This window comes from Ilumatobacter sp., assembly GCF_039969435.1.
In the GTDB taxonomy this organism is placed as follows: Bacteria; Actinomycetota; Acidimicrobiia; order Acidimicrobiales; family Ilumatobacteraceae; genus Ilumatobacter_A.
The window spans coordinates 108826-339511 of sequence record NZ_JBDVNU010000009.1 but is presented as its reverse complement, the minus strand read 5'-3'; the positions used below and the strand labels follow the sequence as shown (position 1 = coordinate 339511).

Sequence of the window (230686 nt, the reverse complement as noted above, 5' to 3'; positions counted from 1 at the left end):
GGGAGGTCGCTACGTCGCCCGATCGCTGCGCAGGTCGACCCTGTGGAGGTGCGTCGACGCTCTCGCCGGTCAGTTGATCGGTGCGACGCCGGACGAACCACCGACCCCGCCCCGGCCCCGTCACGTCGACCGATCGGCCCCGATCGTGACCGCGGGCCGCGGTCGAGACATCGCGGCGGCGCCCGTCCCGCCGGCTCCGGTTCCGTCCGCGCCGGCTCCGCCCGCTCCGGTTCCCGCGGCTCCGTTCTCGTCGTCGCCGGTTCGGCCGGCTCCGGTTCCGCCGGCACCGGTCTCGCCGAACGTGTCGCCGGCCGCAGATCGCCGTCCCACCCCGGACCGTCCCCACGTGGCCGACGACCACCTCTGGACGGGTCCCCACGTCGCCGACGATCCCGACATCACGGTGCCGCGTCGACCACACCAGGCCCTCACGGGAGTGGGTGGGCGATGACCTCCACCGAGCACGACCTCGGTCGCCCCGGAGACGCACACGACCTCGGCATCTCCCCGCGACCCGCCGCACCCCTCTCCCAGCCGATCGACCTCGATCTCGTCGCACGCATCCGGGAGGAAGCGGCGGGTGAGATCTCCGAGGTGCGGCGAGCCGACGCCGGTCTGGAGACCGCCGAGATCAGCCCCGAGGACGAGGCGGCACGCGCCGAGCCGATCATCTGGAAGCGTCTCGACGCGTACGCGAGGGAGAGGACCGCTGCGGCGGAGCCGGTGCTCGACCTCGATGCCGAAGAAGCACTCTTCCGGCGGGTGAAGGCCGACCTGTTCGGGCTCGGCGGCTTCGAGGAGTTCCTCTTCGACCCGACCGTGGAGAACATCTTCGTCATCGGGTGCGACCGAGTGTTCGTCAACCGCTCCGGTCAGGTCGCGCCCGATCGTGTGGCGCCCGTTGCCGAGAGCGACGAAGCGCTCGTCGAACTGGTCAACCGGTGGTCGTCTCGACTCGGTCGGACCGAACGTCGCTTCGACGTGTCGAACCCCCGGGTCGACATGCGTCTGCCGGGCGGGTTCCGTCTCCACGCGATCATGGAGGTCACCTCACGTCCGACGATCACGATCCGCTGCCCGCACCACCGCAAGGTCGAACTCGACGACCAGATCCGATTCGGCACCGTCGACGAACCGATGGCGGCCTTCCTCCGTGCCGCGGTGCGCGCTCGCTGCAACATCATCGTCGCCGGTGGCACGGGCACCGGGAAGACGACGCTGCTGCGCTCGCTGCTGTTCGAGGTTCCGGCGCACGAGCGCATCGTCACCATCGAGGACACGCTGGAACTCGGCATCGCAGCGTTCGAGGAGGAGCATCCGAACGTCGTCGAGATGGAGACGCGCCAGGCCAACGTCGAAGGCGTCGGCGAGTTGTCGATGATGGACCTCACCCGCGAATGCCTGCGGATGTCGCCCGACCGCGTGGTGCTCGGCGAGGTTCGCGGTGCCGAGGCGCTCTACATGATGAAGGCGATGAGCCAGGGCAACGACGGCTCGATGTGCACGGTGCACGCCAACTCGGCGAGGGGTGTGGCGGACCGGGTCCGCGGCTACTGCGCCGAGGGTCTCAACGAGATCCCGATGAGCGTGATCGACGGGTTCTACCGCAACGCCGTCGACCTCGTGGTGCATCTCAAGGTGCTCCCCGACATGCGGCGCGTGGTGTCGAGCATCGTCGAGGTCCAGAAGGACAGCGGCGAGGGCATCCGCTACAACGAACTCTTCGCCCCGCGGATCGACGGACCAGCAGTCCGCGAGACGCCGCCCAGCGAGGTCCTGAGTGAGCGTCTGAGCTTCGCCGGATGGAGCCCTGCCACGTGGAGCCCGGTCGGATGAACGAGCAACTGGGATTCGCACTCGTCGCGATGGCTGCGATGGCGGGGCTCGTGGTGGCCGTCGCCGGGTGGCGTGGCAAGGCACTCCGGATCAGCTCGCGCGACCACGATCGCATGTCGGCGGATCAGACACTGCTCCGGTTCGCCCTCGGAGCGTCGACGTGCGTCGTGGTCCTGGTCGTCACGCGTTGGCCGGTCGCCGCGGCCTACGGCGCGGCGTCGGGCTTCCTGTTCCCGACGCTGGCGTCCGCGAGTCGTCGTCGACGCGAAGCGATCGAGCGGGTCGAGGCCATCGCGGTCTGGACGGAGAGCCTGCGCGACACGATGGCGGCGTCGGCAGGAATCCAGGAGGCGTTGAAGCTCTCGGCCCGGGTCGCACCGGCCCCGATCCGCACCGAGGTCCGCGACCTCTCGCTGCGGCTCCAGCACCAGTCGGTCGCACGTTCGCTCAGGCGCTTCGCCGCTGACATGCACCACCCGCTGTCGGACATGGTCGTCGCTTCGCTGATCCTCGCCACCAGCCAACACGCCGGCAGCCTCCAGGGTGTCCTGGCCACGACGGCCAAGGGCGCACGTGACTCGTCGCTGATGTGGCGCCAGATCGAGACCAGCCGGACCCGGACCTACTCCCAGAGCCGACTGGCCGGCTGGATCAGCTTCCTCGTGATCCTGTTCCTGATCATCGCCCAGCGCGACTTCCTGACCCCGTTCGACTCGGCGGGTGGCCAGGTCGCGATGTTCTTCATCTGCGGTGTGTTCTTCCTCTCCGGCGTGATGCTCTACCGGCTCGGCCGACCCGGCGAACCGCGACGTGTCTTCGCCGGGATCGAACGCTGGTCGGACCACTCGACCCACGACTCCCAGCAGGTGGCGCGATGATCCAGGCAGCCATCATCGGCGGACTCCTCGCACTCGGCGTCTGGCTCGTCGTGCGCGGCTGGTTCCCGGCGCCACCGACGCTGTCGGATCGACTCGCCGACTTCTCCGAGGTGTCGATCCACACGAGCGACCAGACCGCGCTGCGCTCGCTGTGGGGACGGATTGCGATGGCGATGATGACCACGGCGAACAGCGGCGACACCACCGACGTCGCCGCCGACGTGGCGGTCACCGACGGCGACATGGAGACCCATGCGCTCGACAAGCTGAACGCCGGAGTCGGTGGCGCCGTCCTGATGGCGACCGTCGGGTACCTGTTCGGGTTCACCCGCAGCGCCTTCGGCATCGCCCTCGTGCTGATCTTCGGCTTCGTCGCCTTCTACTTCGCGCCGGACGTGGAGTTGAAGCGCAAGGCCGTGACCCGGCGCGACGAGTTCAACGAGTCGCTGACGGCGTTCGTCAGTCTGGTCGCCGTGAGCATCTCGGGTGGCGGCGGCGTCAACACGGCCATGGCCGACGCCTCCAAACTCGGGAGCGGTCGGCCCTTCCGCATCCTGCAGGAATCGATCGAGGACTCGGCGCTGCACGGCGAGTCGCCGTGGGGCGGCTTCGACGCACTCGGTCAGAAGCTGAAGATCGTCCCGCTGATCGAACTCGCCGGCGCACTGTCGCTGGCGGGCACGTCCGGTGCACGAGTCACCGAGACGTTGAAGGCCCGTGCCGAGTCGGCGCGTGGACGTGAGTTGGCGGATGCGACGACCGCCGCGGAGAAGAAGAGCGAGTCGATGAACATCCCGGTCGCAGCCATGGTGCTCGGTTGGGCCGGCTTCATGGGCTACCCGGCCGTCGCAGGACTCCTGGGGATCTGACGTGGAATCCGCCGTCACACACCACGCCGACGCTCGGCCGACAGATCTCGGATCGTCCACCCGGACGGTTCAGGGAAAGCAAGCAACACCCACCAGGCAAGACACCCATCACAAGGAGCAGACACATGCAGAAGTACCAGCACCGGGCACTGGCCCAGTACCACCAGGCACAGATGAAGGCCGAGGATCTGGTGACGGAGATGCGCGACGACGAGCGGGGCGAACTCGGTTCGTGGCTGATCCTCGCAGCGGGTCTCGCGATCGCCGCGGGAGCGGCGGTCACGGCACTGGCGCCGTGGTTCACCGGCAAGGTGAGCGCGATCACCGGCAACTGATGGCTCGTCCCGACCCCGAGCCGCGCTCGACCCGGGCGCGGCTCGGGTCCGAGCGGGGCGAGGTGGCGACGCTGCTGATCGTGTTCGGCGTGGTCGTGCTGGCGATCTTCGGCTGCGTCCACGCGTCGCTCGTCTTCCACGGCCGCTCGGTCGTGTCGGCCGCGGCGCAGGACGCGCTGCGTGCGGTCCAGGCCGAAGGCGGCTCGTTGGCCGACGGCTACGACGCGGCGGAGGAGACCTTGGCGCTGTCACCCGGCCTGGAGGACACGTCCGTCGTGATCACTCCGGGCAACGACGTCAACCGCGTGCGAGTCACCGCCACCGTCCGCACCCCGCTCGGAGGGTTCTTCACCACGGTCTCGGCCGACGTGGAAGGCCCGAAGGAACGCTTCTACTCGGAGGCCGAACGAGAATGATCGCCTCCGACCCCCACCCGTCGGCCACCACTGCGATCGCACCCCCGACGCGCCGTCGGCGTTGCGACGACGAGCGCGGCGACAGTCTGGTCTCGTTCGTCCTGCTGATGCCGATCCTCGTGGTCTTCCTCGAGTTGATCGTGCTCGGCGGGCGCGTCGCCACCACCCAGGCCGACGTCAACTCCGCCGCACGTGAAGCCGCTCGTGACGCGTCGGTCGCACAGGGACTCGACTCCGCGGGTTCGGTCATCGACGATGCGGTGGACCGGGCGCTCGCCGGCAAGGGCTTCCGGTGCCGCAACCGCACCGAGAGCTTCGGGGACAAGACGAACTTCGTCGCCGACGGTCGCGTCGAGGTCGTGGTCACGTGCACCGTCGACCTGTCCGATCTCGGCTTCCTCGGGACACCCGGATCCATCGACGTCGAGGCTCGTGCCGTCGAGCCGGTCGACCGTTACAGGGTGGTCGAATGAGCTGCCGTCGATGGAGAGCGAATCGGATCGAACCCGTCGCCGACGAGCGCGGTGGGATCGCTCCGTTCATCGTGATGCTGCTGCCGATCTTCGTCGGCCTCGCCGGCCTGGCGCACGACGGGTCCCAACTCTTCGCTGCACGCCGCGAGGCCGTCAACGTCGCGGCGGCCGCAGCGCGCGCCGGTGCCAACGACATCGACGAACCGTCGATCTACGCGGCGGACCCGGTGCTCTCCGACACGGCACTGGCGACGGCGACGGCGTTCGCCTACGCCGAAGGGGCCGAGACCGCCGTGGCCTCCCGGATCGACCCGGTGCGCGTGCAGGTCACCGTGACCGACACGGTCGACCTGACGTTCCTCGGATTCTTCGGCGTGGGCTCCCAGACCGTCGAGGGAACGGCGGACGCCCGCCTGCGCCAGGCGGTGACGGCATCATGATCTCGGCCACCCCCACGCCGGCCGGCTCCTCGGGAGTCGGTTCCTCGTCGGTCGATCCCTCGGCGAGGGCGAGCGTCGGCGCCGGTTCGCTGCGCAGCCATCGACGCACGCTGGCGATGCTCGTCGCGACGCTGGCGACGTCGATCGTCCTCGCGGTGGGACCGATCGCGATCGGCGTCTGGGCCGCTCGATCGTGGCGACGCAGCGACTTCTTGTTCGTGGACCTCGTGTTCGTCGTCGTGGTCGTGTCGAGCGTCGCGACGTGGGCGAGGGTGTCGAGACCGCGTACGCGGGTGAAGCGGATCGTGGTCGTGCCGGTCGTCGCCCAGAGCGCCGGACGCCGAGTCGTGGAACGCAGTGCATTCGGCGTCGGCGCGATGACGACGTGGACGAGTGTCGAGCCCGATCACGGGCTGACGTTGGTCGAGGCGCCTCGCGTCGCGACCGAGACCGAGTGGGAGGACGGTCGCTTCGCCCGCGGGGCACAGGACACCGACCTGCTCGCCGCAGGTGTGGGTGCCGCCGCGCGCACGTCGCCGGCCCCCGTCGCCGCGCGCTCGGTCGCCGATGACGCGGCGGCGCACGTGACGACTCGCGGTGAGTCGTTCTGGTCGTTGGCCCAGGAGCGCCTGGGCGACGCCACACGGTGGACCGAGTTGAGAGACCTCAACGTCGGTCGTGAGGTCGCCCCCGGAATCGTGCTGTCGGAGAGCGACGGCCTGCGTGCCGGGTACCGGATCCTGGTGCCCACCGAAACATCCATCAATGGAAGAGGAGCGAACCCCGCATGATCGACCGACAGAGACGTGTGATGCTCGTGGTGGGAGTCTCGGCACTCGCTGCCTGCACCAGTTCGGCGAACATCGACACCGGCCCGGTGGGTCCGGTGCCGGCACCGGACGCACCGGACGAATCCCCGGAAGGTGCGCCGACGAACGTCGTCGACGTCGCCGCTCCGGAGGAGGGATCGGCCGGCAACGACGTCGCAGGCGTCGTGGACGACGCATCGGACTCTGCGCCGTCGGACGTGTCGGCGCCGGTCGAACTGAACTCCGAGCTGTCCGGCGAGGTGGTCGAGTACGACGGTGTCGACCGCAACGACGCTGCGCTGACGGACGACGCCGACCTCACGCCGGAGGAGGTCGACGCACTCGTCGCGTCCTACGAGGAGTTCCTGGTCGGCGCCGACTCGGTCTGGCTGGACGGGCCCACCGGCGATCAGGAACTCGTCGACGACGGCCTCGTCGACCTGCAACTCTCGCAGTACGAGATGTCGACGGGATCCGAACTCGGAGCACCGCACGACGTCCGGAGCTTCTCGAACATCGAGCGGATCAGTGGGTCGCCCGACGATGGAGTGGTGATCGAGGACTGCATGGAGTCGTCGATCACCAGCCAGGTGTTCACGGTCTCGTCGGACTTCGTCCGTCAGAACGTGACGTTCGAGCCGCTGGGCGGGGACTGGTTGGTCACCTCGGTCGACGTGCTCCACGACGGTCGGCGCGACTCGCTGGACGAGTTGGGGTGTGTCCCCTCGATCTACGCCACACAGGCCGAGGCGCTCACCCGCGAGTTCCTGCGTCTCGAGGACGAGGTGGTCGCTCGTGCCGACACGGACCAGGGGCCGCTTCGCAACGCGACCACGCCCGAGTTCCTCGAGACCGTGCTGTCGGAGGCAGCGTCCGTTCCGGCGGACCTCGTTCTCCCGGACGCGGACGGCATCGTGGTGACGACGCTCGGACACTCCACTCTGGCAGGACCCCGCACGCTGTACGTCGGAGTGTGTCGTCCGACAGGTGCCGGAGCGACCGCTCCGTTCCTCTCCCAGGAGTACGAGGTCACACGCGGCCTGGCGGACGGCTTCCCCGACACCGGAACCGGACGCGACGTGTACGCGGTCAGTGATCGCCTGTCCAGCGAACAGGTCGAGACGTGCCCCGTCGGGAGCGGATCGTGAGGTCGGTGACGAACCGCGTCGTCGTGGCGCTCGTCGCGTCCGTGATGAGCACGCTGGCCTGCATCGTCCTCGTCCCCGACGCTCCGGTCGCGGCGGCGCCCGGCGGCACCTTCGTCCGCCAGGTGGCGGACCCCGTGGACGAGGGCGCTCCCACCGAACAGTTCGGCACCGTCGGCCCGCGGATCACCCCTGGGGTGAACGAGATCCAGGTCGTCGGGTTGGAGACCTGGCTGGCGATCGACCCGGCGTCCTACAAAGAGATCTCGTGGAGCACGGGCGACGTCGACTACCGAGCCGAACCTCGTGCGACGATCTGGGACTTCACCGATCTCACGGTGCGGTGCGAGGGACCCGGAACCGAGTACACCCCGGGCGCCGCCGGCCCCGCACCGTGCGGCCGCGAGTGGGACCAGACGACGTCCGTCGGCCCGATGGCGATGACCGTTCGCGTCGAGTACGAGGTGTTCTGGTACTACGAGGAAGCGGTCGAGCCGCCCCCGGCGCCGGAACCGCCTCCTCCGCCGGAACCGGAGTACGACGAGGACGGGAACCTCATCCCACCACCGTCGACGACGTTGCCACCCCCTCCTCCGCCTCCCCCGCCGGTCGCGCACTCGGGTTCGTACACGGACCACAGTGCGCCCGGAACCTGGGATCTGCAGGTCGGTGAGATCCAGACCAACGGTGTCGACGAGGACGCGCCGACACCGCAGTACGACGACGGTTCGAGCGACGACGATCAGTCGATCGACCGGATCCCCGGAACCTCCGAGGGTGACGAGAACCCCATCGACTCCATCGACTGCGGTTCGCGGTGGAACGCCGTCTACTACGGCGTCTGCACGGGCTTCAAGTGGGCGATCAAGCGCATCCCCGGCATCGAGACGGTGTTCAGCCTCGCCGAGGGCTGCTTCGAGAACGTGACCGACTTCGTCGGTGCGATCACGAACCTCGGCCAGGAGGCGCTCGCTGCGCTGGAGAACCCGATCCAGTACTTCAAGGACAAGATCGCCCAGTTCAACGCTCTGATCGAGGCCATCAGACTCGATCCGGTCGCCTTCGCCCAGGAGTTCCTCGGGGACACCTTCGAGGTCGACCTGCTCCGGGAGGATCCCGCGAAATGGATCGGCAAGGTCGGTTGCCAGGTGGCGCTGGCCGTCCTCACGGGCGGCGGTCAACTCGCCGCCAAGCTCCTGAAGAGCACCGACGACATCCTCGCCTGGATCAATCGCCAGAAGCGAGACGGCGACGACAACGACAACGACAACGACAACGACGTGTCGACGTGCGGTGTGAACAGCTTCCCGACCGGAACGTCGGTGCTGATGGCCGACGGAACGCGCCGGCCGATCGAATCGGTCCGCCCCGGTGATCTGGTCTCGGCGGCGAACACGGCAACCGGGCAGTGGTCGCCTCGTCGGGTGCTCGACCAGTGGTCGTACCTGGACGACGGGAGGATGGCCACGGTGACCCTGAGCGACGGTTCGTCGGTCACGGCGACCGACCACCACGAGTTCTGGGTCGCGGACGACGGAGAGTGGCGAGAGCTCGACGAGGTGCGCCCGGGCGACTTCCTGCTGACACCCGACGGCGTGAGCGAAGTCGATTCGCTCCACGTGACGGGCATCCGCGACACCCTGGTGTGGGAACTCGACGTCGCCGTCGACGACACGTTCGCCGTGCACACCGGGACCCAGGACGTCCTCGTCCACAACGCCGACTGTGCACCCGGGGACCTCACCGCCGCCGACCTCATGGACCCGGATTTCCGAGTCCCGGGGACGACCGAGTTCAACAGGTGGTTCGACGAACTCGACCCCGATGCGTTCAGAGAGGCCTTCGAGAACGATCCCGACTTCCGCGACGCGATCAAGGACAGGATCCGCTACCCGGGAGGGCGCCACGAGTGGTGCATGTGCAGCGAGGTGCCCACGATCAAGGACTGGGGAGTGTCGATGGAGGAGATCAGAGACTTCACGACCGCGACGCGTGACACGACATGGGTCAACCCGAACACCGGGGTGGCCGGCAACCACGTCGCTCCCGGCATCCCGGCCGTCGACTCCAACAACTTCCACACCGCGCTCCGCGAAGTCATCAACAGCAGCGAGAATGTCGCCGACTTCAACCGGAACATCCAGCAGTTCTGGGACGACTGGCAGGTTCCGGTCAGCTCGAGGCCGACGAACTTCCCCACAGGCAGGAACTGAGGAGCAGGACCGATGGAACCATTTCCCGTGGAGGGCATCTCCCCCGACAAGCGCACACAGATCGAGAGGTGGTGGGAGCGGTGCACGGAACCGAATCTCGACGAGTCCGAGTACGCGTTCTTCCTCGACGCAGCGACGACACCCGACGAGATCGCGGCGTTCCTGTCGCCGTTCGACCACGCCGACCTGCTGGTCGCCCGGGTGATGGAGACGCAACCGTCCGCCATCACGCCGGAACCGCCCGACGAGGAGACCCTCGTCGCAGCGCTGCGCGAGCTCGTGGCGGAGATGGCCCAGAACGCACTCGTCGTGGGCGAGCCGGACATGGCTGCGCTCGCCTCGTCGGTTCCGGAGTACCGGCTGGTGGACCAGATCGAACGGCCGCCCGGCGAGCAGTGGCTGGGAGCCGACATCGACCAGGAGATCAGCGCAGCCGTGCGCCGACAGCTGCGCCAGAGCGGCGATGTCGCGGCGCAGAACCTGAACAGGATCGTGAAGGCGTGGCTACCGGAACTCTGGATGGCCGCACACGTGATGCAGCCGCTCACCACCCTCGACCTGCACCTCGATGCGACCCGGACCCTGTTCTCGCTCGGCGGTGAGAGCAAGGTGACCTCCGACGTGGCACTGGTCGCGCGTCTCGCGTCGCCATGATCCCCGGGCGGAAGTCCACGCGTTGGCGTATGGCACCCCTGGGTGCCCTGATCGTCGTGGGTGTCGCCTGTGGTTCGACCGCGCAGACCGCCGACGTCACCGACGACACGAGTGCTGCGTCGACGGACAGCCTCGGCTCCGCCACCGAGCCCACCATCGCCGAGCCCACCGCCGCCTCGACCACGAGCACGCCCGACGACTCGCCGACGTCCGATGCGGGTGATGTCGTCCGACCCGTGATCCCGCGCATCCCCACGGTGCGGCCACCGAACGTCTCGTCGCTCACGCAGGGAGGCGAGCGAGTGGCTGCGAGCCTCGGGGAGTTGGCCTCGCCGGCGGGGGGCATCGAAGTCGTCGGCGCCAGGTGTGCCGAGGGCGGTGGTGAGTTGCAGTACGACGGGTCGACCGGAGCCGACGTGTTCGACATCGAAGCCGATGGGTCGGGGATCTTCTACGAGGAGAGTCCGGACGGCCTGACGACGCTGGAAGTGCGAGAGGACGGAACGGGCCGCTTCTACGACGAGAGCGGGACCGGCCTGGTCACGATCGCCGTCGAGCCCGACCAGTCGGGCGAGTACTACCAGAAGCAGGGCGACGACCTCGTCACGGTCCGTGTCGGTGCCGATGGATCCGGTGAGTACTACGACGCCACGCTGGACCGGCTGTTGACGATCACGCTCGAGCCCGACGGGTCCGGTCGCCTGTACGACAAGGGCGAGACCAGCCTCGTGACCGTGGATGCCCGTGCCGACGGTTCGGGCGAGTACTACCGCGAGATCCCCGGGGAGGTGACGACGATCGTCGCCGACGCCGACGGCAGTTGGAAGTACACGTACACCGCTGCGGCCCGCATCGTCACCCTCGAGGTGGCCGCCGACGGGACCGGCGTCTACGACGAGGCCGGTCGCGATTCGATCGAGATCGAGTTCGACGAGCAGGGCCGGAGTGCGGACGGGCGGACGATCGTGCTTCCCCCGACACCCGAGTTCTCCGTCACCTCCGGGTTCCCGCCGCTCGGCACGTTGGGCTCGCTGGCGCCGCCGTGTGCGACGGTCATCCGGCTCGACTCGAGCGTTCTCTTCGACTTCGGCCTGGCGGTCCTGCGCCCGGAGGCCGATCCGGTCCTCGACGAGGTGGTGACCGTGCTGAGCGATTCGGGCAAGCCGATCGACATCGTCGGTCACACCGACTCGATCGGCACCGACGAGGCGAACCTCGAACTCTCCCTGGAGCGGGCCCGAGCGGTGGAGGCGGCGTTGCGGGCACGCGGACTGTCCGTCGACATCGCCGTCGACGGGCGTGGCGAGTCCGAACCCGTCGCACCGAACGAGACACCGACCGGCGAGGACGATCCTGCCGGACGCGCCCAGAACCGGCGCGTCGACATCACCATTCGCGAGTGACCGGACCCGGCCCGGTCAGGGCCGGAACTTCTCGGGCGCGGCGAGGGCCCAGTGCCGGAGCGAGAGGGCGGGAGCGGAGCCGTCGAGCAGGCTGCCCGGCCTGAACAGGGGGCCGATCTCGGAGAGCGTGAGGACGTTCTCCGCGTTCACACGCTTGTGGACCATGTCGGGAGTCAGTTGCGCCGGATGTTCCAGGCCCATCGCGGCGAGGACCTCGGCGAGGGCCTCCACCGTGTTGCGGTGGAACTGCTCGACCCGCTTGGCCTTCTCCGGAACGACGAGCCCGCGTTCGAGGCGCGGGTCCTGTGTGGTCACGCCGACCGGGCACCTGTTCGTGTGGCATCGCTTGGCCTGGATGCAGCCCACCGCGAACATGAACCCACGCGCCGAGTTGCAGAAGTCGGCCCCCAGGGCGAGCGCCTGCGCGATGGCCGACGCGGACACGAGTTTGCCGGAGGCGCCGATGGTCACGCGGTCGCGCACGCCGGCGCCGACCAGGACGTTCTGCACGAACATCAGACCGTCGATCAACGGCGCGCCGAGGCTGTCGGAGAACTCCAGCGGGGCGGCTCCCGTCCCGCCCTCCGCCCCGTCGACGACGATGAAGTCCGGGAAGACGTCGGTCTCGATCATCGCCTTGACGATGGACATGAATTCGATCGGGTCGCCGACGCAGAGCTTGATCCCGACGGGCTTGGCCCCCGACAGTCGACGCAGCAGTGAGATGAACTCGATCAGACCGAGCGGTGTCGAGAACGCGCGGTGGTGGATCGGCGAGAACACGTCCTCACCCACCGGCACGTGCCGGGCCCGGGCGATCTCCTCGGTCACCTTCGCGCCGGGCAGGATTCCGCCGTGTCCCGGCTTCGCTCCCTGCGACAGCTTGATCTCGATCATCCGGACCTGCGGATGCGCCGACTGCTCCTCGAAGGCGTCGGGCGAGAATCCACCGTCGGCCGTTCGGCACCCGAAGTAGCCGGTGCCGATCTGCCAGACGACGTCGCCGCCCGGTTCGAGGTGATGACGGCTGAGGCCGCCTTCGCCCGTGTTGTGCGCGAAGTTCCCGGCGTGCGCACCGGTGTTCATCGCCGTGATCGCCGCTCGACCGAGCGACCCGAAGCTCATCGCCGAGATGTTCAGGACGGAGCAGGAATACGGTTGCTCGCACGCCGAGCCACCGATGTCGACGCGTAGGGCGGCGACCGCATCGTCGTGTCGCGGCTTGGGCGCGATCGAGTGGGCCATCCACGTGTAGCCCGATGCGTACACGTCGAGGTCGGTGCCGAAGGGCGTGTTGTCGGGCACGTCCTTCGCTCGCTGGTACATCAGCGTGCGGACCTCCCGGTTGAACGGTCGGCCCTCGGTGTCGTTCTCGACGATGTACTGGTTCAGTTCCGGTCCGGCGTCCTCGATGAGGTACCGGAGGTGCCCCACGATCGGGTAGTTCCGCAGGATGCTGTGGTGCGGCTGGAGCAGGTCGCGGAGGCCGAGCACGGTGAGCAGGCCGGTCGGCACCGCGGCGATGAGCCACCACGGTTCGAGGACGGCGAGACCGAGGAACACGACGGTCAGCGCGGCGACGGCGGCGAAGGCCTTCCGGCGGATGTAGATGATCACGGACGCACTCGCTCTCGGCCGCACTCGACATCGGCGGCATCGGGGGTTCGGTTTCGGGGCCGCCAGTCTCTCAGCTGTGCGGTCTCCCGACCTCGGCGGGCAACGCGCTCGTAGCCTGCGACCGATGAGAGATCGGCCCCTACGAGATCGGCCCGTGCGAGACCGAATGGAGCGGGCGGCGACCAGGGTCGTGCGTTCGACCGCGGGGTTCGTCGCCGACCGGATCGCGTCGAGCGAGCGGATGACCAGCGTCGTCTACGACCTCATCAACGGCCACAACTTCGCCGGACTCGAGGAGCACGAGGAGATGTTGAGCGACACCACCCGTGTCGACGCGTACCACCGGGGCATCCACCGCAACGTGACACCGGGGGACGTGGTGCTCGACCTCGGTACGGGTACCGGGCTGCTCGCGTTCATGGCGAGCCGGGCGGGTGCGAGGAAGGTCTACGCCGTCGAGCACTCCGACTTCATCGAGGTCGCCCGTGAACTGGCGGCGCACAACGGGTTCACCAACATCGAGTTCGTCCAGGCGAACAGTCGCGACTTCGTTCCCCCCGAACCGATCGACGTCGTCGTGCACGAGCAGATGGGCGACGAGTTGTTCAGCGAGAACATGATGGAGAACCTGCTCGACCTGCGCGACCGGGTGCTCGCCCCGGGTGGGCGGATCCTGCCGGCTCGGTTCCGTCTCTTCATCGAACCGATCACGATGAGCGAGGAGATGCGGATCCGCAAGTTCTGGAACATCGACCTGCCCGACGGCATCGACCTCAGCAGCGCCGAGAGTTCCCCCGTTGCGTCCCGGTTCGACACGGGTCGCAACGACCTCTTCTACCTCCGCCCGCATTCGGTCACCGCCACGATCGGCGACCCCGAGCCGTTCCTGGAGTTCGACCTGAACACACTGGAGTCGCTCGATGCGTTGCCCACGCGTCACGTCGTCGAGCGCACCGCTGCAGAGGACACGATCGTCGATGGGGTGTGCATCTGGTTCGAGGCGTTGTTCGACGACGAGACCGTGCTGTCCACCACACCGCTCGGTCCGATCACCAGTTGGGGCAATCGCGTGTTCCGACTCGATCAGGAGATCAGCCGCGGCGAGATGCTGCGCCTCGACGTCCGCCTGGGCCAACTCGTCGAACCGACCACCTGGGACGTCCGACCTCTGTCGTGACGACCGGCTCGGAGCCGGCGTCGTCACACGGTGTCGCGAACGGTGTCAGACACCGATTGCCGCACCGTCGCGAACGGTGTCAGACACCGATTGCCGCACGGTCGCCCAGGCGGTACTGGTCGGCGTCGGTGATGAAGTCGGCGTGGCCGTACATGTCGAGCAGTGCCGCGATCCTGGCGTTGAGGCGCCGGTCGACGCGTGGCGCGACGACGGGCAGTCGCAGGCCCACCCGGTAGAACGTGGCCTTGGCGGTGATCACCGCGATGGCGACGGCTGCAGCCACCTGCTCCTTCGGGCCGAACTCGATGCCGATCGACGTCGGGTGTCGCCTCCATGGCTGCGATCAACTCGGTCAGCTGTGGCGGAGCATCGTCGACGTGCTCGATGCCACGCGCGCACGCGACCCCGAGCATGTCGACGAGCTTCGCGAAGCCGAACTCGGGGATGAGCGCGGCGTAGGCATCTGCGACACGGTCGCCCGTCATGGTCGCGTCGCCGATCACCTCCATCAGGTCTGGCCGGTCGAACACGCGGCGCACGGCGTCGCGGACCGGAGCGAACCGCTCGTCGTCGACCGTCGCGTCGTGGTCGAGGCGTTCGGGCACGAGCGTGAAGTCGACCTGGCCGTAGATCCCCGGCAGGTCGTCGCGCTGTCGCCGCACGCTGCCGGCGTACATCGGCGTCTCCACGATCAGTTCTCCAACGCGTGCTTGATGCGCCCGAGGGTGGCCTCCATGCCGGTGGTCATCGCCTTGCGACGATTCGCCAGGCGGCCGTAGACCCACTTCTGCCAGCCGACGTACGGCGGGTGACTGAATGACTCGGTCACGATCGTTCGACCGTCGCGCTCGGCGAACTCGTACCGCCACGTGGTGTTCCCTTCGGCGACGAACGCGAACGCGGAGTCCTGTCGTGCCTCGACGACCTCGCAGGTGGTCGTCCACCGCTTGAGCGTGATCGGGCCGATGGCGGCCACGTTGTCGCCTTCGAACCTCGCGCCGATCGCAGGGCCGATGGCTCCGCCGACCCACCGGCATTCCACGCATTCGGGACTCCACTCACCCATGCGCGTCACGTCGGTCACGGCGGCGTACACGTCGCCGATCGGCGCCGCAACGGTCGTCGTGGCCGATCCGGTCACAGGTCGTGTGGATGGGTCGTTCACGCGCACAGTGTCGCGCATGCGCGGGGCGTCGCCGGCAGCCCGACCGAACTCACTCCCTTCGGGTCGGCTACGGGAAGCCGTCGGCGTCGAGGATCCGCTTGCCCTCGGCGGCCAGTTCCGGGTCCATCTGCCCGATGCGCGTCAGGGTGTCGACCTGTCGGTCGAACGCTGCGCGCTGCATCCTGCCGTCGCGGACCAGCTGCATCCAGAGCGGCATTCCGGTTGCAGCCGCCGACCAGGTCTGCTCGCGCATGCCGGGCTGGGAGTCGACGTACGAGCGAACCTGCGCAGCCTGCTCCTCGGCCACGGCGCGCCGAACCACGTTCTTGCGATCGGGTGAGCCGAGGAAGGCCTTCCAGCCGATGTCGAAGTCGTCGGGACCGACACCCGTGAGCGTGATCGGCAGTTCGAGCCCGATCGGCAACTCGAAGCCCGATCGTCCCGTTGCTCGTGCGGGAACCTTCTCACGGCGGGTGACGACCACGGTGGTGCGATCGGGGACTCGGACCTCCAAGGTCAGCTCGTGCAGGATGCTGCCCAGGTCGAACTGCGCCAACGACGATTCACGCGCCTCGACGTCACGAAGCACCTGCGTGTGCCCACTCCGGATCGGTTCCGAGAAGTTCCGGGATGCCGTGATCACCGCGACCCCGTCGCGCGGAGCGTCGCGTCCTCGCCGTCCGAGCAACCGGTCGAGCACGCCCATCGGCGGACGGTAGCACTCGGTTCCCTCGGCCCGGACGCCATCGCGGCAACGCCGGACCAGACCTAGCCTCCCCGATGTGTTCGACAGCGAACCGATCTTCTTCCTCTCTCCGCAGGAGTTCGGCGACTGGCTGGAGCGTCATCACGCGACGGCGACCGAGTGCGTGGTGGGCTACTGGAAGACGCACACGGGCATGCCGTCGCTGCGCTGGGCAGAAGCCGTGCGCGAGGCACTGTGCTTCGGTTGGATCGACGGGCAGAGCCGCTCGATCGACGACGAACGCCACATGCAACGCTTCACGCCACGCAAGAGTCGCCGCTGGAGTGCCGTGAACGTCGCGCTCGTGGCCGAGCTCGAGGCGCAGGGCCGCATGACCGATGCCGGGCGGCGCGCGTTCGCCGCCCGCGACACGAGCGAGGAGCCGTACTCGACGTCGAAGCGGCCCAGCCGGCTGCCGGTCGAGTTCGACGAGCGCCTGCGTCGAGATCACCCGGAGGCGGCCGCCTTCTGGGACTCCACGCCGCCGAGCTACCGCAAGTTGCGCGTCTTCTGGATCACCGAGGCGAAGCGTCCCGAGACGCGCGAGCGCCGCTTCGGCATGCTGGTCGACGCCTGCGAGGCCCGCGAGCGGCTCGGGTAGTCGACGACGTGCTCGTCACACGGTCGGGATGGTCCCGCCGTCGATGACGAACTCGGCACCGTGGATGGCGGCGGCTCGATCCGAGGCAGGTAGGCGATGAGGTCGGCGACCTCGTGCGGTTCTGGCGGGGCGCCCGATCGGGATTCCGCCGAGGCTGTCGAGTACTGCGAGTCGTGCGTCGTCGATGGTTCCGCCGTCGGCGGCCTGCAGACGCTCGAGCAGGTGGACGGACGACTCGGTCATGATCCAGCCGGGGGAGACGACGTTGACGCGCACGCCCTTCGGTCCGAGTTCCTTGGACAGGGACTTGCTGTAGGTCGTGAGCGCGGCCTTCGCGCTGGCGTAGGCGGTGGTGGCTTCGGGAAGGGGCAGGACCGATTGGATCGACGTGACGTGCACCACAGCGCCCGTACCGCGCTCGATCATCTGTGGAACCAGGAGGCGATCGAGGCGGACAGCGGCCAAGAGGTTCATGTTCAGTTCGCCGAGCCAGTGATCGTCCGTCAACGCGGCGAAGCCGCCGCCGGGAGCGGACGAGCCGCCGAGCACGTGGGCGACGATGTCGACCCCGCCCAGACGGTCGAGCGCGTTCTCGGCCACGAGTCGGACGCCCTCGGCCGTGGTCAGGTCGGCCTGGACGAAATCGACACCGTCGATCGGCTCGGAGGATCCGCGAGCCGCGGTGATCACCCGGGCGCCGCCGGCCACGAATCGATCGACGGTGGCTCGACCTGCGCCCTGGTGCCGCCACTGACCAGGACCCGCTTGCCCGTGAACTCGGTCGGATCGGCGTGGATGGTCACGACGTGATCTCCATGACCGTGATCACCAGGGTCGTGATGGCGTCGTCGTCGAGCGTGAAGCGATAGGTGAAGCGGATCGGGCTGCCGGGGAAGTCGCCGTGGGCGGGCCCGTCGACGACGACCGCGCCGTCCTCGTGGCGGACCGTGTCCGGCGTGAAGACCGCCCGCACGGGGATCACCGCCTCTTCGAGCAACGACCTGATTCCCGCCCGACCCCGATGCACGGCACCGTTGTCGCGAACGACCGCGTCGTCGGCGAATGGTCGCAGCATGCCCTCGAGGTCGAGTCGCGCGTTCGCTTCGACGTAGGCGGCGATGGGTGTGGGGAGCGTTGGCGCCACGGTGTTCTCCTCTGGTCGGTGGTCCCCGTCGTGCGGCGGGGACGAGGAATCGGTCGACCGACCGTCGGCGTCCGATTCCGCTCGACGACCATACCACAAGTACTGTCCCACAGGACACTATCTACTGTCCTGTGGTGAAGTAGATTCTCCGGGGTGGAACGCACACGTCTCGACGGCCCGACTCGCGCTCGACGGCCCGACGACTTCCCTTACCGGTCCGAACTGCTGGCCAACCTGAGCGCCCTGATCCTCCTGTGGGAGTCACCCGCACTCCAGGGCCAGATCCTCGCCCGGACCGGCGAGTCGCTGGACCAGGCGTCGCACCAGACGCTTCGCCATCTCCTCGCATGGGGCTCGATGCGGCCCACGGCCCTCGCCGAGGTGCTGAACACGGGGGCATCTCACGTCAGCAAGATCGTCCGCCGACTCGAGGACGCCGGCCTCGTCCAACGGACCGTGGACCCCACCGACCGTCGCGCCACACTGGTCAGCCTGACACCGTCGGGAGAAGCGGCCGCTCTGGACGTGTATGCGCTCGGTGACCGAATGATCTCGGAGGTCCTCGACGGTTGGTCGGCTCCGGACGTCCGCAAGTACACGGCACTCACTCAGAGGTTCGTCGCGGATGCGCTCGCCGCCGCCGACCGGATGCTGGAACGGGGGCTCCTGCCGACCGATGGCTGACGGTGCGGGGCCGGCCCGATTCGCACACGAAGTTCCGCAGCTCCCTTGATCCGAGGTCGGACACCGACCACCGAGCCTGCGTCGCCGGCGGTCTCCGGAGCGCTGTCGGGCAGATCGACGACCCGGCGTCAGGGGTGGACGGATCGACATCTCGAACCGTCCGAGGCCCCGATGTCGGACGGTTCGATGATTCGCGGCGACGTGTACCGTCCGACCTTCCATGGCGACCTATGTGCTCATCCCCGGTGCGGGCGGAGAGGCGTGGTACTGGCACCTCGCCGCGCCACTGCTCGAGGCAGCCGGGCACCGCGCCGTCCCCGTCGAACTGCCGGCGAGCGACCCCGACGCCGGGCTCGGGGCGTACGTGGCCGCCGCTCTCGATGCGGTCGGCACTCCCGACGGCGACGTGGTGGTCGTCGGGCAGTCGCTCGGAGGGTTCACCGCACCCATCGTCGCCGAGCGCCTCGACGCGGCCGCGCTCGTCTTCGTCGCCGCCATGATCCCGAATCCAGGCGAGACGGCCGGCGAGTGGTGGTCGACGAGCGGCTTCCACGAGTACTGGGGTGATCAGGAGATGGACGCCACGGAGCACTTCCTCCACGACCTTCCGTCGACGGTGCTCCAAGAGGTGCTGGCGCGTGGAGAAGCCGAGCAGGCGGGCCGAGTCATGACCGACCCGTTTCCACTCCCGGCCCTGCCCGCCATCCCGACGCGGGCGATCGCGGCGACGAACGACCGGTTCTTCCCGGTGGCCTTCATGGACCGCCTCATCCGTGGCCGTCTCGGCGTCGAGCCCGAACACGTGTCAGCGGGCCATCTTCCGGCGCTTGCGAACCCCACCGGTCTCGTCGAGGTGCTCCTGGCCTGAAGCAGTCGCCGTCGAACGGGCGGTCGGGGACCGGACGGGGGTGTGCCTACGATCGGCCGGTGGTGGAGTTGCGATCGATGACGATCGACGATGTGGAACTGCTCGTGCGGTGGGATGACGACCCGGACGTGGCGTCGGCCATCGGTGGCCGCGGCGCCGATTGGTACGACTGGAGTGTGGAGCTGGTTCGAGACGTGCCGTGGCGTGAGTTGCTCATCATCGAGGAGGACTGCAGGCCGATCGGATTTCTGCAACTCGTCGATGCCCACGAGGAGGAGTCGCACCACTGGGGAGACATCGAAGCGGGGACGTGGGCGCTCGACATCTGGATCGGATCTCCCGCAGATCGAGGTCGCGGGCTGGGTGCGCAGGCGATGTCGGCGGCGCTGGGTCGCGCCTTCCGTGAGCACGGCGCCGAGGTGGTGGTGATCGATCCTGTCGTCGGCAACCGTCGGGCGATCGCGTTCTACGAGCGCTTCGGCTTCGAGCACGTCGGGGTTCGCGAGTTCGACGATGTCGAGTGCTCGGTGATGCGCCGGTCGCGGAGCGCCATCGACTGACACTGCCGATGCGCAAGGGTCCGACGCAGGTCCGAGAACCGCAGGACCCCGTCGAGGGACGGGTCCGACTCATCCGTCGAGTGACGGTGGCATCGATCGGCGGTCGGGGATGACGTCCAGTCGGCGCGGTCTGACCGAGGGCACCGGATGCGGCACTGGCGCTACCGTCCGATCCGTGACGACGATCGACGTGGGCACCCCGAGACGACAGCAGCTCGTGATGGTCGTCGGGGCGGCGGTCATGGCGGCGTTCGGACTGCTCGTCGTGGCGGCCGTTCCTTTCGGTGACAACGGCGAACTTCCCTTGGTCGCCAAGGTTGCAGCCGTGGTGATCGGCAGCGTCATGGTCCTCCCGTTTCTCGGTGTACTCGCCCTGCGCAAGCGCATCGCCGAACCGCGCGCCCTCACGATCGACTCCGCAGGAATCCGCTACGACGCAGGCCCGACGCTCTCGTTCGACACGAAGTGGTCCGAACTCGCGCAGGTTCGCGCGTCATACGCTCGCAAGCCGTCGACGGCTCGAAGTCCATGGTCCTGGAGAGGTCTACGTGACGACGCACCCCCGGGTGGGAGCCCCGAGAAGAAGCTGCTCGTCAGCACCTACGCTCGCCTGGACCTCATTCCGAACGATGACGGCTTCGGCGACCGCCACCCGACGACGCGGCGGTTCACGCGCACGATGCCCGACCCGGATTCGGATGACGCACCACGACAGGCGATCGTGCGCATTCCCTTCGGCAACCTGCCCCACGTCGTCGGGCTGATCGATCGAGCGCTGCACGAGCACGCTGGCGACGCGTACCACCCACCGGTGAACGAGGGCTTCGCATGGGGCTTCACCTACAGCTGAGTCGACGTCGAATTCCACGACGGGTTGTCAGACGGCGTCCCTGAGGTCGGCGGCTCGTCATCGCGGTCACGGACCATGGAGATCCCGGCGGCCGGACGAGGCCGACTCAGCCCATGCGTGACGGACCGGCGTGCAGGGGCACGTCCCACGGGACTGCGGTCACCGATGTGACGGTCACGCTCGCCGTCGACCAACTCTGGAGGACGGCGTGGGGGACCATTCGAGCGTGATGTCGTGACCTGCGGGCAGCGCTCGCCAGCGAGCCAACATCGCGTCCAACTCGTCGTCGAGCGGAGTGGGCGTACCTGCGCGCCAGGCGAAGTAGATCTCGTTCACTCGTGCCTCTGCGGCCTCGAGATCGTCGCGGTGTCGATTGATGATCGCTGTGCCCTGCGGGGTTCGTTTCCGTCCGAGCGTCTTGAAGGTGGCGCCAGCGGCCACGCAGCCCCAGAAGCCCCACTCGAGCCCCAGCGCGGATTCGATGACGAAGGTGTACAGGTCGTGGGGGAGGTCGCCCCCGGCGGCCATCGCCGGTCCCGGCACGATGGTCCGAGGTGGCCGCACTGCCGTCCACGAGCATGTGCGACCCTGCCCGCGAAACGACACGATCATGTTCTTCGCCATAACGAACGGTACGTCGATCTCAGCCGGTGGGCGCCGTCGATTCCCCGGATGGTGCGGGTTGGAAGGTGAGTGCAGCTCGATCCCGGCCGGTGGGGGCGATGATTCACCAGGGCTGGGCGGCGAGGAGCAGCGTGGCGAGGGGTTCCAGCGTGGTCTCGAGTTGGTCGAGTTCGTGGGGCGAGAGGACGTCGTACGGGGGTGCCGCGAGGTGATCGGTGAGCGCCTCGACGCGCTGTTTGACGGCTCGTCCTCGTTCGCTCAGCCATCGGTCGTCACCGATCAGCCCGCGGTCGCGCATGCCGTCGATCACGGTGGTGATCTGCGTCGCCGGGAGGTGGTGGATCCGTCCGAACTTCTCGGCGGGCATGCCCATGTCGAGAGCGAGCAGGACGTGCGACTCGAGGCCGCCGACCCCCTCGGTCATCAGAGCGACGACGTGTCCGTCGCCACGGTGCTCGCGTAGGAGCGAGGCGGCGTGGAACAGCTGGGTGACGACGTCATGGGGGATCGGGATCGCGCGCAGAGCGGCGTACATCGGCCGCCCTTCGCACGGTGCGCTGGTCGCAGCCTTGATCAACAGCTCGGCGGCGTGTTCGAAGCGGGACGTGTCGACGATCTCGCCGAGGACGCGCCGCAACGCTGTCGCGCACCCCGCCTGGCGTGCGGTGATCGCCGCCTCGGGAGTGGTGATGTTCCACACGGTCGGAATGTGTCGCCCCACTTCGCCGGGAGCGAAGTTGTAGAAGAGTGCGTCGACCACTTCGGCAGTGGCGAGGCCCAACGGCGCGGCCCGTCCGGCGAAGTACGTGTCCCAGTAGTTGTCGAAGCCGAGCGCGAACATCGCTTCGGTGGGCTCGTCGGCCCAGTACGGGATGACGCCGATCGGCTCGACCAGCTCGAACATCCGACGTGCGATCGAGTTCATCGTGCACTTCTCCTGCTGCAACCCGGAGCGCCTGAGCGGACACTCACGACATGTGGATGGTCTCCATCATCGCACTCATCACATGGCGCTCTCGGAAGACCGGCGGGCGCGGCGCGATGCCGGCGCTCAGGGGCACATCGACCGTCCACGAGTCGCGAGTTCGTCGTTCAGGAAGTCGAGCGCCTTGGGACCGAACCCGTGGAGTGCGAGCAGCTCTGATCGACGAGCTGGAACTCGTCGATGCTGGTGACGGTGACGTCGGATGGCTGGACGTCGAGCTCCCACGTCGTGCGATCATTGCGCATCCCGAGGGCACCGGCCGCGCCACGGATCGGCGTCGACGAGCTGGGCACGAACGGCGCCGGGAGTACGTGCGACCCAGACCGTCACCGGCTCGCCTCGCCACCGGCCCGGAACAACGCGCCGGAACACGCGGTCGGTGGCGGCTCGATCGTGAGACGACCCCCGTCGTCGATCAGCGTGACGTACGACTGGCCGCGCACGTGGCCGGCTGGGTGCATGTGGCCAGCGATCCGTGCGTCGACGCAGCCGGGAAGATCGTCGCTGCCGACCAGGGCATCATTGCCGGCGTTCGGGGACGGCCCCGACGCATTCGTCCTCGGCGGTCCAGGCGATCGCATCCCGGTCGAACGCCCGGACACATCGGCCCGGGCGTTCGACGGTTGGTGGGGTCGGAACGGGTTGCGTACCGCCTGTCCGGCTCGGTGTTCATCCCTCCGTGGTGTTGAACGTCCTCAGGATCGTGTCGACAGCCTCGAGATCGGCGTCGGTGACGACCTGGACGCTGACGACGACCGCGTATGCCGCGTCGGTCGGGAATGCGACGACGTTGAGCACCTGGGTTCCCGTGCCGCCGCAGTCCTCGAAGGCCTCGAAGAGCCCGGTGAACACGGCGTCGGCGTAGTCCTCGCGCCCGGTGGACGTGCAGTCCGGCGGGGCGAACGAGTCGAGCAGGACGTTCGGATCGGCGCTGCCGAGTTCGCCACTCGCAGCGAAGTAGATGCCGGGGACGTTCCAGGTGGTCTGGTACGCCTCGAGGTCGGTGCTCGCCCGAATCGTGGGGGCCTCGCCGCTGTCGGTCTGCTCCGCAGCGCCGTCGATGTCGGACCACGCCGTCGGGATCGAGACGGTCAGCAGACCCGTGGCGTCGGTGACGACGACGTACTCGTAGGCGGCGGTTCCGCTGTCGGCGTCACCTTCCTCCAGGCTCGTCTCGTCCAACTCCTCGGCGAAGCTGAACGAGGTCTCGAGTGGAGAGCCGTTGAACTCTCCGCTGAGGACCTCCTCGGTCGAGTACCGCAAGACCTCGACGGCGAGCGCGTCGGACGAGTCGTGCGTGCGCAGGACGTCGCAGTAGTCCGCCATCGTTCCGTCGGCGCCGATCGAGACCCCTTCGAGTCGCGTCACGATGTCACCGGGCTGCAACTCGAGGGAGTCGGCGGGCGAACCGGAGGTGACGCCCGCGACCCAGAGCCCGTAGACACTCCCGTCGTCGCTCGTCACGGTCTGCCCGTTGATCCCGAGGGACTCGACGTCGGATCCGGCGGAGAGCGTCGAGACGATCCCTCGGGCCTCCTCGGCGTCGATGGCGAAGTACTGCTCGGTGTTGGTCCCGGTCCCGCCGCCGGCGTAGTGGATCCCCACGACGTCACCGTCGGCGGTCACCACCGGACCGCCCGAGTTGCCGGGTTGTCCGGGTGCGTCGTGTTCGAGCACGCTGTCGACCGACGCCCACTGGGTCTCGCCACCGGCCGACACCTTGGACACGATCCCGCGGGTCAACGTGTACTCGGGATCACCGAGTGGATAGCCGGCGAGGTAGATGTCGAGGCCGGGTTGCAGTTCGCCGTCGTACCAGTCGAGGGTGGGGAACCCGTCGCCCTCGATGTCGATCACCGCAAGGTCCGAACACTCCGACACGCCGAGGATCTGGGCGTTGCGCGGTGCGTCCTCGCCCGGGACGAGCACCTGCAGCAGACCGGCACCCGCAACGACGTGGTTGTTGGTGACGGCGATGCCGGCCTCGTCGATGATGAAGCCGGACCCCGCACCCGAACCTTCCGTCGCACCGAACTCGGGATCCGAGAAGGTTCCCTGCGCAGTGATCTGGATGGTCGCTGCGGCGACGTCGTCGAGACCACCGCCTGCGGACTCGGTGTCCTCCGTCGTCGGGGCGTCGTCGGTCGCGGTCGTGGCCGGCCCCGTCTCCTGCGTCCTGGCCGGGGTGTCGACGGGGCCGCTGTCCGCGGACGGCGTCTCCGTCGAGTCCGCACCGGACTCACCGTCGGACCCTCCGGATCCGCCGCACGCGGCGACGAGCAGGGTGCCGGCGATCATCGAGGCGACGAGTCGCCGCTGGTTGGTGTGCTTCATGATGTTCCTCGTTTCACGGTGTTCATTCGGGAAGTGGGAGTCCCGGACGGTGCCGGGGGTGGGGCAGATGGGTGATCAGGTAGGCGACCAACATCGCGACGCGCGCACGCGGTGCGTCGGTCACGACGATCGGGCCGGTGGGGGCGTCGATGGTGAACTCGCTGGCGGACGCGTCGATCGACACGCCGGAGATCTCGCGGAGATCGATCGACCGCACGTCGGGTTCGGCCTCGATCCCGACGACGCTCAGCACCACCACCGAACGGATGTCGGCCGCGACCACGACACCGCGGCCGTTCCAGCGACCGGGGCACCAGGCGGACGGTTCGATTGAGACGTCGGCCGAAGCGAGATGGCCGAACAGGCGGCCGACGCCCGCGACGCGGAGACCGACATCGAGTTCCGCCGTCGCCCGCTCGGCATCGTTGGTGGACATGCGCACCCGAGAACTGTGGGCGCTGCATCTCCGTGGGCGCAATGGCGAAACCCCGTGCAAACCCCGTGTCCCCCGGACGGCGTCGGTGAGCGTCGAGGTCGGGGTCGGTAGATTCGGCGGCAGTGAAGAGTCGTCGCCCTGTGGATGCTGCGGTCGACGCGTTGACCGGGGCCGCACGGGCGGGTTCGGGCGGTGCGCTCGTCATCGAGGGTGTCGCCGGCGTCGGCAAGACCACGCTTCTCGATCGGATCGCGAGCGGGTGGCAGCCGGGTCGCGTGATCCGCGTGACCGGGAGCGAGTTCGAGCGCACGATGCCCCTCGCAGGAGTGACCTTGCTGTGCGCGCCGCTCGTGGGTCATCTCGACGGGTTGGCACCGCATCAGTCCGGGCTGATCCGCCGGGTTCTCGGCCAGGGGCCGTCGACGTCGGACGCGACCGGTTCTGTCGACCCGCTCGCATCGAGCGGCGCCGAGGACTCGATCGACGTCATGGCCCTGGGTCTCGCCCTGCTCGCGTTGCTCGCCGAGGCCGCCAGACCCGACGGTCTACTCGTCGTGGTCGACGACTCCCAGTGGTTGGATCCGACGACGGTGCAGGTGGTCGAGTTCGTCGCCCGCCGGCTCGGCGGTACCTGCGTCGCGGTCGTCGCTGCGCAACGTCCCACCGATCACGGTCTCCGGTTCGGCGGTGCGATCGAGCTCGACCTGCTCGGCTTCGACGAGTCCGTCGACCTGCTGGTCGGCCTGGGTGCGGACGCAATCGTGGCACGCAACATCGCGTCGACGGTCGACGGTCTCCCGCTCCTGCTCTGCCGGATCGTCGACGAACTGACGCCACGCCAGAAGGCAGGGTTGGCCGCACTGCCCGAACCGCTCCAGGTCGGAGCCGGGCTCGAAGCCGACTACGCGGACCTCGTGCGACGACTCGACACGGACGAGCGCGGTGCCCTGTTGCTGCTCGCTGCGCTCGGCGAGCGCCGACCGCTCGGCGACGTCGACGCCGACGCGCCGGTGCGACTCGGTCGGGCAGCACAGCTCGGCCTCGTCGCCGTCGGGGACGCCGACGTCCGGTTCTCCCATCCGATCGTCCGCGCCGCGGTCTACTGGTCGGCGTCGCCGCAGGAGCGCCGATCGGCCCACTCCGCCATCGCTGATGCATTGGCCCCCTCCGACGAGGCCGAGGTCTGGCATCGGGCCGCGGCGGTGATCGACCGTGACGACGTGTTGGCCGGCCGACTCGTCGAGAGCGGTGAGGAGGCCACGCGGCGCGGCGCGCACGCGAGTGCGGTGACGACGTTCCAACGCGCTGCCGAGATCGCTCGGACGGACGCCACACGTTGCCGAGCCCTCGTCGCCGGCGCCCGCTCCGCACTGGACTCCGGGTCGGCGACCGTCGCCACGGCATTCCTCGACGAAGCCGACGGGCTCGGCATCGCCGCAGCATCCACCGACGAGCTCCGCGCTCGCATCGCGTTCGCCTCGGGGGCTCCGGTCGACGCGCAACGGCGCTACGCCGACGTGGCCGACCGTTGGCACGAAGCGGACCCCGAGCGCTCGGCCTCCGCCCGCATCGAGCACATCACGTTGTCGCTCAAGCTGCACGACGTCTCCGCTGCCGCCTCGAGCCTCGCCTCGATGCCGACCTGCAGCCAGCGTCTCGAACAACGTGCCCGGATCCTCGATGCGGTCCTGCGCTGTCGCACGGGCACGCCCTCCGAACTCGGGGCGGCACGCAACGAACTCATCGAGCTGCGGCGCTCGTCGGTGGACGCCGACGATCTGCGCTTCATCGTCGAGGCCGTCACCCTGGCCATCGCCGGCGCCGGCGACGATCCGATCCTGCGCGACCTGGCAGACGATCTGCACCGCACCGCCGGCGACGTCGTCCCGTCCCTTGTCCCGTCGCTGCTCCTCGCACGCGCCGCGTACTGCTCCCGCTTCGACCTGACCGGTACGGCGACCGCCGCCCGACAGGCGATCGATCTGGGAACGGAGGCCGGACAGAGCGGTCTGGTCGCCCTCGCTCTCCCTTGGCTCGCCAACGCCCAGGCCGGACTGGGGGATCCGCAGTGCCTCGAGACGTGTGCCGAGGTCGAGGCGTTGGGCGGCGAGCCGGCCTGGATCAGCGCTCGGTCGGCCCTCGGGTTCCATGCCCTCACCGTCGGTCGACCGTCCGAGGCCTTCGAGGTGCTCGACGAGTTGCACCGGTGGTCCGGAGGTGAGCTGCGCAGCCTCATCCTGTGGCACGCGGATCTGGCCGAAGCAGCGCTCGCCGTGGGGCGTCGCGATCGGGCCGAGCAGCAGCTGAGCATCCTGGAACCGCTCGCGGCGGGCCGGGACAGGCCGTGGGTGAGCGGTGTCGCCCACCGCGTGAGAGGCCAGTTGTCGGGCGACGTCGACGACGCCATCGCCGAGCTCACACTCGCGAGCGACATCCTGACCGTCGGCGGGTACATGGTGGCAGCCGCCCGGACCGACCTGATGCTCGGCGAGCGGTTGCGACGGGCACGGCGGCGCGCGCAGTCCCGCGATCGTGTGATGCGCGCCCGCGAGGTCTTCGAGCGCGCCGGGATGACCGTGTGGATCGATCGCTGCGACGTGGACCTGCATGCCGTGGGCGCCGCGCCTCCCGCCACCGACGGCGTCGAGGCGCACGCCGCGCTCACGGCCCACGAACTGCAGATCGCCCGCTGGGTGACCGCCGGCGAGACGAACCGCGACGTGGCGCGGCGCCTGATCCTCAGCCCGCGAACCGTCGAGTCCCACCTGTCCGGCATCTATCGCAAGCTGGGGGTGTCGGGGCGCAGCCAACTGATCGCCCGGAGTCAGAGCGACTCCTCGTTGATCGCCTGAACGCGAGTGACGTCGTGGGAGTGATGAGGTGTCGGGACAGACGCGCTCGGTGACGGGTGGCATGCAATATTCGGTGGGGAGATCGGTTGACCTCTGTGCCGGAAGAGTTCCGGCACGATGGAGGATCACGATGAACATCATGGACGTTGCCAGCTCTCTCGGACTCGTCGACCCGACCGGAACGGTGGTCGGCACGATCGACCAGCAGAAGGTTCTCGGAACGCTCGTCGAGCTCGCGGAGAAGGACCCGGCGCACACCGATCTGTACGCCGAGACCGCCGGGCACGTTCGGAGCGCGAGATCCGCTGGAATGGAAACCCACGATGCCAAGAGTTTCCAGGCGCGCCCCGGCGCAGAGGCGACCACGCAGCTTCGCTACCGATCCGAGATGGCCGACCTGTTCATGGACCTCGCGATCGACGTCGGGCTCCGACTCCAGGATCAAAAGCTCATGGCGACCGCCTGAGCGAATGACCTCGGAGCGGCTGTCAGCCGTCGAGCGACTCGTCACCCCGCCCCGTCACCCGGCCACTCGAGTGATGTGTTCCTCGTGGAAGGATGAGTAGTCGGTGAGAGTGCGTTGGGCGACGTGGAACCTGTGGTCGATCGGACCGAGGTGGATCGAGCGAGGGGAACTTGCAGGAGCATTGCTCGCTGATCTCGATGCCGACGTCGTCTGTCTCCAGGAGGTTCGCCGGGACGCCCGTCACGATGTCGGTGCGACCATCGCGGACACGCTCGGACTCCACATCGCTCGCTGCTCTCCGGTGTCGGCCGAGTGGTGGAGCGGTCGCGTCGGCGAACAGATCGAGGTCGACAACGTGGTGCTGTCGAGATGGCCGGTCGCCGAGGCGGTCAACCAGGTGCTGCCGCACGAGGGTGCAGCTGAGGAGCGGCGCAGCGCGCTGCACGTGCAGATCGATGCGCCGTCTCCGCTGCGGGTCGTGTCGACCCAACTCACGTCGTCGCCTCTCGATTCGCGCCTCAGGGTGACTCAAGTGCGAGCGCTCGCAGCGGAGCTCGCTCGTCGACGCCGATCGGACGAGGTCGTTCTGGTGGCCGGCGACATGAACGCCGAGGCGGACTCGGACGAGATGCGCCTCCTCTGCGGGCACAAGACAGCTCCACCTGTCCCTCGTCACGTGCTGATGGACCTCTGGCGCTTCTCGGCGGCTGGGGCGCCAGGTGACACGTGGGATCGGTCCAACCCGCATGTCGAGGCTTCGAACGAGCCGAGCTGTCGGATCGACTACCTGCTCGCGGCACCCATGCCATCCGGACGTCTCCCGCTCGTGACCGCCATCGAACGGTTCGGCGCTCGTCCAGTCGACGGTGTCTGGCCGTCCGACCACGCAGGTGTGGTGGCAACGATCGAGCTCGGGTGAGCCTCTCTTCTCACTCCGAGCATTGCCTCAGCCGACCAGCTGAGATCCGGCGGTAGGGGACAGCCTCGGATGCTGACACCGTCGGGCATGACGGGACAGTCAGCCGATCGCGAACGTGCCGGTACAGAGCAGGTCAGAACACGAGCGGCCTGGTGAGCCCCGTTTCGTCGGTGATCTGGGCGGCGCAACCTCAGGGTGCTACCAGGAGTAGCATGCTTGTGTGAAGGTCAGTGTCTCACTCCCAGCTGAAGACATCGAGTTTCTCGATGACTACGCCGCCACCAACGGGATGGAGTCACGATCGGCCGCGGTCCACAAAGCGGTCCGTCTTCTCCGCTCGTCCGGACTCGGCGCCGCCTACGAGCAGGCATGGGCGGAGTGGGCAACCGACGACGATTCAGGTGATTGGGAAGCGGTCGTCGGCGACGGCGTCGCCGGATGAGAAGAGGCGAGATCCGCATGGTCGACCTCGACCCCGCACGCGGAGCCGAAGCCAGCAAGTACCGCCCGGCGGTCATCGTGAGCAACGACGGGGCAAACACCACCGCCGAGCGCCTCGGGCGGGGTGTGATCACCGTCGTGCCAGTGACGTCGAACACCGCCAACATCTACCCGTTCCAGGTGCTGCTCACCGCGGACTCCACGGGGCTGCGACGCGACTCGAAAGCCCAGGCGGAACAAGTTCGATCGGTTGATGTCGATCGCATCGGCGCGCTCGTCGGCACGCTCGATGGCGAACTTCGTGGCGACCTCGACGAAGCACTACGGCTTCACCTGGCGCTCTGACAGTCGGCGGCCCGTCTGCACGATCTGGAGCGGGCCGGCTCGATCGTGCGCGCCGATCACGGGCGGTCGTTGAGTCTGATGCGCAGCGTTGATCTGGGGGGCCTCTGGGTGGCCTCCAGGCGGTCCTGGGATCGGTGTGATCGACGCACATCTGGATTCGTGGAGGTTCCAGCTCGCTCATTGGCTCTCGGTGGTGCGTTCGATCGGCGCCGTCGACACCTACTGAGTGATGACGTGCGGACGTCAGATTGCGACGATGTCGACCAGGCCGTCCAGAGCTGCGAAGTCGCTCGGGTTCCTCGTGTAGAGGGGAAGGTCGACGGAGCACGCAACTGCTGCGATCATCAGGTCGACAGCCCGTGCGCCTCGCGCCTTGCGGCCGGCAGCAACCACGGCGGAGTAGATGCGACCGTAGGCCCGTGCTGCGTCGGCATCAAAGGGCAACGGAGAGAATGCTGCTTCGGTCCTCTGCAACCGGTCTTGGCGACGGGCTCGCTCCGCGGGGTCGGTGGCCGCGTGAGGTCCCGCTGCGAGTTCGGCCATGGTGAGTGCAGTCACTGCGACCTCGAGTGGAAGCTCGCTGACATCGATGCTGTCGAGGTCGATCACGATCGACGTGTCGAGCACGCCGCGTGCGACGCGTTGGTCAGGCACGTGGTGCGATGCTCTGGTCGGCGACTGCGTCGAGGTCTCGTCGGAACTGTGCGGCGTCGATCGGCGGAGCTGCCTGGAAGAGCTGGGCGATGGATTCCGCGGTCACGAAGCGGAGACGCCGTAGTGGGGTGAGTTCACCGACGGGAACACCGTTGCGTGTGACGACGAAGGACTCGCCTTCGTCGAGGCGGCGCATGATCTCTCCGCTGCCGTTGCGGAGCTCCCGTTGGGTGACGACCTGGCTCATCCCGACATCGTAGCACGACGTGCTACACCGGCTCCGAAACGCACGCGCAGAGCACTCCGTGATCGTTGGGGACGGAGCGCGCGCCTCGATCGGGGGACAGCCTCATCCGTCCTCCGTTCCCGACCTGAAGCAGTCGACGGAGCAGATCACTTCGAAGGTCGACGCGGCGTGAATCGCCGGGCGGTTCGACACGTCGGTCGGACCGCCCCGACCGTCACTCCTCGACAGCGTCGGGAATCGACAGTTCGGGAATCTCGACGTCGGCCGCCGTGACCGTCGGTTCGGACTCGATTCCGCACACGTCCACGGTGTACCGCTCGAGGTTCTCGCCGGCCTCGACGACCTCGGGTTGACCCAACACCTCGAGGAACTCCTCGACCGCCTCGGGGTCGGCCTCGGCAGCATCGAAGTCCTCGAATCCCGAGAATGCGTCTCTCACCGTCTCGAGATCCTCACGGATGTCGTCGGGTGCCGACTCGATGAGTTCGTCGAACGCCGCGATGGTCTCCTCCTGTGTCGTCGGTTGGTTCTCGACCGAATCGAACTCCATGAACTTCTGGCAGAACTCGTCGTCGGAGCCCTCACCTGCGTCGTCGGAGTCCGCGCCTGCCGCCGCCTCGTCGTCCGAGCCGTCACCCGAGTCGTCGGAGTCAGCGCCCGCGGCCGTGTCGGACGCGTCGGACGCGTCGGTCGACGACGGGTCGGTGACGGAGGATGCGTCGTCCCCGTCGCTCGACGAGCATGCGCCGAGAGCAACCGAGAGGGACGCGAGAACGATCAGTGTCTTCTTCATCGGGGCGAAGGTACCCCTGTGGAGGCCGAGGGCGTGTTCGTGGTGGTGGAATCACCCCGTCGGGGCGCAGGCCGACGAAGGGGATCCCAGCCGATCGAGGAAGTCGACGACAGCGTTGCGGAACGTGTCCCGCGACGCCACTTCGTCGTGGACGAGGTGGCCCGCACCCTCCACGACGAACACCTCGGTCGCCGGCGATGCGTCGGCGAATGCCCGTGCCGCGCGCGGGGAGGCGACGGCGTCGGGCTTGGCCGGATCCGCACACACCACGAGCGTCGGCACCCCGAAGGGCGCGGTCGGGTCGAGGAAGGGTTCGACCGACCCGGTCAGCACTGGGTCGAGCACGGATGCGTCGACGCGGAGCATCGATTCCGCCATCTGCTCGATGCCGTCACGATGGAGGCTGTCACCGAACGTGCCCCCAGAGGCTGACGGAGCAGCGGCCAGGATGCCGACGAGCACGTCGGCGGTGATCCCCGATGCCTGGAGTCGTGGGATCGACTCGCGCATCATCCGGAACGCTGCCAGCAGCGAGTTCCCTTCGAGCGCCGGTTCGCTGCTGTCACCGAGCGCGAGCGGCGGGTCCTCCATGATCGCCGCCCGCACCAGTTCGGGATGACGCTGCACCAGCGCTGCGGTCGTGACGCCGCCGAGCGAATGACCCATGACGATGGCGGGCTGCCCGGCGACCTGCTCGAGCGCGGCGACGGCATCGCTGATGTATCCCGACGACGAGTACTGGTCGGCGGCGCGGTCGGAATCGCCGTGGCCCCGGAAGTCGAGCCTCAACACTCGGTAGCGGTCGGCGAGTTCGGGCACGAGCCAGTTCCACGTCCCGCTGTACGACGTGATGCCGTGCAGCAGCAGGACCGGCGGAGCGGACGGGCTGCCGTCCTCGGTCACGTGCAGTTCGATCGAGCCGTTGCGGATCTTCACGACCGGCACCATAGGTCGCACTCATCCGACCCTGCGACGTGACTCGACGTGTTGCTGCCGACGGGGTGGTGGCGGTCGCCGATCTAGGTTGAGCGGATGTGTTCGGCGGATTCGACGTGAGCGGGGTGGTCACCATCGAGGGGTTCGCGACCCCTCGCTACCACGAGCAACTGTGTCTGCATCTGAAGGACACGGAACCCGAGCTGTGGGCGTGGTTCCGTGAGACGATCGAGCCCGATCGTGCAGCGGTGGATCAGGCCGAACTGGAACTGCTGAAGACCACGTATCGCCTCGACGGTGAAGTCCACGGGGTGCTCGCCGGGTTCGCACCGTTGCTCGCCGGTCGGCTCGGGCTCGACGAGGAGGTCGTGCTGTACCAGGACCTCGGTGGCGCCGAACGCAATGCACGCGTGATGCGACTTGGGGACCGGATCCACGTGGTGTTCAGCGGTGATCTACTGGAGCTGCTCGACGTGCACGAACAGGAGGCGGTCCTCGCGCACGAACTCGCGCACGTCGCTCTGCACGACCGCTGCGATCGTGACTACCTCGTCCTCGACCACCTGGTTCACCGTGCGGACGTGGAGGCGATCACCGACGACGTGGTCGGTGAGACCGCTCGTCGTCTCCGGCTGCACACCGAGGTGTTCGCCGATGCAGTCGCACACGAGATGATGGACGACCTCCGGCCGGTGGTGTCGTCGATCGTCAAGGTCAACACCGGCCTGCGCAACGTCGACCCGGATGCGTACCTGCGTCAGGCCCGCCAGATCATCGAGACCGACCCGTCGTCGAGCCACGGTTGGACCCACCCGGAACTCCACGTCCGCGTCGCGTGTCTGGCGGCGCGCAGCGCCGAGGTGCCGGGCGACGTGACGGGGGAGGTGGTGACCCAGTTGATCGACGGCCCCGACGACCTCGACCGCATCGACCTGCTCGGCCAGCTCCGGATCCAGGAGATCGTGTCGCGGGTGCTCGCATCTGCGGGTTCGATCGACGCGAGCGACGACGGGACCGAGGACTTCCGGTCCTACGTGAGGAACTATCCCGACCTCGAACCAGCACGGGCCGAACCGATCCTCGACGGTGAACTGGCCGACGCGACGCCGTCCGTGCGGCATCTGGTCGGCGCGCTGCTGGTCGACGTCGCGCTCCTCGGTGACGGTGACGGCCTCGACCGGACCGGCGCGTTCTCACGCGAGGCGCAGCGTCAGGGCGTCGGTGACGAGTTCGACAAGGTGCTCAGCCGAGCCACGGAGCGCACGCTCGCCGACGTGCGCAAGTTGCGTGGTGGCACATGACGTTCGCACGACTCCTGAGCGAAGCGATCTCGGCGGAGGGGCTGCCGGCGACGGGCGACGTCCTGTCGATCGGGCTCCCGTTCCTGCGTCAACTCGACGACCTCCATCGCTCGGGTCGTGTGAGCCGCCTGTCCGGTCTCGACGGTCTGACCTTCGACGGCGAGGTCCTGCGACTCGACCTCGGCCACACGCGAGAACCCGCGACCGACGAGGCGGCGATGCGACGGGTGAACCCGGAACGCACGCGTTCCGGTGTCGCCGTGGTCCGCCGACTGGGGATCGACCACGGCACCGGTGCGGGCCCGTCGGTCGGGAGCCTCGACGTGCACGACGGCACCGGCGACCTCCCCGACCGGCCCGTCTTCGTCACCGGCTACCGCGCGTGGGAGCAACTGCACGGCACCCACGACGTGCTGACCGACATCCACCTGGCGGGCATGTTGCTCGTCAGCTACGCCACCGGTCTCGACCTCGACGTCGAGGAATCGGTCGGCGAGCTGGCCATGCGATCGCGGCACCTGGGGTCGCTCAACCCCGGCCTCCACCCGGTGGTCACAGCGGTGCTCGGAGACATGATCTCGCCCGACCGTCACCTCCGACCGGGCGATCTCGGCCACGTGATCGTGCGGCTCGAGCACCACCGCGACCTGCCGGCCGACCTCGACCTGAGCGATGCCTACGCCGCTGCGGACGGATGGCAGCACGGTGTCCTGGCCGCTCTGCGCGAGCGCGTCTTCGACGTGAGCCGGCGGAACCGAGCGCTGTACTTCAAGCCGTCGGCGTCGGCGCTGTCGTTGACCGAGGCGTCGGTTCCACTCCTGCTGGACGTGGAACGCATCGAGCCGTCCGACCTGCTCACCTGGACGGGCGACGCAGCCGACGCGTTCCGCTCCGGACGCAGGATCGACCTCGAGCGGTGGTGTCGGTTCGAGGAGGCACCGCACCTCGCTCCGGGGCTCGACACCCTGATCTCCTCGGAACGCAGGTTGAGGGCCGAACACGGCCAGGGCCGGCTCCGACTCGTCATCGCATTCCTGCGCTGGGTCGATCCGGACAGCGGCGAGGTGGTCGACTCCCCGCTGGTGACGCTTCCGGCCGAACTCGGTCGCAAGAAGGGGGTCCGCGACCGGTACCGCGTCAGCGTCGAGAACCACGGTGAGGTCAACCCCGTCCTGCGACACGTGTTCCGCAAGCGCTTCGGCATCCTCCTCGCGGAGACGGTGGGAACGGACCATGCGTCCCTGGTCGCCCTCGTTGCGACACTCGAGGCGATGGTGCGCTCCACCGACCAGTCGATCTCGATCGACCTGATCGACACGCCCCGCGTGAACATCATCCGCCGGCGCGCGCAACTGCGCGTCGACGCATACGTCCGTCGCTGCGCACGCGCACAGGCGTCGTCGGGCCGCTGGCGGCGACAGGAGCACAGCTACGACAGCGACGACTGGCGGCCGCTCGGTCTCGCGCTGTACCGGCGCTTCGTCCAACCGGCCGACCTGCCCCTGCGCAGCCTCGCCGGTGCCTCCCCACGGCCGCGTCGGCCCGACTCGTTGTCCGCTCCCGCCGAGACGACGACGACGGGCGAGCGCATCAGCTCGCAGTACGAGGTGAGCACCGGCGACGTCAACCGGCACCGGTGGGAGGTGGATCTGTGCGCCGTGACCCTCGCGTCGCTCGGATCGCGACGCAGCAGCCTGTCGCGCGACTACGACACGCTGCTGAGCGAGGAACACGGCGCGGCGAAGGTCGTCGGGACTCCATTCGACTCGATGTTCTCACCCGAACCGAAGGCGGCTCGACGCGTCGACACCGATCCGATCAGTGTCGACCAGATCCTCGTGCTCCCCGCCGACGACGCTCAGGCGCGGGCGGTCCGTCGCGGCCTCGGCGGCGAGTCGCTCATCATCCAGGGACCGCCCGGCACCGGCAAGAGCCAGACGATCGCCAACCTCATCGCGGCGTCGGTCGCCGACGGTCGGCGCGTGCTGTTCGTGTGCGAGAAGCGGGCGGCGCTCGACGTGGTCGCGCAGCGATTGCGTCAGGTGGGGCTGGGTCAGTTGGTCGCGACGATCCACGACTCCCAACTCGATCGCAAGGCCTTCATCACCGATCTCGGCGGGGTCTACTCGTCGTGGCTCGACGACGGTGTCCCGGAATCGAACCCGGCGTCGACCCCGGAGTCGAGTGGGCAACGCGATGACGCTCTCTCCGCCGTGAACTCCATCCTCGTGCCGCTCGAGCGGGTCTTCGTCGAGTTGGGCGATGCCCGCGGCGGGCGGCTGTCCGTCGCGGAGACGGTCGAACGTCTGGTGATGCTGCGACTTCGCGGTGTCCTGCCGGCCGCACACGTCGTGGCTGGCGGGGTCACGGTCGCATCGTGGCTCGATGCCCGTCCCCGTCTCGGCGAGGTTGCCACGGAGCTGGCGCGAACCGGTCGGACGGGGCCGTTGGGGGAGGTCGACGTGCTGCGTGTGGCACCTTCCTTCGTCTCGCAGGGTGACCCCGTCGTCGCGGTCCGGACGCTCGGCGATCGGGTGGTGGCGGCAACGACCGGTCTCGCCGACGTACTCGGATCGTCCCTGTCGCCGTCGGAGGTCGCCGTCTCCTCGATCACGACGCTGTCCTTCCACATGCCGCTGCTGACCGCGCTCGCGACGCACGGCGCGCTCGGGGCGTTGGACACGGCGTCGGGCACCCACCTCGACGCTCGGGCGGCTGCGCTCGAACTCGAACGCCTCGTCTCGTTCGCCGATGCGCAGCGACCCGTGCTCGACCGCTGGCGCACGGCCCCGAATGCAGGCGATACGGCTGCGGCGCTCGAGATCGCCCGATCGAAGGAGAACTCGTTCTTCAAGTTCCTCGACGGGAAGTGGCGCCAGGTCGACTCGCTCGTGAGATCGCAGTACCGCCACGAACTCCACCAGATCCGGCCGACGGCATCACAGGTCCTCGACGAGCTGAATGCGTACCACTCGGCGCAGTCGGCCGTCGAGGCCCACCGCCGATTCGTCCAGGGGAAGTACGGCGTCGCCGATCTGCGCAGCGCGCTCGCAGCCGCCGAGCAACTGGCCGATGACCGGGTGATGAAGGCCGTCGTGACCGACGGGTCGACGGTCGATCTCCGGGCGCTCGAACAGGCAGTGGACGCCGACGCCTTCGTGGATCGTCAGGTCGTGGTGGACGCCGATGCGACGTTGCTCGACCTGCAGCGCATCGGCAACTCGATGCAGCGTGCATCGGTGGCCGACGAACGGGCGCTCGTCGCATGGGGTCGCCTCGGCGATGTCGACGCAGACGTGATCGCCATCGCGCTCGACGAGCGGAGCAGCCTCGACGAGATCGAGTGCCACCTGCTCACGGCGTCGCTCGCTGCCACCGGAGCGTCGGTCCCGCCGGCCGCGCTCGGTGGTGCACAGCTCGACCAGACCGTCGAACTGCTCCTGCACCGGTACCGATCGCTGCTCGCCGCCAACGCCCGCCACGTCGCCGACCGGGCTCGTCGGTCGTTCCGCGAGAACGTGGAGTTCTCCGACGCGTCGATGGCGGGCAGGTCCGACGAGGACAAGGAACGCAAGCGTGCCTACCGGGCCGGTCGCCGGGTGCTCGAGCGAGAGTTCGACAAGAAGATGCGGTACCGATCGATCAGAGAACTGGCCGCCGGTGACAGTGGCGTCGTGGTCCGGGACCTCAAGCCCATCTGGCTGATGAGCCCGTTGTCGGTGTCCGACACCCTCCCGCTCGACGGTGACCTGTTCGACGTGGTCGTCTTCGACGAGGCGAGCCAGATCCCCGTGGAGGACGCGGTGCCGACGTTGTTCCGGGCGGGCCAGACGGTGGTGGTCGGGGATCGGATGCAACTCCCGCCGACCCGATTCTTCTCGACCGGATCCGACGAGGACGACGACATCGTCGTCGACGCCGATGGTGAGGGCGACGACCAGCGCATCACGATCACGCTCGATGCGGACAGCTTCCTCACCCAGGCGGACCTGTCGCTCGACTCCACCATGCTCACCTGGCACTATCGATCGCGCTCGGAGTCGCTGATCGGGTACAGCAACCATGCGTTCTACGACGCTCGACTCGCCACGATCCCCGACCGCTCCTTCGACGCGGTCGAGCGCGAGCCGATCGTCGTGGCCGGCCCCGACGAAGCGGCGGAGAACCTGGCCACCTCGTTCGAGCGACCGATCTCGTTCCATTCGATCGAGCGTGGCGTCTACGAGGACCGCCGGAACGTCGCGGAGGCGGACTACATCGCCGAGATGGTCCGGGCGATGCTCGTCGCGGCAACCGGTCACACCATCGGCATCGTCGCGTTCTCCGAAGCGCAACAGACGGCGATCGAGTCCTCGCTCGCCGAACTCGCAGTTCTCGACCGCCGCTTCGCCGACCTGCTCGAAGCCGAACAGGTGCGCACCGACGACGACGAGTTCGTCGGTCTGTTCGTCAAGAACCTGGAGAACGTGCAGGGTGACGAGCGTGACGTGATCATCATGAGCGTCTGCTACGCCCGCAACGCCGACGGCAGGATGCGGATGAACTTCGGTCCGATCAACCAGGCCGGCGGCGAACGCCGACTCAACGTGATCTTCAGCCGAGCCAAGCAACACATGATGATCGTCAGCTCGATCGTCGGCAGCGACATCACCAACACGCACAACGACGGCGCCGCACACCTCGCCAGGTTCCTGGACTACGCAGCAGCGGAGAGCGTGGGAGGCGCCGGCGGCGAATCGGTGCTCCGTTCACTCCGCTCATCCACCGCGAGCGACGGGTCGCGACCCGTCGACGAGCGGTCGGCCGTCGCGACCGAGCTCGCCGAGCGACTGCGACTCCGCGGTCATGCGGTCGACAGCGGGGTCGGCCGATCGGCGTTCACCATCGACGTCGCCGTCCGTCGCAACGGCGAGTACGCGCTCGGGATCATGGTCGACCCGGGTCGGACAGGCACGTCGCCGACCGAGCGGATGATCGCCGAGGCCGGCGTGCTCGACGCGATGGGCTGGCCGATGACCCGAGTGTTCGTGACCGAGTGGTGGAACGACCCCGACCGCGTCCTGGACCGGATCGAGCACGTCCTGGCCTCGCCGGTGGACCCGTCCTGATCGCAGAGGCGCACCGGCGGTCGAATCCCGCGTGGCGGACGGCCACCGGAGCGTCTACGTTTGCCGATGACCCGCTGCTCGATCATCTCCCGAACCAGCCACCAGGAGGTGAGCTCCCATGACACCACCCGTCCTGCTGCTCGATGCCACCTGGCGGATCGACCGGGTGATCGGTGTCAACCGTGCGTGCTGCCTCCTCGCCGCCGGTGAGGCCGTCGCCGCGTCCGACGAGATCGCTCACGTGATGCGGTCACCGTCGACGTCGATCGAGATCCCGTCCGTCATCGCCCGCACCACCGCGATCAACCGTCGGTCGTACCGCCCGCCCGGCTGCACCGCCCGCCGGGTGCGGCTGCGCGACGCACACACGTGTCAGTTCGTGATCGACGGTCGCGCGTGCGACGCCCTGGGTGACTCGGTCGACCACTTGCATCCGCGGTCGCTCGGCGGCGACGACGCGTGGCTGAACCTCGTCGCGTCGTGCAAGGCGCACAACAACGCGAAGGCGAACCGCACGCTCGACCAGATGGGCGAGCGGTACGGCTGGCGGCTCCGGCGCGCACCGTTCGCACCGACCCACCTCCAGATGCAGGCGGCGTCGATCTGTCGAGCGTCGTCGGCCTGGGAGCCGTTCCTTGGCATGGGCGTCGGCGCCGGGAACGGTGTCGGTGGCGCAATCGACGCCATCGCCGACACGCCGTTCGCCGGCGCACCGCAACACTGACCGGGACCCGACGACGATCGGATCCGATCCGATCCGATCCGCACGGTCGGTTCGGCCGGTCGGGTCGGTGGTCGGATCGGGGTGGTCGGATCGGGGCCGAGGAGTCCCGCTCTGCCAGAATCGACCGATGCTCGCCATCACGATCCTGTACCCACGCACCGCCGACTCCACGTTCGACATGGACTACTACACGGCCACGCACATGCCGATGTTCGCCGAGGGCCTGGGCGAGTCCTGCCAGGGTTGGGGTGCGGCGAGCGTCGCCGACGGTCCGTACATGGCGATGGGGTGGGCCATGGTGGACAGCCGGGAGAACTTCGACGCGGCCATGGCCGAACACGGTGCTGCGGTGATGGGCGACGTGCCCAACTACACGAACGTGATGCCCGAACTGCTGGTCGGCGAAGTCGCCGGCGGCAGCTGACCCGCACCGCGTTCGACTGCACCCACGCGAGAACCACACGGTCCCGACGTCCGGGCCGTCAGACCACCACGAGATCTCGAGGACCGACATGGGCATGGACCTTCGACCATCCGACGACCCCCGCCGAGTCGCCGTCCGTTCCTGGCTGGCCGAGCATCCAGCACCGACCCGTGGGCAACTCGGTGCGAGTGGCTACCTCACGCCGCACTGGCCGGCGCCCTGGGGTCTCGACGCCGATCCCGAGCACCAACTGATCATCGACGACGAACTCCGCAACGCGCCGTCCGGACCGGTCGAGACCTTCTTCGAGTCGTCGACGATCGGGCTCGGTTGGGCGGGGCCGACGATCCTCGAGGGCGGAACACCCGCACAGCGCGACCGCTGGCTCCCCGGCATCCTCGACGGCAGCGAGACCTGGACGCAACTGTTCTCCGAACCCGAGTCGGGGTCCGACCTCGCGTCGCTGCGCATCAGTGCGCGGCGGGACGGCGACGCCTTCGTGATCACGGGTCAGAAGGTGTGGTCGACGTGGGCGAACACCGCCGACTGGGGAATCCTCCTCGCACGAACCGGTGACCTCGCCGAGAAGCAGCGTGGCATCTCCTACTTCTGCGTCGACATGACGCTGCCCGGGATCGAGGTGCGTCCGATCATCGAGATGACGGGCGGCAACCACTTCAACGAGACCTGGTTCGACGAGGTCCGCGTGCCGGCCGACTGCCTGATCGGCGACGAAGGCGACGGCTGGCGACTCGCGAAGGTCACGCTCGGCGCCGAGCGACTCTCGCTGTCGGAGGGTGGAGTGCTGTGGGGGATGGGCCCGACCGCCGAGCAGTGCTTCGATCATCTGCGCGCGAACGGGTCGTGGGACGACCCGATCGAGCGGCAGCGATTCGCGTCGCTGTGGACCGATGCCGAGATCATCCGACTGCTCAGCCTGCGGATGCTGTCGTCGGCCGTGGCGGGCGTCGACCCGTCGTCGTTCGCGTCGATCCGCAAGTGCCTGGCCGACGTGTTCGGTCAGGACGTGCTGTCGTTGGTGAAGGACCGGCGCGGCGCCGCAGGGATGCTCGGGACCCAGGACTTCGAGTCCGAGCACGACGACGTGTATCACTGGGGGTACCTCTTCAGCCGGGCGCTCACGATCGGTGGTGGAACGAGCGAGGTGCAACGCAACATCATCGGCGAGCGTCTCCTCGGACTGCCGAGGGAACCGCCACCCGCCGCACCGACCGGAAAGACGACCTGATGACGAACGCCGACCTGTACGAGACGATGAGCACCCTGCGCGCGGTCCGCAAGCTGCGGCCCGATCCGATCCCCGACGAGGTGCTCGATCGCGTCCTGCAGGCCGCCTGCTGGGCACCGACCGGCGGCAACATGCAGCCGTGGCGGGTGGTCGTGGTGACCGACCCGGAGGTCAAGACGGGACTCGCCGACATCTACGGGCCCGAATGGGAGACGTACTCCGCCGGATTCATGAAGCGCATGGAAGGGCTGCCCGCCGACGACTACGCGAAGTGGGAGCGGATCATGGACGCCGGCAACCACCTCGCCGAACACCTCGCCGAGGCGCCCGCGATCCTGATGTTCTGCGCGAACCCGAAGATGATGGCGATCACCGACGCGAAGCTCGACCGCGTCAGCATCGTCGGTGGCGGGTCCGTGTACCCGGCGGTGCAGAACCTGATGCTCGCCTGCGTCGCCGAAGGCCTCGGGTGTGCGCTCACGACGCTGCACTGTCTGCGCGAACCCGAGGTCATGGAGCTCCTGGGCGTCCCCGACGGCTGGGCGACGGCGGCGATGGTGCCGATCGGGTACCCCGTCGGCAAGGGGCACGGTCCGATCACCCGCCTCCCGCCGACCGCCATGGCGTACCGCGACACCTTCGGCAACGCGTGGGGTGCTGCGGAGTGAGTGTTGCCGTCGGGTTGAGCGTTCCCTGGGATCTCTGGGACCTCGACGCCGCATCACGCCGCGAGCGGCTCGGTTCGATCGCGGACTCCGGCATCGACCATCTGTTCAGCGCCGACCACGTCAGCTTCCACGACGGTTCGGGCATGGATGCGCCGGTGCTCCTCGCCGCGCTGGGCGGGATCGAGCCTCGCCTCGACCTCCACGCAGGGGTGCTGCTCCTGGCCCTGCGTCATCCGATGGTCGCCGCCCGCCAGATCGCCACCCTCGCCCAGACCGCACCCGGTCGGGTGAGCATCGGCGTGGGTGTCGGCGGCGAGGACCGCCACGAGTTCGCGGTCTGCGGCATCGACCCCGCCACCCGAGGGCGCCGCACCGACGCCGCACTGTCGATCGTACGCTCACTGCTCGCCGGCGACACGGTCGACGGGGACGGCGAGTTCTACGACTTCCAGGGCGGCGTCATCCGTCCCACGCCCGACCCGCCGATCCCGTTCCTCGTCGGTGGCCGCAGTGATGCGGCACTCGAACGGGCCGGGCGCTTCGGCGACGGATGGCTCGCCGCCTGGTGCTCGTCGACTCGATTCCGCGAGGCGGTCGACCTCGTGGAGGGCCGCGACCGCACGCCGGAGGGCGGATGGCGACACGCCCTGCAACTCTGGGTGGGCGTCGGTTCGCATCGTGCCGAGGGGCGGGCACACGTGGCCGCCGGGATGGAGCGCTTCTACAAGATCCCGTTCGAACGGTTCGAGAAGTACACCCCGACCGGCAACGCCGAACAGATCGCCGAGTTCCTCCGTCCCTACGTCGACGCCGGAGCCACCACGCTCAACCTCACCCCGTGCGGCGCCGACCGCGACGTCGAGTACGAGACCATCGCCGAGGTCCGTTCCCTCCTCACTTCGTGACGATCCACACCCGACCCGACTCCGACCACCGCAGGTCGAGAAAGCAGCCCGAACCGATGGACCCGACGACGATCGACGACCTCCTCCGCGCCGCAGTCGAGCACGACCCCGATGCGCTTGCCCTGGCCGACGCGCCGAACCGGTCGACGTACTTCTCGGGCGGACCGACCCGTTTGTCGTGGGCGGAACTGGACGCGTCGGTCGACGCGCTCGCCGCTGACCTGACCGGACTCGGCGCCGGCCCCGGGGCGCCCGTGGCGATCCAGCTCCCCAACGTGACCGAGTTGGTGATCACGTTGCTGGCCTGTTGGCGATCCGGCGCGACGGCGGTTCCGTTCCCCATCCAGCACCGCTCGCACGAACTGACCCACGGGCTCGCCGTGAGCCGACCTGCATTGTTCGTCACCGGCGCTCGACCCGACCGCCCCGATCTCGTCGAGGAGATCGCCACGGTCATCGCCTCCCACCCCGGCGAGATCGTCCTCGCTGCCTTCGACGACGGGTCCGGTGAGGACGCCACCGCAGGTGTCGAGCGACTCGCGCTGCGCACCGACGGACGGCGATTCGAGGGCGTCGGCGCACCCGACGACGTCGCCACGGTGTGCTGGACGTCAGGCACCACCGGGACACCGAAGGGAGTGCCGCGGACCAACGCGATGTGGTTGACCGCCGGCCACTTCCAGCTCGACCAGCTGGGACTGTCGAGAGACGACCGGATCCTGTGCCCGTTCCCGATCGTCAACATGGCGGGCATCGGCGGGATGCTCGTGCCGTGGCTCCTCTCCGGGGGTGCCTTCCACCTCCACCAACCCCTCGACCTGCCGGTCTTCCTCCAGCAGGTGTCGAGCGAGCAGATCACCTACACGGTTGCGCCGCCGCCGCTGCTGAACATGTTGCTCGCCAACGCGCCGCTGCTCGACTCCGTCGACACCTCCTCGCTGCGTCGCATCGGGTCCGGCTCCGCGCCCCTCGATCCCGGGATGGTCGCCGGATGGCAGGAGCGCGGCGTGGAGATCGTCAACATCTTCGGCTCCAACGAAGGAGCGGCGATGCTCTCCACGGCGGCCACGGTCCCGGATCCGGCGCAGCGCGCCCGGTTCTTCCCGCGACCTACGGGCTCCGGAATCCTGGCCCGGCTGGTCGATCTCACCAGTGGGGAGGAGATCACCTCGTCGGGCACCGTGGGAGAGTTGCGATTCGCGGGACCGACGGTGTTCGACGGCTATCTGGAGTCCGACGGCTCCGAGTTCGACGACGACGGCTACTTCCGCACGGGCGACCTGTTCGAATGGGTCGACGAACCGCCGACGCTGATGCGCTTCGTCGATCGCGCGAAGGACATCGTGATCCGTGGTGGCATGAATATCTCGGCCGCCGAGGTCGAAGGGCTGCTGTCCGGTCACCCGTCGGTCGGTGAGTGTGCGGTGGTCGGCTATCCCGATGCCGACCTCGGCGAACGCCTCGGCGTGTTCGTCGTCGCCACACCCGACACTCAGCCGACGCTCGACGAACTGATCGGACACCTCCGAGGTCTCGGCGTCGCGAGCTACAAGCTCCCCGAACGGATGGACGTCGTCGACGCCCTCCCGCGCAACCCCGTCGGCAAGGTCACCAAGCCCGACCTCCGCGCCCGCTGGGCGCCGTCGGCGCAGGCGTGACGTCCATCGACGACATCCCCTGACGTCACGGTCCGACCGTCCGGGATCGGCGCGCCCGTCTGCGCGTCAGCCGCGGTGGTAGTACTGGCGACCCCACACGGCGAGCGGGTTCTCGCCGGGCCGCGTGGGCATCCGCCACGTCGACGTCTCGCACTCTGCGAGATCCAGGCGGAACAGCGCACGTGGCTCCTCGATCGTGTCGGCGATGTAGGCGTCGGCGAACTCCGCCGGCGTGTAGCGACACGCGATCTCGCGGTACAGGTCGCGCCACACGACGTCGTCGCCGACATCGTGTGCGAGTTCGGCGCGACCGCGTGCGACGAGCTTGCGCATCGATCCGGTCGACTCGTCGATCGTGGCGCACACGGCCGGGTCGGCACGCAGGTCGTCGAGCCACGCCGACCTCGCTCGCGGGGTGAACCACAGTGCGCCGTCGCGGTGGATGAACCAGATCGGCACGACGCGTGGGAGGCCGTCGACGCCGAGCGTGCCGAGGCGGAGCAGGTGCCCGGGCTCGTCGAGGAAGCTCGTCAGTTCGTCGTCGGTGAGTCCGGGCATCGTCCCATCATGACCGGCAGCAACCGTCGCGACCCGTACCGGGCACCGTGGCCGGTACCGGTCGGCGCGAGGTTCACGGAACGCGTCGGTACAGGGCGGCCGGCCGGTGACCGACGTCGGCCTGGCGTTCGCCCGTCGGTTCCAGTTGCCCCGAGGCCAGCATCGTGCGCCGGAACGAGTCCTTGTTCACCGAACGCCCGAGGATGGTCTCGTGTACCCGTTGCAGTTCGAGCAGCGTGAAGTCGGCGGGGAGCAGTTCGAAGCCGATCGGCGTGTACGCGAGCTTCCCGCGCAGTCGTCGAACGACGAGGCCCACGATGTCGGCGTGGTCGAACGCCATCTCGAGTTCGGTTCCGTCGAGCACGAGGGCGACCGACCCACCGGCTTCGCCGCTCCAGGGAACGGTCACCTCGGCGAGCCGGACTCCGGGTCGGAGCCGGAGTGCGTCGGGATGCACGAGTGCGTAGTAGCTCACGGCGACGACGCGCGTGCGTGGATCGCGATCGACCGCCCCGAACGTGTAGAGCTGCTCGGTGTACACGTCGACGATGCCGGCCTTGTTGCGCAGGACGCGTGCGGCGGTCCCGTCGAGGGACTCGTCGATCGCGACGAACCCTCCGGGGAGCTGCCAGCGACCCCGGTCCGGGTGTTCGCCGCGTTCGAGGACGACGACGGCGAGCCGGTCGTCGACGATCGTGAGGAGAGCGACGTCGACGGCGACGGAGAGTCGGTCGAACACCTCCGGGTCGTACTCGTCGAGGAAGCGCGCCTCGTCGGTCGGGTCGTGCGAAGTCGTCATGGTGTCACGAGGTGCAGTCGTTCGGGTGCCGGGCCGACCGTGAGTTCCTGACCCCATCCGAAGTCGAGCCGGTCCACTTCGATCCCGTCGCCGAACACCACCCCACCTTCGTCCATCTCGCTGATGATCCGCAAGTGGGACCCCGCGTCGCACAACCCTTCGGTGAGTTCCGCGCCGGTCGCGACCGACGGCCAGGCTTCGCGTACGAAGAAGGCGATCCGCTGATCGGTCGGCGAGGGGAGGCGCAGTTCCGACCGTCGTTCGTTGGCGATCGATCGCGTCCAGCCGGTCGCGCCGGTACCGGTCGACACGATGATGCCCGATGACGACTGGTGCTCCATCGTCGCTCCGTGCATCAGCAGGTAGCGCGCCGACTGGTGGGTCCGGTGCCCGACGAAGATCTCGTTGAGTGCGATCAACCGCTGGCCGTCGTCGAGTCGCGCCTCGGTCATCGTCCGCTCCTCGACGGCGCAGCGGTGCGCGGCGACGTCGGGGAGGACGGCTCGGGCGGCCTGCGGAGGGAATCGGACCAGCAGACCCTCGTGACGGCCTGGATCCGGGTTGATCCCGACGACGGGCTGACCGGTCAGGTACTTGGCGAGGTTCGGCACGAGTCCGTCCTGACCGACGGCGACGACGATGTCGCCCGGTTCGAACAGGAACGACGCGACGTGCTCGCGGTCGACGCGGGCTCGTCGCCACGTCGTGGGGATTCCGCGGTCGACGACGGCGAGCGCATCCTGCTGCTGGCGGTGACGGTCGACGACGTCGTCGACGTCGCGGTCCCTCGACTCGAGGAAGAACCGCACCTGACCCGGAGTGGCGTGGCGCTCGAGGAGCAGGTCCCACTCCGTCGAGCGGTGCGCCACCACCACTCGCGGAGTGGCCGTGGTTCCCACGTCAGGCCTCCAGCTTCTTCGTGCCGGCACCCATCAGCGTCTGGAGCATCGCACCGATGCCGTCGGGGCTGATGTTGAGGTGATCGATGTTGCCCAGGTTCGCAGCCAGTTCCCGTGCGGCGAGGCCGACCAGCACCTGGGTGGGCAGGTCGCGGTAGATGTCGATCCGTGCCTGCTCGGCTGCGTTCCTGGCGCCCTCGGTCGCCTCGATCGTCGCAGCTCGGGCCCGAGCCTGGAGTTCGGTGCGCTCGGCAGTGGCGATCGCCTCGACTCGCTGTGCGGCCGCCTCGTCCTCGGCGACCCGTCGCTTGTTCGTGCCCTCCTGGGCGATCAGGTTCTCCGCACGCTTGGCCAACTCGATCCGGTTGGCCAGTTCGTTCTCCTCGATCGCTCGCTCCTTGTCGACGGCCATCGCCCGCCGCTGGAACGCAGCCTCGTCGGCCGTCTGTTGCAGACGTTCACGTGTCGGAGCCTGGAGGGCCTTCTCCAACTCGGGCGTCGGTGCGACGCGGGTGAGGCGAACGGTCGCGACTTCGAGACCGACCTCGGTGAGCGTGGTGTCACCTGCGAGGCCCGTCGCGATCATCGGACGCAACTCCTGGACCGCTTCGCGCAGGACCGCGTCGAGCGCCCGGTGCGCCACCCAGTCGAGAGCGAGTTGTTGCGCTGTCTGGGCGACCATCTGGGCGACGCGCTCGAGCGGCTGTTCGAGGTAGGCACCCGTGCGGACGTCGACGCCGAAGTCGATGCGCTGTGCAGCGAGTTCGGGGTCGATCACCCGGTAGGTGATCGTGCCCTGGATCGCGACGTCCTGGAAGTCGGCGGTGCGGCCGGTGAACAGGAAGCTCTGTTCCCGGTCGTCGACGGGCACTTCGGCGAGCGCCGTGTTCAGCGGACGGAACCAGAACGCACCGCCTCGGGCCGACGTGGTGAGTCGGCCCTTCGTGTATCGCAGGACGTGCGTGGTCGGCTCCGCTCGGAGGTGGGTGATGAATGGATGACGTGTGATGTCGCTCATGGTGGGCGATCCTCCTTCTCTGCTATGAGCATATATGCAACCAACAGAAAACCACGGTTGAGTCCGCGGGAAGTCAGGGTTGGGTCGCTCGCCGCGGTGGTACACCGGCTCCTGCCCGCCGGAGCCGCCGGCGCGCAGGCCGACCGAGGAGTCGTCATGTGCAGAGTTCTGGCCTACATCGGGCCCGAGATTCCGATCGGGAGCCTGCTGCTCGCGCCCGAGAACAGCTTGATCAACCAGACGCTGGACCCCGAGATGCACCCACTCCTGCAGTTGGCCGGGTGGGGCTTCGGCGCGTGGAGTGAGCACCTCGTGGAGCCGGAGGAGCCGTTGCGGTATCGACGTCCGGTGGCTGCGTTCTACGACGACAACGCCGAGGGGATCATCCCGAGTCTGCAGGCGAGCACTCTGCTGGCGCACGTGAGGGCCGCCGCGTACGACTCGGGCACCGTGCTCGCCGACGAGAACTGCCATCCGTTCTCCTTCGACGGCACGCCCTTCATAATCGCTCAGAACGGGTACCTACCGAACTGGCAGTTGCTGCAGCGCGAGCTGCTGACGCACTGCAAGGACGAGTACCTCGAACAGATGCGAGGCACCACCGACACCGAGTTCCTGTACGTACTGCTCCTGTCACTGCTCGACGGTGACGGCGACGACGACGTGAAGCGGGGACTCGAGGAGATGTTGCGCGTCATCGAAAGGGCGATGAGAGAACTCGACCTCGCCGGGCTGACCAAGCTGAAGATGGCGCTGGTCGCGAAGGATCGCATCATCGGGGTCAACTACGGCCTCGGTCACGAGGGCGAGGCCCACCCGGACGGTGACTGGCGTGAGCTCCGCACGGCCGATGCCGGCTCCGACGATCACTCGCTCGGGATGCTGCTGGAGCCGATGTACGTGATGACGGGTCGGAACTTCGAGGACTACGAGAAGTCCTACGAAGTCGACGTGACCCCCGCCGACGAGGCGACATCGGCGATCTTCGCGTCCGAGCCGCTGACGGAGGACACCGGTGACTGGTCGGAGGTCGAGTTCGGTCAGATGGTGGTGCTCGAGCGCGTGGGCGACGGGATCACGAGCACGACGAGCGAACTCGACGTCTGACGTCACGCCGGCGTGATCTCGCCGTCGTGGTCGGCGTCACCAGTGACGCAGGTCGACGGGCCACTCGGCCACGACGTCGTCGCCGGAGGTGACCCACATCGTCTCGTGGCGGGCGATCGTCGGGTCGACGTGGGCGGGAAGGAGCAGGACACGGTCGCCGGGCCGCCAGTCGCCGACGTCGTCGGGGATCAGCGTGACGTGTTCGTCGGAGCAGTACAGGACCTTGCCCGGACCGTCCCAGGTGGGGGCACCGTGGTCCATGCCGAACGCCTTGAGACCTGCGTCGGCGATGATCCAACCCTTCGCACTGGTGGAGACCACGGTGGCCAGCACCCGCAGTGCCGGTTCGAACGGCGAGTCGAGGGTGGCGTACTCCGTGTCCAGCAGGGTGTAGCTGCCGGCCTGGATCTCGGTGCACCACGTGTTGGTGGCGTAGGTGCCCGTGCCGCCACCTGACACGATGTCGCCACCGATCCGCTCCGACGCCGCGAGCAGGATCGCCATCGCCTCGCCGACCTTGCGGGTCTTGTCGTCGCCGTTCTCCATCATCATCAGGTGACCCTCGTAGCCCATCACGCCGCGTACGTCGAGGCCGGCGCCGCGTGCACGCTCGGCGAGACGCTCGGCGGTGTCGATGTCGCAGCCGCAGCGGGGCAGGCCGACGTCGATGTCGAGCAGCACCGACCGGACTCCGCCGTCGATCGCCGCATCGAGGATCTCGTCGGAGTCGACCGCCACCGTGATGACGGCGTCGGTCCGGTCACTCAGTGCGCCGAGTCGGGCGACGTCGAACGACTCGTTCGCCAGGAGGAGATCGTCTCCGACTCCGGCGAGCGCGAGCCCCTCGATCTCGCGCGGAGTCGCCGCACAGAACGTCGGGTGCCCGGCAGCGACGAGTTCACGTGCCAGGGCGGTCGACTTGAACGCCTTCACGTGGGGGCGCAGCGACCGACCTGGTCGAACGGCCGACATCGCAGCGACGTTCGCGTCGAAGGCCTGCCGGTCGACGACGAGCGCAGGAGTACGCAGATCGGCGGTGCTGGACACATCGGTCGTCGAGGTCATCTGCCCAATATGCCACCGTCCTGTGCCGTGACCCGGCTTCGCCGAACCGGGCCTGGACGCCGCAGCCCTCCGAGCCGCCGGAGTCATCGCTCGACCAACCTCTGTTGTTCCGTCCCGGACGGAACAACAGAGGTTGTCGCGGTCGTTCGCCTCAGGGGAGTACCGCGACGACTTCGATCTCGACGAGGAGGTCGGCCTCGGCCAGCGATGCGACCCCGATCATCGTCATCGGCTTGGTGGGATCGATGCCGTGCGCGGCCGACACGCGCATCGCTCCGTCGATGAACGGCCCGAGCGAGTCGGGGGACAGGTCGACCACGTACACCGTCACCTTGGCGACGTCGTCGTAGGTGGCACCGACGCCGGCCAGGGCCGCCAACACGTTCGTGTAGGCCTGTGCGACCTGACCAGCGAGGTCACCCGGAGCGACCGGCGATCCCTCGGCCGTTCGGGCCACCTGCCCCGACACGTACACGGTACGACTGCCGGTTGCGACGCCGACCTGTGCGTAGCCGACGGGTTGGGGGATTCCGGGAGGGTTGACGAGTTCGACGGACATGGAGTTCTCCTTGACGAGTGGTGCCGGTGTGATCCGGAATTGAGATAGCACTGCTATGTATAGTGGTGATATGCTACAATGTCAAGATGCCTCGAGTCGCCGATCCCGACGTCCGTTCGCGTCTGATCGACGCGGCGATGGCAGCGCTGGCAGCTGGTGAGGAACCGAGTCTGCGTCCGCTCGCCGCCGCCGCTGGAACGTCCACGATGGCGGTGTACACACACTTCGGAGGAATGCCGGGACTCTGGCTCGCCGTTCGTGAGCGGGCCTTCGACGCTCTGGCCGAGCGCCTTCGCCAGTTGGACGAGACCGACGATCCCGTGGCCGATCTGGTGGCGTCAGGAGTTGCATACGCCGAGCAGTCGCTGGCCGATCCGGCGCTGTTCCACGCACTCTTCGAGGTCCGACGGACCGACACGCAGCCTGCGTCTGCCGTCATGACGTTCGCCGTCCTCGTCGGGGCGGTCGAACGAGCGGTCGCCGCCGGGCGACTTGCGAGCCGGTGCGACCCGATCGCGACGGCGATCCGTCTGTGGGCGATGACGCACGGGGTCCTCGTGCTGGTCAGCACCCAGGCCCTCCCCGACACCGCGCTCGACGATCACCTCCCGCCCATGTACACCGCTCAGCTCGTCGCTCAGGGCGACGGGCCGAGGCGCGCAGCGAAGTCGGTACGCGCCGGCTGGTCGACCCGGACGACGGACCGCCCGTCACCGGACGGGTGAACAAGGCTCCGTCGCGAGCCGCCGGAGCGGATCAGCCGCGCCGGGACTGACGATCCCGGTAGTACTCCGCCGCCGACTTGAGGTCGGGGTTCGCTGCCAGGACCGGCTGCATCTTCTCCCATGCGGCCTCGACCTTGTACGGGATGTACTCGCGGGGGAAGAAGCCCTCGTGTGGCCGGTACCCCTTCAGGACGCGACGCGCCACGGTGGACTTGTGCACCTCGTCGGCGCCGTCGGCGAGACCCATCGTGGGAGCGCCCGCGTACATGTCCTGGAGGGGCGTGAGGTCGGTCGTTCCGAGGGAGCCGTGGATGTGCAGCGCATCGAAGGAGATCTCGCGCAGCACGCGAGCCATCGTGAACTTCACCGCGGCGATGTCGGTGCGCGCCTCCTGGGTGGAGGTCTGGTCGATCTTCCACGCGGTCTCGAGGACGAACAGGCGCAGCATGCGCAGCTTGGCGTAGGACTCGGCGATCTTCTCCTGCACCATCTGGTGCTCGGCGATGATGCTGCCGTGCGACTCGCGCGACAGCGCACGCTCGCACATCATGTCGAAGGCCAACGTGCACTGGGCGATGGTGCGCATCGCGTGGTGGATCCGTCCGCCGCCGAGACGGCGCTGCGCGAGCACCTTCGCGCCGTCCTTCGGTCCGAGGAGGTGGTCGGCCGGGACCCGGACGTCGTTGTACTTGATGTGGCTGTGGTTGCGCGGCTCGGGCATGATCTCGACGCCCGGCGTGTCACGGGGAACGACGTACATGCCGTTCGTACACATGACGAACAGGATGTCGGCCACGCGACCTGCGCTGGTGAACCACTTCTCCCCGTTGATCACCCACTCGTCACCGTCCTGCACGGCGGTGGTCTTGAAAAGGTTCGGATCGGAGCCGCCCTGGGGTTCGGTCATCGAGTACGCGGAGAACATCTCCTGGTTGATCAGCGGCGTCAGCCACCGCTCCTTCTGCTCGTCGGTGCCGTACGCGGCGAGCATCTCCATGTTCCCCGTGTCGGGGGCTGCGGCGCCGAACAGCTGAGGTGCTGCGGGGTACTTCCCGAGGATCTCGTTGACCAGTGCGAGCTTCAGTTGGCCGAACCCCGGACCACCGAGTTCCTCGTCGAGGAACAACGCCCACAGACCCTGGTCCTTCACCTCCTGCTGGAGCTCTCGGACGTAGGCCTTCACGGCGTCGTTCGGCCAGCGAACCGCGTGCGGGAACAACCGGTGCAGCGGCTCCACCTTCTCGTCGCAGAACTGCTGGATCCAGTCCAGCTTCTTCTGGAATTCGGGTTCGGTCGAGAAGTCCCATGCCATGTTCACCACCTTGGCACGGCCGCCGTCCGCGGCTGCGATCCGAGTCGACGACTCGTCGGGTGTCCCCGGTGCGTGAGACGATCGGAGCATGATCATCGACTCCCTCGACATCGACGCCGCCACGTTCCGTCACGGCACGGGATGGGACATCAAGCCCGAAGGCGCGTGCAAGGGTGAGGTGTGCGTGCCACTCGGCTCCGCCGCGAGTGGGGGATTCGACCTGCTGGCCACGGCCGATCGGCTCGGCATGGCCGTCGTGTCCGACGATGCAGCGGGGGTGCACGCCCTGGGACCCGAGTCCTTCGGAGGAACCGCGCTGGTCACCGCCGAGGCGCCCGACGTGACGCTGCGCGACCTCGACGGCAACGACGTGCGCCTGTCCGACCTGCGCGGACGCAAGGTGATTCTCGCCGCATGGAGCCCCTATTGAGGTTGTCGCTACGACCTGCCCGGGTGGCAGGCACTGCGCACCGAACTCGTCGCCGAGCACGGTGACACGATCGAGATCGTCACCGTCGGCATCGAGACCGACGGCGCCGAAGCCGTCCGCGAATTCATCGAGGCGGCCTCGCCCGAGCACCCCTCGCTGGTCGACGACGACCACGTGATGGAGCGGGCCTTCGGCGTGGTGAACATCCCCAACGTGATCTGGATCGACGAGTCGGGCACGATCGTGCGCCCCGCCGAACCCGGCTGGGGTGGTCCGGTGCAGTACCCCGACTGGCTCACCAAGGTGATCGAGGACGGCGCACGGAAGGCGGCGGCCGAAGGCAAGGACCCGGTCGCGGCGGCGGCCGCCGGACAGGATCGTGACAGCTACGCCGATGCGGTGCGCGACTGGGCGGCCAACGGCGCCGACTCCCGTTTCGCGATGTCCCCCGCCGACGTCGTCGCTGCATCCCAGCCGCGCTCCCTCGAGCAGTCCGAGGCCGCCGCCCGATTCGAACTCGGCCAGCGTTCGTGGCGTGCGGGCGATCGCGAGGCTGCCTTCGCTCACTGGCGTGAGACGCACCGCCTCGACCCCGACAACTGGACCTACAAGCGCCAGGCCTGGTCGCTCGTGGGCAACGAGGCCGCGGGCGGCGGCGACTTCGGCCGGTTCATGCAGGTACCCACCGACGACTCGTGGCCCTTCGACGGCGACTTCGGCACCGATCGGAACAAGGTCGAGCCCGGCGCGTACTACCCCAAGACCCTCGAGGTCTGACGCGGACCAGGCGTCGCGGCGTGCGTGAACGCAGCACCGTCGAAGTCGAGGTGATCGTGACCGCGACGAAGGTCAGGACGCTGGAGTCCAAAGCCTCTGACGGCTCGGACACGTCGGGCGTACGGTCGATCACGTGACCGCTCTCGACGACATCGCCATGCAGAACCCGAACGGGACGTCCCCGAGACCCGATCCGGTGAAGCGGACCTTCTTCGGGGGGCCTGCGTCGGAAGCGATCGGCGAGCGCCCTGCGTTCGGCCCGATGAAGCGGCTCGCACACGACGAACTCGTCGCCGAGCAGCGGCTGCAGATCGACACGCCGCGCCGCTCGTACTCGCGCAGCGCCAAGTTGCTGTTCGCCGTCGTGGACCTCGCGTACGGCAAGGAGCGGACCTTCGAGAAGTTCCGGGTGATCGAAGTCGTGGCCCGTGTGCCGTACATGGCGTGGGAGAGCGTTGCGTACGTGGCGATGACGCACACGTCCAAGCGGACCGATTTCGCCCGGCGCGTCTACGACCGTGCGCTCGTGGCCCGGTTCGAGCAGGACAACGAGCAATGGCATCTCCTGATCCTCGAGGAACTCACGAAGGACCGCTCGCGATCGCGGCTCCGGGGCCGCATCCTTCCTCAGGTCCTGGCCATCGCGTACTACCAACTGTCGTGGATGATGTTCGCGGTCAGTCCCAAGTGGAGCTATCGGCTCAACGCCGACTTCGAGGATCACGCAGCGCACGAGTACGCGTACTTCGTCGACGAGAACCCCGGGTGGGAGAGCGAGGCGTTCATCAGCGAGTTCGAGGGTGACTACGGCTCCTACGACAGCCTCGCCGACATGTTCCGTCAGATCGGATACGACGAGGTGGTCCACCGCGACGAGAGCGTGGCGATGATGTCCCAACCGCGCTATCGCTGACGCCACACCGAGCGGTACCGATCCGGAGTGGGTCAGTGCTCGTGGAGCTTCGATCGCAGGGAGGGGTCGTGCTCCGCCTGCTCTTCGAGGTCCTCGACGATCTCCTCGAGGGTCTCGTGGGCGCGGCCGGGATGGAGCGACTCCTCGACGGCGCGTGCCCGCTTGGTCCGCAGCGCTCTGCGGGCGATGTACGCGACGACGAACGCTGCGACGACGGCGACGACGACCGTCTGCAGTGGTTCGGTGTAGTCGAGGATGCGTTCCCACTGATCGGCGAGTGCGTAGCCCGCGACGATGATGATCGTGTTCCAGACCAGGCTGCCGATGAGGGTGCAGATCGTGAACGTGGCGAGCGGCATCCGTCGGAAGCCGGCGGGGATCGAGATCAACGAACGGATGAGCGGCACACACCGGCACACCAGCACCGCCGATCGGGATCGGCGGTCGAACCACGCTTCGGCTCGATCCAGATCGGTCTCTCCGAAGCCGATCCATCTGCCGTACCGGATGGTGATCGCCCGCACACGAACGGGCCCGATCGCCGCCGAGAGCCCGTACAGGATCCATGCACCGACCACCGATCCGATGGTCGCGGCGACGATCATCCCGACGACCCATGCATCGCCCTGTGCCGCGGTGTAGCCGGCGAGTCCGAGCACGACTTCCGACGGGATCGGCGGGAAGACGTTCTCGAGGGCCACGAGCAGGGCGACGCCGAGGTACCCGAGGCTCTCCACGACCCCCGTCGCCCAGTCGGTCAATCGGTCGAGCATCGGCATTCACCCTTCATGTCGCCCGCGCGCTGCACGGTCCTCGTTTCCGTCATCACGTCGCCCACCGATACCTCAGATCTCGACATGCGTGCCGACCTCGAAGACCTGTTCGGCGGGCAGCCTGAAGAATCGACTGGCGTTGGCGGCACCGCGGTTGAGCAGGACGAACAGCTCCTCCCGCCACGGGTGCATGCCCGGCACCTTGCCGGCCGAGACCGACTCGCGCCCGAGGAAGTAGGTCGGCTCCTCACCGTCGGCGCCGATCAGCCCGTTCGCGCTGAGTGCCCCGGGGATGTCGGGTTCCTCGGTGAATCCGTAGTCGATCCGCACCTGAGTGATGCCGTGGCCCAGACTCGTGATGGTGGTGCGTTCTGTGTCGTCGAGGCGGGGAACGTCGGTGGTGTGGACCGACACGAGCAGGACGGTGTCGTGGAGCACGCGGTTGTGGCGCAGGTTCGACATGAGCGCCGGCGGGGCCGCGCCTTCGTCCTTGAAGAGATAGACGGCCACGCCGGGTACACGTGCGACATGTGCCGTGAGGGCCTCGTCGGCGACGTCGCGCATGGGTCGTTCGCCGCGTCGGATCCGCGCAGCGACGAGTTGGCGTCCTTTGCGCCACGTCGTCATCTGGATCACGAGCCCGAACCCGATGAGCAGCGGGAACCATCCGCCGGTGGGGATCTTGGGCAGGTTGGCCGCCAGGAACGCGATGTCGACGACGAGGAACGGGACGAGCACGAGGACCGCCTTCGCCATCGACCACTGCCACTTGTCGCGCATGAATCGGTAGAAGATGAGGCTGGTGATCAACATGGTGGTGGTGACGGCGATGCCGTAAGCCGACGCCAGCGCCGACGAACTGCGGAAGGTCACGACCAGACCGATGCATCCGATCATCAGCATCCAGTTCACGAGTGGCACGTAGACCTGTCCGATGTGTTTGTCGGAGGTGTGCGTGATGGCGAGTCGCGGGAAGTAGTCGAGCTGGACCGCTTGAACGGTCAACGAGAACGCTCCCGAGATCAGCGCTTGCGACGCGATCACCGTCGCCATGGTCGCAAGGATCGCGAGTGGGACGATTCCCCAGTCGGGGGCCATGGCGTAGAACGGCTTCAGGTCTCCGATCTCCGAGGCGGGACGCGAAGCGAGGAGGGCTGCCTGACCGAAGTAGTTGAGCAGCAGACCCGGCAGGACGACGCCGTACCACGCCCACTGGATCGGGATCCGTCCGAAGTGGCCCATGTCGGCGTAGAGCGCCTCGCCGCCGGTGACGACCAGGAAGATCGACCCGAGAGCGATGAACGCCTTCCACGGGTGTTCGACGAACAGGTCGATCGCGTACGTCGGTGAGATCGCACGCAGGACGTCGGGATGCTGTCGGATCTGGTTGGCGCCCATCACGCCGAGCACGGAGAACCACACGATCATCACGGGACTGAACACCCGCGCGATCCCGGCCGTGCCGCGGCGCTGCACTGCGAACAGCGCGACGAGGATCACGATCGAGATCGGGATCACCCAGTCAGCGAAGGCGGGTGTCGCGACTTCGAAGCCCTCGACCGCTGCGAGGACCGAGATCGCCGGGGTGATCAGTCCGTCGCCGTACAACAGCGCCGTACCGAACACACCGAGGCTCACGACCCCGGCGGCGACCCTCGACACCGACTGACCGTCGCGAGGGATGACCAACGAGGTGAGCGCCAGGATTCCCCCCTCGCCGTGGTTGTCCGCACGCATCACCATGAAGAGGTACTTCGCGGAGATGACGATCGTCAGCGCCCAGAACGCCACCGACGCCGCTCCGTATGCCGTCGTGGTCGACACTTCGAGTTCTGCGTGATGGAACGTTTCACGGAAGGCGTAGATCGGACTCGTACCGATGTCGCCGAACACGATTCCCAGCGTCCCGAACGCGAGCAGACCGGTTCCACTTCGTCGTGGAGCGTCGTTCGTCACCGCCGACCGCACCGATCGAACGCGGTCGCGTCGAGATGGAAATGCTGCACGAATCCTCCTGCGTCGGGCCGGGACGACGGACGCCGTTCCGGATCACCACACGGACTCGGTCCGTGCCTCACGCGGTTCCAGCCCCGCTACGTGAACCCCGAACCCTACAGACGCGCGAGTCACGCGCGTCCTGCTCCCGGTGGCTCCGTCACGGTGACGGACCCGCTTCACCATTCACACTCCGGAAACATCGAGGCGATATCGAGGAAATAACCGCTCTCTAGGGTTCGCCGCAACCTGGGGCGGCAGTGCAGCCGAGCGGGGGTGCCCTTTCATCGAACCTCCAGGAGGAATCCCGTGCGCAAACGTGCGCTTCGTCTCACGCTCGCCGCCGTCGCCGGACTCGGCACGGTCGCGCTGTTCCCGAACATCGCCAACGCCCAGGACGCCGACCCGGTGACGGTTCTCGGTCAGCAACTCAACCTGCTCTGGGTGGTCATCGGGGCCATCCTGGTCATCTTCATGCAAGCCGGTTTCGCTCTCGTCGAGACGGGCTTCTGTCGTGCGAAGCACGCCGCCCACGTCGTCTCGACGAACTTCGCGATCTTCGGTCTCGGGTTCATCGCGTTCTTCCTCGTCGGCTTCCCGCTCGCCTTCGGCGGCTTCAGCACCTCGTTGATCGGTCTCGACGCTCCGGTCGGCGAACCGCTGCTGGGGTCGGGGAACTGGGTGTTCCTCTTCCAGGGGGGCTGGGCGCTCAGCACCGGCACGATCACCCCGGCACTGCTCGGCTTCTTCCTGTACATGGTCGCCTTCATGGACACCGTCGCCACGATCCCGACCGGGTCGATGGCGGAACGGTGGAAGTGGGGGAGCTTCGTCGTCTGGGGCCTGTTCTGCGGCGGTATCTACTACCCCCTGTTCGCGGCGTGGACCTGGGGCGGCGGATGGCTCGCGAAGACCTGGGACTCGATGAGCCTCGGCGCCGGCTACGTCGACTTCGCGGGGTCGGGTGTGGTGCACGCCGTCGGAGGCGCCGCAGCTCTCGCGGGAGCCATCGTGATCGGGGCTCGCATCGGCAAGTTCGACAAGGACGGGACGCCGCGAGCGATTCCCGGCCACCACATCCCGATGGCGATGCTCGGAACGTTCATCCTGTTGTTCGGCTGGTTCGGCTTCAACGCAGCGTCGACGTTCGCCGCCACCGACGTGCAGTTCGCCACCGTGGCCACGAACACCGCCATCGCCGGTGCGTTCGGGGCGATCGTGGCCATGTTGTGGATCACCAAGCGCTCGGGGAAGCCCGATCCCGGGATGATGGCCAACGGCATGCTGGGCGGGCTCGTCGCGATCACGGCGCCGTGCGCATTCGTGGCGCCGTGGGCAGCTGCGGTCATCGGATGCATCGCCGGCGTCCTCGTCATCGAGTCGGTGTTCTTCGTCGAGCGCAAGCTCAAGCTCGACGATCCGGTCGGTGCCATCTCGGTCCATGGTGTCTGCGGCACCTTCGGGGTCATCGCGGTCGGCATCTTCTCCAACGGCAGTTACGGAGCCGGCTGGAACGGGGCCCCGACCGAAGGGATCGAAGGTGTCATCAAGGGCGACTGGGGCCAGTTGGGTGCCCAGGTGCTCGGCGTGGTCGTGATCTGGACCGTGCTGTTCGGTGTCGCCTTCGCCTTCTTCAAGGGCCAGGACGCCATCTCCAAGGCGATGGGCAAGGGCGGTATCCGCTCGACGCCGGACGACGAGACGGTCGGCCTCGACTACCCGGAGATGGGCGTCGAGGCATACCCCGAGTTCGTGAAGCACTGATCTCACCACCGACAGGAAATGGGAACCACATGAAACTCGTGACCGCAATCATCAAGCCGTTCCAGCTCGACGTCGTCAAGGACGCGTTGAAGACCGCAGGGATCACCGGCGTGACCGTCATGGAGGTCCGCGGCTTCGGCCGTCAGGGCGGACACACCGAGACGTATCGAGGTGCCGAATATCGGATCGACTACGTTCCCAAGATCGAGCTGTCCGTCGTCGTCGACGATGACACGGTCGACGCTGTCGTCGACGCGATCGTGAATGCCGCCCGTACCGGAAAGATCGGTGACGGCAAGATCTGGGTCACCACGATCGACCGAGTCGTTCGGATCCGCACCGGGGAAGAAGGCGTCGACGCCATCTGAGCCCACCACTCTCGAATGCTCCCGCTCGGGTGCTCCCCGAACCTCGGCGACGCAGAGTCCTTCGGGGACATCCGAACCCAGCTCGTGACACCATTCCCGTTGGAACGATTCGGTGCGTGGGCGATGGGCTCGGGGAGCAGCAAGACTGGCGGGATGCCGCAGAAGCTCCGCGACAATCGGGCGCTCGGAGTCGGGGCCGGCATCGCGGGCATCGCGGGGGTGGCTCTTCTCGATGTGGCGTTCTCGCTGCCCGCCGCCGTCCCGGCTCTGCTGCTGCTCATCCCGGTCGCAGCAGGCACCACCCTCGGGAACCGACAGATCGGCACCGTCGTGGCGGTGCTCGCCGCGTTGAGCTTCGCGGTCTTCTCCGTGGAACCCATCGGCTCGCCGATCGTTCGCGTCGGAGCCGACATCGCCGTCCTCGCGACGTTCATCGTCGTCGCCGTCGCCGTGAGCTATCTCACCAACCGACGATCCATCCACGACCAGGACGTTCTCGACACGCAACGCATCGCGCTGCTGTCCAGCGTCTCACACGACCTGCGCTCACCACTGACCACCATTCGCGCGATCTCCTCGGAGTTGCTGTCAACCGACGCCGGTGACGACGCCACGGCACGCGAGCGGATGCTGAATCAGGTCGTGGACGAGAGCGAGCGACTCGATCGCATCGTCGGCAACCTGCTCAGCACCATCCGGATCCAGACGGGTGTCTTCGAGCCGAGTCGTCGACCCGAGCCGCTCGCCGACATCGTCGCGATCGCGGTGAAGCGGCTGACGAGAGGTGACGAACCGCAACGCATCGAGGTCGAGGTGCCGAGCGAGCTCCCGGAGGTGGAGGTCGACCCCGTTCAGCTCGACCAGGTGCTGACCAACCTGCTCGAGAACGCGAGCCGCCACGGCATGTCGAGCGAGCCGGTCCGAGTGCTCGGCCGCTGGCCGTCGCCCACGTGGGGCGAACCCTTCGTCGAGGTCACCGTGGCGGACAGCGGTGGCGGATTCAGCGACACTGCACGTGCTCGATTGTTCGAACCGTTCAACACGACGGTCTCCCGCTCGGATTCGACGGGTCTCGGGCTGGCCGTGTGCCGGGCGATTGTCGACGCCCACGGAGGTACGATCTGGCTTCGTGACCAAGCCGGTCCCGGGGCTGCGATCTCCTTCACCCTTCCCGTCGCGGCAACCGGCAGTGATTCTGCTGGTCGAGGATGATCCCGGACAGCGCCGAGCCCTCGCCGACATCCTCGGTCGCCGCGGCTATCGCGTCGCAGCGGCGGCGTCCGCTGCGGAAGCGCTCGGCATGCTCGACGCCGAACGACCGGACCTCGCGATGGTCGATCTCGGGTTGCCGGACCTCGACGGAATCGAGCTGAGCCGACACATCGGTCTCCGAGCCGGTTGTCCTCGCATCATCCTCACGGCGGACGATCGAGGCGAGCGAATCGTCGAGGGACTCGACAGCGGTGCCGACGACTACGTCCTGAAGCCCTACGACCCCGACGTCCTCCTCGCCCGGGTCCGTGCGGCGCTGCGCCGCCAGAGCATGGTGGCGACGCAGGATGCCGAGCCGATGATGACGTGCGGCGACGTGACCGTCGACACCGCAGCGCGGACGGTGTTCATCGGGGACGATCCGACACCGGCGCCGATCGTCGCTCGTCAGTTCGATCTGCTGGTCGCCTTGGTTCGCAACGAGGGCCGAGTCCTGACGGTGGCCGATCTGTCGCGCGCCCTGTGGGGATTCGACGTCCCCGACGACTACCGCCAAGCGCTGCGCAACGCCGTGAGCAAGCTGCGTCGCTCGCTCGGCACCGGAGCTCGGCGGCCACGACTGGAGACGGACCACAGCGTCGGTTACCGGCTCGTCGGCCCCTGACCTGGGCCACGATGGTGGCAGACAGCTCCGACGACCGACCGGACCCGTGACCGAAGGGTCCGTGGGCGGGCCAGTTGTGGAGCGGATGACGGGAATCGAACCCGCGTTCTCAGCTTGGGAAGCGGAGCATGGCTGATGTTCGGCAGGTCCACTTGCAGGGGAAACCTGTGCTGACCTGGAAGTCTCGCCCATCGAGAGCTACCGGTGATGACCCCTGTTGTCCGCCAGCGCGCCCTGCGCATGGCACGCATGTGGCACGGCTGGGGTCGCCTCAGCCCCCGGATGCGATGACCTCGGAGACCGGCAAGAGGTGGCTGGTATCCTCAGGCAATATGTGAAGCGCATGAGGCGCTTCCGCGAAGTTGGGAGGCGCATGTGCGCATTCTTCAGACCGTCACCCCGACGCCCGAGCAGCTGCCACTGATCGGCGACAATAAGCCCGGTGTGAGGATCGTGCACGGGGCGGCCGGGAGTGGGAAGACGACGACGGCGATTCATCGGCTTCGTCAGCTTCGAGCGAGCCGGCTCGCCCGCCGTCAGCGTCTCGGCTCGGTAGAACCAGTTCGCATTCACGTCTTCACGTACAACCGCACACTCGAGGGCTACATCCGAGAGCTGGCTGTCGACAACGCCAGCCCCGACACGGACGTCGAGCTTGGCGTTTCAACGTTCGCCAAGTGGAGTCGCTCGATCACCGGACAGGAGCGGATTCTGAATCGCGGCCAGAGTGCTGCGATTCTGGGGCCACTTGTGCGCGCTCTCCCTCGAGGCGCGGAACTCCAAGAGTTCTTCATCGACGAAGTCGACTACGCGCTGTCGCGCTTCGAACCCGGCGATCTCAAGAACTACCTCGACTTCGAACGCACAGGTCGCGGCGCCGCACCGCGCGTCGACCGGACCCTGCGGGCCAAGATTCTCGCCGACGTGATCGAACCGTACGCTGCGGCGAAGGCCGCACGGTCGGCCATGGACTGGAACGATGTTGCGAATGCGGCTGCAGCCGCGCCGCCGACGACGAAGTTCGACATCGTTATCGTCGACGAAGCCCAGGACTTCTCCGCGAACCAAATTCGAGCACTGATGGCGCACACGGCCGACACCGCCTCGTTGACGTTCGTGCTCGACGCAATCCAACGCATCTACCCTCGCTACTTCCGCTGGAACGAGGTGGGGATCGATGTCCGTCCGGAACAGGTAACCCGGCTCCGGACCAACTATCGGAACACGGCGGAGATCGCGGCGCTTGCCGCTCCGTTGGTCGATTCACTCCCGACCGAGGAGTACGGGGCGCTTCCCGATTTCTCTGCCTGTGTCGAAAGCGGCCAGCGGCCGGAAGTGATCGCCGGCACCTATCGACAACAGATTGAGTACATGCTGGATCGACTTGAGCGGACGGTGGACTTGGCGAACGAGTCAGTAGCGATCCTCCAGCCCCGAGGTGGAGCATGGTTCGACTTTGCTCGCCAATGCCTCGACCGGCGCGGGCTTGCCTACTGCGAACTGCAGCGGAACGACGAATGGCCGAGCGGCCCGGAACAGATCGGTCTGTGCACTATTCACTCCGCGAAGGGCTTGGAGTTCGACCACGTTCTGTTGCCGGGATTGAATCAGCAAGTCACGCCGCATGGATCCGAGGATGGTGACGCCGGTCTCGACCGTCTCCGTCGACTGCTTGCGATGGGCATCGGCCGCGCTCGCAAGACCGTCGCGATCGGCTACAAGCCGTCGGAGGCGTCCTCGCTGATTTCGCTGCTCGACGAAAGCACCTTTGATCGCGTGAGCCTGTGACTGCCTCCGCAATGCCCCGCGACCGAAGCGAGGCGAGCACACTCTCGCCAGGTCTTGACGTGGTCCAGGCGGCGCGGGCCCGTGGCGTGACCGAGGTACTCCACTTCACCCGCCTGCAGCAGGGCGCCCTCGGGATCCTCTCCTCTCAGATGATCAAGACGAGGCGAACGCTGCCCGACGACAAGCACCTCGAGCATGTCTACGAACCGAACTCGGTCAACGCTCAACGCAATCGAGACCTGCCCTGGCACGACTACGTCAATCTCTCGGTCACGAGAATCAACCCGCGCATGTTCGACTACAGCCAACGCACCCACGCCCACCCAGACACCTCCTGGTGCATCTTCACGTTCGAGATCGATGTGCTCGCGGCGCCCGGTGGAGTATTCACGACTACGAACAACACCTACTCGGGAGTGCGCCGCTCAGAAGGCGTCAATGGATTCGAGGCGATGTTCGGACCTCACATTCATCGGTACAACGATGTGTCCGTCACGCGACCCGACGACCGGCAACTGAACGAACCCACTGATCCACAAGCGGAGTTCCTCCATCTCGGCGACCTCGACCTCGCCCATCTCACTCGAATCTCGACGCAGACCGAGGAAGGCTCCGAGACGATTCATGGAATGCTCGGCGTCTTTCCCACCGACTGCCATGTCGAGCACTCACCGGAGAGGTTCTCATGAGCCAACCCAACCTTTTTCCCGACGACAACAACCAGCAGGTGGCCCTGGAAGCCAACCCAGATCCGCACCTCGTCGCACAGCTTCGGCGATCTGCAGCGTGGGCAGCGTTCGGCGACGCAATGGGCTTCATCAGCGAACTCACCGACGAACGTGGTCTTCGCCGGCGCACGGAGGGCCGTGCACTCACCACGACGATGCCGTGGAAACGCCGCATCGGAGGACGCTCAGGAGTTCAAGCCCAACTTCCCTCAGGCTGCTACTCGGATGACACACAACTGCGACTCGCCACGTGCCGATCGCTCAGTGGCGGTCAGTTTGACGTCGAGACCTTTGCGCGTATCGAACTTCCTGTCTTCCCCGCGTACGCACTCGGCGGTGGGCTCGGGACGAAGGCTGCTGCGACCAATCTGGCGCGCCCCTCAACACCGTGGTTCGCAAACACCTACAAGAACTGGTTCAACGGTGGCGGCAACGGTGCTGCGATGCGAATCCAACCGCACGTGTGGGCTGCTCACGCGCACAACTCTCGCGAGACGATGATGCGCGATGTCCTTCGGAACACCGTCTGCTCCCACGCTCATCCAATAGCAATTCTCGGCGCCTACCTCCATGCGACGAGCGTGGACTTCGCCCTCAGCAATCGGGTGCTACCTACGATCGACGACGTAGCGCAGTTTCTCGCAGACGCCTCCCAGATTGTCGACGTGATGGATGATGACCGTGACGGCCTTCGAAACTGGAAAGCGGCTTGGCAGTCGGCGTCCAGTCGATCGTTCGCCAGTTCTTGGAACGACGTAGTCGCCGAGATCGGACGCTGTACTGACGCGGCTCGACGAATCCAACCGGAGGCCGCCGACTACTACCCGGATCTTCTTCGCACTCTCGGGCTGTTCGATAGCGAACGACGTGGTAGCGGGGCTCACACCGCATTGGCTGCAGTTCTGCTCGCATCTTGGTCGGCACCGCCTTCGGAACGTATCGAAGCGGCCACGAGGGCGGTCGGGTCCGACACCGACACGATCGCCACGATGGCCGGAGCGATTCTGGGATGTGTTGCAGACGTGCATCCGCACGGCGAGGTGCTTGACTCGGCCTACATCGAGGCTGAGGTCGAACGAATCTCTGGGTTCGCCGACGCCACGGCCATGAGACCACACCATTATCCGGACTTGCTCACATGGTCTGCGCCTCGAACGCAGGCCGATGCACTCTGCCTCGACGGGGACCAGCTTCATGTCGCGGGTCTCGGCGACGTCGCCGAGACCCTGAGCGATCCCATGTCGTCACAGGACGGCAGGTTCGCCTGGCAATGGGTTCGTCTCGAGATCGGACAGACGCTGCTCGTCAAGCGTCGTCCGGACCTAGAGCAACTCGCCGAGGGAAATCGCACCTCGCCACCTGCTCGTTACTCGACTCGCGCTGCCACGCCAGCTAGCGTTCGTGACGTGGGGGTGTCCGCTGCCGCGATCAATCAAGCGCCAACTCTTGATAGCGGGCTGAAGTCGATCGACCTGGACGAAGTGCTGACCTGGCTCGAGGGCCAGGACTTTGACGACAAATCGATTGGATTCGCTCTTCGCCGTATGGCCGTCAGAGGAACTCCTGCCCAGACAGCGTCTTTTCTTGCCATCCTTCTCGATCGACTCTCTGAAAGCGGGGGATCGAGTCGACGTGGCGGCAGGTGATCGCTTGGGCAGACCAACCCGCGTGTTCGAGCCGTCGGTGAAGCATCACCCATCCGTACGTGGTTCGAGACCTGCTGAGACACTATGGAACCCGCTGGTGCGCGAACGGGGAGGGTTAGATGTCCCATTTCTTCCGATTGCACGGCGCACATAGCATCACGCAGTTCTCCGCTACGGTCTTTCCGCTTTTGCTCCACGGCACTTTGTGATCCGCTTGCATCTGCGAGATATCGAAGTGTTCAGAGCAACCAGGGCAAATGCCCTTTTGCTGCTCGTATGCCGTCCGCCGCATCCGTTCATCGAACGCTCGGATAGACAGGTGACGCTCATCGCCGGACAAGACGTAGATGTAGACACCCTTGTTGCTGGTGACGTCTACGTCGGCCATCAACTGTCCGATCTGCTCCTCGAGGACCGATGAGTCCAGTTCGTCGTCTGCGTGCTCGGCGTAGAGCATGCCCCAATCGATACCTTTCATCTCACCCCGGTAGGTCGTGAAGGTTGCCTCAACCCAGTCGACCACCTTCTTGAAGTGAAGCCAGAGATCGGTGGCTTTGGGTTTGTGCTGCTGTTGAGCCATGTAAGACTCGACCTCGCCATCGTTGATCCATTTGATGGCGGTTTCGAGGTACTTCTGGCGCACAGGATCGCCGGTCAAGTACTTGTTTCCCACGGCGTACGCAGGACCGCCCGGCCGCGAGAAGTACCTCTTAGCGTCCGACACCCAAGAACCGTGGTACACGGCGTTGCGCAACTCCTGCTCGGTCAACTCTTCACCGGCGATGTTGATCACCTTAAACCACTCCAGCTTCTCGGAGTCGGTGCCGGTGCATCGATAGATCATAAGCACGTAGTCGAGAATCTTAGCCTGTTGGTCGTCGGTCAAGTTGTGGAAGTACAGGTCGTCAACGGAGAATTCCCCTTCGATGTACTGGCAGATCGAGATGGTCCGTTGCTGACCGTCGATCACCTCAAATTCGCGTTCGTCATCGGCGAGGTTGCCTTCTCTGACGGCCCAGTAGAGAACGTTGAGTGGGAAACCTCGCCGGATGGTCTCGATCACCGCGGCGCGCTGCTTGTCCTTGTAGACGAATTCACGTTGGAATGGAGGACGAATGTCGAGGCGCCCGCCGTAGCCGGTCACTCCGCCCTCCTGGTTGTCGGCGTAGCCGACAGTGAGATCGCGAACTGAAGTCTCGTGCAACTCGATTTTCACGCTGACCGCCGACGAATGACGATCCGCTTGTAAATCGGTTTGCGGTTCACAACAGGACCATTCCACATGAGAACCTTCCCCTTAGACTCGGCCTCCGTCTTCGTAGCGCCCAGCTCCTCGCCGTGAGCCCCGGCGTTGAAGCTTCCAACGATCTCGAATTGCTCGGGGTTGTACTTGTTCAGGAACGTGATCGGAACACCCATGTTGCCGTCGTAGTCCATGGGAATGTCGACGGTATTTGCAACCTCGATGCCGTCATAATTATCGTAGGTCGGGTATTCGTCGGGGTTGTACGAGCGGTAGAGAATCAGCTCCTCGTGACGCTTCTGCAGGTCAAGGTTCGTGAACCATTGAACCCCCGAGACTCTGACAACATTGTCGCCTTCCTGCTCGACCCACTCGCTGGCCTCGTACGGCGAGTAGAAGTGCGCCATATTTCGCTTGAAGCCGAAGCCAAGCCACAGTTTGTCGTCGCGGATGAGGGAGAAGACCTCTTTGTAGGTGATCGCGTTTTGGTTCCCGACAATTAGGAACTTCTTGTCGTGTTCAACGAGTTGCGTGATGTACTCGCGAAAGAGGGAGAACGGCGGGTTGGTGACGACGATGTCGGCTTGCTTCAGGAGTGCTACGCACTCGGGGCTCCGGAAGTCGCCATCGCCTTCGAGCGGATGGACGCCAATCTCGTCGGGATCCGGTACCCGGTTGTCGTTCTTGTCGCCGTTGTACTCCAGGTAGATCGCCTGCTCTGAGTCGTGTCGACTGAACAGATCGCGTTCCTGGTTCTTGTAACAGGTCGTGATAAGCTTCTTGAGGCCAAGGCGCTCGAAGTTATGGCTGAAGTAGTGAAAGAAGTTTGAGATTCGCGGATCGTCGGCATTGCAGTACACGACCTTGCCCTTGAACTGCTCCGTATAGTGCTTCAGCTCTCGCTCGATGTCAGGCAGTTGGGTGTAGAACTCGTCTTTCTTCGCCGACCTGGCCTTACCGAGAAGCTGCTTCTGATCGCGGGGCTTGCTGGTCGCTGGCACGACCGGACCTTACTGCCACTCGGCTTTGCACTGCGCGATCGCTTTGAAGCCGATGAAAGCGCCCCGCTGGTCAACAGCGGACGGTTCGACTTGGCGAATGAGGAGGAAACACCAGCGCGACTCGGCGGGTGAGGCACAGTTGCGAGATGTATCCCGAGCAATTCCTCGTCGACGACGTGGCGGACCCGATGGCTCCCAGTCAGATCAACCTGGACCTCGTCAACGCTGTCCTGGCGAACAGAGACATCGGAGTGAGCGACGTCGAGGCGGCGTCGGCACTCCTTCGTCTTGCTCACGATGAGTTGGAGTCGTACGGCACGGATGGGATGGAGTGCACGGACGACAGTGAGCTTCGGCTGATGCTTCGAGCTTCGATGGCAGTGCTGAGTCGGCTTGGTATCGGGTGGGAGCTTCCGTTCCGTGACTACAAGGGCGTTCGCACCTTCTGGATGGCAAACGACGGCTACGGGAGCTGGCAGGCGCGCCGCGACATTCTCGTGGGGCTCTTTGACTCGGTCCATCTTCAGCTTTCAGACCTGGAAGATGCCGAGATCATGTCAGGGCTCGCAGACCCGATCACTTCTCACTCGCAGACTGGCTGGGTCCGTGTCGACGTCGAGATCAAGGAGCTACGGCGCCATTTTCAAGTGGCGCGCACGGAGCAGGACTACCGCAACGTCGGGAACGACTGCGTGGCGGTGCTTGAGCGGCTAAGTGCGGCGGCATATGACCCGTCGATACATCTGCGTGAGGGCGAAACCGAACCCCCGGTTGCCTCAACCAAGCAGCGGCTCGAAAGATGTATTGAAGTTGCGCTTGAAGGAAGTGAGAACCAGCACCTCCGCAAGCTGGCGCGTGCCGTCATTGAGGTGGCCCAGACCGTGAGACATCGGGGATCGCCGTCGCGGACTGACGCCGGCATCGCTGCCGACGCGGTGATTCAGCTGGCGAACATGCTGCGACGGCTGGACGATGTTCAACCATCATCGACCGACTGATCTCAACTTCCCAATGCCTTCGACATGGGGAGTATGTCGCGATGCCGAGGTCGGGCTGGGGCGCTTAATACAGAACTGGCTCGACGTCGTTGGGAAGCTGCGGGGGTGTTCGATGATGGATGGGGACGGCGGGTTGCAGTCATGGACGGTGGCTTTCCGTGGCGAAGTGGTCCCGTTCAGTTTGGTTTGATGCCTTTACGGAGGTATGGACGACATCAGAGAGCCCACCATCCTCCGCGTAGTTCCAATCTCGGCGCAGGCCGATGATCGATGGCGACTGAGCGATCGATACGTCGAGGATGTGTGGTCGGAGCACCTCGGTCCTACTGCCACGCTTCTGGCCAGACGGTTCGGTCGGATGATCGAGGAACACCCCGGCGGTGTCGATATTGACCTGGCAGATCTCGCAGCGGGTGTCGGCGTGCAGCGCGGGATTGCCGTCAAGGCGCTCGAACGGCTGAATCGGTTCGAGGTCGTGCACTTCTCGGCGGAACGGTTGCTTGTCGGGGTGTCCGGCTTCGCCCCGTCGGTCCAAAGTGCTCGCTTGCTTCGCCTCAGCGAGCGCGGTCGCCTCGTTCATGATCGTCTGGTCGCTTCGTCGGAGGTCGCTCGTCCTGCTCCGCCGGCCCGCGCGGTCCAGGCTGCGGTCGGCCGGTTGTCAGAGCGTCGTCCGGTGCCGGTCCGTGGGCTGGCGCTGTGAGGGCCAGTCGTGTTGGGTCTGGCCGTCGTTCGGGGCGGTCCGCCTCGCCAGATCGTGTGTCGTCGGAGGTCGGGTCGGGCAGGTCGTGTGTCCGGGTGGTGGGAGGGGATGCACCTTTGCAGGTTCCCCTTTGGGGAACCTGCGGTCGGGCCTTCGGCCTGAAATCGGTGCATCTCGACGGTGGTCGAGGTATGACGTCGGAAGCGACCTTTGAGTGCGGGTCGTGCGCTTGTCGGTGACGCCGCTGGGCGCGTCGGGTCAGTCCGTCGGTGGAGTTGCCCGAGCGGTCGTTGACTACCTCGAGGGCGAACCGGCGAAGCGTGGAGTTCCGCTCCTCAGTTCGCCGACGGGCTCGGTCGGCTCGTACTACGCCGACTCGATCGAAGGTCCAGGCAAATGGCTCGGTGCGGGCGCTGCGTTCCGGTCGCTGAACGGGGTGGTCGAACGAGATGCCTTTCAGCGCGTTCTGGAAGGTCGGCACCCGACGACGGGCGAGCGTCTCGTCACGGCGCGGGGTTCGTCTCAACGTTCTCACCTCGCAGTCGGAACGGCAGCACAGCTCGACGTGAACGGTCAGGCGATGTACACGCGAGCGGACGCGGCGAAGCTGCTCGGCTTGTTGCGGAAGGACGTCGATGAGCTGGTGCGATCGGGTCTCGATGGCCAAGGCGACCATGACGATCTCGGCTGGATCGGCTCGACGACGGATCGTGCCGGGCTGATGTTGATCCACGATCGTGAGATCACCCGTCACCTCGACGTGGCTGCGATACCGGTCGATCCGGGATCGGTTCGGCGAAGTGGTCCAGGCGACGAAGAGCTCTCCGCTGTCGAGTGCGCTCGCTTGTCGCGCGTGAGTGCTCGGTACATCCGTCGAATCAGTACGGATGCACCCGCCGGCGACTCGAATCGTGCAGCGGTGCGGTGTCGAATCGACGACACCGGGCATTACTGGATTCGACGAGACGATCTGGCGGACTTCGCTGAACGTCGCAAGCCAGCCATCGCCCGTGTCGGCTTCGACCTCACTCTCACGGCGGAGAAGTCGATCGGCGTGCTCACGATGCTGTCGACCGGCGACCGCCAGCAACGCCTTGTCAAGGCGCTCGAGCATGCCAACGGCACCGCCATCGACCACCTTGATCGCAGAGCGTCGCGTGCGCGACGGCGGGGTCAGCAAGTCGGATCAGAGGGACTGACCGTTGCCAGCTATCTCCACGGAACAAGCCGCTCACTCGACCCACACCCACACCACCACAACATCGTGGCGAACGCAGTCGTCGACGAGGTGGGAGAAGTCCGCACGCTCGACGCACGTGGCCTCTATCGCAACGCACCCGCAGCGGCAGCGCTCGCTACCGCCGCATTCCGCTGGGAGACGAGAGACCTCGGGCTCGGCTGGTGGCGCAGAGACGACGGGATCTGGGAGGTGGCCGGCATCAGTAGCGACGCCATCCGCGAGTTTTCCAGCCGTCACAGCGACATCGACGAGGTCCGCAAGGCGCTGCAAGATCGTCTCGGACGCGACATCACACCCGAGGAACGAAATCAGGTAGCCCTCATCACCCGATCAGCAAAGCAGGCGGTCGACCCGAACGACCTGCGGAAAGACTGGCTGACCAGGGCTGATCGTGTGGGCCTCGACATCGAGTCGTGCTTCGATCGGGCCGATCGTGCGATCGCACACGAGGCGCTACCCGACGACCTCCGAGGCCGACTGTTCGCCGATCTGGTCGATCCCGCTGGCACGGCGAGCGTGAATCGGGCCGACCCCATCCGATGGTGCACGGCCGCAACCGAGAACGACGCATCCTCAACACGCTCGCTCAACAACTGCGTATCGACGACAGCTCCGTCGACCCCGTCCATCACGTCAAGTTGGCCGATGGCCGACGATTGTGTGTCGGCGACGAGGTCGTTGCCCGCCACGGCGACCGCCAGATCCACTCAGCTGACAACCGATCCGGATGGATGAGGAACGGAACGACCGGCGTGATCACATCAGTCCGTGCGAACGGATCATCACCCGACCTCGACGAGATCCACGTCGACACCGGCGACGGAACAATCGTCTGCACGCGGTCCACATTCGACCGTCCGAACGGCGGCATTGACCTCGCGTACGCCGTCACCTCGTACGCCGTCCAAGGAGCAACGAACGACGTGTCAACCTCGGCAATCAACGCGTCAACGAGCCGAAGCAAGTTGTACGTCGACATCACCCGCGGTCGCCACAACAACCAGCTCTACGCCACCCGAACAGTCAACGACCAAGTCGTAGACCTCGACGAACACCTCCCACGAATCGAGACCACCCTCAACTCGGCGCTACGGAATCGACTCGCCCGGTCACACACCCGCACCGCGCTCGGCGCAGACCCGACCGCTGCGGACACAGCGCGACAGAGCACGGCGCGCACACTGGCCGGACTCGTCGCAGCCCAATGCCGTGGTGACAGCGGCAGGGCGCTGGCACGGGCAGTGGTGAATGCTGAGGCAGCGGTCCGTCGGATCGCCGAGTACGAACCGCCACCACGGATCGACGAGGTCCTGCCGAGCCGTCCGTCCTGCCCGCACCTGGCGACCCGATGGCACACGACCAGCGCAGACGTTGCCGTGTTCCTCGCCATCGAGAACCCGAGGGTCGCGCACGATCAGGCCGGTCTACCAGGGGTGATCGGGTCTCGCCGCAGCGCGACGGATCCTGCCCGATGGGACCGGGTCGCCGAGTCGATTCGCGCCACCGCTACCGACCTCGTGTGCAGACAACTCGTAGACCACGAGCCCGTATCAGCCGTTGCAACGATCGTGCGCCATCGTCCCGAATGGCTCACCGACCACCTCCACAGCCTGGCCGACGGGGGCGCGCTCGCCCGGTGCGATATCGGCCGTCTCAGCACGCTCATCGCCGACGTCCACGCCTGGCGGGTCGAGCACGACCTGATCGACAACACCGAACCCAACGACCCACTGGGACCGACACCGACCGATCCATTGGACCGGGCGCGGCACGCTCAACTCGCCCGACGACTCGTCACAATGCGCCAGCGTGACACGAGTCGAGGCATCGCATGACCACCCGAACCGTCAACGAGGTCGCCGCACACGTCGCCGACAGCATCCGACAGTGCGAGTTCGGGCTCGTCGCCGTAGAAGGCGAACTCCACGGATGGCGAAGGTTCCGATCCGGCACCGGCCTCGCCGAACTCGTCCAACCCGACGCCAAAGCTGGCGCCCGGCTCAAGGTCGTTGCATCACGCCACGCGGCGAAGTCGGTCGCCGACCAACTCGACGCGCTCGACCGAGCCGAGCGAAGAGCGCCGACGGTCACCGTGCACGGACACGTCGTGTTCGATCCACGATGGGGCCTGCAGATCAAGCTGCTTCGACTCACGATCGGGCGACAGGCAGCCTTACCCGGAGTCGACGTCGAGAGACCCTGCCCGAACGTTGCGATCCCGTGGCCATCTTCGATCGCAACGATCGGACTCGTTGCGCCCTCGGGCGGCGACGATGCTGTTGCCGATGTCGAGGCAGTCCTCGCTGGAGCCGGCATGGAGATGATCGAACACCGGGTCGCGGTCACCGGGCAGCGTGCATCGATCTTGATTGCGCAGGCACTCGATCGGCTTGCCATCGACCCCAGAGTCGACGTGACGCTCCTTGTTCGAGGTGGCGGTCCGATCAGCGACTTCTCCGTCTATGACGAACCGCTGATTGGAATGCGATCGACCGACATCGCCACCCAGTGGTCACCGGCCTCGGCCACGCAACGAACAGCACCCTCGCCGACCTGGCCGCGCACACGGCTTGCATCACCCCGACCGCAGCAGCGCAACGTGTTGTCCACAGTTCGCGCTGACTGCTCGCTCAACTCAAATGAGTGCCTCGGCTACAACGGCTCGCCGCAACTTCTGCAGGTGCCTTCTCCATCCTCGTAGATCGCACCGCAGCAGTATTTCGACCCCGAGTAGTCGGAGTAGCACTCCTCGCACTGCCCCTCCTCCATCTCACTCTCATCGACTGCACAGCCACAACAGTCGCAGGTCAGCGCCGTCTTGGTTTCCTCAGCGTTGTCGTCATCAGTGGCGGCAGACCCACTGAACAGTCGACTGAGAAAGCTCATAGCTCTCCCTCAAGGTCACGCTGGGCCGGGGTTCCCTCGTCACACTGTGGATAGTCCGAAACCGACCTCAGGAATTGTCTAGAGGGGACGTAGGGGTTGTCTGGGTCGCCCAGAACCTCGATGAGAATCGCGTCGCCGTCGCACTCCAGAACCCGGTATTGATCGCCGACTCGGTCCCTCAGTCCATCGCCGTCGCCGTCAGAGGTGACCTGGAAGAGTTGACCCCTCGTCTTGCAGGGCTCACTTCTCTTCTTGACCTCCTGGGCGACCTTCTTCGCACCGGCCTCGGCAGGACGGAGAGCGAGGTACCCGCCGACGAAGGTGATCAGAGCAAGCACCTTGGGTCCACCAACCTTCTTGGCGACCTTCACCATCGATTGGTACGCGCCCAGGTTGCTCATCCTCGTGGTCCTACCCGCAGGTCCGTCTTCGATAAGTCTAGTTACCCCGCCAAGAGGCGATGACGCCACTTCACAGGGGTTGCGCTCACCTTGGAGCCAGGTTGCCTGAGGTTCGGACGTGCGTCGCGCATCCGAGTAGCCGAACCCGGCGAAAGCACCTATGCGCCCGCCGCTATTGTTTTGCGTATCCGAACAGACCGCCGACGACGCCGCTGACGAGAGCTGTCGCCAGCGTGGCCATCCAGTCGGGTACAGACTTGTCGTCCAGCACGAGAATAAGTGCCAATGCAGCCGTCACTAGGAAGACGAGTCCAACGAGGATGAAGCCACCGAAGTAGACAGCCTTCCGATCCGACGAATCCTGAGGGAACCGTCCAGTCGCTTCCTTGTAGAGCGACAAGGCAAGTGCATCTTTCTCGGCCTGCGAGCCAGCCTCGGCAACTGCATCCTTTACTGCTGCTTTCGCCACCTCATCCGGACTTGCCGAACTCGCGATCGCCGCCTCGGTCAATGTCGTCATGTCATGCTCCAATCTGGGGAACCAGAGATAGTCCCGTCCGACGAACAGTCTCGCGTATCGCAGCAGCCAAGATTTCAATAGACTCGGCCGTCGAAGTGCCATCGGCTTCACACCGGGCACAATCGTCTATTCGCTCGTCGTACCGAGTAGTGAAGTCATGCCGAGGCGTCTCGACCGTCAGGCAGCGATTCCTGATCCCGGCATGATGCTCGCCCTCCTGCGAGCTATGACGGAACCCTGGTTACTCGATCGAAGCTCCTAGTAGCACTTTCGACGTTTGCATAGGTGTGGCGTTTGTGGCGGCCAGAAGTCGGTGGCAGGCCGTCGTTTCGCCAACCGGGTCGCCTGGTCCAGACTCAGATGTGTTTCAGCGGCCGAGGCCGCTCTGCGAATCAGGGTCTGGGCCTTGGCCCCGGCCGCCGTCGTTCGCGAGATCTGCGTCGAGTTGAGCGAGTTCTCGGTCCAGGCGCTTCAATCGTCGTCGTGCGGGAATGTGTCGCCGAGCCGTCGTTGGGCGGCTTCGACCTGACCGCGCAGGTGATCGGAGTCGACCAGCGTGGCGGAGAGTTCCTCGGGAGCTCGGGCGACGAGTCGTTCGAGTCGTTGCGCCAGGCGAACCGGGTCGAGCCCTCGCAACTCCTCCCGCTCGATGGAGAAACGGAGTTGCGTTCCGGGGAGCGCAAGTCGCTTGACTGACTCCGCTCAACCATTCGATCTGTGGCGCCGACCTCGAATGTTGACTCCGTGACGGGCTGCTTGAACAGAGCACAGCAAGGAAACCCGGGCAGCGGCCTCGTCGTTGTCATGAGGAGCGAGTGGGGTGTGCGAGACACACCGCTTACAGCGACCGGGTCGCTGGCCCCGCAGGCGAGCCAACGTGTCCGAACATGGACCAACTTCCGTCCGAGTCCTTGGCAAACACGTTGACGGTCTGAATGCGTCCGGTCGGTCCCACGTCAATCAGGTTCTCCTCGCAGAATACCCAAGCCACACCGCCTTCGATGTGTACGGTCGGCTGAGGAACAATGAAATTCAGTCGTTCCTGGTTGGAGAACAATGCGTGCCAGGCTCTCACAATGTTCCTCCAGCCGATCAGAGTCGGCCAGCCGGGATGGGTGCAGAATGATCGCTCCGACCGCTCCCAGACAAGCGCCATTGCATCCAAGTCTCGCTCCTCGAAAGCGTGATAGAAGGAGTCGTTAGCAGCTTCAACCGCAGCAGTTTCCTCGCTCTTGCTTGACATTCGAGGATAGTACGCCAGACCGTACGAAACATCATTGTTGTAGTTTCGGTCGCGGCTGAGCGATAGGCCACTGTTCTGCGAAACAGTGTGCTACTGCTTGCAATTCCTGTTCGCTGGGTCTAGTCTATGCCTCATGGCAGAAAAACCGTCGACGCGTGGATCGGAGTCCGAATATGGGCTCTCCACATTCCGACGAGCGCACGCCGCACCTCCCCAGGCAATCTGAGGATTCGCTGTGGTGCGTGTGTGTAACTTCTGCTCCAGATTGGCATTCGACGTGCCGATGGCCTTTTGTGTCGCACGCTAACAGACTCGACGGCTTCAGTCCGGCGAGTGGTTCGTCTGGCGCGCCACAGCTCAGCGTGGAGAACGCAGGTGGTGGGCCGAAGGCCCATGTCCGAGGACTCTCTACGTCTACTCTAGGAGTCTCCAATGTCTAAGCAAGCTGTCCGAATCGATTCCAAGCAGCCGGTACGAGGTCGACGACGGGTGATCTCGTCGGAGTCGATGGCGGTGCTGGACTACGGCACAGCCATTCAGGAGAAGATTCTGGATGAGATGCACGAGTGGCTTTTGGACCTCCCTGTCGATTCAGCGGTTCGTCGTGAGGTCCGACGCGGAATCTCGATCGCGACGGGCAAGATGATCGACGGATTCATAGCGCCTTGCGGTAGCTCCGAGCAATAGCGTCGAGATGAGCTACAGTCCGCCTGATGCGGACGGAAGTTAGCAATCTGGGTGTCCTGCCGATCGAGGCGTTCGATGCTGGTTTGGACAGCCACCACGCTGCGCTTGCGAGCGAGTCGAGCGGGCTGCTCGCCGGAGTGGCTCAACGCCTCGATGAATCGTTGTCGACTCCCGGAGACATTTCCGCCGAGTTGAGTTCAGCCGCTGAGGCGCTTCGTACAACCATCAGAGATGTAGCAGCGCCGACTCGTATCGCCGCCGAGCTGAGGCAAGTGTTGGACCCGATAGCGCTGGGAATCGACGATCCCGAAGCATTCAACGCTTTGGTGGGTGTGTTCGAACGGTACGACGTCTATTTCGGTACGAAGCGTTTGATGGATCCAGATGCGCAATCGATGTTGGTGCAGACTCTTGAGACGGCCTCAGTAGTTTTGGCGGATATCGCCTGTTGCATGATGGAGAGTAATGAGATTCGAAGCGTAGTCGACGGTTTTGCAGCCGTCACTGAATCGCTTTGCGACCGCGTGTCAGCGGATTCACCGGTCGCTCAGTCCGTCCAACCGAGTGCGGCTGCACCAGAAAGCGACCTGAAGTCGACCGTGCTGCGCCGTTGGCGTCTCGGCCACCACGCCTTCAACCTGTTCACAACCTTTGCCACCAGGGAGCTTCGTCTCGCGTATGCGTCGGAAGACGAAGAACAAGCGATTCGACATCTGCACCTTGCGACGCGCTGCCTACGAGCAACGACGTCGGCGATGTGGTACGCGGAAGCCAGCCCCAGAAACGTGTACGCCAATTGGATTCGTCCATCCATGGTGGAAGCGAGCGGAAAGGACTCGGGTTTCAGCGGCACAGACAACCTCGAGTTTCGATGGTTTCGCTTCGCCGAGGATGCCTTGATGAGTAGTTTGACTGCCAGGTTCGATGGTGTCGAGGTCTGGTCTAATGGGCTCTACGCAGCCGTATGGGGGTTCGTTGAGACTCGCCACTTGGATCTGGAACACCACGCACTGTTGGCTGAGAAAGTCGTCGGGCAGGAGCCGTCACTGCTAGCGATTCGTCGGCAGGAGCAGAGCACCCGCAACAGCAGTACGGTTGTCTCGGCGGTGCAAGCACTTCGAATGCTCACGAAGCGCGTGATTGACGTGAAGGCTGAACTTCAGTAGAACGATACGCTCGGGCCCGGGCCGATCAGGTCCGGATCGTTGCGAGTGGGAGAAGTAGTGTGGAACGACTAGAAGTGCCCGTGCCGGAAGAGAAGTCGCGACCCCGACAGGGTCCTGCTGGATTTTATCTCATTGAAATGGACGGTGAACCGAACTACGTTGTCGCAACTCGCGAGGACGGCAGCTACGTAGCGTTTCTTGAGAGGTGCCCTCATGCCAAGGCCCCGTTCAACCACACCGGATACGTCGAAGAAGGATTGTTTCGTTGTTCTTTGCATGACTTCTATTACTCGCTTGATACGGGGGAAGCCGTCGATTTCGATAAGAAAGAAGACCCCGGTTGCCTAAATTTGCTCAGAGTCGAGCGGGAAGGCGATCAGTTTGCCATCCTTTTTCCGTAGCGACGGAGGGTAGGCCCGTCACTACTAGAAGGAGAACGAGATGGTAGCAATGGAAGTAAGGGTCGAGAACGAAGTGTTCTCAATTGCACCTCAGTACGAGCGCGTCGTCCTGCACGCGGTCGGACGAGCGACTGACACGCTTTCATCGGACCTCGCTGATCGTTTCGACTCTGCGGTGCGCAATTCGGAAGCACGGTTCTCTACGGACGAGGATGTTGCTTCGTGGGCCGAGATTGCACCTTGGCGAGAAGCGATGCAAAATTGTGGCTGGAGCGCCTCGAAGTTCCGCAGCTCTATCGAGGCCCTGACTCGGCGAGCGGCCCGAGGGCAGTTGAGCCCTTTGGGTGTCTGCGCTGTTGACGCTGGAACGATCGCAACTCTCGAATCGGGGGTGCCAATCGGGGTGCACGTGCTGGACAATCTCGGCAGGGAGTCGCTGGTGTTGGGTCCTGCGTTCGGCAACGAGCGGTTTGAGAACTTTGATGGTTCGACGGAGGCGCCAGATCCCGGCGAGATCGTCTACCGGGCCGGTCGGGTTTGCCTTACGCGCCGTTGGGTCTGGCGTCAGGGGAGAGTGGGCTCGGTCGTCGAGAGTTCGAAAACGTTCGCCATCAACATCGATCTGATCGATGCTGCCTCGGTTGATGTCGACGCAATCGTGGCAAACACAACAGGTCTGTTTCAGGCGTGTGGCCTGAATGTTGTTGCGACGGTACGTCTGTCGTCGGAATCCCCTCGGGGCCACTTGCAGGTGCCGCCGAGTGACCTGGATGTCCTCCACGACTGACGGGTCATAGGCTGGCGAAGGCTTGTGGTGCTGCACGAAGCCGGGATCGCAGCGAGGCGGCGAGGCGGCCCGGACCCTCAGCGGTGAAGGGACAAGGTCCTTGCATTCGTCGGCTTACGAAGGAGCGATCGCAGAACGTGAGCGCTCCCGAAGTGAGCCCCGGCTTCTGATTCAGGTGTTGTGCGACTCGATTGCCGCCGGAGGGGGCGAGAGAGGACCATGAACACTCATGACCAAGAACAAGTGCCGGCGTCACACGCCAGAGTAGATCATCCGCAAGCTGGCCGAGGGCAACAAGTTGTTGTCGTCGGGCCAGGAACTCGACGAGGTGTGCCGGCATCTCGAGATCGCCGAGTCGACGTGGCACCGGTGGCTCGCCCAGTACGGCGGCATGAAGGCCAACGACGCGAAACGGTTGAAGGAGGTAGACGGTGAGAACTCTTGCGCCTGAAGAAGCTGGTTGCGAACCAGGCGCTCGACATCGACATGTTGCGTGAGGTCGCGAAGGGGGAATTCTGACGCCGAACCGCAAACGCCGCGCAGTGACAAAGCTGCGCGAACGGTTCGGGGTGTCAGAACGACAGGCCTGTCTAACAATCGGCCAACCGAGATCGACTCAGCGGCTCCCTGCACGCGTCGTTCCCGACGACGAGAAGCTCCTGGTCGAGTTCCCCTCGTTCTCCAAACAGCGCCCCAGGTGGGGTTGGCGGCGCGCAGCGCAGCGGGCGCGGCGTGACGGCTGGGACGTGAACGACAAACGCGTCAAGCGCTTGTGGCGCCTGCACGGACTGCGGGTTCCGGCCGAGAAACGCAAGTGGCGGCTGTCCGGGATCGGCACCCACGTCGGCGCGATGTCGCCGATCCGACCGAACGTGTTGTGGGCCCTCAATTTCCAGTTCGACACCACCGTCGATGGCCGCACTCTGAAGATGTTGAACGTGATCGACGAGTTCACCCGCGAATGTCTGCGATCGACGTGCACCGCACGATCGACGCCGACGGCGTCGTCGACGTCTTGGACCGCCTCGCCCACGTGCACAGTCCGCCGGTGTAACTGCGCTTCGACAACGGCGGCGAGTTCATCGCCCAAGCCGTCGCGGAATGGTGCCGATTCAACGTGGTGAACACGATCTTCATCGATCCAGGGTCGCCTTGGCAGAACGCGTGGATCGAGTCGTTCAACGGCCGGTTCCGCGATGAGCTACTTAACGCATCTGGTTCGCCGTCCTCGTCGGTTGTTGACGAGCGACTTCGCGTTGTCGAGGGCGAGTTGGAGCGACGGGCTGCCAGCCGCGTGAGTGGCATTGAGCCGATCAATCGCGTCGGGGGCGTCGAGGTTGTACACCGCGTACAGGTATGACTCTCGAGACGCGATCAGCCCGGCGGCGACTGCTTGGTCGGTCGGTTCGGCAGCCTCGGTTGTCGTCGTTGCGGGAGGCTCGGTGGTTGTCGTGTCGGTCGTGGTGCTCGTCGTTGTGGTCGACGAGGTCGTGGTCGTCTCGGGACTATCGGTCGTCGCGGTTGACGACGAAGCGGGCGGGCCACTGCTCGGTGTTGCGACCGTGGTGTCACCCCTGGAATCCGATCCCGAACGGCGCAGCGTCCACGGCTCCCCGATGCCGTCCCGTGCGGACGTCACGGCGATCGATCGACGTCGGCGTGTTCGCCAAACTCGAAATCGGAACCCCGTCGCAGGTGTTCGCAATAGTGGCCTTGAAGGCGCTTGGTTCTCGTGATCGATCTACTCCCAGGTCTGTGTGAACTCACCACACCAATGCTCTGCCCGCGTCGTCGGTGAGGTGCCGCTCCAGCCGCTACTACCCCCTCCGGAAGTTACGGTCGGCGGGTAACGGCAGCACGTTCCACTTTCGGTAGGCACGTCTTCGTTTCGACCGAGCATCTTGCGGGCCCAGTAGATGCAGTTGCCGCATACGATTCCAGGGTGTCGCTCCACGATTTGATCATGGCACGGCGGATCGGCTGAGCTGGCGCCCTGACTTCGGGCGATGGCGCGGCGGAGTCCGTGCGAAAAGACCGGGATGGTGCCCCGACCAGTGCGACAGGAAACTCTTGCGCGACGGGAGGTAGCCATTAGTTCGCGCCACGTAGCGGATAGCTCGCCCCGAATCCACTGCATCCCATGCTGGGCGCGCTTTGGTTGGCGGAATGGGGGGATCTGACACTTGCGTTCCTTCGGCCTGTCCCGTTGTCGACCGTTTCCCGCCTTTACATCGACATGACCATCACAGCAAGTCCCGCCGCACCACTCCTCGACGTGAATCAGGTCGCCGAGCGACTGTGTGTCAATCCACGCTTCGTTCGTCGACTGATCGACGAACGCCGCATCCCGTTTTGCAAGCTTGGCAAGTTCATACGGTTCGACCCGGGTGACATCGACTTATGGGTAGCCGAGCATCGAGTCGAAGCGGTTACACGCTGACGGCACCGATTGGGACTCGCAACCGAGGTCCGGTGATGGCTGGTGTTGTTGCCAGTGCCTCGAAGCAACACACCGACTTCTAGGCAGAATCGCCGTCAGGCGAGTTCGAGGTGGGCAGCGAGCTGCGCAGCGAGCAGGATCAATTCGTCCTCTTCGGTGTCGGCGATCCAGCCGGCTGGCGTCCGGTCATCCAGCTCGGGCTGAGGACTTGCCGCCCACGAAGCGATCAATCACGGCGGCGCCTCGCCGAGTGCCTGACGGAAGGTCATGGCGATCCGCAACGTGATCGGCCGGACCGAAGGCGGACTGGCGTCGGGATCGAACTGCCAGACGGGGTACCGGCTTCCATCAGGTCCGGACAGCGCAAGAACGCTCCCGGTTCGATTCTCGGCGTGGAGTTGCTCAGCAGTGAGTCCGAGCAGATCGATGACCCCCTGCGAGTCCCACGTCTCGCCGACCCGGTTGAGCCAGACGTCAGCAGATCGCTCCGGAGTTGTGGTGAACAGAGCGTCGTAGACGGGACCCGAGAAGTCGCTTCGTCGTCCGTCATGCCGATCGTGGACGACCGTCCGAGAGTTCGTTCTCGACGGCGCGTCTGATCCACGCTGACACTGACCGCTCGTCGGCATCGGCGGCGTCGCGCACCATTGCCAACGTCTCTGGGGCGAAGCGCACTGGGACCGTTCGGTGAGCTTCGATCGCCGTCGCCTCGGCGTTCCCTCCACCGTCTGGTTCTTTGGGTCGGCGTAAAAGTCGTACTCCTCTTGCGGCGTCATCTTCTTGTTCATCGGTCCTCCCAGTATCGGTCGGCGAGTTGTTTGGCGGCGACGTAGCAGCCGATCGGTCGGCACTTGCTTGGGTCGCCTTGGTTGGACGGGGCGAGGGGAACCATGAGCACTCGGCAGGCGATGTCGGCGACCATCAGCCAGTGGGCCGGCGGCTTGGTTGGGTAGAAGAGCGGGTCGGAGGTCCAGATCTCGTAGATGTCGTCAACGCCGAGCGCGTCGTGTTTGAACAGGTGGGCGACTTGTCGATCGATCTCAACGGATCGATTTCGTCGAGGAGGTCAATGTCGAACGGTTCGTCATCGCCACCCGATTGTCTTACAAACGAATACCTTTGTCGATCCCCGTCTTGGGGCGGCTCGCTGGGTTCACTCACTGGCGGCTCCGCTTCATGCGGTCGCCGATCGCGTTCGAGACCTCGCGGTCACGTGCCTCGGATGCCTTGAGGTACCGCAGCGATGCGTCGCTGGTGGAGTGCCCCATGCGCGCCATGACTTCACGAAGCGACGCTCCAGCCGACGCAGCCTCGGTGCCGGCGAGGTGACGCAGGTCGTGGAAGCGGACACCGTCGAGTCCGGCTTCGGTTCGGGCCCGTCGCCAGTACGGAGCGAAGTAGCGATTCAGCAGTGGCCTGCCCTTCAGCGACGTGAAGACCAAGGACTTCGGCCCGCCTTCGCCGAACTGGTCGATGTGGCTGCTGAGCCGCTCGATGATCTCGTCGGGGACGATGACGGTGCGGTACGCGCTGTCGCTCTTCGGTGGACCGATCTGCGGTCCACTTCCCTTCTGGAAGGCAAGAGCTTGTTCGACCCGAAGTGCCGACTCGTGGGTGTCGATGTGTCCGACGGTGAGGCCCGACAGTTCCCCGAAGCGGAGGCCGGATGCAGCGGCGGTCCAGACCAATGCCTCGAACCGCGGGTTGATGGCGGCGGCGAGCCGTTCGACATCGCCCCAGTCGAGCAGGGGCCGCTCGATCGAACTCTCCTTTGCCGCACCTTTGATGTGTGCGGGGTTCGACGGGATCAGTTCGTCGTCGACCGCAGTTCCGAGGATGGTTCGGAGTTGTCGATAGACCTTCGAGACAGTATTCGGATGAAGTCCTAACTTGGCGAGCGTGGCATGCCACGCTCGGACATCGGCTGGCTTGATCGAGTTCAACGGAGCGTCGGCGAAGGTTGCGAGAATGTGCTTCATCTGCGACTCGTACGTCTCTCGAGTGCGTGGTCGGAGTTGGCGCTGGTCGAGCCACTCGGCGGCGTAGTCGGCGAAGCGCACCCGGCCCGTGTCGGGGTCGACCCACGTGCCACGGTTGAGGTCTGTTTCGACTGACGCGAGGTAGATCTTGGCCTCGGCCTTCGTCGCGTAGGTGGTCTTCCCTGGCACGAGCCGACCGAGGTGCCGATACCTCACTTGAAAGCGGCCGCTCGGCAGCTTCCGGATGCTCCCGAACGCTCTGGTGTTGCCCATGGTTGTCTCCTGTGTACCTTCGTGCATGGCACGCTGGTGGCACGACGAGCCCGTCGGCGAGGTAGGTTCAGAGTACCCGAGGACTGAGAAACAGTCAATGAGCTGGTCTTATCCAGCTATGAGACTTGGAGCGGATGACGGGAATCGAACCCGCGTTCTCAGCTTGGGAAGCTGATGTTCTACCATTGAACTACATCCGCGAAGGCCACCGACGATAGCCGGAGGACACGCCGACCAGCCACTCGACCCGTCGTTTCCTCCCGGAGCGTGGGACGTCGGATGATGGTCCGACGACACATCGGGCCGCAGGCCGGTGCGACGTCGCCGATCGCTCCAGCGTCGGCTGAGTCGTCACTCCGGTCGGCCCACCGATGCCCCTGCGGATGGTTCGCACACCCAGAGTCGAGCGGTGTGCCCGTCGAAGTCGTAGCGGTCGAGTACGTCGACGGTGAACGCCTCGACGTCGTCGCAGCCGACGAGCGCGACGGCGCAGCCTGCGAACCCGCCGCCGGTCATCCGAGCCCCGAGGCAGCCGGGCGCGTCACGGGCGACGTCGACGATCACGTCGAGACCTGGACCGGACACCTCGAAGTCGTCGCGCAGCGAGTCGTGGCTGAGGTTCATCAACGTGCCGGCGCCGGCGAGGTCACCAGCGGCAAACCGTTCGACGGCGACCAGGACGCGTTCGTTCTCGGTGACCACGTGGCGGGCGCGACGTCGGTCGGTCTCGTCGGTGATCCGGGCGAGATCGGCGAAGGTTGCATCGCGGAGCGCATCGAGGCCGAGTCGGCGGGCGGCACGTTCGCACGACGACCGGCGGTCGTCGTAGGCGACGTCGGCCAACACGCGCCGGGTGTCGGTGTCCATCACGACGATCGCAGCGTCGCTCGGGATCGGGGTCGGGGTGAGGCTCAGTGTCCGGCAGTCCATGAGGCCGGCGTGGCCCTCGACGGCGCCGGCGGAGATGTACTGATCCATGATCCCGCTCTGCAGCCCGACCACTTCGTTCTCGACGCGTTGACCGAGACGGGCGACCTCGATCGGAGACCAGTCGAGTCCGGCCCGGTGGAGCAGTGCGTTGATCGCTGCGACCTCGAGCGCTGCCGACGACGACAGGCCGGCACCGGTCGGGATGTCGGTCTCGATCGTCGCCGACCAACCGCGAGCTGCGATGCCGTCGGCTTCGAGCAGTTCGACGACGCCGACGAGGTGGCGCGCCCACCCGGGCACGTCGTCGTCGTCGCTGCCGGTGATCTCGAGTTCACCGAAGCCGACGGAGTGGATGCGGACCACGCCCGTCCCCGTGTCGCCCGTCGTCGCGAAGGCGATGGCGGTGTCGAAGGGCAGTGCCATGGGGAGCGCGAAGCCGTCGCTGTAGTCGGTGTGGTCGCCGATCAGATTGACGCGACCCGGCGCTCTCGACAGCACGTCCGGTTCATCCCAGAGTCCCCGGAAGGTGTCGATGGCGCGTCGGATCGCGGTGCCCTGTACCACCGGCTCCACGTGACGAGTCGGCGACGTGGACGCCGGGACCACGTGTGGAGCGGGCGAACGATCAGGGTTCACGAGCACGATGTCGGCGCGGGGAGCCCGGCGAAGCGATCGACGATCCAGTCGGTGACCTGGTCGGCGCCTTCGAAGCCGGTGCTGACGTGGTCGACACCGGGAAGTGCCAGCACCTCGACGGTCTCGCCGTCTGCGCACCGTTCGTCGGCGAAGCGTTGCGTGAGCGCCGGGTCGACGATGGTGTCGGCCCCGCCCTGGACGAGCAGCATCGGCACGCCGGTCGGCGCGCCGCCCGGCGTGTTGTCGCGCACGATCGACGCCCACGGCTCGACTTCCCAGGGCGGCACCCGCAGGAACGTCACGCCGAGCAGCGCGGCATCGGGCACGCGGGTGAGGATCTGGCGGAGGTCCGTCACGCAGATCTCCGCGATCTCCTCGACGGCCTCGCGGGCCGAGGGGGTGACGACCTGCTCGAGATCCAGTTCGTAGACATCGGCCCACGCCTTCAACGCCATCGAGATGAGGATCTTGCCGACGGGCGTGGCGAGATTGAACTCGAACAGCTCGACGAGGTCCGGCACCGGACCGCCCGCAGCGACGCCGACCAGATCGAGCTCGGAGGCGTAACTCGCAGCGAGCTGACCGGTGAACAGCGATGAATGGCCGCCCTGGGAGTGACCCCACACCGCGAACCGGTCGGTGGCATCGGCTTCGGGGAGCAGGCGGGCGGCGCGAACGGCGTCGAGGGCGTTCATCGCCTCGACGTCGCCGACGAGATAGGGGTGACGTGACGATGTTCCCAGTCCCTGATAGTCGGTTGCCGCGACCACGTAGCCGGCAGCGACGAGTTGGGGCAGGGCTTCCATCACCGCAGCGGGCTCGTCGAGCAACGACGGTGCACACCCCGGGTCGACCCCGGTCGTGCCGTGGGTGAACGCAACCACGTCGCGCCCGCCGCTCGGCGCCGGTGCGGTGGGCACCACGATCAGTCCGCTGACCGCCCGTCGGTCACCATCGAATCCGGTCGACGTGTACATGACCCGGAAGGTCCGAGCGTCAGGTGTGATGGTGTCGATCTCCTCGGAGCGCACGATCGTTCCGAGCGGGCCGTCCGGCACCTCGTCGGGCTGCTCGTAGAAGGCGTCGGGTTCGTTCGGGCCGACACGGTTGACGGCGGCGCTGATCACGGTCGCTCCCGCCAGCAAACCGAACGCGGCGACCGCGCCGACGAGCCGCCAGCGCGACGGCGCGGTCGTCGCATCCGCGGTCCGATCGTCGGACGTCGCGACACGACGATCGCGCCGGGCCGACAGCCCGCTCCACACCGCCACGAGCCCCACGACGACGGTGCGTACGCCGAACACGATGGCCAACACGAGCAGCGTCACCGCCGGCCACGCGACCGCCAGGACGCCGCCGAGAACGTTCGTGATCCCGGCGAGGAGCTGGACCGCCCGATCGTCACCGCGGCGAGCGAGTGCGTCACCGATCCGGACCAACCCTCCCACGACGATGACGCCGCCGACGGCGAGGGCGATGCCGTACAGGGTGAGGCTCGTGACGACGAACACCACGAGCCCGGTCACCACCCAGGACGCCCCGACCACACGGGCGAGCGCGGGTCGTCGAGCGGTCGACGACGAGGCGATCTCCGCGACCCCGGACAACAGCATTCCCGCGGCGATCAGCCAGCGCAGCGTCGCCTCGGAGCGGAACGGCGCCGCCACCAACCACACCCCGAGCCCGATGCAGACGACGCCGAGAAGAACGGCGATCCACCACCTCGTGCGGTGCTCGAGGGAGCGATTCACCCACCCCAACCGTCGTCTGAAGCCCCCGTCGACGCTCGTCATCCGGGGAGGCTACAGGCCCGCACATGGCCGGGATCGACGCACGTTCGCGTCATCGGGTGATTCCGCCCGGGTCGGCTGGCTCGAGCGTCGACCATCGGCGACACTGGTGCGATGCGCGACACGCCGGCGCTGAATCGCAGGGCGCGAGGGGCGATCACCCTCGCGGTCATCGCCGTGCTGGTTTCCCCGGTGGCGTTCGACCGGGACAGCTTTCCGCTGTCGACGTACCCCATGTACTCGAGCTCGCGAGGATCGGAATCGACGCTCGTCACCGCGCAGGGTGTCACGGCCGACGGCTCGACCCGCGAACTCAGCCCGACGTTGATCGGCGACAGCGACGATCCGTTGGTCGTGGTCGGTCGACTCCGTGCCGCGCTGTCGGCAGGACGCGGAGACGTGCGCTGCACCGAGATCGCGGAGCGGGTCGAGGCGAGGACCTCGTACGTCGACGTCGTCGTCATCGAGATCGTCAGCGAACGTCACGACACGGTCGCGCGAACGCTCGGGGAGGACAGCCTGGTCGAGCGCGAGGTCCGCTCGTCGTGCGAGGTGTCGCGGACATGAGCCGCATCCTCGACGCCACGGCGCCGGCGACGCGTCTCGCCGCTCTGCGCATCGTCGTCGGAACCTTCGTCGTCGTGTACCTCGTCGGGCGACTGCCGGTCTTCCTCGCGCTCGGCGATCGTCCGGCCGCCGACTTCGACGGAGTCGGCGTGCTCGCTCCGCTCGGTTCGCCACCGTCGGCCGGGGTCCTCACAGCCGTGGCCGCTGCAGCGTTCGTGAGTGGCATCGCATCGACGCTCGGGTGGAGGTACCGACCGAACGCGGTCGTGTTCGCAGTGGCGATGCTGTTCCTCACGACTCTGCGAGGGTCGTGGGGGCAGCTGCTCCATTTCGAGAACCTGATGGTGCTGCAACTCGTCGTGCTCGCGGCGTCGCCCGCAGCCGAGGCGTGGTCGCTGGATGCGCGCCGCGCGGCGATGTGGGACGGACCCGAGGAAGGTGCGGACTCCGCGCGCTACGGCTGGCCGCTCGCCGTCGTCGGCCTCGTCACCATCACGACCTACGTCGTCACCGGGATCGCGAAGTTGCGCTACGGGGGACTCGGCTGGATGTCGGGCGACACGTTGCAGAACCACATCGCGTACACGGCGGCGCGTCTCGATCTCCTCGGAGGCAACCCGGCCGTGTTCGCCGAGTTCGCCGTGCGTCAGGCCTGGATCCTCGGACCGCTCGCGGCAGGAGCGGTGATCGTGGAGCTGTCGGCACCTGTCGTGTTGCTGGGTCGTCGCTGTCGGAACATCTGGGTGATCGCGGCGTGGCTGATGCACGTCGGGATCTTCCTCACGATGGCGATCGGCTTTCCGTCGCCGCTGTTCGGCGTGGCGTTCGCTCCGTTCTTCGCCCTCGAACGCGCGCCTGCGTGGCTGCGACGGCGTGTCGCACGGGATCGGCCGGCGCTGTCGCGATGAACGGTCGCGACATCAACTTCCCGGAGTGATCGCCGTCTCCCCGAATCGTGCGAGGCGCTCCATTCCGCTCGCACCACCGAAGAAGAAAGCCGGAACCATCACCCGGCCGACGCCGAGTTCGGACATGATCTCCACACCGGCCACGGGATCCTTCATGTGGGCACCGAACATCGCATTGATCTCGATGCTCTCCGGATCGCGCCCGGCGTCCTCTGCTCCCTGGCGAACCCGAGCGATCAACGCGCGCAGTCGTTCGGTGTCACCCTCGCCGGGGAAGTAGCCGTCGGCCATCCGTACCGCACGACGGATCGCCACGTCGGAGTCACCGCCGACGAGGATCGGGATCGACTCCTGGATCGGGCGCGGGCTGCACGTGACGGGTGCGAAGTCGACGAACTCGCCGTGGAACTCGGCGTGCGGTCCCGCCCACAGGGCCCGCATCGCGGCGATGTACTCGTCGTTGCGAGCGCCTCGCCGCTCCCACGGGATTCCGAGCGCGTCGAACTCCTCCTTCATCCAGCCGACGCCGAGTCCCAACTCGACCCGCCCGCCCGACACCCGGTCGAGCGTCGCCAGCTCCTTCGCGAGCACGAGGGGGTTGCGTTGGGGCACGATCAGGATGCACGTGCCGAGGCGCAACGTCGGTGCTGCCGCCGCAGCGAATGCCAACCAGATGAGCGGGTCGGGGATCGGCGTCTCGGGTTCGGCCGGGATCTTGCCGTCGGCCGTGTACGGGTAGCTCGAGTCGATCGTGCTCGGCATGATCACGTGCTCGCCGCCCCACAGCGACTCGAACCCCGCCGCCTCGGCGGTCCGACAGATGTCGAACGCCTGCGCCTGCTCGATGCCGATGCTGCTGGCGAATGCGAGTCCGAACTTCATGATTCCTCCGAGCTGTCCGTGCTGGTCGTCCGTGCTGGCCAACGTCGCACCACCGTACGTCGACGGCATCGTGGCGTCGGTGCCGGAGGTGGACGCGACGCGGCACCGGCGCATCAGGCCGCTGCGCTGTGGTCGATGCGCTCGCGGAGCGCGAGACTGGCTGATGGCCTACATCGACCGACATCGAGTCCACGACGCCGATGCCCACATCATGGAACCGCCAACCTGGTTGCGGGATCACGCCGACCCCGACGTGCGGGACCGCATCGCCATCCCCGGCTACGCCAACGAACTGGCACAGACCGGCGAGGCCGGCGTTGCGGCGGTCCTGGACGAGGTGGAGCTCGAGGCGATCTTCGGTCGGCTGACCGATCGGCACCGCAGCGAGGAGTTCATCGCCGACGAGGCGCAGGACGTCATGAACCGGAAGAACTTCGCAGCGACCGGGTCGTACCTCGCCGAGGATCGACCGCGTGTGCTCGACTACATCGGGGTCGACAGCCAGTTGCTGTTCAACACGTTCCACAACTCGCGCCTGTACCAGTGGGAGCATCCCGACGCCGCCGGTCGCATCGACCTCGACCTCGCGTACGGCGCCGCTCGCGCCCACAACCGCGGGATGACCGAGTTCTGTTCCGTCGACCCGCGCCTGCTCGCCACGTGCTACGTCCCGCTCGCCGACTTCGAGCGTGCCGAGGCGATGGCCGCCGAAGCGATCGACATGGGTGCGTCCGCACTGCTCGTCGCATCGGGTTGTCCCGCCGGTCACTCGCCGTCGCACCGATCACTCGATCCGGTGTGGCGACAGGCCGAGGAGGCGGGCATCCCCGTGGTGTTCCACGTCGGGGGCACCGGCGACCTGATCGACCCGAACTACTTCCACAACGGGCTCCCGATCCCGCCCGACTTCCACGGCGGCGAGGAGAACTTCCGCTCGGTCGACTACATGTCGATCCCGTTCCCGCCGATGCAGACGTTGGCCACCCTGATCTTCGACGGGGTGTTGGAGCGTCACCCCGACCTCCGGATCGGCGTCATCGAGCAGGGTTGCATCTGGCTGCCGAGTTGGTTGAAGCAGATGGAGTCGGCGATGGATGCCTTCGGGCGACACGAGGAGCGACTGCGCGACCTGTCGATGACCCCGGGCGAGTACGTCGAACGTCAGGTGCGGGTCACTCCCTATCCCACCGAGGACATCGGTTGGGTCACCGATCAGATCGGTCCGAACATCTTGTTGTTCAACACCGACTACCCGCACGTGGAAGGGGGCCGCCGACCGTTCGAACGGTTCGAGCGCAGCCTCGGCGACCGCTCCGACGTCGTGCGCGACCGCTTCTACGCCGACAACTTCGTCGACCTCATGGGGTCTGCCGTCGGAGCACTCGTCTGAGCCCGTACGCCGTGCCCGGTCGGACGCGACACCCGGCCGCTCGATGAGCAGGGTCGAGTCGGCACCGCCGGAGGAGCGCGAACTGGGCGGACGCGATGCATGGCTCGCCGTGGTCGTGGCGACCGTCGTGTTCCTGCTCGTCGTGATCGACGTCTCGGCCGTCAACGTCGCCTTCCCGTCGATCCGCGACGACTTCGACGTGTCGGAGGCGACGCTGGGGTGGATCATCTCGGGCTACAACGTCACCCTCGCCGCGCTTCTCCTCGTGGCGGGCCGCTACGCCGACAGCTTCGGCCGCAAACGGTTGTTCATCCCCGGGGTGGCGATCTTCCTCGTCGGGTCGGCTCTCAGTGCGCTCGCGCCGAGTGTCGGTTTCCTGATCGCGGCCAGGGTCGTGCAGGGCATCGGTGGCGCGATCATCTCGCCGACTGCAATCGCCGTCGTCCTGCCGGACTTCCCCGCGAACAAACGCTCGACCATCATCGGCATCACGGGTGCCACGGGAGCGCTCGGCGCGGTGGTCGGCCCCGCCCTCGGTGCCTTCCTGACCGATGTCTGGTCGTGGCGCGGGATCTTCTGGATCAACGTGCCGATCGGGATCGTCGTCCTCGTTCTCGCACCGAGGCTGTTGCGCGAGTCCAAGAACCCGGCGGCGACGGGCAAGATCGATCTCGTCGGGGTCCCGATCGGGACGGCCGGGATCGGTCTGGTGATGTTCGCGATCGTCCGCTCCGAGGAATGGGGTGTCGCGGACTGGCGCGTCCTCGCACTCGCCGCATCCGGTGCCACGATGGTGTGGCTCCTCGTGCGTCGATCGCGAGGTCACTCCGAACCGCTGCTCGATCTCGACCTGTTCACGCTGCGGTCGTTCGCGAGCACCAATGCCGGTCTCTTCCTCTACTCGATGGCGTTCACCTCCGGCTTCCTCATCAACTCGCTGCTGCTCCAGGAGTTGTGGGGCCAGTCACTCGCGGTCGTCGGCACGTCGCTCGTGATCGCGCCTCTCGTGGCCACCGTGGTCTCACCGATCGCCGGTCGTTACGCCGACCGCATCGGCCATCGCTGGATCCTCGCCGCGGGGAGCACGCTCAACGCATGCGTCTATCTCGTCTACGCGGTCGTGCTCGACGAGAGTCCCTCGGTCTGGACCGTGTTCGTGCCGATCAGCCTGTTCGCAGGTGCCGGCATCGGGGCCACGATCGCCACGTGGTCGAGCGCCGGGCTGTCGGACGTCAACCCTGCTCAGTTCGGAACGGCGAACGCCACCGTGAGAACGACGCAGCAGGTCGGCTATGCGTTGGGCATCTCCGTCACCGTCGCGATCCTGGCCGACGTGTCGAACTCGGCGAACATCGGCGACTTCCGCTGGGCGTGGCTGTTCGTCGGCGGTTCGTATCTCACCTCCGCAGCGATGATCGCCGCGACCTTCCCGGGTGGCAACAGCGAACAACGACTGGCCTGAGCGTTCGACTCCGTCGTCCGTCGTCCGGGAAGGCGGGAGCGCCGAGCGGTAGCGTCCCGGGCGTGATCCTGTCGGACCGGACCCTTCGCGAACAGATCGAGGCAGGGCGCATCGTGATCGACCCGCTCGACGACTCGCTCATCCAGCCGTCCTCGATCGACGTACGCATCTCCCACCTCTTCCGTGTCTTCCGAAATCACTCGCGTGGCGTGATCGACGTCAAGGAGGACATGCAGAACGTGACCGAGCCGATCGAGATGCCGGTCGGAGACGACGGCATCGGTGACGAGCCGTTCATGCTGCACCCCGGCGAGTTCGTGCTCGGCTCGACATACGAGCGCATCGCCGTGCCGAACGACCTCGTCGGGCGTGTGGAAGGCAAGTCCTCGCTCGGGCGTCTCGGTCTGTTGATCCACTCGACCGCCGGCTTCATCGACGCCGGCTTCGACGGCCACATCACCCTCGAACTCGCGAACGTCGCCAGCCTGCCGATCACCCTCTACCCGGGGATGAAGATCGGTCAGGTCAGCTTCATGCAGATGACGGCGCCGGCCGATCATCCGTACGGGTCGGGCGCCAAGGGCAGCAAGTACCAGGGCCAGCAGGGACCCACCCCGTCGCGCTACTTCGAGAACTTCGACTGACCAACGAGACGTGACGAGGTGCCGGGCACGTCGTCACGACCTCGCAGGGCGGCCCGGAGGGCGATCTCGACGATCAGGCCCGTGGGATGGTTGTCGTCCAGGCGCAACGACCCGCCGGATGCGTGAGCGATGCCCGACGCGATCGCGAGGCCGAGCCCCGTTCCGGGCGTCGCGTTGTCCGCCCTCCAGAAGCGCGTGACCGCCTTGACCTTCTGGTCGTCGTCGAGACCGCGGCCCTCGTCTGCGACGAGCACGTGCCAGGCAGCCCCGTCCACACCGGCACCCTCGTCGTCGACGGCGCGGACGCTCACCGTCACGGTGGAGCCGGGCGGTGACGCGGCGAGCGCGTTGTCGATCACGTTGTCCAGGATCTGCTCGACACCGCCCGACGGAGCGAGGGCGTCGACCGGACCCGACGGCACATCGGCCACCAGATGGACTCCGACCAGGTCGGCCGTGGCGGTCCAGGTGTCGACCCGGTCGCGCACCAGGTCTGCGAGTCGGATCACCACGTTGTCGGACGAGCGTTCGGCCGTCGCCAACTGCAGCAGGTCGTCGACGAGGACGCCCAGACGTTCCACCTCCGCGATGGCCGACCCGACCTGACGGGCCGAGCCGGCGTCCACGTTCGACTCCAGGTTGTCGAGTTGGAGTCGCAGCGCGGTGAGTGGTGTCCGCAACTGGTGCGAGGCATCGGCGACGAAGGACCGTTGGCGGTCGATCAGTTCGTCGAGCCGGACCGCCATCTCGTTCATCGCTCGCTGCAGCGCTGCGAGCTCCGGTGGGGCCCGCGCGTCGATCTCGTCGGGCGACAGGTCGCCACCGGAGAACCGGTCCGCCGCCGCCTGGAGCCGTCGGACCGGCCGCGTCACCGATCGAGCGATCGCCGAACCCACGCCCGCGATGACGAGCAGGATCACGAGACCGACAGAGGCGAGACCGATCCAGAAGCGGTGGACGCGTTCGTTGACCTCGTGCGTATCGAGGGTGAGGCGGACGGCTCCGTGCACCGTCCCGCCAGAGGCGACCGGGACGGCGACGTAGAGCAGGTCCGTGTCGAGGGAGTCCGAGCGGCGGACCCCGGTCGCGCGTCGACCCTCGAGTGCGATCTGGATCTCCGGTCGTGTCGACAGGTCCCGTGGCGTGGACGCGTCGGTGTCGATGATGGAGATTCCGGCATCGTTCACGACGACGACCCGGGTGTTCGTCCGATCGCCGTAGTCGTCGGCCGTGGCCGGATCGACCGGGCGGTCCTGCTCGACCTCGTCCTCGTAGATCGTGGCGAGGACGGTGGCGTCCCGCTCGACGGCAGAGGTCAACCGGTCGATCTCGCGCTGTCGGAAGAACACGGCCAGCGGCACCTCGAGGAGGACGAGCACCACGATCGTCACGGCGAGGTAGCTGAGGACCAGCCGTCGGGTCACGGCGAGCCGTCGGCTCGCCGGCCGTCGTCACCGTCGTCGGCCAGGCCGAATCCCACGCCGCGGACGGTTCGGATGCGGTCGGCGCCGATCTTCTTGCGAAGCGAGGCCACGTGGACGTCGAGCGTCTTCGTCGACCCCCACCAGTTCTCGTCCCAGACCCGGCGGATGATCTCCTCGCGGTGCAGGATGGCGCCGGCGTCGGACGCGAGGTAGGCGATCAGGTCGTACTCCTTCGGCGTCAGGGAGACCTCGGAACCGTCGACCTCGACCCGGCGTCTGCGGGCGTCGATCTGCAGCCATCCGAGATCGATCGTGTCGATCTTCCCGGCGTCGGCAGAGGTGTCGGCACCCACGGTCGTGCGGCGCAGCACGGCGCCGATCCGGGCGACCAGTTCACGGAAGCCGAAGGGCTTGACGACGTAGTCGTCGGCACCGATCTCGAGCAGTGAGACGCGATCGATCTCGTCACCACGGGCCGTCACCACGATGATCGGAACGGCCGACGCTGCGCGCAGCTCGCGACACACGACGCGCCCGTCGAGGTCCGGCAGCCCCAGGTCGAGCAGCACGAGATCGCCGGGTTCGGCCGCGAGCGCAGCAGCGCCGGTCGCCACGTGTTGCACGGTGAATCCCTCTCGGACCAGTCCGGCGCACAACGCATCGGCGATCGACGGATCGTCCTCGACGACGAGCAACTGCACGACGACAGCTTCGCGCGACCGCGACCGCACGGGGTGTGGCGCCGGCGATCTTTGCCGTCCGCTAACCCTGGGCTGCCGGAGCGCTGGAACCCCGATCCGTACCTTGGCGTTCGTACACACCGCCGTCCGCCCACCGCGACGGCCAGTGAAAGGACCACCACCATGCATCGAAGGACCGGATATGTCACCGCAGGAGCCCTGGTCGGTGTCCTCGCGGCCGGATCGGTCGCCGTCGCCGCGAACATCGGCATCCTGACCGCTGCCGACCAGAGCCCGTTGGGAGAACTGCCGGCAGTCGTTGCCGCAGGGCCCGCCACGACCGCCGAGGCGACCGTTGTCGACGTGTACGTCGAGACGCCGACGACGAGCACCCCGACCACGACGAGCGCTCCGGCCACGACGAACGCCCCGGCCACGACCGTCGACGACGGGGTGCAGCAGTTCGTCGTCGCCGACGCGGGCACCATCGACATCGGATCCCTCGGCGACGCACTGCGGGTCGTGGAGGTCGACGCCACCGACGGATGGACCTGGACGTTGGAACAGACCTCGCCCTCGGCGCTCGACGTCCGTCTCGTCCGCGAGGAGATCACCTACGTCCTCCACGCCGAACTCGCGGCGGACGGCTCGATCGTCGCCTCTGTCGAGCAGCCGATCGTCGAGGTCGTGCAGGCGCCACCTGCTCCGACGCCGGGCTCCGTCGCACCGGCGCCGGGTGGCAACGTGAGCGAACACGACGAGGACGACCACTCCGAGGACGACGACCACTCCGAGGACGACGACGACCACGAGGACGACGAGGACGAGGACGAGGACGAGGACGACGATCACGACTACGACGGGGCGGAGGACGATGACTGACCGACCGACCGCCGTGGCAGCGTTCGAGCCACCCACGCCCGGCCCGTCCACGACCGAAATGCCTGCGAGCGGGATGCCCGCGACCGGCACGTCGTCGATCAGCGACGCGCAGCAGCAACGCCTCGATCGACTCCACGCTCGGCGCTCGAGCACCGGGTCGATCGCGTCGACGACGACCGCTCGCCCGACCCGACGGCTCCGCCCTCGACGGCGCGCTCACCCCGCCCGGGCGAGCCGCATCGCAGCAGCCGGAATCGGCGCCAGTGCGATGCTCGGCATCGTTGCGCTGCTGGGTGTCCGCAGCGCCGCAGCGACTCCCGACACCCCATCCGACGTCGGGACGGGCTCCCCCGGCGTGACCCCCGCTCCGTCGCCGGCGGCACCGGTCGCGCCGGCGATCACGGTGATCGTCCACCTGGTCCCGTCGGCCGATCCGGCGTCGAGCGGAGACGTCGCGAGTCCCGATGTCGGCGACCCGGACGTCGCGATCCCCGGGGTGTCCTCGACCGCAGACTCGACCACGGACTCGACCGCCGACTCGACCGGCGTCGACGGAACTGCGCCGCCTGCACCGACGGACTCCGACGCACCGGTGATCCTCGAGGTGACGCCCGTCGTCCGCACCGTCACGGTGCCCGCTCCCGCCTCTGCGTCGACTCCGGCGTCGCAGGCCCCCGCCGCCGCCCCCGCCCCGGCTCCCGCAGCGACGACCAGTGGCAGTCACTGAGATCCGCCTCCGGGCCATGGCGAGTGACGTGCTCGTCCTGCTCGTCGAGCCGACCCCCGATGCCGTGGCATCGATCGCCGATCGTCTCGCCACACTCGAGCAGCGGTGGAGCCGGTTCGTCGACACCAGTGACATCTCCCGACTGAACCGTTGCGGCGGCGCTTGGACAGAGGTCGGCACCGACACGACGCGTCTGCTCCGGGTGATGCAGGCGGCGCACGAGATCACCGCTGGTGCCTACGACCCGACGTTCCTCCATCTCCTGTTGACGGCGGGGTACTCGACCAGCATCGATGACGCCGACCGGATCAGCGTCGTCGTCGATCGGCGCGACGCCTCACTGAGCATCCACGACCTGCAGATCGATTCCGTCCGACACCGGGTGAGGGCGCCGGCCGGGCTCTCCGTCGATCCGGGAGGCATCGGCAAGGGATTCGCCGCCGATCTCGTCGTCACCGAACTGATCGGACGCGGGACCGCCGGTGCGTTGGTCTCCATCGGGGGCGACATCGCTGCGGCGGGGACGCCACCGTCCGGGGACGGATGGATCGTCCACGTCGACGACCCGCACGACCCGGGCACCCACCTCACGTCGTTGTCGGTCTCGGGCGGAGGCATTGCCACGTCCAGTACCCGGTCGCGGCGGTGGACGACCGGCGGTCAGGAGCGCCATCACGTCATCGATCCGATCACGGGAGACCTCTCCGACACCGACCTCGCCGCGGTCACCGTGATCGCACCCTCGGGTTGGCTCGCCGAGGCGCACGCGACGGCGGCGATCGTCGCCGGCTCCAGCGGTGCGATCGACCATCTCGAACGACACCACCTGTCGGGCGTGGTCGTGGACGCTGCCGGTGCGTGGACCACGACACCGGATCTCGCCGACGATCTCGCCGCTGCGTGCACCGATGTGCGGCCGGATGAGCGGGTGGCGTCGTGAGCGCCCAGTTCTGGTGGTACGTCTCACGCAGTGCGGGAATCGTCGCCTGGCTGTTCATCACGGCCTCGGTGATCTGGGGCATCGTGCTGTCCACGGACCTCTTCGCCCGTCGCCGTCGGCCGGCATGGTTGCTCGACCTCCACCGGGGCCTCGGCGCTCTGAGCATCGTCTCGCTCGGCATCCATCTCGCGGCTCTGGTCGCCGACAACTTCGTCCACTTCGACCTGATCGACCTCGTGGTCCCCTTCGCGAGCGAGTGGAAGACGTGGCAAGTGGCGCTCGGGGTGTTCGCCTTCTGGGGTCTCGTCGTCGTCGAGGCGACCTCGCTGCTGATGCGCCGGCTCCCTCGACGGCTCTGGCACACCATCCACCTGACGAGTTACGCCACCTTCTTCGTCGGGAGCCTCCACGGGACCTTCGCCGGCACCGACGCGACCAGCACGATGTACGTGGCGACGTCGATCTCCACGACCGCCGTCCTCGTTCTCGCGATCTGCTACCGGATCCTCACCCGGGGCCGGGCACGCGTCCCTCGCAGGCACCTGCGCACGCCGTCCGACGTCGTGCGTCCCGACGAGGCCGATTCCGAACACGCCCGTCCGGATGCGGTCCATGCCGGCATCGAGTCGGCTCGTCGGACGTCACGAGGAACGATCGACCCGCTCCTCTGAGCGCGCGTTCGCGACCAGTTCACGGCGCAGTTCGTGCAGGCGGTCGGTGATCGACACGTGATACCGGTGCGGGTTGACCAGGCGCCGGACACCGACGTCGAGTCGCTCGATGTCGGACTCGCAACGCAGAGCCAGGAGGTCCATCGACTCCGCCGGACCGTGCGTGACGAGGCCCTGGAGTTCTTCGATGTGGGAGATGTCGTCGCGGCGGATGATCTGGGCGATGCCGCTCTGCGTCGGGTGGTGGACGGTGATCGAATCGGTCGGGAACGGCTCCTCGTCGGCCAGCCCGATGAGGTCGACGATGGCGGCACCGCGTTGGTCGTAGAGGCGCCACACCGACTTGCGCGCCGGCAGCGGCACCTTGCCCGGATCCTCGGAGATCTTGATCGCCGGTGTCCACTCGCCGTCGTCGCCCTCGATGCCGACCAGCTTGTACACGCCGTTCAGCGCGCTCGACCCGTGCGAGGTGATCAGTCGCGTGCCGACTCCGTACACCAGACGCTTGCGGATCGGGGCCGGGTCGATCCCGAGCCGATCGGCGTCGTCTCCGATCTGGGTCAGGATCTGCCAGATCGTCAACTCGTCGAGATCCGACGACAGGACGATCGACACGTCCGGGTAGCCGGCCTCGTCGAGCAGCTTCGCGGTCTGCACGGCGAGGTACGCGAGGTCGCCCGAATCGAGCCGAACGCCCATCGGTTCGTGACCGGCGGCGCGCAGTTCGTCGAAGACGACGATCGCGTTCGGAACGCCCGACCCGAGGGTGTCGACCGTGTCGACGAGGAGGATGCACTCGTCGGGTGCGTTCAGCGCCATGGCGCGGAACGCACCGAGTTCGCCGTGCCCGAGTGCCATGTACGCCTGCACGAGTGCGTGGGCGTGGGTTCCGATCGGCTGTCGTCCGAGAGCGATGGCCGCCTCGACGTTCGACGTCGACGCGCAGCCACCGATCAGCGCAGCACGAATCCCCTCGTTCACACCGGTGGCGGGTCCGCGTCGCATCCCGAACTCGAGCACCCGACCGCCGCGGGCACTCTGCACGACGCGTGCGGCCTTGGTGGCGATCAACGTCGGGTAGTTCATGTGGTTCAGCAGTGACGTCTCCAGCAGCTGACACACCGCGAGCGGACCGGTCACCGAGATGACGGGCACGTGGGGGTGTACGACGCGGCCTTCGGCGACCGCTCGGATCTCGATGCCTGCGAACCGGTCGGGCTCACGCAGCCAGTCGAGGAACTCCGCGCCGAACACCGGCGTGCCCGTCGGCGACTTCATCGCTGACAGGGCCTGCACGTGGGCATCGGTGATGTGGATGTGCGCGAGCCAGTCGAGGAGCGGACCGAGCCCCGCACTGACGCAGAAGCCGGCCTGGTGGGTCCCGTAGTCCGGGGTGGATCGGAAGAAGTAGTCGAACTGCGAGCGACGCTCGGAGATGCCCTGCGTGACGTACACCTGGGCCATCGCCAGTTCGTACATGTCGGTGAACAACGGTCCGCGCGTGGCGGTCCACCGCTCGACGATCTCGGGCCCGAGCGCCGTCACGTCGGCGCGCCGATCACGACGACGTCGGCGGCGTGCAACTGGTCGAGGACTCGGGTCGTGGTGTCGTCGTCGCTCGCGACGGGTCGTGCTGCGTCCCACAGTACGACGGTCTCGAATCCGGAGGAGGCGGCACTGGTGGCGGTGGCGGCCACGCACACGTCGGTCGCGAGACCGCAGACGACGACCCGTGTGACCCCGCGTTCGCGCAGGAGTCCGGCGAGCCCGGTCGGGATGTCGACGTCGCCACCCGGCTCGCGCATCGCGAACGCCGAGTAGCCGTCCTCTCCGTTGGTGCCCTTGCGGATCACGGCCGCGGCCCGACGGTTCGGGTCGACACCGTCCAACAGTTCGGCACCCCACGTCCCTGCGACGCAGTGGACGGGCCACACGCCGCCGTCGTCGACGAAGTGAGGGGTGACCGACGGGTGCCAGTCCTGCGTGAGCACGACGACGCCTCCGCCGGCCACGGTGCGTTCGATCTCGTCGTTGATCGCTCCGACGATGCCGGGGGCGCCCTCGACGAACAGCGAACCGTCGGGGTGCCCGAAGTCGTTCTGCATGTCGACCACCACGAGAGCGGTGTCGGCACCGGAGTTCGGGGCCACGGCGGAGGCCTGGTCCCAGTTCTCGGCGGGGGTGGGCGTGCGGGTCGCGAACTGCTCGTCGGTCACGGCTCGGAGCCTATTGCGACGTCGGGTCGGACGAATCCCGCGACCGAGTCGGCAGCGCGCCTGTCACGACCGGAGTTCGTCGGGCTGCTCCCAGTCGCTGCCGAGCACGTGCTGGGCCAGGAAGGCGAAGATCGTGGCGTACCAGGCGCGCGAGTTGTTCGGCGACAGGATCCAGTGGTTCTCGTCGGGGAAGTACAGGAAACGATGTGGCGTGACGCCGTTCTCGTCGGCGGAGTGGCGGACGAGCTCGTACCAGAGCCGCAATCCTTCGCCGATCGGGACCCGGTAGTCGTGGTCGCCGTGGACGACGAGCATCGGCGTCGAGATGGCGTCGAGATGGTGGTGCGGCGAGTTCGCCTCGGTCATCTCGGCGGTCATCTCGCGTGCCCAGTAGTAGGCGGCGTCCGTCGTCGGTCCGAACTGGTCGAGCGCCCACAGGCTGGCGTGGGTGACGATCGCGTCGAAGCGGTCGGTGTGGCCTGCGACCCAGTTGGCCATGTAGCCACCGAACGACCCACCCATCGCTGCGGTGCGCGACGCGTCGATGTCGTCGCGCTCGACCGTTGCGTCCGTGAGACGCATCAGATCGGTGAACGGTGCGTCACCCCATGCACCCCACCCACGCTGGATGAAGTCGCGGCCGTAGCCGGTCGACAGCGCCGGGTCGGGGAGCAGCACCGCATAGCCGCGGGCGACGGCGGTCCACGGGTTCCAACGCCACGACCAGGCGTTCCACGAGTTGAGCGGACCACCGTGGATCCACAACAGCAGAGGCGCCGGAGCGTCGGGTGACGCGACGTGCGGGAGGGCCAACCACGCCCGCAGGCTCGTTCCGTCGTCGGCCGTGGCGGTGACCTCGACGAGATGCCCCGGGAGTTCCGGCGAGGAGACGGGCGACGGAATCCTCGTGACGGCGCCGTCGCTGAGGGAGATCCGCACGGGGTGAGGCGGCTCTCCGACGGTTGCTCTCAGAGCGAAGATCGTGCCGCCGTCGGGTGACACCCGATGGTCGGAGTACGTCGCGTCGTCGGTGGTGATGCGGCGACGTTCACCCGATTCGACGTCGACCAGGTACAGGGGACCCCTCCCGCCCTCGTCGACCGACACGACGAGACCCTTCCCGTCGGGAGTCCAGCGCAGGTCGGTCGGCCAGAGGTCCCAGTCGTCCGCGACGGTGCGCAGGTCGCTCCCGTCGATCGCAACGAGCGCGATGCCGACGTCGGGGGAGCGTTCGGGGGTGGATCGGTCGGAACCGATCATTGCCACCGTCGAGCCGTCGGGGCTGAGCCGTGGCGACTCGTATTCGCGGTCGGGGTCGTCGGCGATGAGCGTCCGCTCGCACGTCTCGGTGTCGATGCGCACCACGGCGGCTCGCTCGCTCGCCGCGGTCTCGGGAACGATCCAGTCGCTCACGACCACCGAGCCGTCCGCCGACACCTCGAAGCTCGCGTCGTCGCCGATCGCTCCCGACACGTGGCCGGTCAGGTCACGCAGTGCCAGTCGGGCGTCGGCACCGTCGGCCGAGACCGACGGTCGCACGGGGTCGGCGGTGTACAACCGATCGGCGACCGGGCCCAGGTCGTGGTCCCAGTTGCGCACCGGGTAGCGGTCGTGCAGGATCGCCGACACCTTCGACTCCGAGCGGCCCTTCGCCGTGCGGTCGTCGGATCGGGGATGGTCCGTTGCGGTCGAGGCGAACGTGGGGGCGGTGAGGAACGTCGCGCCCGTGTCCGCCGCCACGACCACGTCACCGATGCCACCCGAGCGGCTCAGGATGCAGCGCGCCTCTCCGGAACGTGGGAGCAACCACAGTGCCGCCGAATCGTCCTCTGCACCGGACGCTCCCGACCCGTCCGCTGCGTCAGGTTCGTCGTCGGAGTCGTCGGCGTTCGTGGACTTCGGGGTCGCGGGAACGGGGCGCTTGGCGGTGAAGAGCAACTCTCCGTCGGGCGTGAACGCCGCCACCGACTCACTCGTGGAGCCGCGTGTGAGACGGCGCGGCTCGCCGGTCGCGCTGGGATCGAGTTCCCACAGCGAGGCGACGTAGCCCGTCCCCTCGGCGTTCAGGGTCTGCACGGACACGACGAGGCGCTCGCCGTCGGGGGACGTCTGCAACCCGCCGATGCGGGGGCTGGCCACGAAGGCGTCGAGGTCCTGGAAGAGCGAGCCGGTCATGGCCCCATCTCTACCAGGCCGACTCGCGGTCGGCCAGTCGGTTTCCCCGGTCGGTCAGGCGCCCGCGACGGGGGTGTTCTTCTCGACATCGACGAACGGGGTGTTGGCCGCGTGGAACTCGGCCTCGCCGGCTTCGAGTGCATCGACGAGGTGGATCGCGATGTCGGCGACCTTGACCTGATCGTCCTCGACCCCCGCACCCTTCACGCCGTCGTCCATCATGATGTAGCAGAACGGGCAGGCGGTGGCGACGCGTGACGCTCCCGTCGAGAGGGCTTCGGCGGCCCGCTCGTCGTTCACCTTCGTGCCCGTGGTCTCCTCCATCCACATGCGCGCCCCTCCGGCGCCGCAGCACATTCCCTTCGTGCCGTTGCGCTGCATCTCGACGACTTCGACGCCCTTGATCGACGCGACGATCTTGCGAGGCGCGACGTAGACGTCGTTGTGGCGACCGAGGTAGCACGAGTCGTGGTAGGTGATCCGCTCGTCGAGCGACGCCTGGCTCACGTCGAGTTGCCCCGAGTCGATGAGCTGTTCGAGGAGCTGTGTGTGGTGCACGACCTCGTAGTTGCCGCCGATCTGCGGATACTCGTTGAGGAGTGTGTTGAAGCAGTGCGGGCACTGCGTGATGATCTTCTTCACGCCCATGCCGTTGAGCATCTCGACGTTGGGTTGGGCGAGCATCTGGAACAGGTACTCGTTGCCGGACCGACGAGCAGAGTCGCCGGTGCACATCTCCGACGGTCCGAGGATCGACACGTCGATGCCGGCCCGACGGAGCAGGTTCGCCATGGCCTGGGTGACCTTCTTGTTCTTGTCGTCGAACGAACCGGCGCAACCGACCCAGTACAGGTACTCGGACTGCAGCGCCTCGCCCGGGTCGACGATCGACACGCCGTCGATGCCCTCGGCCCAGTCGGCGCGCTCGCCCTGGTTGAGCCCCCACGGGTTGCCCTGGTTCTCCATCGCCCGGTAGGCGTTGCCCAGTTCCGCGGGGAAGTTCGACTCCATCAGCGACAGGTAGCGCCGCATGTCGAAGATCTTGTCGGTGATCTCGATGTTGACCGGGCAGATCTCGTCACATGCCTTGCAGGTGGTACAGGCCCACAGTTCCTCGGCGGTGATCCGCTCGAACAGCGAGTTGGCCGTGACCCTGACCTCGGGCACGGTGCCGAGCGGCGGCGACACGGCGGGCGTGCCGGTGGCGGCCATCACTTCGCCCGCCTTCAGCACGATCTCGCGCGGGTCGAGCGGCTTGCCGGTGGCGTGCGCGGGGCACACGGACGTGCAGCGACCACACATGGTGCAGGCGTCGAGGTCGAGCAACTGTTTCCAGGTGAAGTCCTCCACGACCGAGGCGCCGAACGATTCGAGTTCGGTCTCCATCAGGTTCGGCATCGGGCGCATCGCGCCCTTCGGACGGTCCTTGTCCTTGAGGTACATGTTGATCGGCGACGTGAACATGTGGCGCAGCATCGTGATCGGCAGGATCGCGAGGAACACGATGAAGCTCACCACGTGGGCGACCCACCACCACTGGTGCCACGTCTCGAGTGCTCCCGTACCCATTCCGTCGACGAGGGTCGAGAGCGGGTATCCGACGTAGCTCCAGCGTTCGTAGTCGACGTCGCGGGTCTGACCCTCGAGGGCGATGCGGAACATCTCGGCGCCGAAGCCGGAGACGCCGAGCACGAAGAACGTGCCGAGGATGACGGCGTGCTCGGGCTTGGACTTGATGCGGATGCGGTACGGCCGCTGGATGTAGCGCCGGCCGATCGCCCACACCACGCCGCCGAGGAAGATCAGGCCGACGGTGTCGCCGAAGGCGACGTAGCCGCGGTAGACGTCGCCGTGGAGGAACTTGAGTGCCGGCGGCAACTGGTGGTCGATCTCGAGCACGGTGGTCACACCGAGCAGCCCGAGGAATCCGAAGTAGATCATCGAGTGCATGAGGCCGGCACCGGCATCGCGCAACAGCGTCTGCATGTAGACGCCGGCGCGGAAGTCCTTCAGTCGCTGGGCGGCGTTCTTGGTGGTGGTCCGGCGTTGGGCGGGGGCACCACGCTCCCAGTTCTTCATCCGGTTCGCGAACATGACGGCGACCCACACGAGCAGCACCGGGATGATCGTGTAGAACGCGATCTGGAGCGGGCCCGGGATGTTGACGAACACCGTGCGGTGCACGGCGTTGTCGTTCTCCCACCCGGTGATCTGGGGGATGATGCCCGAGATCACCGTGAAGATCGCGATGGCGGTGAACAGGACGAGCGCCAGCTGGTGCGGTTTGACCCGCGCCCCGGGAGCGGCGTCGGCTGTTTCGGGGGGTGCTTGGGCAGTGCTACTCATGCGGCCCCAAAGCTACCCGCGGGTCACTCCCGCGGTCACAACCCTTCGGGTGGAGTGCGGCCGTCGCCACCGGCCGCGGGGTGCTCAGCTCCGCGAGTAGGCGATTCCGTGGAGGAAGAACTCGGACGCGGCGTGGAGGGGATTGTCGGCGGCGTCGAGGTGACCGAACCCGAGCGTCGCTCCGAACGGTGCGTTCCAGAACTCGGCAGGGCCCGGGCGTTCGTCCCCCCACGGACCGACGTACAGGTACGGCTCCTGGTGGCCGTCGTCACCGGCGGATGCGCCGAGGTTGACCCGGGCACCCGGCCGCGCGGGCGCGCCGACATCGAGGTCGACGCCGACGTCGAAGTGTTCCGGCCACAGCCGCACGACCGACGCTCGCGGGTCGGGGAGAGACGCGATCGCGATGTCCATCGCCCGTTGACCCAGCGCCCACCAGTCGCCGAGCACCGTGGTGGTGTCGGAGTCGAGGACGATCATCTGGTCGGCGTCGCCGAGCGGCGGGGTGTCCTCACCGACGGAGAACTCGAGGCTCACGTCGAGGCTCATCCGCTCGCACAGCTCGCGCACGGTGGAACCGGCGACCGTGTACACGTCGGTACGAGCGGTCGACGTGCCGTCGGGATCCGCTTCGATCTGCTCGACGAACACCGAACCGCCGGCCATCCGCACGCGCTGGCGGTCGGGGCCGAACTGCGGGGTGCCGAACCCGCCGGGAAGCGGCATCAGGGCGAAGTTGCCGGTGACCTCGGCCTGCGCCCGGGCGATCACGTGTGTCGCGACACGTCGCAGCGTCTCGCGTTGTGTGGGCCAGTCGTCCGGAAGTTGCACGAAGTTCACGGCGATCCGATCCGGGTCAGCCGTAGTAGGCGCGGTCGAGCTCGCGGATGCGCCCGGCGAGGCTGGCGAGCAGCTTGTAGGCGATGGCCGGGATCTCCTCGACCACACCGAGGAACCGACGCTGGTCGATCACGAGCAGGGTGCACTCGGTGTCGCACACGACGGTGGCGGTGCGGGGACCCTTGTCGAGCAACGACATCTCACCGACGACGCTGCCCGGGCCGAGGGTGGCGACCTTGCGGTTGTTCCGCTTCACGGTCACGTCACCCTCGACGATGATGAACGCCTCTCGACCGGTCTGGCCCTGGTCGATGATCATCGTCCCGGCGGTCATCGTGATCTCGTCGCCCGCTCGGGCGACCTTCTCCAGTTCCTTCTTCGAGCAGGCGCTGAAGAGCGCCACCTTGGAGAGGCTGTCGAGGTGCTGCTTCTTGCTGGCCATGGGCGATCACACTACGCGCGTTCGTCGGTGCCCCCGGATCAACGAGGGATCGGACGTCGGCTCGACCCGACATCGGGCCGGACATCAGGCCGGACATCGGGCCGGTGTCAGGCCGGTGTGAGGTAGGCGACGTAGCGCGGGCCGGCGGCTCGCAGTGCGGCCAGTTCGTCGAGTGCCTCGACGCTGGCGCCGCGCCGTGCGAGTTCCGCACGGGAATCGTCGTCGTCGACGACGTTCGGATTCGGCGTCGCTTCGACACCGACGCTCGCGACGATTTCACCCCACAGGTCGTCGGCCCGTTCCCGTTGGGTCGCGGTGAGCGGGTCGTGGGTCGCCACGATCGCGCCGCCCGGTGGTGCGGGGAAGCCGGCCTTCGCGTCGTCGTCGCCGATCACGTCGATGATCATGTCGACGTCGGACGGGTCGGCGTAGTGCCACGAGTCGTACGCGTCGGGTCGGCCCCGGTCGGCGTACACCTCGTAGCCGGAGCGGTCGAGCGCCACGAACACGCCCGTGGGGATGTAGCCGATCGTGAATGCGTCGGCATAGCGGTAGAGGTAGCTGGCGTCGGGATCGAGGCGAGCGTCGAGTTGTTCCTCGAGGTCGGCGGCCACGATCGAGTAGTCGGCGTTCGGCGCCTCGACGTCGAGCGCCCGGACGCCGAGCAGGAGGGCGAGGCAACCGGCGACGACGAGGAGCGTCCGCGGTGTCACAGCTTCCGAATCGGTTCGGGAGTGGCGGAGCAGGGCGAGCCCCGACGTGAGGACCGACATCCAGAGAACGGCGCCGATCACCCACCACCACCGGAACAGGTAGTCGAACGGATAGCCGGCGACCCTCGTGGTGGTGACGACTCCGAGGACGGCGGCGACGGTGGCGATCACGGCGAGACGGACCGCGGACCCGGCGCGACGCCTCGCGGCACCGAACGCGAGTCCGACGACGAGCACGATCACGGCGACGGCTCCGAACGGGAAGCCGCTCGGATCGAGGTCCGTGAACTCGCGTCCGGTCACCCACGCGCCGGGGAAACCGATCTCGAAGTCGACGATGTCGACGGCGAGGCGCCACGACACGCTCGGCTCGGGAGGCGACGATGCGTAGCGGGCGAAGAGGGTGATGTTGCCGGGGTCGCGGATCAGTTGCTCGATGGCCACCGGCAGCCACATCGCGACGATGACGACGGCGGTCCAGAGCGCTGACCGGTACCGGTGCAACGGGCGACGCCACCGGGCATCACCGACCGCCTCGGCGGGGACGTGTCCTTCCGGCGGATCGTCGTGGTCGTCGGAGCGTTCGGAACCGTCGACGTCGGCTGCTCGCCTGGTTCGCGGACGCCACGCGAGGACGCACGCGACGGTGACGAGCACGACGACGAAGGGCGCGTAGCCAACGTGCTGCTGCACGACGAACGAGCCGGAGGCTGCGAGGAACGGCAGGACCGCCAGGTCTCGGTCGGCGACCGACCAGAGGAGCAGCAGGAAGACGAAGAACGGCAGGACGGCCGCCCACGGGTTCCACATGCTGACGAGCAGATCGGGGCCCTGGGCCGAGGCGAGGATCATCGCGACGACAGCGGTCGCCGCGGCGATCGGTGCCCCACCGCGTCGTCGACCGACGACGACGGCCCCGACGAGCGACGCGAGGTTGAGGAGCCCCGTGCCGACCAGGGTGCCGGTCGGCCCGAGCACCCATGCGAACGGAGCGAGGACGTAGAACTGGATCGGGCCCGGATGGTTCCATCCCCACCGCGACCAGACGCCGGTCAACGGCGTGCGCGTCGTGCCGACCTCGCTGATCTGCAGGGTCTGCAAGGCGAGGTCACCGGCGGGTGTCCACGAGCGTCCGGCGACGGCGACCACTGCGACGAGGACCGGGAACGCGACGATCCACATCGCCCACGGCCGTGCGGGCACCTCGCCGAGTGCGTCGCTCTCGGCCTCCCGACTCATCATCGGGAGGCTACGCGGCCGAGTCCGCGGCGGCGTCGATCCGCACGTCCACGCCGGACCGTGATCGTCAGAACTCGATGAGCGACGGCAGGTAGTCCTCGGGGGCGTCGTAGCCAAGCAGGTTGAGGACCGTGGCCGCCACGTTGGCGAGTCCGTGGGCGGGTCCGGGGGCGGCCTCGACCATGTGGTACTCGCCGTCGAAGTTCGGATCGTGGATCGCGAACGGCACCGGGCTGAGCGTGTGGCTGGTCTTGGGCGACCGTGCGCCGTTGCTCTCGGTGAACATGATGTCGGCGTTGCCGTGGTCGGCGGTGTACACGAGCACACCGCCGAGGTCGTCGATCACGTCCACGAGTCGTGCCATGCACTCGTCGATGATCTCCATCGCCTCGACCGTGGCTCGGAGGTGGCCGGTGTGACCCACCATGTCGCCGCTCGGGAAGTTCAGACGTCCGAACCGGTACTCGCCCGAACGCAGGAGGTCGATGGTCTCGGCGGTGATCTCGCGCACCTTCATGGCCGGGGTCGTGTCGAACTCGACGTTGTCGGACGGGATCTCGACGTAGGTCTCGAGCGTCTCGTCGATGTAGCCCGACCGGTTGCCGTTCCAGAAGTAGGTGACGTGGCCGAACTTCTGGGTCTCGCTGATCGCGAAGCTCCGCACGCCCTCGGCGCAGAGGAACTCGCCCATCGTCCGATCGATGGCCGGAGGCTCGACGAGGTACATCGTGGGTACCTGCAGGTCGCCGTCGTACTGGAGCATGCCCGCGTAGAACACGTCCGGGCGCGGACGCCCGTCGCGGCCGGTGCGGTCGAAGTGGTCGAACGCGTCGTCCTCGAACGCCTGGGAGATCTCGATCGCCCGGTCGCCGCGGAAGTTGAAGAAGATCACGGCGTCGCCGTCGACGATCGTGCCCGCCGGTTCGGGGCCGTCGCCGAGATCGCGTTCGACCACGAAGGGGGCGAGGTACTGGTCCCCCTTGTCGGTCTCGCTGTACATCGTCTCGACCGCCTCGGTCGCCGAGGCGAACCGCCGACCCTCGCCGAACACGTGGCACCGGTAGCCGCGCTCGACCATGGCCCAGTCGGCGCCGTACCGGTCCATCGTGATCGTCATCCGTCCGCCACCCGACGCGATCCGGAAGTCTCGCTGCTCGCCGGACTCGCCGCCGTGGTTGATGCCTGCCAGTTCGCTCTCGGTGGTCGCGATGTACTCGAGGGCGGAGCGGGCGGCGACGTCACGCCCGTCGTGGAGGATGTGGACCGCGCAGCTGGTCACGCCCTGGTCGGCGGCCTTGCGAAGCAGCTGGTAGAGGTGCTGGTTGGTCGAATGCACGCCACCGTCGGAGTGCAGTCCGACGAGGTGCAACGTGCCGGAGCGCCCGTGCTCGACCGCTGCCTTCCACACGTCGGTGTCGAAGATCGAACCCTCGGCGAGTGCCTTGTTCACGAGCTTGGCGCCCTGGGCGAAGATGCGGCCCGCGCCGAGCGCGTTGTGGCCGACCTCGGAGTTGCCCATGTCGTCGTCGGTCGGCAGCCCCACCGCCGGTCCGTGTGCGGCGAGTTCGGTGTACAGCTCCGACGCGGTGAGCCGATCGAGCGTCGGGGTGTCGGCCTCGGTCACGGCGTTGCTCTCGCCCGACGGCGCCACCCCGACACCGTCGGCCACCACGACCAGGACGGGCCCCGGCCGACCGGAGAACGACGGATGCTTCGACAGGCTCGACGTCATCGTTCCAGCCTACGAACCCATCCAAATGGTTCACCGGTGGGTCACGGGGTGGCGGCCTCGATCAGGTCGTCGACGGTGATGGTGCGCAGCACATCACGGTCGAGGCCGACGTCGAGGTGACGTTCGAGGCGGAGCGCCTGGCGTTGGGTGGCGCGCTCGAACAGGGTGCGTGCGTGGCGTGCGTTGCCGAACTCCGGCGATCGGCGTGCGCGGTCGAAGATCGCGACGAGCGTCGGGTCGGCGTCGGCAGCGATCAGGTAGTCGGCGTCGGTCGCGTGCCGGCGGATGATCGCGACGAGGTCCTCGTTGGAATAGTCGGGGAACGTGATCTCGCGTGCGAACCGCGACCGGAGGCCGGGGTTGGACGTGAGGAACTGCTCCATCAGGTCGGGGTAGCCCGCCACGATCACCACCAGGCGGTCGCGCCGGTCCTCCATCCGCTTGATCAGCGTCTCGACCGCCTCGCTCCCGAAGTCGAGGCTCCGAGGGCCGGGCGGTGTGAGCGCGTACGCCTCGTCGATGAACAACACTCCGTCGAGGGCACGTCGGATCGCCCGGTTGGTCTTGAAGGCGGTGTGGCCGACGTACTGTCCGACCAGTCGGGCGCGGTCGACCTCGACGAGGTGACCGATCTGCACGAGGTCGAGCGCACCGAACATCTCGGCCACGAGCCTCGCCACCGTGGTCTTGCCCGTGCCCGGGTTCCCGGTGAACACGAGGTGGTGCGACGAGTCGATGGCAGCGAGTCCGTGCTCACTGCGCTGCTGCTGCACCCGGATCTTCGCACTCAGCGCGTCGATCTGCTCCTTGACCGAATCGAGCCCGATCAGGGCATCGATCTCGGCACGCACTTCGGCGGGCGTCCGACTGCTGCGTTCGCGTTGCCCACCGACCTCGTCACGTCGGTCGGCGATGCGCCGTCCGACGGTCTCGGACGCCTCACGCGCCCGTCGCGCAAGATCTCGGGCTCGGGCCATCGGCCCAGTATGCGGCGCCATCGGTCGACCCGCTCAGACCGGGGCGGATCCGTCGATCGCGGTCCGGTCGGAGCGTCACCGATCGGGCAGACGTTCGCTTGACGAAGGGGTCGGAGGTTGACAGAATCTGATCCTGTCATCGTCGGTTCGTCCGACATCTGGGGAAGGGCAGGCGGACACATGCGACAGGGTCGAGCGACTGGCCATCGCTGCGTTCTCACGCGACTCGCTCTGCGACCCGTGGCGCCCGTCCTCGTGGTCGTCGTGGGATGATCTGGTCGACGGTCCTCGCCGCGGGCGAGGGCGTCGACGAGCACGTCATCTCCCGTGTGTTCCTGGCGATCGCGATCGTGATCGGTGTCGCCCGCCTGGCGGGTGCGGTCGCGAAGCTGGTTCGTCAGCCACCGGTCGTCGGGGAGATCATCGGTGGAATCCTGCTCGGCCCGACCCTGCTCGGGCTGTTCCCCGGTGACCTCGACGAGCTGTTCTTCCCGACCGACATCCGCCCGTTCCTCACGGTCATCGCGAATCTCGGCCTGATCATCTTCATGTTCATCGTCGGCCTCGAACTCGACGGGACGCTGATCAAGGGCAAGGAGCGCATCGCCGGCGTCATCTCGATCAGTTCGATCGCACTGCCGATGGCGCTCGGCTCGCTCCTGGCGATCTACCTGCACCGCTCGCACGGGGTGGTGGACGGTGAGGACGTGAAGATCCTCCCCTTCGCGCTGTTCATCGGAGCCGCGATGTCGGTCACCGCGTTCCCGGTTCTGGCGCGCATCATGATCGACCGGGGCATGTACCGCACGCAGATCGGTGCGCTCACCCTCGCGAGCGCCGCGGTCGACGACGTGCTCGCGTGGGCCCTGCTCGCGGTCGTGCTCGCCGTGGTCGAGTCCGGCACGTTCCTGACGTGGGAGTTCCCGCAGATCATCGGCTTCTCGATCCTGTTCGCCGTGGTGATGATCGCCGTCGTGCGGCCGCTGCTGGCTCGCCTGGTTCCCGCCTACCAACGAGCCGGACGGCTCACGCCGAACCTTGCGGCGATCGTGATCGGCGGATTCCTCCTGGCCTCCTTCGTCACGTCCGGAATCGGCATCCACCACATCCTCGGGGCGTTCACGTTCGGCGCGATGATGCCGCGACGCGACGCACACGCCCTGAACCTCGAGATCCTCGAACGACTCGAACAGGTGACGGTGATCCTGCTGTTGCCGGTGTTCTTCGTGACCACGGGCCTGGTCGTCGACATCGGTGCGCTCCGCGCCTCCGACCTCGGAGTGTTGGCCCTGATCCTGCTCACGGCGTGCGCCGGGAAGTTCATCGGCGCCACCGTGGCCGCCCGATCGCAGGGCGTGCGGCCGTGGCGCAAGGCGGCGGCCATCGGCAGCCTGATGAACACGCGCGGCCTGACCGAGTTGATCATCCTGTCGATCGGTCGCGAGGCCGGTGTGCTGGACGACCGGCTCTTCACGATGCTCGTCGTGATGGCCGTGCTGACGACCGTGCTGACCGAACCGGCGCTGCGCCTCTTCTACCCGGACCGGATGCTGGCGCGCGACGTCGCCGAAGCCCAGAAGCTGAGCCTCGGACTGGAGGACGCGTTCCGGGTGTTCGTCGCCGTCGACGACCCGGCCGACGCAGCGAGAGCCGTTCAGATGGGCTGCGAGATCGTCGGCGACGAGCGACCGTCGGAGATCGTGCTCAGCCGCCTGGTCGAACTCGGACGCACACCCGAACTCGGGGGCACGAGCGCCCGACTCGCCGACATCACGGCATCGATGGACGCGATGGCCGTGCTGGAGCAGCAGGTGACCGACAGCGGCATCGGCGCCCGCGTGCTCACGCGGTTCAGTTCCGAGCCGACGCGCGATCTGCTCGGCCAGGCGGAAGCCAACGACATCGACCTCGTCCTGCTCGGCGCAGGCGACTCCCTCGACCCCGGTGCTGCCGCCGACGAACTCGATCGGACCGTCGTCGTCCACGGTGTCCCCGATGAGGACGCCAGCGCGAATCGCACCGTGACCCTGCTCGCCGGCGAGAGCGACGATGCGATCGCCGCGTTCGCGATCGCCGTCCGCATCGCACGATCGAGGAACGTGTCGCTGAGGATCGAGGTCGACGGTTCACGTTCGCGGCGGTGGGAGGCGGCCGCCCAGCGTCTCGGGGAGATCGGTGTCGACGCCGCGGTCGAGGGGGCTGCCCTGCCCGACACCGGATCCGGCGGGCTCGTCGCGCCGCGCGGTCTCGTGGTGGCCGCGGGGGACCGCCCGACGGGCCCGATCCCGGGCGCAGCCGAGACGCTGCACGTCTTCGCTCCACCCGACATGGGTCGCACGATCGACGACGTCCTCGCCGAGTTCGGCGGCCGCAGCGAGAGCGCGAGCGACACCGTGAGCGACGACACGAGTGAGAAGCCCGGTGAACTCCGGCCGCTCGATGCGTGAAGTCCGTGATCAACAACCCACCGGCATGCGTGCCACAGCGAAATGAGAGATAGATGATCGATGAGATCAACGGCCTGCGACCGGACTTCGTCCTGGCGTTCGTGCTGTTCGGCCTGGTGTTGATCCTGGTCGCAGCGCGCCTCATGGGTGCGCTCGCGCTCCGCCTCGGCCAACCGCGCGTCGTCGGGGAGATCGTGGCGGGGATCCTGCTCGGACCATCTCTCCTGGGAGTGAAGACGCTCGCATGGACCGACTCGTGGTCGGTTCTGCAGTGCGACGCCTCGCGCTCGTTCATCCCGGTCGGAGCCGACGTCGCAGCGTTCGCGCCGCGGGCCGAGAGCATCAGCAACTGCTTGTTCCCAGCGCAGTCGCAGAGCGTTCTGTCGCTGATCGGGCAACTCGCCCTCGTGTTCTTCATGTTCCTCGTCGGGATCGAACTCGACTTCGCATCGCTCAAGGGCAAGGTGACGGCCATCGTCACCGTTGCGCTCGGCGTCGTGCTCGTGCCACTGGGTCTCGGTCTGGCGATCGGACCGGTGTTGCACACCGACAAGTTCTCGTTCGCAGGACCGGACGGCGAGTTGCCCGCTCTCCTGGGGTTCTCCCTGTTCCTCGCTGCGATGCTCGCGGTCACCGCGTTCCCGGTGATGGCGCGGATCCTGCAGGAGAAGGGACTCACGACGAGTCCGATGGGTGCCGTCGGGGTCGCTGCGGCGGGGATCGTGACCGTGCTGATGTTCATCCTCGTCGCCGTCGCCAAGGGCGTCGACGCCGAGAAGACGATCGGCGGGCACAGCCTCGTGTTCATCGGGACAGCCGTCTACCTCGCCGTGATGTTCCTCGTCGTCAAGCCGTTGCTGGCGCCGATCGGCCGGAAGATCGACGAGGCCGGAGCGCTGAACGGAACCTTCTTCGTGTCCGCGGTCGCCGTGGCGATCGGCTCGGCGTACGTTGCAGACCGGATCGGCATCAACGTGATCGTGGGTGGTTTCGTGGCCGGTGCGGTGATGCCCGCTCGCAAGCTGCTGTTCCGCGAGATCTCGAGCCGCCTGTCGGAGGTCACGGCGAGCGTGCTGCTTCCGGTGTTCCTGGCGTTCTCCGGGCTGAGGACCGACTTCACGTCGCTCGGCTGGAGCTGGCTCCCGGGCATCGCCCTGTTCCTGGTCGCCGGCGTGGTCGGGAAGTGGGGCGGAGGTGCGTTGTCGGCACGCCTCGGTGGCCTGAGTTGGGCGGAGGGCAACGTGCTCGGCGTGCTCATGAACTGCCGGGGTCTGCTGGTGCTCGTCGTCGCCCTCGCAGCCTTCGACGCGAGGATCATCACGCCCCAGATGCAGGTCGGCGCCGTGCTGATGGCGCTCGTGACCACGGCGATGACCGGCCCACTCTTCGACCGGTTCCTCCCGGCGGCGATCGCCGTGCAGGATGCCAAGAGCGGGAAGGGCGGTGCCACCGTCGCGAGCGGAGCGGTCGAGGGCGGGGTCGCATCGTGACCGGAGCCGACGGGTCCGATCCGGTCGCGACGTCCATCGCGGACTACGCACTCGTCCGACGACTCGAGCGTGCCAACAACGGTGAGTTCCACCTGGCGCGAGCACCGCAGCGCCTGGGGCTCGAGGCCGAACACGTGATGGTCAAGGTGCTCGACAGCGGCACGCCCGAGGAGACGTTCCGTCGAGCGACGCGCGAACTGCGTGCGTTCGCTGCCGTCGAGTCGCCGTACCTCGTCGCACTGTACGACGCGGGCCAGGAGGGTCACCGACTCTTCTACTCGATGGAGTACCTGCCGCTCGGCTCGCTGGCGGACCCGCAGGTCGAGCTCGACACGGGACGGATCGTGCGGGCCGTGGCGTGTGCGGCTCGCGCGGCCCACGCGCTCCACGAACACGGGATCGCCCACCGCGACATCCAGCCGGTGAACGTGCTGCTCACCGAGGACGGTGGGAAGCTCGCCGACCTCGGCCTCGCCCAGGTGTTCGTGCCGGACTACACCGTCACCGGCTTCGGCAACATCGGCGCCGTCGAGTACATGGACCCGATCGTGGTCGAAGGAGCGCCGAGTTCGAGGGCGTCGGACATCTGGGCACTCGGCACGACGCTCCACCGGACGATCGTCGGCGTGGGTGTCTACGGTGCGTTGCCACCGGACAATCCGCTCGCCGCGATCCGCAAGGTGCTGTCCTCGCAACCCGAGATCTCCGCCGATCTCACCCCGGCGGTGCGCGAGGTCGTCGAGACGTGTCTGCAACCCGATCCGCTCGACCGGTACGCGACCGCCGAGGAGGCAGCCGACGCACTCGATCGTTGCGCCGCTGAACTCTGAACGCTCGAACCCCGAAACGCCGAACGAGGTGTCGGTCGACTCCGAGTCCGCCGACGCCCGGGCCTCGCAGGCCCGAGCCAGGGCGGCAGCGGTGTCAGCGCGCCGAGTGGTGCAGTTGGAGCTTCAGCGAGCGCGGGCCGATCTGGAGATGATCGCCTTGGCTCATCGCCACGGGCTGGTGAGGGACGAGCGGTGCGGCGAGACCGCTCTGTGCGCTCACGATCAGCGTTCCGTTCGCGCTCCCGAGGTCGGCGACCGTGACGGTCCAGTCGTGCAGGGTGATCGCCAGGTGGTGACGTGACACGACGTTGCTGGCGTCGGTGAGCAGCACGGCCTGACGGCGGCCGGCACGCACGTCGTCGTGGGTGGTGGCATCTCGCCCGATCAGGAGGTCGGTGGCGATCGGGATCGCACCGCCGTCGTCGAGGAGGAAGAGGCCCAGCGGCGGGCGCGGGCCCTTCACGAAGACCGCGGTCGCGTTGATCCCCATCTTGCGTCCGCAGTGGGCGCAGTACTCGGCGTCGGGGTGGTTGTGGTGGTCGAGCGGACACCGGATGCCGAGCACCCAGTTCGACTCGTCGTCGACGTCGGACATCGCCTCGACGGGCGCGTCGGGGGCGAGGTTCGACGCGACCGCAGGCGCGGGTGTCGATGCTGCGGCTGGCGCAACCGCCGCGTCAGCCGCAGCCGCCGATGGCGGGGCCGCGGGTTCCGGTCGGCGGACGACCGGCAGCGGCTGGGGCGCGAAGTCGACGGGGACCGACAGGTCGACCACCTCGAGGCCGACCGGGGTCGGATCGGGCTGGGCGTCGACGCGGAGATCCACGACGAACTGGCTCGCCACCTGTCCGTGCGGCGCCGACAGACTCGCCGCCGTGTTCGGCGTGACGTCGGACGGGGTGGTCGCGCGCAACGCCACCGCGACGCGCAGCGCATCACCGGGGACACGCATCGTGTGGTCGGCGGTTCCGGTCGGTCGGACGAACCATTCGGCGGTGGGGAGTTCGACGAGCGCGGCCACCCGACCGGACATGGTGAGTCGGAGCGGACCGTCGGCTTCCTCGAGCATCGCTGCGGTGCCCCCGTTGGCTGCGAGCGTTCGCATGACCACATCGGCGCCCACCTCGTCGGCGATGCGGTCGAGGTCGTCGCCGCGCAGTGAGGGTGCCTCCTCGGTGAGGATCACCCGCCCAGCCGGTGTGACCGTGACGAAGCCGTCGGCTCCGCTCACCAGGCAGCGGTACGGGTTGTCGTCCATCATCGAGGTCCCTTCGTGGAAGAAGCATTCTGTCCGCCCTGAGCGGCGTGAGACTCGGCATCGGCGATCTGACGACTGACGTCGTCGAGTGCCTCGGCGAGATCGAGTGCGGTGTCGAATCGCTGTTCGACAGGAGCGAAGCAGCGGTCGATCACACCGAGCAGCTCCGGCTCGAGCGTGTGGTCGAGTCGCGGTCGGTTCTGCACGACGTGGCGGAACGCAGCGATCAGATCGTCGGTGGGCAGACCTTCGTACGGTTCGAGGTCGCTCACGACGTCGTGCAGGGTCATCCCGAGCGACCAGATGTCGGTCGCCCGCGAGGCCCGCCCACCCCACACCAGGTCGGGGTCGAGGAAGCGCAGGGAGCCGATCGGCCCGGCGCCGACCGATGCGGTCGTGCCGTCGAAGGTCTGCGCGAGAGCGAGGTCGGCGAGGCGGCCACGCGTCCTGTCGACGAAGATGTTCGTCGGGTTGATGTCGCGGTGCGCGACCCCGGCTTCGTGCATGTCGTGGGCGCCGCGTGCCGCGTCGGCGACGATGGCGACGCGAGCCGAGCGGGCGAGCGCCGGCAGGGCGACGTCGAGCGTTCCGCTCGGGTAGTGGCGCGTCGCCATGTACATCCGTCCGTCGACGGAGCCGGCGTCGAGCACTTCGACGAGGTGCGCCGTCTGGAGCGAATGCAGGAGGCGCAGTTCGTTGGTGACCCGTGCGAACTCCTCGGGTGAGCCGAACTGCTCGAGCACCCGGAGAGTGACGATCGGATCGGTGAGACCCAGCCGGGCGGGTGGGCGTGCGGTGTAGGAGATTCCGTGACCGACCTCGCCGACGCGGCCGGACGCGTCGATGATCTCGTAGTCAGCGAGGCGCATCGCCCGTCACCGCCCTGCTCGACAGCTCAACTCGGGTCCCACCGGGTGTCGAAGCGCCCACCCCGGTATCGCCAGCGCAGCGAGAAGATCCGCATCGGTCCGTTCGTGAACGCCCAGATGAGCAACCACAGCGTGATGAACATGATCAGGAACGCCGGCACCGGGAAGTTCCCGTCGGGTGCCCGCTGTTCCCAGGGGAGCCCGGCATCGAGGATCAGGTAGGCGACGATGCCTTCCGGGACGGCGAGGAGGAGGCCGAACATGATCGGCCAGTCCTTCTCCCAGCGGAACTGCTGGAGACCGTGGTAGATCAGCTCCCAGACCACGCCGACCACCGCCACGACCAGCACGGCCTGGTAGAGCGCCTTGTACATGTTCGTCAGGTCGACGCCATCGGGTCGAGGGAGGAGCCAGCCGATGATCGCGGTCCATCCGACGCCGAGGGTCGCCATCATGATGATCCTGGTCTGGATTCGTCCGAAGAGTGTGGGTGTCATGTCGTGTGTCCGCTCGTTCTCGTTCGCGCTTCAGATCGGCTTGTTCCGGGCCCATTTCCACCATTGGGAGGTGGAACGCAGCGGACCGATCTTCTTGCCGAACCCGTGCTCGGCGAGCGAATCGGCGATTCGCAGTGCGGCGTACTGGAGCCCGAGGAAGGAGTCCACTCCGGCGTAGTAGCCGCCGAGTGTGCTGGTGCCCGACGCGTACAGTCGCCCGGTGCCGGACTGCGCGCCGCGGACGGTGAAGTCGCGGTCGACGTCCAGGCGGCCCTTGGGGTTCTTGCGTGCGCCGCCGTACGCGAGCAGGTCGCTGAGCACCCGGTGTTCCTCGATCCCGGCTTCGAGCCCGGTGGCGTCGATGACGAAGTCGGAGTCGATGAACGACTCGCGTCCGGACCCGTCGACGATGACGGTCCGCACGCCCTTCCCCGGCCCGGCGGGTTCGACGTTCTTCACCGTGCCGACGAGCTGACGGTAGAAGCCCTGCTTCTCGCCTCGCTCGAGTTGCTCCTGCCAGTCGTCGCGCACTGCGGTGTTGGTGCCGCCGAGGGCATCGACGAACTTCGCACGCTCGTCGCCCTCGAGCTTCACGATCGTGTCGCGGTACTGGCCGCCCCACGCCGACTTGGCGAAGTTGAAGCCCTGGTACGCCCACCCCTTCCTCGTCGGTCGACGGAACGTCGCCTTGGTGCCGGCGGTGCCGTCGGCGTAGGTGCGGAACAGGTGGATGATCTGGGTCTGGGCGCCGTTCTTGTCGCGATCGTCGATGATCCGTTGGAGCACCCGGGAGCCGACGATCCCGGCTCCGCGGACGAGCACGGTGCACGGTCGTCTGAGCATCTCCTCGTACACGTGGAGGTGCGGCTCGTACGCGTTGACGACGCGAGCGAAGTCGTTGTGCTCCACGCGGTACTTCTGGAGATCGGGCAGCACGCGGATGCCGGGGTAGCCGATCGCCAGGTGGACGTGATGACATCGGTAGGCGACGCGCAGCTTGGGTCCGTTCGGGGCGGCGCCGCGCTGGTCGGTCGGCGTGTGGATGACGAAGTATCCACCCTGGCGTCGGCGGCGAACCGTGCGCACGACACCCGGACGCAGCATCCGTTCCCACCCGATCCGCGCCGCTTCGCGCTCGACCGACTCGTAGACCTGGCCGGCCTGGGGCGTGTAGTAGTTGGAGAGGATCGGCTCGGTGAGCACGGTGTACGCCGGCGCGAGGCTCTTCTTGGCGACCGCCTCGCGCATGGCGTAGCCGGGCCATCCCCAGATGCAGTCGATCGTGGAACCGGAGTCGGATCGCAGTCGCTCGTACCGCGGGATCTGGCTGTTGGTCGCGAGGTACTCGTAGGTCTCACTCGGCACCGCGAGTTCCGACAGCACCGTCAGTGCTTCGATGGGCTGACCGGCGATGCGCAGCGTGTCGATCATCGCGAGCGACCCCATCCCGCCACCGATCGACACGAATGGCGTGTCGATGATCGGGATCTGGTGCCGGGCGATGTCCTCGTCACTCCAGTCTGCCGATTCGAGAAGTTCCCGCGTGAGTTCCACAAGCGGCGACATTAATCACTTCTCATGATGCGGTGTGCACGATTGCCAACAGGGCGACAACAGGACATGCCGATCGTGGTTCGCGTCCGAGAGTCGCCCCGCGTGGCACGATCGAGGGATGAACGAACAGAGCACCATCGCCGAGTCGTCCGACGAGGTCGCGGACCTGTTCGCGGCGGCGCTCGCGGCCCGCGAGCGTTCGCACAGCCCGTACTCCGGCTACAAGGTCGGCGCCGCCATCCGCACCACGGCGGGCGAGGTGTTCGCGTGTTGCAACGTCGAGAACGCCGCGTACCCCGAGAGCGTGTGCGCGGAGGGTGGCGCCATCTCGATGATGGTGGTGGGCAGCGCCTCGACCCCCGTGATCGCCGACGTCGTGACCATCACCTCGGGTGACACACCGGGGACGGCCTGCGGAGGCTGCCGCCAGAAGATCCGCGAGTTCGCCGGCCCCGACACGCGCATCCACTCAGCGACCGACACCGGCGTGGTGTTCACCATGGACATGTCCGAGTTGCTCCCCGAGTCGTTCGGCCCCGACCGCCTCCTCTGACCGCCCGTCCCCGGCGCCGCGCGAGTTGGCTGGCGGTGAGTCTCGGTCGGCGCAGGGGCGACTCAGACTCACCGCTGGGACGGAGCCACAACCAGGCTTGAGTCGGGAAGACTCAAGTTTGCTACATCGGACGTTGTGGTCGGGGTGGCGACCCCCTATCTTGAGTGGCAGTCATTCAAGATCTGAACACCGTCCCCTCAGTCGAGGGAGAGAAAGCGAGAAATCACATGGCCAAGGCAGTCGGCATCGACCTCGGAACCACCAACTCCGTCGTCTCCGTTCTCGAAGGTGGCGACCCGGTCGTCATCCCCAACTCCGAAGGTGCACGCACCACCCCGTCGGTGGTCGCGTTCTCCAAGACCGGCGAAGTTCTCGTCGGCGAGGTCGCCAAGCGTCAGGCGATCACCAACCCGGACCGCACGTTCCGTTCCGTCAAGCGCCACATCGGCGAGGACTGGAAGACCGGCGATGTCGACGGCAAGAACTACACGCCCCAGGAGATCAGCGCCCGGACCCTGATGAAGCTCAAGCGCGATGCCGAGAGCTACCTCGGTGACACGGTCACCCAGGCCGTCATCACGGTGCCCGCGTACTTCGACGATGCGCAGCGCACCGCCACCAAGGAAGCGGGCACGATCGCCGGCCTCGAAGTGCTGCGGATCATCAACGAGCCCACGGCCGCGGCGCTCGCGTACGGCCTCGAGAAGGGCTCCGAGGACGAGACCATCCTGGTGTTCGACCTCGGCGGCGGCACGTTCGACGTGTCGGTGCTCGAGATCGGCGACGGCGTGTTCGAGGTGAAGTCCACCCACGGTGACACCGACCTCGGTGGTGACGACTGGGACCAGCGGATCATCAAGTGGTTGGTCGACGGCTTCAAGGCCGCCCACGGAGTCGACCTCAGCGCCGACCGCATGGCCGCACAGCGTCTGCAGGAAGCAGCCGAGAAGGCCAAGGTCGAGCTCAGCCAGACCCAGAGCACGCAGATCAACCTGCCGTTCATCACCGCCACGGCCGACGGACCGCTCCACCTCGACGAGCAGCTCAGCCGCTCGAAGTTCCAGGAGATGACCGCCGACCTCATCGAGCGCTGCCGGATCCCCTTCGAGCAGGCCCTCAAGGATGCCGGCGTGAAGCAGGGTGAACTCGACCACGTGATCCTCGTCGGCGGATCCACCCGGATGCCCGCCGTGAGCGACCTCGTGCAGAGCCTCACCAACAAGGAACCGAACAAGACCGTCAACCCCGACGAGGTCGTGGCCATCGGCGCCGCCATCCAGGCCGGCGTGCTGCGCGGCGACGTCAAGGACGTGCTCCTGCTCGACGTCACCCCGCTGTCGCTCGGCATCGAAACCAAGGGCGGCATCATGACCAAGCTGATCGAGCGCAACACCACGATCCCCACCAAGCGGTCCGAGGTGTTCACGACCGCCGAGGCCAACCAGCCGTCGGTCGAGATCCACGTGCTCCAGGGCGAGCGTGACATGGCGCAGTACAACAAGACGCTCGGCAAGTTCCAGCTCGTCGACCTCCCGCCGGCGCCTCAGGGCGTGCCGCAGATCGAGGTCGTGTTCGACATCGACGCCAACGGCATCGTGCACGTGTCGGCCAAGGACCGGGCGACGAACAAGGAGCAGTCGATGACCATCACGGGTCAGTCGACGTTGAACAAGGACGACATCGAAGCGATGGTGAAGGACGCCGAGGCGCACGCCGAGGAGGACAAGAAGCGTCGTGAGGAGGCCGAGATCCGCAACAACGCCGAGTCGCTGGTCAACCAGACCGAGAAGGTGCTGCGCGACCAGGGTGACACGGTCGACGCCTCCGAGCGCGAAGCGGTCGAGACCCCGCTGGCCGACCTGAAGACGGCGCTGTCCGGCAACGACAGCGACGCGATCAAGTCCGCGACCGACACGATGAACACCGCCATCCAGGCGTTCAGCCAGAAGCTCTACGAAGCGGCTGCGAAGGACAACGACGGTGCGGGATCCTCGGCATCGGGCCAGGACTCGGGTGACGGCGCCGACGCCGGAGCCTCCGATGACGACATCGTCGACGCCGAGATCGTCGACGACGAGAACTGAGGCCGCGATGAGCGATCCGGACCGTGACCCACGAGCGGCACGCCCCGACGATCTGGGCGCCGGCGACAACTTCGACCCGGACGTCCACGACGTGGCCGACAGCGACCTCGGTTCGCCGGGGTCGACCCAGGCCGGGCACCCCGACGGTGCGTATCAGCAGGAGAGCGGTGATGCCGCCGACGAACGATCCAGCGAAGTCGACGACCTCACCGCAGGTGCCCAGCGGCCCGGCGTTGCGCTGAGCCCGGAGGAAGCCGAGCAGCAACTCGCCGAGGCCGTCGACGGCATCGATCTGGGTGACGTCGATCTGGGCGAGATCGGAATCGAGGACATCGACGTGTTCGCCGTGCTCGACGAACGGGACCAGTTCAAGAACATGGCGCAACGCATCCAGGCCGATTTCGACAACTTCCGCAAGCAGTCGGCCGTACGGGCCCAGGCCGATGCCGACCGTGCGACCGGACGGCTCGCAGAGGCGATGTTGCCCGTGCTCGATGCGGCCGAAGCCGCCTTCCTCCGTCATCCGGAGGAGGTCGGCCCACTGCTCAACCAGATGTTGCTGGAGTTGAAGAAGCACGGCCTCGAGACCCTCGACCTCGAAGGTCAGCCGTTCGATCCCGAGGTGGCCGAAGCAGTCGCCCACGAGCCCGGCACCGGTGGCGAACCCGTCGTGGCCGAGGTGCTCCGCAGCGGCTACCGCTGGAAGGACCGGACCCTGCGTCCGGCGATGGTCAAGACGCGCGACTGAACGTCATCCGGTGATGTCATCCGGTGTCAGACACCAGATGACACACCGCATGAACACCCGACCTGTCCGACATCTGTCATCCGGTGTCAGACACCAGATGACCGCATGATCCACCCGAGAGGAGGTGAAACCCACCCATGAGTCCACAACGTGAATGGTTCGAGAAGGACTACTACGCGACGCTCGGCGTCACGAAGGCGTCGACCGACAAGGAGATCAAGAAGGCGTACCGCAAGCTCGCCGGCGAACTCCACCCGGACAAGAACCCCGGCAACAAGGTGGCCGAGGAGAAGTTCAAGGACGTGTCGGCGGCCTACGACGTGCTCGGTGACCCCGCCAAGCGCAAGGAGTACGACGAGGTCCGAGCGATCGGACCGATGGGAGGCGGTGGAGCCGGTCGTGGTGGCGGACCCGGCGGGTTCTCGTTCAACGTCGGCGACATGCAGGGTGGGGGTGGTCTCGGCGACCTGCTCGGCAACATGTTCGGCGGCGGCGGCCGAGGTCGCAGTGGGAGCAGCGCCGGGGTGGGCCCGCGACGCGGTGGCGACGTGGAAGCGCAGCTCACCGTCGACTTCGAGGACGCCGTGTCGGGGATCGAGACGTCGTTGTACCTCACGGCCGACGCGTCGTGTTCCACCTGTTCCGGAACGGGAGCGAAGCCGGGCACCGCACCCAAGATCTGCCAGAACTGCGGTGGCCGCGGCGTCGTCGACGACAATCAGGGCTTCTTCGCGATGTCGTCGCCGTGTCACGTGTGCCAGGGCAGCGGCTCGGTCATCGAGTACAGGTGCGACACCTGCCGCGGCACCGGAATCGAACGCCGACCGCGCGAAGTCAAGACGCGGATTCCGGCCGGAGTGAAGGACGGCCAGACGATCAAGCTGAAGGGACGGGGGTCGCCCGGTCGCAACGGCGGCCCGGCCGGCGACCTGCTCGTGCGGATGAAGGTCATGCCGCACCCGCGTTTCGGGCGCAACGGCGACGACCTCACCGTCACCGTTCCCGTGTCGTTCGCCGACGCTGCGCTCGGCGCCGACGTCGAGGTCACCACCCTCGACGGCTCGCCGGTGACCCTGCGGATCAAGCCGGGCACGCAACCCGGATCGCGGCACCGGGTCAAGGACAAGGGCATCGAACGGGTCACTTCGTCGGGCACCCGACGCGGTCACCTCATCGTCACGGTCGACGTCGTGGTGCCGAGCGAACTCAACGATGCGCAGCGCGCAGCCATCGAGGCGTTCGCCGCAGCGTCTACGGTGGGGGCGTCCGACCACACGGCCGGGAACGCCTCGTGAGCGCGAGGGAGCCGACATGAGCAAGCACCAACTGAAGGCCGTCTACGTGATCTCGGTCGCCGCCGAGTTGGCCGGGATGCATCCTCAGACCCTGCGCATCTACGAGCGTCGCGGCCTCGTGTCGCCCGCCCGCACCGAAGGCGGGAACCGTCGCTACAGCGACGAGGACATCGAACTGCTCCGCAGGATCTCCGAACTCACCGACGCAGGGCTGAACCTGGAGGGCATCCGTCGGGTGATGGCGCTGGAGAACGAGAACGTCCGTCTGCGGCGCGAACTCGACCAGGCGCGCGAACTGGCGCTGCACGCGATCCGCGAGGTGGAGCGGGTGGCCCCGGCGAGCGGCGGCGACCTCGTGCCGTTGAAGCAGGCCGTGGCGGTGTTCGGTCGACGCAACGCATTCGACCGCGACTGAGTCGATTCCACCGCGCTGCGGGCGCTGCGGTTCGCGCCCGTCGTGGTCAGCGACGTGAGCGAGGGCGCAGGTACCGGGTGAATCGCTTGGGGCCCGAGGTTCCGGAGCCCGGCTCGTAGGCGGGCAGGGGCGAGAGTTCCTCGATCGCCCACGGCCGGTCGAACTGGTCGTCGACGGCCACGCTCGAGATGATCATGTCGACGGGCCGCAGGGGTCCGGCCAGCCCCGCCGCACCGACCGCAGCGCCGAGAGCGACGCCCTGGCGTTGTGCCGAGCGTTGGTCGTGGGCCGGGAAGTTCGGGTAGGCCACGTCGACCAACTGGAGTTCGACGTCGGCCGCCGGATCTCGGCCGGCAGGTTCCGGGTCGTCGTGCGACGGGTCGAGCGCATCGGGTGCGCTGTCGGTCGTGGTCGTGGCCCGCTCGTCGATCCGGTCGATGATCTCGCCGAGTGCCGGATCGGTCATGAAGTCGTCGAAGTAGGCGAGCGACACGTCGACCGAACTGATCTCGACGCGCGGGTGCGGGTGCCCGACGGCGATGGCCCCGACTGCGGCGACCGGCAGTCGGTTCCTCACGACCATGCGGTGGGCGTCGCCCTGTGCGACGAACCTGCGGACGAACGTTGCGTCCGGGCCGGCGACGCGGGCCAGTGCGAGAGGCGACGGTTCGATCGTGACGTCGATGAACCCGGCGCGTTCCGCCAGGTCCTCGATGCGTCGGACGGCCTGGGCATCCCAGCGGATCAGCAGCAACCACCGTCGGGGACCGTCCTCGATGACGACGGTCGAGTTGATGCGGTGGAGGCGATCGAGCTTCGAGCGCAGCTCGTTGAGGTTCGGGCCGGACCGGCCGGTGATGTCGATCCGCTGGAGCATCGCTCCTTCGGGGAACGTCGCGATGCGTGCGGGTTCGTCGGGGTCGCCCAGTTCCGCGCGCAGCAACACCAGCGCGTCGAGCGTCGAGTTGTCGTCGGCCAGGTTGACCGGAAACTCTGCGGCCGCGGCGAGTCGACCGTTCACGTCGTGTCGCAGCCGGACCCCGCGGATGACCGTGTCGGCGATCTCGATGCCGACTCCGTCGCCGCGTCCGACCGGTCGGCTCACGATCCGGCTCCGGAGGCGATCGTGGCCGGGCGACGCTGGTGTGCGGGTTCGGGGGCGAGTCGCGCGATCTCGGCATCGAGCGAGGCGGGCGGGGTGGCGAGCTGGACGCTCCGCTCGGCGGTGGTGGACCAGCAGCGACCGGAGTGTCGGTCTGTGGCTCCGACCGAAGGTGCACCCATCGTGGCCCGATCCGCGGGATCCGATGTGATGCCGACGAGTCGGTCTCCGATCAAGCCGGTCAGGGGCCCGAGGTCGCCGACGTGTGTCGTGATCGCGATGACGTTCATCCCGACCGACGGCCCGGTCGCAGCGATGTCGGCCAGCTCACGCAGCGTCACGTCGACGTCGCCGGCCGGCAGCGAGCGCACCATGCGGCTCACGTCGCCGATCAGCACGACCAGGTTCGGACGGTCGGTGTCGGCGCGGGTGTCGAACCGTTCGGAGTGGATCACGTGGAGGGCGCGCACGAGTCGACGGACCGCGTCGGGCCGGTCGGGTGAGACCACACCGCCGGTGTGGGGCAGTGCCTCGAACGCACGCCGTCGTTGCGGCAGCGCCTCGATCGCGTACAGGTGCAGGTCGTCGGCCGACATCCGCGCGGCCGTGCCACAGATGACCAGGTCGAGCAGCGTCGTCATCCCCGAGCGCGGCGACCCGACGGCGAGGATCGATCCACCGCTGCCCGGTTGCCACCAGTAGGCCTCGTTCTCCGCACGTTCGGGTCGGTCGACGAGCCCGATCGGCACGCCGTCTCCCGGATGGCTGTCGAGCAGCGACGAGAAGTCGATCGCTGCCGGGAGCGGCGGCGGCAGCAGCGACGGGCTCGAACGCGTGACCTCGGCCCCTCCCGACGCACCTCCCGACGCCCCTCCTGACGTACGCGTCGACACCTGGCGGGCGACCGCAGCGGTGACCAGTGCGTCTCCGTCGTTCGTGGTGGTCGCGAGGATCGAGCGGGTGAGGCGACGCTCGAGCGGGGTCATCGCACGACCGTGGGTGGTGGGTCGGATGATCAGCTCCGCGGCGTCGAACGCTGCCGGCCCGCTCGGCTCGTCTCCGGCCGCCTGCGTCGCGACGCCGTCGAATCCGATCTGGCGGTCGCCGACCCACAGGCGACCGACCCCTCCGTCGCCGATCCACGCGAGCGCTCCACAGCGCTCCCGGTTGACGGCGGGGATCGAGTCGGGGTGATCGCCGGTGAGCACGACGTGGACGTTCGGCAGCGACTCCGCCAGTGCGGTCATCGCGTCGACCAACTCGATCGGCATCGGGTCGCGGGCGTCGAAGGCTCGTTCGATCACGACCACGACGTGCAGTTCGGGCCGCTCCGTCAACACGTGGGCGACCCGGTGGATCAGACGACCGGCGTCGTCGGCTTCGTCGCGACCGGCCCAGCCCGCGATGTGAGGCAGTTCGGAGTGCCAGGCGGGCCGCTCGCGGCCGATCACGAGCACCGCCATCTCGTCGGGGGACCGTTGCGTGGCGGCGCCGAGCACCAGTGCGGCCACGGTGCGGTCGTGGCGGGTCTCGTCGCCGGAGACGACGATCGTGGTGAGTGGCGCGGTCAGGTCGACGGTGACGGGCGTGCGTCGCGTCGAGGGCACGGACGCCGGATCGGTGGTCGGGTCCCCACCCGGGTCGTCGAGTGCGACCCCGATGGGGACGTCGAGGGGTGCGGACGATTCACCGACCCGCCGTGCCGGCGGCGGGGTCGTCTGTGCCCCAGTGCCCGCCGGGTCGGACGCGGCGAGCTCGACGAGTTCGCCGAGCGTCGGTGCTGCGCTGCGACGTGAGGCGGTGACGTGACGGCGCGCCTCCAGATCGTCGAGGGGCGCGAGGTGACGGGCGATCTCGGCGGCCAGGTTCATCTGGGTGAGTGCGGGGTGGATGTCGGTCACGACGCTGGGTGCGTCGGCCAGGCGGGTGTGCTGCGTGGCGAGCGATCCGAAGAGTGCGGGACGACCGGTGCCCGACGACCGGGTCACCGAGGTGAGGTGAGCGAGGCGATCGAGGGGCGGGAGCTCCTCGACCAGCGCCGTGCACATCCCCGGCGCTTCGTGGAGTCCGACGCACAACGCCATGATCCGCAGGTCGCGCGGCGGATCGATCAGCAGCGAGCGCACGGGCGAGTCACGTTGGCTCCAGAGCGAGATGTCGTCCAGTACGAGCAGCGTGACGGGATTCGGTCCGCCGCCCGGGGAGCCCGTCGACGCGAACGACGCAGCCCAGTCCGCCATGTCGCTCGGGTCGTCGAACAGCTCGGGCGCACCGGACGGCCCGGCTCGGCGGACGTGGGGAAGCCACTTGGCCCAGTTCCACTGCGCGATGTGGTCGGGTGTGGACGCCACGGCGACGGCGAGGTCGACGGGGCCGTGAAGTGTCGCCAGCTCGATCAGCATCGTGCGCGCCAGGGCCGTGGTGAAACGCTCCGACCCCACGAGTGCGACACCGCGGTGGCGTTGCAGGTCGACCGACGCGATGGTGGTTCCGTCGGCGTGGAACCCGAAGGCGGCCTCGAGTGCGCCGGGGTCGTTCCCACGCCGGGACCAGAGCCCGACACCCCACGCAGCCGCGTCGGCGGCAGCATCGATCACGACCCGCCGACGCTGCGACGCCCCGCCCGGTGTGCGCTGGAAGGGGATCGAGCCGTCGCCTGCGGGTGCAGCGAGTCGTCGTCGGCTCGGCTGGCGCGCCGGGATCTCGAGTTCGAACAGTCGGCCTCCGACGTCGAGGCGTTCGCCCTGCCACGGGAGTTCGCGATCGAACAACTCGGATCCGAGGGTGGGCGTGTAGACGCCGAGGGCGCCGCCGATCTCGGGGCCTGGCGTGACCCGGACGCTGCGTGGTCCGACGTCGAGGTCGAAGGCGGGTGTGTCGACCTGGGCGCGGTCGAGTTCGTCGGCGTGCAACCGCCGAGCACTGCCGATCCGGTACCGCCCGGTGGGCAGCCGGAGCGAGGTGCCCGCTCCCCGTCCACTGAGTTGCAGGAGTTCGACGGCGAAGCCGTCGGTCGCCGCGGCCCGATCGCCGGTCCGTTCGGGACGCGTGTCGATCAGTGAGCCGATCACCAGGTCGACGCCGTTCAGCAGACGGGTGGTCGACACCGCGCGGCCGTCGACGCGCGTGGTGGCGGGCGCGGCCTGCCCGGTGACGGCGCGCACCAGGTCGGCGATCGTCGCATCGGCCGGCGCCGCGACGATGTCGATGTCGGCATCGCCGTGGGGGGTGCGCACGACCACGTCCATCGCCTCTGAACACTAGGACCATGCGGCGCGAACCCGGAGCACCGGCCCGGACACCGGATGAATCCGCGTCGTGTGGATCTCTCCTCAAGTCCGGGAGGCGCCGTGTCGATACAGACTGCGTGGAGGTGCCCTCGCGCACACCCGGGTCGAAGGAGGACGTTCTGGGCAGGAACCGGACGAACACCGGACCGGACGCGCCCGCTCGGCCGTCGGTCACGGGTGCCGAGGCGACCGACCCCGACGATCGGGACGAGTACGCTGTCGGCGCGATGGTCAGAGGTCCGACGCTCCAGACCGTCACGTGGAAGCAGGTGGTCGCATCGGTCGCCGCAGTGGCCGTGGCCCTCGCCGGGCTGGTGCTCGTGGTGCGGGCAGACGGGCTGCCCGCCGTCGACGCCGCATCGTCTCGGGCGACGCGCTGGGTGGTTCACGAACCGACCGGGCGCGTGGTGCTCGTCGACGGGTTCGGGGGCAGGCCGCTGGCGAGTCTCGACACCGGGGTGCTGGGCGACGACCTGTTCGTCACCGAGGGCTCGGGTCTCGCATTCGTGCTCGACGACGCAGCAGCCGAGGTGCGATCGATCGACACCGCCGACCTGCGCGTCGGTCCGCCGCAACTGATCCCGAGCCTGGGTGACGGCGTGGCCGTGGCGCGATCGGGGTCGTCGGGGCTGCTCGTCGCCAACCCGCAGACCGGGGAGGCGACGCTGTTGCCGACCGGTGGCGAGCCCGTCGCAGTGCCCTTCGAGGCGGACAACGCGCCCGGCGTCGACACGGCCGAGACCCTCGTGCTCGCGCCCGACGGTTCGATCTGGTCGCTCGTCGACGGTGACCTTCAGCGGGCCACGTCGGCGGGCACGACGGTGCAGCGTGTGGGCGCCGACGACGGGACGCTCTCGCTCGTCGGCAACGAACCGATCGTGCTCGACCGGTCGGGCCCGCGCGTGCGCGTGGGGGGTGGCGACTGGGTGGATCTGCCGGTGGGCGATGGTGGCCCGGCCGGTGGTCAGTTCGTTTTGCAGACGGCGGGTCCACGGGCCGACTGCGGATGGGTCGGGGGCGGCGACCTGCTGTTCTGCGTCGACGGTGACGGCATCGTGGAGTCCGCCGTCGTTCCCGACCTGGGCATCGACGGCGGAGACGTGCTCGCCATCGCAGGTGATGCCGCCGCGCTGGTGCGTCGAGGTCCGACGGAGGTCGTGCAGTTCGACTGGCGCAGCGAGAGCATCCTCGACGACGCGCCGATCACGGCGGGGCCGACCACGCAGCTCGACGTGACGGCGACGAGCGACGTGATCTGGGTCGACGACCGGTCGGGCGACTTCGTGTGGACCGTGCACCCGTGGGGCATCGAGGCGATCAACAAGCAGGCGCCGGGGCTGCTGGTGATCGGCGAGGAAGGCACCGTCATCCGCGACGGACAGGGTGACGGGGTGGACGCCCGAGGTGCCGACGACGGGTCGACGGCGGAGGAAGAGGAGCGCGAACCCGACAACAACGGCATCGACGACCCACCGGTGGCGATCGACGACCCGGTGACCGCCCGATCGGGCGCATCGGTGCCGGTGGCGGTCACGGCGAACGACTACGACCCCGACGGGGAGGCCATCGCGGTGGTCGACGTCGGCGTGCCCGGCCACGGGGGCGCAGAGGTCGGCACGGCGAGCACCGTCGTCTACACGCCCGAACCCGGCTACGTCGGCCTCGACGAGTTCACGTACACGATCGCCGACGGTGACGGAACCGAGGCGAGCGCCCGGGTGATCGTCGAACTGCTTCCCGTCGACGGTCAGAACCGGCCGCCCGTCGGCACGCCCGACTCCGCGGAAACCGGTCCGGACACCGCCGTCGTCGTCGATGTCCTGCTCAACGACGTCGACCCCGAGCGAGACGGTCTGCGCCTCGACGGCGTCAGCCTCGCCGACCCACGGATCGGTGAGGTCACCGAGACCGAGGGTCCGTCGGGGCTTCCGGCGCTCGAGTACACGCCGGCGCAGGGGTTCGAAGGCGAGGCGACGTTCACGTACCGACCCGCCGACACGTTCGCTGCCACGGGGGAACCCGTCCTGGTCACCGTCGACGTCGCACGGCCCGGTGACGCCAACCGGCCCCCGACCGTCCAGCCCGACTCCGCCCGGACGCGCCGCAACAGTGAGGCGATCGTCCCGGTCCTCGTCAACGACTCCGATCCCGACGGCGACCCGCTGACCCTGTCGATCGTCACGCCACTGCCGAACGGACTCGACGTGGAGGTCCAGGGCAACCAACTCGCCGTGACACCACTCGCCGGGAGCGGCGACTCGGTCACCTTCGAGTACGAGGTCGACGACGGGCAGGGCCACCGGGTCGCCGGGTCGGTGTTGATCGACGTGATCGACGACGACGAGCCGAACCGGCCACCCGTCGTGTCGGCCGACATCGAGACCGTCGTGATCGGTCAGACGATCCTGATCGACGTCACGGCGAACGACTCCGATCCCGACGGCGATCCGCTCGCCGTCGTCGCGGTGAGCCGACCGTCGAGTGGCGGGTCGGTGCGGTACGCGGGTCGCAACCAGGTGGAGTTCACGCCCACGGCGATCACCGAGGACCGCGAGGCGAACGTGCGCTTCACGTACACGGTGAGTGACGGCAACGGCCACGAGGTCGCCGGCGACGTCACCGTCACCGTGCTCGCCGAAGCACTGCCAGAGCCGCCCTACGCCCGCGACGACTCGACGTTCACGTTCGTCGACCAGGCGGTCACGATCGACGTGCTGCGCAACGACGGGGATCCGTCGGGCGACCGTCCCACGATCGTCGGAACCCCGGGGTGCCCGACGGGCGGCGTGGCCACGGTGGCCGCCGACGGTCAGGTGCGGTACACCCCGCCGCGCGGCGAGGCCGGTGTCTTCCGCTGCACGTACGAGGTCAACAACTCCCAGAACCTGCGCGACTCGGCGGCGATCATCGTCTCGGTGCGTCGACCCCAGGTCACCAACGAGGCACCGAGGGCCAACAACGACACGATCACCGTCGCCGTCGGAGCGACCGCCACGGTCGACGTGACCGCCAACGACACCGATCCCGACGGGGACAAGTCACTGCTGCGGGTCACGTCCTCGACCACGCCGTCGATCGGGTCGGCCACCCGCTCCGGCAACGTCATCACGTACCGGGCGGGCGCGGTGGCAGGTGTCGCGACGATCACGTACGAGGTGCAGGACGGTGACGGAGCTCTCGCCACGGGCCGACTCCAGATCGTCGTCTCGCAGGCGGCGAACGTCGCGCCGATCGCTCGACCCGACGTGCGACAGATCACCGGGCCCGGGGTCGCGACCACGTTCGACGTGTTGTCGAACGACGTCGACCCCGACGACACCGCCGGTGGACTGCAGGTCACGGGTGCACGTCTCGCAACGGGTGACGGGACGCTGAGCCAGGTCGGTTCGGCCGTCACGATCACCCCGACGCCGAACTTCGTCGGGGTGCTCACCGGTACGTACACGATCGCCGACGGTGAAGGACTGACCGCCTCGTCGACGGTCTCGCTCACGGTGACCGAACCATTGAACCGGCCGCCCGTCGCGGGTGACGACAGCGCGAGCGTGGCCAACGGCGGGTCGGTCACGGCTGCGGTGCTCGCCAACGACAGCGATCCCGACGGAGACCCGTTGACGGTCTCCATCACCAGTGCGCCGGACGGCAACCTCGGGTCGGCCAGCCTGAGCGGAAACCAGATCACGTTCCGAGCGCGCGCCGGCCAGGCCGGCACCGCCTCGATCGGATACCAGATCAGCGACGGCGATCTGACGGCGAACGCCACACTGCGGGTCACGGTTGCCACGTGCCAGGCGTCGCAGCCGGTGGCGAGGAGCGCATTCCTGACCACCGGCTACCGCCAGCCGATCGCGGTGAACCTGAACGAGTACGCATCCAACGGCGACATCGTCAACGTGTCGGGACCTCCGGGCTACTCGAACGGTGTGTACACGCCCCCGGCGGGCGAGAACGGCAACGTCACGATCAGTTTCGGCGTGCGCAACCAGTGCGAGCAGACCGCCACGGGTGCGGTCACGATCGACGTCAACCGGAGCCCGAGCAGCCAGAACGTGTCGCGGTCGGCAGGGCGCGGCGAGAGCTTCGACATCCCGATCGGGTCGCTCGGCAGCGACGACGAAGCGTTGACGATCAGTTCCACCTCGGGTGCGCCGGGTTGGGTCACGTCGAACGGCGGTGGCCTGTCGGTGAACGTGCCGGCCTCGGCCGAATTCCAGACCTACTCCTGGACCACGACGATCGCCGACCCCGGCGGTCTCACGGCGACGGCGAACGTCTCGATCACGGTCACCAACCGAGCGCCCACGGCCGTGGCCGACACGATCGATGCGTCCGGTGGAGTGGGCAGCGTGAACGTGCTGGCCAACGACACCGACCCCGACGGTGGGCCGTTGTCGATCCAGTCGATGCCCGCGACGATGACCTTCGAGAACGGCGGCACCGGGTTGATCACCCGCGTGGGCGGGACCGTGACGGTGGTGACCCTCGACGGCACCGGCTCGGGCTCGTTCACCTACACGGTCTCCGACAGCAGCGGTGCGGTGTCGAACCCTGCCACGGTCACGGTGATCGGGCGAACGGTCTCCACGACCACCACCACCACCACGACGACGACGACCACGACGGTGCCGGTCGGCAACACCGCGCCGGTCGCGAGCAACCAGTCGATCTCGGTCACCGCCGGATCGCCTGCGGCACTGGCGCTGAACGTGTCCGACGCCGACGGCGATCCGCTCACGGTGATCGGCATCGTGGCCTCCGGCGGAGTGTCGGCGACGGCGTCGGGCACGACGATGAACATCACGGCGCCCTCTGCGGGCACCTTCACCATCACGTACCGGGTGACCGACGGAGCGGACGACTCTGCGACCGCCACCATCACCGTGACGGCAACGGACGTCGCCACCACCGCCCCCACGACTGCCGCACCCACGACCGCCGCTCCCACCACCGCGGCACCGACGACTGCCGCTCCCACCACCGCGGTACCGACGACTGCTGCCCCCACGACCCCGCCGGCCACGACCGTCCCCTGACCGCGGGACCGGTGGCGTCACCGTGATGCTGCAGGCGCGTTCGGACGAGCTCAGACGGGGGAGGCGGTCTTGTGGCGGAGGCTGCGCAGGCTCAGCTTCCACCGGAGGCGCTCCCATGCGGTGCGGCCCTCGTCCATCGACGTCTCGACCTGGCCGAGGCACATGGCCGCGTCCTCGGCGAGCAGGTCGGGTCGGGCCGGGTCACCGAACGTCGAGGCGCTGGCGAGCGTGGCGAGGCGGTGCAGTTCGCGCTGCGCCGTCGGCACCCGTCCGGTCGCTTCCACGGCGATCTCGGTGTTGGTGTCGGAGCGGGCGATGTCCATGCCGGAGTCGACGAGGCGATCCGTCGCCACCGTCCACGCTCCGCGGATGCGAGCCGGTGGCGGGCCCGTGAGCAGTCGACGCCGGCGTCGCGACTTGAGTCCCAGGATGATCAAGACGACGAGGATCACGGGAATCAGGAGGACGCCGATGACGCCCACGACGACGAGCGCATACCTGACCACGGCGGGCAGTCTGCGCGCCGACGCAGTGTCGGCGTCGTCCTGGGTGACGACGGGTTCGTCGGCGGTCTCGGGCGGCAGGTCGATGGGTGGTTGGGGCGCAGCCGGGGACTGCACCTGGGGCTGCGGATCCTCGGGCGCCGAATCGGTGTCCTCCTCGGGCGGGACGGGATCGAAGGCGACCCAGGTGTCGGCGACCCTGACCTCGGGCCAGACCTGCGCGTCGGACGACGACAGCGTCAGCGTCGGGGTCGCATCGGTGCGGTCGATGCTCTCCGGCTCGATCCGGAAGCCGGTGGCGACCCGAGCATCGACGCCGAGCGATCGCGCCAGCAGCACGAAGCCGGTCGCGAACTGTTCGGCGTTGCCGAGTTTCGTGTCACGCAGGAAGCGATCGATCAGCGCCCGCTGGAGCCCGCCACCCGAGGCGTCGGAGCGCAGGAGGAACTCCTCGCTCATCACCGACTCGACGGCGCGGAGTTGGGTGAGCAGGTCGTCGTTCGCCGACGCGCCGCCACTGTCGACGAGTCCCCGCGCCAGTTCGGTGAGTCCTGCGGAGTTCTCGTCGATCTCGCGTGTGCCGATCCGGGCCGGGTCGGACTCCGACGTCGGAGGTTCGACCCTGCTCGTGACCGAGATCGCCTCGTCGGGCTCCGGCCGGTCGGCGAGACGGACGATCGTGCGTCCCTGATCGGTCTCGATGGCTGCGTCGATGGTCACGGCGGCGCCGGGGAGCGGCACCAGTTGGAGGTCGTCGTCGAGGAAGGTGATCGTCGCCGAGATCGTGTCGTCGGCGGGAGGGCCGAGGCGTCGGCCGATGGGACGCAGCGTGAGGTCGGGTGACCACACGCGCCCGTCGTACCCGGTGAGCGCCGCCGTCCGCCATCGCAGAGGTTCCCGTGCTCCGAGGCCCGGACCGGATGAGTCGATGCGGATCTCGTGGAGTTCGATCGGCGGATCGATCGCCTGGAGGGCGAGCGTCGCTTCGATCGGATCGATCAGCGCCGCCGACTGCTGCGCCGGATCGTTTCGTCGCGGGTCGGCTCGGCCCGCGAGCGCGATCGGGGAGGCGAGTCCGGCGGCGAGGCCGATGGCGATCAAGGAGACGGGCACGAGTCGGCGTTCACCGCGCAGCAACGTGAGCCTGTCGCTCAGGGCCACGCTGCGACCGGGGCGCAGCGTGGCGACCACGAGAGCGAGGACCGAGAGTGGGAGTGTCCATCGCAGCCGGGGGCCGGCGGGTGCGCTGAGTGCGATGAGCGCCACGTCGCCGAGGATCACCGGCAGCAGGGGAGTGAGGTGGAGGCGGGTGCGTCGCGCGAGTTCGGCGGCGAGGGCGGTCACCACCGCGAGACCCACGGCGAGGGTGCCGACGAGGTCGGGTCGGTCGGGGCTGGGCCAGTCGGTCGACAGGATCCGCTGGAACCCGGTTCCGAACGACGCGCCGACGTCGGCGACACCGCCACCGAGCACGGCGACGATCGCGGCGACGGCGGCAGCGCTCGTCGCCATCGCCACGCTCAGTCGGACCGGCCACCGCCGCCCGATCGTGAGGAGCGCCGCAGAACCGACCGCACCGGGAGCGATCAACAGCCACCAGACGAAGCGATCGAAGACGTCACCGGCCGCCAGCGCGACGACCGCGCCCATGGCGACGACGACTCCCACGCGGAAGCGTACGAGGCTTCCGATCGCCTGTTCGTCGATGGCGCGGTCGCCCGTGGCGCTGTTGTCTTCGCCGATGGTGCGACGTCCGGTCACGACCACGACCGCCAGCGGTTCACGAAGTCGGGTGCATCCTGTGCCGCGACGGCCACGCCAGCGCCGGATCGGGCACCGTCACCGACCCGGATGGTGACCATCTGGTCGCTGGCAGCGAGGCGTGTCGACGGGCCGTCGGGCCCCGTCACCAGGAGCACCGACGTGTGGTCGAAGCCCTGGGCGAAAAGGGCACCCACGGCGAGGGGTTCGTCGCCGGCCTGGCGGATCGGCGTGAGCAGGTCGAGCACGTCGGCCTCGGAGTCGAGCGGCGTCGGCCGACCCGCGTGTTCGCGGTTCGTGGTCCGCACCACGACGTCCAGACCGGCCCGCAGCGCGTGGACCGCCAACGTGGCGGCGACGTCGACCATCTCCTCGAAGTCCTCCTCGGACGCCACGGTGGAGACGGCGTCGACGACGATGGTGAACTCGGGTCGACGTACCTCCACGTGCTCGCGCACCATCAGCGTGCCGGTGCGCGCCGTGGTCGGCCAGTGGATCATGCGCGGATCGTCACCGGCCACGTACTCGCGCATGGACACGAACCCGGACATCGGATCGGCGGCCGCCCGCCGCACGATCGACTCGTTCTCGACCACGCGCGACGACCCCTGCGGCCCCACCATCTCGTACACCTTGGGGTGCACCGTGACGAGCGCGGCGTGGTCCTCCGCCTGCCGCCAGCGCCCGGCGGCCAGGTGGAACGGATCGATCTTGGCGATGTCGAGCGGGCCCAGTTCGAACACGCCCCGTCGACGGGTCGGCAGCGTGGAGAGCACCTCGGAGATGTCGCCGGCGGCGACCGGATCGATCTCGATCTCGACGTCCTGGCCGTCGCATCGATCGATCAGCGTCGCTCGTCCGGACCGGTGCGACGTGTCGTTGCGGATCCGGTACGCGACGCGGACCGGATCACCGCGCGGCACCCGGATGGTCCGGACCCGCCGTTCGACGGTGGCGCGCAACGGGCGGCGCGCCACGACGATCGCCATGAGCACGACCAGCGCGACACCGATGGCGGCGATGACCAGTTCCTCGTAGTTCCACCACAGACCCAGCGTGGTGAGGATCAGGGCGGTGATGACCGCACCGAGCCCCGACCGGGTCAGCACTCCACGCTCCGCTGGTGCGGGGACATCACGCTCCGCTGGTGCGAGGGACCGGGACGCTGTCGCTGATCTCGGCCATGAGCGTCTCGACGGTGACCCCGCGCAACTCGGCTTCGGGGGCGAGTGCGACGCGATGTCCGAAGACCGGCGCGACCAGAGCCTTGACGTCGTCGGGGGTGACGAAGTCGCGGTCGTCGGTTGCCGCGAAGGCGCGGGCGACACGTAGCAGGGCCAGGGTGCCGCGGGTCGACACGCCCAGTCGGAGATCGGGGTGGCGGCGGGTGGCCGATGCGATCTGGACGATGTAGTCGTGGATCGAGTGGGCGACGGTGAGCCGATCGATCTCGGCGATGATCGCATCGAGTTCGACGGTGTCGGTGACGGGCTCGAGTTCGTCGTCCTGCTTGGTCCGTGTGTAGTTCTCGAGGATCGACACCTCGGTGACGGCGTCGGCGTACCCCAGCGTGAGGCGCATGGTGAACCGGTCGAGTTGCACGTCGGGAAGCGGGAAGGTTCCCTGGAAGTCCCGGGGGTTCTGGGTGGCGATCACGAAGAACGGCCGTGGCACCACACGACTCGTTCCGTCGGACGTGACCTGACGCTCCTCCATCACCTCGAGCAGTGCCGACTGGGTCTTGGGGCTGCCGCGGTTGATCTCGTCGCCGATCATCACGTTCGTGAAGACCGGGCCCTCCCGGAAGTTGAACTGTCCGCTGCGCTGGTCGTACACCATGACGCCGGTGATGTCGGTCGGCAGCAGGTCGGGGGTGAACTGCACGCGCTTCCACCCCCCGGCGATCGAGTTCGCGATGGCCTTCGCGAGGCTGGTCTTGCCGGTCCCGGGAACGTCGTCCAGGAGGAGGTGGCCCTCGGTGAGGAGGCAGCACAGTGCCAGGCGGATTTCGGGACGCTTGCCGCGGATCACCTGATCGACGTTGTCGATCAACGCGTTGACGACCAACGAGGTGTTCCCTGCCACGGAGTGAGTGTAGGACGACGCACCGTGGCGGCGCGGGAGGCTTGAACAGGTCTTGACGCGAGTCGCTGTTGGTGATCCGTTACCGGTGCGTACGTATGTTGCCGACCATGCGACCGCCCTCCTCGAGTCTCCACCAATTCGCACGGATCGGTGCCGCCGTCGCGGTCTGCCTCGCCGCTGTGGCAGTGTCGGTTCCGGCCGCAGCGGCGCCCGCACCGGTGGCGGCGGAGGGCTCGTTCGATGGCACGATCGGGGCCGACGCCGAAACCATCGGCTTCATCGATCTTCCTGCCCCGAACGTCCCTGCGAACTGCGCCACCGCCTACGCCCCGTTCTCGGCACCACAGAGCTGCACCTTGTTCTCGGGACTGTTCTCCGGCCCACTCGGCGACTTCGTCCTTCGCGAGGCCAGCGTCCGGACCGGAGCGACCACCGGGCCGATGCAGTTCGTGATCATCCGAGCGTTCCGATCGCGGGCGAACGGCGGCGGGCCCATCGTCTGCTGCTTCGCCCAGGACGTCAGTGAGATCTTCACTCCGGCACCGAACCAGACGACCACGATCCCGGTGTCGCTCCCGATGTCGAACAGGATCGATGACATCGACGGGGAGCAGATCGAGGTGGTGGACCGCCTGGCGATCTCGGTGCTGAGCGGTCAGAGCGTGTTGCCGCTCGTTGCAGGGCCCTCGCCCAACACGACCTCGATCTTCGCGCCACATTTCGGGGCCGACGACGAGCGGCTGCTCAGCGGAACACCGCAGGGTCAGGCAGTCCCCACCATTTCGGGAGTCGCCTGCTCCGACGACGGAACCAGTACCGAGGCGGTGTGTCAGACCGTCGGCATGCCCGGCACCTCCTTCAGCGGCGTCAATCCGTCGCGACAACTCGACACCCGGACGTCTGGTCGGGTCGCCGCCGGTTCGACCACGCGGGTTCGCATCGGTGGCGTCGGAGGCATCCCGGCGACCGCGGTCGGCGCCGTTCTGAACGTCACGGCCGTGGCGCCCTCGGACGGCGGCTTCCTGACCGTGTTCCCGTGCGGGCAGCCTCAGCCGGGTGCGTCGAACGTGAACTTCCGTGCCGGACAGAACGTCGCGAACGCCGTGGTGGCGACACTGGGTGAGCGAGGTGACATCTGCGTGTTCAGCTCCGCCGAGACCCATCTGATCGTCGACGTGAGCGGTGCGGTCACCACGGGGTTCGCCGGCTTCAATCCCGCTCGACTCGTCGACACCCGTCGGTCGGGTCGGGTCGCCGCAGGGTCGACCACGCGGGTGCGCATCGCCGGAGCGGCCGGGGTCCCCGCCGACGCCGTCGCTGCGGTGCTCAACGTCACGGCCGTTGCGCCGTCCGGAAGGGGCTTCCTCACGGTCTTCCCGTGCGGCGAGACCCGGCCCGGGTCGTCGAACGTCAACTTCGAAGCCCGTCAGACCGTTCCGAACGCCGTCGTGGCCACGTTGGGAACCGCCGGTGAGGTGTGCGTGTTCTCCTCGGTCGAGACGAACCTGCTCGTCGACCTGAACGGAGCCGTGAGCGCCGGCTTCGCCGGACTCGTTCCGTCGCGCCTGCTCGACACACGCGGGTCGGGTCGGGTCGCGGCCGGGTCGACGACGCGGGTGAGGATCGCAGGGGTGGCCGGCGTGCCGGCGAGCGCCGTCGCAGCCGTGCTGAACGTGACCGCCGTGGCGCCGTCCGGGCAGGGGTTCCTCACCGTGTTCCCGTGTGGTGGAGCACGACCGGGGTCGTCGAACGTGAACTTCGCACCGGGCCAGACGGTGGCGAACGCGGCCGTGGCGACGTTGGGATCCGCCGGTGAGGTGTGCGTGTTCTCCTCGGTCGAGACGAACCTGCTCGTCGACCTGAACGGGGCCTTCACCTGACGCGTCCGTTCGGGCCTGGCCGGCCGAACGGTCAGCGCCCGAGCAGGGATTCGAGGTAGATCGCCACGCCGTCCTCGGCGTGGTGACCGATCACCTCGTCGGCGATCTGTCGGATCCGATCGGCCGCGTTGCCCATCGCGACACCCCGACCGGCCCACTCGAGCATCGTGAGGTCGTTCCACTCGTCACCGATCGCGATCACGTCGGCCGCCGTCACGCCCAGGTGATCGCACAGCCATCGCAGGCCCGTGCACTTGTCGGCGTCGGCGGGTCCGATCTCGACGGCGTCGGCTCCCATGTGGCTGACCAGCAGCTCGCTCGACGTGGTGCCGCCGATCAGGTTCGGCACGGTGGCCAGGAGCTCGTGGACCGAACGTGAGGCGTGGAACGCCATCAGCTTGAAGGCCTGGGTGCCGCCGAGCACGGTCACGTCGGGGACCGGATCGTCGTGGACGGCGGCGGGCATCCGATCAGCGAAACCGGGCTCGTGGGCGAACCCGGCGTCGGTGGCGAGCGCGAACCCGTATCCGTCGTCGTGGTCGCGCAGGGTCGCGATGACGCCGACGGCGTCGTCGATGTCGAAGCCGATCAGATGCAACACGGTGGACTCGCCGCCGGCGGCGGCCGGGAACGTGGCGATGATCGAGCCGTTCCCTCCGACCACGTGGCGTACGGTGCCGGCGAGTGCCTCCGTGACGGCAACGGCCATGTGCGGAGGCCGACCGGTCGCCAGCACCACGACGAATCCGGCGTCGACCACCGCCTCGATCGCAGCGACCGCCCGGCCGCTGATCCGGCCGCGATGATCGAGCAGCGTCCCGTCGAGGTCCAGTGCGATCAGCTTCGCCACCGGCGGAGTCTCGCCGATCCTCACGCCGAACCGTCGCACTCTGCGTTCGTGCGTGGCTCAGTCCCAGTCGATGCGCAGGCTGCGGTACGCGTCGCGCAGGATCGACGCCAACTCCGGGCGTCGCGGGAGGCGCTCCTCGGCGCGTTCGAGGTGCGGGATCTCGGGGAGCGTCGCCCCCTCGGGGATCGAGAGCACGTCGGCCAGCGGATCGGCGATCGGATCACGCGTTCGTTCGGCGGCCTGCAGTCGACGTTCGGCCCGACCCTGTTCCATGCCGTCCCGCACCAGTTGCAGGTGACGGCGGCGCCCCGGGATGGAGTCGGAATCGTCGTCGTCCGTCGGGTCGTCGGGATCGAATCCGCTGACCGTGGACCGGCGGGTGCTGCGACCGTCGGTGTCGTCGCGACCGTCGGTGTCGCCTCGGTCGACCGCGTCGGCGGTCTCGTTGCCGCGCCACACGTCGAGGAGTTCGGGTTCCATCAGCAGTTCGTCGGCGAACGTGAACATCGTCGCCAGCACGTGCTTGCAGGCGTGGTTGCTCCAGTTGTCGTCGTCGGGGCAGTTGCACACGGCGTGGACGTCGCGACGCAACGGCATGCCGTTGCCCATCGACACTTCGAGCGACGCGATGTACGGCGTGGACCGCGAGCCCTGCACCTCGCAGGTGACCACGCCGGGCTCGACGATGATGTCGAGCACCGACCCGTCCTTCGCGTATTGCTTGCCGCGCCGAAGCCGCTGAGGGTCGCTCATCTCGGCGGCGAGCACCTTCATCATCGTCGACGGCAATCGACCCGGTTGCTGTGCTCCGAAGGGCTTGCGCGGTCGGCTCATCGGTCGAGCTCCAGGGTCACGAGGTCGCGGAGTTCGTCGGTCGACATCTCCGACATCCAGGCTTCGCTCTCCGCTCCCGAGCCGACGACCTGTGCGGCGAGCTTGCGCTTGTCATCGATGACCTGGCTGACCTTCTCCTCCACCGTGCCCTCGCACACCAACTTGTGGACGTTGACGGTCTGGGTCTGGCCGAGGCGCCAGGCGCGGTCGGTGGCCTGGTCCTCCACGGCCGGATTCCACCAGCGGTCGTAGTGGATGACCTGCGACGCCGCGGTGAGGTTCAACCCGGTCCCGCCCGCCTTCAGCGACACGAGCAGCAGCGGCGAGCCCGTCCCGTCCTGGAACCGGTCGACCATCACGTCGCGGCCGGTACGCGACACGCCGCCGTGGAGGAACGGGGCATCGAAGGAGAACTGTTCGGACACGTGACGCACGAGCAGGTCACCCATCTCGCGGAACTGGGTGAACACCAGGGCACGCTCTCCCTGGTCGAGCAGGTCGGTGACCAGCTCGTCGAATCGCGTCAGCTTGCCCGAGCGTCCGGCCAGACGCGAACCGTCCTTCAGTGCGTGCGCCGGGTGGTTGCAGATCTGCTTGAGGCGCATCAGTGCCGCCAGCACCAGGCCGCGGCGCCGCATGCCCTTGGCCTGCTCGGCGTCGACCAGGAGTTGGTCGACGACCTGCTGGTACAGCGTGGCCTGCTCCTTGGTGAGCTTGGCGTAGGCGATCTGCTCGATCTTGTCGGGCAGATCGGGCAGCAGCCGCTTGTCGGCCTTGGTCCGACGGAGGATGAACGGCGCCGTGATCCGGCGCAGACGTGCCGCTGCGTCGCCCGACGCTTCGGGGTCGGTGGCCCGCTCGATCGGCGAGGCGAAGTCCTTTCGGAATCTCTCGAGTCCGCCGAGGATGCCGGGGTTGACGGCGTCGAGGATGGCCCACAGTTCGCTCAACCGGTTCTCGACCGGCGTCCCGGTCAACGCGATCTTCTGGTCGGCCGACAGCCTGCGAACCGCCTTGGCCGCCTTGGTGTTCGGGTTCTTCACCATCTGCGCCTCGTCGAGCACGACGGTCGACCACTGGATCGAGGCGAGGTGCTCGAGATCGCGCGGCAGCAACCCGTAGGTGGTGACCACGATCTGCAGCGACGGGTCGACGTGGAACATCTCGTCCGACGCGAACGCGGTGCCGGTGTCGCCGTCGTCCCCCGCTGCGTCGCCGGCGATGGCAACCGACGAGGCCAGCGTCGCCAACTGCCGGTTGCGTTGTGCCCCGTGGTGGACGCTGACGTCGAGCTTCGGGGTGAAGCGTTCGGTCTCGGACCGCCAGTTGCGCACGACCGACAACGGGCACACGACGAGGTGCGGACCCGGACGTTCCACGAGGTGCGCGAGTGTGGTGGCGGTCTTGCCGAGACCCATGTCGTCGGCGAGGCAACCACCCAGCCCCAGCTTCGCGAGGAACTGCATCCAGGCGAGACCACGGCGCTGGTAGTGACGCAGTTCTCCGACGAACTCGCTCGACTCGTGCACCTCCTCCAAGCGTTCGTCGGGGAGGCCCTGGAGCAGGCTGCGCACCCAGTCGGTGTCGCTGATGGGCGCCATGTCGCCGCTCGACAACCCACCCGATCCAGTCGCGTCGTCCGCATCGAGGCCGATCTGGCGACCGTTCCATTCGTCGCCGGCTCCGTGGACGGTGATGGTCGTGCGTTCGCCGTCGGACTCGTCGTCGTTGGCCAGCTGCAGCAGTTGCAGCGGTGTGACCGTGCTGCGCGTCCGCTCGAGCTCGCGCAACTTGTCGCGCTTGCGTCGGAGTTCGTCGGCGTCGATGCGTACCCACCGGTCGCCGGTGTGCAGCAGCGTGGCCCCGGCCTCCTCGGCCCGGGCGAGTTCGGCGTCGGAGATCTCCTCGTCGCCCACGACGAGTTTCCACTCGACGAGTGCCTCCCGACCGAATTGCTTCTTGCGATCGTCCTGGGGTTGCGGTGTGGCCTCGCCCGCCACGCGCACGCGGTTCTGGATCAGACGTTCGGGGCCGATCAGTTCGACGCCGGCCTTGTCGAGCTCGAAGGGTGCGATGTCGATGAAGTCCTCGGCCGTGGCCAGGTCGAGTTCGATCAGTGACGGCTCGTGTTCGACCGCCCAGTCGGCCAGACCCGGCACGACCGGCGCGATGCGTGCGACGACGTCGTTCAACAACGCCACCAGTGTGGAGAGATGGCGCTCCTCACGGGCCACGTCGACGGCCTGTGCGTTGCGCTCCCACACGTCGGCCGCAGTGCACCAGCGCATCGAGTCGGTGTCGTCGACCAGTTCGAGGCGCACCTCCCACGGGTCGTGCGGGTCCTGGGACATGAGGAGCCGGATCCGCGGGATCACGACGGGTTCGCCGGACAGGCGTCGCCGATGACGATCGAGTTCGTCGCGCAGGTGGTCGAGAGCGACCGCGAACTCGTTGGTGCCGCCGCGCACCACGTGGTCGGGTTTGGCGAGGGCGCCGAACGTGGCGCGCATCACCTGTGTGGACGCCTTGCGACCTCGACCGATCTCGGCCTTCCATCCGCTCTGGGAGAGGTAGGAGCGTGCCACGCCGTCGACCATCAACTCGAAGATGCGTCGGACGTCGTGGCCCGATCCGGCGGTGCAGATGTGCGGTTTGGCGGCAGCGAGTCGCACGAGCAGATCCTCGATCTCGTCGTCGACCTCCGGCACCCAGCGGGCGACCGTGAACGGGCCCTCGTCGACGATGACCGGCGACATCCGGCCCGCCGACACCATCCGCCGGGCGAGTTCGGACACCCGTGCGAACCATGCGATCGACGGCGACAACTGGTCACGGTCGGCCGGCAGATCGGACAACCAGACCGCCGTGCCGAGTGGATCGAGTTGCACCGAGGCGGCGTGGAGCGCTGGTCGCTGAGGCAACTCGACGGTGACGCGGGCGATCGCGCCGTACGACACCGGCGAGTCGTGCCACCCGGTGCGGGTGCCGTCGGCACCCATCGTTCGGAACCCCGAATAGAGCCACGCCATGGCCGCCGTGTCGAATCCGTTCCAGCCCCACACGTGCAGCGCGCCGGATCGCCAGGTGCCCTGCGCCACGTGCGGTGGCCGGTGACGCGACTGGCGAATCATCAACCGGCCAACCTACCGAGGGGGTGTCGCAGAGATGATGCGGCGCTGCCGACCGGCCGGTGGTCGAACGGTGTTCGGATCACGCGAAAACGACGACGAAGCGGGGTCGGACGATCGTGCAGACTGCGATGATGGCCCCGGGTCCGATTGCGCCGTCCGACTTCTACACCGGCCTCGTCGCCGAGCTGTACCGACACCTTCGATCCGAGACGTTCGAGGCCGAGCCCTACGCCCGGTTCGTCGAACGGTCGGGCGAGCCGGCCCTCGAACTCGGTTGCGGCGATGGCGACCCGATGCTCGATCTGCTGTCCCGGGGTCTGGTGGTCGAGGGTCTCGACTCCTCGGCGGACATGCTCGACCGGTGTCGGAGCGCCGCTGCCGCGCGTGGCCTCGACGTCGTGTTGCATCACGCGACGTTCGAGGAGATGGACCTCGGTGAGAGGTACCGATCGATCTACCTCGCCGGTGCGACGTTCAATCTGCTGCCCGACGACGAGACGGCGGGGGCAGCCATGGGTCGGATCGCAGCGCACCTCCACCCGGATGGGTCGGCCCTGATCCCCCTGTTCGTTCCCCCAGCACCCACCGAGGCCGAGATCGGAAGCGTTCGTGAGCGCGTGACCCAAGATGGCGCCGTGATGCGGGTGACCGTCCTCGAGGTCGTCCGCGACGAGGTCGCCCGTGACCAGACGACCGAACTGCGTTACGAGTCGATCCGGGGCGGGGACCACCACGTCGTCGACCGGTCGTGGAGGCTGCACTGGTTCGAGCAGGATCGGTTCGCCGCCATGGTCGCCGACGCCGGACTCGTCACACGTTCGGTCCGCTCTGCGAACGGGGGGTCGGCGTCTCGCGACGACACGTCGTTCAGCTTCGTCGTCGGACCTGCTCCGACCTGAGACCCGGGCGCAACCCACAGGTCGTGTGTCGACGGATGGATCAACCGTTGTACGGTCGCTTCGTGCCGGTCGTCGAGTCCCTGCCCTACACGCCATGGCGTGAGCGAGGGTCCGTCGTCGGCGGCGACTTCCGCTGGCGCCTCGGCATCCGACCACTCGACCTGGATGATTGGATCGAGTTCGGAGTCGACTCCGACGGACCCGACGGGTGGTTGGCGGACAAGGCGCGCATCCTCGCCGACCATCACGAGACCGCCGTGGCGACGCTCGACGGCATCGAAGCGGAAGCCACCGAGGTCGCCGATGCGGTCGTTGCGCATCTCGCGGCCCACGAGCCGCACCGACCCCGTCACCTCGGCCCGTCGGTGCATCCGCTCGATGCCGCCGGCCGACTCGTGCCGGAGGACCTCGTGCTGATGGTCGAACGCGACGGGCGACTGGTCTTCGGTGGCGGCTCGGTGTGTTTCCCCAACCGATGGGACCTGCGCTCGAAGCTCGGACGCACGATGGCCGAGGTCCATGCCCCGGTCGCCGGGCTCAACGACCAACTGGAGGTGAACATCGACCAGTTCCTCGCACGCCTCCGACCCGACCGACCGTTCTGGCGTCTCGGGTGGGGCGTCATCGACGTGGCCGACGGCTACACCCCGACCGACGGCACGGCTCCGCCACGTCCGACCGTCCACGACCCGTCGGAGATGTTCGTCCGTGTGGAACGCGAGACCCTGCGCCGGTTCCCCGACACGGGCTGCGTCCTGTTCACCATCCGGACCTACGTGACGTCGCTGGGTTCGGTGACCGCCGATGGCGAGTCGGCTCACAACCTCGCCGCAGCCCTCGACGCCATGTCGCCCGCTGTCCTCTCCTACAAGGACCTTTCGGACCAGGCCGACGCGCTGGTCGAGCTGCTCGCTCGCTGACGGTCAGACGGCAACGGGGGTGCCGGCCAACTGGTGCGCGTCGGCGAGGAGATCGACCGACCGCAGGCGCTCCTCGATCGTGGCCGAGGCGTGGGCGGTGATCACCTCGTCGACCTGTGCAGCCGCTGCGAACTCGTGGACGTAGCGGGCCACGACGTCGGCCGTGCCGACCGCCGAGTAGTGCATCATCTGCGCCACCTGCTGGCCCTGCGGCGTGGTCATCAACTGGTCGATCTCGTCGTCGGACAGTTCCTGGCCTCGCCGGGCGAGGAACCGACCGACCCGCATGCGGCGCATCGCGACGAACTGGCGCTCGGCGTCGCCCTCGCTGTCGGACGCGATCACGTTCACCGCCGCCATCGCGTACGGCTCGGCGAGTTGCGCAGACGGTCGGAACTCGCTGCGGTACACGTCGATCGCCTGGAGCAGTGCACCCGGTGCGAAGTGCGAGGCGAACGCGTAGGGAAGCCCGAACATCGCAGCGAGACGCGCTCCGAACAGTGACGACCCGAGGATCCACAGCGGGACCTCGGTTCCCGCCCCCGGCACGGCTTCCACGCCTGCGACGCGGGACTCACCCGCGAGGTAGGCCTGCAGTTCGAGCACGTCCTCGGGGAACCGGTCGGAGGCGGCGGGGTCGCGGCGCATCGCCCGCACCGTGGTCTGGTCGCTCCCCGGCGCTCGACCCAGTCCGAGGTCGATCCGGCCCGGGTGCAGCGAGGCGAGCGTGCCGTACTGCTCGGCGATCGTGAGCGGGGAGTGGTTCGGCAGCATCACCCCGCCGGCGCCGAGACGGATGGTCGAGGTGTGGTTGGCGATGTGCGCGATGAGCACGCTCGGCGACGACGACGCGATGACCGACATGTTGTGGTGCTCGGCGTACCAGACCCTGCGGTAGCCGCGAGCCTCGGCACGCTGCGCGAGAGCCACGCTGTTGGCGAACGCATCGCCCGCGGTCTCGCCCGAACCGATGATCGCCAGGTCGAGCACCGACAGCGGCAGTGGTTCGGTCCGGGTGTCGGTCGCATCGGTCATGACGCATCTTGTACCGCCCACCTCCGTTCTCGCAACGCGTGAGGTCGTTGCGGCCCACGACCGCAAGATCCCCACGCGAACGGACGCACCCGCGCATCCGCTCGACGATGCTGATATACTCAGACTCAGGATTCATGAGTGGGTGTGGTGGATCGGCCAGACACCTGAGAGGATCGGACAGAGGAGCAACGCATGGCATTCGACCCGAAGAAGTGGACCATCAAGACCCAGGAGGCGTTCGCCGCCGCGATCGACGACGCGAAGGCGCGGTCGAACCCGGAGCTCACGCCCGACCACGTCCTCAGCGCGATGATGCGCCAGGAGGGCACGATCGTCCCGGCGATCCTCGCGAAGCTCGGTCTGGCGCCGTTGATGGTGCGCAACGACGTCGATGCGGCGGTCACGAAGCTCCCGAACGCATTCGGGGGCGACGAGCCCCGGATGTCCAAGGAGCTGAACAACAAGGTCGCCATGGCCGAGAAGACCATGCGCGACTTCAAGGACGAGTACCTGTCCGTCGAGCACCTGTTGCTGGCGATGAACGACCGCTTGGACGTGGGTTCCGAGGAGGTGATGCAGGCGATGCAGGCCGTGCGCGGTTCGCATCGCGTGACCGACCAGAATCCGGAGGAGAAGTTCGCCGCGCTCGAGAAGTACGGCCAGGACCTCACGGCGTTGGCGCTCGCCGGCAAGATCGACCCGGTGATCGGCCGCGACGAGGAGATCCGTCGTGCGATCCAGGTGTTGTCGCGGCGCACCAAGAACAACCCGGTGCTGATCGGTGAACCCGGCGTCGGAAAGACGGCGATCGTCGAGGGTCTCGCGGCGCGCATCGCCGACGGTGACGTGCCCGAGGGGCTGAAGCACAAGCGGCTGATCGCACTCGACATCGCGTCGATGCTCGCGGGTGCGAAGTACCGGGGTGAGTTCGAGGAGCGGCTCAAGGCAGTGCTCAAGGAGATCACCGACGCCGAGGGCGAGGTGATCACCTTCGTCGACGAGATCCACACGATCGTCGGTGCCGGTGGCGCCGAGGGGGCGATGGACGCCGGCAACATGATCAAGCCGATGCTCGCCCGTGGCGAACTGCGGATGATCGGTGCGACCACGCTCGACGAGTACCGCAAGTACGTCGAGAAGGATCCTGCGCTCGAGCGTCGCTTCCAGCAGGTCTACGTCGGTGAACCGAGCGTGGAGGACACGATCGGCATCCTGCGCGGCCTGAAGGAGAAGTACGAGGTGCACCACGGCGTGCGCATCCAGGACTCCGCGCTGATCAGTGCCGCCGTGCTGTCGGATCGTTACATCACGTCGCGGTTCCTGCCCGACAAGGCGATCGACCTGATGGACGAAGCCGCATCGAAGCTGCGCATCGAGATCGATTCGCTGCCCACCGAGATCGACGTCGTCCAGCGCCGCATCCTGCAGTTGGAGATCGAGCAGGTCGCACTGGAGAAGGAGAGCGACACCGCCTCGAAGGAGCGGCTCGACGCGCTGCACGACGAACTGGCGACCTTGAACGTCCAGGTCGGCGAGATGAAGCAGACGTGGGAGCGCGAGAAGCAGGCGATCGAAGCGATCCGCGAGACCAAGGAGGAACTCGAGGGTCTACGCGCCCACCTGGATCGCGAGTCCGACCTGGAGCTCGCCGCCGAGATCCGCTACGGCCGCATCCCGGAACTCGAACGACGGGTCGAAGACGCGACCACCCACCTCGCGGTGCTGCAGGAGTCGGGTGCGATGCTCAAGGAGGAGGTCGACGCCGAGGACATCGCCGAAGTCGTCGCGAAGGCGACCGGCGTGCCGTTGACACGTCTGATGGAGTCGGAGACCTCCAAGCTCGTCCACCTCGAGGAGCTTCTCCATCAGCGGGTGATCGGCCAGGAGGATGCCGTCGTGTCGGTCGCCAACGCGATCCGTCGCAGCCGCGCCGGGCTGTCCGACCCGGACCGTCCGATCGGTTCGTTCATGTTCCTCGGCCCCACCGGCGTGGGCAAGACCGAACTCGCCCGTGCGCTCGCCGAGTTCATGTTCGACGACGAGCGGGCGATGGTGCGCATCGACATGGGCGAGTACATGGAGAAGTTCTCCGTGTCCCGCCTGATCGGTGCGCCTCCTGGTTACGTCGGGTACGACGAAGGTGGTCAGCTCACCGAGGCCGTCCGCCGCCGCCCGTACTCGGTCGTGCTGCTCGACGAGATCGAGAAGGCCCACCCCGACGTGTTCAACACACTGCTCCAACTGCTCGACGACGGTCGCCTGACCGACGGACAGGGACGCACGGTGGACTTCACGAACGTGGTGTTGATCATGACGTCGAACCTGCCCGGCGACCCGGGTGAGTTCTTCAAGCCCGAGTTCATCAACCGGGTCGACGACATCATCCGCTTCCGCACGCTGACCGAGGTCGATCTGGAACACATCGTCGGAATCCAGCTGGACCGGCTGCACAAGCGACTCGAAGCGAAGCGGATCACGCTCGAGGTCGACGATTCGGCCATGGCGCAACTGGCTCGCGAGGGCTACGACCCGGCGTTCGGTGCCCGTCCGCTGAAGCGGATCATCCAGCGTGAGATCGGTGACCCCGCATCGCTCCTCATCCTCGACGGCAGCGTCGGCGAAGGAGGGACGATCGTGGTGACCGCCGGTGAGGACCGCCTGTCGGTCAGCGCCGTGGCCGCGTCTCCGGACGCAGGCTGATCCCGAGAGCGGCGGCGACGATGTCGTCCTCGCCGACCAGGACCAGGTGCGCGGCCGCCCCGAGCGGGATGAACGAGTCGGCGGCGGCCACCCGCCGGATCGACCCGCCGAATCCGGCGGCGACCAGTTCGGCCACGATGCCTTCGCCGACACCGCCGGAGCGGCGCGTCTCGTCGACGACCAGGACGCGCCCGGTCGCCTCGGCCTCGCGGAGCATGTCGTCGACCGGCATCGGTGCGATCCAGCGCAGGTCGACCACGCGCACCGAGAGGCCGTGGTCGCGTGCCAGCCGGCGCTGAGCGCGCAGCGACAGGTACGACCCGTTGCCGAACGTGATGATCGTGAGGTCACCGCTGTCGCCGCTCGTCGGATCGTGGTGTGTTCGGGCTCGACCGAGCGGCACCGGGGTGGGGTCGTATGTGGCGGTCCATCCGCCGTCGCCGGCAGCGTGGGGGTCGGCGGCATCCGGGTCGGTGTCCGGTGGGTCGGTGTCGTGCAGATCGACGTCGTGGTAGCGGGCGATCGGTTCGAGGAAGGCGCAGACCGCTCCGGTCGAGCGTGCGAGTTCGACGCAGGTGTACAGCATTCCCGCTGCGTCGGACGGGTGGCTCGGCGACGCGATGACCAGGCCGGGGATGTCGCGGAGCACGGCAACGGAGTTGTCGTTGTGGAAGTGCCCGCCGAATCCCTTCTGGTACGCGTACGACGCAATGCGCACCACCATCGGGTTCAGGAACTGGCGGTTCGAGAAGAACGCCTGCGTGGCCGCCTCGCCGCGCAGTTGGTCCTCCGCGTTGTGGAGGTAGGCGAGGTACTGGATCTCGGGGATCGGGAGGAGCCCGTCGAGCCCGGCGCCCAGCGCGAGACCGAGGATCGACTGCTCGTCGAGCAGCGTGTCGAACACGCGATCCGCTCCGATGCGCTGCTGCAGCCCGCGGGTCACGCCGTACACGCCCCCCTTCCGGCCGACGTCCTCGCCGAACAGGAGGGTGGTCGGATCGGACGCCAGGACGTCGCCCAGCGCCCGGTTGATCGTGCGTGCGAGCGTCAGTCGTTCACCGGTGCCGAGCGCGCCGTTCGTGGCCGCGAACGCCAGAGGGTCCGCCTGCGAGTTCGCGGTGGGTGGCGGGAGCGGCGACGCGGTCGTGAGGGTCGTGCGACGCAGCGGGGCCATGATCTCGTCGGCCGTGGTGAGTTCTGGCTCGTCTCGCAGTTCGAGAGCGAGGTCGCGGATCGTGCTCGTGAGGTCGAGGTACCACTCGACGAATTCGGTGCCGCTGCACACGTCGAGGTCGACGGCGAGTTGCAGTGCACCGAGCAGCGGGTCGCGATCCCGATCGGCGGCCAGCTCGGCCGGAGTGCGGTAGGCGGACTCGACGTCGGTGCCGGCGTGACCGAGATACCGCACCGCGTCGAGATGGACGAAACCGGGACGACCCGACGCCCGCACGTCGTCGACGAGGGAGGCGATGTCGTGCAGCGCGTTCGCCGGGTCGGCTCCGTCGACGCGGATCGATCGGACCCCGGCGCGGCCGGCCATCGAGTCGGCGACCCAGCCGGGCGGGCTGGCCACGCTCAAGCCGATGCCGTTGTCCTCGCAGACGAACACGATCGGGACCCGTCGGCCCGAGGCGGCGGCGTGGCCGGCCCAGTTGATGGCTCCCTGGGCCGTGGAGTGGTTGAGCGACGCGTCGCCAAAGCTGCACACGACCACCGAGTCGGGCGGCCAGCGGCGCGCCGTGGGCATCCCGTGAAGACCGATGCTGACAGCGAGCCCGACCGCTCGAGGGAGGTGCGAGGAGATGGTGGACGTCTGCGGGATGATCGACAGTGCGGCGTTGCCGAAGACCTTGTGACGGCCACCGGCGATCTGGTCGGTCGACTTGGCGAGCATGCCGCGCAGCACATCCACGACAGGGTCGCCCGACGCAGTGCCGCGTTGGCGGGCCTGCATCGATCGGGCCATGTAGAAGCCGCCGGACCGGTAGTGCAGCAGCGCCGGATCGCTCGGTCGCAGCGAGAGGGCGACCGCCGCGTTGGCCTCGTGACCCGCCGAGCCGATCGTGTAGTACCCGACGCCGTGCTCGGCCCGCAGCCATCGGGCGGTGTGGTCGACGATGCGGCTGGTCACCTCGGCTTCGAGGAGCGTCGCAGCGGTGAGGGCGTCGGTCGTGATCGCCCCACCCGTCCGCTTCGCGATGCCGGCGGCCCGCTCCAGCAGGGAGGTCTCGATCGGGTGGAGGCCGTGCGGCGTCATCGCGGTCTCCGGGAGGTCGTGTCCGCTCGGGGGTTCCTGGTCGTCGACGGCACGAACACACCGTCCTGGGCCCATCGTCGTTCCACGGCGACGAGGCGTTCGGCGGCATCGCCTCCGAGGCGAGCGGCGACGCGGGCGATGATCACCTCGGCGAGCGCGATCGTGGACGTCGCGCTGTCGAAGGGTCCGACCGACGGCACGACCACACCACACCACGCCGTGGCGACGTCGACCAGGGGGGAGAGTGGCCCGTCGGTCAGTGCGGTGACCAGCACCCCACGCTCGGCGAGGGCGCCGGCGAGATCCACGACGGCCTGTTCGTAGCGCGGGAAGTCGACGGCGACGGCGGCGTCGCGACCCGATGCATCGGCGATCGCCGCACCGGTGGACGGACCCGATCCGGTGAGGTGGACCACGCCAGGACGGAGCAGGGAGAGGTTCGTCGCGAGGAGGTGGGCGACCGGCGACGACGACTCCGACGCGACGATCCACACGCGGTCCTCGGCTCCTGCGATCGCGTCGACGACGGCGTCGATGCGGTCGTCGTCCAGGCGCTCGAACGTGGCGGCGATGGCGTCGGCCACCAGTGCGTGGTCGAGCGGCGCAGCACCGGAGGCGCTCGTGTCGTCGTCGACGGTTCCGCGCAACCGGTCGATCGGACGCCGGAGCCGATCGGTGAGTTCGCCGCGCACCCGGCCCTGGAGTTCTCCGAAGCCGGCGAACCCGAGACTCACCGCGAAGCGCACGACGGTCGGCCCGCTGGTGCCGACCGACTCGGCCAGCTCGGCCACGGTCGAGAACGCCCACGTGGTGGGATCGTCGACGAGCGAAGCGGCGAGGTCACGTTCGGCCGGGGTCAGCGCATCGCGTCGGCTGGCGATCCGGTCGTCGATCGCCTCGATCGATGGTCCCTGCGTCGGTGCCATGGAGCGCAACCTAACCCAACGGCACCGGACGGATCTACCGTTCGTTTCATCTGAGCGAAGTCTGTGTAATGATCGGTACATGACGGCATCCTCTCTGGAACGAATCGCAGTACTCGGACTCGGCAAGGTCGGGATGCTCGCCGCCCACCTCCTCGCCGACGCCGGCTTCGACGTCGTCGGCATCGATCAGCGCGAGATCGCCGGCGGTCCGGAGCTCGGGTCGATCGAGATCGCCGGTGGCGTGGACGTGGCGTCCGACGCACTAGACCGGCACCTCGCCGACGTCGACGCGGTGCTCTCGTGCCTGCCGTACCACCTGAACACCGCCGTGGCGGAGCGGGCCCACCGGGCGCAGATCCACTACTTCGACCTCACCGAGGACGTCCCGACGACCGATCGCATCCGCGAACTCGCCGCCACGTCGCCGCGGGTGATGGCGCCGCAGTGTGGGCTCGCACCAGGGTTCGTGGGCATCGTCGCCGCCGGACAGATCGCCACGTTCGACCGTTGTCGGTCCGTGCGGATGCGCGTCGGTGCGCTCCCCCAGCACCCGACCGGCCTCCTCGCGTATGCGTTCAACTGGTCGCCGGAGGGTGTCGTGAACGAGTACCTCAACGATTGCGAGGTGATCGAGGACGGCGAGCGCAAATGGGTGTCGCCGATGGAGTGGCACGAGACCATCCACGTGTCTGGCACGCGCCTCGAGGCGTTCACCACCTCGGGTGGACTGGGCACGATGTGCGAGACGTACCACGGCGTGGTCGAGAACCTCGACTACAAGACGATGCGCTACCCCGGGCACATGGACCTGATGAACTTCTTCTTCCACGAACTCCTGATGCGCGAGCGACGCGAGGACGCCGGCCGCATCCTGACCAACGCGAAGCCGCCGGTCGACGACGACGTGGTCTACGTGCACGTGGCGGCCGAAGGTGAACGCGACGGTCGACTCGGTCGCGCCGAGTTCGTCCGCAGCTACCTGCCCAAGGTCGTCGGCGGCATCCGCTCGACTGCGATCGCATGGACGACGGCGTCGTCGGTCGTGGCCGTCATCGAGATGGTGCGCGACGGAGCGCTCCCGTCGAGCGGCTTCATCAAACAGGAGGACGTCGACCTCGAGGCCTTCCTCGCCACCACGACCGGGTCACACTTCCTGGACTGATCGGCTCAGCCGATCTCCGCGGTGACGAGCTCGACGAGAGACGGAAGCACGGCGAGCAGTGCGTTCTCGTCGACGTCGCCACGTCCCACCGAGATCGTGACCAGCACCTCGCCGCTCAGGACGCCGGCTCCGACGGCATCGTCACCGTTGCGAAGTGAGTAGACGGTCCCGTCGGGCAACCCCTCGACTGTTGCGTCGATGTCGAACGTGCGCTCGGGACCATCGAGATCGAGGTCCTCCTGGACCCGCAGGAGGTCGTCCAACCCGTCGTTGTCCACGAGTGATGCACCGACGGACACGGAGGTGTCCTCGGCAACGAACGGGCACTGGACCTGCACGTTGGTGAACGCATTGTTTCCCTGGACGAACCCGGTCTGCTCGACGAGGTCGCGACCGTCGAGTCCGGCCTCCTCGACGAGGTCGGTGACGTCGTCGAGAGTGGCAATGGGGCACGAGTCGAACCGTTCGCCGTTCAGCAGTTCCTCACCTGCGTCACCACCGAGTTCGCGCAGCCCGTCGCGGATCGTTCCGAGATCGATCGGTGGTTCGTCGGGGCGGTCCACCGCCTCGGTGTCGCCGTACTCGGCGTCGAGGAGTTCGAGAACGGTGGTGAGGGCGGTGGCGAGATCGTCGACCTCGACGGAACCGGGGGTGTCCCGGTGGGAGACCTCGACGTTCATCTCGTCGTCGATCCACCCCAGGCGACGCGTTTCGCCGTCCACGCGCACCTCGTAGGTGCGGGAGTCGTCGATGCCGTCGATCTCGATCGGATCGACCTGCTGGTCCGGCGTGTCCGTCGTCGCCTGCGTGAACTCGATGAACTCGTCGCGATCGTTCGGGCCGCCGTTCGTGACGCTGAAGGCCACCAGCGGATGTTCGCAACGGACGGCGAACGAGCCCCACAGCCCGCTGACGGTCGAGGACATCTCCGCGTTCGTGTCCTCGACGTCACCGGCGCCGAGGATCTCGGCGTCGACGAACGCGTCGATGACGTCGTCGCCGTCGAGGACCACGCAGTCCTCCGAGGAGACGGTCTGCGCACTCCCGTCCTTCACGTCGGCACCGATCTCGTTCAGTGCAGCATCCACCGCTCCGGGATCGAATGCGACGTCGTCTCCGGACCCGCCGACACAGCCGGCGAGTGCGGCGAGGCCGGCGAGGACGGGCCACACGATTCGCGGGCGGTGCGGGAGACGGCGCATCGCCTCGAACCTAGCGAACCACCTGCTGAACGTTCGGTCGGGTGGCGAGGCGTTCGGGTGGAGAGCCGAGGTCGACGGCGGAGGTGTATCCCAACCGGAACTGTGCTGGTCGCCGACGCGTCAGTTCCAGCCGACCACCGTCGGATTCGGCGAGCCGCCGAGCGAGCGCCAGCCCCCGGCCGTGGGGTGCGTGGTGGTCGCGAGGCCGCTCGAACAGCGCAGCCACCCGGTCGTCGGCGACACCGAGACCTTCGTCCTCGATCGTGATGGTCGTTCCCTCGACGGTGATCTCCACCGTTCCCGCCCCGTGGCGGAGCGAGTTCTGGACCAGGACGTTGAAGATCTGTCCGACGAGACCACGCGTGGCGTTCACCGGAGTGGTCGGGCGGGTCTGGACGAGGATCTGGCGACGCTCTCGTTCGAAGCGCGAGCGCCAGTCGTCGATGTGGTCGTCGACGATCTCCACGAGGTCGACCCGGGACCGCTCGCCGGTGCTGCCCCGCCGGGCCACGGCGAGCAGCTCGTCGAGGGTGGCGTTCAACTCGTGGGTCTGTTCGAGCACCGCCGACGCGTCGGCGACCACCGCCGGATCGGAATGTCGTTCGAGGAGTTCGAGGCGGATCGAGATCCCGGTGAGACCGGTGCGGAGTTGGTGGGTCGCATCGGCGGTGAAACTGCGTTCGGCGTCGAGCATCCGGTCGACGCGGCTCGCGCTGAGCCGGAGGGAACGCGCGATGTCGTCGATCTCCTCGATTCCCGATGCCGCCGACGGCGCCGTGAAGTCGCCGTCGCCGACCCGACCAGCCGATCGAGCGAGTCGCTCGAGGGGCCGCGCGAGTTGGCGCGCCTGCACGGCGGCGAGTGCAGCAGCCGCGACGAGCGCGAAGAAGGAGATCACACCGATTCGCGCGAAGAGCGATCCCTGCTCGTCCACGTCGGCCGCCGAGTCCACGACGACGAAGACCGGAGCGAGGAGGACGGCCATCACGGCCACCACGACGGCGAGCGTCGACAGGACGAGTCGACGGCGCACGTCAGACGGCCTGTGCGGTCGTGGCTGTCGCCGGTGCGGGAGAGGGTTCGGGTTCGAATCGGAAGCCGACGCTGCGCACGGTGACGATCTTCGACGGCGGGTCGGTGCGGTCGAGGATCTTCCTGCGCAGCGTGGACACGTGCGTGTCGAGCGTGCGCGTCGACCCCCACCAGTTCGCGTCCCACACCGCGCTCATGATGTCCTCGCGCTTGAACGTGTGACCGGGGCGGGCCATGAGGAGGTGCAGGAGGTCGAACTCCTTGCTCGTCAACTCGACTTCCACACCGGCCACCTCGTCGGTCTCGCGATCGCCGACCACGAAGCACCGTCGGCTGGAGGGATGCAACTCGATCCCGGCACCCTGGAACGTCGCGCTGTCGGATGGGCCGGCACCGGACTGCTCGGCGATGCGCAAGCGGGCCTTGATCCGGGCGACCAGCTCGGCGAGCCGGAACGGTTTGGCGACGTAGTCGTCGGCGCCGGCTCCCAGGCCCACGATCACGTCCATCTCCTCGGCGCGTGCGGTCAACATGATGATCGGGAGCGACGGATTCGTGGTGCGCAGCCGACGGCAGACGTCGAGGCCGTCGATGTCGGGGAGCGTGAGGTCCAACAGCACGAGATCGGGGGTGGCCTCCTCGACGGCGTCGAGAGCCGCCTGGCCGGCCGCGACGTGGACGACGTCGAGGCTCTCGGCGCGCAGCACGCGGATCAGCGGTTCGCTGATCCGTTCGTCGTCCTCGACGAGGAGTACTGCCGTGCTCATGGCTTGCTGATCGGCAGATCGGCGACCCATCTTGACCGATTCGTGAGGAGCGCGCACCCGGGTGGGTGACGCCCACCCCGATGGACGCCAGCGGGTGTGCGTGTTCGGGTCAGCCCTGGCGACGGCGAAGTGCTGCCGCGTGGGCGGGAAAGCCCTCGTGCTCGGCGAGCGCGATCACCGACGGCGCCATGCGGGCGGCGGCGCGCTGGTCGGCGCGGGCGATGGCGGTCCGCTTGAGGAAGGTGTCGGCGGTGATGCCCGACGACACGTGCGCGAACCCGCTCGTGGGCAGCGATGCCGGGCAGCCGATCACGAAGTTCCCGGCGCTGAACGGGGTGTGCTGACCGATCAGGATCTCGCCGGCGTTGACCAGTCCGTCGAGCACCTCGTCCATCATCGAGTCCTCGACGACCACCTGCAGGTGCTCGGCGGCGAACTCGTTGGCGACCTCCACCGCCACGTCGAGGTCGGCGACGACGACGCATCCGCCGTTCGGGCCGAGCGACGATCGGATCGCCGCGGCGCGGATCTGGGGGAGGACGTCGATCTGGTGGATGATCTCGACCTCGACCGCATCGGCGAGAGCAGCCGACGGAGTGAGCAGCACCACGGACGAGTCGGTCCCGTGCTCGGCTTCGATCAACAGATCGGCGGCGAGCAGCGCCGGGTCGGCGGAGTCGTCGGCGATCACGAGGCTCTCGGTCGGACCGAGCAGCATCATCGTCGACAACCCGTGGCGCTGCATCTCCACCTGGGCGATGGTCACGGCCGGCGAACCCGGGCCGACGACCTTGCGGACTCGGGGGATCGACGCCGTTCCGAAACCCAGCGCTGCGATTCCGGCCGGCCCGTTCACCCGGAACACGTCGCGGACGCCGAGCTTGCGACACACCACGCGGACGGCGGGGTCGACGTCACCGGTCCCGCCCGGGATCGGTGGGACCACGAGCGCCAACTCGGGGACTCCCGCGACCACGGCGGGCACGGCGAGTTGGTAGGCGACGCTCGGATAACTGGCCTTGCCCGACGGCGTGAAGAGTCCGGCCGAGGAGATCGGGGTGATCTTCTCGCCGACCATCAGCCCGGGCTCGGACTCGATCTGCCAGTCCTGCGCCTGCTGCATCTGCGCTTCGTTGAAGTCGCGCAGGTGGGTGATCGCATCGTCGATCGAACGGTCGACGGCCTCGGACACCTCGGCGGAGTCGAGCTCGTCGTCGCTGACGCGCAGTCCGTCGGGCGCCACCTCGATGCCGTCGAACTTCGCCAAGGCGTCGCACACCGCATCGTCGCCGCGCTCGCGCACGTCCTCGATCAACTCGCCGATCGAGGCGCGCAGTGCCGGGTCGAAGATGTCGTCGAGGCCCCGGTGCATCAGCGATGCCCTCGCCTCGGTGTCCATTGCAGCCCACACCTGACGACGCATCACACTCACCCGAGCGACGCTATCTCTGCTCGTCCAGTCCGGTTTGCGTGACGCTTCCGGTTGCCGGGACGACCGAAGGTGTCACGCAAGCGGTGTGGCGGAGGGGGACGGGGTGTCGCCGACCTCCATCTGCAGCCGGGTCAACTCGGCGAACAGCTCGGCGGTGATCCCCTCGGTCCCCGGACGGCCCCAGAGGTTGTGGACCTCGAGTGGGTCGGCGACGAGGTCGAACAGTTCCCATTCGACGGGGCCGGAGGGGGGCCGTGCGCCGGGCTGGTCGAGCGGATCGTTGTAGTAGCAGATCAACTTGTGCGTACGTGTCCGGACGCCGTAGTGGGCGGGAACCGAGTGGGCGCCGTCGTTGTGCATCCAGTACCGGTAGTACATCGACGTGGGCCAGTCCTGCGGCGTGTCGCCGCGCAGCACGGGAGCGAAGGAGCGACCCTGCACGTGGGCGGGAACGTCGGCTTCCAGGTCCAGGCCCATCAGGTCGAGCAGGGTCGGGCCGAGGTCCACGTTGACGACGATGTCGTCGCCGACCGAGCCGGGGGCGATCGACGCGGGGTGACGGATCAGGAGCGGCATCGACAGGGACTCCTCGTACATCAGCCGCTTGTCGAACATGCCGTGATCGCCGAGGAAGAACCCCTGGTCGGAGGTGTAGACGACGATCGTGTCGTCGGCGAGCCCGGCGTCGTCGAGCCAGTCGAGCATGCGCCCCACGTTGTCGTCGATCGATGCGACCACCCGCAGGTAGTCCTTGATGTAGCGCTGGTAGCGCCAGTCGATCTCCTCGTCGAGGGTCATCCCGGGCGGCACCGTGGCCTTCAGGTCCGTCACCGGGTCGAGGTCCATCATCCGCATCCGGACGGCCTGGACGACCTCGGCGCGCCCGGCGAGATCGTCCCGGAAGGTGTCGGGGAAGGCGATGTCCACGTCGTCGTACATCGAGAAGTGCTTCGCGTCGGGTTCCCACGTCCGGTGCGGTGCCTTGTGGTGGCAGAACAGGGCGAACGGTCGATCGGCGTCACGCTCGTCGAGCCACCGCAGGCAGTCGTCGGTGATCAGGTCGGTGACGTAGCCGCCGCGTTCGACGATCCGTGTCCCACCGTCTCGATCCGGCTCGACGAAGACGGGGTTGTGGTAGTGGCCCTGGCCGGGGAGGATCCGCCAGCGGTCGAAGCCGGTCGGGTCGTGTGCGGCGCCGTGCCCGAGGTGCCACTTGCCGAACAGCGCCGTCTGCCACCCGGCGGATCGCAGGGCCTGGGGGAACGTCCAGAGCGTGTTGTCGAGGTGGGTGTCGAGCGTCGTGACGCCGTTGACGTGGTTGTAGGTGCCGGTGAGGATCGCGGCGCGACTCGGTGCACAGATCGAGTTCGTGCAGAACGCGGAGTCGAGCCGCATGCCGCCGGCAGCGATGCGATCGAGATGGGGCGTCGAGTTGATCCGGCTGCCGTAGGCCGAGATCGCATGTGCCGCGTGATCGTCACTCATGATGAACACCAGGTTGGGTCGCGCTCGACGTGCCATGCGTCGTTTCTACCTTCGACGACTCCGCTGCGCGGTCTCGAGGTGTCGGCCGGGGGCATGATGGAGCGATGTCGAACCTGCCACCCCCGTCCACACCGGAGCCGGGACCGTCGTACGAACCGACCTCCTCGAACCCTCCGACCGCTGCGTGGGATCAACCGACGTCGTCGCCCTCCTCGGCGCCGATCCCGCCTCCGCCACCGGGCTTCTCGAACGACTCCGGCGCACGCAACGGGGCCGGTACGGCATCGCTGGTGCTCGGGATCCTGTCCATCGTCACCGGTCTGTTCGTCATCGGCATCGTGCTCGGCATCGTCGGACTGGTCCTCGGGATCATCGGTCGCAAGCGGGCCAAGCGGGGTGAGGCGACCAACGGCGGCGCGGCGCTCGCCGGCATCATCACCAGCATCATCGGGTCACTCGTGTCGATCGCGATGATCGTGTTCGTGGTGGTCCTGCTGTCGTCGGGCAGTTTCAGCTCCCTGGTCGACTGTCTCGACGATGCAGGAGACGACCCGGTCGCGCAGGATCGTTGCGAGCGCGACTTCGAGGACGACCTCTTCGGCGGCTGATCCGCTCGGCCCCGGGCCGCGCCGCAGGACTCAGGACCGTCCGCCCGCACACCGGTGGACGTTCCGGCCGGTGCACTGCAACGCAGCACGGCACCGACATCGACTCGATCGGTGCGTCCTGCTCGAGGAGCGGCCGCGAGGTTGTCGACGCAGCCGACTAGGGTCTGACCACGTTCCAGCCAGCCAGTTCGCCCTCCATGGGCAGAGGAGCGTGCATGCCCGTCACCGTCGTCGTCGGAGCCCAGTGGGGCGATGAGGGCAAAGCCAAAGTCATCGACCTTCTGTCCAAGGAGCACACGTACGTCGTGCGCTACCAGGGCGGTCACAACGCCGGCCACACCGTCGTCGTCGACGGCGAGAAGTACGCCCTGCAACTCGTTCCGTCGGGCATCCTCTACGAGCACGTGATCCCGGTGATCGCGAACGGCGTGGTCGTCGATCTCCCGACGTTGTTCAGCGAGGTCGACATGCTCGAGTCCCGCGGCAACTCGTGTGCCGACCTGAAGGTGTCGAGTCGTGCCCATCTGATCTTCCCGTGGCACCAGGCACACGACGCGATCGCCGAGGCGATGCGCGGTGACGACAAGATCGGCACCACGCTCAAGGGCATCGGGCCCGCCTACGCAGACAAGGCGCGCCGGGTCGGGATCCGCGCCGGAGACGTGGTCGATCCACAGCGCTTCGCGACGCTGATCCGCGAACGTGCGGCAGCCGAGAACAAGCTCATTGCGGAAGCCGGTGGCGAGGAACTCGACATCGACGACATGGTCGCCCGCTACGGCGAGATGGGGGAGCGGCTGCGGCCATTCGTGTGCGACACGATCACGTTGCTGCACGACGCCCTCGCCGGCGGTTCGCACATCCTGCTCGAAGGCGCCCAGGCGACGTTCCTCGACCTCGACCACGGCACGTATCCGTACGTCACGTCGTCCAACCCGACATCGGGTGGAGCCTGCGTCGGCACGGGCCTCGGGCCGCGCGACATCGATCGCGTGGTCGGCATCACCAAGGCGTACACCACGCGGGTCGGCGCCGGTCCGTTCGTCACCGAACTGTTCGACGCCGACGGTGAGACGCTCGGCCGTGTCGGCAAGGAGTTCGGCACCGTCACCGGACGCGCCCGTCGATGCGGATGGCTCGACCTCGTGATGCTGCGTCACGCGGTGCGTCTGAACTCGCTCACCGAGTTGTCCCTCACCAAGCTCGACATCCTCGACGGGTTCGAGACCGTGAAGATCTGCACGGGCTACACCCATCGAGGGGAGCCGGTCACCGACTACCCGGACCGCTACGACGTGCTCGAGGAGATCGAGCCGGTCTACGAGGAGTTGCCGGGTTGGCAGACATCTCTGACCGAGGCGCGCGAGTCCGGAGATCTGCCCGAGCAGGCCAAGGCGTTCATCGCCGTCGTCGAACGTGAAGTCGGCATCCCCGTGCGCGTGGTCGGGGTGGGCGCCGAGCGTGACGACTACCTGATGTGGGACAGCTGACATGATCCCGCGGTACTCGACGCCGGAGATGGATGCGGTGTGGTCCGACCCGGCCCGGTTCGGACGGTGGTTGGAGGTCGAACTGCTCGCGACCGAGGGCCACGCCGCGATCGGCATCGTCCCCACCGAGGCGGCGGAGATCTGTCGGGCGAAGGCGCCCGTGTCGGACGAGGCGTTCGTCGAGCGGATCATCGAGCGAGAACGGGTCACCGACCACGACGTCGCAGCGTTCGTGGACACGGTCCAGGCCGAGATCGACGATCCCGCCGGTTCGTGGATCCACTACGGCCTCACGTCGTCCGACGTCGGTGACACCGCTCTGTGCTGGGCGATGCGCGACGCGTGTGACCTGTTGATCGAGGCGTCGACGGCGTTGCTCGAGACGCTGGTCGACATGGCCCGCGTCCACCGTGACACGGTGATGATCGGTCGCACGCACGGCATCCACGCCGAGCCCACCACGTTCGGGACGAAGGTCGCGCTCTGGGCGCTCCAGGTCGACCGGGATCGAGAGCGGTTGCGTCAGGCACGCGAGGCCGTCGCGGTGATGAAGCTGTCGGGAGCGGTCGGGACCTACTCGAACATTCCGCCCTCGGTCGAGGCGTTCGTGGGCGACGCACTCGGTCTGCGCCCGATCGCCGCCACACAGGTGGTGGCACGCGATCGCCATGCTCAGTTCCTCTATGCGTGCGCCTCGGTCGGCTCGACCTGCGAGATGATGGCAGTGGAACTGCGCCATCTCCAGCGCACCGAGGTACGTGAGGTACAAGAGGGTTTCAAGCCGGGTCAGAAGGGCTCGTCGGCGATGCCGCACAAGCGCAATCCGATCTCGGCGGAGACCATCTCGGGGCTCTCGAGGGTGCTGCGAGGAAACCTGTCAGCGGGGATGCAGGACATCGCTCTGTGGCATGAGAGAGACATCTCCCACAGTTCGGTCGAGCGGGTGATCCTGCCGGATTCGAGTCAATTGGCGTTCTATGTGATGCGCCGATTGAAGCGACTGCTCGACGGACTCGTCGTGATGCCGGAGCGAATGCGGGCCAATCTGGACGCGAGCTACGGACTCGTGTTCAGCCAACCCGTTCTGTTGTCGCTCGTGCAGGGAGGGGCGACGAGAGACGATGCATATCGCATCGTGCAGCGCAACGCGATGCGCGCGTGGGACGAAGGTCTCGATTTCCGGACGTTGCTGGAAGCCGACGACGAGGTGGACGACGACGTTCTCGACGACGCGTTCGACCTGCGTCGCAGCCTCGCCAACCTCGGACAGATCTTCGCCCAACTCGACGCCATCGTGATCTGATCACGACCCGGTCGTCACTCCGCCTCGGATCCCCACGTCGCCGGACGCGGATCGATCCGGTCGTCGATCAGGCGCTGCGCGAGATGCCGGCCCGCTTGAGCACGTTCGCTTCGACGCCCACGTCGCGCCAGCTCGCGTAGGCGATCTTCTTGCTGTCGCTGTAGCTCTTGGCCACCTCGACGAACGCCGCTTCGAGTTCGGTCATGTCGATCGTCTCGGACATGGCCGCGAGCTCGTCCTGGAGGTCTCGACGTTCCTGGACGAGCGCCAACTCCTCGATCGGGCTGGCATCGGTCATCTCGTCGTCGATCTTCGCGAGTCGCTTCTCGATCGTTTCCGGTGTGCGCTTGCGTCCGCGCTTGGGCTTCGTCGCGCGTAGTCCTTCGAGATAGTCGCGCACGACCCGGCCCTCGGCGCGGCCCTTCGCGAGAGCCGCTTTGTGAGAATCACTCATGGGTCTTTTCGTGGCCATGCCTCCACTTTATGCGCGGTTCCATTTGTTGCAATACTGTTCCTGATCGTGTTCGAATTGTCAGCTCATGGACCCGACGTTCACGTCGGTGTCGGTCCGCAGTATCCATGGGGTGGGCTGTACGGCGGACAGATCGTTGCGCAGGCACTGCGAGCGGCCGCATTCTCGGTCGACACCGACCTGTTGCCCCATTCGATTCGTGCGTATTTCATCCGACGCGGGGACGCCAGCGAACCCGTTCGCTACGAGGTGGACCGGATCCGCAACGGTCGCAGCTTCGCCACGCGACGCGTCGTCGCCCGTCAGGCGATCGGTGCGATCCTCAACGCCGAGAGCTCGTTCCAGCGTCCCGAGGACTCGACGGCGATCCAGACCGTCGACATGCCCGAGGTCCCTCCCGCCGACGTCCTCGACCAGGACTCGTGGTCGCCGTCGTTCGAGCGTGCCTACGTCCCACCCGAACGCCTCGCCGACAGTCGTCGCGACGGCGCCGGGCGTCGGGCGGCATGGATGCGGGTCACCGATCCGATCCGCAACGCCGTGGGCGGCGAGGTCGTCGACTCGGCGCCGCCTGCGAGCGCCGATGCCGGCGACGCCGGCGAGCAACTCCTGCACCGCTGCTGGCTCGCCTTCCTGTCCGACGACCTCCCGACCGACGCCGTGCTCGGCTCGCACCCCGACGCCGGGGACCCGGAGTTCGAGGAGCACCGTTTCACGGCGAGCCTCGATCACACCGTGTGGTTCCATCGTCCGATCGACGTGTCGCAGTGGCACCTCCACGACTTCACCTGCCTGCACCTGGTCGGAGGGCGTGGGCTCGCGGTCGGCCACGTGTTCACCGCCGAGGGCGTGCACACGGCGACGATCGCCCAGGAGGTCCTGGTACGCGACCGGCGTGGGCGAGACTGATGGGGACATGACCTCGACCAACGACGAATCGGGCGCCGGGCCCCGTGGCGAACCCGGCGCGTCCGGTTCCCTCCACGATTCCGTCGGCCCGATCAGCGTGTTCGACATGCTGAAGGTCGGCGTCGGCCCGTCGAGCTCTCACACGCTCGGACCCTGGCGTGCGGCGCTGCACTTCGTCGACCGCCTGCGGCGCGAGGGCGTGTCGGAGCAGATCACGTCGATCGAGGTCCGGTTCTTCGGGTCGCTCGCGAAGACCGGACGGGGTCATGGCACCGGGATCGCAGCGATGATGGGGCTGTCCGGCCACGACCCCGAGACGTGTGACGTCGGCATCGTCCAGCGGCTCGGCCCCGACGTGCTCGCAGGTGGCGTCCTGTCCCTCGGCGGAACCCACGAGGTGTCGTTCGTTCGTGATCGAGACATCGTCTTCGACGCCGGGACGACCCTTCCCGAGCATCCGAACGCCATGCGATTCACGGCGGTCGACTCCGGTGGCGCAACGATCGTCCAGACATCGTTCTCGATCGGCGGCGGCTTCGTCGAGCACGCCGCCGATGCCGGCACACACCCGTCGACGACCGATGGGGTCGCCGACCCCACCCGCCTGCAGCGCGGCGTCGTGTGTGCGGCCGATCTCGCACGGTGGTGCGAGGAGGGCGACTGTTCGATCGCCGACGTCGTCCGCGCCAACGAGCGGTCGTGGCGCTTCGACTCCGCGATCGATGCCGACCTGTTGCGGATCCGCGACGTGATGCGCGACTGCATGTTCCGCGGCGTGTCGACCACGGGCACGCTGCCAGGCGGCCTCGACGTGGCGCGCCGCGCCGCTGCGCTGCACCAGTCGCTCTCGGGTGACGCCACCCGGTTCGCCGATTCCGCCTCCTGGTTCGAGACGCTCCGTCGGTCGTCGCTCGGGTTCGGCGACACGGTGCAACTCGTGAGCTGTCTCGCGCTCGCCGTGAACGAGGAGAACGCAGCCTTCGGTCGGGTCGTCACGGCGCCGACGAACGGGGCAGCCGGGGTGATTCCGGCCGTGCTCTTCCATCACCTGGCGAGCCTCGATGCCGACGAGTGGACTCCCGAGGACCTCGATGCCGAGTCGGTGAAGTTCCTGCTGGTCGCTGCCGAGATCGGCTCGATCTTCAAGAAGGGCGCCACCATCTCCGCCGCGATGGGCGGCTGTCAGGCCGAGATCGGAGTGTCCTCTGCGATGGCGGCTGCCGCGCTGACCGAGTGTTGCGGTGGCACCGTGGCCCAGTCGCTGATGGCGGCGGAGATCGCCATGGAGCATCATCTCGGGCTCACCTGCGATCCCATCGGCGGGCTCGTGCAGGTGCCGTGCATCGAGCGCAATGCGATGGGGGCGATGAAGGCGATCTCGGCGTCGCACCTCGCCCGTGCGAGTGATCCGACTCTCGCTCGCGTGTCGCTCGACGACGTCATCGAGACGATGTGGGCCACCGCCCAGGACATGCACACCGACTACAAGGAGACCGCCGAGGGTGGCCTCGCCACCCGCATCCCGGTCAGCGTCGTCGAGTGTTGAACCGGTCCGTCCGGCGCGACTCGGCGAGCACACGGCCGACCGGTAGCTTGCGCAAGCGATGAGCGACCGCGCGGAACTGAGTCCCACACTGGAGCGACTGCGGGCACATGTCGTCGAGCACTCGGTCAAGACGGGTGCCTTCGTCCTCAAGTCCGGTGCGACGAGCAACTGGTTCCTCGACGCCAAGCAGACCGCATGTCGCTCCGAGGGGATCATCGCCGTGACCGATGCGCTCGTGGAGGTGATGGGAGACGACCTCGACGGGATCGACGCGATCGGCGGCCTCACGCTGGGCGCCGACCCGATGGCCTACGGCGTCGCGGCGGTGCTCGGCACCCGTGGTCGTCACCTGCGGAGCTTCAGCGTGCGCAAGGAGCCGAAGGCGGGGGGCATCACGGGCCGCATCGCCGGTGCACTGCAACCGGGCGACCGCGTGCTCGTCACCGAGGACACCACGACGCGCGGGACGTCGCTGATCGAGGCGGTCGACCAGATCGTCGAGTACGGCGCCGAGCCGGTGTTCATGAGCGTCATCGTCGATCGCGGCGGTACGTGCGCGGCCATGGCGGCCGAACGCGGCATCGGGTACCGACCGCTGCTCACCGCACCCGACCTCGGCTTCGACTTCGGGACCTGAGATCGGGGTGACAGGGCGGCGGAGTCGCCGGCCGCCCAGCGACGCCTCTTTCGTGGCGCCGACGACGTCGGGCTACGTTCTGTACTCCCGGGTGACATCGGGATCGGTGGTCGTGTCGTCGGAGGGGGCGGAGCGACCCGGACGAGGAGCTGGACGGAGATCCACCGGACAGAGACGTAGGGGACAGTGATGGAACAGTTCTGGCGCAACACCGGAATCCAGTTGGGCAAGCAGTGGAAGGCCGTGTTCGTGGTGATGCTCGTCATCACCGGGGTGCTGGCGCTCGGCGCCTCCAAGATCGAGTTCGCCACGGGGCAGGACAGCTACCTCAACCCCGATTCGCAGATCGCGCTCGACAACGTCGCGTTCCAGGACGACTTCGGTGGCGAGACCATCATCCTGCTCTTCTCAGCCGAGGGCGACGCCAAGCTCCCCGACCTGTTCACCGGGAACAACCTCGCCGAACTGCGCCGCGTCACCGACGAGATCTCGGCGATCCCCGAGGTGTACTCCACGGTGACGCCCACGGTCTCGCTGACCTACAGCTCCGAGATCGTCGGCGGCGACGCCGGCACCGCAGCGCTCACCGGTGCGCTGTCGCGCGACGAGGCCGGCGCCGAAGCCCGCAGCGCCGACATCGCGATCTCCCTCGCACGTCGTGGCGCCGCCGGCCCGCAGGACACGTGGACGCTCGACAACCCCGACTGGGTCGAACTGCTGATCTTCGGCAACGACGGGTACACGGTGGGCGACGACGGAGCGCCGGTCGCCCCACCGATCGACGAGCGTGTGGTCCGGTTGTCGCTGCAGGGCACCTTCCCGAACCCGAACCCCGAGCGGATCCACCAGACCGCCGTCGGTGGCGTGGTCCTCAACGGGAACGCCACGCTCGACGAGCAGTCCGCCGGCACCGACAAGGTCGTGGAGATCCTCGAGGGCGCCGAACTCGAGGGCTTCGAGTTGACGATCACCGGGTCGCCGATCTACCTCGGCGAGATCAACGACTACCTCAAGGGCGGCACGCTCACGCTCGGTCTCGCCGCGCTCGCCGTGATGGCGATCGTCCTCGGGCTGATCTTCAAGGTCCGGTGGCGACTGCTCCCGCTGCTCGCCGTGATCGTCGGCGTGTTGTGGTCGTTCTCGATCCTCGGGCTGATCGGCATCGATCTGTCGCTCGTCACCATCGCGGGCCTGCCGATCCTGATCGGCCTCGGGATCGACTTCGCGATCCAGATCCACAACCGGGTGGAGGAGGAGGTGGTGCTCGACCAGGACGCTCATCCGATCGCCGAGACCCTCGCGAACATGGCCCCGCCCCTGATCGCCGCCACGGTCACCGGTGTGCTCGCCTTCCTCTCGCTGCGGATCTCCAAGGTGCCGATGATCCGCGACTTCGGTGTCCTGCTCGCGATCGGTGTCGTGGTCCTGGTGGCCGTGGGCATCATCGTGCCGATCGCGGCGCTCGGCATCCGCGAGTGGACGGACCGCACGGATGAACGTGGCGAATCAGCCGTCGAGAAGCTCGTCGTGAAGCTCGGTGGCCTGCCGACCCGGCTCGGCCCGCCACTGATCCTGCTCGCCGTGCTCCTCGCCGTCGGTGGTGTCGCGGTCGAGGGTCGCACCAAGATCCAGTCCGATCCGATCAGGTGGATCGACCAGGGCAGCCAGACCGTCACCGACATCGACCGCCTCGCGGACGAGACCGAGTTCGCGTCGACGCTCGGCGTGCTCGTCACGGCCAACAACGTGTTCGACCAGCAGATCGTCGACCTGATCTACGAGTTCACCCAGGACGCCGAAGCGCGACCCGAGGTGATCGCCACGTCGAGCCTCGTCGGCACGATGGAGAAGATCATCCAGATCGAGGGCGCATCGCCGCTGGCTCCGACCACCGGCGACATCGTGAATGCAGAGGCGGCGGCGAACGAGGTGACGCCCGACATCACCAAGGTGCTGGTGAACCCCGAGCGGACAGCGGCCCAGATCAACCTGCGACTCGCCGAGGGCAGCCTCGAGGACCGGTCGGTGCTCGTCGACCAGCTCGCGGCCGATCTCGATGCACGGATCGCCGCGCTGGAGGTGCCCGCCGACAGCATCCTGCTGAGCGGGCTGCCCGAGGGGCAGGGTCCCGTCAAGGCCACACCGGCGGGCCTCGCCACGGTGGGCATCGGCCTGCTGGAGAACCTCTCGGCGAACCGCGCCAACCTCACCTACCTCGCACTCGCGCTCGCCGGCCTCTACCTCGTCGTCCGGATGCGTAGCCTCAGCAGAGCCGTCCTGGCGCTCGTCCCGGTCCTCATGGCCGTCGGCGCGTCGTCGCTGTTCGTCGGGTTGCTCGGCATCGAGCTGAGCCCGCTGACCACGGTGAGCGGGCCGCTCGTGGTCGCATCGTGTGCCGAGTTCTCGGTGCTGATCCTCGGCAGATATCTGGAGGAACGCCAAAACGGGCTGACGCCACGCGACTCGACCGACACCGCCGCGGCGCGGACCGGGCGCGCGTTCTTCACCTCGGCCATGACCACCATCGGTGGATTCGCCGTTCTCATCGTGTCGCCGCTTCCCCTGCTGCGTGACTTCGGGATCATCGTCACGCTCAACGTGGCGATCGCACTCCTCGCCGCTCTCGTGGTGATGCCGCCGTTGTCGGTCTGGGTCGACGAGAAGGGTTGGCTCGGCACGCAGGAGCAGGGCAACACCGACAGCCGAGCCGTGCGCATGGCCGCCGTCGTGCCGGGCAAGCAGTCGATCGGTGCGGCCGTCGGAGCACTGGCACTGCTGGTCGGCGTGATCGCCGTGTACGCCAGCGCCGACACCTCGAACGGTGAGGTCGACGAGGTGGCGTACGCCGCCGTCGCTCTGCCGACGACGACCACCACGACGTCCACGACCACCACCACGACGACGGTGCCGGGTGCGCCCGAGCCGACCGGCCCGACGATCGACCCGTCCACCTTCGGAGACGAGCGGCCCGTGACGGTGGTGGGCGGTGTCCTGTTCGACCTGCTCACGAGCGCGGACATCGGCGTCGCCCCGAACGTGGCGAACTGCACGATCGAGACCCTGGCGTCGCGGATCACCGACGACGAACTGATCGCACTGGGCGCCGCCGAGGCCTCCGACGAGTCACTCGAGTTCGTCGTTCCCGCGGCGCTCGACTGCGGCATCACCCAGAATCAGATCGACCGGGCCGTCGCGTCGTTGCGCGGCGAGCCGCTTCCCCCCGTGGAGGAGGCCCCCGCCGAGTCGACGCCGACCGGAGAACCCGAGACGGCCGGCCCGGAGATCGACCCGGCAGGGTTCAGCGCCGACCCCCCGACCGACCCGATCCAGGCCACGGTGTTCGAGCTGTTGGTGGGCGGCGGGACCTACGTCGGACAAGGCATCGACCCGATGACGGCCAACTGCGGCATCGAGACCACCGTCGTCGACAACGGCCCCACCGTGCTGACCGACCTTGCTGCGGGCCTCCCCGCCGCCGTCGACCAGGTCAAGGCGTCGGTCGCCAAGTGCGGCATCGCCCCTCAGGTCGTCGACGCGGCCCTCACCGAGTTCCAGGGCGGCTGACGCCCGCATCGCCGTGTGACCCGGCGTCATCGGCCCGGACGGATCTCGCCGGGCCGTGGAATCGGAGTTCTGGGGGTGCGGCTGCAAAGCTGGGCCGATGGCCGAATCCACAGAACTCTCGCAATCCGTCCGCCTCGAACGCGTCGAGGAGAACGGTGTCGACATCGCCCTCGTCGTCGTCGACAACCCGCCCGTCAACGCGCTCAGCTGGCACGTCCGCCAAGGCCTGTTCGACGGGATCACGCAGGCGACCGAGTCGGGCGCGCAGGCGATCGTCGTCATCTGCGACGGACGGACCTTCATCGCCGGAGCCGACATCAGCGAGTTCGGTGGCAACGTGCCACAGGCCGCCGGACTCCACGAGGTCCAGGCGGCCATGGAGGATGCTCCCGTCCCGGTGATCGCAGCCATCCACGGCACCGCCCTGGGCGGTGGCCTCGAGGTCGCACTCTGCGCGCACTACCGCGTCGCCGTCGCCTCGGCGAAGTTCGGCCTGCCGGAAGTGAACCTCGGTCTGCTCCCCGGCGCCGGTGGCACCCAGCGACTCCCTCGCCTCGTCGGCGTGCCCAAGGCGTTGGAGATGATGACCACCGGCCGCCACGTCAGCAGCAGCGAGGCCGTGTTCGACGGCCTGATCGACGACGTCGTGCCCGCCGAGCAGGGCGACGGTCTCGACGCCCTGCGCGCCGCCGCCATCGCGTTCGCGGCGAAGGCGGTCACCGACGGTCTGCCGCTCGTCCGTGTCCGCGACCGCAACGATCAGGTGGAACTGCACAAGGGCGACGAGAAGATCTTCGCCGACTTCCGGGCGGGCATCGCCCGCAAGACCCGGGGCTTCCTCGCACCCGAGTACAACATCCGGTGCATCGAGGCGGCGGCCAACCAGCCGTTCGAGGAGGGCCTCGAGACCGAGGGCAAGCTGTTCATGGAACTGATGACCGGCCCGCAGTCGGCCGCCCAGCGCTACGCCTTCTTCGCCGAGCGGGCGGCGAACAAGATCCCCGACATCGCCAAGGACACGCCGCTGATCGACGTCCAGAAGGTCGGCGTCCTCGGCGCCGGCACGATGGGCGGCGGCATCGCGATGAACTTCGTCAACGTCGGCATCCCCGTCACGATCGTCGAGCGCGATCAGGAGAGCCTCGACCGGGGTCTCGCCGTGGTCCGCAAGAACTACGAGCGCTCCCGTTCGACCACGCCCGAGCAGGTCGAGGAGCGCATGGCACTGATCACCGGCTCCACCAGCAAGCAGGACTTCGCCGACTGCGACATGGTCATCGAAGCCGTGTTCGAGGACATGGAACTGAAGAAGTCGATCTTCCGCGAGCTCGACGGGATCTGCAAGCCCGGAGCGCTCCTCGCATCGAACACCTCGGCGCTCGACATCAACGAGATCGCCGCGGTCACCAGCCGACCCGAGAGCGTGATCGGGATGCACTTCTTCAGCCCGGCCAACGTGATGAAGTTGCTCGAGAACGTGCGTGGCGACAAGTCCTCCGACAGCGTCGTGGCGACCACGATGGCGATCGGCAAGAAGATCCAGAAGGTCTCCGTGATGGTCGGGGTGTGCCCCGGCTTCGTCGGCAACCGGATGCTGTTCATGCGTGGCGCCGAAGCCGAGCGGATGCTGCTCGAAGGCGCGACCCCGGCGCAGATCGACAAGGTCCTCTTCGACTTCGGCTTCCCGATGGGCCCGTACTCGATGAGTGACCTCGCCGGCCTCGACATCGGTTGGAAGGAGGAGAAGTCCTCGTCGTCGACGATCCGGGAGATCCTCTGCGAGAACGGTCGTCGCGGCCAGAAGAACGGACGCGGCTACTACACGTACGACCCCGACACCCGCGCCGCCACGCCCGACCCCGAGGTCGAGCAACTGATCAAGGACTTCGCCATCGGCAAGGGTCACGAGCAGCGCGAAGTGAGCGATCAGGAGATCCTCGAACGACTCCTCTACCCGATGGTCAACGAGGGAGCGAAGATCCTCGAGGAGAAGATCGCCATCCGCGGCAGCGACATCGACGTCGTGTGGGTCAACGGCTACGGCTGGCCCGTCTACCGAGGCGGCCCGATGCACTGGGCCGACAGCGTCGGCCTCGCCGAGATCGTCACGCGCATCGAGGCATACAGCTCCTCGCTCGGCGGCAAGCACTGGGACCTCAGCCCGCTGCTGAAGGAGTTGGCAGCGGGCTCCGGCCAGTTGCAGACCTACACGGCCTGAACCCCGCAGCCGGCGTCGACCTCGCAGGCGGCGGAGACGTCAATCGGTTCGCACGTGGAGCACGTCGCGGACTGCCGTGATCACGGCGGCGACGAGCCAGAGCGCGCCGATCAGTTGCAGCAGGCCGATCGGCGCGAGGAAGCCGGGAACGAGGAACAGCACCGCGATCGTGACCAGACCGAGCACGCTCGGCCCGGTCCGGTGGTCGGGATCGGTGAGCACATCGAGCACGGCGGACATCTCGGTCATCATCTCACCCGATCACGCCGTCGCGCACGCGACGAAGAGGGAACGGAGCCGAACGAATCGGACAACGCCGTCGACGCCGGCTCCAGCACGGCGATCGTGTCGAGAACGACGAAGGCCCCACCCGGAGGTGGGGCCTTCGATCGATGTGGTCTCGACCGGCGTCGATCCGGTGACCTCTCACTTTTCAGGCGAGCGCTCTGCCAACTGAGCTACGAGACCATCTTGTTGACCCGGGCGGTTCCTTGCCCAGATTGACAAAAGCCATTCACCGATTTCTCGGTGAATGGCCCCTGTTGCGGTCCCGACGGGATTTGAACCCGCGACCTCCGGCTTGACAGGCCGGCGTGAACTCCTGACTTCACCACGGGACCAGTTTGGTGTTCCCGGCAGATGTCAACCTGCCATGTTCTATGTGTAGCGCGTTTCCGCACCGCACCCCCAACGGGATTCGAACCCGTGCTGCCACCTTGAAAGGGTGGAGTCCTAGGCCGCTAGACGATGGGGGCCTATTCGAGGCATGGGCCTCTTCTCGTTGAGAGCGAGATGAATCTAACAGCGACCGTGCGACGTTCCACGCGACGATGTCTCTCTTCGATGAGCGAGCGACGCGGTCGTACTGTGTCGCAGTGCGTTGGCGTCGCCCCGAGGGTCTGCAGCAACTGGACCCCGGAGCAGCGACGCAACTCGCGCGCCTCACCGCACTGGAAGGGTTCGCTCGCTCGATCATCGTCGGGGTGGTTCCGCTGGCCGCTCTCGATGCGCTGGGTTCGAAGGCCGCGGTGTCGTACGCATTCTTCGGCGGAGCGGCGCTGACCCTGCTGATCACGCTGAACATCGGCCGACTCGAACGCGCCGTCCAACGGAGGTGGGTGATGATGATCGGCGCCGGCCTTCTCGTCGCGGCAGCGTCGATGTACGCGGTCGTGGACGGTCCGCTGTTCGCGATCGCGATCGGCTTCCACTCCACAGCGGCCTCGATCTTCTCGGTGTGTCTGTCGCTCTACATCATGGACTTCATCGGCAAGGCCGAACTCACCACGACCGAATCACGGCGAATGCTCTACAACGGAGCTGCGTGGTTCGTCGGGCCGACCATCGGCGGCTGGCTCTGGAGTCACTCGATGGGTGCGGTTCCGTTCATCGTCTCGATCGTCACGACCACGTTGATGGTGGCCTATTTCTGGCGGTTGCGGATCCATGCCAACCCCGTGCTCCGCGGCCCGACCCGCTCGGTCACGAGGCCGTGGCACAACATCGTCCGCTACTTCGGGCAGAGGTACCTTCGCTGTGCGTACGCGATCACGACGGCCCGTGCGATCTTCTGGGCGACGCTGTTCGTCTACGGCCCGATCTACGTGATCGAGGCTTCGCTCCCGACGTGGGCCGCAGGGGTCTTCCTGTCGGCTGCGAGCGCCACGCTGTTCCTGAGCCCGCTCGTGAGTCGCGTCGCCGACCGATTCGGTCTGCGGAACACGATCGTGGGTGCCTTCGTCCTGATGGCCGCGTCGATGGTGGGACTCGCCGTGCTGCGTGAGGCACGGCCGATCGGCGTGGCCTTCTGGCTGCTCGGGGCGCTCGGCGGGTCGACGATCGACGTCCTGGGCAACATTCCGTTCATGCGTCTCGTCAAGCCCCGCGAACGAGGCGCCATGACGACGGTGTTCTCCACCTGGCGCGAGGTGTCGTTCCTGCTGGCGCCGCTCATCGCGGCAGCGGCGCTCGCGCTCGGGGAGTTCTGGTACCTGTACGCCACGCTCGCCGTCGTCCTGGCCGGCGGAGCGTGCGCCACGACGTTCCTGCCCCGACGCCTCTGATCGATCGCGTGCCGCCGCCGCGACTCCGAGCGGCCACGCGGAGCCGTGCGAGCGTGGACGACTAACTTGGCCTCGTGCAGTGGACCGGACGTCGAGGCAAGCTGAACCGACTCGGGATCGGGGTCGGCATCGCCTACCTCCTCGGCACGATCTCCACGGCGGACATCGTCGCCCGGAAGATGGCGGGTCCCGATCTGCGCTCGCAGGGCACGGGCAACCCCGGTGCGGCGAACGCGATGAAGGTGCTCGGCACGAAGGCCGGCCTGGCCGTCATGGCGGGCGACATCGGCAAGGGCGTCGCAGCGTGCGCGATCGGCGGCGTGCTCGCCGGACCGACCGGTGCGCACCTCGCGGGAACCGCCTCGGTCGCCGGGCACTGCTATCCGGTCCTGAACGGATTCCGGGGTGGCAAGGGTGTGGCCACGAGCGTCGGCCAGTGCTTCGCCACGTTCCCCGCGTACTTCCCGATCGACGTCGGCGTCGCCGCCGCCACCGCCTCCGTGCCGGCCTGGAAGCAGCGGGCCTTCGCCGCCACGCTGGCGTCGAGTGCGTGCTGGGTCGTCGGGGGGATCGTCTGGTGGGCGAAGGGATGGCGCAACCTGTGGGGCCCGAAGCCGACGATCATGCTGCCGGTCAGCGCGCTGCTGTCCAGTGCGATCATCGCCGAACGCTTCATCGCCGCCGGCAACCCCCTTCCGGGCGGGCTCGGGGCCGATGCCGCGTCGGCCGTCGGCGGAACCCTCTGATGGGGGACCGCAAGATCGGCATCGTCGTCGACTCGAACAGCCAGATGCCGGCGGAGTTGGCCGAGCGTCACGGCATCCAGATCGTTCCGCTCACGGTGGTCGTCGACGGCGTCGAGTTCAGCGAGGGAGTCGACATCGACGCCGACTCCTTCTACGGATTCTGGACCGGCGATCACGCGCCCCGGGTCGAGACCAGCCAGCCCGCGCCGGGTGCGTTCGTCGCCGCCTACGAGCGGCTGAAGGCGGCCGGTGCAACCGACATCCTGTCGGTCCACATCACCGAGTCGATGTCGGGCACCCTCAACTCGGCGCGCCTGGCGTCCGGCATGGTCGACGTGCCGGTCCGTCTGGTCGACACCGGAACGGCCAGCTTCGGCATCTCCTGTTGTGCGTGGGCGGCCGCCGATGCGATCGCGGCCGGGGCAGATCTCGACACGGTCGCCTCCGTCGCCCAGCAACGCGCTGCGGGGCTGCACACCACCTTCGTCGTCGGCGTTCCGTCGCTGATCGACCGATCGGGTCGCAGTGGCGACGTGAGCGTGCAGGAGGCTGCGAGCGATGGCGTCCCGGTCCTGGCCATGACCGGCCCCGACCTGTCGGTGCTCGCCACGGTGACCGACCTCGATGCAGCCGTCCAGGCCATGGTCGACGACGCCCTCGCATGGACGCCGTCGTCGTCGGCCGGTCTGCGGATCGCCGTGGGCACGTCAAACGCGTCGAGCGCGCCGATGTCGGAAGCGCTCACCGCGGCCCTGGTCGACCAGCCCTCGGTCGCCGAGGTGCTCCAGTACCGGATCGGTCCGAGCGTCGGAGCCCACACCGGTCCCGGTACCTCCGGTCTCTTCGTCTTCTGACTTCTACGGCCCCGACTCGCCCTCGGTCATCCCGACACCGGCTCCCGACCCGCTGTGAGCTGTGGACCGCGACATCGCGGTCTCGAGCTCACACCCGGTCGGACTCGGGGCCTGTGGGTCGGTCGATGTGAGCCGTGGACCGCGAGATCGCGGTCCAGCGCTCACAGACGGATCGGCCGCGGTGGGCCTGCCGGCGGCGGGTCAGGCGCGGGCGAGGGGATTGCGGTCGGTCTGGCCGGCGCGGGCTCGCAGTTCGGAGGGCACCACCGGCAGCAGCATGCCGTAGGGGGCGGCGTTGTACAGGTGGTGGATGCGGTGCGCCTCGGCGAGGCGGTCGAACGCAGCGACGCGATGCCCGGCGAACCAGCTCATCCGGCCGTGGATGTAGACGTCGTGCACCAGGGCATAGGCCGCGCCGTAGGCGGTGATGCCGATGCCGACCGGCACGAGCGATCCGAAACCGTCCCAGTTGAACCCGGCGAAGAAGCCGACGTTGACGACTGCGGCGAACATCACCGGGTACCAGTCGTTGGCCTCGAACCGCGAGACGATGCGCCGGTGGTGGCTCCGGTGGAGGAACTCACCGACTCCGTGCATGACCCAGCGGTGGGTCGCGGCCGTGACGGGTTCCATGGCACAGAACGCCAGCACGGCGATGGCGACGGTCGACCAGGTCATCGCACGCGACGTTATCCCGGGCCGAGCAGCCGGTGTCCGATCCTCTGTGGATGTCGCCGAGCTGTCACGATCGCTCCATGTCGGGATGGACCACTCTCACCGCCACCACCGAGGGCCGGATCGGGCGCCTGACGCTGCAACAACCCGATCGGCTCAACCCGCTCGGCACCGTGGCGCTCACCGAGATCGCCGAGGCCGCTGCGTGGTTCGACACGACCGAGGCATCGGTCGTGGTGGTCACGGGAGCCGGGCGGGCCTTCTCGTCGGGCTTCGACCTGCGCGAGTTCGCAGGTCGGCCCGGTTCCGAGGACGACGGCCCGACCGGCACCCCTCTCGATCCTCGAGCGCAGGCCGACCTCGGACGGGTCATGGCCGAAGCGATGGAGCGCATGCGTGCGCTCACGATCGCGGCGATCAAGGGCCCGTGCGTCGGCGGAGGAGTGGTGCTCGCGGGGGTGTGCGACCTGCGGATCGCCGCCGACGACACGGTGTTCTCCATTCCAGAGGTCGACCTCGGGATCCCGCTCGCCTGGGGCGGCATCCCGAGGCTCCTCCGGGAGATCCCGCCGGCGATCGTGCGCGAACTCGTCCTCACGTGTCGGCCCTTCGACGCGGTCGAGGCGCATTCGCTCGGCTTCGTCAACAGCGTCGTGCCACGCAACGAACTCGACGCCGCAGTCGAAGAACTGGCCGGGCAACTCGCTCTCAAGGCGCCGTCGGTGGTCCGTGCGACCAAGCGTCAGGTCAACGCCGCACTCGACGACATGGCGTCCACCGCCGGAGCGTGGGCCGACGCCGACCAGTTGGGTGCGGCGATGCGCGACCCCGAAGCCCGTGCCGCTGCACGCGACTACCTGGCCCGCCGTCAGGCGTAGGAGGCCAACGCGTCGGCGAGGGTCGCCTCGACCACGCCCGGAGAATCGACCACGGCGTCCAACCACTTCGGCCGGAAGCTGCTCGCCACCGTGATCGGGTTGGCGATGGGCGCGCCTGCGTTGGCCAGGTTCACGAACGACACGGCGTAGTCACCGGGTCGCAGGTCGCGGCCGAGTTCGACGAGCGCGTACGGGTCCGGCGTCGTGCCGTTCGTCTCGAGCGCGAACACCGCCTGCGAACTCGGACCGGTCGGCCCACCGGCCAGGCCGGGGCCGTCGACGAGGATCGCTCCGTGCACCTGCGAGGCGCGTGCACCGGCGATCTGCAGCGCGATGTACGCGCCGAGGCCGCGGCCGAGCACGGTGATCGAGCGGTCGGGGTCGTCGTCGGTCAGGTGGGCGAGCGCCTGGTCCACGTCGGCCATCAGGGTCTCGGGGGAGTAGCCGCCGCTGGCGGGGCAGGTGGAGGCGCCATGGCCGGTGAAGTCGAGGGCGGCGATCGGGCCGGGCCAGGCGGCGACCCACGCAGGGACCGACTCGGGAGACCGGTCGCCCAGCCCGTGCAGCAGCAGCAGGGGTCGACTCGGGTTGCGGGAATCGACCGGCTCCGCGCGCAGGATGTGGAGGGCCAGGTCGATCCGGTTGTGCCGCAGCATGACGATCTCGGTGCTCATGACGGACCTCCGATGAAGTCGAGGACGAGTTCGCTCACCAGGTCGGGTTGTTCGATGTGGACGAAGTGGCCGACGTCGTCGAGCACCTCGCAGCGCCCGTCGAGCGGCATGTACGGCGCCACCTTGTGCGGTGGCGTACCCCAACCCATCTCCTCCATCTGTGCGCCGAGGATCCCGAGGAACGGCATCGGCAGCCCGGGCAGTCGCAGCAGCATCCATTCGGGTCGCCACGGACCGAAGCCGCCGAAACGCAGGGTCGGGTCGATCCGCCAACGCCAACCGTCGTCGGATCGGAAGCCGCCGGTCGACACGAGACGTCGCAACCACTCGTGGGGCAGCCTCGGGTTCATCCGGCCCCGCCGCGTCGCGAGTTCGTCGAGGGTGCCGGGCTTGCGACTGGCCGTTGCGGTGGCACGACGGTGGTCGAGCCAACCGGCGAGGTCCTTGGCGAGCATCGTCGTCCGCTCGTGCTCGGCGAGGTCGGGCATGTTGCGCTTGTACGGGATGCCGTCCATGTTCACCAGGGAACGGAACCGGTGTGGTTGGGCGTCGGCCAACTGCGTCATCAGCGCGCCGCCCTTCGAGTGGCCGATGACGGGGATCGGGCGGCCGGCGGCCACGTGATCGAACACCGCGAGTGTGTCGCGCAGGTCGCCGTCCCACGAGTACAGCGCTGCGTGCTCGCTGTTGCCGTGGCCACGTTGGTCCCAGCTCACGACGCGCCATCCGGCTGCGGCGAGTTTCGGGGCGAAGAGGTCGAACGTCCGGGCGAAGTCGAATCCGCCGTGCATCATCATCAACGGCGGCGCGTCGGCGTGACCCCACTCGTGCACGGCGATCCGCAGCCCGTTGGCCATCAGGTCGTAGGTGCGGTCGGGGCGCCTGGCGCCGGGGAACGGTGACTCACCGAACTCGTCGAGTCCCTCGTCGGTCGGGTTGCCGCCACCGTCCGCCCCGACGCCCGGTCCGCTGGATGCGGGCGCATCATCGTCGGGCGGAGGAGCGGGGGACGGGTCGGTCACGTGGCGACGGTAGCCGCCATGGTCCGATGCCCGACAGCCCGGCTGGCGTATCATCGAGGAGATGTCAGCGGATGGGGCAACACGGGGCGGGGTCCGCCCGTCGTTCGGATCGGCCACGACGCGTTCGTTCCTGTTGGTCGCCGGTGTGGCGTTGTCGGCAGGCCTCTCGGCGTGCGGCACGACCGACGAGGCATCACGCATGACGTTGCCGCCGCTCGAGACCACCACCACGACCACGACCACGACCACCACGATTCCGTTCGAACGGTTCTACGAGGTCCAGCCGGGCGACAGCCTGAGTGCGATCGCCGAAGCGAAGGGCGTGACGATCGTCGACATCCTCAACGCGAACCCGCAGATCGGGCCGGAGGGATCGATCCAGGCCGGCGAGACGATCGAGATCCCGGCGGTTTCGTCCGTGCCTGCCGAGGTCCCCTCCACCGACGCCGAATCCGTCCCGGCGACCGAACCCGAGCCCTGAGCCGCAGATCACTCGTCGGGTGGCCGGACCATCTCTACACTTCCGGCCATGAGCTTCTGGCCGAACTCCGAACACTGGAGCGTGAAGATCCCGCTCGACACCCCCCACCCGCGTCTCGACGTGCTCGCCGACACCGGCGTCGTCGTCCTCGACGATGCACCCTTCGAGTGCCCCGAGTCCGAATACCTCGCACTGGAGTACATGGACTGGAAGTCGGGTGGCGACACGAACTTCGCACCGCTCGCCACCGCCGACGGCGAACTCGACTGCCGCGGCTTCTGGGACAAGGGCAAGACCGACAAGGACGCGATGTGGACGTCGAACGCCGACGTCGCGCCGTCGATCCGTGACTACGTCGACGGTGTCGGTGCGAACTTCGGTCGGGTCCGCACGATCAAGCTCGAACCGCAGGATCGCGAGGCCGCGATCCGGTCGCTGCACCGTGACGACAACAACCGCTTCAACCCCGACGACGAGGGCTGGGTCGTGCGGTCGTGGGTCGAACTGACCGACAACCCCGACAGCTACATGATCCTGATGGACAACGACGAGAACGGTCTGCCCGACGCGTCGACGGAGATCCGCGTGCCACTGCACAAGGGTGCCCGTTTCGTGGTCGACACGCAGCGCCTGTGGCACGTCGTCGTCCACCATGGTTCGGAACCCAGGTATGCGCTGATCACCAGCTTCGAGTCGGGCCCCGTGCTCGACGACTGGATCCGCGCCAACACCTCCGCCGCCTGATCACGCAGCCCCTCCCGCGCCTCGTGGCGCCGCCCGGGCCAATGCACTGCGTTCTCGTCAGCTCTTCCGGTCGGATCGATGACGGGAGCTGCCGAGAGATTCGCCTCCGACATTCCCGTGAGCACACATCGGTGAACGTCACGGATGCGCTGACGAGAACTCGATGGAGGGGGCTCACCCGGGTGCCTCGCCGGCGAGTCCGGGTTCGAACCCAACCGTGGAGTACCCCCGCGCTTGAGTGGGATGCATGACCAACCTCAACCACCGCCTGGTGGATGTCGCCACCGGTCAGCTGGGTGTGCTCTCGCGAGAGCAGGCGCACGGCATCGGGATGACCGATGCGCAGCTTCGAAGCCGGGTCCAGAGCGGCTTCCTCGCCAAGTCACTCCCGAATGCGTTCCGCCTCGCCGGCGCACCTCCGACTCCACTTTCCAGGCTCCGCGAACTCCTCCTCGACGTCGGAGGCGATTCCTGTGCGAGCGGCCCCACCGCTGCTGCGCTGCACGGCTTCGACGGCTACCGCCTGCGGGAGCCGTTCGATCTCACCGTCGGTCGAGGCCGCCACGTCAACCGGATCGGACACCGGATCCACACGACCACGGATCTGCAACCCATCGATCGCTGTGAGGTGTCGGGCATCCCGACGATGCGTGCGGCACGGACCGTGATCGACCTGGCGAGGACCGAGGCCGTCGACTGTCTGACCGCGGCGATGGACAGCGGGCTGCGAGACGGGAGGTTCACCGAGGGTTCGCTGCATCGCCGAATCGTCGCTCTGCGCAGATCCGGCCGCACCGGCGTCCGCAGACTGCTGCACACGATCGAGGGCCGAGAGGCCATCGTCGGCGCACACAGCTGGTTGGAACGCGAGTTCTTGCGCCTCCTGAGCGGCGCGGGTCTGCCTCGCCCCGAACCGCAACGGGTGTTGACCCGGGCGGGTGACCGCCTCGTTCGGGTCGACTTCTTCTTTCCGGGCACGACGGTCGTGGTCGAGGTGCTCGGGTACACCTGGCACCGCGACAAGGCGCACCTCCGACGGGACACCGAACGGCTCAACGCACTCGTCTTCGCCGGACTCACGCCGTACCAGTACACCTACGAAGCAATCGTCGACCGACCGGCCACGGTCGTGGGGGAGTTGCGTCGGGTGCTCGGCGTCGTGCGCTGAGGCCTCGGTGCGACGATTCCGGTCAGCGCACCCTCTCGATCTGCCCAGATGTGCTGACGAGAACTGTGCGTGGTCGGTCGACTGGAGCGACCACGGCCTTTCCGGTCAGCGCACCCTCTCGATCTGCCCAGATGTGCTGACGAGAACGCAGTGGGTGGATTCGGGTGGGTCGGGTGCGTCAGCTCGCGTACCCGACCACGTCGACCAGGAGGTGGGTGCGCACCGACGTGAACACGCACATCTCGCCGCTCGTGTTGAGGCCGGCGATGATCTCGCTCGACCCGTTGAGTCCGGCGACGAAGTTCAGTGAGCTCGCGTTCGGTCGGGCGCCGTCACAGTTCCACACGGTGAAGAAGCCGAGTGCTGCGGGGTTCACGGCGGCGATGTTCACCACCGCTGCGGTGGCCACGTCGGTGACGTCACCGCGACCTGTGATCTTGACCCGCAGCGTCTGGCCGGCGTTCAGTGTGCCGAAGCCCTCCAGCCTGCCGTCCTCGGTCGTGGCACCCGAACGGGTGTCGACGAAGCGCGCCGGGTCGATCGGCGTGAACGACGCGGCCGCCGGAAGCCAACCGACCAGGTCGACGGCGAGATCGAGACCGGCCGAGTTGTCGATGCAGATCGCGCCGGTGCTCGACAGCTTCGCGATGATCTCGTTGGCGCGGTTGACGCCGGCGACGTGGTTGAGCGAGCTGGCGTTCGGGACGGGGTCGACGCAGGGGTGGACCGTGAGGAACCCGCCGGCGTCAGCGTTGATGGCGGTCACGTTGACCACCGCAGCGGCTGCTCCCTGGGGGATGCCGACACGACCCGTGATCTGCAGTCTGAACTGCGAGCCGGCGGCGACGAAGCCGTCGCCGGAGAAGTCGCCGTCGACCGTCTCCGCGCCCTCACGGGTGTCGAGCATGCGCGAGGGGGACGTGGCCCGGTAGGGCGAGTTCATCGGCACGTACCCGACGACGTCGACGATCAGGTGGCTGCTCGCCGACGCGAACACGCACACCCGACCCGTTCCCGAGAGCGGCGCGACGATCTCGTTGGCGAGGTTCTGGCCGGGCACGTAGTTCAGCACCGAGGTGGTCGGGCGGTCCTGGTCGCACGGGAAGACGGTGAAGAACCCGCCGGCGAGCGGCTGGGCGCTCGTGATGTTGACCACGGCTGCCGGCACGCCGTCGGGAACCCCTCCCCGGCCGGCGATGTCGATCTCGAGCGTCTGGCCGACACCGAGCCGGTCGATCCGCTGGACCAGGCCGTCGACCGTCTCGCCGTTCGCACGGGTGTCGGCGAGGCGTGCCGGGGCGACCGGGATCACGAACGGCGTCGGGACGTTGATGATCGTGACGGTGGCGGTCGCAGGGGTGCCCGCCACCGCTCCCGTGATCGCCGAGAGCGTGGCGACGATCGTCTCGGCGAGGTCGTCGGCGATGTCCTCGGTGATGGAGACGACGACGGTTCGAGCGGTGGCGTCACCATCGGCCCACGTGAACGCCGAACCGATGTCGGAGTGGTCGACGCCGTTCGTGGCCGTTCCCGTGGAGGCGAGCGTCGCCGTCGCGGTGCCGTCGGCGCCACCGGTGCGGGACACCGTGAAGGTGACCGAACCGCCTTCGGCGACGGACGTCGCCGACGCGGTGACCGAGATCGCTCCGCCGCTCAGCTCCAGGGCGCCGATGTCGATCCGTCCGTTCGACACCCGGCTGCCACCACGCTGGTCGGTCGTCGGCGCCCCGGAGAAGCTCGGATCGCCGGCGTCGACCGCAGGCGATGTGGGGGAGGGGCGGCGGCTGAGAGTCGGCCCCCCGTTGTCGGTCAGCGCTCCCAGCTGCGGATTCACACCGATCTGGTTGTTGGCGCCGGTGGCGATCGTGGTGTCGGTGGGGACGCCGAGGAACGACCAGTTCAGCGAGTTGACGACGCCGTCGATCTCGGGAGCATTGGTCGTCGTCGTCGTGTTGCCGTAGACGATCGAGTGCTCGATGGCGAGGGGGCCGTTGGCATCGATCGCTCCACCTCGACCCGATGCCGTGTTGTCGGTGAACGTGGAATGCCGGATCGTGGTGCTGCCACGGCTCTCGGACCGGACGACTCCGCCGTCGGCGGCGCTGTTGGCGTTCGCGGTGACGTTGGTGAACGTGGCGCCCGACGTGGCCGCCCCGGCCCCGGAGTCGGGCAGGTAGGCGACGCCCCCGAGGGCCGTCGCCGTGTTGGCGTTGTACGTCGATCGGTCGCTCGTGAGGAACGAGTCGTCCAGGAACAGTGCGCCTCCGCTGAGGGCCTGGTTCCCCCGGACCGTGGTGTCGTCGATCCGGACCGTCGCCTCGATCGCGTGGACGGCACCGCCCTGCCCGGCTGCGACGTTGCCGTCGATCGTCGAGTCGGTGATCGTGAGCACGTTCGGGTCGGCGAACGGACTCCCCATCGTGAACTCGAGCGCCACACCGGCGCCGTCACCGGCGTCGTTGTCGGTCACGACGACGTGGTCGAGCACGATGTTCGCGTCGCGACCGTGCACGGCTCCGCCGTCCTGGCTCCCGGTGTTGTTCGCGAAGCGACTCGACGCGATCCGGGCGCTTCCGCCGTTGAGCAGCGAGATCGCGCCACCGTCCGCGCTCGCCGTGTTGTCCTCGAAGGTCGACCCGTCGACGATCACCGTGTTGCCGGGTTCGTTCTGCCCGTTGAAGGTCACGGCACCTCCGTTCGACCCGGCGACGTTTGCCTCGAAGGTCGAGTCGGTGATGGTGAGCGTGGTGATCGAGACTCCGCTCGCGCCCACGGAGACCGCGCCACCGAACTGCGAGACGCTGTTGTCGCTGAAGGTCATGGAGGTGAGGTCGACGTTGCCGGACGCCGAGACCGCTGCACCCGACGGATTGATGCCGGCAGCGACGAACCGACGCATCGTGAATCCCTCGAGTCCGATGGTGGGGGCGACGAAGCCACGGGCCGTGTTGGCACCGTCGATGGTGAGCCCGGTGGCGGTGGCGACGACGTCGACACGCTCGTTGGGACTGGGCAGATCGGACGAGAGCGTGATGGTGGAACCGACCGGCAGGTCGAGGGTGATGGTGTCGGGGCCGACGTTCGCGTTCGTGGCGAGAATCGCCTGACGCAGCGAACCCGCTCCGGAATCGGCGGTCGAGGTGACGGAGAACGAGTCGGCGCGCGCGGTCGTCGGCGCAGCGACGAGGCCCGTGCCGACGAGCACGGTCGAGACCAGGACGGGGACGAGACGTTTGCCGAGAATCACCGGGTGGACGGTAGGAACCCCGCGTGAACGGGCCGTGAACCACGCCGACACGAACGGCCCCGAGGTGGCCCGGCGGGTGACTCGGTCAGGTCGAGCGGTGGGCGACGGCGAGGTCGGCGATGTCGCGCATGATCCTCGCGATCTCGTAGTCCTTGGGGGTGTAGATCGCCGCGATGCCGTTGGCGAGCAGGCCCGCCCGGTCGTCCTCCGGGATGATGCCACCGAGGACGACGGGGGTGTCGACGCCCATCTCGCTCAGGTGACGCAACACGTCGGGCACCAACTGCAGGTGCGAGCCCGACAGGATCGAGAGTCCGATCACGTCGGGGTCTTCGTCGCGTGCCGATGCGGCGATCTGCTCGGGGGTCATCCGGATCCCGGCGTACACGACCTCCATGCCCGAGTCGCGCGCCGCGACGGCGATCTGTTCCGCTCCCGACGAGTGCCCGTCGAGGCCCGGCTTGGCCACCAGGAACTTCGGAGGACCACCGGCGATCGACTTGACGTGTTCCGCCACGGCCGCCAATCCGGCAGCGGATGCGGCGGCCCCGCCGACACCTGTCGGAGCCCGGTACTCGCCGAACACCTCGCGCATCACGGTCGCCCACTCGCCCGTGGTGCCTCCGGCCTTGGCCAACGCGATCGAGGCCGGCATCACGTTCTCGTCCGAGCGGGCGACCCGGCTCAACTCGGCGAGCGCGGCGTCGACCGCCGACTGGTCGCGCGCAACCCGCCACTCGACGAGGCCGTCGATCGTCTCCTGCTCCACGGCGGGGTCGACCTTCATGATGTTGTTCTCGCCGCTCAGCGGCGACTCGGTGGTCTCGGTGAAGTCGTTGACGCCGATCACCTTCTGCTCACCCGACTCGATCCGCCGCGTGCGTGCCGCCATCGACGACACCAGCCGCGCCTTGAGAGTCTCCACGGCCTCGAACGCGCCACCCATCGCGAGCACGTCGTCGAGTTCGGCCTGGGCCTCGGCGCGCAGTTCGGCGGTACGGGCCTCGATCACCACCGAGCCCTCGAAGAGATCGCCGTACTCCAGGAGGTCGGACTCGAACGCGAGCACCTGCTGCATCCGCAGCGACCACTGCTGGTCCCACGGCCGCGGCAACCCGAGTGCCTCGTTCCACGCGGGCAACTGCACCGAGCGAGCACGTGCGTCCTTCGACAGGGTGACGGCGAGCATCTCCAACACGATGCGCTGCACGTTGTTCTCGGGCTGCGCCTCGGTCAGACCGAGTGAGTTGACCTGCACGCCGTAGCGGAAGCGCAGTGCCTTGTCGTCGGTCACGCCGTACCGGCTGCGACCGATGTCGGCCCACATGTCGGACATCGCCCGCAGCTTGCAGATCTCCTCCACGAAGCGGATCCCGGCGTTCACGAAGAACGAGATCGAGCCGAACACCTGGGAGAACTGTTCGTCGCCGACCTGGCCCGATTCCTTCACGGCGTCGAGCACGCCGATGGCCGTCGCCATCGAGTACGCGATCTCCTGCACCGGCGTGGCTCCGACCTCCTGCAGGTGGTACGAGCAGACGTTCATCGGGTTCCACTTCGGCGCGTGCTCGGCGCACCAGGCGACCATGTCGACGATCAGGCGGCGCGATTCCGCCGGCGGGAAGATGTAGGTGCCGCGCGACAGGTACTCCTTGACGATGTCGTTCTGCGTGGTGCCGCGCAGGTCCTGTGACGGCACGCCCTGCTCCTCGGCATTGGCGACGTAGAGCGCAAGGAGCCACGCTGCGGTGGCGTTGATGGTCATCGACGTGTTCATCGCGCCAGGCGGGATCTGGTCGAGGAGCGTCTTCATGTGGCCCAGATGGGCAACGGGCACGCCCACCTTGCCGACCTCGCCGCGGGACATGATGTCGTCGGCGTCGTACCCGGTCTGGGTCGGCAGGTCGAATGCGATCGAGAGTCCGGTCTGTCCCTTGGCCAGGTTCGTGCGGTACAACTCGTTGGAGGCCGCAGCGGTCGAGTGGCCCGAGTAGGTGCGCATCATCCACGGCCGGTCGCGCGGTCGGGCTGCAGCTGTCGAGGAGGCTGCGTCGCTGCTCGACACGCCGCCCGCCGGGACGTCGTCACCGGGGACGAGGGCACCGGAGGCGTCGTTGCCGGAGACGGAGGCGTCGGTCGTGCTGCTCATCGGGAAAGTCTCGCCGCCCGGACCCACAGCTCCAAACAGCGTGAGAGCAGATCGGTCGGTGCGAGCCGAAAGAAATCCTCAAGTACCCGTGGGCGAGGACCGATTGAAGAGGTGTCCCACCCGTGGGGCGACGAACACCACGAGATCTCCCGAACGTGCGCTCGGCTTCCCCCTTGGCCGGGCGTTCGATCGGGACGAGTTTCCCTTGGCGGGAACCACGCCGGTCGGATGGCGGATCCGGCCGGCGCAGGACGAGAAGGAGCAGCGAGCAATCGCTGCTCCTTCAGTCGTTCTCCCCGGCTTCCGTCGCCGAGCGCAGCCGCCGGAGGTACTCGGGCCGAGGGATCTCGACGACGCCGAGCGTCGCGAGATGCTCGGTGGCCCACTGGACGTCGAGCAGCTCCGCGCCGGTGGAGTTCAGCCACTCGACGAGTTCGACCAGCGCCACCTTCGACGCGTCGGTCGCGGTGTGGAACATCGCCTCACCGGCGAAGAAGGCGCCGATCCGCAACCCGTAGAGACCGCCGACGAGGTCGCCGTCGTCGTTCCATGCCTCCACGGAGTGCGCCCACCCGAGCTCGAACATCGTCGTGTACGCACGGATGAACTCGGGGGTGATCCACCGGCCTTCGCGTGCGGGATCGGCGCATGCGGTCATCACGGCCTCGAACGAATGGTCCATCGTCACCCGGTATCGGCTGCAACTCCGGCGCAACGACTTGGAGACGTGCAGTCCGTCGAGTGGAAGCACGCCGCGCGGGTCGGGCGAGTACCAGGCGAGCTTGCTGCGCCTCTTGTCGGGATCGATGGGCATCGGGAAGAGGCCGTTGCGGTACGCCGACAGGAGCGTGCCGGGTTCGAGGTCGGCGCCGATGGCCACGAGGTCGACCCCGGCTCGGACCTCGGCGGGATCGGGCATCGTGAACCGACTCGGCGCAGGAATCACCCTCGGTCGCCTCCCCGCCACACATGACACTTCACCAGATCGGGTGATGGCTGTCCACTCGCGAGCTGTCGATGTCGACGGGCCTCCGTCGTGCCGGCCTCCGTCGTGTCCGACTCCGTCGTGTCAGTAGGTGAGGAATCCGCGACCGGACTTGCGGCCGAGTCGGCCGGCGGCGACGTTGCGCTTGAGCGATGTCGCTGCCATGAAGTTGGGGTCGCCGAACTCGGCGTGCAGCGCATCGAGGATCGCCAGCGACGTGTCGAGCCCCACGAGGTCCAGGAGGGCGAACGGGCCCATCGGGAAGTTGCAACCGCCCTGCATCGCCGTGTCGATGTCGGCGATCGAGGCGGTGCCCTGCTCCCACATCTTCACCGCGTTGTTGAGGTACGGGAAGAGCAGTGCGTTGACGATGAATCCGGCGCGGTCGACGACCTCGACGGCGTCCTTGCCGCACGACGAGGCGAATTCCAGAGCGGCGGAGATGGTCTCGTCGGACGCCGTGATCGGGCGGATCACCTCGACCAGCTTCATCATGGGTGCCGGGTTGAAGAAGTGGACGCCGCACACCGACTCCGGCCGTGAGGTGGCCATCGCCAGCTCGACGACGGGCAGTGTGGAGGTGTTCGTGGCGAGGATCGCGCCCGGCTTGACGATGCCGTCGAGTTCGGCGAACAGTGCCTTCTTGACGGCGAGGTCCTCCACGACCGACTCGAGCACCAGGTCGCAGTCGGCGAGCGCCGAGATGTCGGCGGTGGCGGTGATCCGTCCGACGATCGCCGCATGCTCGTCGGCATCCAGACGACCCTTCTCGACCTGGCGATCCAGGCCCGAGGTGAGCTTGGCGATGGCGGCGTCGGCGCCGTCCTGTGTGCGGGATCGCAACACGACCGTGCGTCCGGACCGTGCCGCGACCTCGACGAGCCCGGCGCCCATGATCCCCGACCCGAGGATGCCGATGGTGTTGATCTTGCCCACGTTTTCCGTCATCGGATCACGTTAGTTACCGATGGGTAGCTTGGCGAAAACGACAACTGCTGCACCACCTCTGTTGTTCGCTCCCGGACGAATCAACAGAGGTTGAACCTCTGTTGATCGCTCCGGGACGACGAAACAGAGGTTGTGGGTGTCGGGGTTCCCGGTGCGGGGCGATCAACACGTATCCTCGGGCGTTCGACCACCATGTTCGTGCTGCTCATCCTCCACCTGCTGATCGGCGGCGCGATCCTGATGTCCGGGGACCGACTCGGCCGTCGAGCCTTCGCCGTAGCCGGCGTGGCACCGCTCGTCACCCTGGTCTGGGCTGCGACGAAGTGGTCGGGCGTGGTCGGCTCGGGTGGTGCGGTCGCGGAGTCCGCCGCCGCCGGCGGTGTCACACGTGCGTCCGACGCGGCGACCGACGCGGCCGGCACCCCAGTCTTCGAATCGGTCGGCTGGATCAGCGGTCTCGACCTCGATCTGCACCTGCGATTCGACGCCTTCGCACTCGTGATGACCCTGCTGGTCTCGGGGATCGGGGCGCTCGTGTGCGTCTACGCCATCGGCTACTTCTCCCACATCGCTCCCGGCCAGACCCGCCTCGCCGGTCTGATGACACTGTTCGCCGGTGCGATGCTCGGCATCGTCTGGGCCGACCACCTGATCGCCCTGTTCGTCGCCTGGGAACTCACCTCGATCACCAGCTACCTGCTGATCGGAAACGACGATCGCACCCCCAAGGCGCGCGCCGCGGCGCTGCAGGCGATCTTCATCACCGGGGCCGGTGGACTCGCGTTGCTGGTCGGGCTGATCATCATCGGCCAGAGCGCGGGGACGTACCGCTTGTCGGAGATGATCGATCGACCGCCGTCCGGGGGAGCGGTCTCTGCGGGCATCGTCTGCGTGTTGCTCGGCGCGTTCACGAAGTCCGCCCAGGCACCCTTCGGCAGTTGGCTGCCCGGCGCGATGGTGGCGCCCACACCGATCAGTGCGTATCTCCACTCGGCCACGATGGTCAAGGCCGGCGTGTACCTCGTGGCGCGCCTCGCGCCGATCCTCGCCACGTCGGGCCAGTGGCGCGTCCTCGTGCTCGTCGTCGGATCGGCGACCATGCTGATCGGCGGCCTGCGCGCGATGCGACAGCGCGACCTGAAGTTGCTCCTCGCGTACGGCACCGTCAGCCAACTCGGCTTCCTGATGCTGCTGGTGGGCACCGGCGAGTACAAGATCGCTCAGGCCGGCATCGTCCTCCTGCTCGCACACGGCGCGTTCAAGGCCACCCTCTTCATGCTCGTCGGGATCATCGACCACCAGGTCGGCACCCGCCACATCCGTGAACTCCACGGCTTCGGAGCGGGCTGGCTGCCCGTCAAGATCATGGCCGTGGTCGGCGCGGCGTCGATGGCCGGCCTGCCCCCGTTGCTCGGCTTCGTCGCCAAGGAGAAGGCGATCGACACGTACCTCGAGTACGGCGAGTTCACCGGCGCCACGGCCACGCTCGTCGTCATCGTGCTCGGATCGATCCTCACGTTCGCGTACTCGGCGCGCTTCGTGCTCGGCGTGTTCGGCGTCCACGGCCAGCCAGAGAACGAACCGCTCAGTCGTACGGCACCCCCTCCTGCCGCCGTGTTCGTCGGTCCGGTCTACGTCCTCACCGCCGTCACGGTCGTCGTCGGTCTCGCTCCGGTCCTCGTCAGCGATCTCTCGAAGTCGGCGCTGATCGGTCTCGACCCGGTCGCATCGCCGTCGACGGTGAAGCTGTGGGCGGGGTTCAACACGGCGTTCGCCCTCTCGGCCGTGATCATCGCGGTCGGCACGTTGCTCGCCGTGGCACGACGACCGGTCGCCAGGGCCCAGACCGGAGCCGCCCGCCCGTTGCGCCGACTCCCGTCCACCGATGACGCGTTCAACGGTCTGCTCCGGGCGATCGACGCGATCGCCCGGCGCGTCACACGCACCGTTCAGACGGGATCGCTCCCGACCTACCTGCTCGTGATCCTGACCACCGTCGTCGTCGTGCCGGTGATCCCGATGATCGGTGACCTCGATGAGCTGCCACAGTGGATCGAGAACCCGATCCACGTTCCGCTCGTCGCGATCATCATCGGATCCGCCCTGGGCGCGGCGTTGGTGCGGCGACGGATCGCGGCGGTCGTGATGCTCGGCGCCGTCGGATTCGCGATGGCCGGGCTGTACGAGGTCCAGGGGGCGCCCGACCTGGCCCTCACCCAGTTCGCGATCGAGACCCTCGGCACGGTCCTCTTCGTGCTCGTGCTCCGCTTCCTCCCGACTCGCTTCGTCGACTTGGCGCCTGCCGTGGTCCGCCCACTCCGGCTCGCCGTGTCGGTCGTGGTGGGCGCTGCGATCTTCGTGTTCGCGATCGTCTCGACGAATGCGCGCTCGGACGTGTCGCAGGAGTCGATCTCGGCCGAGATGATCGAACGGTCCAAGCCCGACGGCGAAGGCAACAACGTCGTCAACGTGATCCTCGTCGACTTCCGCGGCGTCGACACGATGGGTGAGATCACCGTGCTGCTCGTGGCCGCCGTCGGTGCCGTTGCGCTCGCCCGCGGCCACCGCAGAGACGAGGACGAGGATCGCGACGACGACGCAGGCGGTGGCGTCGAAGCGGTCGCCGTGTCGGCACGAGCGGACGCGGGCGCGTGAAGTACTCGCTGATCCTCGACGTGTCGGTGCGGGTCCTGTACCCGTCGATCATCGTGCTGTCGCTCTACTTCCTGTTCGCGGGCCACAACCAGCCCGGTGGTGGTTTCGTCGGTGGACTCACCGCCGCAGGCGCCATCTCGCTGCGCTACGTCAACGGCGGCGTCGACGCGGTGCGTCGTTCGTTCCGCCTCGAGCCGTGGACCATCCTCGGGTCGGGGCTGGCACTGTCCGTCGGAACCGCGATCTTCCCGATGCTGCTCGGCGGCGCGATCCTCGAGCACGGCACGCTCAAGATGCATCCGCCGTTGCTCGGCGAGGTCAAGGCCACGTCGGCGTTGCCGTTCGACCTCGGCGTCTACGCGATCGTCATCGGTCTGGTGCTGATGATCTTCGAAGCGTTCGGCGACGATCTCGACGCCGAACTCGACATGATCGAGGCGCCGACCGTGCCCGCCACCTCCGTGCGCGAGGAGTATCGGCCGCTCACACAGCACAGCCCGGCGAGCGCCTGGCACGACCACGGCGACGACGATCCCGTCCGAAATCTCGACGATCGCGATCTCGACGATCCGCACCACGGCGGGACCGACTCGTGAGCGTGCTGCTCGCCTTCACCGCGGCCTCGTTGTTCGCCATCGGCACGTGGCTGCTGCTGCAACGTCGATTGACGCGGATCGTCGTCGGCCTCGGACTGATCGGCCACGGCACCAACATCCTCCTGATCACCTCCGGTGGCGAGGGTGGCCTGCCGCCGGTGATCGGCAAGGGGGACGCCGAGGACTTCGCCGACCCGCTGCCGCAGGCGCTGGCTCTCACCGCGATCGTGATCACCTTCGGCGTCACGGCATTCCTGCTCGCGATGGCCTACCGCAGTTGGCAGTTGACCCACGACGACGTGGTCGCCGACGATCTGGAGGACCGCCTGATCGCCGCCAACCGTCGACGCGACGCCGACGTGGCCGACGCCGAGGCCGCCGATCTCGAACGCGAGAGCGATTCCTCGGGAGACGAGTCGTGACCAGCGCGCTCGTTCCCCTGCCGATCGTGGTGCCGTTGTTCGCCGCGGCGATCGCGGTCGTGCTCGGCAGGTTCCGCATCGCTCAGCGCGTGGTGGCGATCGGAGCGCTGACCGCCAACGTCGGCATCTCGATCGGTCTGCTCGTGCAGGCCGACGACCACGGCGTGGTCACCATGGACGCCGGCGCGTGGGCGGCACCGCTCGGCATCACCTACGTCGTGGACCGGTTGTCGGCGATCATGCTCGTCACCTCGTCGGCGATGCTGCTCGTGGTACTGATCTACGCGATCGGTCAACAGGGCGTGGAGGAGCGACACGTGGGGTTCAACCCCATCTATCTCGTCCTCGCCGCAGGCGTGTCGGCCAGCTTCATCACCGGCGACATGTTCAACCTGTTCGTCGCGTTCGAGATGATGCTGGCGGCGAGCTACGTGCTGTTGACGATGGGCGGCCGATCCGACCAGATCCGTTCGGGCATGACCTACGTGGTCATCAGCCTCGCGGCCTCGGCACTGTTCATCACCGCGCTCGCGCTGCTCTACGCGGCGACCGGAACCGTCAACATGGCCGACCTCGCGGAACGAATCCCGCAACTCGGCACCGGAGTGCGCACCGGCTTCTCGCTGCTGCTGATCCTCGTGTTCGGCATCAAGGCCGGTCTGTTCCCCCTGTTCTTCTGGCTCCCCGACAGCTATCCCACGGCACCGGGCCCGGTCACGGCGATCTTCGCCGGTCTGCTCACCAAGGTCGGCGTCTACGCGATCATCCGGACCCAGACCCTCCTGTTCCCGCCCGAGGCGCAGCAGGGCACCACACTGCTGATCATCGGCGGTCTGACGATGGCGGTCGGTGTGCTCGGAGCGCTGGCGCAGGACGACCTGAAGCGACTGCTGTCGTTCCACATCGTCGGCCAGATCGGCTACATGATCTTCGGGCTCGGCCTGTTCACCGTGGCAGGGGTCAGCGCCGTCGTGTTCTACATCGTCCAGACGATCCTCGTGAAGACCAACCTGTTCCTCGTCGCGGGACTCATCGACCGGCACACCGGAACGAGCAGGATCTCGCAGGTCGGCGGCATCGTGCGCAGCGCGCCGGTCATCGCGATCTTCTTCGCGGTGCCGGCCCTGTCTCTCGCCGGCCTTCCGCCGTCGTCGGGCTTCGCAGGCAAGTTCGCACTGATCGATGCCGGCGTCGCCGTGGACCAGTGGTGGATCGTCACGGTGGCACTGGTCGTCAGCCTGCTCACCCTGTTCTCCATGACGAAGATCTGGGCGGGAGTGTTCTGGGGCGAGCCGGAGTCGGCCGACCCGAACGACATGCCGCCCGAGGTCCGCGCCGAAGGTCGCACCAACGGGGGCCCGCCACTGATGGTGATCGCCACCGCCGTCACCGTCGCCCTGTCGATCGTCTACGTCGTGTTCGCCGGCCCGGTCTACGACCTCGCCGAACGCGCCGGCACCGACCTGATGAATCCGAGCGTCTACATCGACGCAGTACTCGGAGTCGACCGATGACACGCGCGGCACTCAGGATTCCGGCCACGATGGCCTGGCTCACCCTGCTGTGGGTGTTGCTGTGGGGGCACGTGTCGTACGCCAACGTCCTCGGAGGGATCGCCGTGTCCGCGGGTGTGGTGCTGTTCGCCCGACTCGAGTCGGGTTCGCTGCGCCCGACTCGATTCCGGCCGTGGTGGGCGTTCCGGTACGTGGCCACGCTCGGTTGGCAGTTGCTGGTGTCGAACATCCGACTCGCGTACGAGATCCTCACGCCGGGCGACGGCACGTACACCGGGATCATCGCGGTGCCGATCCGTGGCGGCTCCGACGCCGTCGTCAACCTCGTCGCCAACTCGATCACCCTCACACCGGGCACGATGACGATCGACGTGGAACGCCATCACATCCGAGCCGTCGCCAGGCCCTCCGATCGACCGGATGGAGACCCGGTCCCACCGGGTCGAGGCGACCTCGAAGCCGGCGTGACGCTCTACGTCCACGCCATGTACGCGCAGGATGTCGAGGCGGTCCGCCACGACATCTTGAAGCTCGAAGCGCTGGCGCTGCACGCATTCGGCACCGACGAGGACCACGAGCGGGCGCTGCGCGACGTCCAGGCGCACGAACCGTTGCTCGCGGTGAACGTCGAGCGCGACGACACGCCCGACCCGGAGCCTCCGAGATGTTGAACACCGCTGCACTCGTCATCACCGCGCTCGCCGCCGTTCTGTTCGTGGCCCGGATGCTGCGTGGTCCAGCGCTGGCCGACCGGGTGATCTCGGTCGACGGGTTCGTGTCCACCGTGGTCGTCGGCGTCACGATCGCATCGGCCCGTCCGGGCGCAGGCATCGTGGAGAGCACCGTCCTGATCGTCGCGCTCGGCGGGTTCGTGGGAACCGCCATCCTCGCCCGCTTCATCGAACGGCGTGGGAGTTGACGTGAACGCGTTCCTCGACGCCATCGGTGGGTTCGCGCTGGTTGCCGGCGCGCTCTTCGCACTGCTCGCCGGTATCGGCGTCCACAAGTTCACCGACCCGTATTCGCGCATGCACGCGGCGGCGAAGAGTCCGACGCTCGGCCTCGTGCTGGTCGCGCTCGGGGCAGGCCTGCGGATCCGGACGTTCGGGGCAGCCGCCACGCTGGTCCTCGTGGTGATCCTGCAGTTGCTCACCTCGCCGGTCGGCACCCATCTCGCCGGTCGGGCGGTGCACATGCGTGTGAAGGTCCCGCTGGACGGTCCCGACGAACTCGAACGCGACGAGCGCGCCGCGGACTGATCGCGTCGCCGACCGGCGTCAGTCGATCAGTGGCACGATGAGGTCGCCCACACTGTGATTCGCTTCGAGCGGGTGGCGGAGCATGACCTCGCGGTCGACCGAGTACCGGTTGCGGCGGCCGATCCGCTCGACCTGAACGCAACCGCTGTGTTCGAGGTCGTGGAGGATCCGGACCACGGCGCCGGGAGTGATGCCCACGGCTCCGGCGATGTCGAGTTGGCGGATCTCGGGGTCGCGGGCGATGGCCACGAGCACGTGCGCGTGGTTGGTCAGGAACGTCCAGCCCCGAGCCGAATCGTCACCCTCGGGTCGCACGGCGATCCTTCCGCAGTCCGACCGCGGCCATCATCGGCATGTCGACCGGAAGGGTCCTGGGCTCACCCAGCGGATCGAGGACGGCAGTGGTCATCGGCCGGAAGGGTACGGGGTGAACGTCTGATTACTACTGTGTAAAACATCTATTCGGCGCTACTTGTCGGCCGTCCGGGCCTAGCCTGTCCGGAATGGTCCTGTGGCTGGTGCTCGGTGCTCACTGCGCCGGAATCGCCCTGATGTTCGGTCTCGATCGTCGCGTCTCGGACTGTCGCGTGGTGTTCGGACTCGCTGCGATTCCCGCATCGATCGCCACGCTGGTCGGTGCGATCGGGCTGGCACGCGACGAGCCGATCACGTCGCGCGTCGAGTGGGTCGACGGGCTCGACCTCGTGCTCGCGCTGCGACTCGACGCACTGTCGGCGCTGCTGGGGCTCGTCGTGGCGGGCGTCGGAGTGCTCGTGTTCGTCTACTCGGCCGGCTACTTCACCTCGTCCTCGGCGGGTCTGGCCCGCTTCGCCGCCACGCTCTCCGCGTTCTCCGCCTCGATGATCGGCCTCGTCTGGTCCGACTCGATCTGGACGCTCTTCGTGTTCTGGGAGCTGACGTCGATCACGTCGTTCCTGCTGGTGGGGCACAAGCATGTCGACGAGTCGGTGCAGCGTTCAGCTCGTCGTGCGCTCCTGATCACTGCCTCGGGTGGCCTCGCACTGCTCGGAGGTCTGCTGCTCGTGGCGGATGGGGACACGGGCATCGCACTCCGCGACCTCGAGCCGACCACCGGCACGGCGGCCACCGTCGCCGGCATCCTCGTGCTCGTCGCCGCAGCGACCAAGTCGGCGCAGATCCCGTTCCACGTGTGGCTGCCCGGTGCCATGGCGGCGCCCACGCCGGTGAGCGCGTACCTGCACTCGGCGACGATGGTCAAGGCGGGCGTGATCGCCACCGCGCTCTTCGCTCCGGTGCTGGGTGGGACACCGGCCTGGCAACCGCTCGGCATGGCCTTCGGACTGGGCTCGATGGTGTGGGGAGCGATCGGGGCCCTGCGCCACGTCGACGCCAAGCTGATCCTCGCCTGGGGAACGATCTCGCAGCTCGGCCTGATGGTCACCCTGTTCTCGACCGGTTCGGCCAAGGCGACGTTCGCCGGCTTCTCGATCCTCGTCGCCCACGCGATCTTCAAGGCCGCCCTGTTCATGGTCGTCGGCGAGATCGACGTGCGAGCGGGAACCCGCGACGTGCGCGAGCTGGGTGGCCTGCGACGATCGATGCCGGTCGCGTTCTGGGTGTGCGTCCTGTCCGGGGCGTCGATGGCCGGCGTCCCACCACTGCTCGGGTTCCCGGCCAAGGAAGCCGCACTCGAAGCCGCGCTCGGCGTCGACGGATGGGAGCGGGTCGTGCTGCTGATCGGCATCGTCGGGGGTTCGGTCCTCACCGTGGCCTACACGACCCGCTTCGTCGTCACGGTGTTCGGACCGTCCGAGTCGGGCGCCGTCTCCGAGGTCGCTCCGCGCCGCCTCCCGATCACCGTCGTGACCATCGCTCTCGCCGCCGCCTCGCTCGTCGGTTTCGTCCTGCTCGACCGGGTCGGCGACGGCGTCCGCAACGCTTCGGTCCTGCTCGACCCGGGAGCCGAGGTGTACGAGCTGATCCGGTGGCCGGGTCTGAAGACGGCATTCGTGCTCTCGATGGCGATCGTCGCTGCGGGAGCACCCCTCGGCTGGTTCCTGTCGCGCCGGACCGACGACGAGCCCGAGCCGGTGGGCGCCGAGGCGACCGACGAGATCATCGACGGCGTGCTCTCCGGTGCACGCCGCATGACCGGTCGGGTGCAGCACGGTTCGCTGCCGGTGTACCTGATGACGGCGATCGTGGTCGCCACGGCAGCTGCGGCGCCGTTCGTGACCGCGATCGATCTCGGCGTCCTGCGCTGGACCGACCAGGCGGTGGTCCCGGCACTGGGCCTGTTGATCGTGGCCGGCGCGGCCGGCACCGTGCGCATCCCCGGCCGGCTCGGTGCCGCCCTCGGGCTCGGTTCGGTCGGGTTCGGCATGGCCGGGATCTTCGTGGCGCAGGGCGCACCCGACCTGGCGCTCACGCAACTCCTCGTGGAGACGGTGGTGGTCGTCGCGTTCGTCATCGGCCTCGGACGACTCAGCCCGTACTTCCCGCAGGTCGGTTCCGTGTGGCGCACGGTGAGGATGATCGTCGCGGTCGGACTCGGCACTGCCGTGTCGGTCGGCCTGGCTGCGGCGGCGTCGCGCCCGACCGGCACTGCGCCCGTGACGGATCTCGTCGAACAGGCGGCGGACACCGGCGGCGGGAACAACGTCGTCAACGTGATCCTCACCGACATTCGCGCACTCGACACCTTCGGCGAGGTCATCGTGCTCGTCACCGTCGCGGTCGGGATCCTGGCGCTCGCACGTTCCGGGCGCCCTCCCGAGGACTCCGACGATCCACGAGACGAGATTCGGCCCCCGGATCGGGTCGAGCGCCACGACCGCGACGGGGTTCGCACCGGCCGGGATGCCGGCGTCGCCGGGACGGAGGCGGCGACATGATCGCCATCCGCTCGCTCGTCGTCCACGACGGGATCCGACTCGCGAGTCCATTCGCGATCGTCGTGGCGACGGTGCTGTTCTTCGCGGGACACAACCAGCCGGGGGGCGGCTTCGCCGGTGGTCTGGTGCTCGGCGCGGTGATGGCGCTGCGCAGCGTGACGGGGCTCAGCGTGCCTCGCCACCCGGTCCGGATGATGTCGATCGGCGGGATGATCGTCGGATGCGTCGCGCTCGCTCCTCTCGTCATCGGTGACGTGGTCCTCGACCAGTACATCTGGGAGAGGACGGTGCCGGTGCTCGGCAAGGTCAAGGCCGGCACGGCACTGATCCTCGACGCCGGTGTCGTGCTGATCGTGGTCGGACTGATCCTCGCGATGCTCGACGCCCTCGTGACGATCGCCGAGACCGATCCGGTGCCGGAGTCGGCGTCGGAGCCGGCCCCGAATCCGATCCCGAGCCCCACGACCGACACCCGAACCGACGCGTCGGAGGCCGCGGGATGAGCGGGGTCCTGATCCTCGTCGTCGGAGCACTGACCGCGATCGGCACCTACCTCGTGACGTCACGCGCTCTCAGTCGGATCGTGCTCGGCTTCGCGCTGCTCGGTCACGCGGCCGTGCTCGCACTCGTCACCGCCGGTGGGCGCGCCGGCGAACCACCGCTCGCGGACCGTCTCGACACACCCGCCGACTCGGCCGATCCGCTCCCGCAGGCGCTGTCGTTGACCGCGATCGTCATCTCGTTCGGGCTCACGCTGTTCCTCCTGGCCCTCGCGGGTCGCCAGCGCCAACTCAGCGGCGACGACTTGGTCGAGGACGATCTCGAGGACCGGCGCATCGCGAGCGACGAGGAGATCGAACAGTGAGCGCGCTCGTCGGCCTGATCGTGGTGGTGCCGCTGCTCGCTGCCATGTCGTCGCTCGCGTTCCGGCGCGTCGACGCCCTGCGTGACACGATCGTGCTCTCGTCGCTGATCGGTGTGAGCGTGATGTCGGCGTTCCTGCTCGCCGAGGTCGAGGCGAACGGCAGCGTGGTGGTCCGTGTCGGAGGGTGGGATCCCGAACTCGGGATCGTGCTCGTCGCCGACATGTTCGCCGTGCTGGTCCTGACCGTCGCGATGATCACCATCTCGCTCGTCGAGGCCTTCTCCATCGGCCAACGCCGAAGCAGTTCCTCGGCGGAACCGACGGTGGCGACCCCGATGCTGATGGTGCTCACGTCGGGCGTCGCGTTGTCGATCCTGACCGGGGACCTGTTCACGCTGTTCGTGGCGTTCGAACTGATGCTCGTGGCGAGCTACGTGCTGTTGACCCACCAGGGGCGGGCCGGTCAGGTCCGGTCCGGCATGACGTACGTCGTGATCAACCTGTTCGCCTCGACCCTGTTCCTGTTCGGTGTGGCGTTCGTCTACACCGCGACCGGCACCGTCAACCTCGCGCTGCTGGCGGAACGGATCCCGGCGCTCGACACCGGGGTGCGGTGGGGGATCGGGCTGTGGTTCCTCGTCGTGTTCGGGACCAAGGCGGCGATGTTCCCGCTGTTCTCCTGGCTGCCCGACAGCTACCCGACGGCCCCGACGACGATCACCGCCGTGTTCGCCGGTCTGCTGACCAAGATCGGGGTCTACGTGATGATCCGGTTCCACACCCTGATGTCGATGCAGGACCTCGGCACGCTGATCCTCGTCATCGCAGGTCTGACGATGATCTTCGGTGTGCTGGGAGCTCTCGCCCAGGACGACATGAAGCGCATCCTGTCGTTCCACATCGTCAGCCAGATCGGGTACATGCTGATGGGTCTCGGTCTGTTCTCGGTCGTCGGTGTGGCCGGTGCGATCATCTTCATCGTCCACCAGATCCCCGTGAAGACGGTGCTGTTCCTCGTGGGGGCCATGGTCGAGACGGATCGACGGACCTCGGCGCTGAGCCGGCTCGGAGGACTGGTGGCGGTGCGACCGTGGCTCGCGGTCGCCTTCGCGCTGCCGGCGCTGAGCCTCGCCGGACTCCCACCGTTCTCCGGGTTCGTGGCCAAGTTGGCGCTGCTCGACGCAGGGATCGACGCCGGGACCGTGGCGATCGTGGTCGCCGGTCTGGTCTGCAGTGCGCTCACACTGTTGTCGATGGTGAAGATCTGGGTCGGCGTGTTCTGGGGTCCCCAGAACGCCCCGGCCTTCCACGCTCCCGACTCCGAGGAGTGGGCACCGCGTCCGGCCACCGCACGCGGTTGGTCGACGATGTCGTTCGCGACCGGGGCGACCACGGCGTTGACCCTGGCGATCGCTCTCTTCGCCGGACCGCTGTGGGACATGAGCGAGCGAGCCGCGACCGAGTTGCTCGACGGTCGGACCTACGTCACCGACGTGCTCGGGAGCGATCGATGAGCGTCCGTTCGGGCTTCTTCCCGCGCCTCGCCGACGGGTCGGCGGGTCTGTTCTCGGTGCGCCGATTCTCGATCGTCGTCCTCCTGACGCTCGCCTGGTGTGCGCTGTGGGGCAGCGTCAGCGCGGCGAACCTGATCAGTGGCCTGATCGTGTCGAGTGCGGCATCGTTCGCCGGTGCGAACGCTCCGGGAGGCGTGCGACCGTGGCCGCTCGTCCGTCTGCTGTGGGTGGTGGCCCTCGATCTCGTGGTCTCCACGGCGGTGGTGGTGCGCGAAGTGCTCACACCGACCGACCACACCGAGGAGGCGATCATCCGCGTGTCCGTTCCGCTCGAGGCGCGCTCGCACCTGCTGTTCCTGTACATCGCGATCACGGTGACGCCCGGGACCGCCGTGGTGGCCGGAGACGACGACGCGTCGGCGATCTACCTGCACGTCCTGCACGCCGATCGTCGCGATGCGATCGTCGAGCACGTCGAACTGCTCGTGCTGCTCGTGAACCAGGCATTCCCGGTGGCCGTGTCACGACGAGTCGGCGAGGTGGCCCGATGACCATCATCGCCTATGGCGCCCTGACCCTGGCTGCGGCGGCGGCGATCTACCGCCTGGTGTCGGGGCCGACGATGGCGGACCGAGTCATCGCACTGGATCTGCTGCTCGTGTCGCTGATGACGGCGATCGTCGTCGACGCGATCGCGACGGGCGACGACGTGCTGCTGAACCTGCTGATCGTGATCGCCATCATCGGCTTCACGGCCACGGTCGCCGTGGCTCGATTCATGGAACGCAACCGATGATCGCCGTGCATCCCGTGGCGTGGGTGTTCGTGTCGGCCGGCATCGCCGTGATCCTGCTCGCCGGCCTCGGACTGCTGAAGCTGAAGACCCCCTACGCACGGATCCACGCCGCGGGCAAGGCGAGCCCCGTGGCGTTCCTCATCGCGTCGGTCGGTGCGTCGCTCGAACTCGGCTGGGCGGCGGCGGCACGCCTCGTGGTCGCCAGCGGAGCGCTGATGATCACCCTGCCCCTCGCAGTGCACCTGTTGTTCCGTGCCCTCCACAGCACCGGCGCGACCGAGGATCCTCCGGTCGACGAACTCCGGGAGGGACACGGGTCACGCCCTGTGTGACGGATCAACGTCGCCGAGTTCAACTCACGTTCATCGACGGCTGGTTACGTGTTCGCCATGACGAGCACGCTCGAGACGACACCCGAGACGGACAGCGCCGAGCGGGGCGGCATCGACGTGACCATCGTCGACGACCCCGATCGCCTGGTCGTCCTCGACGGCGTGCACAACTTCCGTGACCTCGGGGGCTACGCGATGGGCGACGGCCGGACCATCGGCTGGGGCCGCCTCTACCGGGCCGACGGCCTCCACCGGCTGAGCGACGACGACCTCGACCTGCTCGACGCGATCGGCATCCGCACCGTCATCGACCTGCGCACGGCCGCCGAGATCGATCAGTACGGCACGTTCCCCTTCGAGCGCCACCCGGTCGCCTTCCATTCGTTGTCGATCATCGACGCCACGTGGCACGATGCCCACGTCCCCACCTTCGACGAGTCGGAGCAGGGCGAGGTCGATTTCCTCACCTGGGCGTATCGCGACATGCTCGCCGTCGGAGGCGCCCGGTTCGCCCAGGCGATCCGTCAACTCGCGGTCCCCGCTGCCGTTCCTGCGGTGTTCCACTGTGCGGCGGGCAAGGATCGCACGGGTGTGCTCGCGGCCCTCGTACTCGGCGGGCTGGGAGTCGACCGCGACGTGATCGTGGCCGACTACGGCCTCACCCGGGCCGGGATGGAACGGATGCGGACGTGGGTCGAGTCGAACCATCCCGAGATGGCCGCCCGGATGAACGAGACCCCCTCGTTCATGCTGGCTGCGCATCCGCAGGCGATGGCCAACACACTCGACGAACTCGTGTCCGAGCACGGTTCGATCCGCAACTACCTCGCCACCATCGGCGTCGGCGAGGCGATCCTCGACGCACTCGCCGACGCACTCACCGACTGAGCCGTCGCCGACCGGAAACGTCCGACGGTGCGGGGCACCGTCGGACGATCGTGGTCAGGACTGTGTGATCCGAACCGACTCGATCCGCAGTTCGGTCGCCGGCGGAACGCCGCTCGGGTCGACGGACGCCTGGGAGTTCATCGTCTCCACCACGCCGAGGTCGTCGGCGGGCACCTGACCGAACAGGTTGTACAACGGCGGCAACTGGACTCCGCTCGCGCCCGTGATGATGAAGAACTGGCTTCCGTTGGTGTCCGGGCCGCTGTTGGCCATCGCGATCGAACCGACCTCGTACTGCCCCGCAGCCGGAAGTTCGTCAGGGAACGAGTAGCCCGGGCCACCGGTGCCCGTGGCGGTGGGATCGCCGCACTGCACGACGAAGTCCTCGATGATCCGGTGACAGACGGTGTCGTCGAAGTAGTTGTTCCGAGCCAGGAAGACGAAGCTGTTCACCGTTTCGGGAGCGATCGACTGGTCGAGATCGATGGTGATCGTTCCGGCGCTCGTGGTGACGGTGGCGGTGTAGACCGCGCCGTCCTCGAGACACATCGACGGCGCGGCGTCGAACGACCGCGTCGGCTCGTCGGTGTCGGGGAGCGGCTCACAGTTCCCGTCGATCGGACCCAGACCGTCGACCGCTGCTCCGTCCTCGGCAGCGTCACCCTCTGCAGCATCGTCCTCGACGACGGTGACGGCGGTGGCATCGGTGACGTCGGCATCGCCGTCCCCGGTGGTGCCGGTCTCGTCGTCGTCGGTCGGCTGGGTGTCGGAGGATGCCGACTCGGACTGGTCGCTGACCACGTCGGCATCGGAGTCACCGCAGGCAGCGGCGACGAGGCCCAGCGCCACCACGCCGACGGCCAGTCGACGTCGGGCGGGGTGTCGGCTCGAGACGATCACGTCAGCCCTCACCCTCGGCGACGGTGTCCGCTGGTGCATCCACGACCGAATCGACGACGGAATCGCCAACCGGATCGACGGAATCGACGGGATCGGTCTGGGCCGGTGCCACCTCGGTCGGGACGACGACGTCGTCCGGTACGACGGGGTCGTCGTCGGAGTCGACGAAGAATCGCCCGGCGACAGCGACGATGACGAACACCGCGACGATGGCGCCACCGATCAGCAGCGAGAGTCGGATCGTGCGCGACTTCGCCTTCTCGCGAGCAGCTTCCTGTTCCCGGCGTGCCTTGTTGGCCTTCTGGCGTTCTCTCTTTTCGGTTCCCACAGTGGCCCGACGATATCGGCCCGGTCGTGGTCGCACGGGTCAACGCCCGGCCGCCCGACAGGGTCCCTCGGGAGGGGGTGAGTTCACCCGGGGGCGTCGACGTGATCGGGGAGCCGTTGGTTAGATTGTCGTCGTGGCCAAAGTACGTCTGTTCGCATCGGCTCGCGTTGCTGCGGGCCATGGAACCGACGTGATCGACGCCGCCACCGTGGCCGACGTGTTGGAAGTGGCGCGCGATCGGTACGGCGAGCAGTTCACCGACGTACTGTCCACGTGCAGGATCTGGGTCAACGGCGAGGATGCGGGGCTCGACACAGCAGTCGGGCCCGACGACGAGGTGGCGGTCCTGCCACCCGTCTCAGGAGGAGCGACATGAGCGACGAATCAACAGCGAGCGGCAGCGCCCAGGAAGTGGACCCGGCCTCGTACTCACTCGACGAACTGCGGGCTCTGCGCACCGAGTTGCAACAGCGCGACGACGTCGTGTCCTACGCGCGTCGGGTCGCTCAGGCGCGACTCGACCTGGTCCGGTCCGAGGTCAGCCGTCGCGAGTCCGACGGGGACGTGAGCGACGACGTCGCCGACGTGCTCTCCCAGCAGCTCACCGGAGGTCCGGCTCGACCCCCGCGGCCCGCCGAGGACCTGAGCGACGACGCCCTGTCGGCCGAACTCGACTCGATCTGCGCCGAGCATCACTACGGCCGGATGGAGGAGCTCGACGAGGCCGAACTCGCCACGCTCGCCGATGCGATCGACGAGTTCGAACGCCGGGTCTCCCAGGATCGTCGTGAACGCTTCGACCGGCTCGATGCCTTGAGTGCCGAACTGGTCCGCCGGTACCGCGACGGCGAGGCCACCGTCGATTCGTTGCTCGACGACTGAGCGACCGTTCCGTCGCGAATGCCCGAAGTCCGTTCGTCCGAGGTCGTCGGCGCGGTCGGGTCGCGTCCACGACGCGTGGCGGTGATCTCGTTGCACACCTCTCCACTGCTGCAGCCCGGCTCGGGCGACAGCGGCGGGATGAACGTGTACGTGCGCGAGCTGATGTCGTCGCTGTCGCAGTCCGGTGTCGAGTGCGTCACCTTCACGCGGGCCGACCGCGAAGGACTCGAGCCCGAGGTGTTCGTCGAACCGAATCACCGTGTGGTGCACATCGAGGCCGGCCCGCACCACCTCCCCAAAGAGGCGCTGGCCGACATCTCCGACCAGTTCTGTGCGGGGGTGATGCGGTGGTTCGCCGAGAACGGTCCTCCCGACGTGATCCACGGCAACTACTGGCTGAGCGGCGTCGTCGGGCACCACCTGAAGCACGCGTTGAACGTTCCGTTCGTGTCCACGTTCCACACGCTGGCCCGCGTGAAGGCCGAGGGCGGCGACCCCGAGCCGCTGTGGCGCGACCGGGCCGAGGCCGAGATCATCCGGTGTTCCGACGCGATCTGTGTCAGTTGTGTGGAGGAGGAGGAGCAGTTCCGCCGCCTGTACGGCCACCCCCACGGTCGCATCGAGATCATCGCGCCGGGCGTGGAGCACGCGTTCTTCGCGCCCGGCGACCGCGGTGGCGCCCGCCACGCTCTCGGCATGGATCGGGAGACCCCGCTGATCGTCTTCGTCGGACGGATCCAGCCGCTGAAGGGTCCCGACGTGGCGATCCAGGCGCTCGCCGGTCTGCACCGTCTCGGGCACGGCGAGGCGCGGTTGCTGATCGTCGGCGGAGCCTCGGGTCGCCAGGGTGGTGACGAGGCCGAGCGGGTCCACGATCTCGTCGACGAACTCGATCTCCACGATCACGTCGAGTTCGTCGCCCCGCAGCCGCATCACATCCTCTCCACCTACTACCGGGCCGCCGACATCGTCATCGTGCCCAGCCGGTCGGAGAGCTTCGGCCTCGTGGCGCTCGAGGCCGCCGCATGCGGGACGCCGGTGGTGGCGAGCGCCGTGGGTGGGCTGCTGAGCCTCGTCGACGACGGCGAGACCGGCCGGTTGATCGTCGGACGCAACCCGGCCGACTACGCGGTCGCGATGGCGGAGATCCTGAGCGACGACGAGATGCGGGCCTCGATGGGCAAAGCGGCCGTCGCGCGGGCGAGCGACTACACGTGGCGAGCCGCGGCACACCGCCTCGCCGATCTCTACGACGATCTGATCGGTCACGATCTGGTGAGCTGCCGCGACGCCCACCCCGAACTGAAGCCCGAACCGAGCACGACACGAGGAGCCGACGATGAGTGACGATCCGAACGCGAGCGCCCGGGGCGACGATGCCGATCTCGATGCGGACGCCCTCAGCGGTGGAGAACTCGCCGTGCTGGAGCGGCGACTCGACGAGTGGATCGCCGAACTCGATTCCGAGCACGAACACATCGTGGCCGTGGACCGCGATGCAGACGTCGCACGTCGCTGGTACGTGCGGATGCGCGGCGAGGAGAAGGACTTCACGACCGTGTGGCTCACGCTCGGCCAACGCACGCTGCGCTACGAGAGCTACGTCATGCCGGCGCCGGAGGAGAACGAGCGCGATCTCTACGAGAACCTGTTGCGACGCAACGAGCGTCTCGTCGGCGTGCACTTCTCCATCGGCGACGAGGACGCGATCTTCCTCCGCGGCGTCCTGCCGGCCCACGCGGTGGTCAGGGCCGACGTCGACCGGATCCTCGGCACCGTCTACGCCACGGTCGAGCAGACGTTCACGGCGCTTCTCCGCATCGGTTACGCCAGCCGCTTCACCGACGAGTCCTAGCGACCCCGGAGTCGACGGGACCGGGTCCGACCACTCCGCCCGCACCGACCGGACCACCTGACCCGGCGCAGCGTCCGGCGGCGGCCCGGTCGGCGTTTTCCCGTCTCGTGGATCGACGACCCACTGAAGGGATGCCCGGGTGGGTGCATCTCGGGGGAGTCGGTTCTCCCGCACCCGCCCGGGTCATCGCCGAGACGCCGGGAAGCGCGATGCTCCGGACATGGCCGTCGCCGGTCTCGACTCGGCCGCGCTCGCACGCCTCGACCGGGGGCACAGGCGTCTACGGTTCGGGCGATGAGTGTCGACGTGGTGATGATCGGTGGCGGGAACATGGGTGCGGCGCTGCTCGGCGGGATGATCGCATCCGGCCGCTTCCCCCCGGCGTCACTGGCCGTCGTGGAACGGATCGACGAGCGTCGTGAGGAACTCACCGAGATGTTCCCCGGCGTCCTGATCGCCGCCGAACTCCCGTCCGCGTCGGGAGCCGTGATCGCCGTCAAACCCGACGGGGTCGGCGACGCCGTGCGTGGTGCGGTCGCCGCTGGAGCGACCCGCATCCTGTCGATCGCGGCGGGCGTGACCCTCGCAGCCCTCGACGCCGCGGCGGGACCCGGCGTGGCGGTGGTGCGCGCCATGCCGAACACGCCGGCTCTCGTCGGCAAGGGGGCGTCGGCGATCGCCGGGGGAGCGGCGGCGGGTGACGCCGACCTCGATTGGGCGACCGGCATCCTGGGGTCGGTGGGAATCGTCGAACGGCTCGACGAACCGCTGCTCGACGCGTTCACCGGCGTGGCCGGGTCGGGCCCGGCCTACGTCTTCCTCTTCGCCGAGGCGCTCACGTCGGCCGCGGTGGCCGAGGGGCTTCCCGCCGACGTCGCCGAACGGGTCGTCGCCCAACTGCTGATCGGTTCGGCGACCCTGCTCGACCGGGATCGCGACGCCACCAGACTCCGCGTGAACGTCACGTCTCCCGGTGGCACGACGGCGGCCGGGCTCGCCCGCTTCGAGGCCGCGGGTTTCGAGTCGATCGTGGCCGACGTGGTGCGCGCCGCCACGCGACGGAGCCGCGAACTCGGTTGATCGAGGTCGACCCGTCGACGTCCGCTCGGAGTCGTCCGGACGTCGACGAGAGTTACATCGATGTTTTTCGGATGTGCCCCTTTTCACATGGCCGATTCACCCCTATCCTCTGGCTCGTGGAGACGCGTTCGGTCGTCCGCCGGTGACGGTGGCCGATCGGACAGCGCCGGCAGGGCTGGTGCCTTCGGGGGGTTGGCGCCAGCCCTTGCCGCGTCCAGGGGGCGTCGCGACGGTCCGGGCGATCGACACGACCGGACGACCCGGTCGGCCGACGGGGTAGCTTCGACCTCCCCATGGGACGCCGGTACGACACCATCTCCTTCCTGTCCGACTACGGAACCGACGACGAGTTCGTCGGAGTGGTCAAGTCGGTGATCCGCGATCTCGCACCGCACGCCACCGTGATCGACCTCACTCACGGCATCAAGCCCTTCGACGTGCGCGCCGGGTCGCTGGCGCTCGCCCGGTCGATCAGCTACGTGGCGTCGGGCGTGATCGTGGCCGTCGTCGACCCGGGTGTGGGCACTGCGCGCCGTGCCATCGCCGTCGAGGTTGCCGACGGAGAAGGTGTGCTCGTCGGACCCGACAACGGGGTCCTCGCGCCGGCGGTGGCCATGGCCGGTGGTGCCGGACGCGCCGTGTCGTTGACCAACCTCGAGTACCAGCTCGAGGCCCCGGGCACCACCTTCGACGGACGCGACGTGTTCGCGCCCGCGGCCGCTCACCTGTGCAACGGGGTGGACCTGTACGACCTCGGTGAGCCGGTCGATGCCGACGTCCTCTTCCCGGGCCTGGTCCCGCTTCCGCAGATCGACGACTCGACGGTCATCGCCCAGGCGTTGTGGACCGACCGCTTCGGCAACGTGCAGTTGAACGTCGGGCCCGACGACCTCCCCGCCACGTTCGGTGACGTCGTCGGACTCCGGATCAGTGCGCCGGCCGATGCGAGCGGTGGCACGAGTCGCGTCGCCACCCGTGCGTCGTCGTTCGCCGCGGTCGGTGCGGGCGCCGTCGCACTCGTCGTCGACGCGAACGGGATGCTGGCGATCGTGATGAACCAGCGGTCGGCGGCCGAGGAACTCGGCGTGGACGACGGCGACCAGGTCGTGATCAGCCCACTCGACGACGACGCTGCAGGCGGCGACGTCGTCGCGCCGGTGAGTGTCGACCTCACGAGGCGTTAGCGTCTCCGGGCGATGCGCCCCGCTGTCTCGCTCACCCTCGGTCTCCTGCTCGCCGCGATCCTGATCGCCGGCATCGTCTCGCTGCTCCGACTCTGAGCCAGGCGTCCCACCACCCCATGAATCTCGCACGCGTCATCGAAGGTCACGATCCCGAGTCCACGGCCTTGATCAGCCGCGGACGTCCGACCACGTACGGCGAGTTGTACGGCCAGATCGAACGACTGCGCGGCGGACTGTCGGCCATCGGTGTGGGTGACGGGGATCGCGTCGCGGTGCTGTGCAGCAACTCGCGTCACTTCGTCATCACGTACTTCGCCACGCTCGGCCTGGGCGCCGTGGTGGTGCCGCTCAACCCGCTCAGCCCGGCCCGCGAGTTGGAGTCCGAGATCTCGAACGTGTCGGCCAAGGTCGTCGTGATCGAGAAGGTCAGCACAGCGACGTGGAGCAACGTCGACCGACTCGCGGTCCCGTCGGTCCGCACCGTCGTGTCGTGCGACCCGTCGAGCGCTCCCGAAGGTGCCGTTCCGATCGGCGAACTCCTCGCCGCAGCCCCGGTCGACCTGGTGGACGTCGAGCCCGATCATCTCGCCACGTTGATCTTCACCAGCGGAACGGCGGGTCGGCCGCGTGCGGCGATGCTCACGCACGGCAACCTGGCGGCGAACCGTGAGCAGAGCCTCTCGTCGGGCGACCACGTCGACGCCTCCGACGTGCTCTACACGGTGCTGCCGCTGTTCCACATCTTCGGACTCAACGTGGCGATGACGATGGGTCTGTCGGTGGGAGCCACCGTCCTGCTCGACCAGCGCTTCGACCCGACCACGGCGATCGACATGATCACCGAGTACGGCGTGACGGTGCTGCCCGGCTCGCCGTCGATGTGGTCGGCCTTCGCCTCCTTCGATCAACTCGACGGCAGCGAGTTCTCGACCGTTCGTCTCGCCCTCTCGGGTGCCGCGCGACTCCCGATCGCCACCGCCCGACTGATGCGCGACCGGTTCGGTCTCGATATCTACGAGGGCTACGGGCTCACCGAGGCCTCGCCGATCGTCACGTCGTCGACCGGTGCCGACGTTCGCTTCGGCTCGGTCGGGCGGGTGCTCGACGGTGTCCGCGTCCGTCTCGTCAACGCCGACGGTGACATCCCGGCCGGCGACGTCGGCGAGATCTGGGTGCAGGGCCCCAACGTGTTCGCCGGCTACTTCCGTGACGCCGACGCCACCGACGCGGTGCTCACCGAGGACGGCTGGCTGAAGACCGGCGACATGGCCACCGTCGACGACGACGGATTCCTGTGGCTCGTCGACCGAGCCAAGGACCTCGTGATCGTGTCCGGCTTCAACGTCTTCCCGGCCGAGGTCGAAGACGTGCTGCACGAGCACCCCGACGTCGTCGAGGCCGGGGTCATCGGGGTTCCCCACCCGCACACCGGCGAGGCCGTGAAGGCGTTCGTGGTCGCAGTCGACGGATCCGACGTCGACGAGGAGTCGCTGGTCGAGTTCTGTCTCGATCACCTGGCGCGCTACAAGTGCCCGAACAAGATCGAGTTCGTCGACGAACTCCCCCGCAACGCCAGCGGGAAGCTCGTCCGTCGCGAACTCGCCCTCTGAACCATTCGCCGCCGCCGCCGCCCCGGCGCCGAGCAGGACCGAGGAGCTCGGATCGGGTCTGAGACTTTCGTTACAGAGAACGAAAAGCGAGGGCACAGCTTTGTGAAAGCGTGCACAAGCGTCATAGGTTGGAACCCGTGGCTGGCCAGAGGACTCGACGCAGGATCCCGGAAGCAACGGTCGCGCGACTCCCCGTCTACCTCCAGTTGCTGTCGGACCAGTTCGACGCCGAGGTCACCAACATCTCCTCCGAGCAACTCGCCGCACTCGGCGGCGTCAACGCCGCCAAGGTCCGCAAGGACCTGTCCTACCTCGGCAGCTACGGCACGCGCGGCGTGGGCTACGACGTCGAGTTCCTGATCTTCCAGATCAAGCGTGAACTCGGTCTGACCCACGACTGGCACGTCGTCATCGTCGGCGCCGGCAACCTGGGCCAGGCCCTCTCGGGCTACGGCGGATTCGGCGAGCGAGGTTTCCCCGTCGGCGGCATCGTCGACGTCTCGCCCGACAAGATCGGACGCGCGATCGGTGGCGTACGCGTCCGCCACGTCGACGAACTCGCCCAGATCGTGCAGTCCCGCGACATCTCGATCGGCGTGATCGCCACGCCCGGACCCTCCGCCCAGGAGGCGGCCGATTCACTCGTCGCAGCGGGGATCACGAGCATCTTGAACTTCGCCCCGGCGATCATCACCGCACCGCACGGGATCAGCGTCCGCAAGGTCGACCTCGCCGTCGAACTGCAGATCCTGAGCTATCACGAGCAGCGCCGGGTGAACGCCCGCACGGCAACGACGTTGAAGGCGGTCCCCGGCCAGCGCGGCCGGGGGGCGTCGGCGTAGGCTGGCATCGCATGTCCCTGCTCGTCGTCGGAGTCAACCATCGCAGCGGTCCGCTGCCGTTGCTCGAACGACTGACCATCGCACCCGAGGATCTCGCCAAGCGCGTGTCGGGACTCGCGCAGCGCGACAACATCCGCGAAGCAGTGGTCCTCTCCACGTGCAACCGCACCGAGGTCTACGTGGTCGCCGAGAGGTTCCACGGCGCCTACTCCGACGTGTGCGAGTTCCTGTGCGAGCTCGGTGGACTCGACGCCGACGAACTGTCGCCGCACATCTTCAGCAGGCACGAGACCGCCGCGGTCGAGCACCTCTTCGAAGTGGCCGCGGGGCTCGACTCCGCCGTGCTCGGAGAAGGCGAGATCCTCGGCCAGATCCGCAACGCGTGGGACGTGGCGCTCGAGGAATCGGCCGCCCGTGCTTCGCTCAACCTGCTGATGCGGTCAGCGGTCGAGACCGGCAAGCGCGCACGTACCGAGACGGCGATCGGGCGGGGCACCGCCTCGGTCAGTCACGCAGCGGTGGAGATGCTCGCCGACGTGGTCGGTGACCTCCGTGGCAAGCGTGTCACCGTCATCGGGGCGGGGTCGATGGGTGAAGGCGTTGCCGTCGCCCTGCACAAGGCCGGTGGTGCAGAGATCTGCGTGGTCAACCGTTCGCCCGAACGCGGCGCCGCGCTCGCCCAACGGGTCGGTGCCGTCGCGGTCGGGTTCGACGGCCTCGACGCAGCCTTGGCGTCGGCTGACGTGGTCGTCGCATCGACCGGCTCGGGCGAACCGGTGATCACCGCCGAGTTGCTGACCCGTGCCCGGATCGACTGCGACCGCCCGCTGCACATCATCGACATCGCCGTTCCTCGCGACGTCGACCCATCGGTTGCCGACCTCGACGGGATCGAGGTGCTCGATCTCGACGACCTGCGAGACTGGGCCGACCTGGGCCGGGCGAAGCGGGTCAAGGAAGCCGACCTGGTGCGTGCCATCGTGGTCGAGGAGGTCGAGAACTTCGCCGTCGAGCAGACCGCTCGACAGGCCGCGCCGCTCGTCGCCGCCATGCGCCAGGCCGCCGAAGCCGTCCGGGCCGCCGAGATCGAACGGTTCGCCAGTCGCCTCGCCGACCTGAGTGACGCCGACCGAGACGTGGTCGAAGCGCTGACCAAGGGCATCGTGTCGAAGCTGCTGCACGAGCCGTCCGTGCGCCTCAAGACCGACGCCGGCACGCCGCAGGGCGATCGCAACGCCGCGGCGGTGCGTGACCTGTTCGACCTCCGCTGACCGGTCGGTGCACCTCCAGGCCATGACCGACCTCCCGCCGCTGCGCCTCGCGACCCGAGGGTCGCGCCAGGCCCTCGCCCAGTCGAATGCCGTCGCCGGCCTCATCCGCGACCGCGGGGGCCGTGCCGTGGACCTCGTGGAGATCAGCACGATCGGGGACCGCACGCAGGGGGACAACGTCCCGCTCCACTCGATCGGTGGACAGGGAGTGTTCGTGAAGGAGGTGCAGCGCGCCGTCCTCGACGGTCGTGCCGACCTCGCCGTGCACTCGGCCAAGGACCTGCCGTCGGTCACCGAGGCCGGTCTCGTGCTCGCCGCGTTCACGGAGCGCCGATCCCCCAACGACGTCCTGATCGGGTCCACGCTCGCCGATCTGCCCATCGGCGCCACGGTGGCCACCGGCTCGGTCCGGCGACGGGCGCAGCTGGCGTCGGTCCGCCCCGACCTCCACTTCGTCGAGCTGCGCGGCAACATCGACAGCCGCCTCGACAAGATTCCCGCCGGTGGCGCGATCGTGATGGCGCTGGCCGCCCTCGAGATCCTCGGCCTCACCGACCGGATCAGCGAGGTGCTGGACTCCGATGCGTTCGTTCCCGCCGTCGGCCAGGGCTGCGTCGCCGTCGAATGCCGCATCGACGACGTCGAGACCGTGGCCGCGCTCGCAGCGGTCGATCACGCCGACACCCGATCGAGTGTCGAGGCCGAGCGAGCCTTCCTCGCGGAACTCGGGAGCGGTTGCTCGCTGCCCGTCGCCGGGCACGCAGTGGGCAACCGACTCCACGTCTTCCTCGCCGACCCGGATCGCAACGAGCACGTGAGCGACGTCGTGGCACTTCCCGCCGACGCGTCGAGGCTCGACGTCGCACGCCGCGCCGCTCGGTCGCTGCAGGAACGGCTGAGGTGAGTCCAGCGCCTCTCCGAGGAACGCCCTCCGGCGCACTGGCCGGATGCACCGTCGTCGTCACGCGGGAGCACGTCGGCGAACTCGGCCGACTGCTCGAAGCGGCGGGCGCGACCGTCGAACACGTGCCCCTCATCGAGATCGTCGACGTCGAGGGCCCACGACGCCAGCAGCTCGACGAGGCGATCGCCGAACGGCCCGACTGGGTGATCGTCACGTCGGCGGCCGGGGCCGATCGGGTCGCGGCCGCGAGGCGGTTCCCGGACGTGCGCCTCGCAGCCGTCGGCACGGCGACCGCCGAGCGCCTCGCACGGGTGGCCGGCCGCAGCGTGGATCTCGTGCCCCGACGGCAGATCGCCGCGAGCCTCGTCGAGGCCTTCGCGGTGTCGGTCGACGGGCCACAGAGTGTCGTGATCGCCCAGAGCGACATCGCAGGTGACGTCCTCGCCACCGGGCTCGCAGCTGCAGGACACGATGTCGACGTCCACACGGCGTACCGCACGGTGGTGCGCCGACCCGACGACATGGACCGGATGCGCCTGGCCGAGTCGGATGCCGTCGTGTTCGCCAGCGGCTCGGCAGCACGATCGTGGGCCGACGCGCTCGGCGATGAAGCAGCCGGGCTGCTCCCGGACATCGTCGTGGCGATCGGTCCGACCACCCGAGCGGTGGCGGAGGAATCCGGGCTCAAGGTCACGCACGAGGCTGCCGAACACTCCCTGGCAGGAATCATCGAGGAACTGACGGAGGCCTGGCGCGACCGCGTCGGGCGCTGACAGGTTCCCGGCCGATTCCTGGCAGACTTTCCGCCGAGAAGACGGCCCATCGGGTGAAGAACCCGGTGTGCCCACCGATCAAGACGAGGAGCAACGTGGCCGCAACCCGCCGCACCGGACGCACCAGGCGTCGGACGTTGGCCGGTTCGAGCGCGCTGTTCGCCGGATTGCTGCTGTCGACGAGTTCGAACGGGGTCGGCGCTCTGCCCGGTGTCACCCTCACGCAGGCCGAATTCGAAGCCGTCGCGCCGAGCGCTCACAGCGCCGTCGGGGACTCCGTGGGTGCGAGCCCGTCGGTCTCGGGCGATGGACGCTACGTCGTGTTCCACGGCGCACCCCCCGCCGAGGGCGACACGCGGATCGCCTCGGTGTACCTCACGGACCGTGACACGGGCGTGACGACCGAACTCAGTGCCGTCCCCGCAGGATTGCGGTCCGGCTCGACGATGTTCCCGGTGATCTCGGGTGACGGTTGCACCGTCTCGGCGGTGACCGAGATGGCACTCGACGTGTTCCGTGACGACGACACGGGTGCAAGGTGGGACGTCTACCGTTCGACGCTGCCGCACTGCGGCGGAACGATCGGCAACTGGGAGTTGGTGTCGAGCCGACCGGGCTCCGGCGGGCTCGCCCGCGACGACGTCACGCTCGCCTCTCCCACCACCTCACGCAGCGGCACGATCGTGGCCTACACGCACCCGGCCGACCACCTCTTCGAACCCGGTGCGATCACCACGATCTCCCTCGTCGACGTGACCGTGCCCGTCGACGCCCCCGGCCGCTCGCGCTTCGTTGCAGGTTCGCCGGCCGACTCGCCTGTCGACACCTTCGTCCACGGCGGGCTCGACCAGCCCTCGCTGTCGGCCGACGGAACGAGCATTGCGTATCGCTCCGATGCCACGTCGTCGGAGGCCGTCCCGGGATGGGCTCCGGGCGTGGTCGACGGCGGACCCGCGACGTCGCAGGTCTTCGTCTGGGACATCGACCAGCCCGACCCGTTCCTCGCAGTCGACCTGATCAGCGAACACCCCGACGGGACCCCGTCGTCGGGTGCTGGCGAGCCCGATCTGTCCCGCAACGGCATGAACGTCGCATTCACGTCGAACGACCGCGTCCTCGTCGACGCCACCTACCCGGACTGCGTCGACGGGTGCCCGACCCAGGTGTACGTCGCGGACCGCGACACCGACGACGACGGCGAGATCGGTGACGGTGACGCCACGGTGGTGTCGATGATCAGCGTTCGTGACGACACCGACCCCGGCGTGGCCGGTACCGGACCGTCGTCGCAACCGGCGATCTCCTCCGACGGCCAACTCGTCGCATTCGTCACCAAGGCGACCAACCTGCAACTGATCGAGGTGCCCGCCACGGGCAGCGGCGACGACGGCGACCTGTTGCTCGCCGAGGTGCGCAACGGGCGACTGTCGCGCCTCACCACCGCAGCGGACGGCGTGCTCCCCACCCAGGGTGTCCATGCGCATCCCGACATCAGCGACCTCGGCCGGACGGTCGTGTTCGACACCGCAGCCGCAACCGACCTGATCGGGCCCGACGCCGTACCCGGTCGCCAGGTCGTCGCCCGCTCCGGCACCCCGCTGCTCTCGCTCCCCGACGTCGACATGGGCACCACCCTCGTGGGGTTGCGCAGCGACGAGTGGCGGATCAACGTGATCAACGACGGGCCGTCGTCGTTCCAGCCGACGTCGGTCGTGGTCAGCAGTCCGCAGTTCCAGGTCAACGAAGAGACCACGACCTGCCTGCTCGCGGCGAGCGTCCCGGCCGGCGGGAGCTGCCAGGTCACGTTGTCCTACACGCCGGGGGCGCCCGGACCGTCGAGCGCCACGGTGACCGTCGCCGAAGAAGGCTTCGGCGCCACGTCGGTGTCCTCCGAGGTCCGAGGCGAAGGTGGCAACCCGGCTCTGCGGATCGAACCGGCCAGCGCCGACCTCGGCACCGTGGTCGTGGGCGAACCCAGCGTCGAGTTCGTGTTCGACCTGTCGAACATCGCCTTCGCGCCGACCACGATCACGTCCTTCGAGATCACCGGGACCCATGCGTCGGAGTTCGAGTTCACGAGCAACAACTGCGCCTTCCGACCACTCAACCCGCGAGCGATCTGCAGCGTCGGCGTCACGTTCACCCCGACCGACTCCGGGCGCCGCACCGCCCTCGTCGAACTCTCCACCGCCGACGACCAGTACACGACGATGATCCTGGCGGGCGACGGTGAGTTCGCTCCCGTGCTCGCCATCGACACCGAATCGGTCGACGCCGGCCGCGATTTCGTGGCCACCGGTTCCCAGTACCCGCCGAACACCGAGGTCACCATCGTGTTCGGCGACGGACCCAGTTCCTCCGTCACGGCGACCACCGACGAGAACGGCGACTTCACCGTGAGCGTCCCGGTCGACGCCGACGAGCGGGGCGGCAGTCGCACGATCGTGGTGCAGTCCTCCTCGGGCGCCGCCGCGAGTGCGCCCGTGAGGGTGCTGGAGGACCAACACCAGGTCGTCGGCCTTCCCGGCTTCGGCCTGGGCTGATCGACCCGGCCGGCTCGCCTCGGCGGGTCAGATCTCGTCGACGACGATGCGCAGGCCGGCGAGGTTGACGGCGTTGAAGCAGGTACCGGTACCAGGGTCACCGACGGTGTCGCACCGGACCTGGAACGTCACGTTGTCCTCCGGCTGCAGGCGGATCGGGGTGAGGCTCGGTTCGAAGACCGAGCCGCGGATGTTGGCCAGTGACCACACGTAGGCCTCCTCACCGTTGATCAACAGCGATGCTCGGCCGGCGTCGTTGTTCGCGTTCTCGATGCGCACCTCGGTGAGGTCGTAGATGGTGCCGGGCGGGACCGTGAACACGTCGTCGTTCGTCTCGAGTGCAGGAGGAGAGACGCTGAGACGCAGGAAGTCGGGCTCTCCGATCAGCTCGGAGGGATCCGGACTCGCCGCTCCGTCGGGGTCCTCGCCCTCGGCCAGTGTGGTGACGGGTGAGGCGACGTCGTTCCCCGCGGCGATCTCGTCGACGGCTGCGTCGAACTGGGACAATCGTTCGTCGACCTGATCGGCGGCAGCGTCGCGGATCTCGGGCCGGATCACGCCGAACCAGGCGCCGATGGCGGCACCGACGATCGCGGCAACGGCCAGCGCGCGGACGACCGAGGCCATCGACAACGTGGGCGGCTGCACCATCGACAACGACGCGGCAGACGGGTCGTGGCCGGGCTGCTCGGCCTCGATCTCGAAGTCCAGCTGCCGGGTCGCACGACGGAACACCCCGCGCCGGGCCTTCGCCTTGAGTCGCACGAGGCTGGCACCACCCGGCGCCACGCCCACGGCCGGGGGGTCGAAATCCCCGTCGACCCTGTTCGTCGGGTCGATGAGTCGCACGCGGCAGCTCGCCAGCCCGTTGCCGTGGTTCTCGACCATGAACTCGTAGTTGGCCCGGTGGCGGGCGCGGATCACCGGTTGGAGGGGGACGATCCGGCGGTCGTCGAACGACTGGACGTCGAGCGTGGTCTCGGCGACGATCGTGTCGTCGGGGACCGCGCTCGGGATGATCCGGACCCCGGTCACCGTGGGGCCTGCAGAGGTCGACGGAAGCTTCGGCGCCGCCACGGTCACGTCGATCACGTCGAGCGATCCGCCGAACAGGGTGATGCTGCCGCGGTCGACCGTGACCCAGTCGGCGTTCAGACCACTCGGCACGATCGTGTAGCTCTCGGTGGCATCGCCGAGGTTCTGGATCGACAGCTTGAGTTCGATCGACGAGCCGGGATCGATCGCGAGGTCGTCGTTGGAGAACCATGCTTGGACGGACACGGGTCGAAGTTACTCGCCTCTCACCGTCACATCAGGGCAATCGAGGCGGACCCGTCGCCCCGATCGCGCACCGAGTCGGACGGGTCGGCGCAGGGGACGACCAGCCACGGCGGGTTTTCCGACAACTCCTCGTCGGTCGTCGCTGGAGCCCGACGCCACCCCGGCCGTAGGCTCGGGTGGGTGAGTGCGCCGATCGACCGACCCCGACGACTGCGGCGATCGGCGGCCATGCGGGCGCTGGTGGCCGAGGTCCACCTCCGCGTCGACGACCTCGTCGCTCCGCTGTTCGTGCGCGAGGGCATCGATGAACCGCAGCCGATCGAGTCGCTGCCCGGGGTGGTCCAGCACACGCGTGAGTCGTTGCGTGCCGAGGTGGCCGAGCTGAAGGCCCTCGGAGTCAAGGCCGTGATCCTGTTCGGGGTCCCGGCCGAGAAGGACGCGGTCGGCAGCGGCGCCTACGACCCCGACGGCATCGTGCAGGTCGCACTGCGCGATCTCGTGTCCGACCACGGTGACGACATGGTGCTGATGGCCGACCTGTGCGTCGACGAGTACACGTCCCACGGGCACTGCGGCATCGTGGTCGACAACGGCCTCGGTGCTCTGGTCGTCGACAACGACGCCACCCTCGAGATCTATGCCAGGGCCGCGGTCGCGCAAGCCGATGCGGGCGCCCATGTCGTCGCCCCGAGCGGGATGATGGACGGGCAGGTCGCCGTGATCCGCGAGGCCCTCGACGATGCGGGCCACACCGAGGTGGCGATCCTCGCCTACTCGGCGAAGTATGCGAGCGCGCTGTACGGCCCGTTCCGCGATGCGGTCGACGTCACGATCGCCGACGACGGCGATCGCAAGGGCTACCAGCAGGACCACCGCAATGTCCGCGAAGCCATGCGCGAGGTCGAACTCGACATCGCCGAGGGGGCCGACATGGTGATGGTCAAGCCGGCGCTCGCGTATCTCGACGTGATCAGCGAAGTGGCGAACAGTGTCGACGTGCCGGTCGCGGCATATCACGTGAGCGGTGAGTACGCAATGATCCACGCTGCCGGCGAGCGGGGCTGGATCGATGCCGACGCCGTGGCACTCGAACACCTCACGGCGATCAAGCGCGCCGGAGCGAACATCATCCTCACCTACTTCACGCGCTGGTTCGCCGAGAGAGGTGTGGAGGGGGTCTGACCCACTCCACACCCCTGACCCACTCCACCGAACGGAGATCTCCATGACCCCATCCACCATCCCGCTGTGTGACCCCGAGGCGTGCGTCGCTGCCGGGTGCTCCCCGACCGTGTGTACCGGCGCCGGCGTGCCGAGCAACCACACGATGTTCGCCCGGTCGAAGGCCGTGATCCCCGGCGGCGTGAACTCGTCGATTCGGGCGTTCCGCAGCGTCGGCGGCGAGCCCTACGTCGTCGCCCGCGCCGAGGGCGCCACCGTCACCGACGTCGAAGGCACCACGTACTTCGACCTGGTGCAGAGCTATGGCGCGGTGATCCTGGGTCATGCACACCCCGCGATCACCGCTGCGGTCAGCGCGGCCGCAGCCGACGGCACCTCGTACGGAGCCCCCACGCCGCGTGAGATGAAGCTCGCCGAGGAGATGTCCGCCCGGGTGCCGAGCTGCGAGCGCGTCCGCCTGATGAACTCGGGCACCGAGGCGACGAGCACCGCGATCCGCCTCGCCCGTGGCGTCACCGGACGCGACCGGATCGTCACGTTCGCCGGAAACTTCCACGGCGCCACCGATGCGCTGCTGGTGGCCGGTGGGAGCGGCATCGCCACCCTCGGGTTGCCGGGAACGGCGGGCGTTCCGAACGCGTCGGTCGCCGAGACGATGGTCGCGCCCTACAACGTGGTGCCGGAGTTGACCGATCAGATCGCTGCGGTGATCGTCGAGCCCGTGGCGGCGAACATGGGCGTCGTCGCCCCGGTGCCCGGGTTCCTCGAGGGGCTGCGCGCCGAGTGCGACCGGGTCGGTGCGCTGCTGATCTTCGACGAGGTGATCACCGGTTTCCGTCTCGCACCCGGCGGCGCGCAGCAGCGTTACGACATCGTGCCCGACATCACCTGTTTCGGGAAGGTGATCGGAGGTGGTCTGCCGATCGGTTCCATCGGCGGCCGCGCCGACATCATGGAGAACCTGTCGCCCCTGGGCAAGGTGTTCCACGCCGGCACGCTCTCGGGCAACCCCCTGGCCACTGCGGCGGGACTTGCTGCGCTCGACCTGCTCACCGACGAGGCCTACATCGAGTTGCTCGCTCGCGCACGACGCTTGGCGGCTCTGCTGCGAGACGCGTGTGCGTCGGCGGGATTCCCGGCACGGTTCCCCGTGGTCGGAACGTTGATCGGCATGGTGTGCGGCGACGAGGCGGCGAACCCGGTGGAGAACTTCGACGACGCGAGGACGACCGACGAGGCCGCCTACGCACGGTTCTTCCAGGCGATGCTCGCCGAGGGGGTCGCAATGGCTCCCGGGGCGTACGAGGCGATCTTCGTCGGGCTCGCCCACACCGACGATGTCATCGACCGGATCGCCGACGCCGCCTCGCGCGCCGCCGCATTGGCCGTCCACACGGCCTGACCGAACAGCACCATCCCACGATGATCCAAACGGTGTCAGACACCGGATGACAGACGTTGCGACGGTCCGGTCCTCACGCCGTGTGATCCGGTGTCTGTCATCCGGTGTCTGACACCGTTTGGTGTTCGCCCGATTCTCGGGTGGGTGTGCCGCTCGCCGGGCGCGTCGGCTCGGTACCGTGAACCGGGTGAGACAGGTGTTGACGTTGCGGTTCGTGGCTGCCATCGCCGCGCTCGCGTTGCTCGCTGTCGGTGTCGATGCGGTGTTCGCGAGCGCCGATCAGCAGGGCTCGCTCGCCATCGCCGGCCCGTCGAACCGCGACGCCGACGGCAACGTGATCGAGCGTCGCATCGATGTGGTCGAATCGGCTCGGAGCATCACACGATCGGAGGACTTCGAGATCGGACCCGACGGCCGGACCGTCGGCGTGCTCGATGCGGTGCTCGACGAAGCCGGACTCAGGGTGCTGCGGGTGGCGCCGGGAACCCCGGGCGAGATCTCCTGCGGGGACATCGCCCTGCCCGATCGGTGCGTCGTGCTCGCCGACGTGCTCGGTGAAGCGGTCGTGTGGTTCGCGATCCTGCCCAAGGCGCCACGCGAGACCGTCGAGTTCCCGCCCATCGTCGACCTGCAGGAAGGCTACGCCCTCTTCGAGAACGGTTGGGAGATCCCGTATCCGCCGGTGATCGACCGCGACAGCGACGAGGGTGGTTCGTGTGCAGGCGAGGACATCCCCAGTTTCAGTGACTTCCTGCGTCGGTTCGGCCCGAACAGCACCACGATCGTCGACCTCGAGACCCGGCAGGTCTCACAGGTCCGGTGCGGCGGCGAGTACGTCCCGCCCGCGGAGGTCGAGGAGTACGACGGTGATCTGGACGCGACGTTCGTCCCGCCGTCGACGTCGATCGTCCCTCTGATCGACCCGGACGTCGAAGCGCCGGACGGCTGATTCCGACGAATCCGAACGGAGACGGGGCTCCCTCAGGAGAGCAGTGCGTGGGCGGCGGCCAGACCGGAGTTGTGGGCGCCCTCGACCTTCGGCCCCGCGAACGCGTCGCCGGCCATCACGATGGTCCCGTCTGCTGACGTCCAGCACGGATCGGGCCAGATCGAGCGCGGCGCGGCGAGACGCCACTTCTTCACCTGCGACTCGACGATCGATGCGTCACCGAGCCAGCGTCGGGCTTCGTGGACGAGGAGCTCGAGCAGGTCCTCCGCGTCGTCGTCCCAGTGTGCTTCGCTCCATTCGGGGTCGGCGTGGAAGGTGATCGCGTCGACGGGGCTGACGCCCTTGGACCGGTTGTCGCCGATGAATCCGAACACCTCGTCACCGCCCTGCACGGCACCGGTCGAGGGAAGCGCGGCAGGTCCGTCGAGGGTGGCGAGGAGACAGATCGTGCGGTCGTACTCGGTGCGCATCAGAGTCGAATCCATCTCGACGTCGCTGTCGACGAGCAGCGCCAGGGACTGGGGCAGCGGACAGGTGAGGATCACCGCGTCGCCGGCGCGCACCGTGGCGTCGTCGATCACGACCTCCCAGGGCGGGGCGGGATCGTCGCTCGGTGTCGAGGTGCGGCGCACGGTGAAGGCCATCGTCGAGGTCTCGATGGTGCACGAGGTGCCGTCGAGTCCTGTCGCGAGATCCTTCGCGAGCGAGTTCATCCCGCCCGTGGCGACGAAGCGCGGGTGACCGTCGGTGGCGTCGGGGTCGAAGCCGTGGTTCCACACGTCGAGGAGGCCTCGATCGAGCCAGTCGTCGACGCGGCGCTGGAAGGCCGGTGTCCGCACGGTGAAGAACTGTGCGCCGTGGTCGAGACGGGCATCGCCGATCCGACGCGTCGCGAGACGCCCACCGACGGAGCGGCCCTTGTCGACCACGACCACGTCGACTCCGGCCGCCACGAGTTCGTGGGCGGCGACGAGCCCGGCCATTCCGGCTCCCACGATCACGACCTTCACCGAGGAACGTCCATCGGTTCCGGCACGTGCGCGTCGGAGCAGACCGGACCGGGTGCGCATCGAGTCGGTCCGTCCGGTTCAGGAGAGATCGGACCGACTGGGGCCCACGTGGTGGAGGTCATCGGGCGAGTCTGGCCCGGCGGGAGTCGTCGTGCGTCACGCAGAACGCAGGTGGGGTCGCGCTGCCTCGCCGTCGGCCCGCGCCGTCCACGCGGCCTCGGCTCGACCGAGGAACTCGAGCAGCACCTTGTTGAACGTGGTGGCGTGCTCGACCATGAATCCGTGCGCCGCACCGCTGATCACGACGAGTTCCGCCGTGGGGATCCGTTCGGCGAGCTCCTCACTGTCCCCGCGTGGGGTCAAGATGTCCTGGTTGCCGCACAGCACGAGGACCGGGACCTCGATCGTCGCCAGTTCGTCCGCGTACGACACGTCGACGTTGAGGATCGCGTCGACCTGGTTGGCGAACGCGTGGGACGGGCGACCGAGTGCGAGTGGACCGAGCCAACCCATGGCGGGCAGGAACCGTCGGAACGAACGTGGACCGATCACCCACCGCACCGCTTCGGTGCTCATCGCGCCCATGCCGCCGGCGAGCGCGTTGTCCTTCCACGAGGTGAGCAGTTCCTCGCGCCACGGATGGTTGGCGCCTGCGGTGCACGCCAGCGTGACCGACCGCGTCCGCTCCGGGTACTTCACGGCGAGGATCTGACTGATCGCACCGCCCATCGACGCACCGACGACGTGTGCGGTGTCGATGCCCGCATGGTCCAGCACGGCGATCGCGTCGTCGGCCATCTGTTCGAGGGTGTACTCCCCGTGCGGCTTGTCGCTTCGCCCCGCGCCCCGGTTGTCGAGGGCGATGCCGTGGTACCACGGCGCAGTCGCCAGGCGCTGGAGTGCCCAACCGGACTTGCCGGCCCCGAGCCCCTGGATGAAGAGCACGGGTGCACCCTTCGGGTTCCCGGTCTTGGCGTAGTGGATCCGCGTACCGTCGCCGGCGCGTACGTAGGTCATCAGTGGGCTCCGATTCCGCTGAGCGGCAACCAGTCGAGCGGGGTGCCCGTGACGATGTCGCCCATCTCGTCGAGGAGACCGCGAATCTCCTGGCGGATCCGATCGGCCAACTCGAGTTCGCTCAACGGGCCGCGACGTGCGCGCGGTGGCCGGGTCGGCGTGCCGATCTCCACTCGCGCACGTCGGGAGAACGGGCTCGACGTGGTGCCGGCAGGAAAGATCCGCGTGCCGGTCGCCAGCGCTGCGCCGATGATGGAGTGGTCGACCGGACCGACGCCGCGACTTCCGCGGGCGCTGGCGGCACCGAGGACGACGATCTCGTCGGCGCGCAGTGCTCCGGCGATCTCGTCGGGATGTTCGAGGAGGCCGCCGATGCGGCGATCGAAGGAGTGCAGGACCGGGATCGGGCTCCGACCGACGAACCGGACGGGTCGGTCGATGGCTTCGCTGATCGCGAACGCCGTGAACACGGTGCTCGCGGCCCACGACGGAGCGTTGACGACCACGAGCGCACCGGCGCGCTTGGGCAGTCGCTGGTCGCCTCCCGTGGCGACGTCCCAGCGGATCTGCGCGAGCAACATCATGTTGCGCACGAGCATCGGGTCGCGGCCCCAGTCGTCGGTCGCGTGCGAGGGCTCTTCCGTGAGGCGACGGGTGGCGGCGAGCACGCCGTTGCTCGCCGCTTCGGCCAGTGCGTCGATCGCTCCGGTCATGACACGGTTCGTACGGGTGACGGTCCGCCCGAGCGAGCGACCGACACGTGCCTCGGTGTCGACCACGTGGTTCGCCTCGACCGGCAGGTCGACCACGGCGGCCAGCGGTGTGGATCGGGTCATCACGCGACCTGCTTGCGTGCCGGGTACCGGACGATGCTCGGCCAGCCGTAGAGGTGGTCGATCACTTCGGGCGTGGTCTCGAGCGGGACGACGCCGAGCAGCTCGCGCATCCTCCCGTTGTCGGCAAGGCGCCCGTGGATCAGCGTCTCGGCGACGTGGTCGGGGATGGGCGCACCGGCGAGGTGCGCCAGCCGTCGAGCGAGCACCCACTGTGGCCCGACCGTGGGGACGGGCACGCGACGGCCGCGCAGTGCGGCCTGGGAGACGCTGACCGAGTCGGACGCCACCACGTTCACCGGCTGAGCCAGGCGCTCGCGGGCGGCGGCGATGATCGCCCGTGCCGCATCGTTCTGGCGGATCACGGCGAACGACGGGTCACGCAACACGTTGAACGGCACGGCCGGGAGCCGCAGGAGTCGCCCGAGCGGTGACGGCACGTGCGGGCCGATCACCGGTGCGAGGCGCACGGCCCCCACGGTGACGCCGACACGTTCGGCCACGCTGGCAGCGGTTCGCTCGATGTCGGCGACCGTGCGACCCCACTCCGACGTGGGGCGGATCGGCGAGTCCTCGTCGGGGCGAGTGAGCGAATCACGTCCGTAGATCGTGATCGCGCTGCGGACCACTACGTGTTCGAGCGAGCGACACTCGGCTGCCGCGCCGAGGATCGAGGTGGCCGCACGATCGGTCAGTTCGGCCGCGAGACGGGGAGAGGCGCGCGCATTGGGTTCCCAGACGCCCACGTGGACGAGCACGTGCGGATCGAAGTCGATCACCGTGCTCACGATCCGGTCGTGCTCGTGTGGGTGGATCCGATGGAACGTCGTACGCTTGAACCGGCTCCGAGGAGGGTCTGCATCGATTCCCGCCAGGGCTCCCACCCACGGTTCGTCTTCGAGCAGGCTCGCGATCTGGGTGCCGAGTTCACCGCCCACCCCGCTCACGAACACCCGCTGACCCGCCATGAATTCTCACGATACTCACACCCGCCGCCGTTTCTTGGGCTCGCTCGTCGGCGGTGCCGGGGCGATGATCGCGGGATTCTCCGCTCTGCACGACGGGTCGGGCCGTGCGACGGGTTCGGAGTTGGCGGGCGCGGCGTCGGCAACCCGCACGGCGGTGCGAACCCGGCTCGACGATCTGCTGACCTTCCCCGTGCTCGTGGGCAGCGGGCTGATCACGCTGAACAACTTCGGCGGCCGCAGCGTGTCGAGCGGAGCCTGTGCGCACCGTGGCATCGACATCTTCCCCACCGACGACGTCCCCCGGGTCCTCGTGTCGTGCATCGACGGCGTGCTCGACGGGCAGCGGATCCTGGAAGGGTCTCAGGGCAATGCGTGGGTGCTGCGCGACGGTGACGGTGTGTCGTACCGATACCACCACGTGGGCGAGTTCGAGCCGGGTCTGGAGGTCGGCAGCGTCGTCCGACGTGGTGACGTGCTCGGCACGATGGGGTCCACCGGCAACGCAGGCAACGCTCACCTCCACTTCGAGGTGCGCCCCGATGGAACCGGCGCGAATGCGATCGATCCGATCCCGCTCCTCCCGTTCCCGATCGTCGGCGTCGTCCTCGGCGCGCCCACGGGCTGCAGTTGAGCGACGTACCCACCCGGCGCTGCCGTCGAGGTGCGTCGAATCGGTGAGGTACACGACGGCCCGACCGCACGCGTCGGTTCGGAACCCTCGACGTCTCGGTGACAATGTGAGGTAAATATTGCGATCTGATGTCGTTTACGTCATCGGGTCGTCATAGATTGCGGTCAAGTCGTCGCGGAGTTGGGCCGATGACTTCTCCAGACGATTCCTGAACTCGATGAGACTCCGTGGCACCCGTACGCCACGCACCCCACCTTCATGACGACTGATCCCACACACCCCGACCGGGCCGTGCCCGGCCCCCACGCCGCCCGATTCGGCCGACGGTCGCTGTTCGTCGGCCTCGGACTGGGCGCTGCCGCCTTCGCCGTGTCCAGAACGGGCGACTCGGTCGGCGCGGCGGCGGGGCAGTTGAACGAGCCCGGCGAAGCCCTCGCTCCGGCGCATCGGGTCAGCCCGCCGACCTCGTCGACCACGTCCACCACGTCCACGGTGCCGACGTCGACCACGCCACCCGTTGCCGGCCAGATCCGGTTCCCGATCATCGTCGGCGAGGGTGACACGTGCTACGTCGGGCGGAACTTCGGAGCTCCGCGAGGGTGCTGCCGCAGTCACGAAGGCCTGGACCTCATGGCCGACCGAGGTCTCGAAGTGGTCGCCGTCGTCGACGGCGAACTCACCAAGAAGTACGTCGACAGCGGCTCGTCGTCGGGCGCCGGCAACGGATGGACGCTGACCGATGAAGCAGGCGGCGTCATCTACAAGTTCTTCCACCTCGATTCGCACGCCGAAGGGCTCGAAGTGGGTGACATGGTGACCGCAGGTCAGGTGCTCGGCTATGTCGGCGAGACCGGAACGAGCGGAGCGAACAGCTCGCTCGACAACTTCCACCTGCACTTCGAGTACCGACCGGACGACGTTCCGACCGATCCGTTCGACCTGCTCGATCGGCCGTCGTTCGTACGCTTCATGTCGTGAGAGTCGATCCCGATCACTCCGACGGGCATCGATGCGTCGAGCGCTCCGATGGATCGGCCCTCCTCTCGCGACGTCGACTGATCAGCGGTGCCGCCGCCGGCGCAGGTCTGATCACCGTCATGGGGATCGGACGCGCAGCTGCGACGGGGTCGACTCTCGACCGGAGCGCCGAAGCGCTGGAGCCCGCCCGACGGCTCGAGATCCCCTCGCTCTCGCCGACGGTGCCGTTCCGGCCTCCGGAGGTCGGTGAGATCCTCTTCCCGCTCGGAGTGGGCGACGAGTGGAGCGCCTACGTCCTGGACAACTACGGCGACACGCGGGGGCGGTGCTGCGGGTACTTCCACGAGGGCGTCGACATCATGGCCGACGAGGGCACGCCGCAACTGGCGGTCGTCGACGGTGAACTGACGAAGCGGTACGAAGGAAACTTCTGGGGGTGGACGCTGCTGGGCGACGACGGCGTCACCTACAAGTACTTCCACAGCGCCGAGGACGCGAACGGGTGGGAGCTGGGCGACCGCGTCCAGCAGGGCGACGTGATCGGATTCGTCAGCGATTCGGGAACGTCGGTCGGCAACTTCCACCTGCACTTCGAGTACCGACCGGGCAACCAGCCGGCCGACTCCTACGACAAGCTCCAGCGCGTGCCCGGCGCGATCTTCCCGAACTGACGCCGTTCGCGCCCCCTCTGGCCGTGTCGGGTCCAGGAGGGACCGGGAGGGACCGGGACGACGGGCGTCAGCCGAACCCGCGGGAATCCTGCTTGAGTGCCGTGTCCACCGAGAGCGCCGAAGCGACGATCAGGGTGTTCAGTGGCTCGGGCGCCCGATGGGCGATCTGCACGACGTAGTTGTCGGCCGTGGTGAACATCGTCTTGGCGAGCCCCTCCCACGTCTTGGTGATCTTCGCGATCTCGACACCCTGGTGATCGACGATCTGGAAGTTCCAGGCCCGCCAGTTCTGCGCCCTGATCGACCCCAGGACCTGATCGTTGGCCACCAGCGAGAAGTTGATCTTGCCGATCGCGTTCTCCTGCACGATCTTGCCGATCTCGCGGCCCTGACCGTCGGCGACGATCACCGTCGACTTGATGAACTTCGCCGGCCGGGTGATCGTGAGAATCGGTGTGCCCGCGGCGTCGACAGCCTGGAGCTGGTGGGTCATGAACTGATCGAGGCTGGTGAGCAGCCGAGCGACCTTCTTCGCCTTCGACTGCCCCACCTGGTTGACGGCGGCGATCTGACGTCCGTGCTGGTCGAACACGCTGTACTGGTTGTTCAGCTCGAGGATCTTGGCCTTCTGGTTGACGACGAGGATCGGCTCGTCGAAGATCGTGCCTCCACCGCCCTCGACCTTGCCGGTCAGGCCCACGCCACGGTGCCCCTGGTCGTGCAGTTGCCGCTCGATCAGTTCGGCCTTGCCTTCGTTCCCGACGGTCAACGCACGGTCGAAGTCGTCGAGTCCGCTCGTCCTCACGACCGGCGGCGGGAGCGGGTCGACCGTCTGCACACCGTTGTCGGTGACGTGATCGGTCCATTGGTCGCCGTCCCAGTAGCGGACCTCGTGGCGGCCACCGGGATCGGGATACCAGTCAGCAGGATGTGTCATGC

The 230686-nt window shown here is 67.8% G+C and carries 205 protein-coding genes, 4 tRNA genes and 1 pseudogene (1 of these 210 cut by a window edge); 124 read left to right on the top strand and 86 right to left on the bottom strand.

Annotation, left to right across the window (positions count from 1 at the left end; all coding sequences use genetic code 11):
* From ABJK40_RS05720 to ABJK40_RS05660, 13 genes are all read left to right on the top strand, one after another.
* Nucleotides 1–451, top strand: partial view of a hypothetical protein gene (locus tag ABJK40_RS05720; protein ID WP_348478322.1) — the 3' end only. Its footprint begins 617 nt before the window's first position; 451 of the gene's 1068 nt are visible here — the last part of the coding sequence; its start codon lies off the left edge, out of view; it ends in the stop codon at nucleotides 449–451.
* Nucleotides 448–1836, top strand: coding sequence for an ATPase, T2SS/T4P/T4SS family (locus tag ABJK40_RS05715; RefSeq protein ID WP_348478321.1), 1389 nt, complete (start codon nucleotides 448–450; stop codon nucleotides 1834–1836). The genes ABJK40_RS05720 and ABJK40_RS05715 overlap by 4 nt, the downstream gene beginning before the upstream one ends.
* Entirely contained in the window at nucleotides 1833–2714 is an 882-nt protein-coding gene (locus tag ABJK40_RS05710) for a hypothetical protein (protein WP_348478319.1), read from the top strand. The genes ABJK40_RS05715 and ABJK40_RS05710 overlap by 4 nt, the downstream gene beginning before the upstream one ends.
* Nucleotides 2711–3583 carry a type II secretion system F family protein gene (locus ABJK40_RS05705; RefSeq protein ID WP_348478318.1) on the top strand — a complete coding sequence of 291 codons (873 nt, stop codon included), beginning with the start codon at nucleotides 2711–2713 and terminating at the stop codon, nucleotides 3581–3583. The genes ABJK40_RS05710 and ABJK40_RS05705 overlap by 4 nt, the downstream gene beginning before the upstream one ends.
* A 125-nt stretch (nucleotides 3584–3708) precedes the next feature.
* Nucleotides 3709–3918: a hypothetical protein gene (locus tag ABJK40_RS05700; RefSeq protein ID WP_348478317.1), complete on the top strand. Its 210-nt coding sequence runs from the start codon at nucleotides 3709–3711 to the stop codon at nucleotides 3916–3918.
* Nucleotides 3918–4334: a TadE family protein gene (locus ABJK40_RS05695; RefSeq protein ID WP_348478316.1), complete on the top strand. Its 417-nt coding sequence runs from the start codon at nucleotides 3918–3920 to the stop codon at nucleotides 4332–4334. Before ABJK40_RS05700 ends, ABJK40_RS05695 begins: the two co-directional genes overlap by 1 nt.
* Nucleotides 4331–4807, top strand: coding sequence for a TadE family protein (locus tag ABJK40_RS05690; RefSeq protein WP_348478315.1), 477 nt, complete (start codon nucleotides 4331–4333; stop codon nucleotides 4805–4807). Before ABJK40_RS05695 ends, ABJK40_RS05690 begins: the two co-directional genes overlap by 4 nt.
* Nucleotides 4804–5247 (top strand): pilus assembly protein TadG-related protein, encoded by a 444-nt coding sequence (locus ABJK40_RS05685; RefSeq protein ID WP_348478314.1) that lies wholly within the window; start codon nucleotides 4804–4806, stop codon nucleotides 5245–5247. The genes ABJK40_RS05690 and ABJK40_RS05685 overlap by 4 nt, the downstream gene beginning before the upstream one ends.
* Nucleotides 5244–6038: a hypothetical protein gene (locus ABJK40_RS05680; protein WP_348478313.1), complete on the top strand. Its 795-nt coding sequence runs from the start codon at nucleotides 5244–5246 to the stop codon at nucleotides 6036–6038. The genes ABJK40_RS05685 and ABJK40_RS05680 overlap by 4 nt, the downstream gene beginning before the upstream one ends.
* Entirely contained in the window at nucleotides 6035–7204 is a 1170-nt protein-coding gene (locus ABJK40_RS05675) for a hypothetical protein (protein ID WP_348478312.1), read from the top strand. Before ABJK40_RS05680 ends, ABJK40_RS05675 begins: the two co-directional genes overlap by 4 nt.
* 5 nt (nucleotides 7205–7209) lie before the next feature.
* Nucleotides 7210–9414: a Hint domain-containing protein gene (locus ABJK40_RS05670; RefSeq protein WP_348478310.1), complete on the top strand. Its 2205-nt coding sequence runs from the start codon at nucleotides 7210–7212 to the stop codon at nucleotides 9412–9414.
* Nucleotides 9415–9426: 12 nt separating this feature from the next.
* A complete protein-coding gene (locus ABJK40_RS05665; RefSeq protein WP_348478309.1) occupies nucleotides 9427–10068 on the top strand; it encodes a hypothetical protein in 642 nt (213 codons plus the stop codon).
* Nucleotides 10069–10097: 29 nt separating this feature from the next.
* Nucleotides 10098–11471 (top strand): OmpA family protein, encoded by a 1374-nt coding sequence (locus tag ABJK40_RS05660; RefSeq protein WP_348478308.1) that lies wholly within the window; start codon nucleotides 10098–10100, stop codon nucleotides 11469–11471.
* A 15-nt stretch (nucleotides 11472–11486) separates the two neighbouring features.
* On the opposite strand, the gene ABJK40_RS05655 is transcribed toward ABJK40_RS05660, so the two are convergent.
* Nucleotides 11487–13088, bottom strand: a complete 1602-nt coding sequence (locus ABJK40_RS05655; RefSeq protein ID WP_348478307.1) for an FMN-binding glutamate synthase family protein — start codon at nucleotides 13086–13088, stop codon at nucleotides 11487–11489.
* Nucleotides 13089–13242: 154 nt separating this feature from the next.
* On the opposite strand from ABJK40_RS05655, the gene ABJK40_RS05650 reads away from it, so the two are divergent.
* A complete protein-coding gene (locus ABJK40_RS05650) occupies nucleotides 13243–14265 on the top strand; it encodes a class I SAM-dependent methyltransferase (RefSeq protein WP_348510189.1) in 1023 nt (340 codons plus the stop codon).
* 79 nt (nucleotides 14266–14344) lie between these two features.
* On the opposite strand, the gene ABJK40_RS05645 is transcribed toward ABJK40_RS05650, so the two are convergent.
* Nucleotides 14345–14548: a hypothetical protein gene (locus tag ABJK40_RS05645; RefSeq protein WP_348478305.1), complete on the bottom strand. Its 204-nt coding sequence runs from the start codon at nucleotides 14546–14548 to the stop codon at nucleotides 14345–14347.
* Between the two features lie 94 nt (nucleotides 14549–14642).
* Here ABJK40_RS05645 and ABJK40_RS05640 point away from each other — a divergent pair, with 94 nt between their 5' ends.
* Nucleotides 14643–15044, top strand: coding sequence for a hypothetical protein (locus ABJK40_RS05640; RefSeq protein ID WP_348478304.1), 402 nt, complete (start codon nucleotides 14643–14645; stop codon nucleotides 15042–15044).
* Here ABJK40_RS05640 and ABJK40_RS05635 read toward each other — a convergent pair.
* Nucleotides 14957–15430, bottom strand: coding sequence for an SRPBCC family protein (locus ABJK40_RS05635; RefSeq protein WP_348478302.1), 474 nt, complete (start codon nucleotides 15428–15430; stop codon nucleotides 14957–14959). The two genes, ABJK40_RS05640 and ABJK40_RS05635, sit on opposite strands and share 88 nt — an antisense overlap.
* Before the next feature lie 67 nt (nucleotides 15431–15497).
* Nucleotides 15498–16136 (bottom strand): hypothetical protein, encoded by a 639-nt coding sequence (locus tag ABJK40_RS05630; RefSeq protein ID WP_348478301.1) that lies wholly within the window; start codon nucleotides 16134–16136, stop codon nucleotides 15498–15500.
* A gap of 76 nt (nucleotides 16137–16212) precedes the next feature.
* Here ABJK40_RS05630 and ABJK40_RS05625 point away from each other — a divergent pair, with 76 nt between their 5' ends.
* The gene (locus ABJK40_RS05625) at nucleotides 16213–16776 is read left to right on the top strand and encodes a YdeI/OmpD-associated family protein (protein ID WP_348478300.1); all 564 of its coding nucleotides are present in this window, start codon (nucleotides 16213–16215) and stop codon (nucleotides 16774–16776) included.
* A 15-nt stretch (nucleotides 16777–16791) separates the two neighbouring features.
* Here ABJK40_RS05625 and ABJK40_RS05620 read toward each other — a convergent pair whose 3' ends face one another.
* Nucleotides 16792–17484, bottom strand: a complete 693-nt coding sequence (locus ABJK40_RS05620; protein WP_348478299.1) for an SDR family oxidoreductase — start codon at nucleotides 17482–17484, stop codon at nucleotides 16792–16794.
* 91 nt (nucleotides 17485–17575) lie between these two features.
* Nucleotides 17576–17920: a nuclear transport factor 2 family protein gene (locus ABJK40_RS05615; protein WP_348478298.1), complete on the bottom strand. Its 345-nt coding sequence runs from the start codon at nucleotides 17918–17920 to the stop codon at nucleotides 17576–17578.
* Nucleotides 17921–18073: 153 nt separating this feature from the next.
* Between ABJK40_RS05615 and ABJK40_RS05610 the strand changes: the two genes are divergently transcribed.
* From ABJK40_RS05610 to ABJK40_RS05595, 4 genes are all read left to right on the top strand, one after another.
* Nucleotides 18074–18604: a MarR family transcriptional regulator gene (locus tag ABJK40_RS05610; RefSeq protein WP_348478297.1), complete on the top strand. Its 531-nt coding sequence runs from the start codon at nucleotides 18074–18076 to the stop codon at nucleotides 18602–18604.
* A 220-nt stretch (nucleotides 18605–18824) separates the two neighbouring features.
* Nucleotides 18825–19472: an alpha/beta hydrolase gene (locus ABJK40_RS05605; RefSeq protein ID WP_348510188.1), complete on the top strand. Its 648-nt coding sequence runs from the start codon at nucleotides 18825–18827 to the stop codon at nucleotides 19470–19472.
* Between the two features lie 59 nt (nucleotides 19473–19531).
* Nucleotides 19532–20032 carry a GNAT family N-acetyltransferase gene (locus ABJK40_RS05600; protein WP_348510187.1) on the top strand — a complete coding sequence of 167 codons (501 nt, stop codon included), beginning with the start codon at nucleotides 19532–19534 and terminating at the stop codon, nucleotides 20030–20032.
* Between the two features lie 175 nt (nucleotides 20033–20207).
* Nucleotides 20208–20882 (top strand): hypothetical protein, encoded by a 675-nt coding sequence (locus ABJK40_RS05595; RefSeq protein ID WP_348482782.1) that lies wholly within the window; start codon nucleotides 20208–20210, stop codon nucleotides 20880–20882.
* 174 nt (nucleotides 20883–21056) lie between these two features.
* Here ABJK40_RS05595 and ABJK40_RS05590 read toward each other — a convergent pair whose 3' ends face one another.
* The 4 genes from ABJK40_RS05590 to ABJK40_RS05575 form a co-directional block, all read right to left on the bottom strand.
* On the bottom strand, nucleotides 21057–21425 hold the full coding sequence (locus ABJK40_RS05590; protein ID WP_348510186.1) for a hypothetical protein: 369 nt from the start codon (nucleotides 21423–21425) through the stop codon (nucleotides 21057–21059).
* 184 nt (nucleotides 21426–21609) lie between these two features.
* Nucleotides 21610–22431: a MarR family transcriptional regulator gene (locus ABJK40_RS05585; RefSeq protein ID WP_348482780.1), complete on the bottom strand. Its 822-nt coding sequence runs from the start codon at nucleotides 22429–22431 to the stop codon at nucleotides 21610–21612.
* Nucleotides 22432–23160: 729 nt separating this feature from the next.
* Nucleotides 23161–24825: a trypsin-like peptidase domain-containing protein gene (locus ABJK40_RS05580; RefSeq protein WP_348482778.1), complete on the bottom strand. Its 1665-nt coding sequence runs from the start codon at nucleotides 24823–24825 to the stop codon at nucleotides 23161–23163.
* Between the two features lie 22 nt (nucleotides 24826–24847).
* Nucleotides 24848–25267 carry a hypothetical protein gene (locus ABJK40_RS05575; protein ID WP_348482777.1) on the bottom strand — a complete coding sequence of 140 codons (420 nt, stop codon included), beginning with the start codon at nucleotides 25265–25267 and terminating at the stop codon, nucleotides 24848–24850.
* A 116-nt stretch (nucleotides 25268–25383) separates the two neighbouring features.
* Here ABJK40_RS05575 and ABJK40_RS05570 point away from each other — a divergent pair, with 116 nt between their 5' ends.
* The 5 genes from ABJK40_RS05570 to ABJK40_RS05550 all read left to right on the top strand — a co-directional run bounded on the left by ABJK40_RS05570 (nucleotide 25384) and on the right by ABJK40_RS05550 (nucleotide 30284).
* A complete protein-coding gene (locus ABJK40_RS05570; RefSeq protein ID WP_348482776.1) occupies nucleotides 25384–28113 on the top strand; it encodes a LuxR C-terminal-related transcriptional regulator in 2730 nt (909 codons plus the stop codon).
* Between the two features lie 139 nt (nucleotides 28114–28252).
* Nucleotides 28253–28579 carry a hypothetical protein gene (locus tag ABJK40_RS05565; protein ID WP_348510185.1) on the top strand — a complete coding sequence of 109 codons (327 nt, stop codon included), beginning with the start codon at nucleotides 28253–28255 and terminating at the stop codon, nucleotides 28577–28579.
* 103 nt (nucleotides 28580–28682) lie between these two features.
* Nucleotides 28683–29498: an endonuclease/exonuclease/phosphatase family protein gene (locus tag ABJK40_RS05560; protein WP_348482774.1), complete on the top strand. Its 816-nt coding sequence runs from the start codon at nucleotides 28683–28685 to the stop codon at nucleotides 29496–29498.
* A 220-nt stretch (nucleotides 29499–29718) separates the two neighbouring features.
* Nucleotides 29719–29940 carry a ribbon-helix-helix domain-containing protein gene (locus tag ABJK40_RS05555; RefSeq protein ID WP_348482773.1) on the top strand — a complete coding sequence of 74 codons (222 nt, stop codon included), beginning with the start codon at nucleotides 29719–29721 and terminating at the stop codon, nucleotides 29938–29940.
* Complete coding sequence (locus ABJK40_RS05550) at nucleotides 29937–30284, top strand: type II toxin-antitoxin system PemK/MazF family toxin (protein ID WP_348482772.1); 348 nt, start codon at nucleotides 29937–29939, stop codon at nucleotides 30282–30284. Before ABJK40_RS05555 ends, ABJK40_RS05550 begins: the two co-directional genes overlap by 4 nt.
* 243 nt (nucleotides 30285–30527) lie before the next feature.
* On the opposite strand, the gene ABJK40_RS05545 is transcribed toward ABJK40_RS05550, so the two are convergent.
* The 4 genes from ABJK40_RS05545 to ABJK40_RS05530 form a co-directional block, all read right to left on the bottom strand.
* Nucleotides 30528–30938: a type II toxin-antitoxin system VapC family toxin gene (locus ABJK40_RS05545; RefSeq protein ID WP_348482771.1), complete on the bottom strand. Its 411-nt coding sequence runs from the start codon at nucleotides 30936–30938 to the stop codon at nucleotides 30528–30530.
* Complete coding sequence (locus tag ABJK40_RS05540; protein WP_348482770.1) at nucleotides 30931–31185, bottom strand: hypothetical protein; 255 nt, start codon at nucleotides 31183–31185, stop codon at nucleotides 30931–30933. The genes ABJK40_RS05545 and ABJK40_RS05540 overlap by 8 nt, the downstream gene beginning before the upstream one ends.
* Before the next feature lie 214 nt (nucleotides 31186–31399).
* Nucleotides 31400–31978 carry a hypothetical protein gene (locus tag ABJK40_RS05535; RefSeq protein ID WP_348482769.1) on the bottom strand — a complete coding sequence of 193 codons (579 nt, stop codon included), beginning with the start codon at nucleotides 31976–31978 and terminating at the stop codon, nucleotides 31400–31402.
* A 51-nt stretch (nucleotides 31979–32029) separates the two neighbouring features.
* Nucleotides 32030–32914: an alpha/beta hydrolase gene (locus tag ABJK40_RS05530; RefSeq protein ID WP_348482768.1), complete on the bottom strand. Its 885-nt coding sequence runs from the start codon at nucleotides 32912–32914 to the stop codon at nucleotides 32030–32032.
* A gap of 98 nt (nucleotides 32915–33012) precedes the next feature.
* Here ABJK40_RS05530 and ABJK40_RS05525 point away from each other — a divergent pair, with 98 nt between their 5' ends.
* The 8 genes from ABJK40_RS05525 to ABJK40_RS05490 all read left to right on the top strand — a co-directional run bounded on the left by ABJK40_RS05525 (nucleotide 33013) and on the right by ABJK40_RS05490 (nucleotide 44951).
* On the top strand, nucleotides 33013–34215 hold the full coding sequence (locus ABJK40_RS05525) for a M48 family metalloprotease (RefSeq protein WP_348482767.1): 1203 nt from the start codon (nucleotides 33013–33015) through the stop codon (nucleotides 34213–34215).
* A complete protein-coding gene (locus ABJK40_RS05520; protein WP_348482766.1) occupies nucleotides 34212–39323 on the top strand; it encodes an AAA domain-containing protein in 5112 nt (1703 codons plus the stop codon). Before ABJK40_RS05525 ends, ABJK40_RS05520 begins: the two co-directional genes overlap by 4 nt.
* Nucleotides 39324–39441: 118 nt before the next feature.
* Nucleotides 39442–40047, top strand: a complete 606-nt coding sequence (locus ABJK40_RS05515; protein WP_348482765.1) for an HNH endonuclease — start codon at nucleotides 39442–39444, stop codon at nucleotides 40045–40047.
* Between the two features lie 127 nt (nucleotides 40048–40174).
* Complete coding sequence (locus tag ABJK40_RS05510) at nucleotides 40175–40471, top strand: EthD family reductase (protein WP_348482764.1); 297 nt, start codon at nucleotides 40175–40177, stop codon at nucleotides 40469–40471.
* 94 nt (nucleotides 40472–40565) lie between these two features.
* Complete coding sequence (locus ABJK40_RS05505) at nucleotides 40566–41720, top strand: acyl-CoA dehydrogenase family protein (protein ID WP_348482763.1); 1155 nt, start codon at nucleotides 40566–40568, stop codon at nucleotides 41718–41720.
* Entirely contained in the window at nucleotides 41720–42388 is a 669-nt protein-coding gene (locus tag ABJK40_RS05500) for a nitroreductase family protein (RefSeq protein ID WP_348482762.1), read from the top strand. The genes ABJK40_RS05505 and ABJK40_RS05500 overlap by 1 nt, the downstream gene beginning before the upstream one ends.
* The gene (locus tag ABJK40_RS05495) at nucleotides 42385–43293 is read left to right on the top strand and encodes an LLM class flavin-dependent oxidoreductase (RefSeq protein WP_348482761.1); all 909 of its coding nucleotides are present in this window, start codon (nucleotides 42385–42387) and stop codon (nucleotides 43291–43293) included. The genes ABJK40_RS05500 and ABJK40_RS05495 overlap by 4 nt, the downstream gene beginning before the upstream one ends.
* Before the next feature lie 56 nt (nucleotides 43294–43349).
* Nucleotides 43350–44951, top strand: coding sequence for a class I adenylate-forming enzyme family protein (locus ABJK40_RS05490; protein WP_348510184.1), 1602 nt, complete (start codon nucleotides 43350–43352; stop codon nucleotides 44949–44951).
* Between the two features lie 66 nt (nucleotides 44952–45017).
* Here ABJK40_RS05490 and ABJK40_RS05485 read toward each other — a convergent pair whose 3' ends face one another.
* The 4 genes from ABJK40_RS05485 to ABJK40_RS05470 all read right to left on the bottom strand — a co-directional run bounded on the left by ABJK40_RS05485 (nucleotide 45018) and on the right by ABJK40_RS05470 (nucleotide 48225).
* On the bottom strand, nucleotides 45018–45509 hold the full coding sequence (locus ABJK40_RS05485; RefSeq protein WP_348482759.1) for a pyridoxamine 5'-phosphate oxidase family protein: 492 nt from the start codon (nucleotides 45507–45509) through the stop codon (nucleotides 45018–45020).
* A gap of 73 nt (nucleotides 45510–45582) precedes the next feature.
* Nucleotides 45583–46308: an NUDIX domain-containing protein gene (locus tag ABJK40_RS05480; protein WP_348482758.1), complete on the bottom strand. Its 726-nt coding sequence runs from the start codon at nucleotides 46306–46308 to the stop codon at nucleotides 45583–45585.
* A complete protein-coding gene (locus ABJK40_RS05475) occupies nucleotides 46305–47207 on the bottom strand; it encodes a hypothetical protein (protein ID WP_348482757.1) in 903 nt (300 codons plus the stop codon). The genes ABJK40_RS05480 and ABJK40_RS05475 overlap by 4 nt, the downstream gene beginning before the upstream one ends.
* 1 nt (nucleotide 47208) lies before the next feature.
* Entirely contained in the window at nucleotides 47209–48225 is a 1017-nt protein-coding gene (locus ABJK40_RS05470) for an SPFH domain-containing protein (RefSeq protein WP_348482756.1), read from the bottom strand.
* 156 nt (nucleotides 48226–48381) lie between these two features.
* On the opposite strand from ABJK40_RS05470, the gene ABJK40_RS05465 reads away from it, so the two are divergent.
* A complete protein-coding gene (locus tag ABJK40_RS05465) occupies nucleotides 48382–49332 on the top strand; it encodes a class II glutamine amidotransferase (RefSeq protein ID WP_348482755.1) in 951 nt (316 codons plus the stop codon).
* A gap of 36 nt (nucleotides 49333–49368) precedes the next feature.
* On the opposite strand, the gene ABJK40_RS05460 is transcribed toward ABJK40_RS05465, so the two are convergent.
* Nucleotides 49369–50397 (bottom strand): alanine racemase, encoded by a 1029-nt coding sequence (locus ABJK40_RS05460; protein ID WP_348482754.1) that lies wholly within the window; start codon nucleotides 50395–50397, stop codon nucleotides 49369–49371.
* Nucleotides 50398–50548: 151 nt separating this feature from the next.
* A complete protein-coding gene (locus ABJK40_RS05455; RefSeq protein WP_348482753.1) occupies nucleotides 50549–50956 on the bottom strand; it encodes a RidA family protein in 408 nt (135 codons plus the stop codon).
* An 86-nt stretch (nucleotides 50957–51042) separates the two neighbouring features.
* Here ABJK40_RS05455 and ABJK40_RS05450 point away from each other — a divergent pair, with 86 nt between their 5' ends.
* Entirely contained in the window at nucleotides 51043–51681 is a 639-nt protein-coding gene (locus ABJK40_RS05450) for a TetR/AcrR family transcriptional regulator (RefSeq protein ID WP_348482752.1), read from the top strand.
* A gap of 31 nt (nucleotides 51682–51712) precedes the next feature.
* Here ABJK40_RS05450 and ABJK40_RS05445 read toward each other — a convergent pair whose 3' ends face one another.
* Nucleotides 51713–52993 carry an acyl-CoA dehydrogenase family protein gene (locus tag ABJK40_RS05445; protein ID WP_348482787.1) on the bottom strand — a complete coding sequence of 427 codons (1281 nt, stop codon included), beginning with the start codon at nucleotides 52991–52993 and terminating at the stop codon, nucleotides 51713–51715.
* A gap of 88 nt (nucleotides 52994–53081) precedes the next feature.
* Here ABJK40_RS05445 and ABJK40_RS05440 point away from each other — a divergent pair, with 88 nt between their 5' ends.
* Together ABJK40_RS05440 and ABJK40_RS05435 are read left to right on the top strand one after the other, a co-directional pair.
* The gene (locus ABJK40_RS05440) at nucleotides 53082–54200 is read left to right on the top strand and encodes a ResA-like WAxxUGC motif-containing protein (protein ID WP_348482751.1); all 1119 of its coding nucleotides are present in this window, start codon (nucleotides 53082–53084) and stop codon (nucleotides 54198–54200) included.
* A gap of 133 nt (nucleotides 54201–54333) precedes the next feature.
* Nucleotides 54334–55113 (top strand): alternative oxidase, encoded by a 780-nt coding sequence (locus ABJK40_RS05435; RefSeq protein ID WP_348482750.1) that lies wholly within the window; start codon nucleotides 54334–54336, stop codon nucleotides 55111–55113.
* A gap of 32 nt (nucleotides 55114–55145) precedes the next feature.
* Here the strand turns inward: ABJK40_RS05435 and ABJK40_RS05430 are convergent, their stop codons facing one another.
* Both ABJK40_RS05430 and ABJK40_RS05425 read right to left on the bottom strand, forming a co-directional pair.
* The gene (locus ABJK40_RS05430; protein WP_348482749.1) at nucleotides 55146–55886 is read right to left on the bottom strand and encodes a DedA family protein; all 741 of its coding nucleotides are present in this window, start codon (nucleotides 55884–55886) and stop codon (nucleotides 55146–55148) included.
* 72 nt (nucleotides 55887–55958) lie between these two features.
* Nucleotides 55959–57842: a potassium transporter Kup gene (locus ABJK40_RS05425; protein ID WP_348482748.1), complete on the bottom strand. Its 1884-nt coding sequence runs from the start codon at nucleotides 57840–57842 to the stop codon at nucleotides 55959–55961.
* Nucleotides 57843–58190: 348 nt separating this feature from the next.
* Between ABJK40_RS05425 and ABJK40_RS05420 the strand changes: the two genes are divergently transcribed.
* The 7 genes from ABJK40_RS05420 (at nucleotide 58191) to ABJK40_RS05390 (ending at nucleotide 66051) form a co-directional block, all read left to right on the top strand.
* On the top strand, nucleotides 58191–59645 hold the full coding sequence (locus ABJK40_RS05420) for an ammonium transporter (protein WP_348482747.1): 1455 nt from the start codon (nucleotides 58191–58193) through the stop codon (nucleotides 59643–59645).
* Between the two features lie 29 nt (nucleotides 59646–59674).
* Nucleotides 59675–60013, top strand: coding sequence for a P-II family nitrogen regulator (locus tag ABJK40_RS05415; protein ID WP_348482746.1), 339 nt, complete (start codon nucleotides 59675–59677; stop codon nucleotides 60011–60013).
* A 153-nt stretch (nucleotides 60014–60166) separates the two neighbouring features.
* Complete coding sequence (locus ABJK40_RS05410) at nucleotides 60167–61225, top strand: ATP-binding protein (RefSeq protein WP_348482745.1); 1059 nt, start codon at nucleotides 60167–60169, stop codon at nucleotides 61223–61225.
* Nucleotides 61203–61889: a response regulator transcription factor gene (locus ABJK40_RS05405; protein ID WP_348482744.1), complete on the top strand. Its 687-nt coding sequence runs from the start codon at nucleotides 61203–61205 to the stop codon at nucleotides 61887–61889. Before ABJK40_RS05410 ends, ABJK40_RS05405 begins: the two co-directional genes overlap by 23 nt.
* Nucleotides 61890–62264: 375 nt before the next feature.
* Nucleotides 62265–63677: a 3'-5' exonuclease gene (locus ABJK40_RS05400; protein ID WP_348482743.1), complete on the top strand. Its 1413-nt coding sequence runs from the start codon at nucleotides 62265–62267 to the stop codon at nucleotides 63675–63677.
* Entirely contained in the window at nucleotides 63674–64366 is a 693-nt protein-coding gene (locus ABJK40_RS05395; RefSeq protein ID WP_348510183.1) for a DarT ssDNA thymidine ADP-ribosyltransferase family protein, read from the top strand. Before ABJK40_RS05400 ends, ABJK40_RS05395 begins: the two co-directional genes overlap by 4 nt.
* A complete protein-coding gene (locus tag ABJK40_RS05390) occupies nucleotides 64363–66051 on the top strand; it encodes an ADP-ribosylglycohydrolase family protein (protein ID WP_348482741.1) in 1689 nt (562 codons plus the stop codon). Before ABJK40_RS05395 ends, ABJK40_RS05390 begins: the two co-directional genes overlap by 4 nt.
* A gap of 115 nt (nucleotides 66052–66166) precedes the next feature.
* Here ABJK40_RS05390 and ABJK40_RS05385 read toward each other — a convergent pair whose 3' ends face one another.
* Both ABJK40_RS05385 and ABJK40_RS05380 read right to left on the bottom strand, forming a co-directional pair.
* The gene (locus ABJK40_RS05385) at nucleotides 66167–67267 is read right to left on the bottom strand and encodes a DUF262 domain-containing protein (protein ID WP_348482786.1); all 1101 of its coding nucleotides are present in this window, start codon (nucleotides 67265–67267) and stop codon (nucleotides 66167–66169) included.
* Nucleotides 67264–68295 carry an adenine-specific methyltransferase EcoRI family protein gene (locus ABJK40_RS05380; protein WP_348482740.1) on the bottom strand — a complete coding sequence of 344 codons (1032 nt, stop codon included), beginning with the start codon at nucleotides 68293–68295 and terminating at the stop codon, nucleotides 67264–67266. The genes ABJK40_RS05385 and ABJK40_RS05380 overlap by 4 nt, the downstream gene beginning before the upstream one ends.
* Before the next feature lie 146 nt (nucleotides 68296–68441).
* Here ABJK40_RS05380 and ABJK40_RS05375 point away from each other — a divergent pair, with 146 nt between their 5' ends.
* Nucleotides 68442–69293, top strand: a complete 852-nt coding sequence (locus tag ABJK40_RS05375; protein ID WP_348482739.1) for a hypothetical protein — start codon at nucleotides 68442–68444, stop codon at nucleotides 69291–69293.
* Between the two features lie 139 nt (nucleotides 69294–69432).
* Here the strand turns inward: ABJK40_RS05375 and ABJK40_RS05370 are convergent, their stop codons facing one another.
* Nucleotides 69433–69873: a hypothetical protein gene (locus ABJK40_RS05370; RefSeq protein ID WP_348482738.1), complete on the bottom strand. Its 441-nt coding sequence runs from the start codon at nucleotides 69871–69873 to the stop codon at nucleotides 69433–69435.
* A gap of 343 nt (nucleotides 69874–70216) precedes the next feature.
* Here ABJK40_RS05370 and mobF point away from each other — a divergent pair, with 343 nt between their 5' ends.
* The 3 genes from mobF (at nucleotide 70217) to ABJK40_RS05355 (ending at nucleotide 73855) form a co-directional block, all read left to right on the top strand.
* Entirely contained in the window at nucleotides 70217–71968 is a 1752-nt protein-coding gene (gene mobF, locus ABJK40_RS05365; protein ID WP_348482737.1) for a MobF family relaxase, read from the top strand.
* Between the two features lie 17 nt (nucleotides 71969–71985).
* Nucleotides 71986–73068: a hypothetical protein gene (locus ABJK40_RS05360; protein WP_348482736.1), complete on the top strand. Its 1083-nt coding sequence runs from the start codon at nucleotides 71986–71988 to the stop codon at nucleotides 73066–73068.
* A 673-nt stretch (nucleotides 73069–73741) separates the two neighbouring features.
* Nucleotides 73742–73855, top strand: a complete 114-nt coding sequence (locus ABJK40_RS05355; protein ID WP_348482735.1) for a hypothetical protein — start codon at nucleotides 73742–73744, stop codon at nucleotides 73853–73855.
* Between the two features lie 260 nt (nucleotides 73856–74115).
* On the opposite strand, the gene ABJK40_RS05350 is transcribed toward ABJK40_RS05355, so the two are convergent.
* Entirely contained in the window at nucleotides 74116–74520 is a 405-nt protein-coding gene (locus tag ABJK40_RS05350; protein ID WP_348482734.1) for a hypothetical protein, read from the bottom strand.
* A 172-nt stretch (nucleotides 74521–74692) separates the two neighbouring features.
* Nucleotides 74693–75040 carry a hypothetical protein gene (locus ABJK40_RS05345; protein ID WP_348482733.1) on the bottom strand — a complete coding sequence of 116 codons (348 nt, stop codon included), beginning with the start codon at nucleotides 75038–75040 and terminating at the stop codon, nucleotides 74693–74695.
* 483 nt (nucleotides 75041–75523) lie between these two features.
* Between ABJK40_RS05345 and ABJK40_RS05340 the strand changes: the two genes are divergently transcribed.
* A complete protein-coding gene (locus tag ABJK40_RS05340; RefSeq protein ID WP_348482732.1) occupies nucleotides 75524–75736 on the top strand; it encodes a hypothetical protein in 213 nt (70 codons plus the stop codon).
* 142 nt (nucleotides 75737–75878) lie between these two features.
* Here ABJK40_RS05340 and ABJK40_RS05335 read toward each other — a convergent pair whose 3' ends face one another.
* On the bottom strand, nucleotides 75879–76283 hold the full coding sequence (locus ABJK40_RS05335) for a nuclear transport factor 2 family protein (RefSeq protein ID WP_348482731.1): 405 nt from the start codon (nucleotides 76281–76283) through the stop codon (nucleotides 75879–75881).
* A gap of 713 nt (nucleotides 76284–76996) precedes the next feature.
* Between ABJK40_RS05335 and ABJK40_RS05330 the strand changes: the two genes are divergently transcribed.
* The 4 genes and pseudogenes from ABJK40_RS05330 to ABJK40_RS05315 all read left to right on the top strand — a co-directional run bounded on the left by ABJK40_RS05330 (nucleotide 76997) and on the right by ABJK40_RS05315 (nucleotide 81764).
* The gene (locus ABJK40_RS05330) at nucleotides 76997–78136 is read left to right on the top strand and encodes a hypothetical protein (protein ID WP_348482730.1); all 1140 of its coding nucleotides are present in this window, start codon (nucleotides 76997–76999) and stop codon (nucleotides 78134–78136) included.
* A 441-nt stretch (nucleotides 78137–78577) separates the two neighbouring features.
* Nucleotides 78578–79324, top strand: coding sequence for a phenylalanine--tRNA ligase beta subunit-related protein (locus ABJK40_RS05325; protein WP_348482728.1), 747 nt, complete (start codon nucleotides 78578–78580; stop codon nucleotides 79322–79324).
* 268 nt (nucleotides 79325–79592) lie between these two features.
* Nucleotides 79593–80684, top strand: a pseudogene (locus ABJK40_RS05320) (IS3 family transposase).
* A gap of 780 nt (nucleotides 80685–81464) precedes the next feature.
* Nucleotides 81465–81764 (top strand): helix-turn-helix domain-containing protein, encoded by a 300-nt coding sequence (locus ABJK40_RS05315; protein ID WP_348482727.1) that lies wholly within the window; start codon nucleotides 81465–81467, stop codon nucleotides 81762–81764.
* Nucleotides 81765–82921: 1157 nt separating this feature from the next.
* Here the strand turns inward: ABJK40_RS05315 and ABJK40_RS05310 are convergent.
* From ABJK40_RS05310 to ABJK40_RS05295, 4 genes are all read right to left on the bottom strand, one after another.
* Nucleotides 82922–83932: a site-specific integrase gene (locus ABJK40_RS05310; protein WP_348482726.1), complete on the bottom strand. Its 1011-nt coding sequence runs from the start codon at nucleotides 83930–83932 to the stop codon at nucleotides 82922–82924.
* Between the two features lie 210 nt (nucleotides 83933–84142).
* Nucleotides 84143–84216: transfer RNA gene (locus ABJK40_RS05305), tRNA-Gly, on the bottom strand.
* A gap of 151 nt (nucleotides 84217–84367) precedes the next feature.
* Entirely contained in the window at nucleotides 84368–85519 is a 1152-nt protein-coding gene (gene galK / locus ABJK40_RS05300; protein ID WP_348510182.1) for a galactokinase, read from the bottom strand.
* A 59-nt stretch (nucleotides 85520–85578) separates the two neighbouring features.
* Nucleotides 85579–87333, bottom strand: a complete 1755-nt coding sequence (locus tag ABJK40_RS05295; protein WP_348510181.1) for a lipase family protein — start codon at nucleotides 87331–87333, stop codon at nucleotides 85579–85581.
* 153 nt (nucleotides 87334–87486) lie between these two features.
* On the opposite strand from ABJK40_RS05295, the gene ABJK40_RS05290 reads away from it, so the two are divergent.
* Both ABJK40_RS05290 and ABJK40_RS05285 read left to right on the top strand, forming a co-directional pair.
* Nucleotides 87487–87939, top strand: a complete 453-nt coding sequence (locus ABJK40_RS05290) for a hypothetical protein (RefSeq protein ID WP_348482724.1) — start codon at nucleotides 87487–87489, stop codon at nucleotides 87937–87939.
* Nucleotides 87936–88847 (top strand): HTTM domain-containing protein, encoded by a 912-nt coding sequence (locus ABJK40_RS05285; RefSeq protein ID WP_348482723.1) that lies wholly within the window; start codon nucleotides 87936–87938, stop codon nucleotides 88845–88847. The genes ABJK40_RS05290 and ABJK40_RS05285 overlap by 4 nt, the downstream gene beginning before the upstream one ends.
* Before the next feature lie 12 nt (nucleotides 88848–88859).
* Here ABJK40_RS05285 and ABJK40_RS05280 read toward each other — a convergent pair whose 3' ends face one another.
* The gene (locus ABJK40_RS05280) at nucleotides 88860–89771 is read right to left on the bottom strand and encodes an LLM class F420-dependent oxidoreductase (RefSeq protein WP_348510180.1); all 912 of its coding nucleotides are present in this window, start codon (nucleotides 89769–89771) and stop codon (nucleotides 88860–88862) included.
* Between the two features lie 121 nt (nucleotides 89772–89892).
* On the opposite strand from ABJK40_RS05280, the gene ABJK40_RS05275 reads away from it, so the two are divergent.
* From ABJK40_RS05275 to dcd, 3 genes are all read left to right on the top strand, one after another.
* A complete protein-coding gene (locus ABJK40_RS05275; RefSeq protein ID WP_348482721.1) occupies nucleotides 89893–91119 on the top strand; it encodes an amidohydrolase family protein in 1227 nt (408 codons plus the stop codon).
* Nucleotides 91120–91162: 43 nt separating this feature from the next.
* The gene (locus tag ABJK40_RS05270; RefSeq protein ID WP_348482720.1) at nucleotides 91163–92581 is read left to right on the top strand and encodes an MFS transporter; all 1419 of its coding nucleotides are present in this window, start codon (nucleotides 91163–91165) and stop codon (nucleotides 92579–92581) included.
* A gap of 62 nt (nucleotides 92582–92643) precedes the next feature.
* A complete protein-coding gene (gene dcd, locus ABJK40_RS05265) occupies nucleotides 92644–93225 on the top strand; it encodes a dCTP deaminase (RefSeq protein WP_348482719.1) in 582 nt (193 codons plus the stop codon).
* Here dcd and ABJK40_RS05260 read toward each other — a convergent pair.
* Both ABJK40_RS05260 and ABJK40_RS05255 read right to left on the bottom strand, forming a co-directional pair.
* Nucleotides 93204–94649, bottom strand: a complete 1446-nt coding sequence (locus tag ABJK40_RS05260; RefSeq protein ID WP_348482718.1) for an ATP-binding protein — start codon at nucleotides 94647–94649, stop codon at nucleotides 93204–93206. The genes dcd and ABJK40_RS05260 overlap by 22 nt on opposite strands.
* Nucleotides 94646–95350 (bottom strand): response regulator transcription factor, encoded by a 705-nt coding sequence (locus tag ABJK40_RS05255; RefSeq protein WP_348482717.1) that lies wholly within the window; start codon nucleotides 95348–95350, stop codon nucleotides 94646–94648. Before ABJK40_RS05255 ends, ABJK40_RS05260 begins: the two co-directional genes overlap by 4 nt.
* Nucleotides 95351–95512: 162 nt before the next feature.
* Between ABJK40_RS05255 and ABJK40_RS05250 the strand changes: the two genes are divergently transcribed.
* From ABJK40_RS05250 to ABJK40_RS05235, 4 genes are read left to right on the top strand one after another with little or no spacing between them, the layout of a single operon-like run.
* Nucleotides 95513–96211: a hypothetical protein gene (locus ABJK40_RS05250; protein WP_348482716.1), complete on the top strand. Its 699-nt coding sequence runs from the start codon at nucleotides 95513–95515 to the stop codon at nucleotides 96209–96211.
* Complete coding sequence (locus ABJK40_RS05245; protein ID WP_348482715.1) at nucleotides 96204–96938, top strand: hypothetical protein; 735 nt, start codon at nucleotides 96204–96206, stop codon at nucleotides 96936–96938. The genes ABJK40_RS05250 and ABJK40_RS05245 overlap by 8 nt, the downstream gene beginning before the upstream one ends.
* Nucleotides 96925–97878, top strand: coding sequence for an FAD:protein FMN transferase (locus tag ABJK40_RS05240; protein ID WP_348482714.1), 954 nt, complete (start codon nucleotides 96925–96927; stop codon nucleotides 97876–97878). Before ABJK40_RS05245 ends, ABJK40_RS05240 begins: the two co-directional genes overlap by 14 nt.
* Nucleotides 97875–98549, top strand: a complete 675-nt coding sequence (locus tag ABJK40_RS05235) for a hypothetical protein (RefSeq protein ID WP_348482713.1) — start codon at nucleotides 97875–97877, stop codon at nucleotides 98547–98549. The genes ABJK40_RS05240 and ABJK40_RS05235 overlap by 4 nt, the downstream gene beginning before the upstream one ends.
* On the opposite strand, the gene ABJK40_RS05230 is transcribed toward ABJK40_RS05235, so the two are convergent.
* The 9 genes from ABJK40_RS05230 to ABJK40_RS05190 all read right to left on the bottom strand — a co-directional run bounded on the left by ABJK40_RS05230 (nucleotide 98520) and on the right by ABJK40_RS05190 (nucleotide 111229).
* Nucleotides 98520–100094 carry a nicotinate phosphoribosyltransferase gene (locus ABJK40_RS05230; protein ID WP_348482712.1) on the bottom strand — a complete coding sequence of 525 codons (1575 nt, stop codon included), beginning with the start codon at nucleotides 100092–100094 and terminating at the stop codon, nucleotides 98520–98522. The two genes, ABJK40_RS05235 and ABJK40_RS05230, sit on opposite strands and share 30 nt — an antisense overlap.
* On the bottom strand, nucleotides 100091–100765 hold the full coding sequence (locus ABJK40_RS05225; protein WP_348482711.1) for an isochorismatase family protein: 675 nt from the start codon (nucleotides 100763–100765) through the stop codon (nucleotides 100091–100093). Before ABJK40_RS05225 ends, ABJK40_RS05230 begins: the two co-directional genes overlap by 4 nt.
* 63 nt (nucleotides 100766–100828) lie before the next feature.
* A complete protein-coding gene (locus ABJK40_RS05220; protein WP_348482710.1) occupies nucleotides 100829–102940 on the bottom strand; it encodes an alpha/beta fold hydrolase in 2112 nt (703 codons plus the stop codon).
* 54 nt (nucleotides 102941–102994) lie between these two features.
* Nucleotides 102995–105286: a (Fe-S)-binding protein gene (locus ABJK40_RS05215; protein WP_348482709.1), complete on the bottom strand. Its 2292-nt coding sequence runs from the start codon at nucleotides 105284–105286 to the stop codon at nucleotides 102995–102997.
* Nucleotides 105287–105370: 84 nt separating this feature from the next.
* Nucleotides 105371–106126 (bottom strand): hypothetical protein, encoded by a 756-nt coding sequence (locus ABJK40_RS05210; protein WP_348482708.1) that lies wholly within the window; start codon nucleotides 106124–106126, stop codon nucleotides 105371–105373.
* 16 nt (nucleotides 106127–106142) lie between these two features.
* A complete protein-coding gene (locus tag ABJK40_RS05205; RefSeq protein ID WP_348482707.1) occupies nucleotides 106143–106568 on the bottom strand; it encodes a cyclic nucleotide-binding domain-containing protein in 426 nt (141 codons plus the stop codon).
* 107 nt (nucleotides 106569–106675) lie between these two features.
* Nucleotides 106676–108520: a hypothetical protein gene (locus ABJK40_RS05200; RefSeq protein ID WP_348482706.1), complete on the bottom strand. Its 1845-nt coding sequence runs from the start codon at nucleotides 108518–108520 to the stop codon at nucleotides 106676–106678.
* 67 nt (nucleotides 108521–108587) lie between these two features.
* Nucleotides 108588–110252, bottom strand: a complete 1665-nt coding sequence (gene gpmI / locus ABJK40_RS05195) for a 2,3-bisphosphoglycerate-independent phosphoglycerate mutase (protein ID WP_348482705.1) — start codon at nucleotides 110250–110252, stop codon at nucleotides 108588–108590.
* A 41-nt stretch (nucleotides 110253–110293) separates the two neighbouring features.
* The gene (locus tag ABJK40_RS05190; RefSeq protein WP_348482704.1) at nucleotides 110294–111229 is read right to left on the bottom strand and encodes an AAA family ATPase; all 936 of its coding nucleotides are present in this window, start codon (nucleotides 111227–111229) and stop codon (nucleotides 110294–110296) included.
* Between the two features lie 269 nt (nucleotides 111230–111498).
* Between ABJK40_RS05190 and ABJK40_RS05185 the strand changes: the two genes are divergently transcribed.
* The 3 genes from ABJK40_RS05185 to ABJK40_RS05175 are packed head-to-tail and all read left to right on the top strand — an operon-like array spanning nucleotide 111499 to nucleotide 115996.
* Complete coding sequence (locus ABJK40_RS05185; RefSeq protein ID WP_348482703.1) at nucleotides 111499–113676, top strand: cation:proton antiporter; 2178 nt, start codon at nucleotides 111499–111501, stop codon at nucleotides 113674–113676.
* Between the two features lie 53 nt (nucleotides 113677–113729).
* A complete protein-coding gene (locus tag ABJK40_RS05180) occupies nucleotides 113730–115166 on the top strand; it encodes a cation:proton antiporter (protein WP_348482702.1) in 1437 nt (478 codons plus the stop codon).
* On the top strand, nucleotides 115163–115996 hold the full coding sequence (locus tag ABJK40_RS05175; protein ID WP_348482701.1) for a serine/threonine-protein kinase: 834 nt from the start codon (nucleotides 115163–115165) through the stop codon (nucleotides 115994–115996). The genes ABJK40_RS05180 and ABJK40_RS05175 overlap by 4 nt, the downstream gene beginning before the upstream one ends.
* A gap of 94 nt (nucleotides 115997–116090) precedes the next feature.
* On the opposite strand, the gene ABJK40_RS05170 is transcribed toward ABJK40_RS05175, so the two are convergent.
* From ABJK40_RS05170 to ABJK40_RS05155, 4 genes are read right to left on the bottom strand one after another with little or no spacing between them, the layout of a single operon-like run.
* Entirely contained in the window at nucleotides 116091–117257 is a 1167-nt protein-coding gene (locus ABJK40_RS05170) for an FHA domain-containing protein (RefSeq protein ID WP_348510179.1), read from the bottom strand.
* Nucleotides 117254–118123: a protein kinase gene (locus ABJK40_RS05165; RefSeq protein WP_348481172.1), complete on the bottom strand. Its 870-nt coding sequence runs from the start codon at nucleotides 118121–118123 to the stop codon at nucleotides 117254–117256. Before ABJK40_RS05165 ends, ABJK40_RS05170 begins: the two co-directional genes overlap by 4 nt.
* A 26-nt stretch (nucleotides 118124–118149) precedes the next feature.
* Nucleotides 118150–118620 carry a hypothetical protein gene (locus ABJK40_RS05160; protein ID WP_348481173.1) on the bottom strand — a complete coding sequence of 157 codons (471 nt, stop codon included), beginning with the start codon at nucleotides 118618–118620 and terminating at the stop codon, nucleotides 118150–118152.
* Between the two features lie 30 nt (nucleotides 118621–118650).
* Nucleotides 118651–120186, bottom strand: coding sequence for a hypothetical protein (locus ABJK40_RS05155; protein WP_348481174.1), 1536 nt, complete (start codon nucleotides 120184–120186; stop codon nucleotides 118651–118653).
* A 106-nt stretch (nucleotides 120187–120292) separates the two neighbouring features.
* Between ABJK40_RS05155 and cdd the strand changes: the two genes are divergently transcribed.
* The 5 genes from cdd (at nucleotide 120293) to ABJK40_RS05130 (ending at nucleotide 125269) form a co-directional block, all read left to right on the top strand.
* The gene (gene cdd / locus ABJK40_RS05150) at nucleotides 120293–120727 is read left to right on the top strand and encodes a cytidine deaminase (RefSeq protein ID WP_348481175.1); all 435 of its coding nucleotides are present in this window, start codon (nucleotides 120293–120295) and stop codon (nucleotides 120725–120727) included.
* A 227-nt stretch (nucleotides 120728–120954) separates the two neighbouring features.
* Nucleotides 120955–122811 (top strand): molecular chaperone DnaK, encoded by a 1857-nt coding sequence (gene dnaK / locus ABJK40_RS05145; RefSeq protein WP_348481176.1) that lies wholly within the window; start codon nucleotides 120955–120957, stop codon nucleotides 122809–122811.
* A gap of 7 nt (nucleotides 122812–122818) precedes the next feature.
* On the top strand, nucleotides 122819–123559 hold the full coding sequence (locus tag ABJK40_RS05140; protein ID WP_348481177.1) for a nucleotide exchange factor GrpE: 741 nt from the start codon (nucleotides 122819–122821) through the stop codon (nucleotides 123557–123559).
* Between the two features lie 137 nt (nucleotides 123560–123696).
* Complete coding sequence (dnaJ, locus tag ABJK40_RS05135; protein ID WP_348481178.1) at nucleotides 123697–124854, top strand: molecular chaperone DnaJ; 1158 nt, start codon at nucleotides 123697–123699, stop codon at nucleotides 124852–124854.
* A 16-nt stretch (nucleotides 124855–124870) separates the two neighbouring features.
* Entirely contained in the window at nucleotides 124871–125269 is a 399-nt protein-coding gene (locus tag ABJK40_RS05130; protein WP_348481179.1) for a helix-turn-helix transcriptional regulator, read from the top strand.
* A gap of 46 nt (nucleotides 125270–125315) precedes the next feature.
* Here ABJK40_RS05130 and ABJK40_RS05125 read toward each other — a convergent pair whose 3' ends face one another.
* On the bottom strand, nucleotides 125316–126374 hold the full coding sequence (locus tag ABJK40_RS05125) for a hypothetical protein (RefSeq protein WP_348481180.1): 1059 nt from the start codon (nucleotides 126372–126374) through the stop codon (nucleotides 125316–125318).
* Entirely contained in the window at nucleotides 126371–129619 is a 3249-nt protein-coding gene (locus tag ABJK40_RS05120; RefSeq protein ID WP_348510178.1) for a hypothetical protein, read from the bottom strand. The genes ABJK40_RS05125 and ABJK40_RS05120 overlap by 4 nt, the downstream gene beginning before the upstream one ends.
* Nucleotides 129620–129888: 269 nt before the next feature.
* Here ABJK40_RS05120 and ABJK40_RS05115 point away from each other — a divergent pair, with 269 nt between their 5' ends.
* A complete protein-coding gene (locus ABJK40_RS05115) occupies nucleotides 129889–134694 on the top strand; it encodes an Ig-like domain-containing protein (protein WP_348481182.1) in 4806 nt (1601 codons plus the stop codon).
* A gap of 50 nt (nucleotides 134695–134744) precedes the next feature.
* Here ABJK40_RS05115 and ABJK40_RS05110 read toward each other — a convergent pair whose 3' ends face one another.
* The 3 genes from ABJK40_RS05110 to ABJK40_RS05100 are packed head-to-tail and all read right to left on the bottom strand — an operon-like array spanning nucleotide 134745 to nucleotide 139043.
* Nucleotides 134745–136958, bottom strand: a complete 2214-nt coding sequence (locus ABJK40_RS05110; protein WP_348481183.1) for a transglutaminase domain-containing protein — start codon at nucleotides 136956–136958, stop codon at nucleotides 134745–134747.
* Nucleotides 136955–138067 carry a DUF58 domain-containing protein gene (locus tag ABJK40_RS05105; RefSeq protein ID WP_348481184.1) on the bottom strand — a complete coding sequence of 371 codons (1113 nt, stop codon included), beginning with the start codon at nucleotides 138065–138067 and terminating at the stop codon, nucleotides 136955–136957. Before ABJK40_RS05105 ends, ABJK40_RS05110 begins: the two co-directional genes overlap by 4 nt.
* 25 nt (nucleotides 138068–138092) lie before the next feature.
* Nucleotides 138093–139043 carry a MoxR family ATPase gene (locus tag ABJK40_RS05100; RefSeq protein WP_348481185.1) on the bottom strand — a complete coding sequence of 317 codons (951 nt, stop codon included), beginning with the start codon at nucleotides 139041–139043 and terminating at the stop codon, nucleotides 138093–138095.
* Nucleotides 139044–139150: 107 nt separating this feature from the next.
* Here ABJK40_RS05100 and ABJK40_RS05095 point away from each other — a divergent pair, with 107 nt between their 5' ends.
* Nucleotides 139151–140923, top strand: coding sequence for a hypothetical protein (locus tag ABJK40_RS05095; protein WP_348481186.1), 1773 nt, complete (start codon nucleotides 139151–139153; stop codon nucleotides 140921–140923).
* A gap of 31 nt (nucleotides 140924–140954) precedes the next feature.
* Here the strand turns inward: ABJK40_RS05095 and ABJK40_RS05090 are convergent, their stop codons facing one another.
* The 3 genes from ABJK40_RS05090 to ABJK40_RS05080 are packed head-to-tail and all read right to left on the bottom strand — an operon-like array spanning nucleotide 140955 to nucleotide 145738.
* Nucleotides 140955–141773: an HAD family hydrolase gene (locus ABJK40_RS05090; protein WP_348510177.1), complete on the bottom strand. Its 819-nt coding sequence runs from the start codon at nucleotides 141771–141773 to the stop codon at nucleotides 140955–140957.
* A gap of 57 nt (nucleotides 141774–141830) precedes the next feature.
* Nucleotides 141831–142607: a hypothetical protein gene (locus ABJK40_RS05085; RefSeq protein WP_348478436.1), complete on the bottom strand. Its 777-nt coding sequence runs from the start codon at nucleotides 142605–142607 to the stop codon at nucleotides 141831–141833.
* Nucleotides 142604–145738 (bottom strand): DEAD/DEAH box helicase, encoded by a 3135-nt coding sequence (locus tag ABJK40_RS05080; protein ID WP_348478438.1) that lies wholly within the window; start codon nucleotides 145736–145738, stop codon nucleotides 142604–142606. Before ABJK40_RS05080 ends, ABJK40_RS05085 begins: the two co-directional genes overlap by 4 nt.
* 131 nt (nucleotides 145739–145869) lie before the next feature.
* On the opposite strand from ABJK40_RS05080, the gene ABJK40_RS05075 reads away from it, so the two are divergent.
* Together ABJK40_RS05075 and ABJK40_RS05070 are read left to right on the top strand one after the other, a co-directional pair.
* Complete coding sequence (locus ABJK40_RS05075) at nucleotides 145870–146637, top strand: class I SAM-dependent methyltransferase (RefSeq protein WP_348510176.1); 768 nt, start codon at nucleotides 145870–145872, stop codon at nucleotides 146635–146637.
* 62 nt (nucleotides 146638–146699) lie between these two features.
* Nucleotides 146700–147557, top strand: a complete 858-nt coding sequence (locus tag ABJK40_RS05070) for a DUF3445 domain-containing protein (protein ID WP_348478441.1) — start codon at nucleotides 146700–146702, stop codon at nucleotides 147555–147557.
* 3 nt (nucleotides 147558–147560) lie between these two features.
* Here the strand turns inward: ABJK40_RS05070 and ABJK40_RS05065 are convergent, their stop codons facing one another.
* A complete protein-coding gene (locus ABJK40_RS05065; RefSeq protein ID WP_348478442.1) occupies nucleotides 147561–148592 on the bottom strand; it encodes an LLM class flavin-dependent oxidoreductase in 1032 nt (343 codons plus the stop codon).
* A 192-nt stretch (nucleotides 148593–148784) separates the two neighbouring features.
* On the opposite strand from ABJK40_RS05065, the gene ABJK40_RS05060 reads away from it, so the two are divergent.
* Entirely contained in the window at nucleotides 148785–151292 is a 2508-nt protein-coding gene (locus ABJK40_RS05060; RefSeq protein WP_348510175.1) for an AAA family ATPase, read from the top strand.
* Here the strand turns inward: ABJK40_RS05060 and ABJK40_RS05055 are convergent.
* A complete protein-coding gene (locus tag ABJK40_RS05055; protein WP_348478445.1) occupies nucleotides 151258–153549 on the bottom strand; it encodes a transketolase C-terminal domain-containing protein in 2292 nt (763 codons plus the stop codon). The two genes, ABJK40_RS05060 and ABJK40_RS05055, sit on opposite strands and share 35 nt — an antisense overlap.
* Nucleotides 153546–154475, bottom strand: coding sequence for a MurR/RpiR family transcriptional regulator (locus tag ABJK40_RS05050; RefSeq protein WP_348478446.1), 930 nt, complete (start codon nucleotides 154473–154475; stop codon nucleotides 153546–153548). The genes ABJK40_RS05055 and ABJK40_RS05050 overlap by 4 nt, the downstream gene beginning before the upstream one ends.
* Nucleotides 154476–154554: 79 nt before the next feature.
* Here ABJK40_RS05050 and ABJK40_RS05045 point away from each other — a divergent pair, with 79 nt between their 5' ends.
* Complete coding sequence (locus ABJK40_RS05045) at nucleotides 154555–155637, top strand: saccharopine dehydrogenase C-terminal domain-containing protein (RefSeq protein WP_348478447.1); 1083 nt, start codon at nucleotides 154555–154557, stop codon at nucleotides 155635–155637.
* A gap of 5 nt (nucleotides 155638–155642) precedes the next feature.
* Here the strand turns inward: ABJK40_RS05045 and ABJK40_RS05040 are convergent, their stop codons facing one another.
* The 5 genes from ABJK40_RS05040 to ABJK40_RS05020 all read right to left on the bottom strand — a co-directional run bounded on the left by ABJK40_RS05040 (nucleotide 155643) and on the right by ABJK40_RS05020 (nucleotide 161591).
* Nucleotides 155643–156839, bottom strand: a complete 1197-nt coding sequence (locus ABJK40_RS05040; RefSeq protein ID WP_348478448.1) for a hypothetical protein — start codon at nucleotides 156837–156839, stop codon at nucleotides 155643–155645.
* A gap of 10 nt (nucleotides 156840–156849) precedes the next feature.
* Nucleotides 156850–157872, bottom strand: coding sequence for a HAMP domain-containing sensor histidine kinase (locus tag ABJK40_RS05035; protein WP_348478449.1), 1023 nt, complete (start codon nucleotides 157870–157872; stop codon nucleotides 156850–156852).
* 1 nt (nucleotide 157873) lies between these two features.
* Nucleotides 157874–158638, bottom strand: a complete 765-nt coding sequence (locus ABJK40_RS05030; protein ID WP_348478450.1) for a response regulator transcription factor — start codon at nucleotides 158636–158638, stop codon at nucleotides 157874–157876.
* A gap of 109 nt (nucleotides 158639–158747) precedes the next feature.
* Nucleotides 158748–160061, bottom strand: coding sequence for a histidinol dehydrogenase (hisD, locus tag ABJK40_RS05025; protein ID WP_348478500.1), 1314 nt, complete (start codon nucleotides 160059–160061; stop codon nucleotides 158748–158750).
* Between the two features lie 81 nt (nucleotides 160062–160142).
* Nucleotides 160143–161591 carry a sulfatase gene (locus ABJK40_RS05020; RefSeq protein ID WP_348478451.1) on the bottom strand — a complete coding sequence of 483 codons (1449 nt, stop codon included), beginning with the start codon at nucleotides 161589–161591 and terminating at the stop codon, nucleotides 160143–160145.
* A gap of 68 nt (nucleotides 161592–161659) precedes the next feature.
* On the opposite strand from ABJK40_RS05020, the gene ABJK40_RS05015 reads away from it, so the two are divergent.
* The 3 genes from ABJK40_RS05015 (at nucleotide 161660) to purB (ending at nucleotide 164956) form a co-directional block, all read left to right on the top strand.
* Nucleotides 161660–162163: a DUF4190 domain-containing protein gene (locus ABJK40_RS05015; RefSeq protein WP_348478452.1), complete on the top strand. Its 504-nt coding sequence runs from the start codon at nucleotides 161660–161662 to the stop codon at nucleotides 162161–162163.
* A 215-nt stretch (nucleotides 162164–162378) separates the two neighbouring features.
* A complete protein-coding gene (locus ABJK40_RS05010; RefSeq protein WP_348478453.1) occupies nucleotides 162379–163653 on the top strand; it encodes an adenylosuccinate synthase in 1275 nt (424 codons plus the stop codon).
* A 1-nt stretch (nucleotide 163654) separates the two neighbouring features.
* Nucleotides 163655–164956 carry an adenylosuccinate lyase gene (gene purB / locus ABJK40_RS05005; protein ID WP_348478454.1) on the top strand — a complete coding sequence of 434 codons (1302 nt, stop codon included), beginning with the start codon at nucleotides 163655–163657 and terminating at the stop codon, nucleotides 164954–164956.
* A gap of 67 nt (nucleotides 164957–165023) precedes the next feature.
* On the opposite strand, the gene ABJK40_RS05000 is transcribed toward purB, so the two are convergent.
* Nucleotides 165024–165410 (bottom strand): hypothetical protein, encoded by a 387-nt coding sequence (locus ABJK40_RS05000; RefSeq protein ID WP_348478455.1) that lies wholly within the window; start codon nucleotides 165408–165410, stop codon nucleotides 165024–165026.
* 66 nt (nucleotides 165411–165476) lie between these two features.
* On the opposite strand from ABJK40_RS05000, the gene ABJK40_RS04995 reads away from it, so the two are divergent.
* From ABJK40_RS04995 to ABJK40_RS04975, 5 genes are all read left to right on the top strand, one after another.
* Nucleotides 165477–166337, top strand: a complete 861-nt coding sequence (locus ABJK40_RS04995; protein WP_348478456.1) for an acyl-CoA thioesterase domain-containing protein — start codon at nucleotides 165477–165479, stop codon at nucleotides 166335–166337.
* 7 nt (nucleotides 166338–166344) lie between these two features.
* A complete protein-coding gene (locus tag ABJK40_RS04990; protein ID WP_348478458.1) occupies nucleotides 166345–167883 on the top strand; it encodes an L-serine ammonia-lyase in 1539 nt (512 codons plus the stop codon).
* A 58-nt stretch (nucleotides 167884–167941) separates the two neighbouring features.
* On the top strand, nucleotides 167942–168520 hold the full coding sequence (locus tag ABJK40_RS04985; RefSeq protein ID WP_348478459.1) for an orotate phosphoribosyltransferase: 579 nt from the start codon (nucleotides 167942–167944) through the stop codon (nucleotides 168518–168520).
* Between the two features lie 189 nt (nucleotides 168521–168709).
* Entirely contained in the window at nucleotides 168710–172084 is a 3375-nt protein-coding gene (locus tag ABJK40_RS04980; RefSeq protein ID WP_348478461.1) for an MMPL family transporter, read from the top strand.
* 97 nt (nucleotides 172085–172181) lie between these two features.
* Nucleotides 172182–174302: a 3-hydroxyacyl-CoA dehydrogenase NAD-binding domain-containing protein gene (locus ABJK40_RS04975; protein WP_348478462.1), complete on the top strand. Its 2121-nt coding sequence runs from the start codon at nucleotides 172182–172184 to the stop codon at nucleotides 174300–174302.
* A gap of 39 nt (nucleotides 174303–174341) precedes the next feature.
* Here the strand turns inward: ABJK40_RS04975 and ABJK40_RS04970 are convergent, their stop codons facing one another.
* The 4 genes from ABJK40_RS04970 to ABJK40_RS04955 all read right to left on the bottom strand — a co-directional run bounded on the left by ABJK40_RS04970 (nucleotide 174342) and on the right by ABJK40_RS04955 (nucleotide 175057).
* Nucleotides 174342–174551 (bottom strand): hypothetical protein, encoded by a 210-nt coding sequence (locus tag ABJK40_RS04970; RefSeq protein ID WP_348478463.1) that lies wholly within the window; start codon nucleotides 174549–174551, stop codon nucleotides 174342–174344.
* 146 nt (nucleotides 174552–174697) lie between these two features.
* Nucleotides 174698–174770 (bottom strand) — tRNA-Phe (locus ABJK40_RS04965).
* A gap of 77 nt (nucleotides 174771–174847) precedes the next feature.
* Nucleotides 174848–174922, bottom strand: a tRNA-Asp gene (locus ABJK40_RS04960).
* 62 nt (nucleotides 174923–174984) lie between these two features.
* Nucleotides 174985–175057: transfer RNA gene (locus tag ABJK40_RS04955), tRNA-Glu, on the bottom strand.
* Nucleotides 175058–175177: 120 nt separating this feature from the next.
* On the opposite strand from ABJK40_RS04955, the gene ABJK40_RS04950 reads away from it, so the two are divergent.
* The 3 genes from ABJK40_RS04950 to ABJK40_RS04940 all read left to right on the top strand — a co-directional run bounded on the left by ABJK40_RS04950 (nucleotide 175178) and on the right by ABJK40_RS04940 (nucleotide 177965).
* Nucleotides 175178–176365, top strand: coding sequence for an MFS transporter (locus ABJK40_RS04950; protein ID WP_348478464.1), 1188 nt, complete (start codon nucleotides 175178–175180; stop codon nucleotides 176363–176365).
* Nucleotides 176366–176439: 74 nt separating this feature from the next.
* Nucleotides 176440–177111 (top strand): glycerol-3-phosphate acyltransferase, encoded by a 672-nt coding sequence (locus ABJK40_RS04945; protein ID WP_348478465.1) that lies wholly within the window; start codon nucleotides 176440–176442, stop codon nucleotides 177109–177111.
* Complete coding sequence (locus tag ABJK40_RS04940; RefSeq protein WP_348478467.1) at nucleotides 177111–177965, top strand: DegV family protein; 855 nt, start codon at nucleotides 177111–177113, stop codon at nucleotides 177963–177965. The genes ABJK40_RS04945 and ABJK40_RS04940 overlap by 1 nt, the downstream gene beginning before the upstream one ends.
* Before the next feature lie 201 nt (nucleotides 177966–178166).
* On the opposite strand, the gene ABJK40_RS04935 is transcribed toward ABJK40_RS04940, so the two are convergent.
* Nucleotides 178167–178643, bottom strand: a complete 477-nt coding sequence (locus ABJK40_RS04935) for a beta-carotene hydroxylase (protein ID WP_348478468.1) — start codon at nucleotides 178641–178643, stop codon at nucleotides 178167–178169.
* A 77-nt stretch (nucleotides 178644–178720) separates the two neighbouring features.
* Between ABJK40_RS04935 and ABJK40_RS04930 the strand changes: the two genes are divergently transcribed.
* The gene (locus ABJK40_RS04930) at nucleotides 178721–179518 is read left to right on the top strand and encodes an enoyl-CoA hydratase/isomerase family protein (protein WP_348478469.1); all 798 of its coding nucleotides are present in this window, start codon (nucleotides 178721–178723) and stop codon (nucleotides 179516–179518) included.
* Here the strand turns inward: ABJK40_RS04930 and ABJK40_RS04925 are convergent.
* Nucleotides 179509–180192, bottom strand: coding sequence for an alpha/beta hydrolase (locus ABJK40_RS04925; RefSeq protein WP_348478470.1), 684 nt, complete (start codon nucleotides 180190–180192; stop codon nucleotides 179509–179511). The two genes, ABJK40_RS04930 and ABJK40_RS04925, sit on opposite strands and share 10 nt — an antisense overlap.
* Entirely contained in the window at nucleotides 180189–181214 is a 1026-nt protein-coding gene (locus tag ABJK40_RS04920; protein WP_348478472.1) for an alpha/beta hydrolase, read from the bottom strand. Before ABJK40_RS04920 ends, ABJK40_RS04925 begins: the two co-directional genes overlap by 4 nt.
* Nucleotides 181215–181275: 61 nt before the next feature.
* Here ABJK40_RS04920 and ABJK40_RS04915 point away from each other — a divergent pair, with 61 nt between their 5' ends.
* The 3 genes from ABJK40_RS04915 (at nucleotide 181276) to ABJK40_RS04905 (ending at nucleotide 183607) form a co-directional block, all read left to right on the top strand.
* Complete coding sequence (locus ABJK40_RS04915) at nucleotides 181276–181695, top strand: LysM domain-containing protein (RefSeq protein ID WP_348478474.1); 420 nt, start codon at nucleotides 181276–181278, stop codon at nucleotides 181693–181695.
* Between the two features lie 48 nt (nucleotides 181696–181743).
* Complete coding sequence (locus ABJK40_RS04910) at nucleotides 181744–182439, top strand: hypothetical protein (protein ID WP_348478475.1); 696 nt, start codon at nucleotides 181744–181746, stop codon at nucleotides 182437–182439.
* 247 nt (nucleotides 182440–182686) lie between these two features.
* Nucleotides 182687–183607 (top strand): hypothetical protein, encoded by a 921-nt coding sequence (locus ABJK40_RS04905; protein ID WP_348478476.1) that lies wholly within the window; start codon nucleotides 182687–182689, stop codon nucleotides 183605–183607.
* 178 nt (nucleotides 183608–183785) lie between these two features.
* Here ABJK40_RS04905 and ABJK40_RS04900 read toward each other — a convergent pair whose 3' ends face one another.
* The 4 genes from ABJK40_RS04900 to ABJK40_RS04885 all read right to left on the bottom strand — a co-directional run bounded on the left by ABJK40_RS04900 (nucleotide 183786) and on the right by ABJK40_RS04885 (nucleotide 190936).
* Nucleotides 183786–186854: a choice-of-anchor Q domain-containing protein gene (locus ABJK40_RS04900; protein WP_348478478.1), complete on the bottom strand. Its 3069-nt coding sequence runs from the start codon at nucleotides 186852–186854 to the stop codon at nucleotides 183786–183788.
* An 85-nt stretch (nucleotides 186855–186939) separates the two neighbouring features.
* Nucleotides 186940–188859, bottom strand: coding sequence for a protein meaA (locus tag ABJK40_RS04895; RefSeq protein ID WP_348478501.1), 1920 nt, complete (start codon nucleotides 188857–188859; stop codon nucleotides 186940–186942).
* 427 nt (nucleotides 188860–189286) lie between these two features.
* On the bottom strand, nucleotides 189287–189922 hold the full coding sequence (gene aat / locus ABJK40_RS04890; RefSeq protein ID WP_348478479.1) for a leucyl/phenylalanyl-tRNA--protein transferase: 636 nt from the start codon (nucleotides 189920–189922) through the stop codon (nucleotides 189287–189289).
* Between the two features lie 150 nt (nucleotides 189923–190072).
* Nucleotides 190073–190936: a 3-hydroxybutyryl-CoA dehydrogenase gene (locus ABJK40_RS04885; protein WP_348478480.1), complete on the bottom strand. Its 864-nt coding sequence runs from the start codon at nucleotides 190934–190936 to the stop codon at nucleotides 190073–190075.
* A 192-nt stretch (nucleotides 190937–191128) separates the two neighbouring features.
* Between ABJK40_RS04885 and mbhE (ABJK40_RS04880) the strand changes: the two genes are divergently transcribed.
* From mbhE (ABJK40_RS04880) to mnhG, 7 genes are read left to right on the top strand one after another with little or no spacing between them, the layout of a single operon-like run.
* The gene (gene mbhE / locus ABJK40_RS04880; protein WP_348478481.1) at nucleotides 191129–193591 is read left to right on the top strand and encodes a hydrogen gas-evolving membrane-bound hydrogenase subunit E; all 2463 of its coding nucleotides are present in this window, start codon (nucleotides 191129–191131) and stop codon (nucleotides 193589–193591) included.
* Nucleotides 193588–194187, top strand: a complete 600-nt coding sequence (locus ABJK40_RS04875) for an MnhB domain-containing protein (protein WP_348478482.1) — start codon at nucleotides 193588–193590, stop codon at nucleotides 194185–194187. Before mbhE (ABJK40_RS04880) ends, ABJK40_RS04875 begins: the two co-directional genes overlap by 4 nt.
* Nucleotides 194184–194609 carry a Na(+)/H(+) antiporter subunit C gene (locus tag ABJK40_RS04870; protein ID WP_348478483.1) on the top strand — a complete coding sequence of 142 codons (426 nt, stop codon included), beginning with the start codon at nucleotides 194184–194186 and terminating at the stop codon, nucleotides 194607–194609. The genes ABJK40_RS04875 and ABJK40_RS04870 overlap by 4 nt, the downstream gene beginning before the upstream one ends.
* Complete coding sequence (locus ABJK40_RS04865) at nucleotides 194606–196123, top strand: Na+/H+ antiporter subunit D (RefSeq protein ID WP_348478484.1); 1518 nt, start codon at nucleotides 194606–194608, stop codon at nucleotides 196121–196123. The genes ABJK40_RS04870 and ABJK40_RS04865 overlap by 4 nt, the downstream gene beginning before the upstream one ends.
* Before the next feature lie 29 nt (nucleotides 196124–196152).
* Nucleotides 196153–196794, top strand: a complete 642-nt coding sequence (locus ABJK40_RS04860; protein ID WP_348510174.1) for a Na+/H+ antiporter subunit E — start codon at nucleotides 196153–196155, stop codon at nucleotides 196792–196794.
* Nucleotides 196788–197042, top strand: coding sequence for a monovalent cation/H+ antiporter complex subunit F (locus ABJK40_RS04855; RefSeq protein WP_348478487.1), 255 nt, complete (start codon nucleotides 196788–196790; stop codon nucleotides 197040–197042). Before ABJK40_RS04860 ends, ABJK40_RS04855 begins: the two co-directional genes overlap by 7 nt.
* Entirely contained in the window at nucleotides 197032–197382 is a 351-nt protein-coding gene (gene mnhG, locus ABJK40_RS04850; RefSeq protein ID WP_348478488.1) for a monovalent cation/H(+) antiporter subunit G, read from the top strand. Before ABJK40_RS04855 ends, mnhG begins: the two co-directional genes overlap by 11 nt.
* 18 nt (nucleotides 197383–197400) lie before the next feature.
* Here mnhG and ABJK40_RS04845 read toward each other — a convergent pair whose 3' ends face one another.
* Nucleotides 197401–197697, bottom strand: a complete 297-nt coding sequence (locus ABJK40_RS04845; RefSeq protein WP_348478490.1) for a MarR family transcriptional regulator — start codon at nucleotides 197695–197697, stop codon at nucleotides 197401–197403.
* 188 nt (nucleotides 197698–197885) lie between these two features.
* Here ABJK40_RS04845 and mbhE (ABJK40_RS04840) point away from each other — a divergent pair, with 188 nt between their 5' ends.
* Genes mbhE (ABJK40_RS04840) through ABJK40_RS04805 form a run of 8 tightly spaced genes read left to right on the top strand, consistent with a single transcriptional unit; the run spans nucleotide 197886 to nucleotide 204653 of the window.
* Nucleotides 197886–200258 (top strand): hydrogen gas-evolving membrane-bound hydrogenase subunit E, encoded by a 2373-nt coding sequence (gene mbhE, locus ABJK40_RS04840; protein ID WP_348478491.1) that lies wholly within the window; start codon nucleotides 197886–197888, stop codon nucleotides 200256–200258.
* Nucleotides 200255–200761, top strand: a complete 507-nt coding sequence (locus ABJK40_RS04835; RefSeq protein ID WP_348478492.1) for an MnhB domain-containing protein — start codon at nucleotides 200255–200257, stop codon at nucleotides 200759–200761. The genes mbhE (ABJK40_RS04840) and ABJK40_RS04835 overlap by 4 nt, the downstream gene beginning before the upstream one ends.
* The gene (locus tag ABJK40_RS04830; RefSeq protein WP_348510173.1) at nucleotides 200758–201123 is read left to right on the top strand and encodes an NADH-quinone oxidoreductase subunit K; all 366 of its coding nucleotides are present in this window, start codon (nucleotides 200758–200760) and stop codon (nucleotides 201121–201123) included. The genes ABJK40_RS04835 and ABJK40_RS04830 overlap by 4 nt, the downstream gene beginning before the upstream one ends.
* Entirely contained in the window at nucleotides 201120–202637 is a 1518-nt protein-coding gene (locus ABJK40_RS04825) for a proton-conducting transporter membrane subunit (RefSeq protein WP_348478494.1), read from the top strand. Before ABJK40_RS04830 ends, ABJK40_RS04825 begins: the two co-directional genes overlap by 4 nt.
* A complete protein-coding gene (locus tag ABJK40_RS04820; protein WP_348478495.1) occupies nucleotides 202634–203188 on the top strand; it encodes a Na+/H+ antiporter subunit E in 555 nt (184 codons plus the stop codon). The genes ABJK40_RS04825 and ABJK40_RS04820 overlap by 4 nt, the downstream gene beginning before the upstream one ends.
* Nucleotides 203185–203433: a monovalent cation/H+ antiporter complex subunit F gene (locus ABJK40_RS04815; RefSeq protein ID WP_348478496.1), complete on the top strand. Its 249-nt coding sequence runs from the start codon at nucleotides 203185–203187 to the stop codon at nucleotides 203431–203433. The genes ABJK40_RS04820 and ABJK40_RS04815 overlap by 4 nt, the downstream gene beginning before the upstream one ends.
* Nucleotides 203430–203765, top strand: a complete 336-nt coding sequence (locus ABJK40_RS04810; RefSeq protein WP_348478498.1) for a monovalent cation/H(+) antiporter subunit G — start codon at nucleotides 203430–203432, stop codon at nucleotides 203763–203765. Before ABJK40_RS04815 ends, ABJK40_RS04810 begins: the two co-directional genes overlap by 4 nt.
* A 57-nt stretch (nucleotides 203766–203822) precedes the next feature.
* Nucleotides 203823–204653 (top strand): tyrosine-protein phosphatase, encoded by an 831-nt coding sequence (locus ABJK40_RS04805; RefSeq protein WP_348478499.1) that lies wholly within the window; start codon nucleotides 203823–203825, stop codon nucleotides 204651–204653.
* A 54-nt stretch (nucleotides 204654–204707) separates the two neighbouring features.
* Here ABJK40_RS04805 and ABJK40_RS04800 read toward each other — a convergent pair whose 3' ends face one another.
* Both ABJK40_RS04800 and ABJK40_RS04795 read right to left on the bottom strand, forming a co-directional pair.
* A complete protein-coding gene (locus tag ABJK40_RS04800) occupies nucleotides 204708–205553 on the bottom strand; it encodes a peptidylprolyl isomerase (protein WP_348510172.1) in 846 nt (281 codons plus the stop codon).
* 1 nt (nucleotide 205554) lies between these two features.
* A complete protein-coding gene (locus ABJK40_RS04795; protein WP_348482844.1) occupies nucleotides 205555–205881 on the bottom strand; it encodes a hypothetical protein in 327 nt (108 codons plus the stop codon).
* A 133-nt stretch (nucleotides 205882–206014) separates the two neighbouring features.
* Between ABJK40_RS04795 and ABJK40_RS04790 the strand changes: the two genes are divergently transcribed.
* The 12 genes from ABJK40_RS04790 to ABJK40_RS04735 all read left to right on the top strand — a co-directional run bounded on the left by ABJK40_RS04790 (nucleotide 206015) and on the right by ABJK40_RS04735 (nucleotide 218825).
* Nucleotides 206015–206257: a MoaD/ThiS family protein gene (locus ABJK40_RS04790; protein WP_348482843.1), complete on the top strand. Its 243-nt coding sequence runs from the start codon at nucleotides 206015–206017 to the stop codon at nucleotides 206255–206257.
* Entirely contained in the window at nucleotides 206254–206763 is a 510-nt protein-coding gene (locus tag ABJK40_RS04785) for a hypothetical protein (protein ID WP_348482842.1), read from the top strand. Before ABJK40_RS04790 ends, ABJK40_RS04785 begins: the two co-directional genes overlap by 4 nt.
* Before the next feature lie 18 nt (nucleotides 206764–206781).
* Nucleotides 206782–208110, top strand: a complete 1329-nt coding sequence (locus tag ABJK40_RS04780) for a glycosyltransferase (protein WP_348482841.1) — start codon at nucleotides 206782–206784, stop codon at nucleotides 208108–208110.
* The gene (locus tag ABJK40_RS04775) at nucleotides 208103–208618 is read left to right on the top strand and encodes a YbjN domain-containing protein (protein WP_348482840.1); all 516 of its coding nucleotides are present in this window, start codon (nucleotides 208103–208105) and stop codon (nucleotides 208616–208618) included. The genes ABJK40_RS04780 and ABJK40_RS04775 overlap by 8 nt, the downstream gene beginning before the upstream one ends.
* 294 nt (nucleotides 208619–208912) lie before the next feature.
* Nucleotides 208913–209698, top strand: a complete 786-nt coding sequence (gene proC / locus ABJK40_RS04770; protein WP_348482839.1) for a pyrroline-5-carboxylate reductase — start codon at nucleotides 208913–208915, stop codon at nucleotides 209696–209698.
* 293 nt (nucleotides 209699–209991) lie between these two features.
* Nucleotides 209992–210882, top strand: coding sequence for an SAM-dependent chlorinase/fluorinase (locus tag ABJK40_RS04765; protein ID WP_348482838.1), 891 nt, complete (start codon nucleotides 209992–209994; stop codon nucleotides 210880–210882).
* Between the two features lie 116 nt (nucleotides 210883–210998).
* Nucleotides 210999–212492 carry an AMP-binding protein gene (locus ABJK40_RS04760; RefSeq protein ID WP_348482837.1) on the top strand — a complete coding sequence of 498 codons (1494 nt, stop codon included), beginning with the start codon at nucleotides 210999–211001 and terminating at the stop codon, nucleotides 212490–212492.
* A gap of 110 nt (nucleotides 212493–212602) precedes the next feature.
* Nucleotides 212603–213334, top strand: coding sequence for a redox-sensing transcriptional repressor Rex (locus ABJK40_RS04755; protein ID WP_348482836.1), 732 nt, complete (start codon nucleotides 212603–212605; stop codon nucleotides 213332–213334).
* Between the two features lie 11 nt (nucleotides 213335–213345).
* Entirely contained in the window at nucleotides 213346–214605 is a 1260-nt protein-coding gene (locus ABJK40_RS04750; protein ID WP_348482835.1) for a glutamyl-tRNA reductase, read from the top strand.
* A gap of 22 nt (nucleotides 214606–214627) precedes the next feature.
* On the top strand, nucleotides 214628–215509 hold the full coding sequence (gene hemC, locus ABJK40_RS04745) for a hydroxymethylbilane synthase (RefSeq protein ID WP_348482834.1): 882 nt from the start codon (nucleotides 214628–214630) through the stop codon (nucleotides 215507–215509).
* A complete protein-coding gene (locus ABJK40_RS04740; protein ID WP_348482833.1) occupies nucleotides 215506–216282 on the top strand; it encodes a uroporphyrinogen-III synthase in 777 nt (258 codons plus the stop codon). Before hemC ends, ABJK40_RS04740 begins: the two co-directional genes overlap by 4 nt.
* A gap of 95 nt (nucleotides 216283–216377) precedes the next feature.
* Nucleotides 216378–218825, top strand: a complete 2448-nt coding sequence (locus ABJK40_RS04735) for a choice-of-anchor D domain-containing protein (protein WP_348482832.1) — start codon at nucleotides 216378–216380, stop codon at nucleotides 218823–218825.
* A 27-nt stretch (nucleotides 218826–218852) separates the two neighbouring features.
* Here the strand turns inward: ABJK40_RS04735 and ABJK40_RS04730 are convergent, their stop codons facing one another.
* A complete protein-coding gene (locus tag ABJK40_RS04730) occupies nucleotides 218853–220106 on the bottom strand; it encodes a hypothetical protein (RefSeq protein WP_348482831.1) in 1254 nt (417 codons plus the stop codon).
* A 180-nt stretch (nucleotides 220107–220286) separates the two neighbouring features.
* On the opposite strand from ABJK40_RS04730, the gene hemB reads away from it, so the two are divergent.
* The 3 genes from hemB (at nucleotide 220287) to ABJK40_RS04715 (ending at nucleotide 223639) form a co-directional block, all read left to right on the top strand.
* The gene (gene hemB, locus ABJK40_RS04725; protein ID WP_348482830.1) at nucleotides 220287–221288 is read left to right on the top strand and encodes a porphobilinogen synthase; all 1002 of its coding nucleotides are present in this window, start codon (nucleotides 220287–220289) and stop codon (nucleotides 221286–221288) included.
* Nucleotides 221289–221331: 43 nt separating this feature from the next.
* Entirely contained in the window at nucleotides 221332–222690 is a 1359-nt protein-coding gene (locus tag ABJK40_RS04720; protein ID WP_348482829.1) for a glutamate-1-semialdehyde 2,1-aminomutase, read from the top strand.
* A 187-nt stretch (nucleotides 222691–222877) separates the two neighbouring features.
* A complete protein-coding gene (locus ABJK40_RS04715) occupies nucleotides 222878–223639 on the top strand; it encodes a hypothetical protein (protein ID WP_348482828.1) in 762 nt (253 codons plus the stop codon).
* 32 nt (nucleotides 223640–223671) lie between these two features.
* On the opposite strand, the gene ABJK40_RS04710 is transcribed toward ABJK40_RS04715, so the two are convergent.
* The 4 genes from ABJK40_RS04710 to ABJK40_RS04695 form a co-directional block, all read right to left on the bottom strand.
* A complete protein-coding gene (locus ABJK40_RS04710) occupies nucleotides 223672–224709 on the bottom strand; it encodes an FAD-dependent oxidoreductase (RefSeq protein WP_348510171.1) in 1038 nt (345 codons plus the stop codon).
* A gap of 96 nt (nucleotides 224710–224805) precedes the next feature.
* Nucleotides 224806–225666: an alpha/beta fold hydrolase gene (locus ABJK40_RS04705; protein ID WP_348482826.1), complete on the bottom strand. Its 861-nt coding sequence runs from the start codon at nucleotides 225664–225666 to the stop codon at nucleotides 224806–224808.
* On the bottom strand, nucleotides 225666–226502 hold the full coding sequence (locus ABJK40_RS04700; protein ID WP_348482825.1) for a hypothetical protein: 837 nt from the start codon (nucleotides 226500–226502) through the stop codon (nucleotides 225666–225668). Before ABJK40_RS04700 ends, ABJK40_RS04705 begins: the two co-directional genes overlap by 1 nt.
* The gene (locus tag ABJK40_RS04695; RefSeq protein ID WP_348482824.1) at nucleotides 226502–227467 is read right to left on the bottom strand and encodes an NAD-dependent epimerase/dehydratase family protein; all 966 of its coding nucleotides are present in this window, start codon (nucleotides 227465–227467) and stop codon (nucleotides 226502–226504) included. Before ABJK40_RS04695 ends, ABJK40_RS04700 begins: the two co-directional genes overlap by 1 nt.
* A 64-nt stretch (nucleotides 227468–227531) precedes the next feature.
* On the opposite strand from ABJK40_RS04695, the gene ABJK40_RS04690 reads away from it, so the two are divergent.
* From ABJK40_RS04690 to ABJK40_RS04680, 3 genes are all read left to right on the top strand, one after another.
* A complete protein-coding gene (locus ABJK40_RS04690) occupies nucleotides 227532–228098 on the top strand; it encodes a M23 family metallopeptidase (RefSeq protein WP_348482823.1) in 567 nt (188 codons plus the stop codon).
* A gap of 258 nt (nucleotides 228099–228356) precedes the next feature.
* Entirely contained in the window at nucleotides 228357–229076 is a 720-nt protein-coding gene (locus ABJK40_RS04685) for a M23 family metallopeptidase (protein ID WP_348482822.1), read from the top strand.
* Nucleotides 229073–229747, top strand: coding sequence for a M23 family metallopeptidase (locus ABJK40_RS04680; protein ID WP_348482821.1), 675 nt, complete (start codon nucleotides 229073–229075; stop codon nucleotides 229745–229747). Before ABJK40_RS04685 ends, ABJK40_RS04680 begins: the two co-directional genes overlap by 4 nt.
* A 67-nt stretch (nucleotides 229748–229814) precedes the next feature.
* On the opposite strand, the gene ABJK40_RS04675 is transcribed toward ABJK40_RS04680, so the two are convergent.
* Nucleotides 229815–230684: a phospholipid scramblase-related protein gene (locus tag ABJK40_RS04675; protein ID WP_348482820.1), complete on the bottom strand. Its 870-nt coding sequence runs from the start codon at nucleotides 230682–230684 to the stop codon at nucleotides 229815–229817.
* Nucleotides 230685–230686 lie beyond the last annotated feature (2 nt).

Excerpts from the sequence above, each read along its gene's own strand:
- ABJK40_RS05180 (WP_348482702.1), top strand. The coding sequence starts at position 113,730 with ATGATCGATGAGATCAACGGCCTGCGACCGGACTTCGTCCTGGCGTTC.
- ABJK40_RS05370 (WP_348482738.1), bottom strand. The coding sequence starts at position 69,873 with ATGAACGAGGCGACCGCGCTCGCTGAGGCGAAGCAAGCGAGCACTTTG.
- gpmI (WP_348482705.1), bottom strand. The coding sequence starts at position 110,252 with ATGACGTCGAGCCTGTCGAAGCATCCGTCGTTCTCCGGTCGGCCGGGG.
- ABJK40_RS05455 (WP_348482753.1), bottom strand. The coding sequence starts at position 50,956 with ATGTCCGTCGAACTCGTCAACCCTCCCGGAATCCCCCAACCCGTCGGC.
- ABJK40_RS04810 (WP_348478498.1), top strand. The coding sequence starts at position 203,430 with ATGATCGCCGTGCATCCCGTGGCGTGGGTGTTCGTGTCGGCCGGCATC.
- ABJK40_RS05140 (WP_348481177.1), top strand. The coding sequence starts at position 122,819 with ATGAGCGATCCGGACCGTGACCCACGAGCGGCACGCCCCGACGATCTG.
- ABJK40_RS05215 (WP_348482709.1), bottom strand. The coding sequence starts at position 105,286 with ATGAGTAGCACTGCCCAAGCACCCCCCGAAACAGCCGACGCCGCTCCC.
- ABJK40_RS05095 (WP_348481186.1), top strand. The coding sequence starts at position 139,151 with ATGCGACCGCCCTCCTCGAGTCTCCACCAATTCGCACGGATCGGTGCC.
- ABJK40_RS05605 (WP_348510188.1), top strand. The coding sequence starts at position 18,825 with ATGGCGACCTATGTGCTCATCCCCGGTGCGGGCGGAGAGGCGTGGTAC.
- ABJK40_RS05410 (WP_348482745.1), top strand. The coding sequence starts at position 60,167 with ATGCCGCAGAAGCTCCGCGACAATCGGGCGCTCGGAGTCGGGGCCGGC.
- ABJK40_RS04765 (WP_348482838.1), top strand. The coding sequence starts at position 209,992 with ATGGGACGCCGGTACGACACCATCTCCTTCCTGTCCGACTACGGAACC.
- hemC (WP_348482834.1), top strand. The coding sequence starts at position 214,628 with ATGACCGACCTCCCGCCGCTGCGCCTCGCGACCCGAGGGTCGCGCCAG.
- ABJK40_RS05685 (WP_348478314.1), top strand. The coding sequence starts at position 4,804 with ATGAGCTGCCGTCGATGGAGAGCGAATCGGATCGAACCCGTCGCCGAC.
- ABJK40_RS05050 (WP_348478446.1), bottom strand. The coding sequence starts at position 154,475 with ATGGCACCGACGCAGGGACCATCGATCGAGGCGATCGACGACCGGATC.
- ABJK40_RS05085 (WP_348478436.1), bottom strand. The coding sequence starts at position 142,607 with ATGAGCCGACCGCGCAAGCCCTTCGGAGCACAGCAACCGGGTCGATTG.
- ABJK40_RS05165 (WP_348481172.1), bottom strand. The coding sequence starts at position 118,123 with ATGCGCCTCGCTGACTACGAGATCATCGACGCGTCCGGCCGCGTCGGC.
- ABJK40_RS04985 (WP_348478459.1), top strand. The coding sequence starts at position 167,942 with ATGAGCGACCGCGCGGAACTGAGTCCCACACTGGAGCGACTGCGGGCA.
- ABJK40_RS05520 (WP_348482766.1), top strand. The coding sequence starts at position 34,212 with ATGACGTTCGCACGACTCCTGAGCGAAGCGATCTCGGCGGAGGGGCTG.
- ABJK40_RS05465 (WP_348482755.1), top strand. The coding sequence starts at position 48,382 with ATGTGCAGAGTTCTGGCCTACATCGGGCCCGAGATTCCGATCGGGAGC.
- ABJK40_RS05115 (WP_348481182.1), top strand. The coding sequence starts at position 129,889 with ATGGTCAGAGGTCCGACGCTCCAGACCGTCACGTGGAAGCAGGTGGTC.
- ABJK40_RS04760 (WP_348482837.1), top strand. The coding sequence starts at position 210,999 with ATGAATCTCGCACGCGTCATCGAAGGTCACGATCCCGAGTCCACGGCC.
- mbhE (WP_348478491.1), top strand. The coding sequence starts at position 197,886 with ATGGTCCTGTGGCTGGTGCTCGGTGCTCACTGCGCCGGAATCGCCCTG.
- ABJK40_RS04980 (WP_348478461.1), top strand. The coding sequence starts at position 168,710 with ATGGAACAGTTCTGGCGCAACACCGGAATCCAGTTGGGCAAGCAGTGG.
- dnaJ (WP_348481178.1), top strand. The coding sequence starts at position 123,697 with ATGAGTCCACAACGTGAATGGTTCGAGAAGGACTACTACGCGACGCTC.
- ABJK40_RS04785 (WP_348482842.1), top strand. The coding sequence starts at position 206,254 with ATGAGCGACGAATCAACAGCGAGCGGCAGCGCCCAGGAAGTGGACCCG.
- ABJK40_RS04935 (WP_348478468.1), bottom strand. The coding sequence starts at position 178,643 with ATGACCTGGTCGACCGTCGCCATCGCCGTGCTGGCGTTCTGTGCCATG.
- ABJK40_RS05540 (WP_348482770.1), bottom strand. The coding sequence starts at position 31,185 with ATGAGCCAGGTCGTCACCCAACGGGAGCTCCGCAACGGCAGCGGAGAG.
- ABJK40_RS05325 (WP_348482728.1), top strand. The coding sequence starts at position 78,578 with ATGGTAGCAATGGAAGTAAGGGTCGAGAACGAAGTGTTCTCAATTGCA.
- ABJK40_RS05680 (WP_348478313.1), top strand. The coding sequence starts at position 5,244 with ATGATCTCGGCCACCCCCACGCCGGCCGGCTCCTCGGGAGTCGGTTCC.
- hisD (WP_348478500.1), bottom strand. The coding sequence starts at position 160,061 with ATGCGTCGTCAGGTGTGGGCTGCAATGGACACCGAGGCGAGGGCATCG.
- ABJK40_RS05335 (WP_348482731.1), bottom strand. The coding sequence starts at position 76,283 with ATGTCAAGCAAGAGCGAGGAAACTGCTGCGGTTGAAGCTGCTAACGAC.
- ABJK40_RS05060 (WP_348510175.1), top strand. The coding sequence starts at position 148,785 with ATGGCATTCGACCCGAAGAAGTGGACCATCAAGACCCAGGAGGCGTTC.
- ABJK40_RS04700 (WP_348482825.1), bottom strand. The coding sequence starts at position 226,502 with ATGACCCGATCCACACCGCTGGCCGCCGTGGTCGACCTGCCGGTCGAG.
- ABJK40_RS05000 (WP_348478455.1), bottom strand. The coding sequence starts at position 165,410 with ATGAGTGATTCTCACAAAGCGGCTCTCGCGAAGGGCCGCGCCGAGGGC.
- ABJK40_RS04695 (WP_348482824.1), bottom strand. The coding sequence starts at position 227,467 with ATGGCGGGTCAGCGGGTGTTCGTGAGCGGGGTGGGCGGTGAACTCGGC.
- ABJK40_RS05715 (WP_348478321.1), top strand. The coding sequence starts at position 448 with ATGACCTCCACCGAGCACGACCTCGGTCGCCCCGGAGACGCACACGAC.
- ABJK40_RS05170 (WP_348510179.1), bottom strand. The coding sequence starts at position 117,257 with ATGATGGACGACAACCCGTACCGCTGCCTGGTGAGCGGAGCCGACGGC.
- ABJK40_RS04970 (WP_348478463.1), bottom strand. The coding sequence starts at position 174,551 with ATGACCGAGATGTCCGCCGTGCTCGATGTGCTCACCGATCCCGACCAC.
- ABJK40_RS05630 (WP_348478301.1), bottom strand. The coding sequence starts at position 16,136 with ATGGGCGTGCTCGACCGGTTGCTCGGACGGCGAGGACGCGACGCTCCG.
- ABJK40_RS04805 (WP_348478499.1), top strand. The coding sequence starts at position 203,823 with ATGACGAGCACGCTCGAGACGACACCCGAGACGGACAGCGCCGAGCGG.
- ABJK40_RS05390 (WP_348482741.1), top strand. The coding sequence starts at position 64,363 with ATGAGCCAACCCAACCTTTTTCCCGACGACAACAACCAGCAGGTGGCC.
- ABJK40_RS05075 (WP_348510176.1), top strand. The coding sequence starts at position 145,870 with ATGGCCCCGGGTCCGATTGCGCCGTCCGACTTCTACACCGGCCTCGTC.
- ABJK40_RS05490 (WP_348510184.1), top strand. The coding sequence starts at position 43,350 with ATGGACCCGACGACGATCGACGACCTCCTCCGCGCCGCAGTCGAGCAC.
- ABJK40_RS05285 (WP_348482723.1), top strand. The coding sequence starts at position 87,936 with ATGAGCCGCATCCTCGACGCCACGGCGCCGGCGACGCGTCTCGCCGCT.
- ABJK40_RS05480 (WP_348482758.1), bottom strand. The coding sequence starts at position 46,308 with ATGACGACTTCGCACGACCCGACCGACGAGGCGCGCTTCCTCGACGAG.
- ABJK40_RS04975 (WP_348478462.1), top strand. The coding sequence starts at position 172,182 with ATGGCCGAATCCACAGAACTCTCGCAATCCGTCCGCCTCGAACGCGTC.
- ABJK40_RS05220 (WP_348482710.1), bottom strand. The coding sequence starts at position 102,940 with ATGACCGGCTCGCTCTTCCAGGACCTCGACGCCTTCGTGGCCAGCCCC.
- ABJK40_RS04895 (WP_348478501.1), bottom strand. The coding sequence starts at position 188,859 with ATGATGCGCACCTACTCGGGCCACTCGACCGCTGCGGCCTCCAACGAG.
- ABJK40_RS05200 (WP_348482706.1), bottom strand. The coding sequence starts at position 108,520 with ATGAGTCGGGAGGCCGAGAGCGACGCACTCGGCGAGGTGCCCGCACGG.
- ABJK40_RS05155 (WP_348481174.1), bottom strand. The coding sequence starts at position 120,186 with ATGTCGCCGCTTGTGGAACTCACGCGGGAACTTCTCGAATCGGCAGAC.
- ABJK40_RS04675 (WP_348482820.1), bottom strand. The coding sequence starts at position 230,684 with ATGACACATCCTGCTGACTGGTATCCCGATCCCGGTGGCCGCCACGAG.
- ABJK40_RS04905 (WP_348478476.1), top strand. The coding sequence starts at position 182,687 with ATGACCAACCTCAACCACCGCCTGGTGGATGTCGCCACCGGTCAGCTG.
- ABJK40_RS05550 (WP_348482772.1), top strand. The coding sequence starts at position 29,937 with ATGAGAAGAGGCGAGATCCGCATGGTCGACCTCGACCCCGCACGCGGA.
- purB (WP_348478454.1), top strand. The coding sequence starts at position 163,655 with ATGATCCCGCGGTACTCGACGCCGGAGATGGATGCGGTGTGGTCCGAC.
- ABJK40_RS05040 (WP_348478448.1), bottom strand. The coding sequence starts at position 156,839 with ATGCGCCGTCTCCCGCACCGCCCGCGAATCGTGTGGCCCGTCCTCGCC.
- proC (WP_348482839.1), top strand. The coding sequence starts at position 208,913 with ATGAGTGTCGACGTGGTGATGATCGGTGGCGGGAACATGGGTGCGGCG.
- ABJK40_RS04705 (WP_348482826.1), bottom strand. The coding sequence starts at position 225,666 with ATGACCTACGTACGCGCCGGCGACGGTACGCGGATCCACTACGCCAAG.
- ABJK40_RS05160 (WP_348481173.1), bottom strand. The coding sequence starts at position 118,620 with ATGACACCCACACTCTTCGGACGAATCCAGACCAGGATCATCATGATG.
- ABJK40_RS05565 (WP_348510185.1), top strand. The coding sequence starts at position 28,253 with ATGGACGTTGCCAGCTCTCTCGGACTCGTCGACCCGACCGGAACGGTG.
- dnaK (WP_348481176.1), top strand. The coding sequence starts at position 120,955 with ATGGCCAAGGCAGTCGGCATCGACCTCGGAACCACCAACTCCGTCGTC.
- ABJK40_RS05130 (WP_348481179.1), top strand. The coding sequence starts at position 124,871 with ATGAGCAAGCACCAACTGAAGGCCGTCTACGTGATCTCGGTCGCCGCC.
- ABJK40_RS05660 (WP_348478308.1), top strand. The coding sequence starts at position 10,098 with ATGGCACCCCTGGGTGCCCTGATCGTCGTGGGTGTCGCCTGTGGTTCG.
- ABJK40_RS05080 (WP_348478438.1), bottom strand. The coding sequence starts at position 145,738 with ATGATTCGCCAGTCGCGTCACCGGCCACCGCACGTGGCGCAGGGCACC.
- ABJK40_RS04885 (WP_348478480.1), bottom strand. The coding sequence starts at position 190,936 with ATGACGGAAAACGTGGGCAAGATCAACACCATCGGCATCCTCGGGTCG.
- ABJK40_RS05015 (WP_348478452.1), top strand. The coding sequence starts at position 161,660 with ATGTCGAACCTGCCACCCCCGTCCACACCGGAGCCGGGACCGTCGTAC.
- ABJK40_RS05470 (WP_348482756.1), bottom strand. The coding sequence starts at position 48,225 with ATGAGCGACATCACACGTCATCCATTCATCACCCACCTCCGAGCGGAG.
- ABJK40_RS05020 (WP_348478451.1), bottom strand. The coding sequence starts at position 161,591 with ATGGCACGTCGAGCGCGACCCAACCTGGTGTTCATCATGAGTGACGAT.
- ABJK40_RS05185 (WP_348482703.1), top strand. The coding sequence starts at position 111,499 with ATGATCTGGTCGACGGTCCTCGCCGCGGGCGAGGGCGTCGACGAGCAC.
- ABJK40_RS04780 (WP_348482841.1), top strand. The coding sequence starts at position 206,782 with ATGCCCGAAGTCCGTTCGTCCGAGGTCGTCGGCGCGGTCGGGTCGCGT.
- ABJK40_RS05330 (WP_348482730.1), top strand. The coding sequence starts at position 76,997 with ATGCGGACGGAAGTTAGCAATCTGGGTGTCCTGCCGATCGAGGCGTTC.
- ABJK40_RS04855 (WP_348478487.1), top strand. The coding sequence starts at position 196,788 with ATGTTGAACACCGCTGCACTCGTCATCACCGCGCTCGCCGCCGTTCTG.
- ABJK40_RS05585 (WP_348482780.1), bottom strand. The coding sequence starts at position 22,431 with ATGAACTCGATCGCACGTCGGATGTTCGAGCTGGTCGAGCCGATCGGC.
- ABJK40_RS05450 (WP_348482752.1), top strand. The coding sequence starts at position 51,043 with ATGCCTCGAGTCGCCGATCCCGACGTCCGTTCGCGTCTGATCGACGCG.
- ABJK40_RS05045 (WP_348478447.1), top strand. The coding sequence starts at position 154,555 with ATGACGGCATCCTCTCTGGAACGAATCGCAGTACTCGGACTCGGCAAG.
- aat (WP_348478479.1), bottom strand. The coding sequence starts at position 189,922 with ATGCCCGATCCCGCCGAGGTCCGAGCCGGGGTCGACCTCGTGGCCATC.
- ABJK40_RS05500 (WP_348482762.1), top strand. The coding sequence starts at position 41,720 with ATGACGAACGCCGACCTGTACGAGACGATGAGCACCCTGCGCGCGGTC.
- ABJK40_RS05245 (WP_348482715.1), top strand. The coding sequence starts at position 96,204 with ATGACTGACCGACCGACCGCCGTGGCAGCGTTCGAGCCACCCACGCCC.
- ABJK40_RS04720 (WP_348482829.1), top strand. The coding sequence starts at position 221,332 with ATGACCCCATCCACCATCCCGCTGTGTGACCCCGAGGCGTGCGTCGCT.
- ABJK40_RS05375 (WP_348482739.1), top strand. The coding sequence starts at position 68,442 with ATGTATCCCGAGCAATTCCTCGTCGACGACGTGGCGGACCCGATGGCT.
- ABJK40_RS04910 (WP_348478475.1), top strand. The coding sequence starts at position 181,744 with ATGAGCTTCTGGCCGAACTCCGAACACTGGAGCGTGAAGATCCCGCTC.
- ABJK40_RS05065 (WP_348478442.1), bottom strand. The coding sequence starts at position 148,592 with ATGACCGATGCGACCGACACCCGGACCGAACCACTGCCGCTGTCGGTG.
- ABJK40_RS05270 (WP_348482720.1), top strand. The coding sequence starts at position 91,163 with ATGAGCAGGGTCGAGTCGGCACCGCCGGAGGAGCGCGAACTGGGCGGA.
- ABJK40_RS04940 (WP_348478467.1), top strand. The coding sequence starts at position 177,111 with ATGGGGGACCGCAAGATCGGCATCGTCGTCGACTCGAACAGCCAGATG.
- ABJK40_RS04835 (WP_348478492.1), top strand. The coding sequence starts at position 200,255 with ATGATCGCCATCCGCTCGCTCGTCGTCCACGACGGGATCCGACTCGCG.
- ABJK40_RS05510 (WP_348482764.1), top strand. The coding sequence starts at position 40,175 with ATGCTCGCCATCACGATCCTGTACCCACGCACCGCCGACTCCACGTTC.
- ABJK40_RS05350 (WP_348482734.1), bottom strand. The coding sequence starts at position 74,520 with ATGAGCAACCTGGGCGCGTACCAATCGATGGTGAAGGTCGCCAAGAAG.
- cdd (WP_348481175.1), top strand. The coding sequence starts at position 120,293 with ATGAACGAACAGAGCACCATCGCCGAGTCGTCCGACGAGGTCGCGGAC.
- ABJK40_RS05315 (WP_348482727.1), top strand. The coding sequence starts at position 81,465 with ATGCTGGGCGCGCTTTGGTTGGCGGAATGGGGGGATCTGACACTTGCG.
- ABJK40_RS05290 (WP_348482724.1), top strand. The coding sequence starts at position 87,487 with ATGCGCGACACGCCGGCGCTGAATCGCAGGGCGCGAGGGGCGATCACC.
- ABJK40_RS04915 (WP_348478474.1), top strand. The coding sequence starts at position 181,276 with ATGTCAGCGGATGGGGCAACACGGGGCGGGGTCCGCCCGTCGTTCGGA.
- ABJK40_RS05190 (WP_348482704.1), bottom strand. The coding sequence starts at position 111,229 with ATGGCCCGAGCCCGAGATCTTGCGCGACGGGCGCGTGAGGCGTCCGAG.
- ABJK40_RS05695 (WP_348478316.1), top strand. The coding sequence starts at position 3,918 with ATGGCTCGTCCCGACCCCGAGCCGCGCTCGACCCGGGCGCGGCTCGGG.
- ABJK40_RS04690 (WP_348482823.1), top strand. The coding sequence starts at position 227,532 with ATGATCGCGGGATTCTCCGCTCTGCACGACGGGTCGGGCCGTGCGACG.
- ABJK40_RS05700 (WP_348478317.1), top strand. The coding sequence starts at position 3,709 with ATGCAGAAGTACCAGCACCGGGCACTGGCCCAGTACCACCAGGCACAG.
- ABJK40_RS05710 (WP_348478319.1), top strand. The coding sequence starts at position 1,833 with ATGAACGAGCAACTGGGATTCGCACTCGTCGCGATGGCTGCGATGGCG.
- ABJK40_RS05460 (WP_348482754.1), bottom strand. The coding sequence starts at position 50,397 with ATGACCTCGACGACCGATGTGTCCAGCACCGCCGATCTGCGTACTCCT.
- ABJK40_RS05580 (WP_348482778.1), bottom strand. The coding sequence starts at position 24,825 with ATGAAGCACACCAACCAGCGGCGACTCGTCGCCTCGATGATCGCCGGC.
- ABJK40_RS05415 (WP_348482746.1), top strand. The coding sequence starts at position 59,675 with ATGAAACTCGTGACCGCAATCATCAAGCCGTTCCAGCTCGACGTCGTC.
- ABJK40_RS05430 (WP_348482749.1), bottom strand. The coding sequence starts at position 55,886 with ATGCTCGACCGATTGACCGACTGGGCGACGGGGGTCGTGGAGAGCCTC.
- mbhE (WP_348478481.1), top strand. The coding sequence starts at position 191,129 with ATGTTCGTGCTGCTCATCCTCCACCTGCTGATCGGCGGCGCGATCCTG.
- ABJK40_RS05055 (WP_348478445.1), bottom strand. The coding sequence starts at position 153,549 with ATGACGCCGCACGGCCTCCACCCGATCGAGACCTCCCTGCTGGAGCGG.
- ABJK40_RS05030 (WP_348478450.1), bottom strand. The coding sequence starts at position 158,638 with ATGAGCACGGCAGTACTCCTCGTCGAGGACGACGAACGGATCAGCGAA.
- ABJK40_RS05205 (WP_348482707.1), bottom strand. The coding sequence starts at position 106,568 with ATGGCCAGCAAGAAGCAGCACCTCGACAGCCTCTCCAAGGTGGCGCTC.
- ABJK40_RS05120 (WP_348510178.1), bottom strand. The coding sequence starts at position 129,619 with ATGGACGTGGTCGTGCGCACCCCCCACGGCGATGCCGACATCGACATC.
- ABJK40_RS04830 (WP_348510173.1), top strand. The coding sequence starts at position 200,758 with ATGAGCGGGGTCCTGATCCTCGTCGTCGGAGCACTGACCGCGATCGGC.
- ABJK40_RS05705 (WP_348478318.1), top strand. The coding sequence starts at position 2,711 with ATGATCCAGGCAGCCATCATCGGCGGACTCCTCGCACTCGGCGTCTGG.
- ABJK40_RS04925 (WP_348478470.1), bottom strand. The coding sequence starts at position 180,192 with ATGAGCACCGAGATCGTCATGCTGCGGCACAACCGGATCGACCTGGCC.
- ABJK40_RS05250 (WP_348482716.1), top strand. The coding sequence starts at position 95,513 with ATGCATCGAAGGACCGGATATGTCACCGCAGGAGCCCTGGTCGGTGTC.
- ABJK40_RS05675 (WP_348478312.1), top strand. The coding sequence starts at position 6,035 with ATGATCGACCGACAGAGACGTGTGATGCTCGTGGTGGGAGTCTCGGCA.
- ABJK40_RS04820 (WP_348478495.1), top strand. The coding sequence starts at position 202,634 with ATGAGCGTCCGTTCGGGCTTCTTCCCGCGCCTCGCCGACGGGTCGGCG.
- ABJK40_RS04930 (WP_348478469.1), top strand. The coding sequence starts at position 178,721 with ATGTCGGGATGGACCACTCTCACCGCCACCACCGAGGGCCGGATCGGG.
- ABJK40_RS04750 (WP_348482835.1), top strand. The coding sequence starts at position 213,346 with ATGTCCCTGCTCGTCGTCGGAGTCAACCATCGCAGCGGTCCGCTGCCG.
- ABJK40_RS05535 (WP_348482769.1), bottom strand. The coding sequence starts at position 31,978 with ATGAAGAAGACACTGATCGTTCTCGCGTCCCTCTCGGTTGCTCTCGGC.
- ABJK40_RS04775 (WP_348482840.1), top strand. The coding sequence starts at position 208,103 with ATGAGTGACGATCCGAACGCGAGCGCCCGGGGCGACGATGCCGATCTC.
- ABJK40_RS05505 (WP_348482763.1), top strand. The coding sequence starts at position 40,566 with ATGGACCTTCGACCATCCGACGACCCCCGCCGAGTCGCCGTCCGTTCC.
- ABJK40_RS04710 (WP_348510171.1), bottom strand. The coding sequence starts at position 224,709 with ATGCGCACCCGGTCCGGTCTGCTCCGACGCGCACGTGCCGGAACCGAT.
- ABJK40_RS05010 (WP_348478453.1), top strand. The coding sequence starts at position 162,379 with ATGCCCGTCACCGTCGTCGTCGGAGCCCAGTGGGGCGATGAGGGCAAA.
- ABJK40_RS04990 (WP_348478458.1), top strand. The coding sequence starts at position 166,345 with ATGACCTCGACCAACGACGAATCGGGCGCCGGGCCCCGTGGCGAACCC.
- ABJK40_RS05445 (WP_348482787.1), bottom strand. The coding sequence starts at position 52,993 with ATGGCATGGGACTTCTCGACCGAACCCGAATTCCAGAAGAAGCTGGAC.
- ABJK40_RS04815 (WP_348478496.1), top strand. The coding sequence starts at position 203,185 with ATGACCATCATCGCCTATGGCGCCCTGACCCTGGCTGCGGCGGCGGCG.
- ABJK40_RS04860 (WP_348510174.1), top strand. The coding sequence starts at position 196,153 with ATGGCCTGGCTCACCCTGCTGTGGGTGTTGCTGTGGGGGCACGTGTCG.
- ABJK40_RS05275 (WP_348482721.1), top strand. The coding sequence starts at position 89,893 with ATGGCCTACATCGACCGACATCGAGTCCACGACGCCGATGCCCACATC.
- ABJK40_RS04685 (WP_348482822.1), top strand. The coding sequence starts at position 228,357 with ATGACGACTGATCCCACACACCCCGACCGGGCCGTGCCCGGCCCCCAC.
- ABJK40_RS05690 (WP_348478315.1), top strand. The coding sequence starts at position 4,331 with ATGATCGCCTCCGACCCCCACCCGTCGGCCACCACTGCGATCGCACCC.
- ABJK40_RS05345 (WP_348482733.1), bottom strand. The coding sequence starts at position 75,040 with ATGACGACATTGACCGAGGCGGCGATCGCGAGTTCGGCAAGTCCGGAT.
- ABJK40_RS05665 (WP_348478309.1), top strand. The coding sequence starts at position 9,427 with ATGGAACCATTTCCCGTGGAGGGCATCTCCCCCGACAAGCGCACACAG.
- ABJK40_RS05485 (WP_348482759.1), bottom strand. The coding sequence starts at position 45,509 with ATGCCCGGACTCACCGACGACGAACTGACGAGCTTCCTCGACGAGCCC.
- ABJK40_RS05515 (WP_348482765.1), top strand. The coding sequence starts at position 39,442 with ATGACACCACCCGTCCTGCTGCTCGATGCCACCTGGCGGATCGACCGG.